At 33.3% G+C, this 165,872-nt stretch carries 151 protein-coding genes and 12 pseudogenes (1 of these 163 cut by a window edge); 119 read left to right on the plus strand and 44 right to left on the minus strand.

The genetic code is table 11. The features are described 5' to 3' along the window. The 8 genes from ACZDYH_RS05680 to ACZDYH_RS05715 form a co-directional block, all read left to right on the plus strand. Positions 1-228, plus strand: the 3' portion of a protein-coding gene (locus ACZDYH_RS05680; protein ID WP_474885848.1) for an ASCH domain-containing protein. 114 nt of this gene lie to the left of the window's left edge; only the last 228 of its 342 coding nucleotides appear in the window; its start codon lies off the left edge, out of view; it ends in the stop codon at positions 226-228. Then, positions 225-620: an NUDIX hydrolase gene (locus tag ACZDYH_RS05685; RefSeq protein ID WP_000620822.1), complete on the plus strand. Its 396-nt coding sequence runs from the start codon at positions 225-227 to the stop codon at positions 618-620. Before ACZDYH_RS05680 ends, ACZDYH_RS05685 begins: the two co-directional genes overlap by 4 nt. An 86-nt stretch (positions 621-706) precedes the next feature. Continuing rightward, on the plus strand, positions 707-1,327 hold the full coding sequence (locus ACZDYH_RS05690; protein ID WP_000070938.1) for an acetate uptake transporter: 621 nt from the start codon (positions 707-709) through the stop codon (positions 1,325-1,327). A 327-nt stretch (positions 1,328-1,654) separates the two neighbouring features. Continuing rightward, complete coding sequence (locus ACZDYH_RS05695; protein ID WP_001062752.1) at positions 1,655-2,098, plus strand: flavodoxin; 444 nt, start codon at positions 1,655-1,657, stop codon at positions 2,096-2,098. 16 nt (positions 2,099-2,114) lie between these two features. Continuing rightward, positions 2,115-3,014 carry a WD40/YVTN/BNR-like repeat-containing protein gene (locus tag ACZDYH_RS05700; protein ID WP_000449496.1) on the plus strand — a complete coding sequence of 300 codons (900 nt, stop codon included), beginning with the start codon at positions 2,115-2,117 and terminating at the stop codon, positions 3,012-3,014. A 215-nt stretch (positions 3,015-3,229) separates the two neighbouring features. Then, complete coding sequence (gene cspB / locus ACZDYH_RS05705; RefSeq protein ID WP_001179150.1) at positions 3,230-3,430, plus strand: cold shock-like protein CspB; 201 nt, start codon at positions 3,230-3,232, stop codon at positions 3,428-3,430. A gap of 188 nt (positions 3,431-3,618) precedes the next feature. Then, positions 3,619-4,464 (plus strand): exonuclease, encoded by an 846-nt coding sequence (locus ACZDYH_RS05710; RefSeq protein ID WP_000786417.1) that lies wholly within the window; start codon positions 3,619-3,621, stop codon positions 4,462-4,464. 364 nt (positions 4,465-4,828) lie between these two features. Beyond that, positions 4,829-5,176, plus strand: a complete 348-nt coding sequence (locus tag ACZDYH_RS05715) for a hypothetical protein (RefSeq protein WP_006922630.1) — start codon at positions 4,829-4,831, stop codon at positions 5,174-5,176. Positions 5,177-5,513: 337 nt separating this feature from the next. On the opposite strand, the gene ACZDYH_RS05720 is transcribed toward ACZDYH_RS05715, so the two are convergent. Next, on the minus strand, positions 5,514-6,605 hold the full coding sequence (locus tag ACZDYH_RS05720) for a DUF3900 domain-containing protein (RefSeq protein WP_474885852.1): 1,092 nt from the start codon (positions 6,603-6,605) through the stop codon (positions 5,514-5,516). Positions 6,606-6,721: 116 nt separating this feature from the next. Beyond that, positions 6,722-7,051, minus strand: coding sequence for a hypothetical protein (locus ACZDYH_RS05725; RefSeq protein WP_000283715.1), 330 nt, complete (start codon positions 7,049-7,051; stop codon positions 6,722-6,724). 483 nt (positions 7,052-7,534) lie between these two features. Between ACZDYH_RS05725 and ACZDYH_RS05730 the strand changes: the two genes are divergently transcribed. Beyond that, positions 7,535-8,446 (plus strand): VanW family protein, encoded by a 912-nt coding sequence (locus tag ACZDYH_RS05730; protein WP_000488973.1) that lies wholly within the window; start codon positions 7,535-7,537, stop codon positions 8,444-8,446. Positions 8,447-8,584: 138 nt separating this feature from the next. After that, entirely contained in the window at positions 8,585-9,529 is a 945-nt protein-coding gene (locus ACZDYH_RS05735; RefSeq protein ID WP_002024552.1) for a VOC family protein, read from the plus strand. Positions 9,530-9,576: 47 nt separating this feature from the next. On the opposite strand, the gene ACZDYH_RS05740 is transcribed toward ACZDYH_RS05735, so the two are convergent. Continuing rightward, positions 9,577-10,095, minus strand: a complete 519-nt coding sequence (locus tag ACZDYH_RS05740) for a GNAT family N-acetyltransferase (protein WP_001103123.1) — start codon at positions 10,093-10,095, stop codon at positions 9,577-9,579. Between the two features lie 290 nt (positions 10,096-10,385). Between ACZDYH_RS05740 and ACZDYH_RS05745 the strand changes: the two genes are divergently transcribed. Together ACZDYH_RS05745 and colA are read left to right on the plus strand one after the other, a co-directional pair. Next, on the plus strand, positions 10,386-11,063 hold the full coding sequence (locus ACZDYH_RS05745) for an MgtC/SapB family protein (protein ID WP_000109719.1): 678 nt from the start codon (positions 10,386-10,388) through the stop codon (positions 11,061-11,063). Between the two features lie 203 nt (positions 11,064-11,266). Beyond that, positions 11,267-14,182 carry a collagenase ColA gene (gene colA, locus ACZDYH_RS05750; RefSeq protein ID WP_139849052.1) on the plus strand — a complete coding sequence of 972 codons (2,916 nt, stop codon included), beginning with the start codon at positions 11,267-11,269 and terminating at the stop codon, positions 14,180-14,182. Between the two features lie 378 nt (positions 14,183-14,560). On the opposite strand, the gene ACZDYH_RS05755 is transcribed toward colA, so the two are convergent. After that, positions 14,561-15,814, minus strand: a complete 1,254-nt coding sequence (locus tag ACZDYH_RS05755) for a sensor histidine kinase (RefSeq protein ID WP_000513016.1) — start codon at positions 15,812-15,814, stop codon at positions 14,561-14,563. Positions 15,815-16,446: 632 nt separating this feature from the next. On the opposite strand from ACZDYH_RS05755, the gene ACZDYH_RS05760 reads away from it, so the two are divergent. Further along, positions 16,447-16,887: a hypothetical protein gene (locus tag ACZDYH_RS05760; RefSeq protein ID WP_000773520.1), complete on the plus strand. Its 441-nt coding sequence runs from the start codon at positions 16,447-16,449 to the stop codon at positions 16,885-16,887. 371 nt (positions 16,888-17,258) lie between these two features. On the opposite strand, the gene ACZDYH_RS05765 is transcribed toward ACZDYH_RS05760, so the two are convergent. After that, on the minus strand, positions 17,259-17,612 hold the full coding sequence (locus ACZDYH_RS05765) for a hypothetical protein (protein WP_000473483.1): 354 nt from the start codon (positions 17,610-17,612) through the stop codon (positions 17,259-17,261). Positions 17,613-18,183: 571 nt separating this feature from the next. On the opposite strand from ACZDYH_RS05765, the gene ACZDYH_RS05770 reads away from it, so the two are divergent. Further along, on the plus strand, positions 18,184-21,465 hold the full coding sequence (locus tag ACZDYH_RS05770) for a VaFE repeat-containing surface-anchored protein (RefSeq protein WP_434712508.1): 3,282 nt from the start codon (positions 18,184-18,186) through the stop codon (positions 21,463-21,465). A 104-nt stretch (positions 21,466-21,569) separates the two neighbouring features. Then, a pseudogene (locus tag ACZDYH_RS05775) lies at positions 21,570-21,821 on the plus strand (TetR/AcrR family transcriptional regulator); the annotation flags it as partial. Between the two features lie 152 nt (positions 21,822-21,973). Here ACZDYH_RS05775 and ACZDYH_RS05780 read toward each other — a convergent pair. Continuing rightward, complete coding sequence (locus tag ACZDYH_RS05780; protein WP_166695392.1) at positions 21,974-23,452, minus strand: Lsa family ABC-F type ribosomal protection protein; 1,479 nt, start codon at positions 23,450-23,452, stop codon at positions 21,974-21,976. A 1,017-nt stretch (positions 23,453-24,469) separates the two neighbouring features. Here ACZDYH_RS05780 and ACZDYH_RS05785 point away from each other — a divergent pair. The 5 genes and pseudogenes from ACZDYH_RS05785 (at position 24,470) to ACZDYH_RS05805 (ending at position 32,074) form a co-directional block, all read left to right on the plus strand. Next, positions 24,470-27,199 carry a putative bifunctional diguanylate cyclase/phosphodiesterase gene (locus ACZDYH_RS05785; protein ID WP_434712506.1) on the plus strand — a complete coding sequence of 910 codons (2,730 nt, stop codon included), beginning with the start codon at positions 24,470-24,472 and terminating at the stop codon, positions 27,197-27,199. 151 nt (positions 27,200-27,350) lie between these two features. After that, positions 27,351-27,824 carry a tetratricopeptide repeat protein gene (locus ACZDYH_RS05790; RefSeq protein ID WP_002026151.1) on the plus strand — a complete coding sequence of 158 codons (474 nt, stop codon included), beginning with the start codon at positions 27,351-27,353 and terminating at the stop codon, positions 27,822-27,824. A 512-nt stretch (positions 27,825-28,336) separates the two neighbouring features. Further along, positions 28,337-29,605: a glycoside hydrolase family 5 protein gene (locus tag ACZDYH_RS05795; protein ID WP_002026152.1), complete on the plus strand. Its 1,269-nt coding sequence runs from the start codon at positions 28,337-28,339 to the stop codon at positions 29,603-29,605. A gap of 231 nt (positions 29,606-29,836) precedes the next feature. Further along, positions 29,837-30,223 (plus strand): annotated as a pseudogene (locus tag ACZDYH_RS05800) (fascin domain-containing protein); the annotation flags it as partial. A gap of 1,515 nt (positions 30,224-31,738) precedes the next feature. Next, entirely contained in the window at positions 31,739-32,074 is a 336-nt protein-coding gene (locus tag ACZDYH_RS05805; RefSeq protein ID WP_000524431.1) for a hypothetical protein, read from the plus strand. A gap of 260 nt (positions 32,075-32,334) precedes the next feature. On the opposite strand, the gene ACZDYH_RS05810 is transcribed toward ACZDYH_RS05805, so the two are convergent. After that, on the minus strand, positions 32,335-32,709 hold the full coding sequence (locus ACZDYH_RS05810; protein WP_000088972.1) for a hypothetical protein: 375 nt from the start codon (positions 32,707-32,709) through the stop codon (positions 32,335-32,337). A gap of 547 nt (positions 32,710-33,256) precedes the next feature. Between ACZDYH_RS05810 and ACZDYH_RS05815 the strand changes: the two are divergent. Both ACZDYH_RS05815 and ACZDYH_RS05820 read left to right on the plus strand, forming a co-directional pair. After that, a pseudogene (locus ACZDYH_RS05815) lies at positions 33,257-33,540 on the plus strand (hypothetical protein). Between the two features lie 803 nt (positions 33,541-34,343). Next, a complete protein-coding gene (locus ACZDYH_RS05820; protein ID WP_140159054.1) occupies positions 34,344-36,326 on the plus strand; it encodes a methyl-accepting chemotaxis protein in 1,983 nt (660 codons plus the stop codon). Between the two features lie 157 nt (positions 36,327-36,483). Here ACZDYH_RS05820 and ACZDYH_RS05825 read toward each other — a convergent pair whose 3' ends face one another. Together ACZDYH_RS05825 and ACZDYH_RS05830 are read right to left on the minus strand one after the other, a co-directional pair. Then, positions 36,484-36,645: a hypothetical protein gene (locus ACZDYH_RS05825; protein WP_000724107.1), complete on the minus strand. Its 162-nt coding sequence runs from the start codon at positions 36,643-36,645 to the stop codon at positions 36,484-36,486. Beyond that, positions 36,645-37,760 (minus strand): Rap family tetratricopeptide repeat protein, encoded by a 1,116-nt coding sequence (locus ACZDYH_RS05830; protein ID WP_000116953.1) that lies wholly within the window; start codon positions 37,758-37,760, stop codon positions 36,645-36,647. Before ACZDYH_RS05830 ends, ACZDYH_RS05825 begins: the two co-directional genes overlap by 1 nt. 686 nt (positions 37,761-38,446) lie before the next feature. Between ACZDYH_RS05830 and tnpB the strand changes: the two are divergent. Continuing rightward, positions 38,447-39,565, plus strand: a pseudogene (gene tnpB, locus ACZDYH_RS05835) (IS200/IS605 family element RNA-guided endonuclease TnpB). Positions 39,566-40,298: 733 nt separating this feature from the next. On the opposite strand, the gene rfbG reads toward tnpB, so the two are convergent. The 5 genes from rfbG to ACZDYH_RS05860 form a co-directional block, all read right to left on the minus strand. Continuing rightward, on the minus strand, positions 40,299-41,387 hold the full coding sequence (gene rfbG, locus ACZDYH_RS05840) for a CDP-glucose 4,6-dehydratase (RefSeq protein ID WP_000934345.1): 1,089 nt from the start codon (positions 41,385-41,387) through the stop codon (positions 40,299-40,301). A gap of 28 nt (positions 41,388-41,415) precedes the next feature. Then, the gene (locus tag ACZDYH_RS05845; RefSeq protein ID WP_000561952.1) at positions 41,416-42,375 is read right to left on the minus strand and encodes an NAD-dependent epimerase/dehydratase family protein; all 960 of its coding nucleotides are present in this window, start codon (positions 42,373-42,375) and stop codon (positions 41,416-41,418) included. A gap of 82 nt (positions 42,376-42,457) precedes the next feature. After that, positions 42,458-44,527: a glycosyl transferase gene (locus ACZDYH_RS05850; RefSeq protein WP_001087527.1), complete on the minus strand. Its 2,070-nt coding sequence runs from the start codon at positions 44,525-44,527 to the stop codon at positions 42,458-42,460. 20 nt (positions 44,528-44,547) lie between these two features. Beyond that, positions 44,548-45,297: a sugar phosphate nucleotidyltransferase gene (locus ACZDYH_RS05855; protein ID WP_000864434.1), complete on the minus strand. Its 750-nt coding sequence runs from the start codon at positions 45,295-45,297 to the stop codon at positions 44,548-44,550. Positions 45,298-45,965: 668 nt separating this feature from the next. Next, positions 45,966-46,640, minus strand: coding sequence for a papain-like cysteine peptidase (locus tag ACZDYH_RS05860; protein ID WP_001047153.1), 675 nt, complete (start codon positions 46,638-46,640; stop codon positions 45,966-45,968). 1,062 nt (positions 46,641-47,702) lie between these two features. Here ACZDYH_RS05860 and ACZDYH_RS05865 point away from each other — a divergent pair. Together ACZDYH_RS05865 and ACZDYH_RS05870 are read left to right on the plus strand one after the other, a co-directional pair. Beyond that, a complete protein-coding gene (locus ACZDYH_RS05865) occupies positions 47,703-48,902 on the plus strand; it encodes an FAD/NAD(P)-binding oxidoreductase (protein ID WP_000857313.1) in 1,200 nt (399 codons plus the stop codon). Positions 48,903-48,968: 66 nt separating this feature from the next. Next, complete coding sequence (locus ACZDYH_RS05870) at positions 48,969-50,405, plus strand: MBL fold metallo-hydrolase (RefSeq protein WP_000925320.1); 1,437 nt, start codon at positions 48,969-48,971, stop codon at positions 50,403-50,405. Between the two features lie 617 nt (positions 50,406-51,022). Here the strand turns inward: ACZDYH_RS05870 and pssA are convergent. Beyond that, entirely contained in the window at positions 51,023-51,514 is a 492-nt protein-coding gene (gene pssA, locus ACZDYH_RS05875) for a CDP-diacylglycerol--serine O-phosphatidyltransferase (RefSeq protein ID WP_000483080.1), read from the minus strand. A gap of 501 nt (positions 51,515-52,015) precedes the next feature. Between pssA and ACZDYH_RS05880 the strand changes: the two genes are divergently transcribed. After that, a complete protein-coding gene (locus ACZDYH_RS05880) occupies positions 52,016-52,198 on the plus strand; it encodes a DUF5065 family protein (RefSeq protein ID WP_002000399.1) in 183 nt (60 codons plus the stop codon). Positions 52,199-52,402: 204 nt separating this feature from the next. On the opposite strand, the gene ACZDYH_RS05885 is transcribed toward ACZDYH_RS05880, so the two are convergent. Both ACZDYH_RS05885 and ACZDYH_RS05890 read right to left on the minus strand, forming a co-directional pair. Then, positions 52,403-52,585: a hypothetical protein gene (locus ACZDYH_RS05885; RefSeq protein ID WP_000437513.1), complete on the minus strand. Its 183-nt coding sequence runs from the start codon at positions 52,583-52,585 to the stop codon at positions 52,403-52,405. A gap of 202 nt (positions 52,586-52,787) precedes the next feature. Next, positions 52,788-53,291, minus strand: coding sequence for a GNAT family N-acetyltransferase (locus tag ACZDYH_RS05890; RefSeq protein ID WP_434712499.1), 504 nt, complete (start codon positions 53,289-53,291; stop codon positions 52,788-52,790). A gap of 255 nt (positions 53,292-53,546) precedes the next feature. Between ACZDYH_RS05890 and ACZDYH_RS05895 the strand changes: the two genes are divergently transcribed. The 6 genes from ACZDYH_RS05895 to ACZDYH_RS05920 all read left to right on the plus strand — a co-directional run bounded on the left by ACZDYH_RS05895 (position 53,547) and on the right by ACZDYH_RS05920 (position 57,470). Next, a complete protein-coding gene (locus tag ACZDYH_RS05895; RefSeq protein WP_000737896.1) occupies positions 53,547-53,945 on the plus strand; it encodes a DUF2871 family protein in 399 nt (132 codons plus the stop codon). Between the two features lie 126 nt (positions 53,946-54,071). Beyond that, positions 54,072-55,463 carry an FAD-binding oxidoreductase gene (locus ACZDYH_RS05900; RefSeq protein ID WP_000406580.1) on the plus strand — a complete coding sequence of 464 codons (1,392 nt, stop codon included), beginning with the start codon at positions 54,072-54,074 and terminating at the stop codon, positions 55,461-55,463. A 47-nt stretch (positions 55,464-55,510) separates the two neighbouring features. Next, positions 55,511-55,666: a transporter gene (locus ACZDYH_RS05905; protein WP_000545391.1), complete on the plus strand. Its 156-nt coding sequence runs from the start codon at positions 55,511-55,513 to the stop codon at positions 55,664-55,666. A 12-nt stretch (positions 55,667-55,678) separates the two neighbouring features. Continuing rightward, complete coding sequence (locus tag ACZDYH_RS05910; RefSeq protein WP_076876437.1) at positions 55,679-56,026, plus strand: DUF4260 domain-containing protein; 348 nt, start codon at positions 55,679-55,681, stop codon at positions 56,024-56,026. A 163-nt stretch (positions 56,027-56,189) separates the two neighbouring features. Further along, positions 56,190-57,284 carry a response regulator aspartate phosphatase gene (locus tag ACZDYH_RS05915; RefSeq protein WP_001025508.1) on the plus strand — a complete coding sequence of 365 codons (1,095 nt, stop codon included), beginning with the start codon at positions 56,190-56,192 and terminating at the stop codon, positions 57,282-57,284. Positions 57,285-57,338: 54 nt separating this feature from the next. After that, positions 57,339-57,470, plus strand: a complete 132-nt coding sequence (locus ACZDYH_RS05920; RefSeq protein WP_000229167.1) for a hypothetical protein — start codon at positions 57,339-57,341, stop codon at positions 57,468-57,470. Positions 57,471-57,624: 154 nt separating this feature from the next. Here the strand turns inward: ACZDYH_RS05920 and ACZDYH_RS05925 are convergent, their stop codons facing one another. From ACZDYH_RS05925 to ACZDYH_RS05935, 3 genes are all read right to left on the minus strand, one after another. Then, positions 57,625-59,091 (minus strand): protein adenylyltransferase SelO, encoded by a 1,467-nt coding sequence (locus ACZDYH_RS05925; protein WP_006926295.1) that lies wholly within the window; start codon positions 59,089-59,091, stop codon positions 57,625-57,627. Between the two features lie 178 nt (positions 59,092-59,269). Then, positions 59,270-60,268, minus strand: a complete 999-nt coding sequence (locus ACZDYH_RS05930; RefSeq protein WP_000646442.1) for an NADP-dependent oxidoreductase — start codon at positions 60,266-60,268, stop codon at positions 59,270-59,272. An 18-nt stretch (positions 60,269-60,286) separates the two neighbouring features. Then, positions 60,287-60,631 carry an ArsR/SmtB family transcription factor gene (locus tag ACZDYH_RS05935; protein WP_000571870.1) on the minus strand — a complete coding sequence of 115 codons (345 nt, stop codon included), beginning with the start codon at positions 60,629-60,631 and terminating at the stop codon, positions 60,287-60,289. A 91-nt stretch (positions 60,632-60,722) separates the two neighbouring features. On the opposite strand from ACZDYH_RS05935, the gene ACZDYH_RS05940 reads away from it, so the two are divergent. The 3 genes from ACZDYH_RS05940 (at position 60,723) to ACZDYH_RS05950 (ending at position 64,097) form a co-directional block, all read left to right on the plus strand. Then, entirely contained in the window at positions 60,723-60,854 is a 132-nt protein-coding gene (locus tag ACZDYH_RS05940) for a hypothetical protein (RefSeq protein ID WP_006926296.1), read from the plus strand. A 287-nt stretch (positions 60,855-61,141) separates the two neighbouring features. Beyond that, positions 61,142-62,761, plus strand: coding sequence for an FAD-dependent oxidoreductase (locus ACZDYH_RS05945; RefSeq protein ID WP_086388739.1), 1,620 nt, complete (start codon positions 61,142-61,144; stop codon positions 62,759-62,761). A 391-nt stretch (positions 62,762-63,152) separates the two neighbouring features. Next, entirely contained in the window at positions 63,153-64,097 is a 945-nt protein-coding gene (locus ACZDYH_RS05950) for a glycerophosphodiester phosphodiesterase (protein WP_434712493.1), read from the plus strand. Positions 64,098-64,135: 38 nt separating this feature from the next. Here the strand turns inward: ACZDYH_RS05950 and ACZDYH_RS05955 are convergent, their stop codons facing one another. After that, positions 64,136-64,645, minus strand: coding sequence for a DUF3916 domain-containing protein (locus tag ACZDYH_RS05955; RefSeq protein ID WP_001208348.1), 510 nt, complete (start codon positions 64,643-64,645; stop codon positions 64,136-64,138). Continuing rightward, entirely contained in the window at positions 64,638-65,489 is an 852-nt protein-coding gene (locus tag ACZDYH_RS05960) for a LysR family transcriptional regulator (RefSeq protein ID WP_434712491.1), read from the minus strand. The genes ACZDYH_RS05955 and ACZDYH_RS05960 overlap by 8 nt, the downstream gene beginning before the upstream one ends. Positions 65,490-65,575: 86 nt before the next feature. Between ACZDYH_RS05960 and ACZDYH_RS05965 the strand changes: the two genes are divergently transcribed. Then, positions 65,576-66,805: an MFS transporter gene (locus ACZDYH_RS05965; protein ID WP_141402217.1), complete on the plus strand. Its 1,230-nt coding sequence runs from the start codon at positions 65,576-65,578 to the stop codon at positions 66,803-66,805. A 110-nt stretch (positions 66,806-66,915) separates the two neighbouring features. Here the strand turns inward: ACZDYH_RS05965 and ACZDYH_RS05970 are convergent, their stop codons facing one another. Further along, positions 66,916-67,146, minus strand: coding sequence for a hypothetical protein (locus ACZDYH_RS05970; RefSeq protein ID WP_000798794.1), 231 nt, complete (start codon positions 67,144-67,146; stop codon positions 66,916-66,918). 257 nt (positions 67,147-67,403) lie between these two features. Here ACZDYH_RS05970 and ACZDYH_RS05975 point away from each other — a divergent pair, with 257 nt between their 5' ends. The 8 genes and pseudogenes from ACZDYH_RS05975 to ACZDYH_RS06010 all read left to right on the plus strand — a co-directional run bounded on the left by ACZDYH_RS05975 (position 67,404) and on the right by ACZDYH_RS06010 (position 76,103). Further along, positions 67,404-68,531: a serine hydrolase domain-containing protein gene (locus ACZDYH_RS05975; protein ID WP_434712489.1), complete on the plus strand. Its 1,128-nt coding sequence runs from the start codon at positions 67,404-67,406 to the stop codon at positions 68,529-68,531. Between the two features lie 391 nt (positions 68,532-68,922). Then, a complete protein-coding gene (locus ACZDYH_RS05980; protein ID WP_434712487.1) occupies positions 68,923-70,080 on the plus strand; it encodes an agmatine deiminase family protein in 1,158 nt (385 codons plus the stop codon). Between the two features lie 164 nt (positions 70,081-70,244). Continuing rightward, on the plus strand, positions 70,245-70,661 hold the full coding sequence (gene psiE / locus ACZDYH_RS05985; RefSeq protein ID WP_000916566.1) for a phosphate-starvation-inducible protein PsiE: 417 nt from the start codon (positions 70,245-70,247) through the stop codon (positions 70,659-70,661). Positions 70,662-70,870: 209 nt separating this feature from the next. Further along, a pseudogene (locus ACZDYH_RS05990) lies at positions 70,871-71,110 on the plus strand (hypothetical protein); the annotation flags it as partial. 173 nt (positions 71,111-71,283) lie between these two features. Next, complete coding sequence (locus ACZDYH_RS05995) at positions 71,284-72,261, plus strand: agmatine deiminase family protein (RefSeq protein WP_000435519.1); 978 nt, start codon at positions 71,284-71,286, stop codon at positions 72,259-72,261. Positions 72,262-72,303: 42 nt separating this feature from the next. Beyond that, a complete protein-coding gene (locus ACZDYH_RS06000; RefSeq protein ID WP_098955404.1) occupies positions 72,304-73,125 on the plus strand; it encodes a MerR family transcriptional regulator in 822 nt (273 codons plus the stop codon). 81 nt (positions 73,126-73,206) lie between these two features. After that, the gene (locus ACZDYH_RS06005; RefSeq protein WP_001254971.1) at positions 73,207-74,949 is read left to right on the plus strand and encodes an amidohydrolase; all 1,743 of its coding nucleotides are present in this window, start codon (positions 73,207-73,209) and stop codon (positions 74,947-74,949) included. A gap of 107 nt (positions 74,950-75,056) precedes the next feature. After that, a complete protein-coding gene (locus ACZDYH_RS06010; RefSeq protein WP_001244205.1) occupies positions 75,057-76,103 on the plus strand; it encodes an agmatine deiminase family protein in 1,047 nt (348 codons plus the stop codon). 46 nt (positions 76,104-76,149) lie between these two features. On the opposite strand, the gene pepF is transcribed toward ACZDYH_RS06010, so the two are convergent. Both pepF and ACZDYH_RS06020 read right to left on the minus strand, forming a co-directional pair. After that, positions 76,150-77,937, minus strand: coding sequence for an oligoendopeptidase F (gene pepF, locus ACZDYH_RS06015; RefSeq protein ID WP_074619268.1), 1,788 nt, complete (start codon positions 77,935-77,937; stop codon positions 76,150-76,152). A gap of 117 nt (positions 77,938-78,054) precedes the next feature. After that, positions 78,055-78,846: an arylamine N-acetyltransferase family protein gene (locus ACZDYH_RS06020; protein ID WP_434712482.1), complete on the minus strand. Its 792-nt coding sequence runs from the start codon at positions 78,844-78,846 to the stop codon at positions 78,055-78,057. A 203-nt stretch (positions 78,847-79,049) separates the two neighbouring features. Between ACZDYH_RS06020 and amyS the strand changes: the two genes are divergently transcribed. From amyS to ACZDYH_RS06040, 4 genes are all read left to right on the plus strand, one after another. Continuing rightward, complete coding sequence (amyS, locus tag ACZDYH_RS06025; protein ID WP_434712480.1) at positions 79,050-80,591, plus strand: alpha-amylase; 1,542 nt, start codon at positions 79,050-79,052, stop codon at positions 80,589-80,591. A gap of 525 nt (positions 80,592-81,116) precedes the next feature. Continuing rightward, positions 81,117-83,018, plus strand: a complete 1,902-nt coding sequence (locus ACZDYH_RS06030; RefSeq protein ID WP_197323944.1) for an endonuclease MutS2 — start codon at positions 81,117-81,119, stop codon at positions 83,016-83,018. Positions 83,019-83,024: 6 nt separating this feature from the next. Then, positions 83,025-83,549, plus strand: coding sequence for a GNAT family N-acetyltransferase (locus ACZDYH_RS06035; protein ID WP_006925380.1), 525 nt, complete (start codon positions 83,025-83,027; stop codon positions 83,547-83,549). 160 nt (positions 83,550-83,709) lie between these two features. Next, a complete protein-coding gene (locus ACZDYH_RS06040; protein WP_025708871.1) occupies positions 83,710-84,420 on the plus strand; it encodes a histidine phosphatase family protein in 711 nt (236 codons plus the stop codon). Between the two features lie 67 nt (positions 84,421-84,487). Here the strand turns inward: ACZDYH_RS06040 and ACZDYH_RS06045 are convergent, their stop codons facing one another. Continuing rightward, positions 84,488-85,453 (minus strand): quinone oxidoreductase family protein, encoded by a 966-nt coding sequence (locus ACZDYH_RS06045; RefSeq protein WP_434712478.1) that lies wholly within the window; start codon positions 85,451-85,453, stop codon positions 84,488-84,490. A 123-nt stretch (positions 85,454-85,576) separates the two neighbouring features. Between ACZDYH_RS06045 and ACZDYH_RS06050 the strand changes: the two genes are divergently transcribed. The 3 genes from ACZDYH_RS06050 to ACZDYH_RS06060 all read left to right on the plus strand — a co-directional run bounded on the left by ACZDYH_RS06050 (position 85,577) and on the right by ACZDYH_RS06060 (position 87,776). After that, positions 85,577-86,470, plus strand: a complete 894-nt coding sequence (locus ACZDYH_RS06050; RefSeq protein ID WP_072939218.1) for a LysR family transcriptional regulator — start codon at positions 85,577-85,579, stop codon at positions 86,468-86,470. A 299-nt stretch (positions 86,471-86,769) separates the two neighbouring features. Next, entirely contained in the window at positions 86,770-87,282 is a 513-nt protein-coding gene (locus tag ACZDYH_RS06055; RefSeq protein WP_044307094.1) for a DUF2690 domain-containing protein, read from the plus strand. 17 nt (positions 87,283-87,299) lie between these two features. After that, positions 87,300-87,776 carry a DUF2690 domain-containing protein gene (locus ACZDYH_RS06060; RefSeq protein WP_434712476.1) on the plus strand — a complete coding sequence of 159 codons (477 nt, stop codon included), beginning with the start codon at positions 87,300-87,302 and terminating at the stop codon, positions 87,774-87,776. Positions 87,777-87,889: 113 nt separating this feature from the next. Here ACZDYH_RS06060 and ACZDYH_RS06065 read toward each other — a convergent pair whose 3' ends face one another. Both ACZDYH_RS06065 and ACZDYH_RS06070 read right to left on the minus strand, forming a co-directional pair. Further along, entirely contained in the window at positions 87,890-88,426 is a 537-nt protein-coding gene (locus ACZDYH_RS06065) for a GNAT family N-acetyltransferase (protein WP_086388730.1), read from the minus strand. Between the two features lie 228 nt (positions 88,427-88,654). Next, positions 88,655-89,143, minus strand: a complete 489-nt coding sequence (locus ACZDYH_RS06070) for a DinB family protein (RefSeq protein ID WP_434712475.1) — start codon at positions 89,141-89,143, stop codon at positions 88,655-88,657. A 192-nt stretch (positions 89,144-89,335) separates the two neighbouring features. Between ACZDYH_RS06070 and ACZDYH_RS06075 the strand changes: the two genes are divergently transcribed. Together ACZDYH_RS06075 and ACZDYH_RS06080 are read left to right on the plus strand one after the other, a co-directional pair. Next, positions 89,336-89,791 carry a DinB family protein gene (locus ACZDYH_RS06075; protein ID WP_001081123.1) on the plus strand — a complete coding sequence of 152 codons (456 nt, stop codon included), beginning with the start codon at positions 89,336-89,338 and terminating at the stop codon, positions 89,789-89,791. Positions 89,792-89,949: 158 nt separating this feature from the next. After that, positions 89,950-90,987: a DUF4003 domain-containing protein gene (locus tag ACZDYH_RS06080; protein ID WP_474885894.1), complete on the plus strand. Its 1,038-nt coding sequence runs from the start codon at positions 89,950-89,952 to the stop codon at positions 90,985-90,987. Positions 90,988-91,111: 124 nt separating this feature from the next. On the opposite strand, the gene ACZDYH_RS06085 is transcribed toward ACZDYH_RS06080, so the two are convergent. After that, on the minus strand, positions 91,112-91,876 hold the full coding sequence (locus tag ACZDYH_RS06085; RefSeq protein WP_000499387.1) for a DUF817 domain-containing protein: 765 nt from the start codon (positions 91,874-91,876) through the stop codon (positions 91,112-91,114). 275 nt (positions 91,877-92,151) lie between these two features. Between ACZDYH_RS06085 and ACZDYH_RS06090 the strand changes: the two genes are divergently transcribed. From ACZDYH_RS06090 to ACZDYH_RS06110, 5 genes are all read left to right on the plus strand, one after another. Next, the gene (locus tag ACZDYH_RS06090) at positions 92,152-93,186 is read left to right on the plus strand and encodes a FecCD family ABC transporter permease (protein WP_088361995.1); all 1,035 of its coding nucleotides are present in this window, start codon (positions 92,152-92,154) and stop codon (positions 93,184-93,186) included. Beyond that, positions 93,187-94,203 (plus strand): FecCD family ABC transporter permease, encoded by a 1,017-nt coding sequence (locus tag ACZDYH_RS06095; RefSeq protein ID WP_088361996.1) that lies wholly within the window; start codon positions 93,187-93,189, stop codon positions 94,201-94,203. Between the two features lie 21 nt (positions 94,204-94,224). Then, positions 94,225-95,133, plus strand: coding sequence for an iron-hydroxamate ABC transporter substrate-binding protein (locus tag ACZDYH_RS06100; protein WP_000728217.1), 909 nt, complete (start codon positions 94,225-94,227; stop codon positions 95,131-95,133). A gap of 217 nt (positions 95,134-95,350) precedes the next feature. Further along, positions 95,351-95,902 (plus strand): GNAT family N-acetyltransferase, encoded by a 552-nt coding sequence (locus tag ACZDYH_RS06105; protein WP_044307097.1) that lies wholly within the window; start codon positions 95,351-95,353, stop codon positions 95,900-95,902. Positions 95,903-96,001: 99 nt separating this feature from the next. After that, entirely contained in the window at positions 96,002-96,229 is a 228-nt protein-coding gene (locus tag ACZDYH_RS06110) for a coiled-coil domain-containing protein (RefSeq protein ID WP_001047311.1), read from the plus strand. Positions 96,230-96,300: 71 nt separating this feature from the next. Here ACZDYH_RS06110 and ACZDYH_RS06115 read toward each other — a convergent pair whose 3' ends face one another. Further along, on the minus strand, positions 96,301-97,626 hold the full coding sequence (locus ACZDYH_RS06115) for an ArsB/NhaD family transporter (protein WP_000437984.1): 1,326 nt from the start codon (positions 97,624-97,626) through the stop codon (positions 96,301-96,303). A 262-nt stretch (positions 97,627-97,888) separates the two neighbouring features. Between ACZDYH_RS06115 and ACZDYH_RS06120 the strand changes: the two genes are divergently transcribed. Beyond that, on the plus strand, positions 97,889-98,239 hold the full coding sequence (locus ACZDYH_RS06120) for a YojF family protein (RefSeq protein WP_000407045.1): 351 nt from the start codon (positions 97,889-97,891) through the stop codon (positions 98,237-98,239). 15 nt (positions 98,240-98,254) lie between these two features. After that, the gene (gene bshB2 / locus ACZDYH_RS06125) at positions 98,255-98,917 is read left to right on the plus strand and encodes a bacillithiol biosynthesis deacetylase BshB2 (protein WP_000439483.1); all 663 of its coding nucleotides are present in this window, start codon (positions 98,255-98,257) and stop codon (positions 98,915-98,917) included. A 112-nt stretch (positions 98,918-99,029) separates the two neighbouring features. Here bshB2 and ACZDYH_RS06130 read toward each other — a convergent pair whose 3' ends face one another. Then, a complete protein-coding gene (locus ACZDYH_RS06130) occupies positions 99,030-99,773 on the minus strand; it encodes an SDR family NAD(P)-dependent oxidoreductase (RefSeq protein ID WP_000768018.1) in 744 nt (247 codons plus the stop codon). 698 nt (positions 99,774-100,471) lie between these two features. On the opposite strand from ACZDYH_RS06130, the gene ACZDYH_RS06135 reads away from it, so the two are divergent. The 3 genes from ACZDYH_RS06135 to ACZDYH_RS06145 all read left to right on the plus strand — a co-directional run bounded on the left by ACZDYH_RS06135 (position 100,472) and on the right by ACZDYH_RS06145 (position 102,694). Continuing rightward, positions 100,472-100,852 carry a hypothetical protein gene (locus ACZDYH_RS06135; RefSeq protein ID WP_006925339.1) on the plus strand — a complete coding sequence of 127 codons (381 nt, stop codon included), beginning with the start codon at positions 100,472-100,474 and terminating at the stop codon, positions 100,850-100,852. Positions 100,853-101,873: 1,021 nt separating this feature from the next. Further along, positions 101,874-102,152, plus strand: coding sequence for a hypothetical protein (locus ACZDYH_RS06140; RefSeq protein ID WP_000865019.1), 279 nt, complete (start codon positions 101,874-101,876; stop codon positions 102,150-102,152). Between the two features lie 317 nt (positions 102,153-102,469). Further along, complete coding sequence (locus ACZDYH_RS06145; protein WP_000390462.1) at positions 102,470-102,694, plus strand: hemolysin XhlA family protein; 225 nt, start codon at positions 102,470-102,472, stop codon at positions 102,692-102,694. 66 nt (positions 102,695-102,760) lie between these two features. Here ACZDYH_RS06145 and ACZDYH_RS06150 read toward each other — a convergent pair whose 3' ends face one another. Then, positions 102,761-103,327, minus strand: a complete 567-nt coding sequence (locus ACZDYH_RS06150) for a DUF5823 family protein (RefSeq protein ID WP_046392923.1) — start codon at positions 103,325-103,327, stop codon at positions 102,761-102,763. A 362-nt stretch (positions 103,328-103,689) separates the two neighbouring features. On the opposite strand from ACZDYH_RS06150, the gene ACZDYH_RS06155 reads away from it, so the two are divergent. From ACZDYH_RS06155 to aiiA, 3 genes are all read left to right on the plus strand, one after another. Continuing rightward, on the plus strand, positions 103,690-104,889 hold the full coding sequence (locus tag ACZDYH_RS06155; protein ID WP_474885901.1) for a multidrug effflux MFS transporter: 1,200 nt from the start codon (positions 103,690-103,692) through the stop codon (positions 104,887-104,889). 537 nt (positions 104,890-105,426) lie between these two features. Then, positions 105,427-106,818 carry an amino acid permease gene (locus ACZDYH_RS06160; protein ID WP_140421515.1) on the plus strand — a complete coding sequence of 464 codons (1,392 nt, stop codon included), beginning with the start codon at positions 105,427-105,429 and terminating at the stop codon, positions 106,816-106,818. A 360-nt stretch (positions 106,819-107,178) separates the two neighbouring features. Then, positions 107,179-107,931 (plus strand): quorum-quenching N-acyl homoserine lactonase AiiA, encoded by a 753-nt coding sequence (gene aiiA, locus ACZDYH_RS06165; protein WP_016123091.1) that lies wholly within the window; start codon positions 107,179-107,181, stop codon positions 107,929-107,931. A 40-nt stretch (positions 107,932-107,971) separates the two neighbouring features. On the opposite strand, the gene ACZDYH_RS06170 is transcribed toward aiiA, so the two are convergent. The 3 genes from ACZDYH_RS06170 to ACZDYH_RS06180 all read right to left on the minus strand — a co-directional run bounded on the left by ACZDYH_RS06170 (position 107,972) and on the right by ACZDYH_RS06180 (position 109,480). After that, positions 107,972-108,466 (minus strand): YhfM domain-containing protein, encoded by a 495-nt coding sequence (locus tag ACZDYH_RS06170; protein ID WP_000901692.1) that lies wholly within the window; start codon positions 108,464-108,466, stop codon positions 107,972-107,974. Positions 108,467-108,555: 89 nt separating this feature from the next. Beyond that, on the minus strand, positions 108,556-109,020 hold the full coding sequence (locus ACZDYH_RS06175; protein WP_088362000.1) for a DMT family transporter: 465 nt from the start codon (positions 109,018-109,020) through the stop codon (positions 108,556-108,558). 13 nt (positions 109,021-109,033) lie between these two features. Continuing rightward, the gene (locus ACZDYH_RS06180; protein ID WP_048655704.1) at positions 109,034-109,480 is read right to left on the minus strand and encodes a DMT family transporter; all 447 of its coding nucleotides are present in this window, start codon (positions 109,478-109,480) and stop codon (positions 109,034-109,036) included. A 108-nt stretch (positions 109,481-109,588) separates the two neighbouring features. On the opposite strand from ACZDYH_RS06180, the gene yeiL reads away from it, so the two are divergent. The 4 genes from yeiL (at position 109,589) to ACZDYH_RS06200 (ending at position 112,371) form a co-directional block, all read left to right on the plus strand. Next, positions 109,589-110,281 (plus strand): transcriptional regulator YeiL, encoded by a 693-nt coding sequence (yeiL, locus tag ACZDYH_RS06185; protein ID WP_000754830.1) that lies wholly within the window; start codon positions 109,589-109,591, stop codon positions 110,279-110,281. Between the two features lie 13 nt (positions 110,282-110,294). Next, positions 110,295-110,648: a glyoxalase superfamily protein gene (locus ACZDYH_RS06190; protein ID WP_000632403.1), complete on the plus strand. Its 354-nt coding sequence runs from the start codon at positions 110,295-110,297 to the stop codon at positions 110,646-110,648. 150 nt (positions 110,649-110,798) lie between these two features. Further along, a complete protein-coding gene (locus tag ACZDYH_RS06195; RefSeq protein ID WP_088362001.1) occupies positions 110,799-111,842 on the plus strand; it encodes a flavin-containing monooxygenase in 1,044 nt (347 codons plus the stop codon). Positions 111,843-112,122: 280 nt separating this feature from the next. Beyond that, a complete protein-coding gene (locus tag ACZDYH_RS06200; RefSeq protein WP_000666948.1) occupies positions 112,123-112,371 on the plus strand; it encodes a hypothetical protein in 249 nt (82 codons plus the stop codon). A gap of 36 nt (positions 112,372-112,407) precedes the next feature. Here the strand turns inward: ACZDYH_RS06200 and ACZDYH_RS06205 are convergent, their stop codons facing one another. Together ACZDYH_RS06205 and ACZDYH_RS06210 are read right to left on the minus strand one after the other, a co-directional pair. Next, positions 112,408-113,445: a serine hydrolase domain-containing protein gene (locus ACZDYH_RS06205; RefSeq protein WP_001050187.1), complete on the minus strand. Its 1,038-nt coding sequence runs from the start codon at positions 113,443-113,445 to the stop codon at positions 112,408-112,410. Between the two features lie 100 nt (positions 113,446-113,545). Next, on the minus strand, positions 113,546-113,740 hold the full coding sequence (locus tag ACZDYH_RS06210; protein WP_000819661.1) for a hypothetical protein: 195 nt from the start codon (positions 113,738-113,740) through the stop codon (positions 113,546-113,548). Positions 113,741-113,875: 135 nt separating this feature from the next. On the opposite strand from ACZDYH_RS06210, the gene ACZDYH_RS06215 reads away from it, so the two are divergent. The 8 genes from ACZDYH_RS06215 (at position 113,876) to ACZDYH_RS06250 (ending at position 122,137) form a co-directional block, all read left to right on the plus strand. Next, on the plus strand, positions 113,876-114,157 hold the full coding sequence (locus ACZDYH_RS06215; protein ID WP_000397720.1) for a hypothetical protein: 282 nt from the start codon (positions 113,876-113,878) through the stop codon (positions 114,155-114,157). Between the two features lie 155 nt (positions 114,158-114,312). Further along, positions 114,313-115,086: a BcII family subclass B1 metallo-beta-lactamase gene (gene bla2 / locus ACZDYH_RS06220; protein ID WP_000742476.1), complete on the plus strand. Its 774-nt coding sequence runs from the start codon at positions 114,313-114,315 to the stop codon at positions 115,084-115,086. Positions 115,087-115,787: 701 nt separating this feature from the next. Next, the gene (gene hcp / locus ACZDYH_RS06225) at positions 115,788-117,074 is read left to right on the plus strand and encodes a hydroxylamine reductase (RefSeq protein WP_088362003.1); all 1,287 of its coding nucleotides are present in this window, start codon (positions 115,788-115,790) and stop codon (positions 117,072-117,074) included. A gap of 865 nt (positions 117,075-117,939) precedes the next feature. Beyond that, positions 117,940-119,256, plus strand: a complete 1,317-nt coding sequence (locus ACZDYH_RS06230) for a condensation domain-containing protein (protein WP_000415478.1) — start codon at positions 117,940-117,942, stop codon at positions 119,254-119,256. A gap of 461 nt (positions 119,257-119,717) precedes the next feature. Next, complete coding sequence (locus tag ACZDYH_RS06235) at positions 119,718-120,038, plus strand: PadR family transcriptional regulator (protein WP_000429487.1); 321 nt, start codon at positions 119,718-119,720, stop codon at positions 120,036-120,038. A gap of 75 nt (positions 120,039-120,113) precedes the next feature. Continuing rightward, positions 120,114-120,455, plus strand: a complete 342-nt coding sequence (locus ACZDYH_RS06240) for a DUF1048 domain-containing protein (RefSeq protein WP_113304147.1) — start codon at positions 120,114-120,116, stop codon at positions 120,453-120,455. A gap of 170 nt (positions 120,456-120,625) precedes the next feature. Continuing rightward, positions 120,626-121,387, plus strand: coding sequence for an ABC transporter ATP-binding protein (locus ACZDYH_RS06245; protein ID WP_000017473.1), 762 nt, complete (start codon positions 120,626-120,628; stop codon positions 121,385-121,387). After that, a complete protein-coding gene (locus ACZDYH_RS06250; protein WP_434712456.1) occupies positions 121,388-122,137 on the plus strand; it encodes an ABC transporter permease in 750 nt (249 codons plus the stop codon). It abuts the gene before it with no gap. Between the two features lie 163 nt (positions 122,138-122,300). Here the strand turns inward: ACZDYH_RS06250 and ACZDYH_RS06255 are convergent, their stop codons facing one another. Beyond that, positions 122,301-123,263, minus strand: coding sequence for a helix-turn-helix transcriptional regulator (locus ACZDYH_RS06255; RefSeq protein ID WP_434712454.1), 963 nt, complete (start codon positions 123,261-123,263; stop codon positions 122,301-122,303). Positions 123,264-123,372: 109 nt separating this feature from the next. On the opposite strand from ACZDYH_RS06255, the gene ACZDYH_RS06260 reads away from it, so the two are divergent. The 12 genes and pseudogenes from ACZDYH_RS06260 to ACZDYH_RS06315 all read left to right on the plus strand — a co-directional run bounded on the left by ACZDYH_RS06260 (position 123,373) and on the right by ACZDYH_RS06315 (position 138,234). Continuing rightward, positions 123,373-123,852, plus strand: coding sequence for a GyrI-like domain-containing protein (locus tag ACZDYH_RS06260; RefSeq protein ID WP_000801022.1), 480 nt, complete (start codon positions 123,373-123,375; stop codon positions 123,850-123,852). A gap of 173 nt (positions 123,853-124,025) precedes the next feature. Next, the gene (locus ACZDYH_RS06265) at positions 124,026-125,510 is read left to right on the plus strand and encodes a WD40/YVTN/BNR-like repeat-containing protein (protein WP_345891093.1); all 1,485 of its coding nucleotides are present in this window, start codon (positions 124,026-124,028) and stop codon (positions 125,508-125,510) included. Between the two features lie 458 nt (positions 125,511-125,968). Then, positions 125,969-126,251 (plus strand): annotated as a pseudogene (locus tag ACZDYH_RS06270) (SDR family oxidoreductase); the annotation flags it as partial. 512 nt (positions 126,252-126,763) lie between these two features. Next, a complete protein-coding gene (gad, locus tag ACZDYH_RS06275; RefSeq protein WP_434712452.1) occupies positions 126,764-128,233 on the plus strand; it encodes a glutamate decarboxylase in 1,470 nt (489 codons plus the stop codon). A 109-nt stretch (positions 128,234-128,342) separates the two neighbouring features. Further along, on the plus strand, positions 128,343-128,942 hold the full coding sequence (locus ACZDYH_RS06280) for a TetR/AcrR family transcriptional regulator (protein ID WP_157418611.1): 600 nt from the start codon (positions 128,343-128,345) through the stop codon (positions 128,940-128,942). A gap of 4 nt (positions 128,943-128,946) precedes the next feature. Further along, a complete protein-coding gene (locus ACZDYH_RS06285) occupies positions 128,947-129,492 on the plus strand; it encodes a hypothetical protein (protein WP_434712450.1) in 546 nt (181 codons plus the stop codon). A 178-nt stretch (positions 129,493-129,670) separates the two neighbouring features. Beyond that, on the plus strand, positions 129,671-130,432 hold the full coding sequence (locus ACZDYH_RS06290) for a glycosyltransferase family 2 protein (protein WP_000140997.1): 762 nt from the start codon (positions 129,671-129,673) through the stop codon (positions 130,430-130,432). 573 nt (positions 130,433-131,005) lie between these two features. Next, a complete protein-coding gene (gene sigI, locus ACZDYH_RS06295) occupies positions 131,006-131,728 on the plus strand; it encodes an RNA polymerase sigma factor SigI (protein WP_002082432.1) in 723 nt (240 codons plus the stop codon). Then, the gene (locus tag ACZDYH_RS06300) at positions 131,718-133,055 is read left to right on the plus strand and encodes an anti-sigma factor domain-containing protein (RefSeq protein WP_474885914.1); all 1,338 of its coding nucleotides are present in this window, start codon (positions 131,718-131,720) and stop codon (positions 133,053-133,055) included. The genes sigI and ACZDYH_RS06300 overlap by 11 nt, the downstream gene beginning before the upstream one ends. Before the next feature lie 203 nt (positions 133,056-133,258). Further along, positions 133,259-136,606, plus strand: a complete 3,348-nt coding sequence (locus ACZDYH_RS06305) for a trifunctional glycoside hydrolase family 18/polysaccharide deacetylase/glycosyltransferase family 2 protein (protein WP_434712447.1) — start codon at positions 133,259-133,261, stop codon at positions 136,604-136,606. 249 nt (positions 136,607-136,855) lie between these two features. Continuing rightward, positions 136,856-137,131 carry an ArsR/SmtB family transcription factor gene (locus tag ACZDYH_RS06310; RefSeq protein ID WP_000660066.1) on the plus strand — a complete coding sequence of 92 codons (276 nt, stop codon included), beginning with the start codon at positions 136,856-136,858 and terminating at the stop codon, positions 137,129-137,131. A gap of 302 nt (positions 137,132-137,433) precedes the next feature. Then, positions 137,434-138,234: an ABC transporter ATP-binding protein gene (locus ACZDYH_RS06315; protein ID WP_139849028.1), complete on the plus strand. Its 801-nt coding sequence runs from the start codon at positions 137,434-137,436 to the stop codon at positions 138,232-138,234. A 193-nt stretch (positions 138,235-138,427) separates the two neighbouring features. Here ACZDYH_RS06315 and ACZDYH_RS06320 read toward each other — a convergent pair whose 3' ends face one another. Further along, a complete protein-coding gene (locus tag ACZDYH_RS06320) occupies positions 138,428-138,751 on the minus strand; it encodes a winged helix-turn-helix transcriptional regulator (RefSeq protein ID WP_001072980.1) in 324 nt (107 codons plus the stop codon). 124 nt (positions 138,752-138,875) lie between these two features. On the opposite strand from ACZDYH_RS06320, the gene ACZDYH_RS06325 reads away from it, so the two are divergent. The 4 genes and pseudogenes from ACZDYH_RS06325 to ACZDYH_RS06340 all read left to right on the plus strand — a co-directional run bounded on the left by ACZDYH_RS06325 (position 138,876) and on the right by ACZDYH_RS06340 (position 142,229). Next, positions 138,876-139,409: an NAD(P)H-dependent oxidoreductase gene (locus tag ACZDYH_RS06325; RefSeq protein ID WP_025921899.1), complete on the plus strand. Its 534-nt coding sequence runs from the start codon at positions 138,876-138,878 to the stop codon at positions 139,407-139,409. A 143-nt stretch (positions 139,410-139,552) separates the two neighbouring features. Beyond that, positions 139,553-141,046 carry a class I adenylate-forming enzyme family protein gene (locus ACZDYH_RS06330; RefSeq protein ID WP_088363238.1) on the plus strand — a complete coding sequence of 498 codons (1,494 nt, stop codon included), beginning with the start codon at positions 139,553-139,555 and terminating at the stop codon, positions 141,044-141,046. Between the two features lie 144 nt (positions 141,047-141,190). Beyond that, positions 141,191-141,283, plus strand: a pseudogene (locus ACZDYH_RS06335) (GNAT family N-acetyltransferase); the annotation flags it as partial. A 46-nt stretch (positions 141,284-141,329) separates the two neighbouring features. Then, entirely contained in the window at positions 141,330-142,229 is a 900-nt protein-coding gene (locus tag ACZDYH_RS06340; RefSeq protein ID WP_474885918.1) for a PhzF family phenazine biosynthesis isomerase, read from the plus strand. Positions 142,230-142,262: 33 nt separating this feature from the next. Here ACZDYH_RS06340 and ACZDYH_RS06345 read toward each other — a convergent pair whose 3' ends face one another. After that, positions 142,263-142,472, minus strand: a complete 210-nt coding sequence (locus ACZDYH_RS06345) for a hypothetical protein (RefSeq protein WP_000801653.1) — start codon at positions 142,470-142,472, stop codon at positions 142,263-142,265. Between the two features lie 83 nt (positions 142,473-142,555). On the opposite strand from ACZDYH_RS06345, the gene ACZDYH_RS06350 reads away from it, so the two are divergent. From ACZDYH_RS06350 to ACZDYH_RS06370, 5 genes and pseudogenes are all read left to right on the plus strand, one after another. Next, entirely contained in the window at positions 142,556-143,305 is a 750-nt protein-coding gene (locus ACZDYH_RS06350; RefSeq protein ID WP_088363237.1) for a Nif3-like dinuclear metal center hexameric protein, read from the plus strand. A gap of 187 nt (positions 143,306-143,492) precedes the next feature. Then, positions 143,493-144,332 carry a phosphotransferase gene (locus ACZDYH_RS06355; protein ID WP_102956248.1) on the plus strand — a complete coding sequence of 280 codons (840 nt, stop codon included), beginning with the start codon at positions 143,493-143,495 and terminating at the stop codon, positions 144,330-144,332. 42 nt (positions 144,333-144,374) lie between these two features. Next, positions 144,375-144,470, plus strand: a pseudogene (locus ACZDYH_RS06360) (DUF7010 family protein); the annotation flags it as partial. Between the two features lie 25 nt (positions 144,471-144,495). Next, positions 144,496-145,323, plus strand: a complete 828-nt coding sequence (locus tag ACZDYH_RS06365) for an MBL fold metallo-hydrolase (protein ID WP_088363236.1) — start codon at positions 144,496-144,498, stop codon at positions 145,321-145,323. Positions 145,324-145,338: 15 nt separating this feature from the next. Further along, the gene (locus ACZDYH_RS06370) at positions 145,339-145,905 is read left to right on the plus strand and encodes an SGNH/GDSL hydrolase family protein (protein ID WP_434712442.1); all 567 of its coding nucleotides are present in this window, start codon (positions 145,339-145,341) and stop codon (positions 145,903-145,905) included. A gap of 45 nt (positions 145,906-145,950) precedes the next feature. Here ACZDYH_RS06370 and ACZDYH_RS06375 read toward each other — a convergent pair whose 3' ends face one another. Together ACZDYH_RS06375 and ACZDYH_RS06380 are read right to left on the minus strand one after the other, a co-directional pair. After that, positions 145,951-146,367, minus strand: coding sequence for an SRPBCC family protein (locus ACZDYH_RS06375; protein ID WP_088363234.1), 417 nt, complete (start codon positions 146,365-146,367; stop codon positions 145,951-145,953). An 80-nt stretch (positions 146,368-146,447) separates the two neighbouring features. Beyond that, positions 146,448-147,359 (minus strand): annotated as a pseudogene (locus ACZDYH_RS06380) (aldo/keto reductase); the annotation flags it as partial. 124 nt (positions 147,360-147,483) lie between these two features. Here ACZDYH_RS06380 and ACZDYH_RS06385 point away from each other — a divergent pair. From ACZDYH_RS06385 to ACZDYH_RS06400, 4 genes and pseudogenes are all read left to right on the plus strand, one after another. Further along, positions 147,484-147,810, plus strand: a complete 327-nt coding sequence (locus ACZDYH_RS06385) for a winged helix-turn-helix transcriptional regulator (protein ID WP_000816339.1) — start codon at positions 147,484-147,486, stop codon at positions 147,808-147,810. Positions 147,811-148,095: 285 nt separating this feature from the next. Then, positions 148,096-149,268: a cyclopropane-fatty-acyl-phospholipid synthase gene (locus ACZDYH_RS06390; RefSeq protein WP_088363232.1), complete on the plus strand. Its 1,173-nt coding sequence runs from the start codon at positions 148,096-148,098 to the stop codon at positions 149,266-149,268. 212 nt (positions 149,269-149,480) lie between these two features. Then, entirely contained in the window at positions 149,481-150,542 is a 1,062-nt protein-coding gene (locus ACZDYH_RS06395; RefSeq protein ID WP_088363231.1) for an oxidoreductase, read from the plus strand. A 32-nt stretch (positions 150,543-150,574) separates the two neighbouring features. Next, positions 150,575-151,313: pseudogene (locus tag ACZDYH_RS06400) on the plus strand (GntR family transcriptional regulator). A 48-nt stretch (positions 151,314-151,361) separates the two neighbouring features. On the opposite strand, the gene ACZDYH_RS06405 reads toward ACZDYH_RS06400, so the two are convergent. Continuing rightward, positions 151,362-151,709 carry a winged helix-turn-helix transcriptional regulator gene (locus tag ACZDYH_RS06405; RefSeq protein ID WP_000860832.1) on the minus strand — a complete coding sequence of 116 codons (348 nt, stop codon included), beginning with the start codon at positions 151,707-151,709 and terminating at the stop codon, positions 151,362-151,364. A gap of 578 nt (positions 151,710-152,287) precedes the next feature. Here ACZDYH_RS06405 and spxA point away from each other — a divergent pair. From spxA to ACZDYH_RS06460, 11 genes and pseudogenes are all read left to right on the plus strand, one after another. Further along, entirely contained in the window at positions 152,288-152,683 is a 396-nt protein-coding gene (gene spxA / locus ACZDYH_RS06410; protein WP_000236189.1) for a transcriptional regulator SpxA, read from the plus strand. 47 nt (positions 152,684-152,730) lie between these two features. Then, positions 152,731-152,865 (plus strand): BA3454 family stress response protein, encoded by a 135-nt coding sequence (locus tag ACZDYH_RS06415; protein WP_000573515.1) that lies wholly within the window; start codon positions 152,731-152,733, stop codon positions 152,863-152,865. Positions 152,866-152,975: 110 nt separating this feature from the next. Beyond that, a complete protein-coding gene (locus ACZDYH_RS06420) occupies positions 152,976-153,110 on the plus strand; it encodes a BA3454 family stress response protein (protein WP_000573530.1) in 135 nt (44 codons plus the stop codon). 192 nt (positions 153,111-153,302) lie between these two features. Then, positions 153,303-153,716 (plus strand): Rrf2-family transcriptional regulator SaiR, encoded by a 414-nt coding sequence (saiR, locus tag ACZDYH_RS06425; protein ID WP_001083465.1) that lies wholly within the window; start codon positions 153,303-153,305, stop codon positions 153,714-153,716. 124 nt (positions 153,717-153,840) lie between these two features. Beyond that, positions 153,841-154,176: an IDEAL domain-containing protein gene (locus ACZDYH_RS06430; RefSeq protein WP_000987462.1), complete on the plus strand. Its 336-nt coding sequence runs from the start codon at positions 153,841-153,843 to the stop codon at positions 154,174-154,176. Between the two features lie 7 nt (positions 154,177-154,183). Then, a pseudogene (locus tag ACZDYH_RS06435) lies at positions 154,184-154,321 on the plus strand (DUF3888 domain-containing protein); the annotation flags it as partial. 957 nt (positions 154,322-155,278) lie between these two features. After that, positions 155,279-156,598, plus strand: a complete 1,320-nt coding sequence (locus tag ACZDYH_RS06440) for an aromatic amino acid transport family protein (protein ID WP_001014168.1) — start codon at positions 155,279-155,281, stop codon at positions 156,596-156,598. A 428-nt stretch (positions 156,599-157,026) separates the two neighbouring features. After that, positions 157,027-157,380 (plus strand): ArsR/SmtB family transcription factor, encoded by a 354-nt coding sequence (locus ACZDYH_RS06445; protein ID WP_000526187.1) that lies wholly within the window; start codon positions 157,027-157,029, stop codon positions 157,378-157,380. A 1-nt stretch (position 157,381) separates the two neighbouring features. Next, positions 157,382-157,822 carry a DNA mismatch repair protein gene (locus ACZDYH_RS06450; protein WP_071739359.1) on the plus strand — a complete coding sequence of 147 codons (441 nt, stop codon included), beginning with the start codon at positions 157,382-157,384 and terminating at the stop codon, positions 157,820-157,822. Positions 157,823-157,922: 100 nt separating this feature from the next. Continuing rightward, a complete protein-coding gene (locus ACZDYH_RS06455; protein WP_071739360.1) occupies positions 157,923-159,686 on the plus strand; it encodes a SulP family inorganic anion transporter in 1,764 nt (587 codons plus the stop codon). A gap of 263 nt (positions 159,687-159,949) precedes the next feature. Next, complete coding sequence (locus ACZDYH_RS06460; RefSeq protein WP_000067658.1) at positions 159,950-160,291, plus strand: zinc ribbon domain-containing protein YjdM; 342 nt, start codon at positions 159,950-159,952, stop codon at positions 160,289-160,291. A gap of 347 nt (positions 160,292-160,638) precedes the next feature. Here the strand turns inward: ACZDYH_RS06460 and ACZDYH_RS06465 are convergent. Next, a pseudogene (locus ACZDYH_RS06465) lies at positions 160,639-160,773 on the minus strand (VOC family protein); the annotation flags it as partial. 480 nt (positions 160,774-161,253) lie between these two features. Here ACZDYH_RS06465 and ACZDYH_RS06470 point away from each other — a divergent pair. From ACZDYH_RS06470 to ACZDYH_RS06490, 5 genes are all read left to right on the plus strand, one after another. Continuing rightward, positions 161,254-161,625 (plus strand): DUF1304 domain-containing protein, encoded by a 372-nt coding sequence (locus ACZDYH_RS06470; RefSeq protein ID WP_000402472.1) that lies wholly within the window; start codon positions 161,254-161,256, stop codon positions 161,623-161,625. A 534-nt stretch (positions 161,626-162,159) separates the two neighbouring features. Next, positions 162,160-162,675 (plus strand): heme-degrading domain-containing protein, encoded by a 516-nt coding sequence (locus ACZDYH_RS06475; protein WP_139849025.1) that lies wholly within the window; start codon positions 162,160-162,162, stop codon positions 162,673-162,675. A gap of 42 nt (positions 162,676-162,717) precedes the next feature. Continuing rightward, a complete protein-coding gene (locus tag ACZDYH_RS06480; RefSeq protein WP_088363230.1) occupies positions 162,718-163,191 on the plus strand; it encodes a tautomerase family protein in 474 nt (157 codons plus the stop codon). Positions 163,192-163,774: 583 nt separating this feature from the next. Then, a complete protein-coding gene (locus tag ACZDYH_RS06485) occupies positions 163,775-164,989 on the plus strand; it encodes an MFS transporter (protein ID WP_001089896.1) in 1,215 nt (404 codons plus the stop codon). Positions 164,990-165,005: 16 nt separating this feature from the next. After that, positions 165,006-165,845: an aldo/keto reductase gene (locus ACZDYH_RS06490; RefSeq protein WP_016123061.1), complete on the plus strand. Its 840-nt coding sequence runs from the start codon at positions 165,006-165,008 to the stop codon at positions 165,843-165,845. Positions 165,846-165,872: the final 27 nt, after the last annotated feature.

Consider the following 165,872-nt stretch of genomic DNA (forward strand, 5'->3'; position numbering starts at 1 on the left):
GAAATCGTATTTACGAATCTTAAGACAATAGAAATGATGACGGTAAAAGTAACGGAAATAAAGCGATACGAGAGCTTTAAAGCTATATATGAACAAATCGATAAAAAATTATTGGATTGTGAAAATGATAGTTTAGAGGAAATGTTAGAAAGTACATACAAAATATATACGAAAGAACAAGAAAAAGAGTGGGGAACAGTTGCGATTCGTATTGAGGTAATAAAATGATAAGAAATCGCGGAGCCGCTATCATTGTACAGGAAGGAAAAATCGCTCTTATAAAACGTATTCGAGAAGAGGAAAGATATTATGTTTTTCCTGGCGGAGGGATTGAGGAAGGTGAAACGCCTGAAGAGGCAACGAAAAGAGAGGTATACGAAGAATTAGGGGTACATATACAAGTGGAGCACCTTATTGCAAAGGTAAAATATAAAGGAAATGAATATTATTATGCTGCCTATATTACAGGCGGAGTGTTCGGAAGCGGAACAGCTGAGGAATTTCAGCTGGAAGGTAGGGGAAATTATATTCCGTTATGGCTACCGATAAACGAGTTGGAAAAAGTGAATATAAAACCTTATGAAGTGGTCAGAAATATATTTAATCATTATAAAATATAACGTCTGACAACATACAAAAAAAACCATTGACATAGTCTTCTGATTTAAGTATTGTATTCGAGTATGTTTATAATCAGGAGGTTTATATGAGCAATCAAACTACTACACATCATGTGAAAATGACAACAGCGGATCCATCTGGAATTGGTCTATTTGGATTAGCGATGGTAACACTTGTAGCATCATCTCAAAAGTTAGGCTTAACAGATGGCGTTTCACTTGTATTACCGTGGGCAATCTTTTTAGGAGGATTTGCACAAATCTTTGCTTGCATTCATGATGCAAAGCATAACAATACATTCGGTACAACAGCATTCGGTGCGTACGGTCTATTTTGGCTAGGTGTTGGAATGACTTGGTTAATTCAACTTGGAGTATTTGGCGAAAAATTAGCACAAGCTGCAGATTCAAAACAGCTTGGTGTAGCCTTTATCGGATATTTGATTTTCACAATCTTTATGACAATTGGTGCAATGGAAACACATAAAGTATTATTTATGATTTTCGTCCTTATTGATTTCTTATTTATCGGTCTTTCATTAAGTACTTTAGGTGTTATGCCGCATGCAATGCATAATTTAGCAGCATATTCTGAACTTCTTATTTCATTATTATCTTTCTACGGTTCAGCAGCAGCAGTGTTAAATACACACTTCGGAAAAGTTGTTTTACCAGTAGGAAAGCCTTTTGGTATTTTTAAAAAATAATAAAAAAGCACAGATGATTGTATAGTCATCTGTGCTTTTTTATTTATTCCGCTCTTTGTGGGTTGTCTGAAAAAGCCTGATTGGTGAGGACTCATTAAACTTTCACTTTATCCCGCTATTTGCCGGGCAGTAAGCCCCCCCGCCTCAAAATTCAGCGGAAACAAAGAAGTTAGGTGGGGGATGAATACCCTCACTGATTAAAGTTTCACCTTATTTGAAATAAGTAATGTGAAATGTAAATAAAAGTAGAAAAAATCAATTGAAATTGATTCTCATTATTAATATAATGAGAATGAGAATCATTTATTGTTAGAGGGGGATGCCAAAGTGGCAAAAATTTTAATAGCTTATGCAAGTATGTCAGGAAATACAGAGAGTATTGCTGATTTAATTAAAGTTAGTTTAGATGCTTTTGATCATGAAGTAGTATTGCAAGAAATGGAAGGCATGGACGCTGAAGAATTATTAGCTTATGATGGAATCATTTTAGGATCTTATACGTGGGGCGATGGTGAATTACCATTTGAAGCGGAAGATTTTCATGATGACTTAGAAAATATAGATTTAGCTGGGAAAAAGGTAGCGGTATTCGGATCGGGTGATACGGCGTATGAACTGTTTTGTGAAGCGGTAACGATATTTGAAGAACGTCTTGTGGAACGCGGTGCAGAGCTTGTACAAGAAGGGCTGAAAATTGAATTAGCTCCAGAAGATGAAGAGGATGTTGAAAAATGCAGTAATTTTGCAATTGCATTTGCTGAGAAGTTCTAAGAATGGGAGTGTCAACGTGGAGACAATGTTAAGTGCAACTGCTATTACAAAGTTAAGAGATGGAAAACTGTTGTTAGCTACTACATATAATGGCTTATTTGTTGAACAAGACGGAGAATGGAAACGAATTTTAAATGGTTTTCAAAAACGAATTAGGGATTTACATAGCGAAGATAATGTAGTTTATGGTGTAGGTGACGAAGGGATTTTTATTCGCAGTATGAATGGTGGAGAGAACTGGACAATTCAGCGTTTTCCAACAAAAGCAACGAGTTGGAATGTATGTAGCAATGTACAAGGAACTGTTGTTGCTCATGGAGAAAAAACGCTGTATCTTTCTAATAATTTCGGTTTGACATGGGAAACTATTCATCCGTTTCTTGAGTATGGCAGTGCGGCACCGTCTATTCGATCATTATTTTTATATAAACATTACTTATTTATTGGTACGAAAATACATGCTAAATATGGTGGTGTTTGGCTCTTTGATTTGAAGACACGTAAATTAAAGAGGATTAAAATTGCGATGAATCAAATGATCTCCGCGTTGACTTTACACAATTCTTATTTAGTAGCGGCAAGTGGATCATGCAAGGGAGTTAGCGGAAATATTTCTTATTGTAAAATAGATGAAAGTATTGCAAGTGAAAAAATATATTGGCATACATGTCAAAGTGAGCAGAAAGCAAGTAGTTATTTAGACTTAAGTGTAGATCAACATGTTTTATATACAACTTCAACGCAAAATAAGGCGGGGATTAGTAGTGTGTGCCGTGTGCTTCTTGAAGAAGGTATTGTTACAGTATGTGATTCAGTTAAAGGGCACGGATGGCGCATTGTTAATCAAAAAGATGGTTATGTAGTAGCCGGATCAGGTGAATTAAAAGCAATGCAGTGGGAACAAAAAATAATTTAAGAAAAAAACTTTACTTTTATTATATTGATATGATATAGTATATTTAAACCATTTTACTTTTAATAATATAGAGATTTAAATGAGCTGTAACTTCCGAGGAGGATAGCAATGTTAAATCTCCTCAGGGGTTGCAGTTTTTTAATATCTGGCTTATTATTGTAAGGTGGTTGAAAATGAATATGTACATATAGGTACATTGTAGGAGGATTTTTTTCATGCAAAACGGTAAAGTAAAATGGTTTAACTCAGAAAAAGGTTTCGGTTTCATCGAAGTTGAAGGCGGAGAAGACGTATTCGTTCATTTCTCAGCTATCCAAGGCGAAGGCTTCAAAACTTTAGAAGAAGGTCAAGAAGTTACTTTCGAAGTAGAACAAGGTAACCGTGGACCTCAAGCTACTAACGTAAACAAGAAGTAATTTTTGAAAAAAGAAGGGCTCGCCCTTCTTTTTTTTTGCATTTTTATAGATGTCCTCCTACTTACATATCATAACAAGACTGAATTTTCATTTATTTATTCGGAGTATTTTTGTATAAAGTACATGAATAAATAAATACTGAAAATAAAGTGTTTGTGTGAAAAGGAATTTAGAAAGAGGTAAATAAATTGAAAAACGCTACACATTTCATTGTGTTTGATATTGAAAGGAATTTCAGACCGTATAAATCAGAAGATCCATCAGAAATAGTTGATATCGGAGCTGTAAAAATAGAAATAGGTACAATGAAGATAATTGAAGAATTTTCGGAGTTAGTAAAACCAAGTGCACGATTAACTCGTCATACAACAAAATTAACCGGTATTACGAAAAAAGATTTAATGGGTGTAGAAAAATTCCCTCAAATTATAGAGAAATTTATTCAGTTCATCGGCGAAGGTTCTATATTTGTTTCATGGGGAAAAGAAGATTATCGCTTTCTATCTCATGATTGTACATTATATGGTGTTGAATGCCCAAGTATAGAAAAAGAAAATAGAATTGATTTGCAAAAATTTGTTTTCCAAGCATATGAGGAATTGTTTGAACATACGCCAAGTTTACAATTTGCGGTAGAACAGCTCGCTTTAACGTGGGAAGGAAAACAGCACCGTGCTTTAGCAGATGCTGAAAATACAGCAAATATACTTCTTAAAGTATATAGCGAGAGAGATATTAATAAGCGATACAAAAGACATGGTGAACTTGAACTTGTAAAAAACGGAAAACTAACAGAAAAAGCGAAAAAAAAGATGCGAAAATGGGTGTTTAAAGAACTAAAGAAAAATACAGAACGCCCTTTTGAATGGAGTACATTTGAAAGTGGTGACACGTGGGAAAGTATAACGGAAAGATATTATATAAGTGAAAATACAGTAGAACTCCTGAAAAAACATTTTCGTACAGCAGTGAGAAAAGCGGAACGGCAGATTAGGTATTTGGCTGAGATGGAGGAGAATACAGAGGTTAAATGAATTTCTCCTCCACCTCTAACTACATACATGTAGTAACAGCGTATTGATATTAAATAGGCATCAACTTGTTGTTGTGATTGTGCATTATAATTGCTTTGGGATTGTTAAGACGTAATAAGAGTTTTAAACCGTATTAATAAAATAAAAATATATATAAAGAAAAGAGTGTAGTTTAATGGAAACAATCTTTAACATTTTAACTGTTTTAGTTTTTGGGATAATATTTACCACACAATTAGCATTAACTACACTTTCTTTCATAGTAAAGAAGAATTGGAAAAAACTTAATATCTCTTTAAGTTGTAGTGTATTAAAGTTTAAAATAGAAGAGTAAGATTGAGTTTTGTACAAGGGAGGTGTGATAGTGGTAGACTTGGATATTAAAGATGTCACAGTAAAGATGCAATTAAACGGTGTCTTTTGGAATGAGGATCGGATTGCTGAAATGAAGGTGACTACAAAAGAAGAGCATTCTGTTATTCTTCGTCTAGTAGTTGATTTAGAAAGTAAAACTATTAGGGCGACGAGTGCGGAAATAGTGAATGGATTCTGCCCTCTGTGCAAACAGAAAAGGGACGAATGTAGTGAACTTAATGACTTGCAAAACAAAATGGAAATTTTAGAAGAAGCCTACGATTGGGTGAGAGAACATCCGGAATATCGTTTTCAATTATCTTTTTACGAGTACAATAAATTTGAGGTAGTAAAGTGAAATTTGCATCTTAACAACTTATAGAAGGACTTGGTCAACTAGAAATATTGAAGTAGATATTTCTAATGGAAATAAGCTTGTATAACAAGGAAGGGATGTATTTGATTCTGCAACAAATGTCATCTTGCATCAAAAAAATTTGAAAATAAACATGTTTTATTATAAAGCAGAAAAATCGATTCTTAGTAGAATCGGTTTTTAATATAAACAAAAGAGCGCTTATTAAAAGCGCCCAGTAACAACAGTTATATGGAAGTATTTATCCCGTAAAAGCCCGATTGGTGAGGGTTAATAATTAGTGGGGGATGAACAAAACCCCACTGATTAAAGTTTCACTTTATTCAATACCGCTCGGATCAAACGAATACTGCTGCTTATTCTCAATCCGCTCAATCACATCTTGCAGCTCATCTGGCTTCAGAAACTCAATAGGAGAGAAGCCTTTTTCAAATGTAAGTGTGTCTGCTTCAATCATAAGTACATATCGATCATTTACCTTCGCAATATGTATTTGATCCCCGAAATCAGCAAGCAGGGCCTTCACAGAGATATGATCTGCTTTTAGTTTTAATTCGACTTCAGGAGCATGCTCGACGATTTGAGCAGTTGCTTCCATTACTTCTTCGGTTGAAAATTGTTCCATAATTTCGCGTTTCGGACTGGCAGCCCATACTTCCATCGCTTGGTTGAATTGTTCGCGTTCTTCCGTACCTTCTTCAAATACATCTTCAATTTGGTCGTATACCATGTCCATTACTTGTGTTTTCATAATTTCAGGCATAGAGCGTTCGTATTCGACGAATTTTAAGAAGTCTTCAAAGTAGCGGGCATGTGATGCTTGGTGTATTTTTAGTTCGCCTACTTCAACCATACCTTCTTCAGGCATGTACGGATATTGGATAGATTTCATATTCTTTGTTGTGATGGCCATTTCAACGTTACGAATCAGTGTTGATTCATCAGAAATAGAAGCAACCTTTGGTTCAAAGTCGCATTTCATTACGAATACGAAGGGAGCATCAAAGTATTTGCGTAGTTTTGCCTGAGCAATTAAAAATACACCACCACGTACAGCGCTTGTGTCAAGATATGTATAAACGAGAGGTTCGCTCATATCTTTAAAGTTTTCTTTTGTTTCTGCAAAGCGAATACGATTAAAAAGGTTGTAATGAGGGTTTGAATCAAGTTCGTGCCCTTCTTCTACAATAAAGCGACCAATTTTTGTTGGGGCTTGTTCTGTTTTTGCATGACGTTCTACTTTTCGCTTCGATATTTTTAATAACTCACCATTCAAAAATTCTTTTAAGGAACTATCTTCATATTCTTCAGCGTCTAAAGTTTGAAAATGTTTGTAGCGTTTATCAACTGCTTCACCTTTTCCTTCTACTTGTACAACATAAAAGGAAAGATAATTTATTTCAAAATCCATATTTATCACCTTGTTTCATTTCATTAACTCTTATCAGTATAGAGATGGAAAAAACTTTCGTCAATTTATATAAGGAAGGGGAAGCCCCTTCCTTTATATAATCTTTATTTTCTCGATTAAAATCCGTCTTCTAATGCTGCGAATGGAATGTTTAGTCTGTTTTCTACTGTGCGTAAACGTTGGTTTAAGCGGTTTAGTCTACGTGTATGGCGCTCAACTGTATTTTCTAGTTGACGAACTCTTTGTTCAAGCTCATTTACGCGTCTTTCTAATTGACGATTTCCAGTGCCAGGAAAAGAGATTGGAAGTTGGAATTGTCTATTTTGGTCATATGGATTCGTGTGCTCTGCTTGATCTATATAAGATTGATATTGTGTTTGTAAGTCATACTGTGGTTGTTGGTACGCATATTGATTATATGGATCATATGGATTGTAGGGATACATAATAACATCCTCCATTTCTTTAAAATAGGTTGAATTCACCATAATGTATGTGCAAAAGCGGAGTGGTGGCACGGCAAATACCTATTTATGTTGACGGGATTTCTCTTTATCCCGCTATTTGCTGGGCAATAAGACCCCCATGTCAAAATTCAGCAGAAACAAAGAAGGTCGGGATGCCCGTAAAACCCCCACTGATTACAGTTTCACTTTATAAAAAATAGCTTGAGGGTTTTTGATTTGTATTTCTTTTGCTTAATGGTATATACTGGATAAAAGAGAGAGTTTACATAAAAGTTACAATTCTATCAAACTCAAACTTTTATGTAAATATGTATAGACATTTATAAAAGAAAAGAGTAATTTATATAGAGTGAAAAATAACTTGTAACATTTTATAAACATATTGTAAAATGATTGTAACAAAACATACATAAAAATGAAATAAATACATAATAGTGATGTTGGGGAAAGGGAGAGAGTATATTGTTCCGTAAAGTAAAGGGTATATTGGTTGGGGTGTTATGTGTAGCTATAATGAGTGGCTGTGGTGCAAAAGTAAGTGATGTTGCATTGGTAAGTGATATTGGTGGGCATACTGTAGAGGCTAAAGCAGAAGTGCAGGATACTATTAGTTTAGTTGATGGTCGAACTGGTACTGAAGTGAAAAAATTAGATTTATCTAGTTTAGGCTATTTTGAAGATGAAGCGAAATTTAAAAAGTCTGTAACAAAGGTTGTTGGTGAGGTTGGAAAAAGCGTCGACAAAAAAATGGTTCCTTCACGTATAGCACCTGATGGAAGTTGGCAAGAAGGAAAACCTTCTTATGAATTAATGGAAAAAGAATTAGTAGATAAATTGTTAAATGTTGGTATGTGGGATGCTACGTATCAGTTGCCGATTGTGGAGAAAAAACCAGTCGCAACATTAAGTGATGCGCAAGGAAATGGTACGGTAATTGGTAGATATGAAACGAACTTAGGTGGTTCAACAGGTGGCCGTATTGAGAATATTCGTTTGTCAGCAGCGAGCATAAATGGAGTTGTGTTAGCAAAAGGAGACCGTTTCTCTTTTAATTCATTAATCGGTGATACAACACCAGATAAAGGATATCAATTAGGGAAAGAAATAGTAGATGGTAAATTAGTAGATGGATATGGCGGTGGTGTTTGTCAAACATCTTCAACTTTATACAATGCAGCAGATCAAGCTGGCCTGAAAATGGTGGAGAGAACTACACATTCTAAAACGGTAGGTTATGTTCCACAAGGAAGAGATGCTACAATTGCATATCCATATTTAGATTTAGTATTTGAAAATACGAATGATGCACCTGTGAAGCTTTATATGGGCATTCAGGGTGGAAAGCTAGTTGCTGAAGTACATAAAATGAGATAAGAGTTAAAATGCCACCTTTTCTAAAAGTTAGAAAAGGTGGCATTTTTATTATGAAAATAAAAATGCATGTGAATTCTGACTTTTCTTATTTACATAGGATGATTTTAGTTGTATCCTTCATAGTAACGGTTATATGTAATGGGAAAATATAGGGATAAGGAGATGAAGTTATTCATGGTAAAAATTCATCCGAAAACACGTATTGGTCATGTTGAATTTAAAGTGAAAGATTTAGAGCGTCAAATTGCTTTTTATGAGAATGTTGTAGGATTAGAGGTAATTAAGCAAGAGGGGAATAAAGCATATTTATCTGGAAAAGGTGGAAAGAACGCGTTACTTGTTCTTGAAAGGTTAGAGGACGGGGTACTGCAAGAACCGCGTACGACTGGTATATATCATGTAGCCTTTTTAGTTCCGACTCGTGAAGCTTTTGCTTCTGCGCTATTTGGGGTTCTTCGTAATAAAAATGTAATTGACAGCCCGGATGAGCAAGAAGGGCGTTATACATATTCAAATGAAATTTTACCAATTTCAAGGTTTAATAGTGCAAGTGATCATACATATAGCGAAGCTTTTTATTTGCAAGATTTAGAGGGGAATGGTATTGAAATTTATGCAGACCGTCCGCGTGATCAATGGGGAGAAGGGCCAGGAGGAAGTACACCACTTGATTTAAAAGAATTGGCAACACTTGTTGATTATGAGTTTGATGGTTTGCCTGCTAATACTGTCGTTGGGCACGTACATTTACGAATAGCTGATGTAGAGAAATCACATGAATTTTATGTGGAAACAGTAGGTTTTGAAGTACAACAGCGTGAAGAGGATTGCTTATTTATTTCAGCAGGGGGATATCATCACCATATTGGTGCAAATACGTGGAACGGAGTAAACAATCCACACCCACCAGTACATGCAACTGGGCTAAAGGTGTATACGATTGTACTACCGTATAAAGAGGCGTTAGATGAAGTGAAAGAAAGATTAATAGAAAAACAACATGAAATAAATGAAACTACAAATGGGTTTGTGGTGGTAGATCCAAGCGGTATTACAGTACAATTTGAAATAGAAGCAGTGTAAAATAAGCGAGAAAGTGTATAATCACTTTCTCGCTTATTTGTGATCATTCATAGCTCAATCCAATATCTTCTTACTACATTCCCATCTTCCTCAGTGAAATCATGATCACGAAGCCCGCCGTTATGTAAAATCGTTTTTTCAGAAGCGGTATTCACTGCGTCGCAAACGACAAGTACTTTCGTGATGTCTAATTCCTTCGTTTTTTCTAATGATAATGCTAGTAATTTCGTAGCATAACCTTTTCTTCTTTCAGAAGGGCGAATGCCATAACCGATATGACCGCCAGCGTTAAATAGATGTTCAGTTAAACTATGACGTATATTAACAGCTCCGACAATTCTATTATTATTTGTAACGAGCCAATATGTAGAATCTGGTACCCAAGTTTCAGGGATATTTATTCCGTTATGCGCATCGAGAAGTTCTTGAACCATAGCTGGGAAGTTAGCAGGATTTTTTGAGATAACCCACGGGATCATTGTTTCACCGCTATCTTTCCATTCGTTATAGAAATCTAAGTATTCTTCTTGTAAATCAGTAGTAGGTGTAAGTAACGAGACGTTCATTGTTAGTAAGCTCCTTTGTTTATGTAGTATTTATAAAAAATTATGATACAAAATGAAAGCGTTTTCCGAAGTTTCTCAACCTAATTTCATGTAATTCACCTTTTATTTTTTAGAAAATTAGTGAAGGTTTAAAATTAGAAGTTATTTATTTTATGTTAATATTTTAAATATTAACATAAAACGGCCGGAGTATTAAGTGTATTTTAGTGGTATTCCTTCATGTTGATAAATGGATGTTTGTGATATTTTTTGTTTTATCTATCTATAATGAATGAAAGGGGGAAGTGCCCGTGAGTGTAGATTTTGATTTTATTATACGAATCGGTGTTGCTGGCTTGTTAGGAGCAATGATTGGTATTGAAAGAGAAATTCGATCGAAAGAAGCTGGATTAAAGACTCATTTCCTCGTAGCGGTAGGAAGTGCGTTAATAATGGTTGTTTCGAAATATGCCTTTTCAGATATTGTGTTTGAAGAGCATATGTCTCTAGACCCAAGTCGTATTGCAGCACAAGTCGTTAGTGGAGTTGGTTTTTTAGGTGCAGGCACAATTATTATTCAAAAGCAGGCGGTGAAAGGATTAACGACCGCGGCTGGTTTATGGGCTACTGCCGGTATAGGATTAGCAATTGGAGCGGGAATGTATGTAGTAGGCATTGGAGCGACGATTCTCGTTTTAATTGGTTTAGAAATTGTAAGTCGTATTTTTAAGGTGCAATTTTTATTTCCGCAAAATATAACAGTGCAAATGTTTGTAAATAAACATGAAGCGATACAACAAATATTAGAAACACTACAAGTGAAAGGCATCCCAATACTCTCATATGAGGTGGAAGCTTCACAGCAAGGTACAGAAACTGTTTATAAGGTAGGAATGCAACTGAAAAATATATCGTCAGAAGAAAAGAATGAGTTTATTCAGCATATGCAAACATTACCGGAAGTTACGTTTATAAAGTTAAAATCATAGTGTTGAAAACGAGGATAGATGTAGCAGAAATTTTGCTATTATCTATCTTTTTTTGATATAAAATGCACGGAAAGTCAAGCGTTAATTTTACATGGAATGGATACATGTGTGAACGTTACCTTATTTTTTTCTCAATACAGGACAAAAAGTAAAAATAGTAAAATAATGGAGCGGGACACTAAAAATGTAAGGTAGGGGAGAGCATGAAAGGCTATTCAAAGAAAATGTTAGTAGGGATAAGTTTTGCTAGTTTAATGTTAGGAAGTTTTCAAGGGGGAAGTTTGGCAGAAGATACTAAGGGAGAGCAAGTTTCTTATCGAAATGTGCTCAAAATGGAGCCAGTCGGTGTACAACTACCAGTACAAGAATTAGCTCATTCATCGAAAGTGCTCGAAAGCAAGTCTTTTGAGAAAAGGCTACAATTTGCCGATTTATCACAAAGACCACCTGAGGTGAAAAAAGAAAGTAAGCAATTAGCTGTAGCGAAAACTTATACAATTGCTGAATTAAATCAATTAAGCAATCAGCAGTTAGTAGATTTACTTGTAACAATTGATTGGGAGCAAATTACGGGGCTATTTCAGTTTAATACAGACAGTCTAGCATTCTATCAAAATGATAGTAGGATGCAGGCGATTATTGATAAATTGAAGCAGCAAGGACAAGCCTATACGAAGGATGATTCAAAAGGGATTGAGACATTAGTGGAGGTATTACGTTCAGGATTTTATTTAGGATTTTATAATTCGGAACTTAGTAAATTAAATGAACGGAGTTATCATGATAAATGCTTACCTGCATTAAAAGCGATAGCTAACAATTCAAATTTCAAGCTGGGTACATTAGAGCAAAATAGAGTGGTATCATCATACGGAAAGTTAATAGGAAACGCTTCGAGTGATGTGGAAACGATAACATCAGCTGCAAAGATTTTTAAACAATATAATGATAATTTTTCTACATTAGTAGATAATCTTTCAGCTGGAAATGCTATTTACGATATTATGCAAGGTGTTGATTATGATATTCAATCGTATTTGTACGATACGAGGAAAGCACCGAAAGATACAGTATGGTATCAGAAAATAGATAGTTATATTAATGAATTAAGTCGTTTTGCATTAATGGGAACGATTACAGCAAAAACCGGTTGGCTTATTAATAATGGCATTTATTATACAGGTAGACTCGGTACGTTCCATAGTACAGGAACGAAAGGGTTACAAGTTGTAACAGATGCGATGAAAATATATCCATATTTAGGGGAGCAATATTTCGTAGCTGCTGAGCAAATTGCAACGAATTATGGCGGGAAAGATGCAAATGGTAAAGTGGTGAATTTAGATCAAATAAGAGAAGATGGAAAGAAAAAATATTTGCCAAAAACGTATACGTTTGATGATGGGGCAATTGTTTTAAAAGCTGGAGATAAAGTGACAGAAGAAAAAGTAAAACGTTTATATTGGGCGGCAAAAGAAGTGAAGGCACAATTCCATCGTACGGTTGAAAGTGATCAACCTTTAGAAAAAGGAAATCCTGATGATGTATTAACGATGGTTATTTATAATAGCCCAGCGGAATATCAATTTAATCGTCAATTGTACGGATATGAAACGAATAACGGTGGTCTTTATATAGAAGGAACAGGTACGTTCTTTACTTATGAGCGTACGCCAGAAGAAAGTATTTATAGTTTAGAAGAATTATTCCGGCACGAGTTCACGCATTATTTACAAGGTAGATATGAAGTACCAGGGTTATGGGGACAAGGAAAAATATATGAAAATGAAAGATTATCTTGGTTTGAAGAAGGAAATGCTGAATTTTTTGCAGGGGCAACGAGAACGGATAATGTTGTACCGAGAAAGAGTATTATAGGAGGGTTATCTTCAAACCCAGCAGAGCGTTATACGGCAGAGCGAACGTTAAATGCAAAGTATGGAACGTGGGATTTCTATAATTATTCCTTTGCTTTACAATCGTATATGTACAATAAGAGATATGATATGTTTGATAAAATACATGATCTTATTAGGAAAAATGATGTAACAGCATATGATGCATATCGCTCTACATTAAGTAAAGATGCGAATTTAAATAAAGAATATCAAGACTATATGCAAATGTTAGTTGATAATCGTGAGAAATATAATGTGCCATTAGTATCAGACGATTATTTAGCGAATCATGCATCGAAGCCAGTTTCAGATATTGCAGCAGAAATAACAGCGGAAGCAAAATTGAAAAATGTATCAGTGAAGAAAAATAAATCACAGTTCTTTAATACATTCACACTACAAGGAACATATACAGGAACTGCAGCAAAAGGAGAATATGAAGATTGGAAAACAATTACACAAAACGTTAATGATACGTTAAAACGTTTAAGTGCAAAGGAATGGACAGGCTATAAAACAGTAACAGCATACTTCGTAAATTATCGCGTGAATGCATCAGGACAATTTGAATATGATGTTGTGTTCCATGGTATTAATACGGAAGAAGGGGCAGAGAATAAAGCACCAGTTGCGGTTATAAACGGTCCGTATAGTGGAAATGTAAATGAAGCAATTTCATTTACAAGCAACGGATCAAAAGATGAAGATGGGAAAATTATTTCATATAAATGGGAGTTTGGTGATGGAGCAGTAAGTAATGAGCAAAATCCAACTCACGTATATACAAAAGAAGGAACGTATACGGCTAAATTAACAGTAACAGACGATAAAGGAGCAACTAATACTGCTACAGCGACTGTAGCTGTTCAAAAGAAAGAAGATAACAGTGTAGAAAAAGAACCGAATAACTCATTCCAAACAGCAAACAAACTGCAGTTAAATCAAGTCTTACGTGCTAGTTTAGGAAATGGCGATACAAGTGATTTCTTTGAAATTAATGTGGAAACTGCTAAAAACCTTCAAATTAACGTAACGAATGAAAATAATATTGGAATGAACTGGGTACTTTATTCTGAAGCAGATTTAAATAATTATGTTACGTATGCTCAGCAACAAGGGAATAAATTAGTAGGTAGCTACTACACGTATCCAGGGAAGTATTATTTACATGTGTATCAGTATGGCGGGGGGACAGGGAATTATACGGTGGAAGTAAAGTAGTAAAAGGGGAGTTGTCTTTTTCAATGAATGGAAAAAGGTCTGTACTTTAATGAAAAAACAACTGCAGGAAATGTCACTAGTGATAATAACAAATTAAGTGTCGCGAGATATTATATTTACATTAAACAAATCTAATCAGTAAATGAGATAAAATCGATGAACTAGTATTTCATCACGATGTAAGAAAAGTTATAAATATTAAGTGCGTTTAATGTAGTTAAACTAAAGGATCAGAGTGTATCTGTAACAATAGATAAGCTCTGATCCTTATTATATTTAATTAACGCATATGAATTTAAGATAATTAATAAATAAGCTAGCTAGCGGGATTCTTAAAATTCATTTATGTAATTAACTAAACAGAAAATTGTTATCACATTAGCAAGGGATACTAATAGAAAAGCGTGTCCCTTTACCTAATTCACTCTCTATTTCTATATCTCCGTTTAATTCTCTAATAATACTATAAGCAATCATAGTACCAAGCCCAGTTCCTTTTTCTGTTGTTGAATAGAATGGCAAAGCAATTCGTTTTATTTGTTGAGATGACATCCCAATTCCTGAATCAATAATATCAATTATGATATTTCCTTTTACTTTTTGTATATTTATTTGTAATAATCCACCATTTTTCATAGCCTCAATTCCGTTTTGGATGATGTTGTTTAGACAGAGTTTGAATTTTTCGGGGTCCCCATTTATATAAAAGGAATCTGTACTATTTTGTTTGATTTCAACTTTGTATGATAAAGCGAGTGGTGAAATAGTATCTTTCACCTGATTTAAAATGTGATTAATATCTATTTTTTCTTTTAGGGTATTCTGTGGTTTGGTTAAAGATAAATAGTTATTAATAGTAGATTGTATTTGCTGCATTTCAATTAACATGATTTCTAAGTATTGATCCTGAGATAGCTTAGAGGCATGTTTTTCATTTAATAATTGAGTGAATCCATGTACCGTGGTTAGTGGATTGTGGATTTCGTGTGCAATTGACGCTGCTAGTTCGCTAGCTATATAAAATTTTTCAGCCCGTTGCAGTTTTTCTTTCATTTTATATTTCTCAATCATTTCCTCTATAAAATAAACTGATAATAATACTGTGAAAATATTAATGATTATATAATTTAATAAAAATTCTATGAGAGTAGAGTCTATTTTACCTCCTGTATTTATTTGAGTTACAATACCGCAAATAGAAAGGGAAGCTGTACATACTAAAATAAGAAGTAAGCTTAATAATATCTTTTTTTCTTTAAAATACATAGGTAATAAGTAACGAAAGAGCATTGTTATAACAGAAATGATAGTAAAGATAATAAATGATGGAAGAACGCCATTTCCGCCTAAGTAAAACCGGTAAGAAAGATATAAAATCCCTATAAAAACAATGTTTTTTGTATTTCCATATAGAAAAACTAATATTATAGGAATAAAACGTAAATCATAAATAAATCCCACATGTAAATGAAAAGGAAAAGTCATACAAAAAATAATAGCAATGGAGGAAAGGATAGAAAATAACATATTATTACATGTTATTTTTTCTTTAAACTCTAGCCAAAATACGTGATAGCTAAGGATACAAATTATTATAATAAAGGTATTTAATAAAAGAGTAGAAATTCCCATAGTTTTGCATCTCCGATAGTTTGTAAGTAGAATTATGTATGAGTTGGACATAGATGTTTAGTATTAGTAGACTTTTTATCTAAAAAAGGAAGGGTACTTGAAAAGTGCTGTTATATTACTCGTATTAAAATTGATAAGGAAAATAGAAAAAATAATAGATAAAAAATCTATTTAAATTTATGTATATATGAAATTATAAACTAACTTTTGTATAGGTAAAATTGGGATTGAGTTACTGATAAAATAAGGTTTTTTAAGTATGAATATTCTGTGAAAATGATATACGTGGTGACTCCTGTTTTGTAGCCTTCGTTATATTAACATGGAATATATCAAATTACAAAGTGAAATTTTAGAAAAATTTTATTAGTACATTTTATCTGAAATAGAAATGCTATTTATTTGAGTATTTTGGTACTTAATCGTAGAAAACTTTGTTAGAAAAAGATTTTAAAATTTACATGTTTTTTATGAAGTGTAATATTGTAGCTTTATCTATGTGGCTTTCTCAATAACTATTAAGGCGGAAAGTTAAAATATATAGGTTTATAGATATGAATTATTACATAAAAACGCACTTAAAAAAGGATGTATGATGGTAATAGAATACAAACATCAAGGGGGAACTTAAAATGAAGTTAAATAAACTAGTGCTTAGTTGTGGAGTAGTTTCAGCATTAACACTTGGTGTGTTAGGGAATAATACTTATGCTGAAGAAGTACACAAAACGAACGATCCAATTCATGTAGTTGAACATGTTTCTGCAGACTTATTATTAACCCAAACAATGGATTATAGTGGCGAGGCTGTAACTTCTTTCGTATATGATGGGAGTGCTGACTTAAGCTTCTCTATGAAAAATAATGGTCAAAATACAATGGGATATAGTGTAAAAGGTCCAAATACAGAGCTAATTGTTGGTGGTTATATAAAACCTGGAGAACAACAAATTAATGTTACAAATGTACGGAATGCTGTATCTCCATTACCGAATGGAACATATAAAATTTACGTTTCAAATGATGATGGTTCTAAGGGGCAATTCCAAGTTTCAGTAAGATCTATGAATTAAATTTAAAACGCTTTGTTTTTAAATTAATTTAATCTTTGCTTATTGGAAAGAAGCTAAAATGAATTGAGAATTACCGATAAAAATGAAAACGAGCACCTTATCTAATTGTGAGAGGGTGTTCGTTTTTTGCTATTAAACAGAAAATAATTATAAATATATTTTGATATTCCCATTGCTAACCTACTAGATTGTGTCAACTAGAGAATGTCTACTATAAAACATATTAAAATAAAGATGATGTAACATTCCGCTAAATTATATGGGGAAATAGAAAAACCACCCTTATATGAGTGGTTTTAGTAATTATTTTTAGGTTATACATTTAAAATTAGGCTAAGTTATAGAAATAATAAACATTTAATCCGTTGTTATTATTTTGGTTCTGGATAATGATTGTAGTATGAGATTCTAATAAATTCTTGGTAGACATTTGTTAATTTGGCATCTCTAAGAGCATCGTTGAATTTTTGCATACGTACACTCCCTTGAGCGTAGCCTCCACCTGGAGTATAAGGGTTTCTAGCTTCAAAGTCATCCAAAAATACTTTTAATTTTTTATAGTCTTGAGATTGATAGAAAGCCACGGCCTCTTCAGGAGTGACATCAAAGTAAGAGGATGACGTTGAGTTATAAGAAGCTGCTTGAGCAGTAGGTGCCTCTAGCATAGTTGCAGCTCCACCGAACATAGTAAGCGCCATAGAAGATACAATAATTTTTTTAAACATAATAAAACCTCCATATAGAATATTGGATTAATAGTAACCCTGTAATCATTATAGTTACAGTGAAAATGATTATCAAATGCAATATTGCATAATGTATTCCGCTATTTTGGGGCAGTAAGACTCCCGCCCAAAAATTCAATGAAAGCAAAGAAGTTAGATGGGAATCGGGAGGATTAAAGTTTCACTTTATTCTTTGAACGAGAAGTCACCTTTATATTTAAATGGAGGAGTGTAATAGATTAGAAGAGGTGTATAAGTTACTCAGGTTAACAAGAAAATGAAGAGGATATTTTTAATAGGGGAAAGCTTAATAACTGGAGTAAAGGAATTGCTATTTATATATTTAACATACATATTTGTCTTTTAAATTGTAGGCGTGTTTTAGAATTTGTATATAGTAAATTCGTTAAAAAACTTGATAAATAATAAAATGTGTAAATTTTTTGACTATTTTATTAAAATTATTTAATATTTGTAATTTATTGTTTTATAATGATAAATGGGTCGATCGTGAATGTTTTAGATATTGCGATATATACTCGGATTAATTTATTCTAGGGAGGTTACAAAATTGGGTAAGAGAGTCATTATAAGAGTTTTTACATTATTATCAGTACTGGCATTATTCCTTAATGTATTTTTACCTAGGGCTAGTGCAGAGGTTATGACGCATGAGAAATATTCAATGGACTGGAGTTATAGTAATAGTCTAGGTAAGTACATTCGCACTGAAATGATTAAAAATTCAAGTGGTCAAATTGCTTATTGCTTAACCCTTGGATTAAAATCACCAAATGGTGAAGATCTTCCTGAAATGGGGAAAACAGATAATGTAGTATATAGAGTCTTATTAAATGGTTTCCCGCAAAAAAGTGCTGAACAGCTGGGAGTAGCTAATAAAAATGAAGCGCATTATGCAACGCAACTTGCGGTTTGGAATGCATTAGGTCAACTCGATGTAAATGAATTAAAACATGAGAATAAAAATGTTGAAAAAGCAGCTAAGGCTATTATTAGTAATGCTAATAATAGTGAAGAGACTCAAGATGTTTTTATGAATGTGATTCCTGCTGAAAAGCAAAAAGCTGAATTAAAGGGCGAATTCTTCGAAACAAATCTATATTCAGTACAAACAAATGCTAAGAGTGGTTCTTATAGGGTAGTAGCGAAAAATGCACCTAATGGAGTTAGAATTGTAAGTGAAAATGGAGAAGTGAAAGATCAGCTTTCAGTTGGAGAAAAATTTCGTATCCAAATTCCTAAGAATACAAAAACGGGTGAATTTAATTTAAGTGTTGCTGCTAATTTAACTAAAGTTCAAGCAATTGCTTACCGTGGTACGGATACTGTTCAGAATGCTACAGTACTATTAGAGAGAAATGAAGAAAAGCTTAGTAGTGAGCTTGCAGTAAATTGGGAAGCAGCTGGTTCTTTAAAAATTAAAAAGGTTGGAGAAAATGAAGAAGTTTTAGCTGGTGCAGTATTTGAGGTCTTTAATGCAAATAATGAATCAGTCGGAAAAATCACGACTGGTGCTGATGGTATGGCAGAATTAAACAACTTACCAATTGGTACTTACACATTAAAAGAAATTAAAGCACCAACAGGCTATGTTTCAGATGATAAACCACAAACTATTGAAGTTAAGACAGGAGAAACAGGAGCTGTCCAAATAGTAAATAACAAAGTAAAAGGTAACATAGAAATTAAAAAGCTTAGTGATTCAGGAAAGATTTTACCAAATGTTGAATTCACAGTCTTCACTGAAGATGGAAAAGAAGTGAAAAAAGTAGTAACAAAAGAAAATGGAATTGCAAACGTTGAAGGTCTTACGTATGGTAAATATTATTTCTTAGAGACAAAAACACCTAATGGATATATTGGAAATAAAACAAAGTATCCTTTTGAAATTAAAGAGCACAATAAAACACTTACTTTTACAGTGGAAAATACCGAAGTGAAAGGTAGTATAAAATTACTAAAAGTAGATAATGAAGATATTAGTAAAAAATTAGAAGGTGCAGTATTTGAATTGAAAGATGAAAGTGGAAAAGTAGTTGGGGAATATAAGACAGATAAAAATGGTGAGATTAACGTCAAAGATTTAGCGTATGGTAAATATTCATTTGTAGAAAAGGTTTCTCCAAATGGTTACGTTCTTGTTAAAGAACCAATTATGTTCGAAATAAAGGAACATGGAAAGATTATTGAGCTATTGGCAGTTAATCATCTTATCAAAGGTGATCTAGAAATTACAAAGGTAGATGTAGCTGATGGAAATAACAAGCTTCCAAATGCAGAATTTACGATTTATAACGAAGCAGGAAAAGAAGTAGTAAAAGGAAAAACAGACGATAAAGGAATCGCTAAATTTGAAAAGTTACCATTTGGAAAATACACATATAAAGAAACTGTTGCACCAAAAGGTTATGTATTAAATGAAGAAACGTTCTCTTTTGAAATTAAAGAGAATGGTCAAATCATTAAACACATTGTCAAAGATGAAAAGATTCCTTCAATAAAAACAACAGCTACTGATAAAACAGATGGTACAAAAGAAATGCACACGTCTAAGTCTGTAACAATCCAAGATAAAGTGGAATACAAAGACCTACAAGTAGGTAAAGAGTACACTTTAAAAGGTAAATTAATGAATAAAGAGACTAATAAACCATTAGTTGTAAATGGTAAAGAAGTAACTGCTGAAACGAAGTTTACACCAAAAGAAGCAAATGGTTCTATTACACTAGATTTCACTTTTGATGCAACTGGTTTAGAAGAAAAAGAAGTAGTAGTATTCGAAGAGTTACTGAAAGACGGAAAAGTTGTTACGACACATGCTGATATCAATGATAAAGGTCAAACAGTTAAGTTCGTTAAGCCATCAGTAAAAACGACAGCAACAAACAAAGCTGATGGTGGAAAAGAGATTCATTCAAAGGATTCTATCACTATTCAAGACAAAGTGGAGTATACTAACTTAGTTGTAGGTAAAGAGTACACTGTAAAAGGTAAACTAATGAACAAAGCTATTAACAAACCATTATTAATTGATGGAAAAGAAGTAACAGCTGAAACGAAGTTTACTGCAAAAGAAAAGAATGGGTTTGTAACATTAGACTTTACTTTTGTTGGTGCTGAACAGCAAGGAAGAGAAGTAGTCGTGTTTGAAGATTTATTACATGAGGGTCAAGTAATTGCAACTCATGCTGACATTAACGATGTAGGTCAAACAGTTCGATTTGTAGAACCTTTTATTAAAACGACAGCAACAAACAAAGCTGATGGTTCTAAAGAGTTAGATGCTTCTAAATCTGTAACAATCCAAGATAAAGTGGAATACAAAGACTTAATCGTGGGTAAAGAGTACGTTGTAAAAGGCAAACTAATGGATAAAGCAACAAACAAGCCATTATTAGTTGATGGTAAAGAAGTAACAGTAGAATCTAAGTTTACTGCTAAAGAGAAGAATGGTTCTATCACATTAGACTTCACTTTCAATGCTTCTGCATTACAAGGTAAAGAAGTAGTAGTATTTGAAGAACTGTATCAAGATAATATATTAGTAGCTATTCACGCTGAAATTGAAGATAAGGGACAAACAGTGAAATTTAAAGAGGGAAAATCGGAACAACCAAAACCAGAACAGCCAAATTCAGGTAAAAATACGCCAACACCAGAGCAACCTAACGAGCAAGTAAAAGAACAACCACAACTTAAGAAAGAAATTCAATCTAAAATTGGATGGTTACCGCAAACAGGTACTAATCTTACAAGTTGGATCTCTATGGCTGCAGGAGCATTACTGTTAATTGTTGGTGGAGTGATTTTCTTAAAACGTAAAAATGCATAGAAATTAAAAAATAAGCACATCTGTTTTTATAACAAGATGTGCTTATTTTTATCATTTTAGCCAAGAAGACTCCTATATTTAAGTGTGAATGGCATTTAAAATAGCAACCATATTTTATAGGTAATTTTGAACAGTTAAAAGAAATATTACAGGAGGGTGAAAAGCAAGGAGTTTTTCATTTTTTCTCCATAAATCATACGATACATTGGATCACTTCTATTGTTTTATTTCCAAAGTTTAAAAAGTTTATTGATTTTTTAGGGCCAAATGAAACGAATGATACAAATCATGAATGGATGCCAGAAGACTTAGTGGACAGAATTGTTACTGCATTAACAGATAAACCTAATGTGTAAATTATTCAGTGTTTATGAATTCTATTATTACTATTTAAAGCCTAATTTCTCAATGTATTGTAGAGAAATTAGGCTTTTTTTATCAATTCATTAAAGTTTTTATAATTCAAGGACTCAAGTTAATGATTATATTTTCAAGTATTCGTTTTGAGCTACATAGATATAGTTTTCGTTGCAACTGTTTGTTGAAATATTTTATCATGCTCAACAATAACCATTGTGGGATTAAATTGTTGAATAAGTTCTTCAATCTGCATACGGGAATAGATATCTATAAAATTTAGTGGTTCGTCCCATATATATATATGAGCTTTTTCACATAAACTTTTAGCGATAAGCAGTTTTTTCTTTTGTCCACCAGAATAATGAGATATATCTTTTTCAAATTGAATTCGGTCAAAGTCCATCTTACTTAGGATGGACTTAAATAAGGTTTCATCAATCTTGTGCTCTTCAATAAAGCCTGATAGCGATCCCTTCAAATGAGAAGTATCTTGTTGGACATAGGAAATGATGAGTCCTGTACCTAAAGTAACTAAGCCTGTATGCTGTATCGGATGTCCTAGAATTAGTTTTAGGATACTACTTTTTCCGCTCCCATTCGTTCCATCAAGTACAATTCGGTCACCTTGTTCAACTATGAAGCTAATCGGCTCATTCACAATTTGATCATTGTACTTAACGGACACGTCAACTAAAGTAACCAATTCATTTGATTTAAATTGCAATTGTTCCAATTTTAATGACTCAGTTTTTTCCACATTTTTTAGTAATTTTGATTTTTCCTCAATAGCTTTTTGTTGCCTTGATTCAAGGTTTTTTGCTCTTTTCATCATCTTGGCTGCTTTATGTCCTACAAACCCCTTATCCAACTTAGAGCCTGAATTCCTCGTTCCATTTTTTGAAGCTTCCACGTCATGAGACCAACTTGCTGAACGTTTGGAAGACTGTTTTAATCGCCCTATGTCTTTTTGTAGACGCTCATTTGTAGCCTTCTCGTGTTCTTGCTGTCTATCAAAATTTAATTTCCAAGAAGAATAGTTACCACTTTGAACTTCAATATTTGCTCTATTAATAGATAGGATATGGTCAACGCACCCATCTAAAAAGATTCTGTCATGTGAAATTAAAATAAATCCTTTTTTCTTCCTTAGATAATCGGAGACTATCTTTCGTGCATCTGTATCTAAGTGATTTGTTGGTTCATCAATTAATAGAAATTGACCCGCATTTAAAAACAGTGCAGCAAGCAACACTTTTGTTTGTTCCCCATTTGATAATGTTTTAAATGGTCTGTACATGACCTCAGCATCAACATTTAAATAGGATATCTCACGTAGAAGTTCCCAATCTGCGGCTTGGGGACAAATTTCTTCAAGGATTTCATGAGTGAATTTGTTCTTATCTGAAACAGAGTAGGGGAAGTAATTGAATTCTACTGAAGCAAGGATTTTCCCGCTATACTCATATTTCCCTAACAATAAATTAAAGAATGTCGTTTTACCTCGTCCGTTTCTACCAATAAATCCTAGCTTCCAATCCGTATCTATTTGGAAGTTTACACTTTCAAAAATATTATCAAAGCTACCTGGGTATGAAAAAGTTAAGTCTTGGACCTTTATCATTGACATAATAATTCCTCCTTTATATATCGAAACGTTTCATATAAAGTCGGAACATCCATCCATTTTTTAATTCCTCTATATAAGTTTGATGGATATTAACGACTTATATAGAGCATTACATGTGTAACAATAGTATCTGAAGTACTCATTTTTCTCGCTCCTTTATTTGTGAAGTACATTTAACAATTAGTAAGTTTCAACTAAGACAAACGGGAATAAAAAAATCCCCCAATTTGTAATCGGAAGGATTAGTCTTTCGTCTATACTTAATAAGTGCTTATTAATCATTTGAATCATGACAAATAAAGTATGAACTGAATTTTAAAAATGGATAGACTAACCCTATATTTTGTAGTTTGAAGTTATAAAATTCAACTTAAAATATAAATTAGTTAATCATTATTCATCCATCATTCCTTTCATAATTCTATTTTTAGAGTAACATTCTTTTTAGGGAGATGCAATATTGGCTTCAATTTCATCTAATTCTAAATCATTTATAATTCTTTGAGTAAGGAGATAAAACTTTACCGCCCTTTTTATAAACATCACATTTTTGTTCAATAGGTCATGTCTTTTGTCCGTTAAAAAGGGAGGATATGAAATTGACATCAACTTTTTGTGTAACTATAATAGTTACAGTTAGTTTCGTAAACTAATTTGAATTTCTATTTTAATGATAGTATATTTTCATTCCTTTTTAAGTATGACAGATAGCAACTATAATCCAATAGAGGAGTAGATTCTATCTCATATGTAAAGAGTAGATAAGTTGTACCCGCCAAATTTACGATGCTCAAATACTTAAAAAATTACATTTTTCAGCTTATCCTTTTTAGAATCCTCAGTGTTGATAATTGTAAACATCTACAAAAAGTTAATAAGATTGTTGTGTGTAGAAAGAAATCTTTTAAAAAGGTCATAATATGGATAATAGATAGCACACATTTTAATTAGTAGGACTTGTGCCACCATCAAGCCATTTTTTAATAAAAGTATAGAAAAATCAAGAAGGTGAATCCATTGCGTAAACATGTATATGTGCAATTTTATGTATTGATATTGGCTTTAATAACTTATATAAGCTTTTGCTTTATATTTTTATTTGTTTTTCCGAATCATTATTTCGTATCAGATTTTAATATCCGACTATCATCTTTAGTCGTTGAAACTACTGTATTTATCTCATTACTGTATTCTATATTATCCCAAAAAATTAAGTTAGGAGTATTCTGGGTTTGCATTACTATTGCAATAGGGTGTTTTTTGATAGGAAATTTCATATCCGCTTTTCAAGTACTTAATGTAGAATTACCAATACAAAATTTTAATATTTCTGATGTATTTCTACTGTTTTTCTTATTCTTCTTTCTTTTTGCGTTCTTTTATAAAATTATGATGGAATGTAACAAATGGGAGAAAGCGTATTTACTTTGTGATTTATGCATTGTTGTTACTGCTATTTTTACATTAGAGTGGTACCTATTTAATAAACCATCTGCAAATATTTTATTCTTATCAATTGGAGATGTTTTTCTCTCATTTATTTTTCCGATTATAGATTTATTGCTTCTATTACTTGGAGTTACACTGATCTTTCGACCTGCTATTTTCAATGCAAAAAGTAAATTGTTTATTTTTATCCTAGTATTAACTGGATTGGCTATTACGGACTATTTGTATTTTTACTTACAAGGTGATTTGTCAGAGCGTTCAGTTATATTTTTAAGGTGTTTGTATAGAGTTTTCCTATTATTTATCGCTATTGCTGCTACAATCCCAAAGGATGCTTCTTCTAAAAGAAATTATTTTATTATTAATCCGACATTTGGAGAGAAACTTCTTGGTATATTCCCTTATCTTGCAGTTGCAGTCTTAATTGGCTTTACTTTGAAAGAGCAAACTTCTTCAGCTACATTAATTACGGGAAATTGTATTGCTTTTGTATTTGTACTGATTCGTCATACAATCGTACGAATGCAAAACAAAGAGTTAACTAAAACATTAAAAGTGTTTAATAATCAATTAGAACAAACAGTATCTCAAAGAACAAGGGATTTAATAAATAAATCTAATGATTTAATAAAAAATCAAGAAAGATTTAAGTCATTATATGAGTATCATCCGGATCCTATTTTAACGATTGATTCAAACGGTATCGTATTAAATATAAACCAGGCTGGAAGTATGTTATTAGGAAAAGAAAGTGCTGCATTGATAGGGAAAGAGTGCTTCTCTATTTTTTTAGATGAAGATAAATCTGAATTGGAAGCAGCTATAAAGAAAGGGAAACGATGTAGTTCATCTTCACTACAGTTACGTGTGAAAAATAACAATGAGAAAGATATACTCTTTTGGTATGTCACTATAGTTCCTATTATGATAGAAGGACAAACCTTTGGGAGCTATGTAATGGTAAAAGACATAACAAGGATGAAACAACAACAGGAAGAGATAAATTACCTTGCATTCCATGATACGGTGACGGAGATTGGAAATCGTATATTCTTCCAACAAGAATTAGATAGATCTATTAAGCGTGCACAAAAAACACAGGATAAGTTTGGGCTCCTGTATATTGATTTAAATCGCTTTAAGACTATTAATGATACATTGGGTCATTCGATTGGTGACAAGGTTTTAAAAGAAGTTGCCAAACGTTTTAGGACATGTCTGTCACCGACTATTCCTCTAGCAAGAATAGGTGGTGATGAGTTTGCGATCATTGTCCATAACCAAACAGAGCAACAGCTATTGGATTTGTGTAAAACTCTATTTCGTATAACTGAAGAACCATTTGTAGTAAATCAGCATAGTTTTTACTTATCTCTTAGTATAGGAATAGCAGTGTATCCATTTGGAGGAATAAATACTACTACACTTTTACAACACGCTGATATCGCTATGTATAGCGCAAAGGAAAAAGGTAACAATGCTGTTTGTATGTATGACGAGACATTATCTCAAAAAGTAACTCGTCGATTACGATTAGAACAGGATTTACCAAATGCAATTGAAAATAATGAGTTGTTTTTATTGTATCAACCACAAATTGATAGTAAGGCAGGTAAGGTTATTGGTGCAGAGGCTTTAATACGTTGGCAACATCCAGAGCTTGGACTGATTTCTCCTTTTGAGTTTATACCTATCGCAGAAGAAACGGCGCAGATTATTTCAATTGGGAAGTGGACGTTACAGAAAGCGTGTCAACAACTGAAAGAATGGCATTCTGCGGACTTTTCAAATCTAAAGATGGGGATAAATTTATCAGCTATAGAGTTTGAACAGAAAGATTTTGTTCAAACCATTATATCTACCATAGAAGAGATAGGAGTACCTGCTAATTCGATTGATTTGGAATTAACAGAGCGAATAGCAATGGTAGATGAAAAGGAAACCTTATCGAAGTTAAAAGCATTAAAATCATATGGTGTACATTTATCAATTGACGATTTTGGTACAGGTTATTCTTCATTAGCGTATCTGCCTCTTTATCCAATTGATACTTTGAAAATTCCAAGAGAATTTGTTAATAGGATTGGAACTTCTACTGATGGAGATGAAATTATACAAACCATTATTTCACTTGCTCATACTTTAAACATGAAAGTGATAGCAGAAGGGGTAGAAACGAAGGAACAATTAACAGTGTTACAACGTAATGCATGTTATCTAATTCAGGGCTATTACTACAGTAAACCTGTAAATGAAGATGAATTTATTGGTTTTTTAAGTACAATACAAAATGAATAAGTGAAAAATCAGTATATGTATGAAATAAAGTGAAAAGACGATCTATCCATATGGATTTGAACGTCTTTTCACTTTATTTTCAGTAGTTATGCAGCAAGGTTTCAGCCTTTGAAAGTAAAATAAGTATCTATATTCCTTGTATTTAGGGCTAATGGGATATGAGGTGAAAGTTGCTTCTTGTGAAACCGCATTAGGGACAGCTCGTATATTCTTAAAGCAATTTGAAAAAGCGGAAGAACATTTCAATCGTTCCATTGACCTTTTGCAAAAACATAATGAAGAAAAATTGATTTTAATAGTAAGGCATAATCTAGGACTATTATATGCAACTCAAAATTTATCTAAATTAGCAATTCGTCATTTATCAGAAGTCACAGAGAAGAATATTGCCCATTTTAAAGCAGTGTTCTTACAAGCGCGTGAACACTATAAGCTAAGAAAAACAAATATTGTAAAAGAACTTATTGAAAAAGGATTAGCAGTTTGTATGGAATTAGGAAATGAAGAGTATGTATATCATTTCAATATTTTACGTTCTCTTAATGAAGATGAAGCAATTAAACTCTTAGAAGAAGTGAAAAAAGTATTTCTTACTTCGAAAAGCAAGGTTTATGGGATTTCGTAGAAGAATATGCAGATCTAAAAAAGGAAGAAATTATACAATAATCACATGCTATCATTTTTAATAGCTAATTAACAAAAGGACTCCAATTATGGAGTCCCTTTGTTAATGGGATAATGCTTTAGTTTATCTAATTATAACAATATTTGTAAAAAGTGTAAAGGGGTCCTAGTTTGGAGGGGGAATTATTTAATCTTTTTTATTTAATAAAGGGATGATATTTAGTTATCTGCGCTTCTTAATTATGTTTTTTATCACAATTTGAAGTAAATTTCAGTTAATCTTATTTATTTTATAGGAATTATAAGTTATACTAAAAGTAGGTGCAAAATGTACCATTTGAAAAAGAGTGCATTGCAAAAAGGAATCCGTAAAGGATTCCTTTTTTGTTTCTTTTAAAATGAAGCAACGTTCTAATTATCTCTTTCTTTTTTTATGAATGAACTACCAATGTATAAATTTAAAAGGTATTTTTGGAAAATTGCCATATTCCTGTAACAAAACAAAGGTATGTTATGTGTGTTAAATATAAAGAGAAAGAAGGAAAAGTTGTGAAAAAAGTTTTGCCAATTGTTGCGTTATTAGGCATGATGAGTTTTGGAGTACAGGAAATGAATGTAAGAGCTGATACATACCACAAGGGCGATTCAAAAATTAGTTTTTGGGATTCGAAAAGAAAGGGTACTAATTTCATGAATAGTACGTCATTACCTGAAAACTATAAAAGTGCAAAAGAAGCTAATATTGAATATGTACGTTTAGCACCTGATAAATGGGCAAAAGATAAAGATTTTCTATTTGAGGATAAACCAGATACTTCTGGAAAGGATTTTCTGATAGGTAATGCAGATAACTATCGGGGATTAGTAAAGGAAGATCTAGAAAAATTAAAGGCGGATTTAGATGCCGCACAATCACAAGGAATGAAAGTCGTTCTTACAATGTTATCCTTACCTGGTGATCGATGGCGCCAATTTAATAATAATAAGAATGACGACAGAATATGGGAAGAAGAGAAGTATCAAGAACAAGCAAGTCAATTTTGGAAGGACCTCGCTCTGGAACTAAAAGATCACCCCGCGGTGGTTGGTTATAATATTATAAATGAACCACATCCAGAAACAGCTAAAAATAATAGATATAATGATTTTTGGACGGAAGATTACGAGAAATGGTATGCAAAAGTAAAAGGAACGACAGCTGATTTAAACAGATTTTATGAAAAGGTGATTAACTCCATTCGTGAAGTGGACAAAGAAACACCGATTATTTTAGATTCAGGTTTATATGCTACTCCATGGGCCTTTAAATATTTAAAACCAGTAGAGGATAAAAAAACACTATACGCATTTCATATGTATGAACCATATGAATTAACGAGCCAAGGTGAAAAACAAAACAAGGAATATCAATATCCAGGATTAGTAAAAGTAGGGGATTTAGAGAAACCTGTAATGTGGAATAGACAGGGATTAGAGAAGTTTTTGAAGCCAATTCAACAATGGTCTAAGAAAAATCATGTACCATCTAATCGAATTATTGCAGAGGAGTTTGGAATTAACCGTACTGTTCCAGGTGCTACCCAATACATGCAAGATCTTATTTCTATCTTTAACCAAAAAGGATGGCATAAATCATTCTATGCATTCCGTGAAGACACATGGACAGGGATGAATTATGAATTGGGAACAGAAAAAATAAAATGGGATGAAGAGGGTAAACCGATGCGTCAAGATAATTCACTCTGGGATGTAATAAAAAAAGATTTACAAACGCGTAAATAGTTTAGAATATTAGGTTTAAGGACTAAATATAAGCATCTAATTCAAATAGAATTAGATGCTTTTTATTTCGAAAAAAGGTGGAGTTGAATTAAAGGTTCCATCTTTTCTTTTGCATAAAGAGTACCAATCAGGTTTATTTACAACGAAAAATAAGATTTTTAGAGAATAGCTTAGAAAAAATTGTGGAGGTTTAAACAAATGTGGTCACAATTGTTTAAACCTTTAAAGTAAAATGGAAGTTGGACAGTTGCTATACAGGCAGCAAATTTACAATATGTTTCGGCTGAGCCTTCGGGAAATATAATAGCAAATCGTAATGCAGTTAATGAATGGGAGAAATTCGAATTAATTCCGACTGGGGAATTATATACGTACGCTTTAAAAACTAAAAGTAATGGGAAGTATGTTTTGTTTGAGCCAAATGGTAGAGTAGTAGCAGATAGTACATCAATTGGTGCATGGGAAAAGTTTATCTTATATAATGGTGGAGACAATAGGATATATGTATTACAAGCACTAAGTAATGGTAGATATATATCAGCAAATGGTGGTAGAGAATTAACAGCTACTAGTTATGTAGCTGGAAGTTGGGAAAGATTTGTTATTGTATACTTCTAAACTTTGAAGTGTTATATATCTAAATGATAATGGCATGTTTAGTTGGTATAAATACCTAATACAAGTGTATATTAACGTGTAAAAGGGCTGCAAATAATTAGCAGTCCTTTTTGCATGGACTTACTGAGGTTATAATGAGAAGAAAAAGAACCCTATAGGGTTCTTTTTCAAGGCATATTAACAGTAAGGAGAATCATGAAATGCTACTTCAAATCTTTATTAGGGGAAAGATTTTGAAAAAGCTTAACATGTATTTATTTTTACATAAATGTAAGATGTAGTAAATTGATAATATTTATACTTACTATTACTAATATTCAATTAAGATAGTTAATACTATTTATATAGTGTTAACTGGTGTATAGTACAGTATAGATTTAGAAATTTAATATTAGATTACATTTGTTAAAAAAGTTAATAGATATATTATTTCAAATTCTAACTAACATTTAAACGATTTTAATTGAAATTGGTTGTGTATTAACCCTTATAAGCCAATAAAAGTAAATAAAATAAACAAAGACCCTGTAATAAATACAGGGCCGGATACAGGGTTAAGGGAACGCATAGTTTCTTAATATCATAGTAGCATATATTCTTTGTATAGCTACATGAGGATTTTGACAGAATTAAGAACAAGACAGAAAATCTGTAGGAAAGCAAATATAGTGCTGGAAATGTGATTTTAAATTAAGCTATAGGTATATTGAAATGGATGAAAACTCTTGAGTACCATGATTAAATTGCCTTTAATTATGAGGTTTAGGTTAGAGGGATAATTGGATCTTACTGAAAAGAAAAAATGTTTTTTAGATTAAAAGAAGAAAAGACACCTTTTGGGTGTCTTTTCTTTAGGTAAACAGTTCACATATTGCTGAATTAGATACGAAACTATAATTCGACTACGAAGTAAATCCTAACATAATCTGAACAGAAAAAATATGTAATATTACATTTTTAGTTTTTAATTATTTTATTCAATATAGAGAAGCAACGTAAATAAAAGGGCATGCAGTCGTATCTGCAGCCCTTTTTAGGAGGAATTCAAGACACCATTAGGACACGTATTGGTAAACAGGTTCAAAAATAGTATGTGTGAAAAGAAAAAGTCCTATACCAAAAGTAGACAGGACCTTATCTTTTTTACATTTTAAAAAATGAAATTCTGTCCTTTTGAAATCAGTACAGCACACACTTGGTTTGAAATGAAATTAGAAAAAGTATACATGAAAATGGCAGACAACTATTTTGTTGCCTGCCGGTGCCAGTGGGTTGAATGAGTTAGTCAATTCAATAAATTGTGCTATCCCATTACCAGAAGAGTGAAGCCGCTAGTTCAAACGGCTTAGACATAGTTTGTCTAATAAAGAAAAAATTATGAGTAGAAATTTTGTTTGCTCTATATGAAAAGATAAATAGATATTCATCAGACAAGGATAATTTAGCATATCTTGAATAGGGTGTAGGAACGAATTAAAGAAAGGGATATTTGTTTAGGAAGGGACTGACTCAGGAGTGGGACTTTCGGACAGGGTTTGGGGAGCGGTGATTGCCTTTGGCATTGCGACTAATATCGTTGCTTGTATAATGGCAGTATACATTCAAAAATATGAGCTAATGATAAATCATCTTACAAATATTTTATTTTTAATAATTATCTCTTTAACGTTTATAAAGATGAAAATTAACAGATGGGTGGCTTTAGGATTTACATTAGTTGTAATAGAGAAAGGTATTAAAGCGGGATATGACTTCTACACACATAATTATTATAGTGTCAGTTGGAGTTTAGCTATCATTGTCTATTGCATATACGAGATGGAAAAGTATCATATTGAAATAAACGAATAGGCGCAGCAAAAAGGTGTTAGTAGGTGGAATTCTTTTTAAAATACTATAAAAAAGACACTACAAGAGTGTCTTTTTTTTGAAAATACTCTATAATTAACTTTGGGGAAGGTAATGTTAGAGTATTCGTTTAGCATTATCTTTATATTTGATAAACCATGAAATCGAAAGATTTTGTGGTTTATTTTATGAACAATAGATATTACAGTATTGGCAGTGAGCTATTAATCATTTGAAGCATTAGGGGAGAATGGATTAAAAGTCTAACATCGAATAACGGTTCCGGAATATAGTGTTGCGAAATGATCTCCCATATCCCAAACGGTACTTGCCTGTATATAGCCCTTAAAGCCTTCTGAAGAATAATAAATCTCTTTTGGTATACTTTCTTTAGTTTGGAAATGTGCTTTAGAGTACTTTACATAATGGTTTTTAACAACTTTTGCTTCTGGAACAATAGTGTTTTTTTGTTCCAATGTTGGTCTAGCACTAGAAGGTGGTATGAATTTTACATTGTCTTGGTAATTAGGATCTAAGGTGTCAGCTTGTACATTGTGTGACGAAACAAAGGTGCTTAGACTACTTCCCGCGATTAAAGTTGAAAATACTAACTTTGAGAATTTTGTTAATCTACTCATTCTATAATCTCCTTTTTATTATTTTGTAAGGTATCTCCTTACACCTCACAGTCTATATTCACTACAAAAGGGTGTACATACATATTGATAGACAAAATTCTACAAAATACCGCATGTTTTTGGGGTTTATGTATAATAATCCAATGTTTAATAATTTATCAGAAGTAAAAAGGTAGGTCTTATATAAAAGAAAATGAATAATTTATGCAGATAATGTATATGGAATTATTGTTTAAATATTCTAAAATGAGTTGATAAAGATGTTGGTAGGTTTTTTGGAAAACAAATAATTCCCTAGGTGAAATTTGGAAGGAAGATTCTCTGTTAGAGTTTTTATAAGGGAATTCATTTTCGTAGATTCAAAATGTAAAAATAACTAAAAGAGCAAGTGTTTTAATGGGTAAAAAGCTATGTTGAGTCTTTTTTCTCTGTCGGTGGTCGTCTAATCAATGAAATGACGGATGCTTATGATAGTTTGTGTCTAGCAACATTCGTGTATAAACGAATGAATTAAGAAAAGGGTGAAATATTGGATAACTCGAAATGGATGCCTTTAAGTAATGTTGATGATGATGATGAAATTTGGGCAGGAGCAAGAGTTAGGTTGTACAATGTTGGTATGAATAGAGAAGATAAAGAAAATAATTTCTATGGATATATTATTTCTTATATCTACGACAACACTAACTACTTATAACTAACTAATTTAACAACAGGAAAAGTAGGTTATATTATTTGTGTCATTGAAAAAAATTACCAAATAATTATGCTTTGGGCAGAACATTAAAGCAAAGAATAGGTTTAGAAAATACCTATTTTAGATTTGAATAATCAACAAATAAGGGAAGCACCAACTCTAAGGTGTCTTCCCTTATTTAATACTTTTTATCAATAATCAATATTAACAGAGCCTAAATAAAAAAGTGAGAAAAATGATAAACATTCTTCTCACTTTCATCAATTAGGGTGGCATATACATAAATATACGTTTGGGTGGATTTTGGATGAAAAATCCACATGCATAGTATAACAAAAAAAATATGGCTTTTCGCATGTAATATTGCATATGAAAAATAGTAAAGTTTTAAATTTTAATATTAACCACTTATATATATATGTTACAATGTAATTCTCTAATTTATTTTATTCTCCTATTTAGAATTTATAGTTTAGTGATTCAATAAAACGAAAGTGGTTGTAATAAATAGATAAAACGATGAAATAATACAGTTAGAATGGTTAAAAGGCAGTTAAATATAAGTATTAAAAGAAATAAATTTACTTTGTTTAGTGAATGTATTATGGTAAGAATTTCATTCGATTGGATTAGCGCTAAACTAGATTTTTATCCAAACAAATCCAATAATTATTTTTTAAATGAAGCATATGTTGTATCAAGTTTATTTGGAATAATTCGTAGTCTAATAATTGCTGAATCTAGAAAAATAACATATTCGAAAGGAGGACAGATAAAACTCTGTCTGTGAAAATTAAATCTCTAAATTATAAAGTGCGGATAATGGGATGTAATTGTGGTTTCATTTCGAATGGTACCATAAATGAATGTGGAAAAGTAAAGGAGAAAAATTTAAATAAACTATATAAGTAGTAAAAATGAAAAGGAGAAGTAGCTAGTGTTTAATATAAAAGAAAGATTGGGGCAAATAAAGCTTAAAACGAAGTTGTCTATGGCATTTATAGCAATATTAATTATACCAAGCCTTATCGTAGGAGTATCATCTTATAATAAGGCAAAAACAGATCTTAATGAAACAATTCTACAATCAGCAAAAGATAATATAAGTATTTTAGATAAGATTGTTGATGATGAATTAGAAAATAAGCATACAGATATCACTCATTTTGCAAAGGTACTCACACAAGGGGATTATAATCCTGAACAATCGCAAAATGTACAGAATAAATTTGATCAATATATACAGTTACATCCAGAGATAGAAACGATTTATACGGCATCCAGTAACAATCAATTTATTCATGCACCTGTTGGAAAAATACCAGAAGGGTTTAATCCGCTAGAAAGCAGTTGGTATAAGGATGCAGTAAAAGCAGATGGAGAGATTATTGTTTCATCTCCATATAAGTCAAAGTCTACAGGAAATATGGTAATTGCAATTGCAAAGCAGAATGCAGATAAAAGTGGTGTCATTGGCGTAGATTTGAATATTAAAGATATCGTAAAAACATCCAAAATGATAAAAATTGGGAAGCAAGGATTTGTATCTATAGTTAGTCAAGATAAAACTATAGTTGTTCATCCATCACTAAAACCTGGAGAGAAATTAGATAAAACTTTAGTGGATGAATTGTACAAGACAGAAGATGGAGTAATTACTTATAGCCTCAATGGTGAAGATCGAAACATAAGCTTTAAGACAAATAAAAAAACAGGTTGGAAAATAGCTGGCGTAATGCCTACGAAAGAAATTGAAGAAGCTACCAATCCTATTTTTTATAAAACGCTCACTATAATAGGTGCTTCATTATTGTTAGGTGGAATTGTAATTCTATTCATACTCAAATCTATAATTACTCCACTAAGACAATTAGTCATTTCAGCTCAAAGAATTAGTCAAGGAGATTTAACCGAGAAAATAGATATTCGTTCAAAGGATGAACTTGGTCAATTAGGTGGTAGTTTCAATACAATGGCAGAGTCGTTACGTAATATTATTTCTCAAATTAACACATCTGCAGGACATGTAGCTGCGTCTTCTGAGGAACTAACTGCTAGTGTAGAGCAAGCAAGTGTTGCGACAGAACAAATTACAAAAGAGATGGAAGAAATCTCGAACAGTGCAGAGGTTCAAAATAATGAAGTTGAGTCTGGAGCTGAATTAATTGGTGAGGTAACACGAAATATTCAATACGTAGCTGAGAATGCTTCTGAAGTATCGGCTTCATCCATATACACTAAACAAAAAGCCAATGAAGGTGAACAATTAGTAGAACAAACTGTAACACAAATGCAGTCTATCCATCACTCTGTTTCTCAATCCGATAATGTCATAAAATTATTAGATAAGAAATCACAGCAAATTGGCAGTATATTAGAAGCGATTCAAAATATTGCGGAACAAACAAATTTATTAGCATTAAATGCAGCGATTGAAGCAGCTAGAGCTGGGGAACAGGGGAGAGGGTTTGCAATTGTTGCTGATGAAGTTAGAAAGTTGGCGGAGCAATCATCCGAATCTTCAATGGAAATTGGAAGTTTAATTAAGGAAATACAAGCAGACGTACATGAGACTGTAAAAGCTATGAATGAAGTAGGCGTAGAAGTACAGTCGGGAATTAAGGTTGCGAATGATACAAAACAAAGTTTTTATGAGATTTCAAAATCTGCAAATGATATTGTATCAAAAGTGCATGGTATGGTAGAACTATCAAATAAAATGACAACTGATGCAATGAAAGTTGATACATCGATTGATCAAATAGCTATGGCTGTAAAAGAAAATTCTTCAAGTATGCAAACGATAGCTGGTTCATCTGAGGAACAACATGCTTCTATGGAAGAGATAAATTCTTCAGCAATACAATTAGCACAGATGGCGGAAGAACTTCAAGAGTTAATTGGTGGATTTAAGATTTAAGTTGAGATTCTAGGAGAGAATGCTAGAATCTTGTTACAGAGTGGAAATGAAAAATCTTATAACATAGTAAATAAGTATTGTACTCTCTATGCGTATTGAACAAGCAGATAAGCCATTTAAAAACCCTCCATTTGGAGGGTTTTTAAATACATGTACATTAAATTTGTGGTGGTGCACCACCATAATCGCCAACACTATATGAAGGAGCAGGATAATGCCCATGAGTAGCAAGCTGATCTGTTTTAGAAAACTGAAAAATTCCCACCGTTAATACCCCAATAAAAGCAATGCCTGATAATAATAAGCTAATTTTTTTCATTATTTTAACACTCCTTTTGCGATTGATTTTTGTCTTGCTTGATAACAAATATGGAAATAGTCACTTACTTTTTGGTGGTTCTCTAATTGTCTACATTTTGTGGCAAATAATTCGGCGTATTCGACAACATATTCCCATAATTCTTCTTCCTCAAAGTATAAGATTCCTTCTTGAATGATTTTTTCTAATTCTTCCAATGGAATATTTTCGTTTAATTTTTTTAAAATAGAGAAGTGGTGTGTGTATTCTTCGTTATGAATTTCTCTACAAATCTGTAGTCCCTTATCAATGAGTTGGCTGGCCGTTGATTGTTCTCCTAACTTATAATGTTCCTTAGCTTGTAGGAAGATGGCCTTGAAGTGTGTAGGGATTTTCTCTGTTACTTCTGAAAGGTGACGAATAGCTAAAGTAGACATACTTTGATCAGAATACAGCCACCCCATAGTATTTTTTACGTATAACAAGGAATCTTCTTCCCTATTTTTTTGTAGTAAATCAATTGCGCAATGTAGATATTCTTCTGCTTGTTCGTACTGTTTTAAATAGATGCAGCAACCACCTAGCAAACTATTACAAAAGGCTGTTTTTACTTCATAACCTTCGTACTTTGAAAAGATTGCTCTCGATTTATTTGCGTACTCGATAGAAGCGAGATTGTTATAGGTATGGTGATAGAAAGTAGCAATTCTATAGTAAAATTCAGCATGTTCAATTTCATCTGGTATAGCTACCAATATTTTTTCTGCTAGTTTATAATGTTCCTCTGCCTCAGTATAATTAGATATAAAAGTGGAATGAATGGATTTGAAAAAATGATAATAGAATTGTAGAAATTGATCTGTAGGCATATCATAATCGCTAATAGTATCAAAACTATTTTGTTGAATACCAAGGCTATCTGTTAAGACCTTGTAACGAAATTCGAGTAGTGAATAGTATAGTAACAAATTTTGATCCTGATGTTCTTGATCCGGCTCAATGCTTAACTTATTAATTTTTTCATCAATTTTCTTTTTTAGATTAGTAGCTTTTATAACTTGTTGAGATAGCATAGCTCGATACCAGTCGTTCAATAGAGAGGTTAATTGCTCATTTCCCTTTACTGAAACACTCATAATATACGCCCCCATTTTCTAAAAAAATCCTAATCCAATTTAATTATAAACATCATAACAAAATAGAAGAAAAAATGGAGTGATATTACAATATTTTTCAAGAAAATTCATAAAAAACAATCAATTTGTGTCGAATATACTTAGAATAAAACATCCAAAAATTATCAAAAGATGATATGAGTCTTTATACGTTCTATCAGGTGAACTTAGAAACTGTGATTGAAGATTTATGAAATTTCCTTTTCTTAAAACGGATCAATTACATATTAATTTTTAAATTATTTTATCGGATACATATAGTATGTATCCGATAAAATATATAAATCTTGCGTATGTAAATAAGAAGACAATAAAGAAAACAAAAAAGAACTTGTAAGAATTCCTATAAGTTCTTTTTTAGATAATGTAAAAAGGTGAAACAGAACATCTCATTATTTGTAATAGTGAAATTATCTTACGTATGGTTTTGTTTTATTTTATTTTATCATTTTAGCCAAGAAGACTCCTTCCTCAAGGGGCGTGAAGGGCCACAGTCCAGTGAGTAGGTGGGAGATGAATTGGCCTCGAACAAGAGATGGCAGGAAGCCATCTTAATTGTTCGACATATAGAAAGTATTACTCTACTATCTATCGAATGTACGTTTGGTGTATAATAGTCATATACCGAAATGGAGGTGAATCAAATAATGATTAATAAAGCCTATAAGTTTCGTATCTATCCAAATCAAGCACAAGCAATTCTAATCAACAAAACGATTGGGTGTTCTCGCTTTGTATTCAATCATTTTTTATCCTTATGGGATCACGCATACAAAGAGACAGGAAAAGGCTTGACCTATGGTATATGCTCTGCCAAACTACCTGCCATGAAGAAAGAGCTTGTTTGGCTAAAAGAAGTGGATAGTATTGCGATTCAGTCGTCTGTTCGCAACCTTGCGGATGCTTATACGCGCTTTTTCAAAAAACAAAACAGCGCACCGCGCTTTAAATCTAAGAAGAACAACGTACAATCTTATACCACAAAACAAACAAATGAAAACATTGCCGTTGTAGGGAACAAAATAAAGTTGCCGAAACTAGGCCTTGTTCGATTTGCCAAAAGTCGCGAAGTAGAGGGGCGTATTGTAAATGCTACTGTTAGACGGAACCCTTCTGGTAGATATTTTGTGTCACTATTAGTTGAAACAGAAGTACAAGAACTTCCGAAAACACATTCTTACATTGGAATAGATGTAGGACTAAAAGATTTCGCTATTTTGTCAGATGGAACACACTATGAAAATCCGAAGTTTTTCCGATCATTAGAAGATAAGTTGGCGAAAGCACAGCGTGTTCTTTCTAGAAGAATGAAAGGATCTTCTCGCTGGAATAAACAACGAGTAAAGGTAGCTAGAATTCATGAATACATATCAAATACTAGAAAAGATTACTTGGACAAAATTTCAACTGAAATCATCAAAAACCACGATGTTATCGGTATAGAGGATTTGCAAGTATCGAATATGTTAAAGAATCATAAGTTAGCAAAAGCAATTAGTGAGGTATCTTGGTTGCAATTTCGATAAATGTTAGAATACAAAGCAAAATGGTATGGCAAACAAGTCATTGTCGTATCGAAAACATTTGCTTCTAGCCAATTATGTTCTTGTTGTGGATATCAAAATAAAGACGTTAAAAATCTAAACCTACGTGAATGGGACTGTCCTTCTTGTCGTACACACCATGATAGGGATATTAACGCAAGTATCAATCTAAAGAGTGAAGCGATAAGGCTTCTAACCGCAAGGACTGCGGGGTTAGCCTAATCAATTAGAGTTCGATAGAACTCTTTACTTAGGAATCCCTCACTTCTAAACGAAGTGAAAGTGGGGGTAGTTCAAAGAAGATGTACTATATTGAAGATTTGTTCTTATTGTTGATTAAAGGCAAATTAAAGACTGGTAGGGAAGAAGTGCATAAAAGAGAAAGCCTTCTTTACTTATTCTGAAAAGATAATTCAAAAAGCAATTTGTGTATAGAATAAGCAATGCATGAATTCATCAACATTGGTGATAATAAATCAGAGAATCAATATATAAGCATGAACTTTAGTGGAATAGCTACAAGAAGGGGATAATTCTATAATAGTAGATATAATTATCAAAATTTTCATCTTAGTTACTTTTCGGGTAGGATAAGTAGAAGAAAATAGGAAGTTTTTCTTTGAAGAAAGCTCTTTTGACAGGAATAGATTTTTTCATAACTAGAACAAATAAATTAATAATCACATATACTGTATTGTCGTTAAAGCAAGACATTATTTTCTCAGAACAAGGGAATCACTAGAAAAATATGTGATTCCTTTATTCTTAAGTATAATGTCAATAGTTGATTTGAAATAACCGAAGAAATAAAATCTTTGTTAATGGACAATCACATAATTTTAGGTATAGTAGGTTTATAATTTAGACTATAAAAATTAATGTATCTTTTATTATTTTAACCAAGAAGACTCCCTCCATAAGGAACTCACAGCAAGTATGGGTAAGTGGGAGTAGTTCAAAGCATGCAATATTGTTTGATTTGGCTAATACATAGATTTCTCATCTCAGAACTGGTGTAAGAATTATAATGTTTATACCATTCTATTGTATTTTCTAAAGTCTGTTGTAGGGACCATTTTGGCTGCCAATTAAGATTGAATTTTGCTTTGCTAATGTCAAGGTTTAGTAAATTTGCTTCATGAAAATTTATTGGATCTATATTTTCTGCTGTCCAATCCCCGCAGCCCCAAATATCTAGTAAACTGGTCACTAATTTTTCTACTGAAACAATATTGCTTAGGGATGGCCCGAAGTTCCATGCTCCTGAATAAAGGATACCATTATTTATAATTTTTTCTGTAAGGAGTAAATACCCGCTTAAGGGTTCTAGTACATGTTGCCAGGGTCTAATAGCAGTAGGGTTTCTAATAATAATGTTTTTGTTTGATTCTAATGCTCGTATACAATCAGGAATAATTCTATCTATTGACCAATCACCACCACCAATTACATTACCAGCTCGAACGCTTGCAATTATTTTCTTGTGTTGAGAAAAGTTTTCTTCTGAAAAGTAAGAATTTCGATAGGAAGAAATTAAAAGTTCGCAGCATCCTTTGCTTGAGCTATATATGTCATGGCCGCCCATAGGGTCAATTTCACGATAACCCCAAGGCCATTCTTTATTTTCATAGCACTTGTCACTTGTCACCATGATTCCTATTTTAGCTGATTCATGTAATCGAATTGCCTCTAGTACATTCATAGTTCCTACAACGTTTACCTCGTATGTTTCTCTAGGATATTCATATGAATACTTAACTAGAGGTTGGGCAGCTAAATGGAATACAATTTCAGGTTTATAATCTGTAAAAACCTTATTTAATTTATTAAAATCTCTAATGTCTCCACGAATATCAATTATATTATTTTGAAGGTTAGTAATGTTAAAGTTATCATTCTTATTTTTAGGATCTAATGAATATCCGATTACAGTAGCACCTAATTCATTCAACCATAGGGATAACCAAGAACCTTTAAAACCAGTATGTCCAGTAATTAAAATTGTTTTTCCGTAAAAAGCATTATTAAAGTTTTGGTTTAACAATTAGTCCACCTCCTTTAGTACCCTATTTTTAGGGGGTTAGGTATAAATGTTTATTATTTTTATACCAATTAACAGTTTTTATAATTCCTTCTTCAATATTAATTCTAGGTTCCCAGGAAAGAGAGTTTTTTATTTTTTGCACATCCGCTTCAGGAACCCATCTTTCATTTGTTCTAGAGGAAATTGCACCGTAATTTGGTCTGGAATTGGTTTTCAAATGTTTGAATAATAATTCTACATAATGTTTCAAGGGGTGAATAGTGCCGCTCCCAATATTAAAAATTTCATTTTGTACAGTAGTATTTTCTACTGCTAGGATACAGGCATCTATTACATTTTCTATATAACAATAATCTCTTAATTGATTACATAAAGTTAAATTTACATCTTTGTTTTGTAATACTCGCAAGATTATATAGCTAAAAATTTTATGCGGCTCTTCGCCTTCTCCGAATATGCCAAAAGGTCTTAATGTTATAAGATTAATATTGTTTTCGCTAGCAATTTGATGGGCGAGTATAGTAGCAGCAGCTTTGGTACTTCCATAGATATCCACAGGAGTTAGTAACATATTTTCATGAATAGGTTCCATCTTGTTACCGTATTCAGAACTACTCCCAAAATTGATGATTTTTTTACAATTCACCAATTTTGCTGCTTGAATAATGTTACAAGTCCCTATAACATTTGTTTCTATAGCATGGATGTAATCTGTATGGGCAGAATTTACACCATAGGCTGCCAGGTGAAAGATATAATCGGGATTAATTTTCTTTATTGCATCTTGTACTTGTTTTTTATCTCGTATATCTATTTCATAGGTTTCAATATATTTTAGAATATCCTTTAGTCTCCAAGAGTTTGATGGTGTTCTTATGAAAAGAACAATTTTTGCTTGTAAATTTAAAAGTCTTCGTGCCAAGTGAGAACCAATAAAACCGTATCCACCAGTAATAAGGAAAGTTTTATTTTTAAATGAAGCAATCATAGTGATAATCTATCCTTTATTAAGATGTATTTTTAGTTGCTGAAATAAATAGATTTATTTTTAAATAAGGAAAGTATCAGTCTTAATTGTGATGAGGGGAGGGGTATTTAAAATAATTTTTTATTGTTGTTGTATCAATTTGATCAGCAAATAAAGAGGAGGAAGGTTTTTGAAAGGTATTATGAAGGGTATGACATGTCTTATTCAATTGTTCAATATAAGGAATGTATATATAATCTAAAACTGCTGGAGGTAATTCTAAAGTTTCGTGTTTCCATAAATCGAACTCATTTGGATTAATAATTTGCATACTTCCAAAATGAAAAGCTATTAATTCATCTTGATCAATAAAAACTTTATTATCTGTTTTGGATATAGAACTGCTATTTAAAATGACATTCCAAGGTGCTGCATCAATACCTCTATGAGTCATGATTTTTATATTAGAAAAGATGTTAGGAATGTGATTTAAATATTTTTGATCACCCCATCTATCCATTTCAACATCATAATGATTATTACAATATTCTAGGCATTTATCTTTCCACCATGTTAAAATTTCTTTACTATTTTGATCGTTTTTGAAGCCTACTAAACCAGCTTGGTATATACCGTGTATGCTTTCAATTTCAGTAGAGCTTCTTTGAGGGCAAAGGAATACAGAGTATTTCCACCACTCATCAAGAATGATATTAGGTGCTGTAAAGAAATACATATCAGCATCACAATATATAATGTGATCAACTTCCGGATAAAGACTAAGGACATGTAGACATAGGGGCGCTTTTAATGTCCAACAATACTCTTGTAAACTTCTATCATTTTTTATACTGAGGAGTTCATGATTTTCAATTTCTTTTACCGGAATTAGTATGGCGTGCTTTAATTTTAATTTCTCTAATATTTGATAAGTTAGATCATCCATACAACAGATCCATACAGTAAATTTAGCGTTGAAATTTTCTAAGGAATAATAAGAGGTCAATCCTTGAATTAATCGTTCTTTACTTATAATCATGGAAAAGTTCATAAAATGATTGGATTGATTCATTTTTCTTCTTAATTGTGAATCTTTATATAAAGTTTGAGCTTTATTTATATCTTTTTTACTTAAAAATTGTTTAGTATCTTTATTGAATTTATCCTTTAATTGCTTTAAAACAAATTGAATTCTCTCTAAATACGGAGTGTAAATATGGTTTAATATATTATTGGGTATTGAAATTTCTCCCAAAGACCAAAGATCAAAATCATTTTCAGTAAAGATAGTAATACATGCAAAATGGTAAACAACTAGTTTGTCGTTTTCAATAAATATATCATTTTTAGTCTTGTCAATTTTATAATCGTTATTATATATACAGTTCCAAGGCGCAGCATTTATACCTAAGTTATTTGAAATTTTTACTTTTGGAAAATATATAGGGATATAATCTAAATACTTTTGGTCTCCAAATTTCCCCTCTTCAGCCTCGGCACTGCACCAATCTATACATTTATTTTTCCACCATCTTACACTTTTTAGTCCATAGAGATCATTCTTAAATCCAATTAGACCAGCCTGATATTTTCCGTACATTTTTTCTACCCAATCACGATCTCTTTGGGGGGTTAGGAAGATAGAATGGTCACCCCATTCCTCAAAAATAATATTAGGGTCAGAGAAAAAGCATAAATCACCATCACAATATAGAATAGATGGTAAATCATAATTGACCAATAAATATTCTATCAAGACAGATTTTAAAGTCCAACAATATTCATTTACTTTTCTTTTTCTCTTAATTGCTTTTAGTTCACGATCTTCTAATTCTTCAACTTGTAAAAGGTTTACATTAATTAAACTCATTTCTTTTAATAGTGAATATGCAAAAGGATCTATACAACAAATCCACAATGTGAATTTTTCTGAGTACTGCATTAATGATTGCTGTAAAGCAATAATTTTCAAGACATACTCACTACCTACAATGACGCAGAAATGATTATTTAGATCATGTTGTTGATTATAGAATTGGGGATTAATTCTTTTTTGAGTATTTTTTTTGGAGAGATTTGAAGCTTTAATTCCTGTTGAAAGTGGGTTAACTATTTTCTCATTAGAGGGGATGTACAATCGAGGTAAACTTATTTTTTTATCATTAGAGTTCAATGCTTATTCAGTCCTCTCCACTAAAATTTATTTGGATTCCAACTTTCATTTACAGTTTTTAAATCTTTAGGTGTATCGACACTAGCCCAAAAGTCATTGTGTTCATAGACGGCGAGCTCATTGTCTTTTATTAAATTTCGAAGAGGATCTTCTTCTAGAACACAATCATCATTATTACTTAAATAATTGAATATTTCTTTGTTAAATACAAAAAAACCGCCATTAATTACTTCATCAAGTAATGGTTTTTCTTTAAAATCAATAGCAATTCCATCTTCGACCGCCAATAGGCCGTATTGACTATTTTTTTTAATTCCAGTTAATGTAGCAATTTTTCCTTTTTCTTTATGGAATGCTATTAGTTGATCAATATCTATATTGGCTAATCCGTCACCATAAGTTAATAAAAAGGTTTCACCCTGTACAAAGGATTCAAGTTTTTTTAGTCTTGCCCCGGTCATTGTATCAATTCCTGTATCTATAAAGTGTATATTCCAATTTTCTAATTTCTGAAGTAGCGTATATTGACTGGTTTTAAAATTCAAACTAAAGTCATTCTCTTTCCAGCTAAAGTCCATAAAATATTCCTTAATTTTCTCACCTTTATATCCTAAGGGTAAAATGAAATCAGAATGTCCATATTTTCTATACCAATTCATTATATGCAAGAGGAGAGGCTTTCCTTGAACTCGAACTAATGGTTTGGGAATGTCCTCTAAAATTCCTTGCATCCGAAGCCCTTTTCCGCCACACAAAATTATGACTTTCATAGATTTATTTCCTTCCTCTCTATATATTTTACTAATTTAAACTATGTAGTTTGTTTGGTAAATGTATACACGGTTGTACCATAATGACAATCAACTAAAAAAAATATGTTAGATTTATAATTCAGATGCTGATTAAACGTGGAGAATACACACTGTAGTTTATCATTAATTATATGTAAATTAGGTTCTTTTAAAATCTATGCTTTAGTTTATTTAATATTAATGAAAGAAATTGCTTGTTCTTAAGATAAAAGAAGGGGAAGGAAATCAAGGGAATTGAAGAAGCTTATAATGAAATATCCAAGAAGACAAAATATAAGATAAAGTATGGAAGTAAGTAGTCGTGAATGCACTACATAAGCAGAATATGCTGATCGCATAAATGATTATACAGAAATCAATAGAAGAATAACAAAGGGAATTAGCCATTTAAAGGAAAATGGAACAACTATTTTTACATTTTATAAATTCAAAAAAGAGCACCGCATAAAGGTGCTCTAGTGATGGAACTAATTTTGTAAAGAACTATTTATTCAATAAAGAAGGACTTACGAATTATTATATGAACGTTTTGTTAATTAAGTGTGTATCAATTAGACAGGAATTTTATTTTTCTACACCTATTTGATTTTACGGGCTAAATCATGTTAAAAGTAAGAAGAAAATTATTAAGTTAATGTTATTTTGTTTAAAATAACATCCCAATCGGAATCATCACCTTCCCATCTATCCTGATAACGTGGGAGTTCAATTGAACAAACCCTCGATATTCCCCAATTTTGTTCAACAATATTAGATATACCCTCCTTGAAATTAACAATAAGAATATTAAAATCCTTATTTGTAATTTTAGATAATACGTTTTGTAATTCAACCGCTTCATCTCGATTTCCCCAAATTCTAATGAATAAAATGGATTCACTACTATTTATTTTTTCAAGGAATCGATTAATTCTAGTGTCTAATTTAGCTTTAAAAGAAGGATAGGTTGATTTCAAATCCTTTTCGGAATTAATAGGAAAATCATGCATTGAAAAACAATTATAATAAGTGTCCTTTATACAGTAGGTAATTCGTTCTGCCCATTTAATTTGATTATCAAATTCTGATTCAATAAGACCGTAACTTTCTGAACCTTCTATAACCATATTTTCCAACTTCATGAATTTTTTAAATCGATTTTGAAGTAATCTGTTTACATCTGAAAGTGATGGATAATAAAACCAATCTAAAGGTCCAGAAAATGTTCTTAAATTGTGTCTTTTGATTTGGTTGGTGACTTGACACAATCCTCCTAAACTTACAATTACGCCATAGGATTTTTGTATATCTTCTAGGTTCATCCTCATCATCCTTTATAAAAGTAATTTAAATTATCTGTTCAGTATATGATGCAATAACATATTGATGTGGACCTATATATCACAGTGCATAGAGCTAAGACATTTGTATAAATTTAAAAAGTCAAATACCTAAGTTGAGGGATTTCATCTTTGACGTTATATCATGGAGTTATTATTGGAATGAAAGCTGGTAGGGATATTGCGCCAGAGTTATATATTCTCCAGTAACTTAATTTAGAAACCTGTTCTTGATTACTGTAGTAAAATTGTTGTTCTTTTAAAAGAATCCTTAGATAAAAAAGAAAAATCTATTGGCTAGCATTTAACCAGTAGATTTTTCTTTTCATCTTCATAGTTTTCCTGCCTCTCTTAAAGTTATGATATATAATCTTTTAAAGACTGACACGGTGCATTTTTTTTCATAATGCACGCAAAAAAATCAGTTTAAGAATTATGTGAAATCGTGTCAAAAAATTAAAGGTAATTATATATGTATTTAAGATGATATCCATCTGCGTGTATTTTTTTAAATTTTTAGATAAATGCAATGATAATGGCTTCTTAAGAATTAATTTAGCACCTTGTTTATTTAGAAAAGCCCTATAAACCATTTAGTTCATAGTAAAAGTAATATATTTAATATTAAATGTCTTGCATAATGCGATAAAATTTCACAATTTTTTATCAATATATACAGAAAAAGGTAACGAAACTTAAGCGATATTTAATACTTTTCATATTTGTGAAGTATGTGAATTTGTTTATTTTAACATCTAAGATGTTAGATGTTGTTTTTTAAACATTACTTATCCGGATTCATGAAAAGTATTTTAATGAATTATTTTTATTTTATATAATAATATTTAGTTTTAATATTAAAACTAAAATATGGAAGTAACATAGGGGATTTACGCATATAGTAATGTTGATGGTAAAATTAACAAAATTTTCATTTAAATCAGATAAAACTATGATGTTTTTAACTTATAATCATGTTACTACGATGAAAAAATGGCTACTAATTAGTTAATTTAAAAATCAATTTTAGATAGGAAGAGGATAATGAAGACCAGAGATAGTTATAAAATTATTGTAATTGGTGCTGGGACAGCAGGACTATCTTCTACTGCACATTTATTACGAAATGTACCCCTATTGAAAGAAAGTATAGCAATTATTGATCCATCAAAAAAACATTACTTTCAGCCACTATGGAGTTTAGTGGGGGGAGGAATTGTTTCAAAGGAAAGTACGATGCGTAATCAGGAATCGCTTATTCCAAAAGGGGCAACGTGGATCCCTAAAAGTGTTGTTGAGTTATTTCCATCTGAAAATAAGATACTTTTAGATGACGGACTGCTACTTGAGTATGAAATTCTTATTGTAGCAGCTGGTATCCAAATAAATTGGGACAGTATTAAAGGCTTAAAAGAGTCTATTGGCACTAATGGGGTATGTAGCAATTATTCTTATACATATGTTGATTCTACTTGGAGAGAAATCGAAAAATTTAAAGGAGGAAATGCGCTTTTTACCCACCCTAATACTCCTATTAAATGCGGTGGTGCTCCACAAAAAATTATGTACTTAGCAGAGGAGTATTTTTGTAATAGTGGTGTAAGAAACAGAAGTAAAGTAATATTTTATTCTGCAAACAATAACATATTTCAGGTTCCACGATATGCAAATACTTTAGAACAAGTACTAGAAAGAAAGCAAATTATAACGAATTATAATAAAAATCTAGTGGAAATTATCGCCGAAAAGAGAGAGGCAATTTTTGAAGATACGCAAACACTAAAAAGAGAAACCGTACCATATAGTATGATACATGTTGTTCCGCCAATGGGGCCACCTAATTTTATTAAAGAGAGTGAGATAAGTGATCATCAGGGGTGGGTAGATATAAGCCCTTATACTTTGCAGCATGTGCAATATAAAAATATTTTTGGACTTGGAGATTGTACCAATTTACCTACCTCTAAAACTGGAGCAGCAATTCGAAAACAAATACCCGTCTTAAAACAAAATATTATGGACGTACTTAGCGGAAGAGATTTACAGGCTAAATATGATGGATATACATCATGTCCGATTGTTACAGGATATAAAAGTCTTATACTTGCTGAATTTAACTATGAACATGAGCCTCAAGAAACGTTTCCATTTAATCAAGCGAAAGAACGGTATAGTATGTTTTTACTTAAAAGATATATGTTGCCATATATGTATTGGAATTTAATGTTGAAAGGGATTCTATAGGAGAAGATAAAAAGTGGTTACAAAAATTGAAAATTAATTTGAAATAACTAATTGGAGGGAATAGCTATGCTTTTAAAATATTTTTATGATGAAAAATTAGCACATGCTTCCTATTTAGTCGGTTGTCAGAAAGAAGGCGTAGCAATCGTTATTGATCCTAGTCGCTATATAGAACAATATATAGAATTTGCTAAGAAAGAGGGGATGGAAGTAATTGCTGCGGCTGAGACTCATATTCATGCTGATTTTCTTTCTGGGTCTAGAGAACTTTCTAATCTTTACCATGCAAATTTATATGTATCTGATGAAGGAGATTGTGATTGGAAATATCAATATCTTAACGAAGGTCGATACAAATTGGTTAGAGAGGGCACAGAGTTTAAAGTAGGTCATATAAAATTTAATGTAATTCACACCCCAGGGCATACGCCTGAAAGTATTTCTTTTTTAGTAACTGATACAAGTCAAAATAATTATACGAATGATAAACCGATAGGAATATTCACAGGTGATTTTATATTTGTAGGAGATATAGGAAGACCGGATTTATTAGAAACTGCAGTCGGTATTAAAGATACTGCAAAAATAGGAGCGAAACAATTATTTGATTCTATACAAAAAATAAAAATACTTCCTGATTATTTGCAAATATGGCCATCACATGGTGCGGGAAGCGCATGTGGAAAAGCATTAGGAGCAATTCCAACTTCTACATTAGGTTATGAAAAGATGTTCAATTGGGCATTTCGGTGTAATGAAGAAAGTGATTTTATATCGACTTTATTGACGGGACAGCCAGAGCCTCCAAAGTATTTTTCATTAATGAAGAATTTAAATAAGTATGGTCCGCCAATTCGTAAGAAGAGAAAAAGTACTGCTATTAATACAGTAGAAGAACTTCAAGAAATTTTGAAGAGCGTTTATCAAATAGTTGATATAAGGGATGTAGAGAGTTTTGCTGCAGGTCATATCGAGAAGTCAATTAACATACCTTATAACAAGTATTTCACAACTTGGTGTGGATGGTTATTAGATTATAAAAAAGAAACTTTAATAATTCTAGATGAGGAAAAGGTTAAAGTAGAGGCAGTTATTAGAGAATTTGAATCTATTGGGTTAGATAATATTATTGCTTTTGCACCCTTAAAAGTAATACAAAGACTTGATAGATTTGAAAGTTACAAAGAAAAAACATCGATTGAATTATATCCGCATATAAAAGGTGGAAGCGTTAAGGTTATCGATGTGCGTAGTAAAAAAGAGTGGGAGGAAGGACACCTTCATGATGCAATACATATCACTTTAGGTAATCTATTTGAACAACTAGATTATATACCGAAAGATTTTCCAATAGTTTTGCAATGTCGAACCGGATTACGTTCCGCTATAGCAGCTAGTATTTTACAAAGAGCTGGTATAAAGGAAGTAGTGAATTTAAAGGGAGGATTTCTTGCATGGAAAGAAGAAGGGCTTCCTTATACAACATGCAATCTCAATGTGTAGGAAAATATTATATGCTAGGTAAGAATAATTAAAAGAAGTTATAGATGACGTGTTAGAAAAGGGAATCATAATTGTCGCAGATTCAGGAAATACATTAGGATTATTAATTGATTATCCAGTTAAATATGAAAATGTAATATTTGTTTTAGCATTAAATAATTTAACATTGGATCCATCTTTTATGGAATGGCAGTGTTGGAAGTACTTAGGTATTATCAATAAGAACCTAATTTAAAATTCTCTTGGATGCAAGAGAATTTTTTTATTGGGAATAGTAAGGGGGAGGGGAGGTGCATTACATATGGGAAAAGGTAGAAGTAATAATGCTGGTAAAAAGCAACCAAATTTTGATGATTCATCTAATTTTGCTAAACAAAGCCAACCGACAGAAAAGAAGAAGAAATAAGAACAGGAGCTCTCTTGATAAAGGGAGCTCCTGTTAAAAGTGGACTGACGTTTCAGAATAACATATCGATGGATTAACCCAATAGCCATAAATACAAGGTTTTAATTTTTCGAAGGGCACCTAATTTAATATTATTGTCCCGCTTTTTTATACTTATTGACGCGTTAAATCCATTTAAAATGCTCCTTAATGGCGTTGGGCGTGACCTTCATTAAAATTTTTTAAACCTAATGGGACTTACCATTAAGAGGGCGAGGATTAAAGTAATCCATGCATTACTATATGAAAACAATGCCATACCAGCCAATGATAATCCTGCAGCTGGAATAGGTAATCCCTTAAAATATCCAATAGTTGGTTTAATACTAAATTTAGCTAATCTTAAAGCACCCATTGTTGGGAATAGGATAAATGCCAAAGAAGTTAAAATAGAAGGTGTTGCTATCGTATGAAATAAAAGCGCAGGAGCGACGCCGAAACTAACAATATCAGCTAAGGAATCCAATTCTACGCCAAACTCACTGTTCACTTTTAATTTTCTTGCAATTCTTCCATCAAGAAAATCTAAAACAGCTGAAAAGAAAATGAGAATGGAGGCTGCTCCTAAATATTCACTCATATTCAAGGTGATTGAGAAAACACCGCACAATAAATTTCCAATCGTAAATAAATTCGGTATAACTTTTACAAGCTGATTAAACAAGTTTGTTCCTCCTAAATTAATTAAACTTCACATTTCTGTAGCAATTTCTATATATTCTTCCGTTATTCTTAAAAATATATGACCACTGTATTACTGTAAGCTAATTAAATTTCGATAAGAGAAAAATTGATTTCTTAAATGTTCCACTGGTTTATAAAAATGTTTAATCATTTTCAGTACGCGTTATTGAATATTAGCACCTGATAGTTGATATTTCGAGTAGTCAGGGATTTTCCGGTTCTGGTGCAAAAAATTCAAGGTAATTAAAAATAATCTCTAAAAAGGAGACATAATGATACTATTATTTTAAAAAGGTTCGTGGTTGGTATCGAATATAAAAAAATAGAATTTTTATACAAAAATCACCCGAAAGGGTGCCTTTTGTACCTCTTAAAATGACTGAAGATGTGTTTACTTGAGTTCATTAGGTAGTTAGAGGTTGATAGACTATCTTTAACGAAAATGTTGAGTAGTTCATCTTCATTATATATCAATTTAATAATGATTGGGGATTTAGAAAGTTCCATGGAAAGTACATATCAACCTGATTGGAAGATTGGAAATTTAATAACTGGTGATACATTTTACTTAACGCAACATTTTGGTGCGCAAATGAAAATTTTTAAAGTCCACACAAATGGTACCCTAGAACGATTCCAAACAATAGAACCAGAATTAAAATAAAATTTTTGTAGCATCAATTAAATTCATTTCTTTTTATGCAAACACACTTTCAGCGGAACTAATTTCTTCACTATTTTGCGCTGGAAAGACTTTATAAAAAATGGTTACGTTTTCTGATCTTGAAATAACCCTCTCAAATTGCAATCCTGCTTTTTCTAAAAGCTTTACTGCATCAACAATAGAAGTAATTGCTACAAAAGTTTTTCAAATAAAATTTATAAAAGCTTGATAGGTAATACCAAGGGAAAAGACCGTAGCTACTATATGTGCAGTCCATTTAGGCATATTTAAATTTAATACGGTATTGTACAACATTCCATATACGATACAAATGATTAATATGAATGCAATGAATTGAAGAACTAATAAAAATAGCGGTTGTTCCATTTATTCTCACTTTCTTTATTTGATATATTAATATAATTTATTTAAATGTGAAAGTTTTATTTCTATGAATTTCCAAAAAATGTGATATGAAAGGCATAGTAGTAATCACAAGAATTACTGCAAAACTATAATGGAAATAAAAGTATTATGACGAGATCAGTAAAATAGTAAAGAAGGTCACCATTCACGGCGACCTTCTTTACTATGCGTTATACCCAAATAATTTTAAATCTTCTCCTGAATCTGAAATGATTTTCTCAAATCGTAATCCTACTTTTTCTAAAAGCTTTCCTGAGGCGATGTTATCTATAGAAGTAATTGCTACAATTCGTTTCATGCTGAGCTTTTGTACACCGTATTCGATTATCACAGAAGCTGACTCGTAGCCGTATCCTTGTGAACGGAATGTCTCTAAAAAGGCAAATCCGATATCAACATCTTCTAATGAATCTCTTTTAATAAGGCCACACATACCAAGTGGAGTGAGATCTTCTTTTCGTTCTACTAAGTAAAGGCCAAATCCGAGTTTGTTATACATATCGATGGGACCGTTTACAATATAACTTTTTGCATCTTCTAAGTTTCTAACTCCTTTGTCACCGATAAACTGAATCCATGCAGGATCGTTTACTAACTCAAGAATAAAAGGAGCGTCTTTTATATCAAACCAACGAAGGTTAAGACGTTCGGTTTCAAGAACTATCAATTATTACACCACCTTTAAAAAGTTATAACAATTAGTATGGATTGTGTAAAACAAAAGTGCAACATATTTTAAAGGAGCTTTGTTTGTTCACATAAAGTTCGTTTGTTTTGTATAGAGAGATATTTTATAATTAGGATTGATTGTAAAGAGTGAGATGCTTATACAATGACTCCTAGGTGACTAGGAGTTTTTACTATATAACTATCATTATTACTAAATATGACACACTACACATTCTACTCAAGGAGGTACATAATGAAGAAATTATATAATGCATCGTTTACGTATTTGATTATCGGTTTATTATCAGGGATTTTCGCTAGGGAGTATGGTAAGTATAAAGGGATTTTAGGATCTACTTTGTTAAATCTTTTGCATACACATACACTTGTACTTGGCTTTTTCTTCTTTTTAATTGCTTTAGGATTAGCAAAAGTATTCGCGTTTCATGAAGTGCAAGGGTTTAATAAGTGGTTTGTTTTACATAACATTGCATTAACATTAATGTTAGGTTCGCTAGCAGCGAGAGGGCTTCTTCAGTTAAATGGAGCTGACTTTAAAGGGTTAACTTATATTGTAGGATTTTCTCATTCGTTGATGGCAGTTACTTTAATTTGGTTTATGTTGTTAATAAAGAAATCGTTTAAAATGTAGTGGAAAAGAACTTGTAGCGTGTGCTGCAGGTTCTTTTTTGTATGTTTAGGTTTAAAAATCTCATTTTTCTAATTATTTTGTATAAAGATGGTATACTTGTTTTAAATTTAAAAAGGAGAGTTGATTATGGAAATAACAATTGAACATGTAGTAAATGAATTAAAAGGCATACTTCCTGAAGATCGAGTAGTAATAAATATGACAGTACGAGAGTTACATAGTAAAGATGAATCTTACCATGTTAGTAGTTTACCTGATGTAGTTGTTTTTCCAAAAACGACCGAAGAAGTTAGCGCGATAATGAAAATAGCGAGTCAGCACGGAACAGCTGTCGTTCCATTTGGAGTAGGGTCCAGTTTAGAGGGACATGTAATTCCTTACGAAAAAGGAATCACAATGGACTTTTCTCTTATGAACAAAATACTTGAAATAAGAGAAAAGGATTTTCTTGTGAGAGTACAGCCAGGGGTGACGCGCTCTCAGCTTAATAAAGAATTGAAAAAGTATGGATTATTTTTTAGTGTAGACCCAGGAGCTGATGCAACGTTAGGAGGAATGGCTGCTACAAATGCGAGCGGAACGACAGCGGTAAAGTATGGGGTAATGCGTGATCAAGTCCGAGATTTAGAAGTCGTTCTTGCTGATGGAGAAGTAATACATACCGGGAATTTAGCGGCGAAGTCATCATCAGGTTATCATTTAAATGGTATTTTCGTAGGCTCAGAAGGAACACTTGGATGTTTCACGGAGTTAACTTTAAAAGTATACGGTATACCAGAACATGTTATGGCTGCGAGGGCATCGTTTCCAACTATAAATGATGCAGTAGAAGCTGTAATTAACATATTACAGGCAGGTATTCCAATCGCGAGAATTGAACTCGTTGATGAATTATCTATGAAACAAGTAAATCATTACAATGAAACAAGTTACAGAGAAGAACCGACACTGTTTTTAGAGTTTCACGGCAATGAAGCAGGGTTAAAGCAAGATATTGAATTTACGAAAGAAATCGTTCTTGATCATAAATGTATAGAAATTGCATTTGAGATGGAAACAGCAGCGAGAAATAAACTGTGGGATGCAAGACATAACTTAGCGTACTCTTACGTGCATAGTTATCCTGGTAAAAAGCTAATGAGTACAGACGTATGTGTGCCAATTTCGGAATTAGCTGGAGCGATTCAACATGCGAAAGAGGTATTAGATAAAGTAGGGCTTATTGGCGGTATTCTCGGTCATGTTGGGGATGGGAATTTCCATGTACTCTTAATGATTGATACAAATGATAAAGAGGAAGTGAAGAAGGCAGACGAAATAAATGAAAGTATCGTTCAGTATGCTCTTAAACGAGGAGGAACGTGTACAGGAGAACATGGCGTTGGAATCGGAAAACGAAAGTATCAAGAAGAAGAGCATGGGGCAGCATTATTTGTAATGGAGAAAATAAAGAAAGCTCTTGATCCGCAAAATATTTTGAATCCGAATAAGGTGTTTCAATTAAAAGATAGGGGCTGAGTGGATGAAAGTACTAGAAGCGATAAGTAATGTAGCTGGAATGTATTTTGCATTTTGGACCGGCTGCTGCACTCCCAAGTGTATTAGCGGCAGTATGGCATAACATTGCAGGGCCAATATTAGCAACCATCTGGTCAAAAAATGCAAAAAATGAAAAGAATACTTTTAGCGATGAAAATGTATTAATAAATATAGAAAAATAGGAATGATAAATAATGCAAAAACGTATTGTACATTTTGAAGGAATGGTTGTATTTTTAGCCACAATTTATATGTATTCGATATATGAGTTTAGTTGGATTATATTTTTTGTATTCCTTTTAGCGCCGGATCTATCAATGTTAGCATATGGGATTAATAATCACGTTGGTGTGAAAATATATAATGTATGTCACACATATATCATATCCATATTAATTGTTCTACTAGGTGTCTATTTTAAGATAGATACCGTTATAATGATTGGCTTAATATGGACAGCATATATTGGAATGGATCGAATGTTTGGGTATGGATTGAAATATGAGACGGGTTTTAAGGATACTCATATTCAGAGGTTATAAGAAAAAGTATTCATATTTACAGCGGATTTATTAAAATATTGAACGAAATTCAGTGAATGAATTTCGTTCAATTGTTTAGATATATATATATATATATATATATATATATAAATAATCGAATTATGTTATTTTTATGATAATTAAAAGAAGGAGAGTGGATTTGATGAATATACAAATCACTGGCAATGAATTAATTACTAAGATGCTGAATGATTGGTATCGAGATATTAGAGCTCAACGTATAAGTGAAGCGAAAAAATTAAAAGGGGAGATCGATAAAAAGCTTTATATTATCGAATCAGATGTAAAGGTTTCATTTCACTATTATCTGTTAGAATTTCGATATAAAGTGTTAATAGATGGTTTAGGTAATTTGAAAAAAGCTTTTGATAAAATAGATGCATTGCCTAAACCAAATGATGAATATTCTAATTATTATTATTATTTATTCAAAGCCATTCATTATACAATTCTTACTAATTATAGTGAAGCTAGCAACTATTTTGAAAAAGCTGAAGGGTTATTAGAGCATATTTCAGATGAAATTGAATATGCAGAGTTTAATTATAGAGTTGCTATATTAAAATACCACTTGCATTACGCATATTCAGCTATTGAATACGCTTCAAAAGCAAGAGATATCTTTGTTAAACAAGCAGGGTATGAAGTGAACATAGCGCTGTGCGAAAATATATTAGGATTATCTTTTTCGGAATTAAAGCAGCATGATAAAGGTGAGGAATATATTGCGTCAGCAATAAACATTTTACAAAAAAATGATGCTGAAATGTTAGTATTAAGAATCAGACATAATTTAGGTTTATTGTATGCGAGTCAAAATCTTTCAGTTTTAGCAATTAGACACTTATCTGAGGTTTCTAAAAAAATGCCTACTCATTATAAGGCAATCTTTTTAGAGGCAAGAGAATATTATAAATTAGGTGAAATAGAAAAAGCGAAGGAATTAATTGAAAGTGGATTGAAGGTTTGTGAGGAATTAAAAAATGATGAATATAGATATCACTTTTTAATTCTAAAGGGATTTTGTCAGCATTTAGAGGTAGAAAAAATAGAAAAAATTATTCTCGAAGGTTTTTCTTACTTTGAAAGAAAAAATTTATCGGAGTATATTCACGAATATACTGAAAGTCTGGCATTAGAGTTTCATAAAGTAGGTAATATAGAAAAAGCAGAAAAGTATTTTTTTATGAGTTATGAAATAAAAAAGAGAATACTTGAAAAAGAAGCATTGAAATAAAGAAAAAACTTGGATTATCTATAATGGGAATAGCAGCTGAAGTTATGGGGTTTTATGGTAGAAGGTCTTTGTAATAAATTAGCTCAAAGTGGATATGGTGGAACGTTTATAATTATAAAACCTAATGAAAATCCATATGCTGTCTCTGAAGATACAACGATGCCTGCAAAACAAATCTTCTATTGAACGTGGGTAATTAAACAAGTCACAAATTATAATTTGTGACTTGTTTAAGGTTGGATACTAAATGTGTTGCTTTCAATATTGAAAGCAACTTTTAAGTTTGTGATTAATAGTTAACTTAATAAATTTTTGGGTTAAAATAAAAACAAATTTTTAATCAAGTGCCACAAAAAGTACGATAAGGGCGATTCGTCGGTGCAGGCGGAGCGCAGTATTCTTCTTGATCTGTAGAATACGCATAAGGGTTTGATAAAGCTTCAAGAAGTTTCTCCATTACGCTATAGTCGTCATTTGTAACAGCTGCTTCTAATGCTTCTTCTACACGGTGGTTCCTCGGGATGATTGATGGGTTATTATTTTTCATCATCTCGTAGGCGTTTTCTTTCGATTGTTCTTGTCTGTCTAATCGAGATTGCCACAGTTTGTACCATTCTTTAAATTCAGGACTTTCAAATAGAGCTGTATTTTCGATAGCATCAAGAGTTAATGAACGGAATGTATTTGTGTAATCCGCTTTATATTTCTCCATCATTTTTAAAAGTTGCTCAATAAATGAGTGATCTTGTTCTTCGTTGCTAAATAGTCCTAATTTCTTTTTCATTCCAAGGAACCACTGTTTTTCATACTGTACGCTAAATTTCGAAATTTCGTCTTGAGCGATTTTTAATGCTTCTTCTTCATCTTCGTGCAGAATTGGTATTAAAGATTCAGCTAGTCGTGCGAGATCCCATGCGGCCATATATGGTTGATTTCCATATGCATAACGACCTTGTGTGTCAATAGAGCTAAATACAGTTCCTTGGTCGTAATTGTCCATAAATGCACAAGGACCGTAATCAATTGTTTCGCCACTGATCGTTATATTGTCAGTGTTCATTACGCCGTGAATAAATCCAACAAGTTGCCATTTTGCGATAAGACTGGCTTGTCTTTTAATGACTTCTTGTAGTAATGCAGTATATCGGTTTTCATGAGATTCAATTTCTGGGTAATGCCTTTTTATCGTATAGTCAGCTAGTGATTTCAGGTCCTCTATTGAACCACGAGCTGCAGCATATTGAAATGTACCGACGCGAATATGGCTACTAGCTACTCTAGTTAAAATTGCTCCAGGTAACTTTGTTTCACGATAGGTTGGTTCACCGGTTGTGACAACTGCTAAACTGCGGGTAGTTGGAATATCGAGTGCATACATTGCTTCGCTAATAATATATTCACGTAGCATCGGACCGAGTGCAGCACGGCCATCTCCTCGGCGTGAATAGGGAGTAGGGCCAGAACCTTTCAGTTGAATATCGAAACGCTCACCTGAAGGAGTAATTTGTTCGCCAATTAAAAGAGCACGACCGTCGCCTAACATATTAAAATGTCCGAATTGATGACCAGCATATGCTTGAGCTAATGGATGAGCTCCTTCTGGGAGTGCATTACCAGCGAAAATAGCAATTTCAGCTTCCTTTTTCAGTTCTTCAGGGGTCAAGCCAAGAGATATCGCTAATGAATGGTTTAGTTTAACTAACTCCGGTGAACTTACGGGAGTAGGGGGGATTTCTGTATAAAATGATTGTGGTAAAGTCGTATAACTATTATCTAAATTCCAACCTGTTTCATTATTTTTAGTCATTGTATCTCCTCCTTTTTGTATTTTAAGTTATGTATTTGTACGTATGTATTCTTTGTAAAGTTAACTAAAAGTATAATATAATATTTCCCCTTGCAATCTATTGTAAGGACTTCATTGCACTATGTCTATTTAACAGCAAATTTAAAACCTCCATTTTAAGAAAATGGAGGTTTTATTATTATTTAATTTTTACAATTATTTTTCCTTTTGCTCTTCCAGACTCTGAATATTCCATTGCTTTTTGCGCATCTTCAAAAGGGAAAACTCGATCGATTACCGGTTTAATTTTTCCGGCTTCAATATAGTTTGCAATAGTACGTAATTGATCCCCGCTTGGCTTCATAAATAAAAATGAATATTGAGCATTATGCTTTTTTTCAAGTGCAGTAAGTTTTTTGCTGGCTAATGAAAATAAGAGAGTTTTAAAGAATCCTGAACCAAATTCTTTACCGAAGCGAGCATTCGGCATACCTGAAACGGAAACAATGTTTCCTCCGCTTTTTATAATATTGAATGATTTTTCAAGTGTTGCACCGCCGATTGTATCAAATACCGCATCATAATTTTTTAGTATATCTTCAAATTTTTCTGTTTTGTAATTAATAATTTCATCTGCGCCAAGAGACGTTACTAAATTTGCACCAGCTTCACTAGCAGTCGTTGTAACAGTAGCACCCATTATTTTTGCTAACTGAATAGCGAAAGTACCAACACCACCGGATCCAGCGTGAATTAAAATCTTTTGTCCTTTTTGTAATTGCATGATGTCATGTAAAGCTTGATAGGAAGTTAAGCCAACGAGTGGAATCGAAGCCGCTTCCTCAAAACTTAGATTTTTTGGTTTTAAAGCAATATCATCTTCATGAATGGCTATATACTCCGCGAAAGTACCAATCTTATTTTTTCTTGGACGAGCATATATTTCATCACCGACTTTAAAACGAGTCACTTTTGATCCAACCTTCGTGATGACACCGGAAAAGTCATTCCCAAGGATTAGAGGCATTTCATATTTCAGTAACATTTTAACTTTTCCATCACGTATTTTAAAATCAATTGGGTTAATACTAGCTGCATGAATTTCTGCGAGCACTTCATACTCATTAATTTCAGGAGTAGGTACCTCTGCCATACGCATTGGGACTTTTCCATATCTATCAATTATCATTGCTTTCATATCTTATACCTCCAAGTTTTAATAAAAGTTTTGCAATAGCTTCTCAATATCTAATACAAGATTTTTTAATAAACCTAATTTTGTACGTATATCAATATAATAAAAATTCTTTGTACCTTCTTTTCTCATTAAAATAATGCCAGCTTCTCGTAAAATCTTAAGGTGATGTGATACTGCTGGACGGGAAAGGTGTGTTTGCTTCGTGATTTCTCCTACACGTAATCCTGTTTGACATTCTGTTTCCATTAGCACTAATAAAATAGCTTGACGTGTTTCATCACCAATTGCCAATAATACTTTTTGAGAATCAATAAAATCTTTTTTTATAATATTTAATTGTTCTTGTTTATTCATTTCAATCACTTTGCCTCCAGGTAATTAGTCGAAAGGTTTAAGATGATAAACCATTACTTCGATACGGTAATGCTACATGATTGTTGCATGAGGTGCAATATTGAGAAAGAAAATCGAGACGAATGAATTTTTTATTGTTGAAAATTATAGGGAGATAGAAAAGGGATTGGAAGGATTACATAACACAATAGGTGAAGTTTTAAAAACAAAAAATGATGTAACAATAAAATAAGCGGTCGTAACCTTGTATAATCCATAAGGTTACGACCGCTTATAATGTTTATATTATTTTTGATTTTTACGATAGAACATGGTTCAACGTAAAGTAAGTTCTTTTGTTTTACACTTTCATACAGACACAATTCAGGTGGATTATAGATGTATGAAAAGGTAAAAGGAATTTTGGGGCGTAATCTATCTATATGATAATTCAAAATGAAATATAAGTCTATATTTTAATGTTTTTTTTGATTATATTTATGTCACTGAGCTCAGAACAATGATGTGGAGGGTAAATATATGAAATCGAATTATGTACCAGTTTTAATTGTTGGAGGGGGATTATCTGGGTTAGCGTCTGCGTTATTTCTTGCAAAACATAACATTGAGTACTTACTTATTGAAAGGCATCCGTCTACTGCCATTCATCCGAAAGCAGGTGGTCTTACTTTACGTACAATGGAGTTATTTCGAGAATTAGGCTTGGAACAAAGAATTAAATTGGCAGGTAAAGCATTAGAGAACTGCCGAGGAAGAATAGCGGTTCATACAATAGCTGAAGCGAATAAAGAAGACTTGGAACAAATGAGAGCGACGCAATACAGAAACGATGAAGAGTTACTTCAAAAAATAGAAAAGATTAGTCCATCAAAACAAACTGCATGTTATCAAATTATTTTAGAAGAGATGATGTTACAAGAGGCAAAAACGCTAGGCGGGCAACTATCTTTTTATCATGAATTAGTTTCATTTGAACAAAGTGAAAACGGGGTAAAAGCAAAGATTCGAAATCGTGAAACAGAAAAAGAAAGTGTCATACATTGTGACTATGTAATTGCAGCGGATGGAGCGAAAAGTAAAATACGTGAGCAGTTAGGGATTAAAACTGAGGGGCGTGGAACCATTGGTGGCTATTATATGAATATTTATTTTGAAGCTGATTTAAGAGAGTTTATACAAGGAGACGCATTCGGTTTTTCGATGGTACTTCATCCGGAGGTTCTTGGTGCACTTATCCCGGTTGATAACGTAAAAAAATGGATTTATCATGTAGCCTACGATCCATTAAAAGGAGAGGGGCTAGAGGACTTCACTATAGAACGTTGTAAACAAATTATTCAAATAGCAATTGGAAGTACAAATGTTGAATCAAAAATATTAAGTGTTTTACCGTGGGAAGCGGCCGAAAGTACAGCGGTGAAATTTCAAGGGAATCGAACCTTTTTAGTTGGAGATTCAGCACATATTATGCCGCCAACAGGAGGATTTGGTTCAAATACAGGAATACAAGATGCGCATAACTTAGCTTGGAAATTAGCGGCTGTTATAAAAGGGAAGGCAAAACCAAAACTGTTAGAAACATATCATGAGGAGAGACACTCTGTTGCAAAATTAACGACAGCTTATGCAAGTAGTTTACTGTTTCGTGCTGCGAATAGAGAGGAAGGCAGTTTGAATAATATGGATGGTTTAGCTGTTACAGTTGGATATCAGTATTGTTCAGAGGCAATTATAGATGATTCAGTCACTCCGCATAGAATGGATAGCATAGAGTTGAACGGAAGACCTGGAACGCGAGCGCCACATTTATGGGGAACGTATGAAGGGAAGAAAGTTTCTACATTAGACTTATTCGGTAACAGTTTTGTATTACTTACAGGAGTAGAAAATAGTTCTTGGGCTGAGGCAGCACATGCTGTTTCAGCTAAATTAGGAATACATATAAAAGGGTATCGTGTTGGCTTAAGTGGAGACTTTGTTGTTCCAGAAGATATTTTTAGCAAATTATATGGTATAGAGAATGGAGGTGCTGTATTAATTAGACCAGATGGCTTTATCGGATGGCGTTCGGAAAAAACGGTAGTAAATCCAGATATAGTATTGGAAGAGGTAATGAGAAATTTATTATGTGATTTTTAAGTAACTACAGAAATATTGTTTTATGTGCTTCACTCTACTGAAAAAAATATTCACAAATTTCAATAGGTTTGATATGATTAAATTCGACAAGTTAATAGAGGCCGGAGATATTTGAGAAAAGCCATAAATTTATTTAGGGACACAGGAGTGTAGCCTAAATAATTTATGGCTTTTTTTATTGAATGAACCGTACAAAATAGGGAGTTACATGTGAAAAGGAGGGTTATAGAAATTAAATAGGATAATACTAGTTTTCTATATTAATAATATAGAAAACATTTGTAAGATTGGAATTTTAATATAGGTTTATAAAAATAATGAAAGTGTGTCTTCTGTTTCGTGTAAATCTCATTAGCTTGTTGAAATTTGCAACGTAGGAAGGGTTAGAAGAATGAGAAAGATTATTAGCGTTTTAGTTATTTTCTTTATGACTGGAAGTATCTTTGCTGGGGGAGCTGTTCATGCGAAAGCAGAAGGAAAGGATGAATGGAATACGAATAAGTTTTTAAATATTGCACATCGCGGAGCAAGTGGGCATGCACCTGAGCACACTTTTGCTTCTTATGATTTAGTGAAAAAAATGAAAGCGGATTATTTAGAATTAGATATTCAATTAACAAAGGATGGCCAATTAATTGCAATGCATGATACAGCAGTTGATCGCACTACAAATGGAACAGGCGAAGTACGCGATAAAACGTTAAGCGAAATAAAGAGTTTAGATGCTGGATCATGGTTTAATAAAGCGTATCCAGAAAAGGCTAAGCAAGAGTATGTTGGGCAAAAGGTTCCAACTCTTGAAGAAATCTTCCAAAAGTATGGAAGAAGTATGAAGTATTATATTGAAACAAAATCACCAGATGTGTATCCAGGAATGGAAGAGAAATTGTTGGCGTTGTTACAAAAATATAATTTAGTAGGCCAAAACATGTCTTCTAGCCGTGTTATGATTCAATCATTTAGTAAAGATAGTTTGAAAAAGATTCATAGTATGAATGAAAATATTCCGTTAGTTCAATTGCTTTGGTATTATCCAAATGAAAACAATGAAATTGTTGAATGGTCTGGCATTACACATGAACCGAAAAGTGTAACAAATGATGATTTTCAAGAAATTAAAAAGTATGCAGCGGGTATTGGACCAAACTTACGTAATGATAACGGGGAACTAATTATTGATGAGTCCTATATGAAAATGGCTAGGAAAAATGGACTGTTAATTCACCCTTATACAATTAATGAGAAACCAGATATGAGACTGTTAATCAAATGGGGTGCTACAGGAATGTTTACAAATTATCCGGATCGATTACATAGTGTATTGAAGGAAAAATAAGTGGAACAGGGTATACCAGTGTTTTAGGTATACCCTTTTTAATCTAACTCTCCGATAAACAGAATCTCTTTTTCATAGCATTCATCTGCATCATAAATAATTTCTTGAAAGTGAAGCGTTTTGAAGGAATGACAAACTGACATTTCCCATGTCTCCCAAAAATCAATTTCATTTGAAAGAAGAATCCATTTTTGAAATTCACTATCTCTATTAAAGAAATTATGAAAGTAGTCCTCATTTTTAAATATAATGATTTGCGAATCCCACAAATTATTTATAGAAATCAAAACAACAACTCGATATGTATGTGTATCGCTCGGTTTCATATTTATTAAATGATTTGCTTGATTTAATAAGGTTTGAATACATAACCGTTTTACTTTTCTAGGTGTTTTACGAGAGTCAATAAAAGCTTGCGAAACTGGCAATAGCATATTCCAATATTCATCGTTATAGAAAGTAGAAGGGAACGTTTTTGTATGTTCCTCAATTCGCTTTATCATAGTGTTTGTTTTTCGGTTCATACCACGTATTTTCTTTTCACGCATTGTGAGTCATCTCCATAAATTTTTGTAATGCAGCAGAGTGATATATATTTTTTCTAGTAATAAAAGTAGTAGGAACTTTTTTGAAGCTATTTGGTAAAGGATTGAATGATATGTCATGTTTATGACCACTTAAAATAGACTTCATCATAATTGCTATGCCCATACCTGATTTTACACATGCGAGAATCGCTTCAATTGTTCCAAACTCTAATACTCGCTTAGGTGAAATTCCTTCTTCTTGAAGCCAATCTTCTAATAAATTTCTATAATAGCACCCATGACTAAATGCAAGTAAATTCATGTCTCCTATGTCTTTAAAGGAAGATAAAGGCTTTTTGCTAATGAGAACTAATTCTTCTTCACGAAATATATTTGTATGAAGTTCAGCATGCTGAGTAGAGCCAGCTATAAACGCTCCGTCCAGTTTTCGTTCTAGTACAAGCCTAATCAATTGTTCCGTCGTATTTGATTCTAAAATCAATTCGACTTTTGAGTATTTCTCATAATAGGCCGTTAATATAGATGGAAGTCTTACAGCGGTTGTAGATTCTGTACATCCAATTTTTAAAGTGCCTCTTGGTTCGATCCCATTACTTTGAACTGCTTTAACAGATTGATCCATTAAGTAGATAATTTGTTTGGCGTATGTTAATAAAATCTCACCGTTAGAAGTTAAAGTTACACCTTTTCCGTTTCGGTAAAATAAAGGCACACCTAATTCGTTTTCTAGTTGTTTCATACGCATTGTTACGCCAGACTGTACATAGTTTAAATTTTTAGCTGCGTGAGATATGTTTTTTTCTTTCGCAACTTCGTAAAATACAGTTAAATCTTTTATATCCAAATATCATCCCTCCAGAAAAGGTATCATTTTTTTTGATGAATTACATGATAAATCTTTATTTTATATGATATCAGAACTTTCATACAATGGAAGGGGATGGAGGGATTATTGTGTTAATGGAAGAAAGGGTGAATAGTACTTATAAGTGGGTTATGTTAATTTTTGCGACGGTTGCTCAAACAACAGCGACACTTATAACGTATGGTGTTGGAGCGTTTGCTTTATTTTGGAAAGAAGAATATGCACTTACGAATACGGAGATTGGATTGTTAGTAAGTGTTGTAAATATAGGACCGCTATTTTGTATGCTTTTTGTCGGGCGGCTACTTGATCAATACAATGAAAAGTTGTTAATTTCGATAGGTTCATTTTTAATAGGAGGTTCGTTTTTACTGACTAATATGGTCAATGGATTTAATGGGTTACTCTTTGTACTTTTATTAGTAGGAACGTTTTATAGTGTTTCGCAGCCAGGAGGAAGTAAGGTGATAATGAAGTGGTTCTCAAAAGAAAATCGCGGGTTAGCGATGGGGATTAGACAAGCCGGTATACCGATTGGTGGTACATTAGCGGGAGTATTGATCCCGTTTCTTACAATAAAATATAATATGGCCTATGCGGTAAATAGTATTGCATGTATTTGTATAATTGGAGGGTTTTTATTTTTTATATTTTATAAGGAACCATATATTCAAGAGAAAGTTAAACAAGAACGTAGTAAACTTTCTTTTTGGATGCAGTTAAAAGAAGTGATGTGTAAAAAAGAGTTGTATGCAATTTATATAACTGGCATTTGTATGATTTCATTGCAAATGGTGTTAGTTGCGCACTTTATAAAATTTTTAGTATTGGAACAATCAATCACGCCAATTTTAGCTGGAAAAGTATTTTCCGTTATGTTCTTTTCTGGAATGGTTGGTAGGGTTATATTAGCAGCTACTAGTGATTTATTTTATAAGGGGAATAGGCGTACCCTCTTATTTATAACTGTTTGTATTTCTATTTTCTTCATTCTAATATTAGTAATGAGCATACATACAATAACGAATGTATTGTATGGTGTAAGTGCGTTGTTAGGATTCTTTTCAATTGGATGGTTTAGTCTTTTTATAACTGAAGTTGCGGAATCAGCAAGTGAAGAATCGGTAGGGATGACAGTGAGTTTTGCACTTACATTAAATCAAATTGCCATTATTGCTGCGCCTGCTTTATTTGGTTATATTGTAGATAAGAAGGGATATACGTATGCGTGGTTATGCATAGTTGTATTACTAACTATTTCAGCGGTTAGCTTATATAGGAAGTATAGAAAATGAAGGAATGTTAGCAATGTAAATTTTTTATGAAGAAAGTCTAAAGAAATGTTGAATGAGCGACATTTCTTTTTTTATTTGTTGTATAATCAAAATGTAAATGAGATTCGTTTTCAATTTCGTTCATTACCTCTTTTGAAATTACCTGTAATTTTAGCCATAATTAGCTGTTTTTCTTTATCGTTATTTGCATGATTTATTTTATTTAAAAATTTTTCAGCATCATTTCCTTTTAATACCATAATCTGTTTTCCGTAATATTCAATTAATACCATGTTATTTTTTGTTATCCGATAATGAAACATCTTATCATCTAAACGATTGCGTTTATCGGTGTTTTTCATATTACATCTCCATTCTTTTTAGTATGTAACAAATGTTACAAAAGAATTTGAAATTATAGTGTAATGCATCCGATTGTATGTTGGAAATTTTGCAAGAAAGAAATACAATAGAGAGTAGTCAAAATTGAAAATGAGAAAAAGGAATCTAGTTTTAACAGAGTGAATATTAAATAATATTATAATATACTTGATAATTAAAAGATATAAAATAGAATGGATGTACGTTAAGTGAAACTAGATAAAAGAGGGTTCCTAGTATGTTAAAGAAATGGTTAATCGTTTTCTTTATTTTTGCAGTTTTTTGTGGAAGTATTGTTACACTAATACATGCAAATAAAGGGGAAAAATATGATGCAAAGGCATTTTCTAATGTAAATAGTAAGCAAAAAGATGTTAAGCAGGAAATTGATGCGAATGAGAAAAAGCGTTATGAAATTGCAGCTGGAAAACTAGATCAGTACTTAAAAGATAAAGGATTTAATGGGAGTGTTCTTGTAGCAAGTAAAGGTCATGTAATTTTACGAAAAGGCTACGGTTATGCGAATGTGAAAGATCAAGTATTAACAACGCCAAGAACGAAATATCGCATTGGTTCTATTACGAAAACAGTTGTTGCAATATCTATTATGCAACTAAAAGAAAAAGGGAAGTTGAACATTGAAGACAATGTAAATAAATATATCCCATCGTTTCCGGCAGATAAAAACATTACGTTACGAAACTTGTTAACACATACGTCTGGATTACCAGAACAGGGACAAGGTAGTGTTGACGCAGCATCACGGTTAAAATTAGTAACGTGGATTGGGGCACAAACGTTACAATTTCCAGCAGGGACAGGATGGAAATATACAGATTATAATTATATGGTGCTTGCATATATTGTAGAAAAAATATCGAATAAACCACTTGCTGAATATGTGAAAGAAAATATTTTGACTCCCGTTGAAATGAATGAATCTGGAATGGGCGCAACACTTCCAGAAGATATTTTCTTAGCAGAAGGGTATACGAAAAAAGATAATAAGTTAATAGCCACGCCGCGCTTAAAAATGAACTGGCTGTATGGTTGTGGTGAAATGTATACGACTGTTGAAGATATGAAAAAGTTAGATGAAGCTATTATGGATGGTAAACTACTTTCTAAACAAAGTGTATCAGATATGTTTTCTGCATCACCTGCAAGAAAATATGGATTTAGTTTCTATATTTACCCAGATTATTATCATAACCACGGTGTATTAGCTGGCTGGAACACTTTTAATAATTTTAACTGGGATAAACGAACGTTTGTCATATTATTTTCTAACGTCCAAAATGGTATGAATGACGCATTTAATCAAGAATTTAGGAAAATGGCGAATGATTTAATAGAAGGAAAATAATTATAAAAAATCGGTATGGATATGTAATTATCTATACCGATTTTTTTATTTTGTAAAGTTTTACTTACTGAATAAAGTGAAACTTTATTCAGTGGAGGGGCTTTCTTCATCCCCACTGAGTAGAAGCCCTCATCAATCGGGCTTTTACGGACAGCAGGGCCCCCACCTAACTTTTTTGCTTCCGCTGAATTTTGAGGTGAGGGTCTTACTGCCCATAAATAGCGGGATAAATAGGTAAGAAAGGTGATTGACATATGAATAAATCTAAATAGGTAGTTAAATGCTAAGTAATGCAAAGAAAAATTGGTAATTTTTACATTGATAAAAAAGCTTGAGCTTCACACTATGTGAAGCTTTATATTATTGGAGACAAGAACAGGAGGTTGAAAAAATGAAAAAAGCAATAAAGTTTTGTTTAATAGCTACATTATCTACAACAATTATTAGTGGATGCTCTTTTGAGGGTAACAATGAAAATGTTAAAGGGAAAGAAGGGGAAAAAGTAGAGGTACAGAAAAATGCTGGGAAATATACGATGCCAGATGAAAAAGATAAACATGAAGGTACATGGCTGCAATGGCCACATGAATACACATATGGTGAAGAGTATAAGAAGGAAGTTGAACCTATTTGGGTTAAGATGGCAAGTGCTTTAACTGAGGGTGAGAAAGTCCACATTGTTGCATATGACCAGGAAGAAAAAGAAAGAATCAATAACCTTTTAACAGATGAAGGGTTAAATATGGAGAAGATTGATTTCTTTATCGCGCCTACTGATGATGTATGGGCAAGGGACAGTGGACCAATTTTTGTTTATGACAGCAATAAAAATCTCAAAATATTAGATTCAGCATTTAATGGTTGGGGGAAGAAAACACCTTATAAAAATGATGCTCAAATACGTAAGAATGTTAGTAAACAATCAGGAATTGAAAGAGTTGATTGGGGGAAATTTGTCCTTGAAGGCGGCGCAATTGAATTAGACAGCAATGGGACTGCTTTATTAACTCGAAGTGCAGTAACGAATAAAAATAGAAATCCTGATTTATCAGAAAAGGAAATTGAAAAATATATAAGTGACCTTGGGGTATCAAACTTTATTTGGTTAGACGGAGTACCTAATTTAGATATTACGGACTTTCATATTGATGGATTTGCTAAATTCCATAATAAATCTACCATTGTAACGATGAAAGAAGATGACCTAGCCGAATGGGGTTTATCTAATAAAGATATGGATACATTGTTAGATGCAAAAAATGCTTCAGGACAGAAATATAAGTATGAATACTTGCCGCTTAGTAAAGAAAAGGTTGCTTTAGAAAATGGAAAAACTCTCGATTATAAGGGGTCGTATATCAATTATTATATCGGAAATACAGTTGTATTAGTGCCTAATTATAATGATCCGAATGATAAAATTGCAAACGATACGATTCAGAAGTTATACCCAGATCGTAAAGTAGTCGGTATTGATGTGAGAGAGTTGTATAAAAACGGCGGTATGATTCATTGTGTGACACAACAACAACCCATTGCATTGAAGTAATTGATTGTAATTTCGTTGTTCTGCTATATAGACAAAATAGGTGGAATCTTATTACCTATTTTGTCGTTCCTTATTATTTATAATAATAAAATTTAAATATAATGATAAAAGAATTATAGTGTATATTCACTTTTCGTTTTATATGGTAAAGGAGAAAAATGTTTGTGTTAAAAAATTTTAAAATAGTGTTCTCGTATTTCCCTATCGTTTTACAGTACATTTTAAATGTAGCTTTAATTTGCTTAGGGTTTATTCTAAGTGTGTTTCTTATGAAAGAAGTCATTCAGTTTATACAAGAACTGAAATTGGATGGTAATGAATCGAGTTATCATTTAATTGATAGTATCGTCGTATTCTTTCTGTACTTTGAATTCATCGTAATGATTATAAAGTATTTTCAAATGAATTTTCATTTTCCATTACGATATTTTATATATATAGGTATAACAGCTATTGTGCGTCTCATCATTATAGATCACGATAGTCCGTTAGATTTATTGTTATATGCCTGTGCAATCTTTGTATTAATTAGTGCATTGTTCATTGCGAATTCTAAAATGATGCGTCGGGATTTAGAATAGTGACATTTGTTGTTGGATTAAATAAGATATTTTATCTTTTTGCAAAAAAGGAGTAACGGTATTGAAAGAAATAATCTTAACCAGCCTCATAATGATAGGGTTTATGATTCTATTATTTAATTGTATACTTTCATGATTTAAAAGAATAAAAGGTTAATAGAGAAAGAGGTTTTTGTAAATATGATTCATTACAATAATCAAAATAGTTTACATTTATAAGTTTTGCATTCATAGGTATTGAAGCAATAGGGGTTGAAATTGAAGATCCCTTTGGTCAGGATCCAAATGATCTTCCGCTAGAAGGAATTTGTATAGGAGTAGAAGCGCATTTGGTGAATCTATATAATCAAAATGATCTATTAGAAGTAATGGGTTTGAATCTTGATAAAAAAATCATTTATTGTTGTTTTAAAATAGGTTATTTAAAAACTTGTCAAGAGTCAATTTAAGGCTTAACGTCAGCTTTATATTTTTTATATAAATATATAATATTCCTCCATGCTATAATCCATTCATGAAATGTACATGTTGCATGAGTTGGAATAAAAAAGACATGAATTGAGGATTAGTTGGCTTTGTGAAATCAATTATGTAACTACTATTAAAAAGCGAGGTAAATAATATGGAACAAAAACATAATGGAATTATTTTTACTGCAATACCAGATGAATCGAATGAATATTATCAACCATTTTATGAAGACTTGATTTACTTTAATGAATGTTTAAATGAAAAGAAATCAATTGCGGATCAACTTATATCTTTATCTGTTGAAGAACAAGACTTTCATACGAGCTGTTTTGAGTATGATGATATTTGGCTAAGAGATGTTGCACCGGTTGTCACAAATCATCTAGTTAAATTTAAATATCGACCAAATTATTTGCCAGATGATCAAGGGCGATATTTAGATCAACAGTTTAATAAATGGTTGAAAAAGAATGACTTTGAATATGTGAAATCCCCATTAATATTAGATGGTGGTAATCTTATTTGGAATAAAAAAGATACCGTAATATTAACAGAACGTATATTTGATGATAACGATGATTGGACAGAAGAGGAAATTATTGAGCAGTTAGAATGGGATTTAGATGTGAGCCGAGTTATTATTATTCCTGCTGAAGAAGGGGATGTACTAGCACACGCAGACGGAATGGTTAAATTTATTGATGAACATACAATGTTTATTAGTGATTTTTTAGGGGATCATGAATTTAGATATAGTGTTCAAGAGATTATTCAAGAACAAATGCCAGAAGCTGAATTTATAGTTGTTCCTTCATCATATACAGAGAAAGGACAATATGATCAAGAGATAGCATCAGCAAAAGGGTTGTATATAAATATGTTAGAATCATGTGATGCTCTTTATGTTCCTAAGTTTGGACTAGCTAAAGATGAGGAAGTTTTACGATATATTCAACAGTATACGGAGAAGCAAGTTATTCAAATTCATGTAGGAGAAATATCAACAATGGGAGGCGCAATGAATTGTTTAACGTGGTATTGTCCAAGCCATTTGTTACCTTCAAAAATGAGAAGATTAAAAAATCAGAATGAAGATTTTTCAATGAAGAAGATTTTTGATTGGTTTTAATAAATAAGTAATGAAAAGAAAATCTATTCAAGGAGTATTGATATGTATACCATCGCTGAGTTTTCTCGGATTTGTAAAATGAGTACGCGGATGTTAAGACATTATGACAAAGAGGAGATATTAAAACCGGCATATGTGAATCCGGTTAATGGGTATAGATATTATGAACAAGAGCAGCTGGAAGTAGCGTTGAAAATCAAAAAGTTAAGGGAGTATAAATTTCCTCTTCCAAAAATTAAAATTGTTTTGCAGTCATCAGATCAAGATTCGTTTGTTCAACATATACAATCACAAATTATCGAGTTGTCTCATGAAGTGAAGCAAAATTTACAGGTTATTTCAGAAATGAATGAAATGGTAAAGGTGAATAGTAGTCTAAATATTGCTCGTCATAGAAATTACGATATATTAATGGGAATGAGGAATGAAGTAACGATAATTACTCAAAGAGTAAAAATAGATATAGATGATATGGATGATTATTTTTATGACTTATATGAAGAGGTACAAAAAAATAATTTTCAAATAGTCGGTTCACCATCTACAGTCTTTTATGATGAAGAATATATTCCAAGTAACAGTGATATTGAATTAAGAATCCCGGTTATGCAGGGGAATGATGAAGACGTAGCACAAGAGTATGAAATGAAACAACTAAGTCCACATCATATCGTTACTACTATGCATTATGGAAGTTACGACTATATAGGTTACGCTTATATAGCGTTAGAAGAATGGATTGAAAGAAATGGGTATGTGATAATTAATTCGCCATATGAGGTTTATATAAAGGGACCTGAATGTGATTGTTTAGCAGAAGAGTATGTGACACAAATTTGTTTTTTAGTTACGAAAATAGAATGAGAATAAGGATTGACATTAACATTATGTCAATCCTTATTCTATGTATGAAAGCAATTTATCATAATAAAAAGGAGAGAGAATATGAGAAGAACAATCATGATTATTTGTCTCGTTCTAAGTATGGTATGGATTTCCGCATGTACTGCTGGAGTAGGAGAAGGTGAGAGTGGTAGCGCTGTTCTACCTAATCAGCTACCTAAAAATGTAGTGTTTAAAAATGGTACAATCTATACTTCAAATGAAAAGCAAGACATCGTAGAGGCTGTAGCCGTTAAAGAGGGGAAAATTATATTTGTTGGTTCAAACAAGGATGTAGAGGAATTTATAAATGAAGATACGAAAGTGGTGGATTTACAAGGACGTTTTATCCTTCCTGGTTTTGTGGACAATCATAATCATATATTTGAAGCAAAATCACCAGCAGCAGGAAATTGTAGTGTCTCACCAGATGCTTCTCTGCAAAAACAACGCTCGTATTTAAAGGCTTGTAAAAAAGGTGTGAAAGATGGCGAATGGATAAGTGGAACGGGGTTCAGTTTGGAAGCGTTGTTAAAAGATATGGACGAAAAATCAGAGCAACAAACCCCATTACAAGTTCTTGATGAGTTATTTCCTAATAATCCAGTATTAATTATGGAAAGAACCTCCCATTCTGTATGGGTTAATTCAAAGGCACTCGAGTTAGCTGGAATAAATAAAGATACAAAAGATCCACAAGGTGGAAGGATTATTCGGGATTCCGAGACAGGAGAACCGTTTGGTATTCTTTATGATACAGCAGGAGATATCGTGATGGAAAAAGCATGGAATTCTCAACCAAATCTGTTTGAAAAAAATTATGAAGGTTTATTAGACGGTTTAGATGAGGTTGCAAAGAATGGTATTACTACAGTTGGTGATGGACGTCTTTATTGGAAGCGAGGCTGGTTAGACGTTTGGAATAAAGTAAATGACGAAAAAAAGCTAACGTCACGCGTAGTACTTCGACCATGGGTATATCCAAATTTAAACGAAGCAGAACAAATGGAGTATTTCAAAAAAATTAAGCGTGATGATGTGTCATCCCGTATGCTTATTAATCAAGTGAAAATGTATAGTGATGGAATTAGTATTAATAGCACTGCTAAAACACTAGAAAAATATAAATTTGAATGGTTTACAGGAACTCCGTATGGGTTGAATTATATTCCAGAAGAAAAAATGAAATGGTGGTTAACCGAATTAAATAAAATTGGTTACGGTGCACTTATTCATACAATTGGAGATGCTGGGGTAAGAGAGAGTTTAAATGCGATTGAAGCAGTGAAAAAAGAAGGTGCAAACCAGCCTTATACACTTACGCATGTGGAAATGGTAGAAGATAGTGATATAGATCGTTTTGCTAAGTTAGGTATTAGCGCTGATTTTCAAGTAGGTCATGATTTTGCGGAAGATCCAAAACAAAGCTGGGCAAGTACGTATTTTACAAATCAGCAAATGAAACGAATTATGCCGTTAGGGCGAATTTGGAAAACCGGTGCGAATGTATCACTTAGTAGTGATTGGGATGTAAACGAACTGAATCCACTTGTGACGATTTCAAATGCATTAAGCATTGATGAAAAGGGCTTGTCTGATGTATACGCAGCTATTGATGCCTATACAATTAAGCCAGCTAAAGCGCTAGGTCTTGATAACATTACAGGTTCGATTGAAGTAGGCAAATCAGCTGATATGGTATTACTAAATGAAGATATTACTAAAATGAGTGCCGATAAGATTCCGAATGCGAAAGTTTTAGTGACGGTTTTACAAGGAGAAGTAGTGTATCACAAGGAGAAATAAAGAGTCACCTTATAAAGTTGCTACAAGTAAATGAATATATTCCTGTTGACCTTAACACGATGTCAAAGTATAGACTGGACATACATTCATATAAGGGGTGAACACGTATGAGAAATATAGAAAATAGTTTGTATTATATGCCTGCGGAATGGGAGAAACATGAAGGTACATGGCTCCAATGGCCACATGATAAAACACATAGGGGTGAAGGTTACAGAGCTAAGTTAGATGATATTTGGATATCGATGGCAAAGGAGCTTCACTATGGAGAAAATGTCCATATTGTTGTATGTGATGAAGAAGAAAAAATACATGTCCAATCGAAGTTAATGGAAGCTAACGTGAATATGAATAAAATTGATTTCTTAATTCAAGAAACTGATGATATTTGGATAAGAGATAACGGACCAATCTTTGTAAAAGATAAAGAAGGGAACCGCTATCTAACGCACTGGATATTTAATGGTTGGGGAAATAAATATCCGTACGAAAACGACGCTAATATTCCGAATAAAATAAGTGAAATGTATCGCATTCCAAAAGTTGAATCTAGTGTCTGTTTAGAGGGCGGGGGAATTGAGATAAACGGAAACGGGACCTTAATGGCGGCGGAAACGTCTATTATAAATGAAAATCGAAATCCTACACTAAGTCAGAAAGAAATTGAAATGGAGTTAACGAAATATTTAGGAGTAACGAATTTTATATGGATAACTGGTATACGCGGAGAGGATAATTATGATGAAGATACAGATTATCATATTGATGGCGCGGCACGGTTTGTAAATGAAAATACGATATTGTATGAATATGATCCTTTCGGTGAAGGAGAGTCATATCTTTTGGAGGCGTACGAAAAGCATTATCAAGAATTGCGACAAGCAAGAAATATAGATGGCAAGCCATTTCAGCTCATTCCAGTACCAGTAACAAGAAAATTGGTAAAAGAAGCAGATTGTAAAGGATCGTACTTAAATTTTTACATTGGTAATGAAGTTGTATTGGTACCTATATACGGTGATGAACATGATAAATTAGGGCTTCAAATCATTGAAGGTCAATTTCCAGGGAGAAGAATTGTCGGTATATATGTTAACGAATTGTATGCATACGGTGGTATGATTCATTGTGTGACGCAGCAGCATATAGAATAGAGTAATTCAAATAAAAAGCATGCAGAGCATATACTCTGCATGCTTTTTATAATGTTGAAAACTCCTCAACAAGTTGAGTGAATTGTTTCAATGCACTTTCAATCGGTTCTGGCGTAGTTAAATCAACACCAGCTTTTTTCAATAGGTTTAGTGGATAGTCAGAACTTCCACCTTTCAGGAATTCAATATAATTTTTCTGAGCATTCGGATCATCACTTAATAGTTTATCAGCGATTTGAATGGCAGATGCGAATCCAGTTGCATATTTGTATACGTAAAACGGGCGATAGAAATGAGGGATTCTAGCCCATCCGTATTTTACTTCTTCATCAAATACAAGTGAATCACCGTTATATTCTTTAAATAGCTTTTCATAAATTTCACTGAAGACTTGTGAATTTAATGGTTTACCTTGTTCAGCCATTTCATGTGTGATTTTTTCAAATTCTGCAAACATAATTTGTGTAAAGAAAGTACCTTTAAATTTCTCAATAAAATGGTTAATTAAATGGTTACGCACGTCCGTATCTTTTGCTTCTTTTAATAAATAGTGAATTAATAACACTTCATTTACTGTAGAAGCGACTTCTGCGACAAAGATAGAATAATGTGCAGAAATTCTTGGTTGGTATCCATGTGAATAGTGCGTATGCATACCGTGACCGCATTCATGAGTAAGAGTGAACAGGCTGTTTAAATCATCGTGATGATTTAAAAGAATGAAAGGATGAACGCCGTATACACCAAAGTTATAAGCACCAGAACGTTTTCCTGGTGTTTCTCTTACGTCTATATATCTTTTATCTTTAAAACTTTTTAATGTCTCAATATATTCTTCTCCTAAAGGAGCTAGTGATGCAATCATAATGTCAAATGCTTCACTATATGGGATGTCTTGTTTTGCACCTTCTACTAAATCGACGCCTAAGTCGTATTGTCTTAGTTCATCTACGTTTAATTTTTCTTTTCGAATTTCATTGTATGTATGTAATGTTTGAATGTTTTTTTTCGTTGTATCAATTAGGTTTTCGTATACTTCTTTCGGAACCATATCGCCAAATAATGATTTCTCTAGCGCTGATGGATAGTTTCTTAATTTCGAAACAGTAACATTATTTTTAATAGCAGCGGATAAAGTAGATGCGATGGAATTCTTTAACTGAACATATGGTTTGTAATATGCTTTATAAGCTTCTTTACGCTTTTCACGATTCGTATCTTCTATTAACTTTGCATACATTCCGCGTGTTAAGTTCACTTTTTCTCCATCGTCAGTCGTCACTTCACCAAATAATATATCTGCATTATTTAACATACCAAATGTGTGCTGTGGAGAAGAAAGAGCTTCACCCATTTGTGATAAAATTGCTTCTTGGTCCTTATTCAATACGTGTTTTTTATAACGATATAATTCAAATAAGTCTTCTTTATAATATTGTAAGCCTTCTGTATCTTCTATATAAGAATGTAATGTGTTTTCGTCTATGCTAAGTAAGAAGGGGGAAAAGAAAGATTTCGCTGCACTTACTTTCACGTGTAATTGTGATACTTTATCGACAAGAGATTGCGCGTCAGTATCGCGTGTATCAAGGTCAGATTGTAATCGTGCATAAGCGAACATTAAAGATATTATGCTAGAAATTTCTTCACTCTTCGTTAAATAAGCTAATAAACTATTGCCATTGTGAATATTGCCATTAAACTCGTGTAATTCCTTCGTTAATACTTCAATTTTATGAAAATCACTTTCCCAATCTTCAATTGTATGGTAAATGTCTGTTAAATCCCATTTTTCTATATCAGCTACTTGTAATCGATCTTTAAGTTCTGTCATAATCATTTCCTTTCTAAACATGTAGTTATATTTCTATATAACTATGAAATACAACAAATTGCAAAAAATCCCTGCTGAAAATTGAAAAGCCTTGCTAAAATAACAAGGCTTACATACTTATAGTGTAATTCCGAATTTTGAATGTAAAAGGTTTGTATATTGCATGTCTGTAACGGTTTCTTTCGTTTTTTTACCATTTTTCGCTACTGTAAGGCTATCTTTCGTTAAAGAGGCATGCCCATCTTCAGTTAGTTTTACAATAAGAGGTACTTTATTAAAGGGTGATCCTTCATGTTCAACGATAATTTTTTGTGCTATATTTGCTTTTTCTTCATCCACTTCTTCTATATAAAATGCATAGCCTAACGTCCAATCATCAGCAGAAGATTGATCCAAGAACTCATTGTTTTTCCGCATCTCTAAAATGTAGTTTCCCTTTTCGGTCATTTCTTTACGAATACGATAATCTCCTGTAACAGAGTGAATGACTTCACCTGAGAAAGGGACAGGGGCAAGAGGTAAGTATGATCCGAATCCTACTTCAATTAAATAAAGTTCATTATGATGTGTTAAAACGGTTGCGATATGGCCAGAATCAACAGCCCATATGGAGTTTGCAGCGTTATAAACTGTTCCTGAAACGAGGTGAACATCGAATCCAGAATCTTTCAGGAAGTAATACATAGTAGGATTGAGTTCATAACAGAGACCGCCACGGTTATTTACTAAAATTTTCTCTTTCAAATTTTCTTTTGATATTTCTTTAAAATTATTTTCGAGAATATTTAAGTTTTCAAAAGGAACAGTTTGTGCCATTGCGTACATAATGTTAGATAAATCTTCAAATGAAACTGTGTCTTTTTCTTCTATATGTAATCGTGCGAAAAATTGTTTTTGAAAGTCTGTCATCGAAATCCCTCCGTTATGCTTTTATAGGTAAATTGTAAACAATCTTGAATAGGATGTGAAATGAAAACTACGTTGAATATTTGAAATTAGATTAAAAATAATATGGGAGAGTGAGAGATTGCTACTTTACTAACGGTGGGACGAATATTATAATAATTCTGATAAACTATGCAAACGTTTTCTTGGAAGGGGATGGTGTACAGATGTTTAAAAGAATAACAATAGTCGGATTGTCAGTTGTTATGTTTTTACCTAGTATATATGAGGGGAGTAAGGCATATGCAGACACAGTTAACAATGGAACGTTAATGCAGTATTTTGAGTGGTATTCTCCGAATGATGGGAATCATTGGAATCGTTTGCGTAATGATGCTGAAAATTTAGCGGAAAAAGGAATTACATCTGTTTGGATACCACCTGCATATAAAGGAACTATGCAAAATGACGTAGGATATGGAGCATATGATTTATATGATCTGGGGGAATTCAATCAAAAGGGCACAGTGCGGACGAAATATGGGACGAAAGCACAATTGAAATCTGCAATTGACGCTTTACATAAGAAAAACATCGATGTATACGGTGATGTAGTTATGAATCATAAAGGTGGGGCTGATTATACAGAAACTGTCACAGCAGTTGAGGTAGACCCGAGCAATCGAAATAATGAAGTATCAGGTGATTATGAAATTAGTGCGTGGACGGGATTTAACTTTCCAGGGCGTGGAGATTCTTATTCTAATTTCAAATGGAAATGGTATCATTTTGACGGAACGGATTGGGATGAAGGAAGGAAATTAAACCGAATTTATAAATTTAGGGGCATAGGTAAAGCATGGGACTGGGAAGTGTCTAGCGAGAATGGGAATTATGATTATTTGATGTATGCGGATCTTGATTTTGATCATCCAGATGTTGCGAATGAAATGAAAAAATGGGGAACGTGGTATGCGAATGAATTAAATTTAGATGGTTTTCGTTTAGATGCTGTTAAACATATTGATCATGAATATTTGCGCGATTGGGTAAATCACGTTAGACAGCAAACAGGGAAAGAAATGTTTACAGTAGCTGAATATTGGCAAAATGATATCCAGACTTTAAATAATTATTTAGCAAAGGTTAATTATAATCAATCTGTGTTCGATGCACCACTTCATTATAATTTTCATTATGCTTCAACAGGAAATGGAAATTATGATATGAGAAATATTTTAAAAGGAACGGTAGTTGCGAATCATCCTACACTTGCGGTTACTCTAGTTGAAAATCATGATTCACAGCCTGGTCAGTCATTGGAATCTGTAGTGAGCCCTTGGTTCAAACCGCTGGCATATGCATTTATTTTAACGCGTGCAGAGGGGTATCCTTCTGTTTTCTATGGTGATTACTATGGTACAAAAGGAAATAGTAACTATGAAATTCCAGCGTTAAAGGACAAAATTGATCCGATTTTGACGGCACGAAAAAACTTTGCATATGGTACGCAACGTGATTATTTTGATCATCCAGATGTGATTGGCTGGACAAGAGAAGGTGATAGTGTACATGCTAATTCTGGTTTAGCAACATTAATCTCTGATGGACCAGGAGGGGCGAAGTGGATGGATGTTGGAAAGAATAACGCAGGGGAAGTATGGTACGATATTACGGGTAATCAAACAAATACTGTAACAATTAATAAGGACGGATGGGGGCAGTTCCAAGTAAGTGGAGGATCAGTTTCCATATATGTTCAACAATAATTTGGTGATGAAAAAGAAGAGGTAGACTGAAATATAAGTTTTCCTCTTCCTTTTTACATTCTGTATAGTTATAAAAGTATGACACCTTTACTTCTCACGTAACATATAGTATGATGATTTCAATAAATTAGATTTCAATGACTATAATATAAATTAATGAGAGGTGCTTTTTGTGAGTGCGGTAGGTATTAAATAGGAAAAATTTAATGAAATAAATCGGATAAGACCAGGGGATTTTTATGTACATCATACCCCTAATTTTGTCATGCATTTATTTCAAAACCTATGAAGATACCTACAATACTTTATAAAGCGTGTAATAAGGGACTGCCATCTATTTTTTATGGCTTATTTCCTCATACGTTATTACACATGCCTTGTAAATGTAAAAGCTGCGGTATCCCCGCAGCTTTTTTGTATATGTTTTTATTGTATAATTATGGAATTTTATATATGACTCATTGGAATCTAATGAGTAGGTATCTTCATTTATGATAAAAATCAATCATAGTGAGGAGAAACAAAATGAATACGATGACTTTTGAAAAGTTACAATATAACGAATTAAAGGATATAGTGAAATCTTATTGTGTAAGTGGATTAGGTAAGGAATTATTAAACAAATTAGAGCCGAGTACGAGTATAAAAGTAGTGAGAAATCGGTTGAATGAAACGACAGAAGCACGAGCTATATTAGATGCAGAAGGGCATGTTCCTTTCTTCGGCATTTCTAATATTGCTAGTACAATTCAAAAATTAGAAAAAGGTATGATTTTAGATCCAGAAGAATTAGTGAGTGTTTCAGACTTTTTACGTGGATGTAGAAAGATTAAAAAGTTTATGTTAGATAAAGAATTTTTTGCACCAGTATTAGCTTCTTATGCAAATTCAATGACTGAATATAAAAGTATTGAAGAGGAAATTAACTTTTCAATTAAAGGAAATAGTATTGATGCAGCTGCAAGTAAAGAGTTAAAACGAATTCGAAATAATATCGATTCTGTAGATGGGAAAATAAAAGAACGTTTAACGAAGTTTTTAAATAGTAGTGCAAATAAGAAATTCATTCAGGAATTCTTTATTAGTAAAAAGGATGACCGTTATACGATTCCAATTAAATCTTCCTATAAAAATCAAGTTGCTGGAAGTATTATTGAAGCCTCGGCAAAAGGTTCTACTGTATTTATAGAACCGCATACGGTTACGAAATTGAATGCAGAATTAGCAGGTTTGAAAGCAGAAGAAGCGGTTGAAGAGTATCAGATTTTAGCGACTTTATCAGGAATGGTGTTAGAAAACATTTATAGTATAAAGATTAACATGGAGCTAATTAGTCAGTATGATATGGTATTTGCGAAAGCGAAGTTTAGTAAATCGATTGACGGAATAGAACCGAAGTTAAACGATCATGGCTACATTCATTTAGTGAATTGTAAGCATCCGCTTTTAACAGGGCAAGTTGTACCGTTACATTTTAAAATTGGTCAAGAGTATCGTAGTTTAATTATTACAGGGCCGAATGCGGGCGGAAAGACAATTGTGTTAAAAACAATTGGATTGTTAACATTAGCTACAATGTCAGGTCTTCATATTGCAGGAGATAAAGGGACAGAAATCGCTATTTTTGAAAATGTATTTGTAGATATTGGTGATAATCAAAGTATCGAAAACGCACTAAGTACATTTTCATCTCATATGAAAAATCTTTCTGAGATTATGAGGATGTCAAATAATAATACGTTACTTTTATTTGATGAAATAGGGAGCGGTACAGAACCGAATGAAGGTGCAGCACTTGCAATATCTATTTTAGAAGAGTTGTACCTTGCAGGATGTATTACCGTTGCGAGTACGCATTACGGAGAAATTAAACGATTCTCAGAAATGCACGATGACTTTATGAATGCAGCGATGCAATTTAATAGTGAAACGTTAGATCCGCTTTATAAATTAGTTATCGGAAAATCAGGAGAAAGTAATGCACTTTGGATTGCGAATAAAATGAGCGTAAAAGAACATGTGCTGAAAAGAGCGAAAGAGTATATGGGAAATAAAGAGTACGCTTTAGAAAAAGTGAATGAAAGTAAAATTAGAAAACCGAAATTTGTACAAGAAAAAAGAGAATCTCATTATGAGTACAAAATCGGAGATCGTGTTAATTTATTGGATCATGATGATTTTGGTATCATCTATAAGGAAAAAGATAATTTTTATAACGTTGTTGTATATTATAACGGTGAATTCGTTGAAGTAAATGTGAAACGTATTACTTTAGAAGTAGCAGCGAAGGAGTTATATCCAGAAGGATACGATTTAAATACACTATTTGTTGATTATAAAGAAAGAAAAATGCAACACGATATTGAGCGCGGATCGAAAAAAGCACTTCGTAAAATTCAAAAAGAAATAAGAAAGAATAGAGGATAAGTTAAAATGGTAACGATTAGACAAGAACAAAAAAATGATTATAGAAAAACAGAAGAAGTCGTAAAAGAAGCATTTTTAAAGGAAGAATTTAGTGATAAAACAGAACATGAACTTGTAAAACGTATTAGAGAATGTGACGCGTTTGTTCCGGAGTTATCAATTGTTGCGGTAGATGAAGATATAGTTGGTCACATTATGTTATCGAAAATTACAATAGAACAATGTGGAACTTCTGTAGAATCGTTAGCACTTGCACCAGTTTCAGTTGCTAGGGGCCATCAGAAGAAAGGAATTGGTGGAAAACTGATTACGGCTGCTTTAGAAAAAGCGAAAGAACTTGGATACGGATCAGTTGTAGTATTAGGACATCCAGAGTACTACCCGAAATTTGGTTTTAAGAAAGCAAGTGAGTGGAATGTAAAAGCACCGTTTGAAGTGCCTGAAGAGGTATTTATGATAAAGGAATTAACAGAAAATGCTCTTCTAGGTGTAGAAGGAATTGTACAATATTCGAGTGCTTTTGCTGAGTAGGAGTAACGGTTAAGAAATGTAATCATAAAAGATGCTATCTTTTTGTATGGATATACAGAAAGATAGCTTTTTTTATTAAGCGGATCTACTGACGTATATTTTGCTCAATGAATAATTGAGGTGGTAAAATTGATATAGAAACGTAAAGGGAGAGAATGAAATGAATAAGCGAGAAACAGATAGCAATGAGAATGCAGTTACGTTATATGTTACAAGACACGGTAAAACAATATTAAATACGAATCATCGCGCGCAAGGTTGGGCTGATTCTCCATTAGTAGAAAAAGGTGTTGAAGTTGCCACAAATTTAGGAACAGGATTAAAAGATATTCATTTTATGAATGCGTATAGTAGTGATAGCGGCCGAGCGATTGAAACTGCTAATTTAGTATTAAAATATAGTGAGCAATCAAAATTAAAACTTGAGCAAAGAAAAGATTTGCGAGAATTAAATTTCGGTATTTTTGAAGGTGAAAAACTTGAGAATATGTGGGATGTGGTTGGAAAAGCTGCAGGCGTTGCATCACCAGAAGAACTTATGAAGTTTTCTATTCAAGAAGTGATTAATCTTATTAGAGTAGCAGATCCTACAAAACAGGCGGAAGATTGGGACTTATTTTCTACTCGTATAAAAACAGAGATAGATAAAATTAGTGAAGAAGCTGCTGGAAATGGTGGCGGTAACGTTTTAGTTGTCGTTCATGGGCTTTTGATTACTACCTTAATAGAAATGTTAGACAGTAGCAAAACAAAACTTGGAGTGGAAAATGCTAGTGTGACGAAAATTGTATATCAAGATGGAACATACACAGTCGAGTCTGTTGGAGATATGAGTTACGTTGCAAAAGGGAAAGAAAGTGTTGAAATATAATTAAATCTCCAATAGATATAAGAAAAGGAAGGTAGAGAAATCTAGCTTCCTTTTCTTATTGGAACGATTATGGAATCAATAAAATCTTCCCAGTACTTTTTCTGCTCTCTAATAATTTATGTGCAAGAGCACCATCTTGTAAGGCGAATGTAGTAGGACTCGCGATGTTTACTTTTCCACTAGTGACCCAATCGAATAATTGAGTAGAGCGCTGCTTACGTTCTTCATAAGTGGTAAGAACGTTCCAAAGGTCTCCGCCAGTTAAAGTTTTTGAAGTATCCATAAGCATACGTGGATCAACTGGAGCAGGATTACCACCAGCCATTCCGTAGAATACGACAGTACCGCCAATTTTAGTAGCGTTAAAACTTTCCCCTAATGTAGAACCTACTGATTCATACACAACATTTACTCCAGTTCCATTAGTCATTTCAAGTACTTTCGTATGCCATTCTTCGTTATATAAAAATACGTGATCGGCACCAGCTAATGTAGCTATCTTTGCTTTCTCTTTTGATGATGTAAGACCAATTACTGTTCCGCCCTGTAGTTTAATCATTTGAATAAGAAGTTGACCGACGCCACCAGCTGCAGCGTGTACTAAAGCTATATCACCTTGTTTTAGTTGATAGCTATCGTGCGTTAAATAATGTGCAGTTAATCCTTGTAATAAGACAGAAGCGGCTGTTTCAAAAGAAATAGAATCTGGTAGTGGGATTACTTTTTCAGATGGAACGGCAACTAGTTCTGCATTTGCAAATGGGACGTCCGCAAATGCAATACGGTCTCCTAGGTTGATAGTAGTAACGTCAGCTCCTACTTTTTCAACAATTCCAGCTCCTTCATAACCTAATACATAAGGCGGATTGCCAGCAAGATGATAATCGCCGCGGCGTCTATAAATATCAGCGAAGTTTAATCCGATTGCTTTCGTGCGTACTAGAATTTCATTTGGGTTTATGGTTGGATCGTGTATTTCTTTATAGTGTAGAACATTAGCGTCTCCGAATGTTTCGAAACAAAGTGCTTTCATATGGAATACCTCCATTTATATTGTTTATAGATGTTCTTTATCATACAATACAAATATCAATAGACAAAGAGGATTATTTCGATGGAATCAATCGGAAATATCGATTGAAAAGAGGGATGATAAATGGAAATAAAACAGTTAATTACATTTAAAGTAGCGGCACATACTTTGAACTTTACACAAACTGCGAAGAAATTAAACTTTGCCCAATCGAGCGTTACAGCACAAATTAAAACATTAGAGGCTGAGCTCGGTACACCACTATTTGAGAGATTAGGGAAACGTCTTTTCTTAACTGAAGCAGGTAGGAAGTTTCAACTATATGCCGACAAGATGATTGCACTCAGTAACGAAGCGAAAATGGCTGTGAAAGATGATGAAGAAATAGCAGGTACGTTAATAATTGGTGCACAAGAAAGTCAATGTACATACAGACTGCCTTCTATATTAAAGAAGTTTAAAGCACAATTTCCTCAAATAAAACTTATATTTAAACCAGCACACTCCAATAAAGATGCGAAGGAACAATTGATGGAGGGGAAAGTAGATCTTGCATTTATTTTGGACGAATGTAAAACAGAAGATGTTTTACATGTGGAACCACTTATGAAAGAAGAATTAAAAGTAGTAGCTGCTCCTACGCATCGTTTACTTGAACAACCTTCAGTTTCTATAAAAGATTTAGAGAGTGAAACACTTTTACTAACAGAATTAGGCTGCTCGTATCGGACTTTATTTGAAGAGCTATTTCGCTGGGAAGATGTATATCCAGCAAATAAAATTGAATTTGTTAGTGTTGAAGCAATTAAACAATGTGTTATTGCAGATTTAGGTATAGCCGTTTTACCAGCGATAGTAGTAGAAAAAGATATACGGGAAGGGACGTTAAAGGAGTTGATGTTAAACGAAACAATCTCTCCGATTTATACGCAAATCGCTTGGCATAAAGACAAATGGATGACAGTGCCACTGCGACAATTTATTGATGTAACGAGGGAGTTTTTTACAACGGATTAAGTGGAGAAATATTTATTTTATATAAAAGAAACAATGGCAATTTTGTATAAAGAACCGATGCTTGAATATAACAAGTATCGGTTCTTTTATGTTTTAAATAAAGGATGCTATAAAATTTGTATTTCTCAACTTTTTTCTTACAAGGATAAGTAAAATTCTTCGTATATTCCAATAATCATAAGGGAATTTACAACATTTATTCGTTTCTGTAAGATGCATCTAGGAAGCGTGAAAGGAGGGCTTACATAACAGTATAGGTTGTCTTTAGTATATATAATCATTTTGAGGGGGAATTTAAAATGTTTAAAAAGTTAATGAAAGTATGCGTGTTAAGTGCGGCAAGTATAGGTGTATTATTTAGTTTCCAAGGAAGTACATTTGCAGCTACTGATTTAAGTAGTTATTATGACGGGAAAAATCCAGCAACAACGAAAGTATACGGGGGAAGTACGACGTGTGATGCAGATGGATTTAATGCAAAGTCTACAGCAGTTTATGAAGGTAGTAAAAAAGTAGGAACAGTGTATTTACGTTACAGTAATAAATGTCATGCAGCATGGTCTAAGCTTGTTTTAGATCAACCAGCTCCTTCTGTTTCTGGAGGGGTATATGCTTACGCTGTTATTAATAAATATAAAAATGGTGTATTCCAAAAATCAGTAGACTCTAATAGTGGCAATGGAGCAATAAAAACAGGACAAACGAGTACGTATACAGGAATGGTGTTTGATTTAACTGCTGATTTTGGTTATACAGCTGATGCCGAAGCGGTGACGATTAATAACGGCTACGGGAAAACTGGACGTTATTAATAAAGGAGTGGAATTCTATGAAGCTTTTTAAAAAGGTAAGCGCATGTCTTTGTCTGGCATTGCTCATCGTAACTAGTGTGTTTAGTACGACCAACAATGATAAAGCATACGCAGAAGACCATTCATATGATGGGAAAAGTCCTTATTATAATAGCTGTGATCAATCCGCAGTAACGAAAGAAAAGAAGTGGATTGATTCAAATTCTTATGTGGAATTAAAATTTAGCACGACGTGTAAGACAGCGTGGGCAAAAGTTACTGTAACTCGCCTGGCAGTTTATAATAACGAAGCTGATGCAAGGATTGTTAGAAAAACAGATGGAAAGGCATACACTTGCGGAAGTGCTGGAGGAAATGGTGTTGTAAATAAAGGGCAAACATCATGCTATACGCCAATGGTATATGATTTAGATCCAAGAAAGGCACAAGCACAAGGGAAACATGCCATTCCGAATAGTGATGCATATAATTATGCGGAGACTATTTGGTATTGATACGATTATACACGTTTTAAGAGCTGTTATTTGATATAAAAAAAGAAAGAGCCTTACTGCATTTTATTGTGGTAAGGTTCTTTAAAATTGTTTAATAGATTAAGTACATCCATTTACAAAGGTCTGTCTATATAATCGCTTTTAAGTATGGCCATAATAATTTCATCTGAGTATGTATCGTTATAAAATAAAGATTGACGTAAGGTTCCTTCTTTTACAAAACCAACTTTTTCATAAGCTTTAATTCCGCGTAAATTATGGCTAAATACTTCTAACTGTAAACGATTTAATGATAGTTGTTCAAAAGCAAAACTTAAAACTATTTTAATAGCTTCAGTTCCATAGCCTTGTCCTGTTAATGCTATTGAAATCATTGATATTCTGAATCCTGCTCTTTTGTTCTCCTCATCGATATCTAAAATCGACAACTCTCCAATCATCTCGTCAGTACTTTGTAAACAAATAGCGAAATCATAGCGACTTGAATCATTATTTATATGATCTATATGTTTCGTAATTTGCTCCAATGAAAAAGTGGACTTAGTTCCAGTCATATATCTTATTTCATCATCCATTGTACTTTCTAATATAATAGGAGCATCTAGCTGACAAAGAGGCCTTAAATAAATTCTTTCGCTCTCTAATCTCATTATAATTTTCTCCTTTAGTTAGTAATTGAATGTATAAATACTTAAACTTTCTTCAATGAGTTACATAAAAAATATGAATCTTAATTCGATGTTACATGAATTTTATAATGGTATGGTATACCTAAAACAAATAATAAAAGTTTTATACACAACAAAATGTATCAACGAGTTTTTTGATCATACTATTATTCTTGCTGCTCATTCCGCTTTTAAATGAACACGAATGTATTAACTAAGGTCTGTATCAGGAGGAGTATATCCAAGGTGACGAGCCATAGATACAATTTGTCCTTTATGGTGAAATTCATGCGTCTCCGTATGAGTTAAAAGCCATAGCGGAGTTGTGCTCCAAGGTTCTTTTTGCCATTTCACTTCATTTGCTATATTTTCGAGCCAACGGTCATTGTATTCATCTAAAAAACGTTGTACAGTCTCATCTACTAACTTAAATCTAGCGCGAACTTTTTCCACATCTGCATGCTCAATTTCGTAATCGCTAGCAAATGAAAAATCTGCTCTTTTTTGCTTGAATGCGAATGATCCAAGCCAGTATCGATAGCAATCGGCTACATGAATATGAGTCTTTATAATGCTATCGCTTCCGAAATTAGAAACTGTGCTATGTAATTTTTCTACTGGGATTTCTTCCAAAAACGAAAATAGAGTTTCTCTTGTAGCACTAATAAGATTATATTGTTGTTTTAAAATATGTAACATGCAAGTACACTCCTCTTTTATTAACATAGTAAGTAATTCTATATTTACGAGGAGTGAACCTTTTTATTATTTTTAATAAGCATATTAGATGTATTTCTTATTTGTTTCTGATAGATTAAACAAGGTGAAACTTTAATAAGTTGAACATTCTTAGTTCATAATAAATTGTACATCAAGAAGGGGAACGATAAAATGAATAGACTAGTGGGTTTAAAACAATTTGAAATAACGCGCGGGGCGTTACTTAAATTTATGGAAACGTTAGATGATAAAACTGTGGATACGCAGCCAGAGGGTTTTAACAATACAATTCGTTGGCATATTGGACACGTGTTAACAGCAGCAGAGACTTTCATGTTCGGAAGAGAATTTAAACAATTGCCAACTGAATATCCAGGTATGTTTGGATATGGATCAAGACCATCTAAATGGACGACAGAAGGACCATCGTTAGAAGTGTTAACGGCTCAATTAAAAGAACAAGCAAAACGTATTAACGAAATTCCAGCAGAAGCATTTGAAAATAAACTGCCAGAGCCATTCCTAGGATTGGAAACAGTAGGGGAGCTTTACGGTATGATGCTTTATCATGAAGCTGATCATATTGGGCAAATGAAGGCGATGGAACGTATTATTAAAGCTCTTTAGTCTTAATTGCATATAACAAGCAATACAGTTGTAATGTTAAATAATATATACAAAAAAGGTAGATAAATTATTATCTACCTTTTTTGTATAACTTCTTGAAGGATTAGAGAATTTTATAATTTTTTATGTGGTGATTATTAATTATAGTATTCCTAAATATGGAATATACGTATAATGATAGAGAAGAACTAGAAATAGGGGTGAATACTATGATTACATTAGAGAAAAAGTTGGAGCAATATAAACATACATATGTACAGTTAAAGGGAGAACTAAAATGGAAAACGAGTGATTCTCGAACAGGAATGATGATTGCTGCTATGTATGCAGGTAGTGATAGATTGTTTGATCTCGGACGTTTTTTAGAAATTAGTAGTTATATTAAGAATCAGGTAGGGATGTTTTCATACTTAAAGTCTTATCATCGTTTTGTAGTGGCCGCAACATTAGATATTCACTTTACAGATTACAAGAAAGCTTTTCGGACGTTTTTAGATTTATATGAACAATTGGTCACTGGTGGCTTTAGCCGGAGTATATTTACTTATCTCGCAGCAGCTGTGCTTTTGACAGAAGAAGATGAACAGCATGGCGCGCACATTCAGCGTTCGATGCAAGTATATAAACGCATGAAAAAGGATCATCTCTTTCTTACAAGTACAAATGATTATCCGCTCGCAGTTTTATTAGCAGGACAATCAGAGCATGTAGAAACACTTATAGACCGAGTGGAACGTCTTTATCAGAAACTAGCGACAGCTGGTTTGCGTAAAGGGAATGATCTTCAATTCTTGAGTCATATTCTTTCATTAAAGAAGGAGGTCAGGGAAGAACTATTAGTTGCAAAATGCACAAATATATGGAATTTGTTAAAGCAAGAAAAGGTAAAAGTAAAACAGATGCATTACCCAGCTATCGGGCTACTAGCGTTACTCGAGGACGGAGAAAAAGAGATTCATTCTATTCGAGCATTTATTGAAAAATTGCAGGGGGATAAATTGTTCCGTTGGCATACAGATACAAATATTCTTATTGCTATTCAACTGTTCGTAAGTCAGAAAGGTGAGGAAAGTAAAGCTACCAACACAGGTTTACAAACAATGATAGAAGTCCTCATACAAGCACAACAGGCAGCCATGATGGCAACGATTGCTGCTTCATCTGCAGCAACATCTTCTGCTAGTAGTGGTTCATAATGTGCAACTGCTTATGCTCTTGTAAATTATAACTCCTTTGATAAGGTCGGTTTAAAAAATATTACTAAAAAAAGCCCATCACTCTCTAATGAGTGATGGGCTAATTGATTTTACATAATCAGCATTATCTTTTTGATTCCTTCAAATGTTTGAGCTGCGTGACAATCATAATGCTAATAACAACTAATAAAAACCATGAGCTAATTTTGCTTAAGTGAACGAGGTTCCATGCTTCCCGTTGATTTGGATATTGCCATGCACCGAAAAATGTTGCGATGTTCTCTGCAATCCAAATGAAAAATCCGATAAGGAAAAAGGAGAGAACGAGTGGTATTTTATATGTAACGCCTCGTAATGAAAATTCCACAAATGTCTGAAAGAAAACGATGAATAGAAGTAAAGTTAAGAACCATCTAAAATCGTATAGAAAATGATGCGTAAAAAAATTGAAGTAAATCATTGCTCCTAATGGCACGGTAAAAATAGCTTTCGGCCAATAATGCATTTGTAAATGCAACCTTCTCCACGCTTGGCATATGTAACTTGCGACACTTGCGTACATAAAGCCGCTGTAAAGCGGAACTCCAAAAATCTTTGAATACGCCTCTTCAGGATAACTCCATGAACCGAAATGAACTTTATATATTTCTAGTAAAAGGCCGATGAGGTGAAAGACAGTAATTACTTTTAATTCGTCTTTCGTCTCAAGTCCAGTCTTGTACATAATCCACTGCATAAGAAGACATGCGATGAGTATGAAATCATAGCGATATAACCCTGGAATAGAAACGATTTTTGAAAGGGCTAGTGTTAAGAAAATAACGACTGGGAATAAGCAAGATAATGCTTGCTCGTAAGTGAAGTGTAGTAGTTGTTTTATATAGAACATTGTGTCACCTTCGGAATTTTTATTAGAAAAATCAAAATAATTAATAAGTATACTACAATTTAAAAAATAATTCAGTAGTCTATTTTGCGTGTATTTGTAAGTCTTGGAAGGGAATTGTAATGAGTATTTTAATATTTAGCGAAGTGAAAAAATAGTTTGCTATTTAAAAAAAGTGGGGATATAATATCTAAATGAAAATGATAATTATTATCAATAATAATTACAAATAAAAAATAATTATAAAAAACAACTGAATATAAAGGATGAAATGAAACATGTTACATAAGTCTACTGTACATGCTGGTAGTAACCGCTGGATACATATTAAGTTCATATGTTTCATGAGCTTAACAATTTTATGTTTAATTGGATCTATATTTTTAGCCATTTCATTTGGTGCAAAGGATATTCATTTACAAACGGTGTGGGCAGCGGTTTTGAATTACGATCCGAAATTAACACAGCACCAAATTATTTATGAATTAAGGCTCCCGAGAGTAATTGGAGCAGCAGTTGTAGGGGCAGCTTTTGCGGTTGCTGGTGCTGTTATGCAAGGTGTAACACGAAACCCTTTAGCTGATGCAGGTGTACTCGGAATAAATGCAGGTGCGATGTTTGTAGTAGCACTTAGTTTTGCTTTTTTTCCGCATATGCCGTATTCCTATTTAATGATTGTTTCCTTTATTGGAGCAGTCTTAAGTACAGTACTTATTTTTGTTATTGGATCAGCAACATCAGGTGGGTTAACACCAATGAGGTTAACGATTGCTGGAGCTGTTATGGCAGCGCTTTTACATTCATTAAGTTCAGGTGTTGCGATTTATTATGATTTAAGCCAAGATTTAGCGTTTTGGTATGCTGGTGGTGTTGCAGGGGTTAAGTGGGAACACTTGAAATTTTTAGTCCCTATTATTCTTATAACGATTATTTTTGCAATAGTGTTAGGGAGATCTATTTCACTCATATCAATGGGGGATGATGTTGCTACAAATTTAGGAGTGAAAACGAACCGAACGAGAATACTAGGGATGATTATAGTAGTTATTCTGGCAGGTGTTTCTGTTTCAGCTGTTGGTTCTATTGGATTTGTAGGACTAGTTATCCCGCACATTGCTAGAAAATTAGTTGGTGTTAATTATAGACTCATTATTCCTATGTCAGCATTATTAGGAGCTATGTTATTAGTTGTAGCTGATTTAGGGGCAAGAACAGTAAATCCTCCTAAGGAACTTGCGATAGGGATTATGGTAGCTCTTGTTGGAGTTCCGTTCTTCCTCTATATAGCACGTAAAGTTGGGAGGGAGTTATAAGTGAAAGATCTTTTTAACACGGATAAAAAGAGAGCTATTACTGTAACTACAATCTTCGGATGTATAAGTATCGCTGTAATTTTAATTAGTTTAAATACAGGGACACTGAGTATAGCACCACTTAGAGTAATTGAAACACTTTTGGGTTATGGTGATTTTGAGAGTGCAACCGTGCTATATGATTATCGTATGCCAAGAATTATAATCACAATGTTAGCCGGTATTGGCCTTGGGATTTCCGGTGCGATTTTGCAAGGATTATCACGTAATGCACTTGCAGATCCTGGTATTTTAGGGTTGCATTCAGGTGCATCTTTCGGTCTTATCGTATTTGTTACTCTCTTTCATTCTATTAATGAGAGTGCATCCATTTTAATACCGTTATTTACATTTGGCGGAGGAGTATTAGCTGCATTTCTTATTATTTTACTTGCGAGTGATCGGTCAAAAGGTTTACTTCCCATTAGACTTATTCTCGTTGGTATTGCAGTTTCAGCTGGCTTTAGTGCAATTTCGTTATTTTTCTCTCTCAAGTTAAATGATGAGACGTATACATTCGCTTCTAGATGGCTAGTTGGTAACGTGTGGGGAAGGGATTGGATTCATGTCTTTGCATTATTACCTTGGATTTTCATACTAACCCCTTATGCATGGCTAAAATCTAAAACGTTAAATGCATTGTCACTAGGTGATAGTGTAGCGGCAGGACTTGGTGTTTCTGTTCAAAAAGAACGGTTATTACTTTTAGCTACAGCGGTTGGATTATCTTGCACAAGTGTATCGATGGCAGGAGGAATTGGTTTTATCGGTTTAGTTGCTCCGCATATCGCAAGGAAGTTAGTAGGTACTACATATCAACACTTTCTTCCTTTAGCTGGCATTATCGGAATGATTATTTTAGTGCTAGCAGATACGATAGGTCGTTCTATATTTGAGCCAAACTCTATTCCAGCTGGTGTAGTAGTGGCAGCTTTAGGAGCACCGTATTTTCTTTATTTACTTACAAAAACAAAATAAATACTTCAAAGAGGAGAACATATGAAAAAGAAACTTACTATTTTATTTAGCATGATGTGTATTTTAGTATTAGCAGCATGTGGTCAAACGAAAGCTAATGAAGAGGCAACGAAAAAAACGGAAAAAAGTAATGATCCAAAAATTGCTTCAATGTCTATTCATTTAACAAATGATTTACTTGCATTAGGAATTACACCAGTAGGTTCTGTTATTGGTGGAGATTTAAAAGATTTCTTACCGCACGCTAAAGAGAAGTTGAAAGATACGAAGAAGCTTGGTGTTGTAACAGATCCGAATATGGAAGCGTTACTTCAATTAAAGCCAACTGACATTTATGTTGATGAAAAATATGCTGGTAAAGATGTAGCGAAATACGAAAAAATTGCAAAAACACATTCTTTCAATTTAGATGAAGGTACGTGGAGAGAGCATTTAAAACAAGTTGGTAAACTTGTAAACCGTGAGAAAGAAGCAGATAAATATATTCAAGATTACGAAGAGCAATCAAAACGAGTAAAAGGTTTAATAGATAAAGAGCTAGGTAATAACGAAAAAGTAATGGCAATTCGCGTTACTGCAAAAGAATTGCGTGTATTTAGTACAAAAAGACCGATGGGACCAATTTTATTCCAAGACTTAGAGTTACAGCCTGCAAATGGTGTAGAGAAAATTGATGGAAACCGCCCTTTCGAAGTCATTTCACAAGAAGTATTACCTGACTTTGATGCAGATGCGATTTTCGTTGTTGTAAATAGAGATGATAAAGCAAAAGCAGCATTTAAACAACTTCAAGAAACACCAATTTGGAAAGACTTAAAAGCAGTTAAAGGCAAGCACGTATACATTATCAATGATCAACCATGGCTTGACTATTCTGCTTTAGGAAACAAAATGGCAATGGATGAAGCGGAGAAAATGTTTACGAAATAATATAGTTTTGCTATTAGGAAAGGCCCTCAAAATTTGGAGGGCCTTTCTGTTATTGTTAGAATAAATAAAAAATTATACAATGAAGTTAATTCAATATGGAGGAGATGTGCCAATGTCAGTGCTTATTGTAAGTATCCCGTTTATGAAACAGTTTATGGAACAAGGGGATAAATAGGCTAAAATAAGTATCCCTGTTATTTAAAAGGGGGAGTTTGAAATGACAATGAATCTTTTTCGAAATAAAACGATTAAATTATCAGCTATGAGAGAAACAGATGCTGAAGTAATGGCTATGTGGCAAGAAGATAGTGAGTATTTAAGAAATGTTGATACAGATGTAGCATTCCCGCAATCTTTAAATGAAATAGCAAGTGATGGGTTATTAAAAGGACGGAGATCGAATAGTGTTTCTTTCATGGTAAGGACAGTTCAAGAAGATCGCTTAATTGGTTTTGTGGCGATTCATGGTATAGAGTGGAATAACAGAACAGGTTTATTAGCCATCGGTATAGGAGATGCGAATGATAGAGGAAAAGGATATGGGAAAGAAGCAATACATCTTATTCTAAAGTATGCTTTCTATGAATTGAATTTACACCGCATCGGTCTCGATGTTATTTCGTATAATAAACCTGCCATTGCATTGTATAAAAAGATGGGTTTTGAAATGGAAGGCTGTATGAGAGAAGCGGTTCAAAGAGATGGGAAGTGTTTTGACCGTATGATTATGGGGATATTGCGGGATGAATGGATAGAGCTGCAAGGTTAGAAAGTACATTCGAAATTATATATGTAGTATGCAGGAGATATAATGGTAATTGGCGAAAATTTACAGTGTGTTGATTGAATTTATAAGGAGTCATGCAAAATGAATTTAGAAAAGGAAAAACCAGTAAATGAAGAGGTCGCCGAATTAAAAGAACTTATTAAAGAGTTACACGGAAGTGTGCACCAACTTCAAAGTGAAGTGCAGCAACTAAGGCACGAAAGACCAGTTGTTGAAGTGAGAAAAGGTGTTCAATTATCACCAACAATTATCGGACAAATTGGTGGTATGATTTTAGGTGGTTTAGCAATTATCGGTATATTTTGGTGATGAAAAAAGGTTTGCAGCACGATGCTGCAAACCTTTTGTATTTGACGATATAATGTCATGCAATACAACTTTTACATTAAATAACGTAAATATATATAAGCATGTGATAACAAGAGTGCAACAATAGTTAATGGTAAACCAATTTTTAAGAAGTCCATATAAGAGAAGCCATGTCCTTCACGTTTTGCAATACCAGCAACGACTACGTTTGCAGATGCTCCGATTAGCGTTCCGTTTCCTCCTAAGCAAGCTCCAAGAGATAACGCCCACCATAGTACTTCGATTTGCGGAGAATCGACAGATAGTCCGAGTCCTGTAGCTAAGTCTTGAATAAGAGGGATCATCGTTGCGACAAATGGGATGTTGTCGATTGTCGCAGATGCGATGCCAGATACCCATAAAATAAGTATAGCTGCGAATCCGATGTCACCGTTTGTTACGTCGATTACTTCTTTTGCAAGTGAAGAGATAAGTCCGATATCAATTAACCCGCCAACGAGAACGAATAGTCCGGCGAAGAAGAAAATGGTTACCCATTCAACGTGGGCAAATACATCTTCAATATCATGTTCTTTCACGCCGATTAACATAAGAAGTGTAGCGCCTGTCATCGCGATAACAGCAGCGTCTACATGAATAATCGAATGAAGTACGAAGCCTAAAATAGTGAGTCCTAAAATCGAAATAGATTTTAAAAGGAGGCTTTGATCTTTAATGTAATCTTTTTCGTTTAATGCCATTAGTTTTTCGATTTGTTCAGGTGTTGTTTTTAGTTTGTTACGATACATGAAGTAAATAATGCCAAGTGTCACGATAGAAATAATAATTACGATTGGAGCTAAGTTAAGTAAAAAGGCGTTAAAGTCTAAATGCTTGTTTGCTGATCCAATCATAATATTAGGTGGATCACCGATTAATGTTGCTGTTCCGCCTATATTTGAAAACAGCACTTCTGAAATCAAATAAGGCACAGGATTTACTTTTAAAATACGTGTAATGGATAATGTAACAGGAACGATTAATAAAACAGTCGTTACATTGTCCAAAAATGCTGATCCGACGGCAGTTAATAGGGATAGTAATAATAAAATGCGAATCGGTTTTCCGCCAGCTGCTTTTGCCGCTTTAATGGCCACAAATTCAAAGACGCCTGATTGACTCGTAATATGTACGAGAATCATCATCCCAATTAAAAGGGTAATCGTTTCCCATTGAATATGTGATGTGAAAGCAGTATGTAAATCTACAACTCCAAAAATAATCATAATAGCAGCACCGAATAGTGCGATTACAGCACGATTCAATTTCTCAGAAATAATAAATCCGTACGTGATTAAAAATACGGCAATTGCAAAATAATATTGCCAATTTGCTACCTCATGTGCTGACTGTTCCAATCATGTCACCTTCTTTAAATTATGTATTCAATTGTCGAAATGTATCTCGCTGCAATAATACGGGATAAAATATATTGTAGCAAATTCAAAAAAGAAAGAAAACTATTTAACAAAGTGAAGGAAAAAATGTATTTTTTACATATCATATAAAAAATATAAAAAACACAGTGCAAATTATTAGGAAAAGTGAGCGTTGTCCTCTAATATAGAGATAGCAATTTACATTATTTTTGCGTAAAATGGTTTAAAGAGGTGAATTCCGATGGAAATAGTAAAAGATAGTTCTCTTATTCAAAATGAAATTGAACGTTTTGTAAATAAAGATGTATATATTCATTTAGAAACGACAAACGGAGCGTATGCATCACACATAAATGAAAAGATGATGACAGTTGGTGCTTTCATTCGAAATGCGATTATCCGTTTTGAACGCGGGAAGATAACTGGAACAAATCCATACCGAGTTGGTCTGAAAATGGATCACGGTTGGGTATATGCTGAAGGTATTACGCACTGGGAAGTAGACGATCAAGAGCGTTTATTATTAGCTGGACATGATAATTTAGGTCGTCTAGCAGTTGCACTTGAGTTAAGCTTAACACCATTTAAGTAAGAAGGAGGGAAACTTATGGAGAGACATGTACTTGTTGTATTTCCGCATCCAGATGATGAAGCATATGCTGCGGGAGGAACAATTCGCTTATTAACAGATCAAGGAGTACCTGTAACATATGCATGTGGTACTCTAGGACAAATGGGACGTAACATGGGTAAGAACGTATTCGCTAACCGTGAAACGATTCCACATATCCGTAAGAAAGAATTGAAAGATGCTTGTGAAGCGATGGGTATTAAAGATTTAAGAATGCTTGGCTTCCATGATAAAACGTTAGAATTTGAAGATGTTGATTTCGTTGCTGACAAAATTGAAGCAATCATTCAAGAAGTAAATCCATCTCGAATTATTACATTTTATCCAGAGCACGGTGTACATCCAGATCATAATGCATTTGGCCGCGCTGTCGTTCGCGCTGTATCACGTATGCCAAAAGAAGAGCGCCCAGTTATTCATGCTGTTGCGATTACGAAAAATCGTGAAGCAGTATTAGGAGAACCGGATGTTGTAAATAACATTAGTGAAGTATTTGATCATAAATTAACTGCATTAGGTGCGCACCGTTCACAAACAGAAGCAATGCTTGAAGACACGCATGCAAAAATAAAAAACAAAGATGCAGCAACATTAAAATGGCTGCAACTTGAACAGTTTTGGACTTATAAATGGGAGTAGGCTAGAAGGATACCTTCTAGTTGCTCTTACATAGAAAAAGCGCCGTCACTTGTGATGGTGCTTTTTCTTTTTGAAGACTATACATTTTTTAGGGTGCTTCAAAATTTTTAAATTAACGTGCAGTATAGCCTCCATCAACAAGAAGTGTTGTACCGTTAACAAAACTAGCATCATCACTTGCTAAAAATAAGACAGCTTTAGCGACTTCTTCTGGTGTTCCAAGTCTGCCTTGCGGATGAAGTGAAGCTAAATATTCTTTCTGTTGAGGATTAACACTACCCAGTAAAGGGGTGTCAATATAACCAGGGCACACCGCATTAATACGTATTCCATATTTAGCGTAGGCAGTACATAAATTTTGAGTTAATAGTTTCACACCACCTTTTGCAGAGGAGTATGCTGTTGGGGTAGGTAATGAAACAAAACTATGAATCGAACCAGCGTTAACGATGACACCACCTGTACCTTGTTTAAGAAATTGTTCAATCGAATATTTATCAGAAAGGAATACCCCAGACAAATTAATATCAATAGTTCTTTTCCATTTTTCATAGGATAATTCGTTTGCCGGTGCATCATCAGCAACGCCGGCATTGGCATACATAATATCTAATTTACCGTATGTACTTACTGTCTCATGAATTAGCTGTTTAATATCTGCCTCTTTTGTTACATCAGTTTTAATAAATAACGTATTATATCCATGTGCATTCAATTCATCTGATAGTTCTTTTCCACGTTCAGAAAAGTCAGCAATAACTACTTTTGCACCTTCTTCGATAAAAAGACGAACAGTAGATTCGCCAATTCCACTTGCACCACCAGTTATGATTGCCACTTTGTCTTTTAATTTCATATAAACCTCTCCATTCATCAATGAATTTAAGTCGAATTTTTAAATCTTGTTACTAAACTATTAACCTTAAATAGTAAGTAGATAGAAGAAAAAGCTCGCGTTTACTTAATCGTGAGAGTACTATTTTTTCTTTATCCCGCTATTTGCCAGGCAGTAAGACCCTCACCTCAAAATTCAGCGGAAGCAAAGACATTAGGTGAGGGCTAATAATCAGTGGGGGGGAACAGAACCCCCACTGATTAAAGTCTCACTTTATTGTACTTTTTGATACAGTGATGGGCGAAAATATTAATTTGGTCAATTTTATCATTAGATTGAATATTTGGTAAAGTATTCTCGAATAGAGTGAGTGCTGAAGCTAAACTACTGACCTACATAGGTATAACGAGGGGGATTTACATATAATTGCTCTTTTTTATTTTAGTAATTAACAAATTTTCAAACTTGCTGATGATGTAGTGGACTTAAATAAGTCACTTGTTTTTAAATTGAATCAAAAATAAAAACAGTAAAAATAAAACGTTTAATAATAATTATTTATTGAAAAACGATAAATAAAATGATATTATCAAATTGAAAATTAGTAAGAGAGGTGCTTTTTATAAAATGTAAAACGAATGTTATGTATTAAAAAGAAATTGATGTAAATTAGGAAAATTATATATTTTAATAGCGAAATAAGAAAAGGGAGTTAGAGCATGATTAATAAAACAGTAAAGAAAGTTATCTTGATTGCAGGTGGTTTGTATATTACATATTTAGTAGGTGTAGTTATTTTAGCGGAATCTATACCGTATCCTACATCTCAACAACTTAAAGAAGCCGAAAGAGTAGTTGAACGCTATGTAGGTGAAAATAATGGAGTGAAAATGATAAATACATCTAGTAGCTTCACGGCTGAGATGTTCGATCGGACAATTCAGATTGAAGGGAATTCAAAAGAGAATCCGGAACAAGTATATCGAATGGATTTAGATCAAGTTTCTAATGAAAGTGAAAAAATAACCGAAAAATCGATAAATACAGTTTGTAAATCAAATGATGGGGGAAAGAATTTTACTTGTGCTGATGCTGAATAGCTAAAAGTAGAATCCGTAGCAGCGGAGTAACAGTTGATAACCATTACTCTAGTTAAATAGGAAAAAGCCTCGCAGGGGGGCGAGGCTTTAAACAGGGTATTAAAAATTATCGATTCATTAAGAATAACTTCTATTGAATAAACTAATTTTAGCATGATAACTCATATATATGTGTTACGAATTTATGAACAAAAAATCAATAATAAGAATGTAGAAAAGATAATAATTTATTTAGAATTTGTATCATTACATAAAGTTTGAGTGGAGAAGAAATTATACTTTTGTATGGTGTAATAAAGATATAGTCCGCCTACAGAAATAGGCGGGCTATTTTTTATAAAGAAAAGACAACTTAAGGTAGAGATCTTGTTAAGAAATAGGATAAAAACAAGAATCTTTAAGAAGAGATAAGGTCGTTCAAAAGATAAAGGTATTGTATTTGAAACACGTTATTATTCGTGGATTAAGTTATATTTTTGATAAAAAATCTTTAAAAAGCATTATAATCCCTAGAAGAGATAAGACTTCAATTGAAAACCAAAATACACTTTTTTGAGGTTTTTTAAACTCCATTATTATGGAGAAAAATAAAAAGATAGCAATGAAAAAAATAATTAAGAGACGAAGTATATCAAACATCAATAGCACTCCTAATAGTTAATTTGTTTCACTATATAGTTATTTCCAATATTACAGAATTTAAGAAGTGACTTGTTAATATTAAAGCAAAAAGTTCTCAGAATCTATGAATTAAAAATAAAAAAATTTCGAACTACTGAGCACAGAGGGATTATATATTAATTAGTTTAGCAATTGAAAGAGTAATTTTTTAATCTTGTAAAAGTCCGATTGGTGAGGGCTGATTAAAGTTTCACTTTATTTGTTTTCTTCTTTATATAAAGCCTTAGAACTGGGATTTAGTAATGGTTTATAAGAAACATATATTTTGAATTATTTAATAGAATAATATATATTTATATTGATTTAGTGATTTTAGTTTGTTAAAAATGGGGAAATCGATATGAAGGTTAAATTTGCCGTAATAAAAGATGAGAGCTTTGATTGTAGTTTATTGGAAACAAAATTATTGAAAACTTTTAAAGAAGTAGATTGTGAAGCAGATATTGTAAAGGTTGAGGATGGAATTTTTGAAAACAATGATATACAAACGTATTTATCAGAAATAACCATTCATGTTACTGGAAAAAATATTGGATATAGATCCGTTTCAGCCAGTATATTTATTGTTCTAGAGAGTTTATCAATACAGCTATTTCGTATTCATATTAGTATACTTTAAGCAGTTCAAAAAGTGGCTTCTTCAGAAAATCATACTGATTATATGGAGTTGTAAATATGAAAACAATAGAAATTATCGTGGGTGCTCCCGAATAGTGGATTGCACCTTGTTTGTTGTTAAATAAACAAGGGATTCCTTTTCTAATTTTAATGTATCTCAGCGCTAATTTATAAATAGAAGAATGGAAACATGTGAGTAATTCAATTAGATTGTACAAAAATTTGGTATGCGGATATACGGAATGTATTCACAGGTAAGAGGGTTGTCTCATAATATATATAGATTTTTCTATTAAGATGAACAGAGGGTGTGAATAAATGGAAGATGTTTACGCTAAAATTGATAGTCTCAAGGCGGAGCAAAAAGAAATTATGAGAGACATTCGTAATTTAGAAACGCGTACCACTATTAATGAGAAAGACATAGCAACAATCAATAAGCAATTAGAAAAAATAAGTACAAACACAACTTGGATTTTACGAATTATTATTAGTGCGATAATAATGTCAGTTTTAGGATTAATATTAAAAGGAATGATTTAGTCTTGTGAAATAGAACGATATAAAAGAAAGAGGGGAGCTCCCTCTTTCTTTTATATAAATGAGAAGCTATAAATTTTCCGTTTCCTCTTCACCTGCATATTTTTCCTCTAAAGAAATTAATAGAGGAATGGATACGGTTACTAGAATGATTAAAGTAGTTATAAAAGATTTAGAAAGAGAAAAAGAACCTTCAATTAAAGGTGATAAAAACTTGAATGAGAGTATACTTGTTATTAAGGAAATTACTAAAAAGCTCAAAAGAGATATATTTTTATTCTTTATAGATGTCTCTATAAGGTCTTTAACACAGGTTATTATGACAAATATAGTTAATATGATAAGAGAAACAAAATAATGTGTTAAATTCGTCATACTAATAGTAGGGTCGTCTATTATGTAAGCAAGTAACTTAGATACTAATATTCCTCCAAACAATAAAATAATAAAAGCAAGTAATCCTTCCAATATATAAGTGCTCAAATTGTCTTTCTTGTTAAAGAGTTTATAGTTTAGAGTAGATTGGGTTATTTGAATTAGGAATAGGCTAATAATCCATACATAATATACAATTGGTAATTCTCCTGAGAATAGAGAAATTAGAAAGTTTACTACTGTCCTTAAAATTTCAATCATTACGAAAGTCCTCCTGTTTGTAAGCTTGTGACATTAAAATATGCTAGTCTATCGTTTAATAATTAAACTTACGAATTCAAACTATTTCTAATTATTCCATAAAAAGGTGGCTGCATCAAGTTATCTTTTTAACAATCCTCCAAGGCCGAGCGCTAGTAAAAGAAACGCAATATGTAATATAATTGAAAAAGTATATTTAAAAATCAATGTTAATATTCCCCTCCTATAAGTATTAACATACGTAATTGAGGTGTTTTCTTTGTTGTTTTATGACCGGATTTCTATAATGGCCCCTCCTGTTCCGTAGCTAAGGAAAGTCTTTTTATTTCTGAGATTTTCAAAGTTATAGGAGGGTATGAAAAATGAAAAAAGTCTCAGTACCATCACTTTTGTTAATGATTATTCTTGTCGCATTTCCGCAAATTAGTGAAACGATTTACACACCGTCTTTACCGGACATTTCAAAGGCGTTACATGTAAGTAATAATGAGGTGCAGTTAACACTTAGTGTGTATTTTGCTGGATTTGCGTTAGGTGTATTTTTTATTGGGTGGTTATCAGATATAATTGGTCGTCGCCGAGCGATGTTACTTGGAATTGTCATATATGGCGCTGGGAGTTTCTTATGCTATATTGCAAATTCCATTGAAGTTTTATTGGTAAGTCGTTTTATTCAAGCGTTTGGAGCAAGTGCAGGATCCGTGGTTACACAAACGATTCTTCGTGAAAGTGTAGAAGGGCATAAGCGGCATGTTATGTTCGCTCAAATCTCGGCAGTCATTGCTTTTACACCAGCGATAGGACCGTTAATTGGGGGCTTTCTTGATCAAATGTTTGGTTTTAAAATAGTATTTTTAAGTTTAGTAGTTATGAGTGTCGGAATTTTTCTGTATACGTTTGTTTCTCTTCCCGAAACAAAGACGGGATCAGTAACGAATAAAATAAATGTGTTTTCAGTCTTGAAGAGGCTAATTACAAATCCGAAAGTGGTAACATATGGGCTATTAATTGGAGGAGCAAATGGTGTTTTATTTAGCTATTATGCAGAAGCGCCGTTTATCTTTATTGAATACTTTCAATTATCGCCTAGTATGTATGGATTTCTAGGAATTGTTGTTGCAGCTGCTTCTATTGTTGGAGCGAAAATTTCAAAACGTTTACTTGCTACTTATAAACCAGAGAAAATTATATATATCGGTTGTCTCGTAATGACAGGGGGAGCTATCCTTTTATCTGTTATTACGTTTATTGGATCAAATCCGAATGTAATATATATGGTTGTATTTTTAATAGCAATGTTTATATTGTTATTAGGGATTGGAGTAGTGTTACCTAACTGTTTAAGTTTAGCGTTAGTAGATTTTCAAGATGTCATTGGTACAGCAGGTGCATTGTTTAGTTTAGGGTACTATGTAATTGTAACGATGACAATTTTGGGAATGAGTCAGCTGCATACAGGCTCGTTACTAGTGATGCCACTTTATTTTCTGGTTATTGTAGTTATAATGATAGTGTTTACTAGGGTATTTATCTTTGGTAAGCAAACTTCGAAATCGATTTAAATATGAAATTGTAAAAGAGTCTCATTTTTTAATGAGACTCTTTTATATTTTGGCTGGGGTAAAGAAGTTAGTAGTTTATTAATATATTAAATTTCTCATTGGTATATAAATCGAATGTGTGGGAAATTACGTTATCAACTATAAAGGTTGAAGTATTTGACATATGAAACCGAGAAAGAAATGCTCTCCTCTGTTATTTATATTGTAATAATATACATGCCGGAATCATATTGAATAGATGTATTTTATTGTTAATTTAGTTAAAAATTAATCAGACTTATGTATAATAATTTATTGAAAAAATAATTGAATTTTTCAGATTAATGAATTAATATAAGGTAAGTAATTTTAAGATTTATAGAATATTGGAAGATGAAAGGTTTTGAGAATTTTATTAGGAGCACAAAACGATTTTAGGATAGCTTTAAAGCTAGTGTAAAATGACGTTTGCTTCATCATTTTCAGGGCCGAAAGGAATTAGGGGAAAGCATCTTGTGTTAAAATGCGGCTATGAATCATCTAAGAGGGGGAAGTGAAGTGGCAAACAAAGAATTGAAAAGAGGTTTAGAAGCACGTCATATTCAAATGATTGCTTTAGGCGGAACGATTGGTGTTGGTTTGTTTATGGGGTCAGCCAGCACAATTAAATGGACAGGTCCGTCAGTAATGCTTGCTTATGCAATTGCAGGTATTTTCATCTTCTTCATCATGCGTGCCATGGGAGAAATGTTGTATATGGAGCCAAGTACAGGCTCATTTGCGACATTCGGTCATAAGTATATTCATCCACTAGCTGGTTATATGACAGCGTGGAGTAACTGGTTCCAGTGGGTTATCGTTGGGATGTCAGAAATTATCGCGGTTGGAGCGTATATGCAATATTGGTTCCCAGATTTACCAGCTTGGATACCAGGTATAATTGCAATGGTTATTCTTGGTGCAGCTAATTTAATTTCTGTTAAGTCATTTGGTGAATTTGAATTTTGGTTTGCGATGATTAAAATCGTTACGATTCTATTAATGATTATTGCAGGATTTGGCCTTATTTTCTTTGGAATTGGTAACGGCGGAGAAGCGGTTGGCATATCTAATCTTTGGTCAAATGGCGGTTTCTTTACAGGTGGTTTCTCAGGATTCTTCTTTGCTTTATCACTTGTAGTTGGTGCATACCAAGGTGTGGAATTAATCGGTATTACTGCTGGTGAAGCGAAGGATCCAAAGAAGACACTTACAAGAGCGATTCAAAGTACAATTTGGCGTATCTTAATTTTCTATATTGGTGCTATTTTCGTTATTGTAACTGTGTATCCGTGGGATCAATTAAGTACAATTGGTAGTCCGTTCGTAGCAACTTTTGCGAAAGTTGGTATTACGGCAGCTGCTGGACTTATTAACTTCGTTGTAATTACAGCAGCAATGTCTGGTTGTAATAGTGGTATTTATAGTGCTGGTCGTATGCTTTATACGTTAGGTGTAAATGGACAAGCACCGAAATATTTCACGAAACTTTCTGGAAATGGTGTACCTTTATTTGGTACAGTTGGCGTAATTATCGGTCTGGCGGTTGGTGTTGTTTTAAGTTACATCGCACCGAAAAACTTATTCGTATATGTATATAGTGCGAGTGTACTTCCTGGAATGGTACCATGGTTTGTCATTTTAATTAGTCAAATTAATTTTAGAAAAGAAAAGGGAGCAGAGATGAAAGATCATCCGTTCAAAATGCCATTTGCTCCTGTTACAAACTATTTAACAATTGCCTTTTTAATTATGGTATTAATCGGAATGTGGTTTAACGATGATACTCGTATTTCATTAGTTGTAGGTATTATTTTCTTAGCTATCGTTACAATTAGTTTCTATGCTTTCGGAATAGGAAAGCGAGCTCCGTTAGACGTTCAAAATAATAAAGAGATTTCAAGTAAATAAAGAAAAGGCTGTTCATCTGGAACAGCCTTTTCTTATTGTTGTTATTTGTCGATAAATCGGCGCGCCTTGTCGAATTGTTGATGTAATTTGATTTGTGATAGATATATTTGAAAAATCGTTAATATAACTTCACATACTATCTGTCACTATCATGATTAAAATTTCTCTAATACGATTTTCCCAATGGTGTGCCCGCTTTCAAGTAGTGCATGTACTTTCTTTAAGTTTTCAGCGTTAATCGGTGTTAATGTTTCATTTTTATGTAAGCTGTACTGATAGTCTAGAAGGAGTTTATTTCTAAAAAGAAGAATTTTTTACTGTATTACTTTATCCTAAACTAAATGTAAAGGTGGATACATAATGACAGTAAAGAAACTTTATTTCATCCCAGCAGGTCGTTGTATGTTGGATCATTCGTCTGTTAACAGTACGTTAACACCGGGAAAATTATTAAACTTGCCGGTATGGTGTTATCTTTTGGAGACAGAAGAAGGTCCTATTTTAGTAGATACAGGTATGCCAGAAAGTGCAGTTAATAATGAAGGGCTTTTTAACGGTACATTTGTTGAAGGACAGATTTTACCGAAAATGACTGAAGAAGATAGAATCGTGAATATATTAAAGCGTGTAGGGTATGAGCCGGACGACCTTTTATATATTATTAGCTCTCACTTACATTTTGATCATGCAGGAGGAAACGGTGCTTTTACAAATACACCGATTATTGTGCAACGAACGGAATATGAGGCAGCACTTCATAGAGAAGAATATATGAAAGAATGTATATTACCGCATTTGAACTATAAAATTATTGAAGGGGATTATGAAGTGGTACCAGGTGTTCAATTATTGTATACGCCAGGCCATTCTCCAGGCCATCAGTCGCTATTCATTGAGACGGAGCAATCCGGTTCAGTTTTATTAACGATTGATGCATCGTACACGAAAGAGAATTTTGAAGATGAAGTGCCGTTCGCAGGATTTGATCCAGAATTAGCTTTATCTTCAATTAAACGTTTAAAAGGAGTTGTGGCGAAAGAGAAACCAATTGTTTTCTTTGGTCATGATATAGAGCAGGAAAAGGGTTGTAGAGTGTTCCCTGAGTATATATAGTGCAAAAAGTCATGAGTTCGCGTGCTCATGACTTTTTCGTTTAAATAATTTTTTTAAATAAATTATAAACTTTTTTTGAACTATCTTCGTTTAACTGATAGTACGTAAGGTTTACATCATCAGGAGTATCTTGCTGAGCAATCATCACTTCGCTGCTGTGATGATCAACTATCCATATGAAATATTTTTTATAAGTTCCATCCTCGAAAGTAATCCACATATCACAATCTATTAAATCTGATCCTTCTTCATCCAATGTTAATTTGCCTTTTTTTGCGGTATTCATACTGTTAATAAATGTTTTTAATTCATCTGTTTTTGTGAGAAAGATATCCTGTTTTGTTTTAATTGATTCGACATGTATATCTTTTATTTCCTGTTTACCTAAAAAAACAGGAGGCTCATTTGGATCTCGCGAGCTTGAAATAATAGTAGCTTTCTTTTTCGGTTTATTTGCAGTATAGAGATCTTGAATAGATTTTCCCGAGTTTATAAACCATACAATTCCACAAATAATCAATACACTACCTAGCAATAAAATAATTTTTTTAATAGGATTTTCTCCTCTCTATTACTTCGTGTGAAGAGCTTTTCTATTAATATATGATAGGTAAGCGTAAAGTATTATAGTTGAACTTGGTTATGCTTCACAGTTTTTATCGGGCGATCTATGAGTAAATTGTAAGTGAGCCCAATTAATACGAAAATGCCACCGATAACTTTACCAATTGGGAGTTCATTTGTTAGGAAGAAATCAATAATAGTCCCCGCAAATAATTGTCCGATAAAGATGAGTAATGTTAAATAAAAGGCTGATATTTTAGGAGTAATATAGTTGGATAATGAAATAACGATAACGCCTACTAATCCGCCTAAGTATACGGCGATAGGAATAGATTGCAATTTATGAATAGGGATATACAATGAATCTGAACTGAAAATTAAAAATAACATAGAGAAAAATAATCCAGTAATATAATTGAAAAACGTGCCTTCCCAGTTTCCAATTTCCTTTGCTAAATTCGCGTTAATAATTCTAGCAACGACGATAGAAACACCAGCTAAAATAGCGATCGTAATATATAACATATTTTTGCCCCCATTAATATATTGTCATGATAATAATCCCAGAAGAGATGAATGCTAATCCAACTAGTTTTTTCTTTTCAAACTTTGCAACTTTCATTCCTAATAAGCCGAAATGATCGATAATGATGGAAGCAATGGATTGGCCGAGTAAACTTAATGCGATCGTAATAGAGGCACCAAGGACGGAGAAACTTATATTATTAAAAAGAACAGTGAATACTCCAATCGCTCCAGCGCTATATAAAAAAAGCGGAATACCTTTATCGAAATGAATTTTATGTTTGTTTAAGATTAAAACGAAAATAACTGCAATTAAACCGACAAGGTGAATGACCACGCTTGCTGTATACTTGCCAATTAACTCAGATAAAATCCCATTCAATGGAAGCATAACGGCGATGAGCACACCAATAAAGACAGAAAGAAAGTTATACAATGCAATATCCCCTTTGTATTTCATATTTGTAATGACTGTATCATGCTGAAATTGTGTATTACTATGACATATGTCATAGTGGAAGAAGAAAATTTTGATTACAATGGGGATGAGTTGTAAAGGTGGGGAACTATGAAGAAAGTATGTAATTCTATTAAATTAGCAGAGTATATGAAGAAAAATAATATTGATTCATTTTTTAGTCATGATATGAAGCCATATATGGAACTTATATTTTTTAAAAAGAATGAGTTTATTTGTAGAGAAAATGAAGAGATAGATTATTTATATTTCTTTGTTGAAGGAAAAGCGAAAGCGTTTAACACATTAAGTAACGGGAAATCCGTATTACTGTGTTTTTATGATAGTTTGCAGTTACTTGGAGATGTGGAGTTAATTCATTCCCAAAGGATTACTTCAAATGTACAAGTAATGGCAGATTCATATTGTGTTGGTTTACCATTAGGAAAAGTGAGAAATCAGCTATTTCATGATGCGAAATTTTTAAGATGTATTTGTGGATCGTTAGCACATAAGTTAAATCGACTTTCAAAAAATAGTACAATTAATTTATTGTATCCGCTTGAAAATAGACTTGCGAGTTACATGTTAGCAGCAGGGGAACGAGCAGTTCAGCATGAAAATAGAATTGTATTTAGTGGGAATTTAACGGAAATAGCGGAATTGTTAGGAACGAGCTATCGGCATTTGTTGCGAACATTAAATATTTTTTGTGATAAAGAGATAATAAAGAAGAACGATGGATGCTATGAAGTAGTAAACGTGGATGTTTTGAGAGAATTGGCAGCAGATGTTTATAAATAGGAGGAGAGTATAAATGATAACACCTATATTTAGAATTTTTGATATTGAAAAAGCAAAACTATTTTACTTAGGTTTTTTAGGATTTAAACTGGATTGGGAACATCGGTATGAGGAAAATATGCCATTATATTTGCAAATTTCGTTACAGGATGCTGTGATACATTTATCAGAACATCATGGTGATGCCTCACCAGGTGGTGCGATTCGGATCAAAATAGATGATGTAAAGGATTATCATTCTGTATTATTAAGTAAAGAATATGCTTATTCGAAGCCGAATATAGAAAAAACACCTTGGGGTACAATTGAATTAACTGTAATTGATCCGTTTTCAAATAGAATTACACTGTACGAGGAAAAATTGTAGAAATGGAATGAAGAGTAGTTCATAGAGCAGTGAACTGCTCTTTTTTATTTTGAGTAGATATTGAATTATATAAAAATAAAATGTTATGATTATGGAAACGTATGAATATATGAACAAGTATTCATACGTTTGAGAGAAGGAGGGATTAGAGTGAAAGACCTAATTATTATTGGAGCGGGTCAAGCTGGATTAACAATGGGATATTACTTAAAGCAAGAAGGGTATAATTTTTTATTACTTGAGGTAGGAAAACAAGTTGGTGATTCATGGAGAAATCGATATGATTCTTTGCAGCTTTTTACCCCAAGGTCTTACAGTAGCTTACCAGGTATGGCGTTAATAGGTGAAAAAAATGAATTTCCATATAAAGATGAAATTGCAACTTATTTAGAAAAATATGCAAGACATTTTCAATTACCAGTACAATTACAAACGGAAGTTTTAAAGATAAAGAAAGAAAAAGAAATATTTGAATTATATACTCCTACAGAAATTTTACAAACGAAAAAAGTTATTATCGCATCAGGTGGTTTTCAGCAACCGTTTATTCCTTCAGTTTCAGCAAATCTATCATCACATATTTTTCAAATACATTCATCACAATATAGATCATCATCGCAAATTCCACAGGGAAAGGTACTTGTAGTAGGTGGCGGAAATTCAGGAATGCAAATTGCAGTAGAACTGGCAAAGACTCATGAAGTTACGGTGTCTATTAGTCATCCTTTAACGTTTTTACCGTTACAACTTTTGGGAAAAAGTATTTTTAATCTGCTAGAAAAAGTGGGTTTATTGTACGCTGAAATAAATACAAAAAGGGGAAGATGGTTTCAGAAGAGAAAGGACCCTATTTTCGGTTTTGAAGGTAAGAAACTTATTCGTAATGGAGCAATCAAACTGCAAGAAAAAGTAGTAAGTGCATCAGGAAATAACATTATGTTTCAGAATGGTGATACTTATAGTGCAGAAAGCATTATATGGTCAACTGGTTTTGTTCAAAATTATAATTGGATTGAAATTGAACAGGCAGTGAATGAGAAAGGATTTCCTAATCATATAAAGGGAATCAGTCCAGTAAAAGGATTGTATTATATCGGTTTACCATGGCAATCTCAAAGGGGTTCCGCACTTATTTGTGGTGTAGGAAAGGATGCAGAGTATGTACTTTCTGAAATCAAAAAAATAGATCAGTAGCAATAACTACTGATCATCCATATGTACATGAATTAGGAGAGGTCAAACATTTATTAACTTTATTATAATAGACTTTCATAGAATTAAAAACTGAAAATTCAAATTTAATGTTGAGAAAGTTTTTTGTATCGAAATATATGAAAAAATAGGGATTTTTATTAAAACAGAAAAAGATATTTCTATTTTAGTAAATTATGATATAGTCTAAATAAGTGTGTTTTTCCATAAATGTAATTATTTTCATTGTAATTTTGTTTATATGAGGGAAGGAGAAGTAATTATGAAGTTTGATGATCAACGCTTACTAGGAGTCCGATTAGGTTCTGTACTTGTGACAGAGGAAAATCAATATTTAGTAATTAAGAAAAAAGATCATTATGCACTGTTAAATATACATAATTTAGAATGCACTCATGTTGAAGTGCAGTTAGAACATTTGGAAGAAATGTTGCGGGAAGATTTCCAAGAAAGTATAACGGAGATTATCGCACCAGAACATATAAAAATTGTTGCGAAAAATGTTATATAGATAAAGAAGCTGGAAGGAACAGCTTCTTTACTTTCATTATAAGGGTAACGTTTTTACAACCTCACCAATGATCCCTTCCATTTGATGAACACCTAAATCGGAATTGGTCATAATAACAGCACCATTCCCGCAGTATGGATAACAAACCATCATACATTGAAATCCAACGCCCCATCCGAGTGAATAAATCTGTAATTCTTCATTAGAATCATCTAGAAAAACACCTAATCCAGTCCATTTTGAGCAACCTTGAGGAGAAATCATGTCTATTACTAATTTTTGAGAAAGTTTTAGTTTGCCCTTTCCTTGTAAGGAATGAATGATTTCAATAACTAAAGCTGATAAGTCAGTTGGTGTTGTCCAAATACCTGAAGCAGCTGCGAATGGATAAAATGGATACTTCTCATTTGTTACAGTTCTATCTTTATTATGTCCGCAAGCAAAAACATCGGTTTTATCTATGTCTTTTGGAGAAAAAAGTGTACTATTTTTCATTTGTAATGGCTGGAAGATGTGTTCTTCTAATAACTGACTAAATGATCTTCCTGTAATATCTTCTAGTAGTAGTTCGATTATACAAAAGTTTGCGTCTGAGTAGTGAAATTCACTTTCTGGTTTATAAGTTACCTCTATAGGTACGGGGCAATATAGTGTTTTACCGGAAAGGAGCTCAGACATATTAGGTAAGCCTTTTGCAGGTGTATAATGTTCAAAACTATTAGGTGGATCAATGAGTCCAGATTGATGGCTTAATAAGTTTCTCAAAGTGATGCTTTTTTGTGAAGTAAATAGATTAGTAGGAATGTTCCAAGATGTGAGTTTATCATTTACGTCTTCGTCTAAATGCAAGATTTCTTGATCTGATAACATTAGTACGAGCATTGTAGTGATGAATTTGCTGATAGAACAAGAATTAAAGAGAGAATTTGTAGTAACAGCTCTAGTTGTTCCAGCTTCAAGTGTTCCAAAGGCAGTCGCTTCATCTAGTTTGCCATTACATATAACAGCGAGGCTTAAACCTGCAACGGAATATTGGTTCATTTTCTCGTATATATTGCTACTTTTTAAGTTCATGGTGACTCCTTTCTTTAAAGACAGAATAGTATTTTTATTATACAGTAGTAAAAAAAAGAAAACACTTCGTCATTCACCAATGAAGTGTTTTCTTTTTTAGTTAGTTTGAAGTGAACTTTTGAAAAAAATTGTCTCGGTACATGTACATAACCCATGAGATTGTTATTAAAGAAATGATGATTTGTTTGTTTTTAATTGGTGCATTGAAAACAAGCCAACCAACTATATCAAATAACAAATGTAGCACGATTGAAAGAACTACAAATTGAAGTAACGTATTTAAAAATCTTTTCATAAAGTGTCCCCCTAAAATAATAGGTTTTATTAACAGTTTGATATAGTGATATTATACATTAAATGTGTATTGTGGTAAAATTTACATAAGTTAGTGGAATTAAAGTAAATGAAAGTTAGTAAGGGGGGAACATTCATGGAATTCTGGATGGTTATACTGATAGTAGCCTTTGGTTTCATTTATATCGCTGAAAAATTAACTACAATTGAAAAGAAAAATGATGCGCATTTAAAGAGAATTGAAGATAGATTACAATTAATTACGAAAGAAATGGGAATTGTAGAAAGAGAACCTGAAATTAATAAAGAACTACGCCAGCTTGTAGAAGAAGGCAAAAAAGTTACAGCAGTTAAGAGAGTAAGAGAAGCTTTTGGTTTTTCCTTACTAGAAGCGAAGCAATATGTTAATAAATTATAAAAAAGATCATCCATTTGGGTGATCTTTTTTACTGCACCATGCGTGTATTTACATAAGCCGCGATTATAAAGTGTCCAATTATATGGAACAAACATTTGAGATAAATTGTCTAATATAGGTAATAACTATTTAGCTTGAAAGAAAGGGTTGATAACATGAAAAAGAATACGTTGTTAAAAGTAGGATTATGTGTAGGTTTACTAGGAACAATTCAATTTGTTAGCACAATTTCTTCTGTACAAGCATCACAAAAGGTAGAGAAAACAGTAATAAAAAATGAGACGGGAACCATTTCAATATCTCAGTTAAACAAGAATGTATGGGTTCATACGGAGTTAGGTTATTTTAATGGAGAAGCAGTTCCTTCGAACGGTCTAGTTCTTAATACTGCTAAAGGACTAGTGCTTGTTGATTCTTCTTGGGATAACAAATTAACGAAGGAACTAATAGAAATGGTAGAAAAGAAATTTCAGAAGCGCATAACGGATGTCATTATTACACATGCGCACGCTGATCGAATTGGCGGAATAAAAACGTTGAAAGAAAGAGGAATTAAAGCGCATAGTACAGCATTAACCGCAGAACTAGCAAAGAACAGTGGATATGAAGAGCCGCTTGGAGATTTACAAATAATTACGAGTTTGAAGTTTGGCAATACAAAAGTAGAAACGTTCTATCCAGGGAAAGGACATACAGAAGATAATATTGTTGTTTGGTTGCCACAATATCAAATTTTAGCTGGAGGCTGTTTAGTAAAATCTGCGGAAGCTAAAGATTTAGGAAATGTTGCGGATGCGTATGTAAATGAATGGTCTACATCGATTGAGAATGTGCTGAAGCGATATGGAAATATAAATTCGGTAGTACCTGGTCACGGGGAAGTAGGAGACAAGGGATTACTTTTACATACATTGGATTTATTAAAATAAGAAATTGTAGAAATACAAAAGAAAGGAGAAATAATTTTCTCCTCTCTTTCTTCTAACTATATTTAAATGCTGAATCTGTCGATTACGTCAGCATATATTACTGAGATTTTAATTCCAAGTATACAAATACTAGTACTGTCATAATTGCAATAACAACGTAAGTAGCATCAAGCATTATAAGTGTTTTTAAAGTTTCAGTCATCGTAATTCACCCCTGTTATAAAAATATAACATGATCTTTTTATTGATTAGATTAGAGATCATAAAGATAAAATGTATATGAAATTTCTTAAGTAGCTTCTATATAAATATATCATATAAATAATGTAAGTAATGTTAAGATAGTGTAAATGTATTGTAAATAAAGAGGTTTACAATGAAGGCTTTAATAAAAAAATGATAGTTCCTTAAAATAAAAAATACGCTATTTTCATATGAGATGAATTGCAATTATTTGTATAAGGGATTCAAAAAAATTTTTTCGTTGTATATATTTCTCCAAATTAATTATTTAGCTATTTAAAAGTATCGAAAGATGTGTGCACACTAATGTATATTTTTTGGATGTCAATAAAAGTATTATGTCAACAATATGAACTGTCACAAATCTTTATATATTATTGTGATTGATATCACATCACTTTTTTTCAATGGGTATTATGCTTAAGGTGTAATGAATGATTGGGAGAGGGTGGGATGATATGTTTTGTTATCAATGTGAACAAACGCCAACAGGCGGATGTAAAGTAATGGGTGTTTGTGGCAAGAATGAAACGATTGCGAGTTTACAAGATACGATTGTGTTTGGGCTAAAAGGAATTGCAGCTTATCGCACACATGCTGCTCAGCTAGGGTATACGGATGCATTTGTAGATGCTACAACACAAGAAGCTTTATATATGACATTAACAAATTCTAACTTTAACGAACAAGAGCATATTGATATGGCTATGAAAGTTGGGAAATCAGCTTTACGGGTGATGGAGTTATTGGATGAGGCACATACGAATCATTTTGGTGTGCCAGAGCCTGTACAAATTACACAAAATCGTGTAGAAGGTAAAGCAATTGTAGTTACGGGCCATAATTTATTTGCATTAGAAGAACTATTAAAGCAAACAGAAGGAAAAGACATTAATATTTATACGCATTCTGAAATGCTACCAGCACACGGATACCCGCAGCTGAAAAAATATAAACATTTAAAAGGAAACATCGGTAAGGCATGGTATGATCAAAGACGCCTTTTTGAAAAATTTACTGGTGCCATATTAGCTACAACGAACTGTGTTATGCCAATTAAAGGCTCGTACTCTGATCGATTCTTTTCATATGAAATTGCAGGTTTAGAAGGTGTACAAAAAATTGAAAATGATGATTTTACACCATTGATTCAAAAAGCGCTAGAACTTCCAGAAGTACATATGGAGTCGGATGAACAGTTAGTGACAGGGTTTCATCATAATACAGTATTATCATTAGCTCCAGAAATTATTGATGCAGTAAAAGAGGGGAAGATAAAGCGTTTCTTTGTTATCGCCGGTTGTGATGCACCGGGAAAAGGCGGAGAATATTATCGTGAATTAGCAACGTCACTTCCGCCAGAAACGGTTATTTTAACAACTTCTTGCGGGAAATTCCGCTTTAATGATGTGGATTACGGTGTTGTACCTGGTACGGAAATTCCGCGTTACATTGATTTAGGACAGTGCAATAATTCAATTTCTACAGTGAAAATAGCGGCTGCTTTAGCTGATGCTTTTCAATGTGAAGTGAATGAATTGCCAGTAAGTATTGTACTATCATGGTTTGAACAAAAAGCGGTTGCCATTTTACTAGGGCTATTTAGTCTTGGGATTCAAGATATTCGCATCGGTCCAAAGGCTCCTGAATTTATTTCACCTGGCGTGCTTGATGTATTACAAGAAACATTTGGTTTAAAACTAATTACAAATGCAGCAGAAGACATGGCTATGATGTTATCGTAACGGAAAAGATGTTTTCACTTAATTGTGGCTTTATAAATCATTTGTATGTGTGTGAGTAAACGCACATACAAATGATTATTAATAAAGAAAATCGCTATATCTATAAAATTTATAGAGCTTTTAAAGTATAACACCACATGCCCATCACCTTAAGATTTTAAGTATCCCCAAAACGAAATTTCTACATGAATATCTATAATTTTACCTCTTTTTCATTTGATTTGAAAATAAGCTTTCTATTTTTAAAAACCAACGATACCACCTCAAATTATAGGAATAAAATCCATTCATTTATTAGGAAAATGGATTGAAAATAATAAGGTAGACTAAAAAGTAAAATATTATTTATGATAATCATTCTTTTATAAAATTTAAATTGGAAATAGCCCTACTCATTTTGATTGCGCATTTTCAAAATGGAGGGGCTTTTTTTACTGTAAAATCAATAACTGCATCTTATTTTTGTTGAAAAAATTCTCATTCTTATTTTGAAAGTGATATGGGTACATTTACATGCACATCAATCTTTTATTATGAAGTGGCCCTTGAATATATTGTTTTTTATTGACAGACATAAAAATGATTTATTTGCTGTATTGATAATTTGTAGACGTTATAATAAAATGTTTATGTATATGTAAACTTAATTTATTTTTGTTTGGTTTTATTATGAGGTTAGGCAGTGTTAATAACAATAAAATAATGAATATATCACCTGTAAAAAGAATGAAACCAATACGGAGAAGATGATTTTGTTAAAAATTCGAAAAATAAGCGTTATTAGCTCTTGAAGAAAAATGACTAGAAAAATTACAAGCATATGGAAAATAGGGTTATACAAAAAGTCCTAAAGGGGGACGGAATTATGGAGAAAAGAAAGTATTCAGTAACACCACAAGATCGAATGAATTATGTATTAGGTCTTTATTCTGCAGATCAACAAATTAATGCAGTTCTTTATTTTCCTGTAGGTATATCTAAGGAAATACTTGAAGAATCAGTAAGGATAACGTTGCAATTGCAACCAGTTTTGAACAGCCGGTTTGTAGAAAATGATATTCCTTACTGGGAGGAACATTCATCTGACACTAACTCATCTATTTGCTTTTTTGCAGAAGGAAATAATCAAGAACTTGAAATAATGGCAATAGATTTTATTAAGGAACCTGGTGATCGTATTCAGGGGCCTATGGTTCAAACGAAATTATTACGGGGCACTACAATAGATATGTTAGTTGTGAAATTGTCTCATCTATGTTCAGATGGTGCAGGAGTCAAGGAATATATAAAATTGCTTGGAACAATATATACTCACCTTTCATTGGGACGGTCTAAGAAGCAAATTATAAAGGAATTTGATGAGGGAAATGAGAGTTGTCGAGATCAATCACATGTATTCAAATACGCTGGAATATCGGACATAAAAAGTGCGTATCGTCCTAACCAAGAACAACAGGCATCGTTATGGTCTTTTCCATCTCAACCTAACAAAAATAAATTTCCCCAAATGTCCGTACGGCGATTGAGCCATAAGCAAACTCTACGTTTAACCCAATGGACAAAAGCACAACAGGTTACCTTGAATGATGTAATCATGACTGCTTACTTCCGAGTTTTATCACATTTCACTGTGTATGCAGAACCTCGCACTGCAGAAAAAATGATTGGTTTGACAATTGATTTACGTCGATATCTGCCTAATAATACAACTGGTGCTATTTGCAACTTATCCGGTATGGAAATGCCAGTGATTAAAATGGAAGACGATGAAACATTTAAGCAGACTCTTGTTCGAGTTAAACAATCAATGGATAAAATAAAGTCTCAAAATCCAGGTCTTTCTTCAGCAGCAGGAATGGAGTTACTGGCAGAAATGAAGCTATCTACAGTGAAGGAAATGTATAATCAGCAATATGAACAGGCTGTACAGATGGGGATGGCGTTGCCATTACTGACAAATTTGGGAGTGATTGCTGAGGAACCTATTCAGTTTGGTCAAATTCAAGCTGAGGACGGGTATATGGCATCACCTATTATGTATGCACCATTCTTTTCAATGGGAGCAAGCTCTTATAATGGAAGGCTTACATTTACGATCGGTTATCATGCGCCGGATACATCAAAAGAAAAGGTAGAAAAATTTTTAGATAGTGTTGCTAATCAACTATCAGAAATAAAATAAAAGAGAATATAGAGAACAGATTTCTAACAGAATTGTATTTTAGGGGCTCGTATCATGTACGGATAATCTCTGGAAATTTTCTCTGACCGCACTTGCCTTTATGCTTTATATGCAATGGGAATGGTAGTGAGAAACAATTTGTATCGTGAAAAAACAAGATATATCGGTATAAAAACAATAAAACAGAGCTGATTTAAATTACACTTTGAATCAGTTCTGTTTTGCTAGTGTGATGGTCCTTACAACAAAAAAGTAGGCTGTATCCGATTAGGGTAAAGCGGATTTTTAATTTTTTTGAAAATAAAGTTGACATCCATAACTACTTAGTCATACAATGTAGATGTAATAAGTGATACTGAATAGTTCGGATTCACAAAAACTGTTCAGTAAAAAATTCGCCTTAGTACTCTGTGATACTGAATATAAGTCAGACAGAATAGGGGGTAAAGGAGGATCAGGACATGGAAAATTTAACTGAAATGCTGAAAGGTTCACTGGAAGGGTGTGTACTGGAAATCATTAGTCGCCGTGAAACGTATGGCTATGAGATTACCCGCCACCTGAATGATCTTGGGTTTACCGAAGTTGTGGAAGGTACGGTGTATACCATCCTCGTACGATTAGAGAAGAAAAAGCTTGTGAATATTGAAAAGAAACCATCAGATATGGGACCGCCTCGTAAGTTTTATTCATTAAATGAAGAAGGCCGCCAGGAGCTTGAATTGTTTTGGGAAAAATGGGATTTTGTATCGTCAAAAATTAACGTCTTGAAGTCAAAATAGGTTCATAAGATAAAATGTTCCGGCCGATACTTTGGGAATTTCTTGTTCGGTTTTATAAAAAAGGAGGAAAATAAGATGTTAGAAATGTTCAAAAAGTTAATTGGTGATAAAAAAGAGTACAAAATGATGATGGCACGAGTTGAGGATCTGCCAGAGGACTACCAATTTGTATTTAAGAAAATTCAAAACTACATGTGGAATTTTTCAGCGGGTAACGGGATGGATATGTTACACATACAGTATGAATTAATCGATTTGTTCGAAGCGGGTGCAGCGGAAGGAAGACAAGTGCTTGACATTACTGGGGATGACGTGGCTTCCTTTGCTGACGAACTAGTGGCAAATGCTAAAACTTACGTCTCCAAGTATCGTGAAGATTTGAATGAAAGTATTATGAAGAAATTGAGAAAAAAATAAATGGAATAAGTAGTACCGACTGATTAGCTGGTTACACATATGAATTGCCATCATAGCTATTCAGTTATATTTTTAACTCGGTACTAAGTAATACAGAATATCAGTGATACTAAATAGATAGAGGTAAATAAATAGTCTTCGCAAAACATTTTTATAGGGAGGAAAAAAGTATGAGTCATGCAGCGATTTCTGTAAAAGGCTTGAAAAAATCCTTTAAAGATAAGGAAGTTTTAAAAGGGGTAGATTTTGAGGTGCAGCGTGGAGAAATTTTCGCGCTGCTAGGCTCAAATGGAGCGGGAAAGACGACAACGGTCAACATCCTTTCGACACTAATGAAGCAAGATAGCGGTGAAGTAAGTATTTGTGGATTTGATGTACAGAGTCAATCAGATCATGTTCGTCAAAGTATCAGTTTGACAGGGCAGTTCGCAGCTTTAGACGGTATGCTGACTGGGAGGGAAAACTTGATAATGATCGCCAAATTACGTGGTGTTTCCAATCCTGCTCAAGTTGCTGACAATCTACTTGCAAGATTTAGCCTGACTGATGCGGCAAACCAAAGGGCAGATCAGTATTCAGGCGGGATGAAGCGCCGGCTTGATATCGCGATGAGTTTGATTGGGGCACCAGCAGTTATTTTTCTTGACGAACCAACGACTGGACTTGATCCTGAAGCGCGAATCGAAGTGTGGGATACAGTCAAGGAACTTGCTGGTAGCGGTACAACTATTTTGCTTACGACTCAGTATTTGGAGGAAGCAGAACAACTGGCAGACCGTATCGCTATTTTGCATGGCGGAAAAATTATTACGACAGGTACTCTTGCTGAACTAAAAGAGATGTTCCCGCCAGCAAAAGTGGAGTATATCGAGAAGCAACCGACATTGGAAGAAATATTCCTTGCGATCATTGGAAAAAAGGAGGAGATGTAAATGAAAAGTAAAACAGGTGTATTACTAGGTCGTTTAATGCGTAACATTATGCGCAGTCCGGATACAATTATTACAGTGGGGATTACACCGATTATGATGATGCTATTATTTGTCTACGTGTTTGGCGGCGCAATAAAAACTGGAACGGAAAACTACGTTAATTATTTATTGCCGGGAATTTTGCTAATGGCTATCGCATCCGGTGTAGCTTACACTTCCGTTCGACTATTTACGGATGTAAAGAGTGGGCTGATGGCACGTTTCATTACGATGCCTATTAAGCGCTCATCGATATTGTGGGCTCACGTTCTAACCTCTCTGGTTGCTAATGTACTTACTATCGTGGTGGTTATTCTTGTTGCACTCTTAATGGGTTTCCGTTCCAGTGCTAATATTCTAGATTGGCTCGCGGTAGCTGGGATACTTGGGATGTTTACGCTGGCGCTAACATGGCTAGCTATCATTCCAGGATTGAAAGCGAGGTCTATGGAAGGGGCGACTGCTTACTCGTACCCGCTAGTTTTTCTTCCATTTATTAGTTCGGCCTTTGTGCCTACCGAAACGATGCCAAAAATTGTTCGTGCGTTTGCAGAGAATCAGCCTGTAACTTCAATCGTGAATGCGATTCGTGCTCTTTTATATGAAGGAACTGTTGGAAACGATATTTGGATTGCGCTCGCTTGGTGCGTAGGTATAATGGTCATCTCTTACTTTTTCGCCAGTAAAGCATTTAAACGTCAGTTAGGGTAAGAAACGTGATAAACGAAACCTTCAGGAATAATATATATTTAGAAAAGCACGGGAGATTTTCCGTGCTTTTATTATTTATCATGCTCTCATTGTAGTAAATGAAATGGTATTTAAAAATAGGATAATTATCCAGTGATAAAGCTTAATATTTGAGGCTCACTGCTTATGGAATGTATAAGCACACTCGTTTTTGTAAATCTGCTAATACTTCATCGGGTATTTCTTTGATTTTAATATCCTTCCCTAGAAAAAGCAGCCAATTTATTATTTCCGTCACTTCATCGGGATTGTTAACATTGATAAAAGTTTTTAAAATGGCTGTGGATTGGTAAGGATTAGTATAAGATATTGAAATTTTTAAAGGATGGTATTTTTTGAACTGGGCAATTGCTTTTGGTCCAAGTTCAAGTACCAAGTTGATTATTTCGTCCTTCTTACTTAGTTTTTCTAAAATCTTTTTCTTATTTAGCCTTTTGTTCGTCGTGTATGGTTCGATATTAATGAGATCATCGACAGGAAACATCATCTTCTTTTCTTTTTTTAAGTCAAACCCTTCAATGATCCAATGGCTTTTTTCTTGATAAAGGTGCAATAGATAAATTGGATAAGTCTTGATTTCTTCATCTTCTTTAATGGTAATCAATAAATGGTTATCCAAAAGAAGGATTTGAATGAGTTTTTCTAACATAGGATGGGGGAGATCAGAAAGCTCAAGTAGATTGGGATTATGAGGGTTAGTCCCTTGGAAAAGCAAGAGTTGATTTAAAAGAACGAGATCATCTTGCTGGGTTTCTGAGATGAGTCCTAGTAGTTTTTCGGCTAAAGATTGACGACTCTTTAGGTAGGGAAGTTGTTGATTCCTCGTAGCCATAAAGGCAATAAAAAGAGCTTTTACTTCATTATCAGTAAAGCGAACAACGGGCAGGATAGAGTTGTGCATAACAAAATATCCCCCGGTCCTCCCAACTTCAGCGACAAGTGGCATTCCCATAGCTTCAATTTCTCTAATGTCTCTAATAGCTGTCGACCGTGATATGTTAAATTCTTGTATAATTTCAGAAATTGTAAAGTGAGAGCGGTTGTTGATATACCGCATAATTGTATTAATCCGTTCAACTTTTTTCATTTTAGTCTCCTAAACAGTATCATTTTTTGATATGGTTTAAAGGTATTATAAACGTATCAGATGAAAAGATAAATCGTTTGATTAATAAAAAAAGAGGCAGGTTTTGTATATGAAAAATTATACGATAGAAGAAAAAGATAGCTTTATTGTGTTAGGTATTGGAACTGAAATTAAGAGTGCATACACAGACTTTGCTGGAATAAATAAAGAAAAGGAAGAATTTTGGTCGGCTGTTAAAGAAGATGGAAGGCTGGACACTTTAAAAGCTTTAGCTACAAATGAATACATTTTTTCCGTGAGCGAAGCGGTGAATAACAAAATGATGTATTATGCGGGTGTCATGACAGAAGCACAAATAGAAGAAGAATCTAGAGTAATCCAGTTTCCGAGGGGAGAATACTTAGTAGTGAAAGGGGAGGGCAAAACGGCTGAAGAGCTAAGTAATAAGTTGACTGGTATCGCCTTCGGTCAAGCTTTACCAGATGCAAATGAGTTTGCTTATGTTGGTGGACCAAATACGACGGTTGAGATGGGGAAAAGAAACGGCTTAGTGTTTGGTGAAATGTGGATTCCAGTTGTTAGGAAGTAAAGTGATAAAAGGTACGAATATGGGAAGTAGAGGCTAACAATCTTGGATTGTTGGCCTTTTTAACATGAATATAATATTCATATGTCTATTGTATTTTTTGCGGCAAGATTAAATAGCTTTTTTGTTACTTTACAATAAAGTATACTTAATATCAGTAATTCATGTAATTAGGAGTGGTTTCTATATTTAGAGAAAATACAAAAAGGATACTTTTGTCATTAGTAACAAATCCAATACTAATAATTGTATACGGGATTTTTTGTTATGAGTTGGCCTTATACTGTAAGTACGGAAGAATGAATTATAATATTTACATTATGTTATTATGTATAGTACTTTTTATATCCATAACTACATTTACTACAATGCGATTGATAAAAAATAGAGAATATAAATCTAAAAAATTAACTAATTCAATAGCATGGAGATCCATTTCTATTATCATTATTGTTGCAATTACATCATTTTATGGGATGCAGATTTATAAAAGTGCAATAAATTACAATGGCAAATTGGCATGGTTTATAGAAAAGTTAAAACATGAAAGGTCAGTTAAACTTAAACATAATAATATATATAAATCTGGAGTAGAAGGTATTTTTGAAGATATAAATAAAAAATATCCTTTGCCAAAGAAATTGTATATGGCAACTGATTTTGATCTTACATTTCATTCAGATGGAACAATCACAGCGTTTGATACATTTGTTTATGGGAAAAATGTTGATGGGAAAGAAGAAACTTATTTAATCTCTTATAATAAGAAGAAATCAGAAGATATTACTATAATACGAGATGGATATGCAAAGCCTGATTATAATGATGATAAATTAGTAGAACCTTTAATTAAAACGGTTAAGGCGATCCCAGTTAAGCAAACGGTCAAAAAATGGAATGAAAGTAAGTATGGGTTGATTTATTATGGAAAAAGAAATTGGGGATCCAATACAGAGGGAATTATTAATATTACTGAGGATGGTAAGAGGCAGAGTGTTAAAGAAGCAACTTCTGATATCATTGGATATACTGTATCTATATTTGTCCCTGGAAAAGAGAAAGAGCTAGTCCCTGCTAGATATAATTTAATAAGTGACGCAAGTTGGAGTAAATCAAAGACGCCTCCAAAAGAAGATAGGCTTAAAGAGAAGGAACAACAAGATTTAAAGAATGAAAAAGAACAGTTTTTCCTATCGAAAGAAGTTGGTTATAAACTAAATATGACAGATAAAGCATTAGGGAGCGCCTTTTATTCATTAAGCAAGACTAGTGATGAAGGGAAAACATGGGAGGTTATCAATCCAGACCCATTTAATGGGGGGATTGGTAGTGTATCAGGAATCACTTTTATAAATGATAAACTTGGGTTTTTAGGAGCAATTAGGCCTTCTGGTAATGAAGGAGAGTTATATCGCACAGATGATAGGGGAGTATCTTTCAAAAAGGTAGAATATCTGCCGCATGAAGTGAAATTAGATCATACACAGTCCACAATAACTCCTTTTGATTCACCTAGTATGCCATATGAGAAAGATGGGGTTTTTAATATGTTAGTTGGACAAGGGGCAGATGGAGACTACAATGGCGATAGTAGTGCACTTTATCAATCAAAAGATAACGGAGAGACATGGGAATTTGTAGAAGAAGTGAAAAAGAAATAATCAGAATGTTTTTTTAAAAAATAAGATAACTACTGAGCTATACATTTCATTTAGAAGTTTGGTAAGGGGTATAATTCCAGCCATAAAGATAAAAATGGACCTATACCTCGCTGCCTTTCTTTGTTTTAAAGCTTTGCGTGTGGCAGGAAAAGGCCCAGACCGCTTCTATGCATGGCCAGTTCCTCTCGTCCATTTAAAAAGATGCTTTTCTGGCTTTTTTTCATAGAGGGGTTGAATAGTTACTAAAAGTAAATAATTTAAATCGAATCATAAGCTTGCTGGAAAATTTATGGTTCGATTTTTTTTAGGGCAAAGATATCGTTCTAAACGAGTATCGCCACATCGCTATCAAGCTAAAAAAAGAGGTCACCTCCAAAACGAAAAAAACATGTTAAATTCCCATGTATTATTATATTTAAAGGAGGGGATTCAAATTGGTTAAAAACTTATCTTTACTACATGCGGTTGTTGGCTTAACCAAGGGTGCTGCATTAGAATATACGAAAAAAAGAATTCGTATTAATGTACTCTGTCCTAGTGGTGTGAAAATAGCATTAACAACAAGTGTTGAAGCTCAGTTTGCGAAAGATGGGTACGCTCCAGAAGAATCTTCCCAATATGAGAATGGATCGTTATGCTGATCCAGAAGAACTCGCTGAAATGGTTGCTTACTTAGCATCAGATAAGGAAAGTTATATGATCGGTTCAATTGTTCTTGTGGATGGTGGGCTAACTTTATAGTCAATAAAAATATCGAGTAGGGTTCTTCCCATTTAATAATTAGGGACAGTTATGACTGTCCCTAATTTACTTTTTTAAACCTGACTCAATCATTCATGTGTGCCGTTAAAAGTTTAGCAAAGTTTTGTGCGGTTTGTGATAGGTAATGATTCTTCAGCTATATTAAGTTTGTCGATGCAACTAAAGCTAATTTCGCCCAACAAGTCGAACTCCATATCCTAAAACTTCTATAGAAGTCATAAGCATTAAAAATAAAAAGATACAAATTACTTTAAAAGTAATAAACTCCATAATCATACCCCTTAAGTTTCTATAAATACATAACTCAATAATTATATTAAAAATATTCAATATTTTCATTGAAATATAAATCAATTTCTATTTTATAATCAAAAACTATACTCCTTTATTTTGAATGATGGCATCACCTTTTATTAGAATTGTCCCTTGGTTTAGCAAATGTTTTTTTGTAAATAATATATTTGTTAAACCATTAATTAAGGGGGACTAGTATGCCGCAGGATCGAAAAGAAGAAGTGCAAAACGATACATATGAAGGAAAAGAGGTTATGCCAGATAATCCACAATATCTACCGCGTCACGTGCAAATGGAGCTGCCTCCCGAATTTTCTATAAATCCTCTTTTTGCCCGCAAAGGAGAATCAGTCGTTCCGCGCTTTCACATGCCTGATGAAGGCATGTTACCAGAAACAGCGTATCAAATCGTCCATGATGAAATGACTCTTGATGGCAATGCACGCTTGAATCTTGCAACATTCGTTAGTACATGGATGGAACCTACCGCAGAGCACTTATATGCTAAAGCATTTGATAAGAACATAATTGATAAGGACGAATATCCACAGACAGCTGAAATTGAGGAGCGGTGTGTCCGCATTTTAGCCAACCTCTGGCATTCCCCCAGCCCACTTACAACTATGGGCGTTTCAACAACTGGATCGTCGGAAGCCTGTATGCTCGGGGGGCTTGCGTTAAAGAGACGCTGGCAAAATGCACGAAAAAGAGAGGGTAAGCCGGTGAATCGGCCTAATATTGTGTTTAGTTCTGCTGTTCAAGTCGTTTGGGAAAAATTTGCGAACTATTGGGAGGTTGAACCACGCTATGTGAAGGTTAGCCCTGAGCATCCCCGATTAGATCCTCAAGGGGTCCTTGCAGCCGTGGATGAAAATACGATTGGTGTGGTACCGATTCTCGGTGAGACTTATACCGGACTTTACGAACCGGTTGCCGCCATTGCAAAAGCGTTGGACGATTTACAGGAGAGGACGGGACTCGACATTCCTATGCATGTAGATGCGGCTTCGGGCGGATTTATAGCACCGTTTCTTCAACCAGATTTAGTCTGGGATTTTCAGTTGCCGAGGGTGAAGTCCATCAATGTATCGGGACATAAATATGGATTAGTCTATCCTGGCTTGGGTTGGATAATTTGGCGGGAAGCTGATGATCTCCCCGATGATTTAATCTTCCGCGTCTCCTATTTAGGCGGAAACATGCCGACTTTTGCCCTGAATTTTTCACGTCCTGGCGCACAAGTGCTCCTACAATATTACAATTACCTACGTTTGGGGAAAAGTGGGTACTATGATGTCCAAAGGGCTTCTCAGAAGGTCGCTCTTTTTCTTAGCAAGGCGATTCAGGAGATGGAACTGTTCGAACTTTTGTCCGATGGTTCGGATATTCCGGTTTTCGCTTGGCAACTGAAAAAAGGTTACACATTAAACTGGAACCTTTATGATTTATCTCGACAATTGCGTGTGTTCGGCTGGCAAGTACCCGCATATCCATTGCCTCCAGATCTAGAAGCATTGACGATTATGCGCGTTGTGGTTCGAAACGGATTTTCTATGGATCTCGCGCATTTATTTTTGAGGAACCTCAAACAGGCCGTTGCCTTTTTGGATTCTGTGGATGGGCCTATGCCACATGATACGAAATGTGATAATGGGTTTCATCACTAAATGAAAAAGCCTAATTTCTTCGCATTAAATTGAGAAGTTAGGCTTTTTCATATTGTTTTAGGTACTTTTTTTATAATATAATCATATTGTAAAAAAGAGGAGGATATGAATGCCTAAAATAGTTGATCAAATACAAAGGAAAAATCAGATAGCCACTGCTACTTGGCGTGTAATATTAGAAAAAGGTATCGATAAAGCTTCCATACAACAAATCGCTGATGAAGCAAACATTTCGGTTGGACTTGTTCAGCATCATTTTTCGTCTAAAAATGAATTAATTCATTATGCGATGAATTTAGTATTGAATCGAATGAAAGAACGGGCAACTACTCGTACAAATGAATTTAAAGGAACGAAAGAAGAAGCACTTAGAAGATTAATGAAATTCATTATTCCTACTAATAAAGAAGAACTGTTGGAAGGTAAGGTTTGGATTACATTCTTGGGTATATCCTTTAGTTCTCCAGAGCTTATTGAACTTCGGAAGAAAATGGATTCCCATACGAGGTATCTTATGGGAATGATCTTAGATTTAATGGAGGAGTTAGGCTACGTCACACCAGGATACAATAGAGAGTTTGAATTGGAGATACTGTACGGATTTATCGATGGGCTAGTAATTCATGTCCTTCAAACACCAGAATCCTATCCAGAAGAGAAAGTAAATCAACTAATTGAGTATTATTTAAAAGAAAAAAAGAGGGATTGATCGCATGAATAAAGTTTTCATTATTATTCTTGTAGTCGTTATCGTATTGATTATTAGGCAGCTTATCCCTAAACAAGTAGGTAGTTTTGATCTTCTTGGTATACCAATCATGGCTATAATTAGAACTTATATGGGTCTTCCAAATAGATTGGACTTTATTATTACAATTGAATTAATTAGTTTGCTTATATTAGGAGCGATAGTTGGTTACTGGCAAGCTAAGAGAGTGAAAGTTTTTCATCATAACAATCAATTATGTAGTGTTGGAGGCTATTCGTATATTATCGGATGGATTATGATGCTTTTAGGGAGAATTGTAATTTTATTATTATTCAACCTTAATTCTCTCGTATCGACATTTCATGACGAACAGGAACAATTTACGAGTGAAATAATTAAAGTTCTTTCTCATGCTGGAGATTGGTTAATATGGTCTACTATTCTTGCATCTTCCATCATGTATACTGTTACTTTATATAAGAATCATCCAGATATCAGAAAAATTATACATGCTCGTTTTGAAGAAATAAAGCAACGAATAAAATATTAATGTAACTAATAAAAAACGTTATTCTTTCTAGTAATTTTGCTTATTTAGAAAGAATAACGTTTTTGTTTTTTAATACTCAAGTAATAGTTTACCTGCAGTTCCTATCATATAATTTATTGAATTTTAATATACGTTATGTATAACAGATATTTACCTTATAAAATAAGGGGGGAATATTATGACTGAGACAAACGAATCTTTAGAAGTTAATTTGAAAAAAGATGTGAAGTTTTCTATTATAATTCCTGCGCATAATGAAGAAAAGTACATTAGAAAATGTTTAGATTCAATTGCAAAGGCATCAGAGGCATATAAAGAGCAAACGGAAGTTATAGTTGTTTTAAATCGTTGCACAGATCAAACAGAGGAAATAGCAAAATCTTATAATTGTGTTACATTGAAAAATAACGATAAAAACTTATCTAAAATTCGAAATGCAGGGGCTAAAATAGCTAATGGAGAAATAATCGTCACTATAGACGCTGATACCATAATGACAGAGTCTATGTTGTCTAATGTAGATAAATATTTAGCTTCAGGTAAATACATTGGTGGTGGGGTAAATGGGAAGTTTGAAAGAATATCTTTAGGAATATTTCTCTCCGCAATGTTAATCATAATCCCCTTACTTTTTAAGTACGGAGCTATATCTGTAGGGATTTTTTGGTGCTATAGAAAAGATTTTATGGCAATCAACGGATTTAATGAAAACATGCTTATGGCAGAAGATGCAGATTTCGCTAAACGTTTAAAAGAGTGGGGAAAGAAAAATAATAAGAAATTCGGTACTATTAAAAATGGAATGATAACTTCATGCAGAAGATTTGATACATATGGAGACTGGACTTTACTTAAAAATCCAAAAGTAATTTTAGCTTATCTAAAAGGAAATGATAGAAAATACGCAGATAAGACATATTATGATAACCAAGAAAGATGAAAATGGAGAAAATCTGCAGGGGAGAGCTAGTACTTTTTTAGATATAATGAGAATCCAACTTAATTTAATAGATATTATAAGAAAACCATCAATTTGATTACCCTTTTTCAAATTGATGGTTTTTATTTTTGAAATAAATATGTATTTTTTTATAAAAATATTTTTTGACCCCCATAAAACTTTGTACTCCTCCGAATATGTATAGTGAAAAAAATAAATAGAAGAAAAATGACTATGAAAGAATATAGAAGTATTAATAAAATTACTAGATTAAGTGGCATCCAAAACGGAAGGATGAAATTACCAATTATATAGAGAAGAGTTATTCAAGGATTGCAGATAAAATAGAAAATGAATAAGCAAAACGAACGGTAGAAAATAAGAAAGTAGATAAAAATACAAACTTAACTTTAGTGCCGAGAGAAAAGGAAAAATCATTAAGAAAACGTTAGACTCTAAAAATATAACTAACAGCAAGAAAACAAGACCGAAGAAAAGTACCAAGAAAATCTGGTTAAATGGTCACTTGTGTAGTGGCCATTTTGCTATTTGAAGGAGGCTGGGAGATTACAAGTGTTGAGTTTAGTAATGAAGATCTTAAGAAAACCGAAAATAGAAGATATCGTATGTAACATACAAAACAACGAAGAAGATAAAGAAGCGTTTATCGTACAGTATCAGCCTTTTATTAGAAAATCAATCTCATCTGTCTGCCGCCGATATATTACAGAACAGGATGATGAATATAGCATTGGATTGTTTGCATTTAACGAAGCAATTGAACAGTATTCCTATACAAAAGGAAAATCCTTTTTAGCGTTTGCTGATCTTCTTATAAAAAGAGATGTAATTGACTATATACGTAAGGAGTCTAAACATAACTTTGTCTTTTTAAAAGAAGATGAGCAAGAGGAAATGTTAGAAATGCAAGTGTCGCTTACGGAGTATATGAAAGAGATGGAAAATAGTAACCGTAAGGAGGAAATTCTTCATTTTCAAAGTGTGCTAGCTGAGTTTAAAATCACATTCTCAGAGCTTGCTAAAGAATCTCCTAAGCATCGTGATACGCGTGAGCACTTAATAGAAATTGTAAAAATTATTATAAAAGAAGAGGAAATGATGGAAGAGCTGTTCCGAAAGAAAAAGTTACCGCTTAAACATATTGAACCGCGTGTTAGGGTAAGTCGTAAAACGTTGGAACGACATAGAAAATACATTATTGCAATGTGTATTATTTTTGCAAACAACTATACATATATTCTGGATTACATAAGAGGGGAAAAGCATGATGAATAAAGGAATTGTGATGGATATAAAAAAGCATAGCGTAGTTGTTTTAACACCAAATGGAGAGTTTATTACGTGTAAAAGAAAAGGGGATTCTTGCATGATCGGGGAGGAAATCTCATTTGATGAGCAAGAACAAAAAGCATCGCATTTTTCGATCCCTTCCTTTTTAAAACCTGCATCAATACTTGTTGCTTGTTTTCTATTTGCAGTGCTGTTTTTCTACAACCAACCAGAAGAAAAAGTATTTGCTTACGTCTCAGTTGATATAAATCCAAGTTTAGAGGTGAGCGTAACGAAGGATTTTCGTGTTATAGATTTACAGGCTTGTAATGATGATGGAAGGCGTATTTTAAAAGAATTGAAGCAATGGGAAAATAAACAATTACAAGAAGTAATACGTACTATTATAAAGCAAAGTCAAGAGGATAGGTATTTAACGAATGATAAGCAAGTTATGCTAACAGCAGTTGCAAAGGACAAGGCGCTAGAACCACAGTTAGAAAAGGCAATGAAAGAATTGAAGAAAGAATATGAGTTAAAACATATTACAGTTGAATATCAAAGTAGCACGATGCAAGTACGAGAGAATGCTAGAAAAGCTGGAATTGGCACAGGTGTCTATATAAAGCAAGAGAATGAGAAAAACAAATCGCTTACTCCTCCTGCCACGCCGCCTAATCCGGTGGGAAATGAAGAAGAGGTGCAATCACAGCCGGAGTCATCTCCTGATGCATCAATGGATTTATCTCCTGTAGACGAAAAAAAATATGAAAAGCAAGAGCAGAAAGAACAAAAGAAAACAGAGGAACAGCCATCGAAGCAAATAAAAGAAAACAATGGAAGAGGATCTCAGCAAGAAAATAGAGGGAATCAACAGGAGAATAAAAGTAGAGAATCACAACAAGGAAATAATGGGAATCAGCAAGGGAACAATGGAAGAGGATCACAACAAGGGAATAATGGAAATGGGCAAGGGAACAACGGAAGAGGATCACAACAAGGAAATAATGGAAATGGGCAAGGGAGCAACGGAAGAGGATCACAACAAGGGAATAATGGAAATGGGCAAGGGAACAACGGAAGAGAATCACAACAAGGAAATAATGGAAATGGACAAGGGAACAACGGAAGAGAATCACAACAAGGAAATAATGGGAACGAGCAAGGAAACAACGGAAGAGGGTCACAACAAGGGAATAATGGAAATGGGCAAGGGAACAATGGAAGAGGATCCCAGAAAGAAAATGGTGGAAACGAGCAAGGGAACAATGGTAGGGGGTCTCAACAAGAAAATAGAGGCCACCAGCAAGGGAATGAAAAGAAGAATCAATAGAATATGGAAGTGAGAGATTCATTTCAAAGCTAAAAGGATTTCTCTCGCTATTGTGGGCAGTAAAACTCCCATCTCAAAATTTGGCTGGGCAAAGAAGTTAGGTGGGAGTTGGGCTGCTTGTAAATGCTCAATTGGTGAGGGCTGATTAAAGTTACACTTTATTATTTTATAGTTCTATTAAGAAGGAGTATGTGAAAAATATAATGGAGAAAAACATTCAACAAGACAAAGATAAAGAAAAACCTGTTTTTTATGATCCGAAAGGAAGGAGAAACATAGCCTTTATTTCGTTTCTATGTATCTCAATAGTTAGTGTAGGTGTTGTATTCTATTTTTTCTTTCAAAGTATTTTTTCAACACCAGAAATTCCAAATATGAATACCGCTGTACAACAAGATACTAAACTTGTACCAATTAATCAAAAACTTAGTGATCAGCAGTTAAAGAAGGAAGAATTTAACCCAAATACCGAAACGAAGGATAATAAAAATTTGGTGAATCCGCCGAAGGATAGTAAACAACCTAAAGAAGTGTATGGTTTTTACGTAAACTGGGATGAAAATAGTACCGCTTCTTTAAAAGAAAATATCGATTCCTTAACTACGTTAGTACCAGAGTGGTATCATTTAAAAGCAGATTTAACGATTAGAAGTGAGATCAAACCTGAGATAGTAAAGTTGGCAGAAAAAAATCAAGTGAAGATTATGCCTTTGCTTACTAACTATACTGAGGAAGCTTCTGGTCCTGATAGTGGGCTAATTCATAAGTTACTGAATTCCTCAAATGATGTAAAGACAAAGTTTATTAATGATTTAGTAAGCCAAGTTAAAAAGAATCATTTTTCAGGAATTAATATTGACTTTGAGGCTGTACCTGAAAGTGATAGAGAAAACTTAACAAATTTTATGAAAGAACTTACTACGGAATTTCATGAACATGATTTGCTCGTTACACAAGATGTTCCAGCTAATGATAAGGCTTTTGATTATAGTGCGTTAGCAAAAATAATAGATCGAATGATTGTAATGATGTACGATGAGCACTATGGAGCCGGGGAACCAGGACCAATTGCTTCAAATAAATGGTTCCAACATACATTGAAAGAACTGAATATTCCGTCTAATAAGCTTATAGTTGCTTTCGGTAACTATGGATATGATTGGCAAGTAAATAGTAAAGAAGCTGCGAAGTCTTTAACTTTCTCAGAAGTTATGGCAATGGCTCATGATTCAAATATGAAAATTCAATGGGATAAAATGAGTGGAAACCCTTATTTTAGGTATAAAACAGAAGGGAAAGAACATACTGCTTGGTTCTTAGACAGTGTTACTCTCTATAATCAAGTGAAAATTGCAATGGAGAACAATGCAAAGGGCTTTGCATTATGGAGACTAGGAGCAGAAGACCCTACAATATGGAAAGTTTTAAAAAATCCTATTGAGGCACAAAAAAATCCTAATGTATTACATAAAATCAATAGTTTAGATGAAGTAAATTATTCTGGACAAGGTGAAATTTTACAGATTGAGAATGAAAGAAAAAATGGATTGAGAGATTTTAAAGTAGGCAAAGATGGTTATATTACAGATGAAGTATATCAATCCTTACCATCTGCATATGAAGTGCAACGATATGGAAAACCAAATGGGAAACAAGTAGTATTAACATTTGATGATGGACCAGACCCGAAATATACGCCAGAAATTTTAGATATATTAAAAGAGAATCAAATAAAAGCTGCTTTTTTTGTACTTGGTGAAAACGCACAACTAAATACTAGTATTGTAAAAAGAATATACGATGAAGGGCATGAAATTGGGAATCATACTTTCAAGCATCCTAACATAGCTGATACGTCTTTACTACGAACGAAAGTAGAACTTAATACGACGCAACGTTTAATTCAGGAAGTAACTGGACATTCTACGGTTTTATTTAGACCGCCATATGAAGCGGATGCTAACCCGGATTCATCAAATGAAATATTGCCTATTTTACGTGCACAAAATATGAACTATACAATGGTAGCGGAAAAAGTTGATCCCGAAGACTGGGCAACACCATCAACAAATGAATTAGTAAGACGTGCTCTTAATCCTATTTATAAGGGAGAGGGAAATATTATTCTTCTCCATGATGCGGGAGGGGATCGTACCCATACAGTAGAGGCGCTCCCAATCATTATTAAAGACTTAAAAAAGCATGGATATAGTTTTGTAACAATTTCAGATTTAATGAATAAAGAACGAGATGAAATTATGCCTCCTGTTTCTTCTGAGGGGAAGCAATATTTACTTTACAATAAAGCTGTCTTTTCAGGAGCTGGATATTTTAAGCATATATTAACAACTATTTTTTATATTGCTATTGGATTAGGGATTTTTCGATTTTTATTCTTAATTTATTTTGCATGGAAGCAGAAAAGAAAAACGTTATCTCGCTATATTAATTCGTCTTATCAACCTTTTGTTAGTGTTGTCATAGCGGCATATAATGAAGAAAAGGTGATAGCCAAGACGATTCACTCAATTTTGAATAGTAATTATAGAGAATTTGAAGTTATTGTTGTGGATGACGGATCGACAGATGGTACGTCAAAAGTAATGAAAGAAACATTTTATAAACACCCTAAAGTTCGTTTCATTCAGAAAGAAAACGGCGGGAAATCATCGGCAATGAACCTAGGGTTTCAACAATCGCGAGGAGAAATCATTGTCACTTTAGATGCGGATACTATTATTGCGCAAGATGCTATTTCTTTAATGGTTAGACACTTTGAAGATCAGAATGTAGCTGCAGTTTCAGGTAATGTCAAAGTGGGGAATAGACGGAATTTGTTAACTACTTGGCAACATGTTGAGTATATTACAGGGTTTAATTTAGAACGTAGAGCTTTTGATGAGTTAAATTGTATTACAGTCGTTCCAGGAGCTATTGGGGCGTGGCGCAAGAAGAATGTAGTTGAATCTGGATATTTAAGCGAAGATACATTAGCAGAAGATACGGATCTTACTATTACATTTTTACGTCAAGGGCATAGAATTGTATATGAAGAAAAAGCGCATGCTTTTACGGAATCACCTGAGGATGTGAAAAGTCTCATTAAACAGCGATATCGTTGGTCATATGGTACACTTCAATGTCTTTGGAAACATCGAAAAGCGTTGTGTAATTCAAAACATAAAACATTAGGGTTTATTGCACTGCCTAATATGTGGTTATTCCAATATGTTCTGCAATTCATTGCTCCTTTTGCAGATATATTAATGATTATAGGACTATTTAGTAGTAATCCGCTAAAAGTTTTAGGGTTTTATCTTGTATTCTTTTTAATGGATCTTCTCGCTTCTCTGTTCGCATTTAAATTAGAGGAAGAAAATCCGAAACCATTAGTATGGTTAATTTTACAACGTTTTATTTATCGTCAATTTATGACTTATGTTGTCATTAAATCTATATTCTCATCGCTTCGAGGAGTAGCGGTAGGGTGGAATAAACTAAAGAGACTGGGGAGTGTTAAACATTCCACGGAACATAAGGAGGCATCATAAAAGAGCAGACTATCTGCTCTTTTTTTCATTGATTTTAGTTAGTTGAATGTAGAGTTGTAGCATAAAAACTGCTGCTTCTATAATGAGATTCCTATTCATCATTAATGGTGAGACATTATGTTAAGCTAATCCTTTAGTTTCGGATTAAATTTTTTTATATTTTTTTAAAATGACGGACACAAAAACGCATATACCTTCGAATTATATATATGGATAACATAAATATGTATATAAAAGGGGAGAAATAAGATGAAAGAAAAAAAAGAAATGTTTCAAGAAATCGCTGAGGTGTTAAAGGTATTGGCGCATCCAGTCCGTCTATCTTTAGTAAAAATAATGCTTGCAAAAGGTCCTACTAATGTAACAACAATGTATGGGGATTTACAAATGCCTCAAAGTACAATTAGTCAACATTTATCTAAACTAAAAGCTGCTAAAATGGTTACAGGTACTCGGAAAGGATTAGAAATTTATTATGAGGTAACTGACAATCGCACAAAATCAATATTAGCATGTTTAGTTTAAATAATGCCTTCTATTTCAAAATAAAAAACGCTATTCTTTTCTATGATTTTACAGAGAGAATAGCGTTTTTTATTTTGAAGGAGTATCTTTTTATTAGCTTGATGGTGATAGGGTATTATCTCTAAAATACAAAAATATTGATTTCGCTTTTATTCTTTCTCAGGAGTTTGAGCTCAAAAGGCCGACTATCACTTTGTTTCCAATGAACTGGACAGTGGAAGAACTTATATTTTTGAATAGAGGGCATTCTATGTTTTTGATATATTAATAGTTGGGGAACAAAAATAAGGGGGGATATAGAAATGGAATTATTTGATTACTATAAGCGAAAAGGAAAGATGAAACTGTTAATTGGGACGGGTATTTTTATTCTTGCTTTATGCGCTGTATATGAAGATTGGGGACATATTAATTGGGGGCAGTTTATCTTTTTTGTTATCGCTGCTTCTATCTTTTTTGGAATTGGATTTTGGCAGTTAAGAAAAGGAAAGTTGATACAAAAGAATATGATAAAAAGTAATGCAACATTTTGGGATGTTGATACTTTAGTTGTATTAGAATTACCTAAACGAAACAAGCAATTTGGTTTATATCATCCTGATGGTAAGTATATAGCAGGAACAAAGGTGGTTTCATCAAATATTCTTTTTTCAGTAATACCTTTTTTACATAATAAAGATGTTTACGGATTAGAAACGAGTAGCGGGGAAATTCTAGCTTATTTTCATACTGAAGTGGACGGATATGATTGGGTAATTTATGACTCGAATTATAACCAAATTGGTATGTTTAAAGAAAAAATGATACAAGGATTTACTATGATACGAGGTACTTTGATGACAGATAAAGCCACAAAATTGTCAGATGTAGAAGTTGAGTTTGATTTTATTCAAAGTACTCTCCGTACAATAGATGGACGTACATTAGCAATTGGTAAGCAGGGATATATGCCTATAGAATGGAGTGAAAGGTTTATGGGTTTAAATGTACCTACTATTACCTTAGGTTCTAATGCGTCTAATAATGAAAAAATTCTCGGTTTAGGGGTGCTTCTTTATAGCTTACGTACAATTGAGATTAGAAAAAGTAGAGCGAGCGCTTAATGAGGCGGAAGTAGTGTTTATATGCGAAACTGTATAGAAATCTCATTTTTCTAATTGTATCTTTTTAGATTGATGGATGTGGGGTCACGTCCATCAATCTAAGAAAACAAGTTAGCTAAAAAATGATGAAAATAAACTTTATAAAAATAAAAAATATGAACGTAGAGGATGAAACAAAGTATATAGTGCTTTTTTAGTCATGTAATCTTTTAATCTGATGATCTTTTCCCCATTCAAACAGATCATTCATTATTTGCATTAAAGATTTTCCGTATTCACTTATGGTGTACTCGACCTTTGGTGGTACTTCTTGATATACGGTACGATAGATAATCCCATCAGCTTCAAGTTGCCGAAGTTGTTGTGTAAGAACCTTTTGTGTAATGTTTGGGATTTCTCGTTTAATTTCATTTGTTCGCATTTTTCCATCCGACAAAATACATAAAATATGAACTTTCCATTTTCCACCGATTACATCGAGTGTTGTTGCAATTGGGCAATTATCATTTTGATTCATATAACACCTCCAAAGGTACTTCAAGGTTCCTATAGTACCTGAAAGTACGTACTTTTCAATTATATGTAACTCATTCATACTAATACGTAAAGGATTGATTAATTTATAAAGGGGCTGGAAAATGATGAGAACACTTGTAATTGTAGCACACCCTCATATTGAAAAATCAAAAATTAATAAAAGATGGATAGAAGAACTTGAGAAACATTCAGATGAAATTACGGTGCATGAATTATATAAGGTGGCACCGAATTGGGAGTTTAATATTGAAGAAGAGCAAAAGTTATTAGTAGAACATGACAGATATATATTCCAATTTCCGCTTTACTGGTACAGCACACCACCATTATTAAAAAAATGGTTTGATGATGTATTAACATATGGATTTGCGTACGGATCACAAGGAGATAAAGTGAAGGGGAAAGAATTTGGTGTAGCTATTTCTATAGGTGGATTAGAAAAAGACTATGAAAATAGTGGGATTACAATGGATGAGTTGACGAAACCATTCCAAGCTACATGCCTATATACAGGTATGGAATTTATACCTTCCTTTTATTTATATGGTGCAGAATATAAACTAAGTGATGAAGAGATTGATAAAAGTGCACCTGAGTATGTGCAATATGTGATGAACAAGAAGTATTCTAATATATAATGAAAAATAGCCATTTACTTGTGAAGTAAATGGCTATTTTATATTCTTCTTATATTCACTAAGTGTAATCTTTAGTAAATTAATAGTTAATCTGATAAAATAAAAAACCTAACATATATAAAGGGGAGTTTTACTTGAGAACGATGCGACAATTATTACAAAAGAGAGCAATGCAATCACCAAATTTGGAAGCGCTTGTAGGGGGGAAGAAAAGATATTCATTTCAGCAATATAATGAACGAGTAAATCAGCTTGCACATTATTTGTTACATAATGGTGTGCAAAGAGGAGATCGTATAGGAATACTATGCAAAAATAATCACCCATTTCCAAGCGTTATGATGGCAAGTTTAAAAATTGGAGCGGTATTTATTCCGCTAAATCATCAGCTTACTGTATATGAATTAGAAACGATTGTAAAAGAAGCGAAATTAAAAGTGTTAGTTATTGATGAAGAATTTAGTGAAGTGTTATTAAATGTTGATGCTGTTAAAGAAATCCCTTATGTAATTCAAACGACAAAAGAAGGCTTTGGTTCATTTGAATTAGAGTTGCAAAAACAGCCAACGACAGAACCGAACGTAGAAGTTCATGAAGAAGACGATGCCATTTACTTATTTACTTCAGGAACGACTGGACAGGCGAAAGCATGTGTAATTGGACATAAAAACTTACATCATTATTTTGCTGAAATTGCGGGACAAAGAGAAATCCCAGCAGGTGAACGCTTTTTATCTGTGCATCCATTGTTTCATATGAGTGGCGTGCTTTCTATTTTAAATTGTATTTATCATGGCGTTACGATGATCTTCTTAGCTGATTCGAATCCTGCTATTATTTGGGATAAGATTGAAGAAGAGAAAATTACTACGATGCTTGCTTTCCCAGCCGTTTATAGCTACATGCTTGATGAATTAAATAAAAAAGAACGTAACATTTCAACCTTTAAAGTAGCACAAAGCGGTGGTACAAAAGTGCCAGAAACACTCATTCAAAAATATATGGAAAAAGGCATATATATGGTGCAAGGCTATGGTAGTACAGAAGGTTGGGTTGTAACCTCATGGCATCCAATGATGGGAAAAGAAAAGATGTCTTCTGTAGGAAAGACCTTGAAAAATGTAGAGGTGAAAATTGTTCATCCGGAAACAGGACATGAACTAACAACAAATGAAGTTGGAGAGATTCATGTGAAAAGTCCATACATGTTTAAAGGGTATTGGAATAATGAAAAGGCGACAAAGAAGGTAGTAAAAGATAACTGGTTTAACATGGGTGATGCTGGCATGATAGATGATGATGGATTCCTGCATATTATGGGAAGATATAAAGACGTTATTATACGCGGTGGTGACAACGTATATCCAGATCAAGTAGAAGATGTTATTCATGAAATACATGGTGTTTTAGAAGTTGCAGTAGTTGGAGTTCCAGATGACTTTTGGGGAGAGGTTCCAAGAGCTTACATTGTGAAGGATGGCGAAACAACATTAACAGAAGAAAGTATTATTCAGTATTGTAAGGAGAAGTTAGCAAGTTACAAAATTCCAGAAGTGGTATTCTTAGAAGAGTTACCGAAAAATGCTTTAGGGAAAGTGTTGAAGAGGGAATTACGAGATGTAGTTCTTGTGAAATAGAAAATTATAAAACGATGGAGAACCCAGTTATGTATAAAGCATGACTGGGTTTTTATGTATCAAAAACATAATGATTTACTAGATTTTGTATTTTGTGTAAGATAATAAAGAAAATTCAATTAATATTCTGAGGGATGAAATTAAATGAAGCTATCGTTATTAGAAGTAGAGACGGATAGACTCATTATCCGTCCATTTCAAAAAGCTGATTATGGAAGCTGGTTAGATCAATTTTCTTATTGATTATAAAAATAAAGAAATGGACAAATAAGGGGAAAAGAAAATGAAGACTATAAACGTATTTCATTATGACGCATTTACGAATAAACCAAATAAGGGAAATCCAGCAGGTATTGTATTAGAAGCAGATGGATTAACGGAAGGGGAAATGCAAATTATTGCTGAAAAAGTTGGATATAACGAAACAACTTTTGTTCTTTCCTCAGAAGTAGGAGATATAAGAATGCGCTATTTTACACCTGGTTTTGAAATGGATTTATGTGGTCATGGGACAGTAGGGACGATATATGCCTTGCGCGAAAAAGGTTTATTAGAAGAGAAAAGTAACCTTACGATTGAAACGAAGGCAGGGATTTTACCGATACAAATAGGTGTAAATGAAAATGGAGAAACCTTTATTAAAATGAGGCAGACAGCACCTCAGTTTAAAGATTTTGCAGGTTCAAAAGAAGAATTAGCTCATAGTATTGGTTTAGAAGTAAATGATTTAGATGTAAGTTTACCGATAGTATATGGAAGTACAGGAAACTGGACTGTAATTGTGCCGATTAAAAATCTAGATGCGTGTGAGAGAATGAAACCTAATAATGCTGCATTTCCATCGGTATTAAAAGAAATACCTAATGCTTCTATTCACCCAATTTGTCTAGAAACTTATGATGAACTAGCACAAATGCATGGCCGTCATTTCTCGTCAGCTTATGCTGGGACGATTGAAGATCCAGTGACAGGAACAGCTTCAGGTGTAATGGGAGCGTATTATGCGGAGTATTTAGAGAAAGATTTTGAACATGAATTGGGTTTAATCGTTGAGCAAGGACAGGAAATAAATAAAGATGGCCGTGTAACTGTTTATGTAACGAAAGGGATAGAAAACGAAAAGTTACAAATAGATATTGCTGGAACAGCGGTGTATGTGAAAGAGTTTGAAGTTTCAATATAAAAAAAGAAAGCCCGGCATACATCCGGACTTTCATTATCTGTTCAACACTTCAATATACGAAGCATCTCCAGTTGTTCTTAAAGCAGAGCGAAAATTGTTATTTTCTAGCGTTTTAGCGACTTGTTGTAATTGCTGTGCATCATCATGATGGATAAGTAAGCTGTCAGCACCGCTTTCTTCTATATGAATATGTTCGACGTTTCCAATGGCATCATGTACAGCTTTTAAAAATTCAGGTTTCATGGTGTCCTCCTATATGTATGTAACGTTTTTATTTAGTATTTCCTTATTTTTGAAATATAAAAGTAAATGAAAGGAGAAATAAAATGAATATAAAGCAGTTTAACGAACATATAACATCACTATTTGGAGAGCATCTTCATAAATACGGCGATGATGAATATGGTTTTACTCATATAAGTAAAGATGAATTTCACAAAATCGGTTACACAACAAATTTAACGTTAGAAACTATTGAAGAAGCGTATAGAAATGGAGTCGATATGATAGTTACACATCATGCGCCGTGGAGTTTTTTATTTGGTATGGGAGAGGCTTGTATTGAGAAATTGAAGCAATATGAAATGAATCATTTTTGGGTTCATTTGCCGTTAGATTTTGTAAAGTTTGGCACATGTACATCGTTATTTAACGGAATTGGGATAGATACAATACTGGAATATTCCACGTATGAGGAAGAAGAACTACCGGGAATAGGAGAATATAAAGAAGCGATTCCTTTTTCAAACTTAGTTGGAAAACTTGAAGAAAGAATGGAAGAGAAAGTGAAGAGCTGGAGAAATCACGATAAACCAGTAAAACGGATTGCGATTTTAACCGGTGCAGGAAACAATACAAATTTGATTGAACGTGCATTAGAAAAAGGGTGTGACACGTACATAACAGGTGAAAAAACATTATATACAGTGCAACATGCGAAATTTAAAGGGATTAATTTAATTGTAGGCAGTCATACGTTTACAGAAGTGTTTGGTGTAGAAAGTTTGGCTCATAAGTTAAAAGAAAGAGATAATTCAATAGAAATTACTAGATTAAATGAAGAACATTTTGAGTGAAGAAATTACATCGCATTACCATCAATGGAATGAACTATATGATGGAATATTGAAAGACGCAGTTGCAATGAAATAAAATTATCTTTTGTTATATTAAGAATTTTAGGAGGGATTCCCTTATGTTTGTCAAATAATAGTAAAGTTGTCTTTTGAATTAAGGGAATATTCGGAGTTAAAGGGTGAGAGAATGGATATTTCAATAATCACTGCACAACTAGTTAAGGAGAAAGTGATTTCACATTATCCAAATAGTGTAAAAGTGTTAAACGGGGGAACAACAAGTACTATATATTTGTTAGATGAACAATACGTTGTAAAGTTGAATGAATCGGATGTCATACGTGAAGAAGCTTATTTTCTTCAGTTTTATAAAAAGGATGAATTATTTCCAAAGCTTTTTTATAAGGAACCTTTAAATCGCTATATTGTTTACTCATTCCTTGAGGGCACAACTTCTTGCAAACTAGGCTATAAACGGAGTGTTCTTTGTAAACTTGTAAAAGAAGTTATCAATGAGTATGAAGTAGCTACAGAGGTTGATGGCTGGGGATGGAAAGAAAATAAGGTTCAATCTTGGAGTGAATTTTTAACAACAAATGTGATAGAAGCTCATGAAAATGTAAGGCGTTACATAAGTGAAGAAGAGTATAGAACGGTTCTTAAGTTAGCGAATAGGGACGCTGGAATAAATCAGCCGTTTTTATTGCATGGTGATCTTGGATTTCATAACTTTATATTTAAAGAGAATGAGCTGCACGGTGTAATTGATCCTTTACCAGTGTTAGGAGATCCTATATATGATTTAATTTATGCGTTCTGTTCAACTCCGGAAGATTTAACAAAAGAAACGATTGGTTATGCGATGAAACAATGTGTATTTCATAAAAATGACCGTGATTTATATGAAGAGATAGTCATAGGATTATATTTGCGTATAGATACATGTTTACGGCACCACCCGAAAGATTTAGAAGATTATTTAGCAGCTTGGCGTTATTGGATGGGTGAGGTTGAGGTGACTTTATAGTACAAATATTTTTAGGGGAGATGGTGAGATGAATGTTGTAGAAGCGAAAAAGGATTTACTGTAATTCCATTATCGGTTACATTTGTCTATTTACTTATTTTTATAAGTTTATTAATTGAACATAAAAAAGCAGCTTAATAAAAATTTAGGGATAGGGGGAATTATGATGAAAAATTACGTTTGTACAACGTGCGGTGTGCAGTATGCAGCGAGTGTAGAGGAACCGGTGAGTTGTCATATTTGTGATGAAGAGAGGCAATATGTGAATCCGAAAGGGCAGTCTTGGACGACGCTAGAAAACTTACAAACAGGTGATACATATAAAAATGAAATAATTGAAGAGGAAAATGGACTTTATAGTATTACGACAAAACCAGGATTTGCGATCGGTCAAACGGCATTTGTAGTGAAAACAGAGTCATATCGATTGCTATGGGACTGCATTACATATTTAGATGAAACGACAATTGCGAAAATAAAAGAGCTTGGTGGATTAGATGCGATTGCATTGTCTCATCCTCATTATTATTCAACGCAAGTAGAATGGGCAGAGACATTTGATGTACCAATTTATATACACGAAGATGATAAAGAATGGGTGATGCGCCCAAGTAGTCGTATTATTTATTGGTCTGGTGAGTCTTTACAATTAGCGGATGGGATTACTGTACATCGTCTTGGAGGACATTTTAGTGGTGGTTCTGTATTGCATTGGGAAGAAGGTAATGATGGAAAAGGGATTTTGTTAACAGGTGATATTATTCAAGTTGTAGCAGATGAGCGGTGGGTAAGCTTCATGTACAGCTATCCAAACTTAATTCCACTACCAGCGAGGAAAGTGGAAGAAATGGTGAATCGAGTGAAGCCGTTACAGTTTAATCGTTTATACAACGCTTTTCATCGAGTAGTAAAAGAAAATGCAAATGAGGCAGTTGAACGTTCTGCTGAAAGATATATAAAAGCAATAGAAGGAAAGTTGTTTCATACGTAAAAGGAGAGTAGCTCAATGAAAACGTTAGTATGTTTTGGAGATAGTATTACAGCTGATGAAACATTTTATGATGGAATGCCGAGATTAACACCACGTTTGCAAGAGATGTTTCCGAATTGGATAGTAGTGAATGCAGGTGTTCCAGGTGATAATACATTCGATGCGTTAAATAGGATTGAAGAAGATGTAATATTATATAAACCAGATTTCATAACAGTTTTTCTTGGTACGAATGATGCAGTTTCTTTTTCTCAAGTGTCATTACAAGCATATAAAGAAAACTTAGAGAAGATTGTGAACCAAGTTTCATCAGATAAAGTACTACTGATTAGTCCTGCACCAGTTGATGAAGAAAGACAGCATAATAGAACAAATAGAGTGCTTAGTCAGTATGCAGACGTGGTGGAGAAAGTGGCAAAAGAAACAGGAAGCTATTTTCTAAATTTGTATGCTGAAATGATTCAAGAACTGAATTATAAAAGGTTTGTAGAAAATGATGAAAAAGATGGATTACACTTTGGGCCAGAAGGTTATGAGTATGTAGCGAAGTTAATTGGTGAAAAGTTAAAAGGGATTTTATAAAAAAAGCAAAGCGATATCGCTTTGCTTTTCATTGTTTTTAGTAAATTAATCTAGAAATGCTTGCTGCAATGCTTTCAATCCATCACTGTAAATACCTTGAAACAGATTTATTGCCTCTTCATCACTAGCCTCAACAGGAGTGAATGTACCAGACCACTCTACTAACGATGTGTTACTTTCAGTACCTTCTTTCACCTGGATTGTAGATAAATAATTAGTGACTGGGAACGGTGCATTCATGATTGAATACGTGTAGTAGCGCTCTTTATCATTGAATACTTCTAATCGTTCTATAATTGTATCGCCATCTGGGTTAGCTAGATGACGTACACGACCGCCTTCAGTTAATTTACTGCTAGGTATATAAGGTAACCAGTCTGGAAGGGAGTTGAAACCTCCGATTAATTGCCATACTTGTTCAGGTGAAGCAAAAATTTCCATAGATGTAGTAGTATGTGCCATATTCATTACGCTCCTTTTCATCACGGTATTTACGGGTAAATAATCAGTGGGGGATGCTCCCACTGATTAAAGTTATATTATTATTTTACGTTGATTGGTAGTGGTGCATTAAGTGCTACTAATTTTTGTTCGCGCATTTCTTCCCAGAATGCTGCTGGAATTACTGTATTTAAGGCATTTTGGTCTTCTACAATGCGTTCCGGTTTACTTGCACCAGGAACAACAGCAGCAACTGCTGGATTGGCTAGTGAAAATTGTAGTGCAGCAGCTTTGATGCTGATTTCGTGACGATCTGCAAGAGCTTTGATTTTCTCAACTTTTGCAATAATTTCTGGCGATGCTTTTTGATATTCGAAGTGAGCGCCTCCAGCAAGAATACCTGAGCTATATGGGCCACCAACAACAATATCCATATTATGCTTTACAGCTGCAGGCATTACTCGTTGCAATGCACGTTCGTGGTCTAATAATGAATAGCGACCAGCTAATAAGGATATATTTGGTTTCGCTTCTTCTAAATCAAGCATAAGTTCAATTGATTCTACTTTGTTTACTCCAAGCCCCCAGCCTTTAATGACTCCTTCTTCACGTAAACGTGTTAGCGCACGGAATGCTCCTGTTCGAGCAATTTCAAATTGTGAAATCCACGCATCACCATAAAAGTCTTGTGCTAAATCATGAATGAAAACAAAGTCTAGACGATCTGTTTTTAAACGTTTCAAACTTTGCTCGATAGAACGAAGTGTTGCATCTGCGCTATAGTCATTGATCATTTTATTTTTGCGACCAAATTCGAAAAGCCCGCCTTTTTCACCTAAATCACGTGCAGATGGATCTTCTAATTCATCCGAAATAGTTCGACCTACTTTCGTACTTAAAAAGTAATCATCACGATTTCTTTTTGATAGTGCTTCACCAAGACGAATCTCCGCTAAGCCAGATCCATAAAGTGGAGCTGTATCAAAGTAACGAACGCCATTCTCCCAAGCAGCATAATTACTTTTTTGTAATATAGGTACTTTTTTGTGCTGTAGGAACTAAAATGTGCCGTATAGAAAATTATTTATTTTTACGTAACAATAGATAAGGAATTTATAAAAAAGGAGAGGAGATCGCGTGAAACAATATAATATACCTATAGAAGCAACTTTAGAAATTATCGGTGGAAAGTGGAAGGTCGTCATTTTATGTCACTTAACGAAAGGGACGAAGAGAACGAGTGAGTTGCAACGTCTAATTCCTGAAATTTCTGTGAGAATGTTAACGCAGCAACTACGTGAGCTGGAAGAAGATGGTGTGATTACACGTGAAATTTACAAAGAAATTCCCCCTCGAGTAGAATACTCCCTAACCGATTATGGGTGGTCTTTACAAAATGTATTAAATCAATTAACCGCATGGGGAGAACGATGCATAGATAGAAAAAACACAGAAGTTAAGTGAAATCTCTATATGTAATATTGAAAACACCACCTAATGAAGAGGTGGTGTTTTTCGTTTTAAAACTTTAGAAAGTTGTTATGATGAAAAGTAAAATTTTTGAGGACCTGTTTCAGCCATGGGTACTTAAAAGTGCCTACATCACTTTAAAGTACGTACTATGCTTCATAATATAACCGTTTTATAATGACACTCGTAGCAAGAAGTCATAAAGATTTTAAGCTATGTTCAAAAAGACTTATTAACTAGTATAGTTTTTTGTTCAATTTTTTAGTAGGAGATGTTTTTATGGTTGAAGAACTTTTTTATAAAAAAATACTTAAAAATCTGTTTTCAGATCCAGTTCAAATTACACTTTGGAATGGAGAAACAATACAATATGGCGAAGGGGAACCTCAATTTCATATAACATTCCATAAGCCGCTCTCAAAAAAAGAAATTGCTAAGGATCCTTCTATTGCATTCGGTGAAGCATATATGAATGGAGACCTTGAAATAGAGGGTAACCTTGAAAAAGCAATTCAATCTATTTATAAAAGGCAGGATAGCTTTTTAGGTGATAGTAAGTTGCAATATTTCAAAAGTAAATGGAATTTCTCAAAACAAAAAAATAAAGATGATATTGCTCATCATTATGATATTGGGAACGATTTCTATAAATTATGGCTTGATGAAACAATGACATATTCTTGTGCATATTTCCAAAATGAGCAAGATTCTTTAACGACAGCTCAACATAATAAAGTAAATCATATTTTGAAAAAGTTGAACCTTCAAAAAGGTGATACGCTATTAGACATCGGTTGCGGGTGGGGTGAGCTCATTACAGCTGCCGCTAAGCAGTACGGTGTGAAAGCGATGGGAGTAACGTTAAGTGAGGAACAATTTGCAAAGACTTCCGAGCGAATTAAACAAGAGGGACTTACAGATTTAGTTGAAGTATCTTTACTTGATTACCGCGATATTAAGAATCGTAAATTTGATAAAATTGTTAGTGTAGGTATGATCGAACATGTAGGAAAAGACAACATTAAGCAATACTTTGAAACAGTTAACAAACTACTAAATGATGGCGGGATTTCTCTGCTGCATTGCATTACTTCTCCGGCTAATGGTGGTGCTACGAATGGTTGGATTGAAAAATATATATTCCCTGGTGGGTATGTTCCTGCTGTGAACGAATTAATCACGAACATGACAAACGAACAATTTTTTATTGTGGATGTAGAAAGCTTACGTAGACATTACGGAAAAACATTACAACATTGGGCTCGAAATTTTGAAAACGTACTAGAGGAAGTTCGTAAAACGAAAGATGAGCGATTTATCCGCATGTGGCGTTTATATTTAAATGCATGTGCAGCTTCGTTCTTTACAGGTAATATTGATTTACATCAATTTGTATTTACAAAAGGGATTAATGATACAATTCCGATGACACGTTCGTATATGTATGAATAAGAGCATGTAACCAAGTAGCTCTCAAGTCATTGAGTATAAATAAAATGATGATAGGATATAAGTCTATAACGTAAAGTCGAGATGGGAATCAGAAAATGATTTCTATCTCGACTTTTTAGTATATAATTTTAAAATTAAAACTATATACTTTTAAAGAAAAAATATATAATAAATGTAGAAACGAAAATTTATGAGCAAGGAAGTTGAAGAACATGACATTAACAATGGGCTTTATTGGATTTGGAAAATCAGCTAACCGTTATCACCTACCTTATCTAAAGACACGTAATAATATAAAAGTAAAAACGATTTTTGTACGTCAAATAAATGAAGAATTAGCGGCTCCATATGAGGAAAGAGGTGTTTACTTCACTACTGATTTGGACGAATTGTTGAATGACAAAGAAATTCAAGTCGTGACGATCTGTACGCCAGCACATACGCATTATGAATTAGCAAAAAAAGTTATACTAGCCGGAAAATCAGTTATCGTTGAAAAACCATTTTGCGATACAGTAGAACACGCCAAAGAATTATTAGCATTAGGACGAGAGAAAGGTGTAGTCGTTATGCCTTATCAAAACCGCCGTTTTGATGGTGATTTTTTAGCTGTGAAGCAAGTAATTGAACAAGGATTCCTTGGTGATATTATTGAGATTGAATCACATATTGATTATTTCCGTCCTAGTTCAATCACTCATGAAGCTCCAAAAGAAGAAGGTTCATTTTACAGTTTAGGTATTCATACGATGGACCGCATGATTTCACTATTCGGCCGTCCAAATACAGTGACATACGATATTCGTAATAATGAAGTGGAAGGTGCGGTTGATAACTATTTCGATGTTGGTCTACATTATGGAAATCAGTTGAAGATTAAGCTGAAAACGAACCATATCGTAGCAAAAGAGTATCCACGCTTTATCGTTCATGGAACAAATGGCTCTTTTATTAAATACGGTGAAGATCAGCAGGAAAATGATTTGAAAGCGGGTATTATGCCTAAGAGTGCAGGATTTGGTGAAGATTCGCCGATGTATTATGGAATTGCTAAGTATCGTAATGCAAATGGTGACTGGATTGAAAAACAAATTAAAACGCCGCTTGGTGATTACGGTCGTTTCTATGATGCAGCGTATGACACAATTGTAAATGGTGCACCAAAACTTGTGAAAGATGAAGAAGCAGTAACGAATATTGAAATCTTGGAAAACGGATTTGCTGCCCCATCACCTTCAGTTTACAAACTTGAGGCTTTACATTTGAATGAATAGAAGAGAGTTTGCAGTATAAAGGAGGTATGGAAATGGCAAGCGGATCAACACAAGTAAAATACCTCGGCATTTATCAAAAGATTAAACAGCAAATTTTAGACGGTGAATATAAAATCAACGAAAAAATTCCGAGTAGCTCCGTCCTTGCTGAAGAATTCGATGTTTCAGCACTTACGATTAAAAAAGCGCTGGATCTATTAGTAAGAGACGGCTACATTATCCGTCGGCGCGGAAGTGGAACAGTGGTACAAGATTGGCATCAGCAGGAAAAGGCACGAATGATTCAAACTTTAACAGGTACGAAAGCTGTTTACGGTAGTGAGGTAGAAAGTAAAATTATCGAGTTTGCGATTGTAGGTGCTGATGAAGTAGTTGCTGAGAAATTGGGAGTTTCAATTGGTGATTTCGTCTATAAAATCATTCGCCTCCGCATCATTCACAGCATTCCGACGATTATGGAGCATACATGGATGCCAATTTCGGTTATCCCAGGTGTTGAAGCTTCTGTTTTAGAGGAGTCGATATACTCACATATTCAAAATAAACTTGGTCTTGAAGTAGGGACATCTGTTGTCAGGGTTAAAGGGATTCGCCCAGATGATAGGGAAAAGCAGTTTATGAACTTAACAAATCAGGATTTCCTAATGCGAGTTGAGCAAGTAGCTTACTTAACGGATGGACGAACTTTTGAATATTCTTATGCAGATCATCTACCGGAAACCTTTGAGTTTGAAACAGTCATTACGGCAAAAAAATTATAAAGAGACATAAAATAGGTTGAGGCAAGCATTGTCTCAACCTATTTTATGTCTTCTACAGTTATGATTCATCTGCTGTAATCAGCATGGATGTGTTCCCGGTTTTTTCAAGATGAACTTCTCCCCAGGAACAGAGGGAATCGAGTATAGCTCCTAAAGACGAACCGTAATCCGTTAAAGAATACTCTACTTTTGGTGGTACTTGGTCATATACTTTCCTTTGGATTACACCATCTTCTTCTAGTTCTCGTAATTGTTGCGTTAACATTTTTTGCGTAATACCAGGCATTAAACGTTTTAATTCACTCGTTCTTTTTGTTCCTTTTTTTAAATGACAAAGGATAACAACTTTCCACTTTCCGCCAATAACTTCTAAAGTCGCTTCTACAGGAATATTGTATGTCTTCATAAAAAAACTCCTTTGATGAATTTAGATTACAGTTGTGAGCCTACATCCGTTGCAATACTAAAATTATTTCTTTTTAGTACCTATAACACTTTAAAGTGCGTACTATTTATTGTGCTAAATATCGGTCATAATAACCGATGTAAGAGAGAAATAAGCAGAACGGCACTTAAAAATGCATATGTTACTTTTTAGTACCTATAACACTTTAAAGTACGTACTTTTTATTAGGATGAATATAATCCATAATAGCACTTGTAAGCAAGAAATGCGTGAAATGTGCTTTGAAGGAGCCATCATGCTATGGGGAATTTTACATGAGAATAATTTGTTGTGTTATTAAAATTAATCCAAGACTTAACAGTTGATTAATTGAACTGTAAAGTTTAAAATTACAGTAAGATTTTTAAAAGTGAGTTGTTAACGTCTGTAAAATGTAGCATGAATAATAGAGATAAATGAAACATTGCTGAATAATTAACATTATGTGAATTTGATTCTAAACTGTAATTTTTTTTAATACATTTCAATAAGCGATATTTAAAATGTACGTTTAATAACATTAAAGGAGTGAGTTAAATATGGTAATTCTATATACAACAGCAAGCTGTGCTTCATGCCGAAAAGCGAAAGCATGGCTTGAAGAGCATCAAATTGATTATATTGAAAAAAACATCGTATCAAATTCTATGACAGTTGATGAGCTTAAATCGATTCTTCGTTTAACTGAAGAGGGGGCTACTGAAATTATTTCAACTAGATCCAAAACTTTTCAGGACTTAAATATAAATATTGATGAGCTCTCGCTAAATGAATTTTATACATTAATAATTGAGCATCCACTAATGTTGCGTCGCCCGATTATGCTGGACGAAAAAAGATTGCAAATTGGTTTTAACGAAGAAGAAATTCGCAAATTTTTACCACGTAGTGTCCGAACATTTTTAAACATTGAACTGCAAAAGTTGGCTAATTAATAAGTAATAGTATGAAAGAGAAATTTTTTGAAAGGAGGAAACTGAAGGTGATAGAAGTATGCGTTACAGTTAATTATAAAGATAGAAACTATCAAACAAATGTCATTGTGAACAAAGATACGATTTGGACAAAAATTGAACAGTTGGCAGAAGAACAAGTGAAGAAACAGTGGGGTTTTTAAACTTAATTATTTAAAAAAATGAAGTTATATGCTAGAGATTATAACTAAATTCAAAATTTTTCAGGTATTAAATATAAATAAGAAATTTTCTTGAAAGGAGGAAGCAGAAGATGATTGAAGTATGTGTTACAGTTAATTATAATGATAGAAATTATCAAACAAATGTTATTGTGAGTAAAGATACGATTTGGACAAAAATTGAACAGTTGGCAGAAGAACAAGTGAAGAAACAGTGGAGTGTTTAATTTTCTTTTTAACTTAAAAAGCTAAATGAAGTTATCAGATATAGGTGGGACGGGATAGAATATAAGGGAATTAATTTTTTATGGCAAGAAGCATTCCACATGTTTTAACGTTCAACTAACCTATCTGTAATGTTTATGGCTACAGTATGTTAATATAGGAGAAACAATATTTTTGATTGTAGGAGGAAAACAATGAACAGCGACTTTACCTTGGCCATACACAGTTTAACTTATTTAGCTTTACAGCCAGACCGGATGTCAACAAGTAATGCTATTTCAGAAAGTGCAGGTGTTCACCCAGTACGCATTCGCAAAGTACTAAGTTTGTTAAAAAAACATAAGTTTATACAATCGAAAGAGGGAACTGGTGGAGGTTTTATTTTCGCTCGCGATTTAGATGAAATTAATCTTTGGCATATTTATCAGATAACCTCTGAAGGTGCTTTGCAGCCGAAGTGTCCAGAATCAAACAATCAGTGTGTTGTAGGTTCGAACATGCGAAAAGTTCTTTTCGCTATTTTCTTAGGTGCTGAAGAGCATCTAGGTGAATACTTAAAGAATTATACAATGAAAGAAGTTGTTGACCTTATCAATCAAGAGCGTTAAGCGGCTTAATTATTATATAGCCGTGAGTTCTTAACACTTAAATGTAATGAAAAATATTACAGTATAATTTGTTTTTATATCTTTTTTATCGTCACAAAAAATATTTATAGGAAGGTGAAACGGTATGATGTCAAATAATAATCATGTTTTAAAAGTAGGAGATTGGGTTCGTGGAATATCAAATGAAGGTGAATTAATAGTTGGTTATATTGTATCACTTGATGATGTAGAGGATATAGTTACAGTTAGTATTGTGAAACGTGACGGCCAGTACACAATAAACGAAGCGATTTTACTCTTTAGTAAACACGTTAACAAACTCCCTGAATCAAAGGTAATAAATAAGGAACAAATCCTTTATCTTATAGATCTTGCATTATTAACGGGGGATGAAGAATGGTTTATCGAGCTTTCTTCAAAATTAAACTCGATAAAAGAGCTAGTTAATGAGGGATTTTAAAATTTAAACTTTTGAGGGTGCACACAATCCGCCTTATGGAGAGGACACAATTACTTTTCGCATAAAAGGAAATGATGTAAAAACGATTCATTACAAACATAGAGATATCCCTAAAGAAGAGCCGAACAAACTACAATTAAGATGATATTGAAGTGATTTGTTTGTGTATTCCTGATAACGATAATTATGTAAATGAGCTGTCCATATGGGGCAGCTTTTTTGTTTTTTGCTCAGTGTATCTTTTTAAATTGTATATGAATTCAGTATTAATAATATATATCCTAAAAATTGGTTTTTGTATTTTGGGATTTTTTTCTTTTTACCTACATTAATTATTTATTAGAATATCTTTTATGTTTAAAATAAAATTTTTTGATAAAAGGGGATATAAGTATCTTTATAATAAGTCACCTAGAAAAACAATGTATTATTGTATTTTTTTACTAACTAATTCAGCTTTAAGCGATAAAAACAATGGCTACATGCTAACTATAAAATATTATCCATATAAAATTATTCCTCTTTAATATTTCTGAAAATATAAAAATATTAATTTTATAAATATACACGTTATAATGAGGGCGTCGAGAGAAATTTTATTATCTCTGGAGAAAATATAAAAAATGCGATTATTAGTAAGAAAGGTGTGTGATTAGAGGCGAAATGTATGTAATGTGCTTCAGTGGCTTGTGTGAGCAATATCATCAGTGCTACCGAAGTTATGAAAGTAATGTATAGAATTGAGAAAGAAATGCCTCGCAAATGAAGAGAGGCCGGTTTAGCTAAAATTACTTTTAAAAGTAAAAAAGAGAAACCATTAAAGTAATACACTGTTATTAGAAATGTTGCAACGTATTTATGAAGTCTATTCTATATTGTTCTCTTAAGGGGTCTTTATATAAAGAGCGGATATTACGAGTAAACTTTTTTGTGAACGCTAACAATTATATTAGGACGCTAATTAGCGAATGTTTCAATTTGGATTCATTATGATGAAGGACATACAATGTGGGGCAACTTGTAAGGAATTCATTTTCCAAAAAGGGAATATTTGTTAGGTGCAAAGAGAGATGCAGGAATAGATACAAGGGGGAGTTATTATATGAACGGGAATACTGCAAAGAAAATAGAAGTTCAAGCTGAAAATACCGCACTAAAAAATGAGCAATATGCAGATCCGAAAAAGTGGCATAAGCAGGATACTACATGGGCACTCAGTCTATTTGGAACTGCAATTGGAGCAGGGGTGCTCTTTTTACCGATTAATGCAGGTTCAGGTGGTTTATTATCTTTACTACTAATTACATTGCTTGCATATCCAGTTATGTACTACTCACATAGGGCACTTGCTAAAATGATATACGCTTCTAATTCTGCTGATGAGGGGATCACAGGTACAATTAGAGAGTATTTCGGAAATAAAGCGAGTATCATTTTTAACATCGTATATTTCGGTTCAATTTATACAATCGTACTAATGTATTCGGTTGCGCTTACAAACACTGCAAGTAGTTTTATCGTGCATCAATTGCACATGCCAGAACCTCCAAGAGCTATTTTATCACTTGTATTAGTTCTTGGTCTTATCGCTATACTGAATTTTGGTCAAGATATTACTGTAAAGGTAATGAGTATGTTAGTGTATCCTTTCATAGTTTCTCTACTGTTTATCGCAATATCTTTAATTCCACAGTGGAATACGTCAATGCTTAGTTTTTCAGCTGTTTCAACTGCTTCAACAGGAACAGGCTATTTTGGGACGATATTGATGATTCTACCAATCATCGTATTCTCATTTAATCATTCACCTATGATTTCATCATTTGTTGTGAAACAGAGAGCTACGTATGGAATCGAAGCCACTGATGCTAAATGTGCGCAAATACAAAAGGTTTGTTATATCATGACATTCGCTGTTGTTATGTTCTTCGTTTGGAGTAGCGCATTGAGCTTGACTCCAGATGACATAAAAATGGCAAAAGAACAAAACTTATCAATTCTTTCATATCTTGCTAATGAGCTTAATTCGCCTGTAATCACTATTGCAGCTCCAATTATTGCTTTTGTGGCTATTACAAAGTCTTTCCTTGGCCATTATATAGGAGCATTTGAAGTAATGCGTGACATGATTATTAAGTTTGGTAAATCACGTGGAAAAGATATTGAAGAAAAAACAATTAAGACAATAATTCTTACTTTTGTTGTATTATCATGCTGGTTTGTTGCTTATACAAATCCAAGTATTCTTGGACTTATTGATTCTCTAAGCGGTCCTTTAGTTGCTGCTATCTTATGTCTATTACCGATGTATGCGATTCAAAAAGTGCCAGTACTAGCTAAATACAAAGGGAAAATGAGCAACGTATTTGTTATTATTGTAGGTGTACTTACTGTCTTAGCAAGTATTAAGTCATTATTCTAATTCACTACTGTTGGTTTTAGTATCAAAATAGTTGGATCTGAGAAAATAAGGAGCAAGTTTTGAATAGTTTTTTTCAAAACTTGCTCTTAAAATATTCTAAGGAATTAATTTTACAAATAAGTTTATTCATATTAGTCATCTAGCGTTTTGGTCATATACTCATCCAATATTATCAAGACCTAAATCGAAAAATTTTAAATATCAAGCGCCTAACGTATTATATATCCCTAATATGTTAGGCGCTTTTATTTTGGATAATAAATTTTGAACCTGAATTTGAATAGTATATTTCTCTATTTGATGCTTATTTAATATTGTAAAATTTGTATTGAAAATTCGAGGTTTTAAAAGTATCATATACATATTCAAACATTTGAAGATGTATATGATACTTTTTGAAATTGAGGAAAAGTAACGGAGGGATTTCAATGGGAAACGAAATGCAACAATTTAAAGCAGATTTCTTTAAAGCCTTAGCACACCCTTTGCGAATAGGTATTTTAGAATTATTGTCAGAAGGTGAAAAAAGCGTAAACGAAATTCAAGATATTTTAAATAAGGAAGGCTCAGCTGTTTCTCAGCAATTAAGTGTACTACGTTCAAAAAATATTGTTGTTGGTAGGAAAGATGGAAAAAGAGTTTTATATTCTTTACGAGACCCTATTATTGTGGATTTATTGGTGGTTGCACGGAAGATTTTTAATAACCATTTAATCGATACGATTTCAATGTTAGAAGAGCTAGATGAAGCAGAAAGTGAAATGATGGCCAAGGAGGGATAGGTTGAGTATTGAGGTTAAGAAAGAAGATATCATCCAACATGGGATTGAAACATTTCGCTCATTAGGAGCTCATTACGTTTGTGAAGTTTGTATAAAAAGTGGGAATTCTTGTTGTTTTTCATGCCAATATTTACAAGATGGAGTTGGATGTCGAAAAAGAAATACTGCTTGTACAGCTTGGTTATGCGGAATTCAAGGTTTTTTATTTGATCAACTAGGATTACTGGATGAATGGAATCGTTTTTGGAGTGAAATTCCAGGACAAATGTTTCGTAGAGATATTACACCAGATAAGGTAAGGATTAGATCGTTTATTGATACGAAGAAGCTAGATAGTAGAGCCGGAGAACGTCTAGCAGAAAGATTAAAATCCTATGTACAACAAGGTGGAGATATAGGTGAATTGGAGTGTCATTTAAGTAAAACATATAGTAAATATTAGGATGGTTTTTCTTTTTGTGAAAAGGACAATTTTCTGTATAAGGGACCGAGAAATACATTTGTAATCCAGATCTATTAAAAATAGAAAAGAAGGGTTTGTAATGAGAAAGTTATTTACAGGAAGGTTTGAAGGATATTCATTAGCACATTTTCAAAAGGATCTTCTTTCAGGAATGATTGTTGGGGTTGTTGCGATTCCACTTGCTATGTCTTTTGCTATTGCCTCTGGTGTTAAGCCAGAGTATGGGATTTATACAACCTGTATTGCTGGAATACTCATTTCACTGTTTGGTGGTTCGAAGTATCAAATTGGAGGACCTACAGGTGCTTTTGTTCCGATTCTTTTAGGAGTTGTAATTACCTATGGATACGAAAATTTACTACTCGCGGGTTTGTTAGCTGGAATTATTTTATGTCTTATGGGAATCTTCAAGCTAGGCTCTTTAATTAAGTTTATTCCACGTCCTGTAACAATTGGTTTTACTTCAGGTATTGCTGTTATTATCTTTACGGGACAAATTGCTAGTTTTTTAGGTTTAACAGGTATAAAAAAGCATGAGGAATTTCTAGCGAATTTGAAGGAACTCTTCACTCATATCAGTACTACCAATTTTTATAGTGTTATAACTGCTTTGATTTGCTTTTTTGTTATACTCATAACACCAAAGATTTTACCAAAAGTGCCTGGTTCATTAGTAGGTGTTGTTATTTCAACTGTAATTGCAACTGTATTTTTCTCAGGTCATGTACCTACTATTGGTACAGCATATGGCACGATTCCAAATACAATTCCTCAGTTTGATATACCAGAAATCACATTAGAACGTATAAAACAGTTAATTGGTCCTGCATTTGTTATTGCGATGCTCGGTGGAATTGAGTCGCTTTTATCCGCTGTCGTGGCAGATGGTATGACAAATAGTAAACACAACAGTAACAAAGAGCTTGTCGGTCAGGGGATTGCAAATATTGTTACCCCGTTATTTGGCGGGATTCCAGCAACTGGAGCAATTGCTCGTACAGCGACTAATATTAAGAGTGGGGCTGTATCTCCGATGTCGGGTATTATTCATGGGGGATTTGTGTTATTGACACTTTTACTGTTAGCTCCATATGCTTCACATATTCCTCTTGCTAGTATGGCTCCCATTTTAATGGTGGTAGCTTGGAATATGAGCGAACAAAAACATTTTTATCACATACTCAAAATGAAGACAGGAGATTCCCTTGTATTACTAGTAACATTTTTACTTACTGTATTTACTAGTTTAACAACAGCTGTGGAGATCGGTCTTATTTTAGCTGTTATTTTGTTTACAAAACGTATGAGTAATATGCTTGTTATATCTAAAGTGCTTCCTGATCATACAAAAAAGAATGAAAAATTGTTATCGCATGTAGTAAATAAAGCTCATGATTGTCCACAAATTAGTATTTATACAATAGAAGGCCCATTATTCTTTGGGGCTGCTCAAACATTTGAACAAAATATTTTAGCGACTATTCATTATAAACCTAAAGTTTTAATTTTACGTATGGGAAAAGTTCCTTTTATTGATACCACAGGAGAGTCTTACTTTAGGAATATTGTTCAGCACTTCAAAAAACAAGGTGGCGTACTTCTTATTTCTGGAATTCAATCAGAGCTAAAAGCCAATCTAGATAAGAATGGATTGTACGCTGAAATTGGGAAAGAAAACTTTTTTGATCATACCGGGGAAGCAATTAATTGTGCTTTAGGACATCTGAATACAAAAAAATGTATAGGGTGTAAGCATTTTGCTTTTCATGAGTGTACAGGGCTTTCTCAGCAATCTCAGGAAATCAATACAATAAAGAATAAAGTAAATGCATTAGATTTTTAAAAATTTCACTTCACATACAAAGTTTGTTTGATTTAATCTACTTTTTCATCATTTTATTAAAAAATAGAGAAGAAGAAAGTTTGCTTTGGAGAATGTGGAGAAGATTTTTTACAAGGTGTGAACAAGTAGTTTTTTTATACATTCAACAAATAAGTATCAAACAGTAAGAAGAGAATATTTCCCGTATATTTAAACGAAAAAGGGAAATTAAAAATAATATTTATTTAATAGAATACACGAAAACGAGTGGAGGAAATAAAAATATGTCTAATTTACCAAATTGTCCAAAATGTAATTCAGAATACACTTACGAAGATGGGAATCTTTTTGTTTGTCCAGAATGTGCTCATGAGTGGACTTTAGAATTAGAAGCTGAAAATAGTGAAGATACAAAGGTAATTAAAGATGCAAATGGAAATATTTTAAACGATGGTGATTCTGTAACAGTAATTAAAGATCTTAAAGTAAAAGGAACTTCATCAGTTGTAAAAATTGGTACAAAAGTAAAGAGTATCCGATTAGTTGATGGAGATCATGATATTGATTGTAAAATTGATGGTTTTGGAGCTATGAAATTAAAATCTGAATTTGTTAAAAAGGTATAAATACAATTTTGTTACATCAAAATTAGTTTGAAGTTAATGAATATACACTGTTTTTCAGCTGTACCCTGTGCCCAACAACTTAAGAATTTCGAATTACCTCGAAATGATAAAATGAACTTTTGGTTATGATTCAGCAGATTTTTTTGGGGAGTACCATGAAATTTTAGCTTGCTAGCGATATAGTGCTGCCGAAATATTTGAAATAGCTATAAGACTATTCTTTCGATGGCATGATGAAAGATATGGAAAAGGAATAGGTGTCAATCAGACCCCAATATTAATCTTGACCATTAGCAACAAAAAACCACCTCTCATAAAGGTGGTTTTTCAGTATTAATATATTTTAATTAGTCACGTCTAAATGGACCTTTTGGAGCAATTAGCTCTAAATTAGTACCATCTGGATCGGGGAAGTAGGCAACTCCTGTACCAAATCCAGATTTCTAGCCGTCTTCTTGAAAGATAATTGGTTCGTCATATGGGTGCTATCCTATGCCCATCAAGCTAACAAAATGGATTGCCTCTGAAACAAAAAAATTTTTATTACTATAAAAAACGTAAAGTATCTGTTTTTAGAAAAAAATAATTTTTATAAATTGATGGAGATATAACTCAATTCTTTTATATATTTAGTTAAATAGGATTGTCAGAATGAACTTAAAGTAATTATGATTTCTAGAAATGCGAACTGATGTTTTGAATTGGTTTAAAGTTGCTGGAACAAAATAAAACCAATTGAGCAAAAAAACTTGCAAAAATAAAAAGAGAGATGTATATTAATTGATATATCAATAATTGATATATCAATTAATATTTTGACAAGAAAGAAAAGGAACATTTTATGAAGGAAATGTTCGTAAATATCAGTGGAGAAGAACGCAAAATACTTATTCATGTTCTATTACAGATGCAAAAAAATGTAGAGAATATGAAAGAATAGAGAGTGTAGGGGGCAGAATAGTGTGGAAATAATCGCAGCTATTTTAGTCGGGATCGTAGCATTAGAACATTTGTTTATCATGATCCTTGAAATGTTTTTTATTGATTCAAAAGTAGCGAAACGTGCTTTCAAATTACCGAAGCATTTAGAAGGAGATCGAAACGTAGCCATTATGTTTGCAAATCAAGGTTTATATAATGGATTTTTAGCGGCTGGTCTCATTTGGGGACTTGTACTTGGGCTCAATCCAATTGGTTATATGGTGCAATTATTTTTCGTGATTTGTGTGGTGATAGCAGCTATTTTTGGAGGTTTCACATCTAATAAATCAATTATTGTGAAACAAGGTCTTCCAGCTGTTTTAGCACTGGTTGCCCTTTTATGTATGATATAGAATCAAAGTTTCTCAATAAAAGAACTCATTTTTGAAAAGAATACGCTATTCTTTCTTTAGAATTATAGGAAAGGATGGCGTTTTTGTATGTCTATTTCTATAAGTAGTGAATTATAACTATTTCCTCAAGGGACTCAACTGCTTTTCAGCTTTTGGATATATTTTCATCCATCTTTGTTTCCTCCTATTGTTGGATAGTGTAATAATTGATAAAAATTTTGATGAAATTGAATTATAACGACTGATCAAAAAGTTAGTGATTAAAAATATTATTCTTTAGTACATACATTTTTAAGATGTTAAATATATTTCATAATAGTCTCTGTAAGATAGGGATAAATAGAATAGTACTTTAAAGTACCTATAGCACTTTAAAGTGCGTACTTTTTATAACTTTGAATATCATTCATAATAGCACCAGTAAGAAGAAAACAAGCTTTACGGTACTACTAGTTACCAACGATGTTACAGCAGTTTATTTAGAATCAGATTGATTGAAGGGTTGTACTATATGGCCTAATAATTTCGAAAAAAATGCCGGTGTGGCATAAAACAATTATGGAGGTTAAAGATATGAGCACTTCAAATTTGAATGAAATAAGTAAACAAATTTTAACAGAGGAGGAAACACTTCAATTTTCCTCTTTTACAAATGAAGATGCCTTGCAACTAGGTTTATTTATCGTTGAAACAGCAAAGCGAGAGGGGAAATTGATTGCTGTTGATATAACGAAAAATGGTGTGCAATTATTTCATTTCAAGATGACAGGGACAAATGCGGAAAATACGAAATGGATTGAGCGTAAAAAACGAGTCGTTTCCCTGCATGATCGTAGCTCGTATTATATGCAGATACAAAGTGAAATAACTGGAATTTCATATAATGAAAAATATCTTTTAGATACTTCAGAATATGCTGCGTTTGGTGGATGCTTTCCTATCAGAATAAAAAACGTAGGGGTTATTGGAATGATAACAGTTTCAGGATTACCACCAGAAGAAGATCATGAATTGGTAGTAAGAGCAGTTAAAAATCATTTGAACCAATAGTTGTAACGAGTCAATAGATAATTAATTTTAGGGGGCAACACTATGCCATTAATTGAGCTAAATACTTGGCCAACCATGTCAACAGAAAAAAAGAAGGAATTCATTTATCATGTAACGGAACTTACAATAAAACTATTAAAAATTGTCCCTGACAAAATTCAAGTGTTGATAACGGAACTTGAGAAAGAAAATTGGGGGAAAGCTGGGGCTGTAGCAAGTGATGCTACCTTTGCTGTGAAAAGTAGGGTGTCCGATTGGGAGACAAAAGAGTCTTACGATACACTAGGTCGTAACGTTAATGGAATGGCTATTATTAAGATTGATATATGGAATACATTTGATCAAGAGACAAAGGATAAGTGGGTAAACGAACTTACACAAGTAACATCTAAATATACTCATGCCCCTTTGGATAAAGTGCTAATTCTTATTCGTGAAATGATTCCAGGGAACTGGGGACAAAGTGGTGTAACAGGAGCTAATGCAGATTTCCTTTCCAAAAGTCGTACATTTTAATCATTAAATAAAAAAGGCAAAAATGAACACATTTCTGTTCGTTTTTGCCTTTTTATTATTTGTCTGTGGTAATGAACATGATCCTTTATATGTTTAAGTAATATTCTCTAAAGTTGCCTCTACGGGAAAGTGTATTTCTTCATTTGAAAGTCTTTTTCATGGAATGTAGATTTCAATTTTTGAGCAAAATAAGCTAGGTTATATAAATGTTACTTTTTAGTACCTATAGTACTTTAAAGTACGTACTTTTTATTAGGGTGATTATCATTCATAATAGCACATGTAAGAGAGAAACAAGCTTTATGGTACTGGTAACTAACTATGTTACTTTTTAGTACCTACAGCACTTTAAAGTACGTACTATTCATTGTATTGAATATATTTAATAATAGTACATGTAAGAGAGAGAGACAAGCTTTACGGTACTAAAAAGTACCTATAGTACTTTAAAGTGCGTTCTTTAAAAAAAGAATGAAACCATTCATAATAGCGTTTGTAGAGATTAAATATGTTTTTTAGAAGATAAAAGGGCCTTTTTATCGCACTATTATGATAGGAATTATAGGGAAGAGGGGAAACTCAATTGAATTCATATACAGCATCGTCTTCAGAAGTTCAGACGAATCGAAGAAGTATATTTGCGTTGTTAGCGTTAGCAATTAGTGCGTTCGGGATTGGGACAACTGAATTTGTTAGTGTCGGTTTATTACCATCTATTTCGGAAGATTTACATGTGTCGGTTACAACGGCTGGTTTAACAGTTTCTTTATATGCGTTAGGCGTAGCGTTTGGGGCTCCAGTATTAACGTCATTAACAGCTAATATGTCACGAAAAACGTTATTAATGTGGATTATGATTATTTTCATTATTGGTAACGGAATCGCAGCGGTAGCAACAAGCTTCACTGTATTACTTATTGCGCGAATTGTTTCTGCACTTTCGCATGGTGTGTTTATGTCAATTGGTTCAACAATTGCTGCGGCACTTGTCCCAGAAAATAAACGGGCTAGCGCGATTGCGATTATGTTTACTGGTGTAACAGTTGCAACTATTACAGGGGCACCAATTGGAACATTTATTGGTCAACAATTTGGCTGGAGAACATCATTTTTAGCAATTGTAGTAATTGGAATTATCGCCTTAATTGCAAATAGTATTCTCATTCCATCTAATATGAAAAAAGGTGCGTCTGTATCATTCCGCGATCAATTTAAACTGATTACGAACGGAAGACTGTTACTAGTTTTCATTATTACTGCATTAGGATATGGGGGAACATTCGTAACTTTTACGTATTTATCTCCGTTATTACAAGAGGTAACAGGATTTAAAGCAAATACGGTTACTATCATTTTATTAGTGTATGGAATCGCCATTGCGATAGGGAATGTGATTGGCGGAAAATTATCGAATCATAATCCAATTCGAGCGCTATTCTACATGTTCTTTATTCAAGCGATTATACTATTTGTTTTAACATTTACGGCACCATTTAAGGTAGCTGGGTTAATCACAATTATTTTAATGGGGCTATTCGCATTTATGAATGTTCCAGGGTTACAAGTATACGTCGTAATGTTAGCTGAACGATTTGTACCGAGTGCTGTCGATGTTGCATCGGCAATTAATATTGCGGCGTTTAATGCTGGAATTGCTCTTGGTGCTTATTTAGGCGGTATTGTAACGAACTCGTTAGGGTTAATTCATACAGCTTGGGTAGGCGGCATTATGGTAGTAGGTGCTGTTATTTTAACAGCATGGAGCATGACATTAGAAAAAAGAGATCAAGTAAAATAAAAGGAGAGAAAATAAAATGAAAAATTTACAAAGTAAAACAGTATTAAGTAATGGTGTGGAAATGCCTTGGTTTGGTTTAGGTGTATTTAAAGTAGAAGAAGGACCAGAACTTGTAGAAGCGATTAAATCAGCAATTAAAGCAGGATACCGCAGCATCGATACAGCTGCAATTTACGGAAATGAAGCAGCTGTAGGTGAGGGGATTCGTGCCGGTATTGAAGCAACTGGTATTTCAAGAGAAGAATTATTTATTACTTCAAAAGTATGGAACGCAGATCAAGGATATGAAGAAACGATTGCTGCATACGAAGAGAGCTTAAAAAAATTAAAGCTAGATTATTTAGATTTATATCTTGTTCACTGGCCTGTAGAAGGGAAATATAAAGATACATGGAGAGCGTTAGAAACACTTTATAAAGAAAAGCGTGTACGTGCAATTGGCGTAAGTAATTTCCAAATTCACCATCTGCAAGATGTAATAAAAGATGCAGAAATTAAGCCGATGATCAACCAAGTAGAATACCATCCTCGTTTAACACAAAAAGAATTACAAGCTTTCTGTAAAGAACAAGGCATTCAAATGGAAGCATGGTCACCACTTATGCAAGGTCAATTATTAGATAATGAAACATTACAGGCAATTGCTGAGAAACATGGTAAAACAACAGCACAAGTGATTTTACGTTGGGACCTTCAAAATGAAGTGATCACAATTCCAAAATCAACGAAAGAGCACCGCATTATTGCAAATGCAGATGTATTTAACTTTGAATTAACGAAAGAAGATATGGAAAAAATCGATGCATTAAATCAAAATCACCGCGTTGGTCCAGATCCTGATAACTTTGATTTCTAATAGAAATGAGTAAAAAGAGTGCAAAAA

The organism is Bacillus sp. EB V-12, from assembly GCF_056158125.1.

Bases quoted from the DNA above. Each gene is read 5' to 3' on its own strand.
- ACZDYH_RS05685 (WP_000620822.1), top strand. From the start codon at position 225: ATGATAAGAAATCGCGGAGCCGCTATCATTGTACAGGAAGGAAAAATC.
- ACZDYH_RS05690 (WP_000070938.1), top strand. From the start codon at position 707: ATGAGCAATCAAACTACTACACATCATGTGAAAATGACAACAGCGGAT.
- cspB (WP_001179150.1), top strand. From the start codon at position 3,230: ATGCAAAACGGTAAAGTAAAATGGTTTAACTCAGAAAAAGGTTTCGGT.
- ACZDYH_RS05720 (WP_474885852.1), bottom strand. From the start codon at position 6,605: ATGGATTTTGAAATAAATTATCTTTCCTTTTATGTTGTACAAGTAGAA.
- ACZDYH_RS05725 (WP_000283715.1), bottom strand. From the start codon at position 7,051: ATGTATCCCTACAATCCATATGATCCATATAATCAATATGCGTACCAA.
- ACZDYH_RS05735 (WP_002024552.1), top strand. From the start codon at position 8,585: ATGGGAAAATATAGGGATAAGGAGATGAAGTTATTCATGGTAAAAATT.
- ACZDYH_RS05740 (WP_001103123.1), bottom strand. From the start codon at position 10,095: ATGAACGTCTCGTTACTTACACCTACTACTGATTTACAAGAAGAATAC.
- colA (WP_139849052.1), top strand. From the start codon at position 11,267: ATGAAAGGCTATTCAAAGAAAATGTTAGTAGGGATAAGTTTTGCTAGT.
- ACZDYH_RS05755 (WP_000513016.1), bottom strand. From the start codon at position 15,814: ATGGGAATTTCTACTCTTTTATTAAATACCTTTATTATAATAATTTGT.
- ACZDYH_RS05760 (WP_000773520.1), top strand. From the start codon at position 16,447: ATGAAGTTAAATAAACTAGTGCTTAGTTGTGGAGTAGTTTCAGCATTA.
- ACZDYH_RS05765 (WP_000473483.1), bottom strand. From the start codon at position 17,612: ATGTTTAAAAAAATTATTGTATCTTCTATGGCGCTTACTATGTTCGGT.
- ACZDYH_RS05780 (WP_166695392.1), bottom strand. From the start codon at position 23,452: ATGTCAATGATAAAGGTCCAAGACTTAACTTTTTCATACCCAGGTAGC.
- ACZDYH_RS05790 (WP_002026151.1), top strand. From the start codon at position 27,351: ATGGGATATGAGGTGAAAGTTGCTTCTTGTGAAACCGCATTAGGGACA.
- ACZDYH_RS05795 (WP_002026152.1), top strand. From the start codon at position 28,337: ATGTGTGTTAAATATAAAGAGAAAGAAGGAAAAGTTGTGAAAAAAGTT.
- ACZDYH_RS05810 (WP_000088972.1), bottom strand. From the start codon at position 32,709: ATGAGTAGATTAACAAAATTCTCAAAGTTAGTATTTTCAACTTTAATC.
- ACZDYH_RS05825 (WP_000724107.1), bottom strand. From the start codon at position 36,645: ATGAAAAAAATTAGCTTATTATTATCAGGCATTGCTTTTATTGGGGTA.
- ACZDYH_RS05830 (WP_000116953.1), bottom strand. From the start codon at position 37,760: ATGAGTGTTTCAGTAAAGGGAAATGAGCAATTAACCTCTCTATTGAAC.
- ACZDYH_RS05845 (WP_000561952.1), bottom strand. From the start codon at position 42,375: ATGATTGCTTCATTTAAAAATAAAACTTTCCTTATTACTGGTGGATAC.
- ACZDYH_RS05855 (WP_000864434.1), bottom strand. From the start codon at position 45,297: ATGAAAGTCATAATTTTGTGTGGCGGAAAAGGGCTTCGGATGCAAGGA.
- ACZDYH_RS05860 (WP_001047153.1), bottom strand. From the start codon at position 46,640: ATGAACCTAGAAGATATACAAAAATCCTATGGCGTAATTGTAAGTTTA.
- ACZDYH_RS05865 (WP_000857313.1), top strand. From the start codon at position 47,703: ATGAAGACCAGAGATAGTTATAAAATTATTGTAATTGGTGCTGGGACA.
- ACZDYH_RS05870 (WP_000925320.1), top strand. From the start codon at position 48,969: ATGCTTTTAAAATATTTTTATGATGAAAAATTAGCACATGCTTCCTAT.
- ACZDYH_RS05880 (WP_002000399.1), top strand. From the start codon at position 52,016: ATGATTGGGGATTTAGAAAGTTCCATGGAAAGTACATATCAACCTGAT.
- ACZDYH_RS05885 (WP_000437513.1), bottom strand. From the start codon at position 52,585: ATGGAACAACCGCTATTTTTATTAGTTCTTCAATTCATTGCATTCATA.
- ACZDYH_RS05895 (WP_000737896.1), top strand. From the start codon at position 53,547: ATGAAGAAATTATATAATGCATCGTTTACGTATTTGATTATCGGTTTA.
- ACZDYH_RS05900 (WP_000406580.1), top strand. From the start codon at position 54,072: ATGGAAATAACAATTGAACATGTAGTAAATGAATTAAAAGGCATACTT.
- ACZDYH_RS05910 (WP_076876437.1), top strand. From the start codon at position 55,679: ATGCAAAAACGTATTGTACATTTTGAAGGAATGGTTGTATTTTTAGCC.
- ACZDYH_RS05915 (WP_001025508.1), top strand. From the start codon at position 56,190: ATGAATATACAAATCACTGGCAATGAATTAATTACTAAGATGCTGAAT.
- ACZDYH_RS05920 (WP_000229167.1), top strand. From the start codon at position 57,339: ATGGTAGAAGGTCTTTGTAATAAATTAGCTCAAAGTGGATATGGTGGA.
- ACZDYH_RS05925 (WP_006926295.1), bottom strand. From the start codon at position 59,091: ATGACTAAAAATAATGAAACAGGTTGGAATTTAGATAATAGTTATACG.
- ACZDYH_RS05930 (WP_000646442.1), bottom strand. From the start codon at position 60,268: ATGAAAGCAATGATAATTGATAGATATGGAAAAGTCCCAATGCGTATG.
- ACZDYH_RS05945 (WP_086388739.1), top strand. From the start codon at position 61,142: ATGAAATCGAATTATGTACCAGTTTTAATTGTTGGAGGGGGATTATCT.
- ACZDYH_RS05950 (WP_434712493.1), top strand. From the start codon at position 63,153: ATGAGAAAGATTATTAGCGTTTTAGTTATTTTCTTTATGACTGGAAGT.
- ACZDYH_RS05955 (WP_001208348.1), bottom strand. From the start codon at position 64,645: ATGCGTGAAAAGAAAATACGTGGTATGAACCGAAAAACAAACACTATG.
- ACZDYH_RS05965 (WP_141402217.1), top strand. From the start codon at position 65,576: ATGGAAGGGGATGGAGGGATTATTGTGTTAATGGAAGAAAGGGTGAAT.
- ACZDYH_RS05970 (WP_000798794.1), bottom strand. From the start codon at position 67,146: ATGAAAAACACCGATAAACGCAATCGTTTAGATGATAAGATGTTTCAT.
- ACZDYH_RS05975 (WP_434712489.1), top strand. From the start codon at position 67,404: ATGTTAAAGAAATGGTTAATCGTTTTCTTTATTTTTGCAGTTTTTTGT.
- ACZDYH_RS05980 (WP_434712487.1), top strand. From the start codon at position 68,923: ATGAAAAAAGCAATAAAGTTTTGTTTAATAGCTACATTATCTACAACA.
- ACZDYH_RS05995 (WP_000435519.1), top strand. From the start codon at position 71,284: ATGGAACAAAAACATAATGGAATTATTTTTACTGCAATACCAGATGAA.
- ACZDYH_RS06000 (WP_098955404.1), top strand. From the start codon at position 72,304: ATGTATACCATCGCTGAGTTTTCTCGGATTTGTAAAATGAGTACGCGG.
- ACZDYH_RS06005 (WP_001254971.1), top strand. From the start codon at position 73,207: ATGAGAAGAACAATCATGATTATTTGTCTCGTTCTAAGTATGGTATGG.
- ACZDYH_RS06010 (WP_001244205.1), top strand. From the start codon at position 75,057: ATGAGAAATATAGAAAATAGTTTGTATTATATGCCTGCGGAATGGGAG.
- pepF (WP_074619268.1), bottom strand. From the start codon at position 77,937: ATGACAGAACTTAAAGATCGATTACAAGTAGCTGATATAGAAAAATGG.
- ACZDYH_RS06020 (WP_434712482.1), bottom strand. From the start codon at position 78,846: ATGACAGACTTTCAAAAACAATTTTTCGCACGATTACATATAGAAGAA.
- amyS (WP_434712480.1), top strand. From the start codon at position 79,050: ATGTTTAAAAGAATAACAATAGTCGGATTGTCAGTTGTTATGTTTTTA.
- ACZDYH_RS06030 (WP_197323944.1), top strand. From the start codon at position 81,117: ATGAATACGATGACTTTTGAAAAGTTACAATATAACGAATTAAAGGAT.
- ACZDYH_RS06035 (WP_006925380.1), top strand. From the start codon at position 83,025: ATGGTAACGATTAGACAAGAACAAAAAAATGATTATAGAAAAACAGAA.
- ACZDYH_RS06040 (WP_025708871.1), top strand. From the start codon at position 83,710: ATGAATAAGCGAGAAACAGATAGCAATGAGAATGCAGTTACGTTATAT.
- ACZDYH_RS06045 (WP_434712478.1), bottom strand. From the start codon at position 85,453: ATGAAAGCACTTTGTTTCGAAACATTCGGAGACGCTAATGTTCTACAC.
- ACZDYH_RS06050 (WP_072939218.1), top strand. From the start codon at position 85,577: ATGGAAATAAAACAGTTAATTACATTTAAAGTAGCGGCACATACTTTG.
- ACZDYH_RS06055 (WP_044307094.1), top strand. From the start codon at position 86,770: ATGTTTAAAAAGTTAATGAAAGTATGCGTGTTAAGTGCGGCAAGTATA.
- ACZDYH_RS06060 (WP_434712476.1), top strand. From the start codon at position 87,300: ATGAAGCTTTTTAAAAAGGTAAGCGCATGTCTTTGTCTGGCATTGCTC.
- ACZDYH_RS06065 (WP_086388730.1), bottom strand. From the start codon at position 88,426: ATGAGATTAGAGAGCGAAAGAATTTATTTAAGGCCTCTTTGTCAGCTA.
- ACZDYH_RS06070 (WP_434712475.1), bottom strand. From the start codon at position 89,143: ATGTTACATATTTTAAAACAACAATATAATCTTATTAGTGCTACAAGA.
- ACZDYH_RS06075 (WP_001081123.1), top strand. From the start codon at position 89,336: ATGAATAGACTAGTGGGTTTAAAACAATTTGAAATAACGCGCGGGGCG.
- ACZDYH_RS06080 (WP_474885894.1), top strand. From the start codon at position 89,950: ATGGAATATACGTATAATGATAGAGAAGAACTAGAAATAGGGGTGAAT.
- ACZDYH_RS06085 (WP_000499387.1), bottom strand. From the start codon at position 91,876: ATGTTCTATATAAAACAACTACTACACTTCACTTACGAGCAAGCATTA.
- ACZDYH_RS06090 (WP_088361995.1), top strand. From the start codon at position 92,152: ATGTTACATAAGTCTACTGTACATGCTGGTAGTAACCGCTGGATACAT.
- ACZDYH_RS06100 (WP_000728217.1), top strand. From the start codon at position 94,225: ATGAAAAAGAAACTTACTATTTTATTTAGCATGATGTGTATTTTAGTA.
- ACZDYH_RS06105 (WP_044307097.1), top strand. From the start codon at position 95,351: ATGACAATGAATCTTTTTCGAAATAAAACGATTAAATTATCAGCTATG.
- ACZDYH_RS06110 (WP_001047311.1), top strand. From the start codon at position 96,002: ATGAATTTAGAAAAGGAAAAACCAGTAAATGAAGAGGTCGCCGAATTA.
- ACZDYH_RS06120 (WP_000407045.1), top strand. From the start codon at position 97,889: ATGGAAATAGTAAAAGATAGTTCTCTTATTCAAAATGAAATTGAACGT.
- bshB2 (WP_000439483.1), top strand. From the start codon at position 98,255: ATGGAGAGACATGTACTTGTTGTATTTCCGCATCCAGATGATGAAGCA.
- ACZDYH_RS06130 (WP_000768018.1), bottom strand. From the start codon at position 99,773: ATGAAATTAAAAGACAAAGTGGCAATCATAACTGGTGGTGCAAGTGGA.
- ACZDYH_RS06135 (WP_006925339.1), top strand. From the start codon at position 100,472: ATGATTAATAAAACAGTAAAGAAAGTTATCTTGATTGCAGGTGGTTTG.
- ACZDYH_RS06140 (WP_000865019.1), top strand. From the start codon at position 101,874: ATGAAGGTTAAATTTGCCGTAATAAAAGATGAGAGCTTTGATTGTAGT.
- ACZDYH_RS06145 (WP_000390462.1), top strand. From the start codon at position 102,470: ATGGAAGATGTTTACGCTAAAATTGATAGTCTCAAGGCGGAGCAAAAA.
- ACZDYH_RS06150 (WP_046392923.1), bottom strand. From the start codon at position 103,327: ATGATTGAAATTTTAAGGACAGTAGTAAACTTTCTAATTTCTCTATTC.
- ACZDYH_RS06155 (WP_474885901.1), top strand. From the start codon at position 103,690: ATGAAAAAAGTCTCAGTACCATCACTTTTGTTAATGATTATTCTTGTC.
- aiiA (WP_016123091.1), top strand. From the start codon at position 107,179: ATGACAGTAAAGAAACTTTATTTCATCCCAGCAGGTCGTTGTATGTTG.
- ACZDYH_RS06175 (WP_088362000.1), bottom strand. From the start codon at position 109,020: ATGTTATATATTACGATCGCTATTTTAGCTGGTGTTTCTATCGTCGTT.
- ACZDYH_RS06180 (WP_048655704.1), bottom strand. From the start codon at position 109,480: ATGAAATACAAAGGGGATATTGCATTGTATAACTTTCTTTCTGTCTTT.
- yeiL (WP_000754830.1), top strand. From the start codon at position 109,589: ATGAAGAAAGTATGTAATTCTATTAAATTAGCAGAGTATATGAAGAAA.
- ACZDYH_RS06190 (WP_000632403.1), top strand. From the start codon at position 110,295: ATGATAACACCTATATTTAGAATTTTTGATATTGAAAAAGCAAAACTA.
- ACZDYH_RS06200 (WP_000666948.1), top strand. From the start codon at position 112,123: ATGAAGTTTGATGATCAACGCTTACTAGGAGTCCGATTAGGTTCTGTA.
- ACZDYH_RS06205 (WP_001050187.1), bottom strand. From the start codon at position 113,445: ATGAACTTAAAAAGTAGCAATATATACGAGAAAATGAACCAATATTCC.
- ACZDYH_RS06210 (WP_000819661.1), bottom strand. From the start codon at position 113,740: ATGAAAAGATTTTTAAATACGTTACTTCAATTTGTAGTTCTTTCAATC.
- ACZDYH_RS06215 (WP_000397720.1), top strand. From the start codon at position 113,876: ATGGAATTCTGGATGGTTATACTGATAGTAGCCTTTGGTTTCATTTAT.
- bla2 (WP_000742476.1), top strand. From the start codon at position 114,313: ATGAAAAAGAATACGTTGTTAAAAGTAGGATTATGTGTAGGTTTACTA.
- hcp (WP_088362003.1), top strand. From the start codon at position 115,788: ATGTTTTGTTATCAATGTGAACAAACGCCAACAGGCGGATGTAAAGTA.
- ACZDYH_RS06230 (WP_000415478.1), top strand. From the start codon at position 117,940: ATGGAGAAAAGAAAGTATTCAGTAACACCACAAGATCGAATGAATTAT.
- ACZDYH_RS06235 (WP_000429487.1), top strand. From the start codon at position 119,718: ATGGAAAATTTAACTGAAATGCTGAAAGGTTCACTGGAAGGGTGTGTA.
- ACZDYH_RS06240 (WP_113304147.1), top strand. From the start codon at position 120,114: ATGTTAGAAATGTTCAAAAAGTTAATTGGTGATAAAAAAGAGTACAAA.
- ACZDYH_RS06245 (WP_000017473.1), top strand. From the start codon at position 120,626: ATGAGTCATGCAGCGATTTCTGTAAAAGGCTTGAAAAAATCCTTTAAA.
- ACZDYH_RS06250 (WP_434712456.1), top strand. From the start codon at position 121,388: ATGAAAAGTAAAACAGGTGTATTACTAGGTCGTTTAATGCGTAACATT.
- ACZDYH_RS06255 (WP_434712454.1), bottom strand. From the start codon at position 123,263: ATGAAAAAAGTTGAACGGATTAATACAATTATGCGGTATATCAACAAC.
- ACZDYH_RS06260 (WP_000801022.1), top strand. From the start codon at position 123,373: ATGAAAAATTATACGATAGAAGAAAAAGATAGCTTTATTGTGTTAGGT.
- gad (WP_434712452.1), top strand. From the start codon at position 126,764: ATGCCGCAGGATCGAAAAGAAGAAGTGCAAAACGATACATATGAAGGA.
- ACZDYH_RS06280 (WP_157418611.1), top strand. From the start codon at position 128,343: ATGCCTAAAATAGTTGATCAAATACAAAGGAAAAATCAGATAGCCACT.
- ACZDYH_RS06285 (WP_434712450.1), top strand. From the start codon at position 128,947: ATGAATAAAGTTTTCATTATTATTCTTGTAGTCGTTATCGTATTGATT.
- ACZDYH_RS06290 (WP_000140997.1), top strand. From the start codon at position 129,671: ATGACTGAGACAAACGAATCTTTAGAAGTTAATTTGAAAAAAGATGTG.
- ACZDYH_RS06300 (WP_474885914.1), top strand. From the start codon at position 131,718: ATGATGAATAAAGGAATTGTGATGGATATAAAAAAGCATAGCGTAGTT.
- ACZDYH_RS06305 (WP_434712447.1), top strand. From the start codon at position 133,259: ATGGAGAAAAACATTCAACAAGACAAAGATAAAGAAAAACCTGTTTTT.
- ACZDYH_RS06310 (WP_000660066.1), top strand. From the start codon at position 136,856: ATGAAAGAAAAAAAAGAAATGTTTCAAGAAATCGCTGAGGTGTTAAAG.
- ACZDYH_RS06315 (WP_139849028.1), top strand. From the start codon at position 137,434: ATGGAATTATTTGATTACTATAAGCGAAAAGGAAAGATGAAACTGTTA.
- ACZDYH_RS06320 (WP_001072980.1), bottom strand. From the start codon at position 138,751: ATGAATCAAAATGATAATTGCCCAATTGCAACAACACTCGATGTAATC.
- ACZDYH_RS06325 (WP_025921899.1), top strand. From the start codon at position 138,876: ATGAGAACACTTGTAATTGTAGCACACCCTCATATTGAAAAATCAAAA.
- ACZDYH_RS06330 (WP_088363238.1), top strand. From the start codon at position 139,553: ATGCGACAATTATTACAAAAGAGAGCAATGCAATCACCAAATTTGGAA.
- ACZDYH_RS06340 (WP_474885918.1), top strand. From the start codon at position 141,330: ATGAAGACTATAAACGTATTTCATTATGACGCATTTACGAATAAACCA.
- ACZDYH_RS06345 (WP_000801653.1), bottom strand. From the start codon at position 142,472: ATGAAACCTGAATTTTTAAAAGCTGTACATGATGCCATTGGAAACGTC.
- ACZDYH_RS06350 (WP_088363237.1), top strand. From the start codon at position 142,556: ATGAATATAAAGCAGTTTAACGAACATATAACATCACTATTTGGAGAG.
- ACZDYH_RS06355 (WP_102956248.1), top strand. From the start codon at position 143,493: ATGGATATTTCAATAATCACTGCACAACTAGTTAAGGAGAAAGTGATT.
- ACZDYH_RS06365 (WP_088363236.1), top strand. From the start codon at position 144,496: ATGATGAAAAATTACGTTTGTACAACGTGCGGTGTGCAGTATGCAGCG.
- ACZDYH_RS06370 (WP_434712442.1), top strand. From the start codon at position 145,339: ATGAAAACGTTAGTATGTTTTGGAGATAGTATTACAGCTGATGAAACA.
- ACZDYH_RS06375 (WP_088363234.1), bottom strand. From the start codon at position 146,367: ATGGCACATACTACTACATCTATGGAAATTTTTGCTTCACCTGAACAA.
- ACZDYH_RS06390 (WP_088363232.1), top strand. From the start codon at position 148,096: ATGGTTGAAGAACTTTTTTATAAAAAAATACTTAAAAATCTGTTTTCA.
- ACZDYH_RS06395 (WP_088363231.1), top strand. From the start codon at position 149,481: ATGACATTAACAATGGGCTTTATTGGATTTGGAAAATCAGCTAACCGT.
- ACZDYH_RS06405 (WP_000860832.1), bottom strand. From the start codon at position 151,709: ATGAAGACATACAATATTCCTGTAGAAGCGACTTTAGAAGTTATTGGC.
- spxA (WP_000236189.1), top strand. From the start codon at position 152,288: ATGGTAATTCTATATACAACAGCAAGCTGTGCTTCATGCCGAAAAGCG.
- ACZDYH_RS06420 (WP_000573530.1), top strand. From the start codon at position 152,976: ATGATTGAAGTATGTGTTACAGTTAATTATAATGATAGAAATTATCAA.
- saiR (WP_001083465.1), top strand. From the start codon at position 153,303: ATGAACAGCGACTTTACCTTGGCCATACACAGTTTAACTTATTTAGCT.
- ACZDYH_RS06430 (WP_000987462.1), top strand. From the start codon at position 153,841: ATGATGTCAAATAATAATCATGTTTTAAAAGTAGGAGATTGGGTTCGT.
- ACZDYH_RS06440 (WP_001014168.1), top strand. From the start codon at position 155,279: ATGAACGGGAATACTGCAAAGAAAATAGAAGTTCAAGCTGAAAATACC.
- ACZDYH_RS06445 (WP_000526187.1), top strand. From the start codon at position 157,027: ATGGGAAACGAAATGCAACAATTTAAAGCAGATTTCTTTAAAGCCTTA.
- ACZDYH_RS06455 (WP_071739360.1), top strand. From the start codon at position 157,923: ATGAGAAAGTTATTTACAGGAAGGTTTGAAGGATATTCATTAGCACAT.
- ACZDYH_RS06460 (WP_000067658.1), top strand. From the start codon at position 159,950: ATGTCTAATTTACCAAATTGTCCAAAATGTAATTCAGAATACACTTAC.
- ACZDYH_RS06475 (WP_139849025.1), top strand. From the start codon at position 162,160: ATGCCGGTGTGGCATAAAACAATTATGGAGGTTAAAGATATGAGCACT.
- ACZDYH_RS06480 (WP_088363230.1), top strand. From the start codon at position 162,718: ATGCCATTAATTGAGCTAAATACTTGGCCAACCATGTCAACAGAAAAA.
- ACZDYH_RS06490 (WP_016123061.1), top strand. From the start codon at position 165,006: ATGAAAAATTTACAAAGTAAAACAGTATTAAGTAATGGTGTGGAAATG.